Origin of the sequence: Staphylococcus sp. SM3655 (assembly GCF_016917315.1) — a bacterium.
GTDB lineage: Bacteria > Bacillota > Bacilli > Staphylococcales > Staphylococcaceae > Staphylococcus > Staphylococcus aureus.
The window spans coordinates 1,326,442-1,557,127 of record NZ_CP070305.1 but is presented as its reverse complement, the minus strand read 5'-3'; the positions used below and the strand labels follow the sequence as shown (position 1 = coordinate 1,557,127).

217 protein-coding genes, 2 rRNA genes, 3 pseudogenes and 1 other annotated feature (2 of these 223 running past the window's edge) are annotated in these 230,686 nt (G+C 32.3%); of the genes and pseudogenes, 47 read left to right on the top strand and 175 right to left on the bottom strand.

Annotated elements, in window-relative coordinates:
* A protein-coding gene (locus JQN76_RS07650; RefSeq protein WP_000193751.1) for a peptide MFS transporter crosses the window boundary here: on the top strand, nucleotides 1–311 show its 3' end. Its footprint begins 1,195 nt before the window's first position; 311 of the gene's 1,506 nt are visible here — the last part of the coding sequence; its start codon lies beyond the left edge, outside the window; its stop codon occupies nucleotides 309–311.
* A gap of 77 nt (nucleotides 312–388) precedes the next feature.
* Here the strand turns inward: JQN76_RS07650 and JQN76_RS07645 are convergent, their stop codons facing one another.
* Nucleotides 389–490: a hypothetical protein gene (locus JQN76_RS07645; protein WP_031797439.1), complete on the bottom strand. Its 102-nt coding sequence runs from the start codon at nucleotides 488–490 to the stop codon at nucleotides 389–391.
* An 89-nt stretch (nucleotides 491–579) separates the two neighbouring features.
* Between JQN76_RS07645 and JQN76_RS07640 the strand changes: the two genes are divergently transcribed.
* Complete coding sequence (locus tag JQN76_RS07640) at nucleotides 580–1,497, top strand: diacylglycerol/lipid kinase family protein (protein ID WP_000429006.1); 918 nt, start codon at nucleotides 580–582, stop codon at nucleotides 1,495–1,497.
* Nucleotides 1,498–2,176: 679 nt separating this feature from the next.
* Here the strand turns inward: JQN76_RS07640 and JQN76_RS07635 are convergent.
* The 13 genes from JQN76_RS07635 to JQN76_RS07575 all read right to left on the bottom strand — a co-directional run bounded on the left by JQN76_RS07635 (nucleotide 2,177) and on the right by JQN76_RS07575 (nucleotide 17,772).
* Nucleotides 2,177–2,719, bottom strand: coding sequence for a 5' nucleotidase, NT5C type (locus JQN76_RS07635; protein ID WP_000197275.1), 543 nt, complete (start codon nucleotides 2,717–2,719; stop codon nucleotides 2,177–2,179).
* A 294-nt stretch (nucleotides 2,720–3,013) separates the two neighbouring features.
* Entirely contained in the window at nucleotides 3,014–4,072 is a 1,059-nt protein-coding gene (gene hisC / locus JQN76_RS07630; protein WP_000663025.1) for a histidinol-phosphate transaminase, read from the bottom strand.
* Between the two features lie 239 nt (nucleotides 4,073–4,311).
* Nucleotides 4,312–5,826, bottom strand: a complete 1,515-nt coding sequence (locus JQN76_RS07625) for an ABC transporter permease/substrate-binding protein (protein WP_000180991.1) — start codon at nucleotides 5,824–5,826, stop codon at nucleotides 4,312–4,314.
* On the bottom strand, nucleotides 5,819–6,796 hold the full coding sequence (locus JQN76_RS07620) for an ABC transporter ATP-binding protein (RefSeq protein WP_000589260.1): 978 nt from the start codon (nucleotides 6,794–6,796) through the stop codon (nucleotides 5,819–5,821). The genes JQN76_RS07625 and JQN76_RS07620 overlap by 8 nt, the downstream gene beginning before the upstream one ends.
* A 221-nt stretch (nucleotides 6,797–7,017) precedes the next feature.
* Nucleotides 7,018–8,799 (bottom strand): DNA helicase RecQ, encoded by a 1,782-nt coding sequence (gene recQ, locus JQN76_RS07615; protein ID WP_001836972.1) that lies wholly within the window; start codon nucleotides 8,797–8,799, stop codon nucleotides 7,018–7,020.
* Nucleotides 8,800–8,810: 11 nt separating this feature from the next.
* Nucleotides 8,811–10,694, bottom strand: a complete 1,884-nt coding sequence (locus JQN76_RS07610; RefSeq protein ID WP_000525103.1) for an ABC-F family ATP-binding cassette domain-containing protein — start codon at nucleotides 10,692–10,694, stop codon at nucleotides 8,811–8,813.
* A gap of 269 nt (nucleotides 10,695–10,963) precedes the next feature.
* Entirely contained in the window at nucleotides 10,964–12,904 is a 1,941-nt protein-coding gene (gene ltaS, locus JQN76_RS07605) for a polyglycerol-phosphate lipoteichoic acid synthase LtaS (protein WP_000098285.1), read from the bottom strand.
* A gap of 473 nt (nucleotides 12,905–13,377) precedes the next feature.
* Nucleotides 13,378–14,382 (bottom strand): 5-oxoprolinase subunit C family protein, encoded by a 1,005-nt coding sequence (locus tag JQN76_RS07600; RefSeq protein ID WP_000022321.1) that lies wholly within the window; start codon nucleotides 14,380–14,382, stop codon nucleotides 13,378–13,380.
* A complete protein-coding gene (locus JQN76_RS07595; protein ID WP_000708692.1) occupies nucleotides 14,366–15,076 on the bottom strand; it encodes a 5-oxoprolinase subunit B family protein in 711 nt (236 codons plus the stop codon). Before JQN76_RS07595 ends, JQN76_RS07600 begins: the two co-directional genes overlap by 17 nt.
* Before the next feature lie 87 nt (nucleotides 15,077–15,163).
* Nucleotides 15,164–15,370: a hypothetical protein gene (locus JQN76_RS07590; RefSeq protein WP_001790169.1), complete on the bottom strand. Its 207-nt coding sequence runs from the start codon at nucleotides 15,368–15,370 to the stop codon at nucleotides 15,164–15,166.
* 65 nt (nucleotides 15,371–15,435) lie between these two features.
* A complete protein-coding gene (locus JQN76_RS07585; RefSeq protein WP_001175784.1) occupies nucleotides 15,436–16,044 on the bottom strand; it encodes an aminotransferase class IV in 609 nt (202 codons plus the stop codon).
* Complete coding sequence (locus tag JQN76_RS07580; protein ID WP_001217794.1) at nucleotides 16,044–17,195, bottom strand: chorismate-binding protein; 1,152 nt, start codon at nucleotides 17,193–17,195, stop codon at nucleotides 16,044–16,046. Before JQN76_RS07580 ends, JQN76_RS07585 begins: the two co-directional genes overlap by 1 nt.
* Entirely contained in the window at nucleotides 17,179–17,772 is a 594-nt protein-coding gene (locus tag JQN76_RS07575; protein ID WP_000604515.1) for an anthranilate synthase component II, read from the bottom strand. The genes JQN76_RS07580 and JQN76_RS07575 overlap by 17 nt, the downstream gene beginning before the upstream one ends.
* Before the next feature lie 350 nt (nucleotides 17,773–18,122).
* Here JQN76_RS07575 and queC point away from each other — a divergent pair, with 350 nt between their 5' ends.
* The 8 genes from queC to saeS all read left to right on the top strand — a co-directional run bounded on the left by queC (nucleotide 18,123) and on the right by saeS (nucleotide 23,864).
* On the top strand, nucleotides 18,123–18,791 hold the full coding sequence (queC, locus tag JQN76_RS07570; protein WP_000446724.1) for a 7-cyano-7-deazaguanine synthase QueC: 669 nt from the start codon (nucleotides 18,123–18,125) through the stop codon (nucleotides 18,789–18,791).
* Between the two features lies 1 nt (nucleotide 18,792).
* Nucleotides 18,793–19,212, top strand: coding sequence for a 6-carboxytetrahydropterin synthase QueD (gene queD, locus JQN76_RS07565; RefSeq protein ID WP_000941336.1), 420 nt, complete (start codon nucleotides 18,793–18,795; stop codon nucleotides 19,210–19,212).
* A 3-nt stretch (nucleotides 19,213–19,215) separates the two neighbouring features.
* Nucleotides 19,216–19,929 (top strand): 7-carboxy-7-deazaguanine synthase QueE, encoded by a 714-nt coding sequence (gene queE / locus JQN76_RS07560; protein ID WP_001062972.1) that lies wholly within the window; start codon nucleotides 19,216–19,218, stop codon nucleotides 19,927–19,929.
* A 98-nt stretch (nucleotides 19,930–20,027) separates the two neighbouring features.
* Nucleotides 20,028–20,612 (top strand): hypothetical protein, encoded by a 585-nt coding sequence (locus tag JQN76_RS07555; RefSeq protein ID WP_000637687.1) that lies wholly within the window; start codon nucleotides 20,028–20,030, stop codon nucleotides 20,610–20,612.
* A gap of 279 nt (nucleotides 20,613–20,891) precedes the next feature.
* Nucleotides 20,892–21,332 carry a DM13 domain-containing protein gene (locus JQN76_RS07550; RefSeq protein WP_001093556.1) on the top strand — a complete coding sequence of 147 codons (441 nt, stop codon included), beginning with the start codon at nucleotides 20,892–20,894 and terminating at the stop codon, nucleotides 21,330–21,332.
* Between the two features lie 342 nt (nucleotides 21,333–21,674).
* Nucleotides 21,675–22,148, top strand: a complete 474-nt coding sequence (locus JQN76_RS07545; RefSeq protein WP_001037807.1) for a DoxX family membrane protein — start codon at nucleotides 21,675–21,677, stop codon at nucleotides 22,146–22,148.
* Nucleotides 22,123–22,809 (top strand): response regulator transcription factor SaeR, encoded by a 687-nt coding sequence (saeR, locus tag JQN76_RS07540; protein ID WP_000149344.1) that lies wholly within the window; start codon nucleotides 22,123–22,125, stop codon nucleotides 22,807–22,809. The genes JQN76_RS07545 and saeR overlap by 26 nt, the downstream gene beginning before the upstream one ends.
* Nucleotides 22,809–23,864, top strand: a complete 1,056-nt coding sequence (gene saeS / locus JQN76_RS07535) for a two-component system sensor histidine kinase SaeS (protein WP_000244415.1) — start codon at nucleotides 22,809–22,811, stop codon at nucleotides 23,862–23,864. Before saeR ends, saeS begins: the two co-directional genes overlap by 1 nt.
* Before the next feature lie 71 nt (nucleotides 23,865–23,935).
* Here the strand turns inward: saeS and csbB are convergent, their stop codons facing one another.
* From csbB to norA, 10 genes are all read right to left on the bottom strand, one after another.
* The gene (gene csbB, locus JQN76_RS07530) at nucleotides 23,936–24,919 is read right to left on the bottom strand and encodes a lipoteichoic acid-specific glycosylation protein CsbB (protein WP_000702781.1); all 984 of its coding nucleotides are present in this window, start codon (nucleotides 24,917–24,919) and stop codon (nucleotides 23,936–23,938) included.
* 131 nt (nucleotides 24,920–25,050) lie between these two features.
* A complete protein-coding gene (locus JQN76_RS07525; protein WP_000931237.1) occupies nucleotides 25,051–25,890 on the bottom strand; it encodes an aldo/keto reductase in 840 nt (279 codons plus the stop codon).
* 221 nt (nucleotides 25,891–26,111) lie between these two features.
* On the bottom strand, nucleotides 26,112–27,461 hold the full coding sequence (locus JQN76_RS07520) for a hemolysin family protein (RefSeq protein WP_000450257.1): 1,350 nt from the start codon (nucleotides 27,459–27,461) through the stop codon (nucleotides 26,112–26,114).
* 220 nt (nucleotides 27,462–27,681) lie between these two features.
* Nucleotides 27,682–28,863 (bottom strand): N-acetylglucosamine-6-phosphate deacetylase, encoded by a 1,182-nt coding sequence (gene nagA, locus JQN76_RS07515; RefSeq protein WP_001292244.1) that lies wholly within the window; start codon nucleotides 28,861–28,863, stop codon nucleotides 27,682–27,684.
* 307 nt (nucleotides 28,864–29,170) lie between these two features.
* Nucleotides 29,171–31,129, bottom strand: a complete 1,959-nt coding sequence (locus JQN76_RS07510) for a PTS fructose transporter subunit IIABC (protein ID WP_001266543.1) — start codon at nucleotides 31,127–31,129, stop codon at nucleotides 29,171–29,173.
* Nucleotides 31,130–31,134: 5 nt separating this feature from the next.
* Nucleotides 31,135–32,055: a 1-phosphofructokinase gene (gene pfkB, locus JQN76_RS07505; protein ID WP_000640743.1), complete on the bottom strand. Its 921-nt coding sequence runs from the start codon at nucleotides 32,053–32,055 to the stop codon at nucleotides 31,135–31,137.
* Nucleotides 32,052–32,816, bottom strand: a complete 765-nt coding sequence (locus tag JQN76_RS07500; protein WP_000972699.1) for a DeoR/GlpR family DNA-binding transcription regulator — start codon at nucleotides 32,814–32,816, stop codon at nucleotides 32,052–32,054. The genes pfkB and JQN76_RS07500 overlap by 4 nt, the downstream gene beginning before the upstream one ends.
* A gap of 249 nt (nucleotides 32,817–33,065) precedes the next feature.
* Nucleotides 33,066–33,548, bottom strand: coding sequence for a Cys-tRNA(Pro) deacylase (gene ybaK / locus JQN76_RS07495; RefSeq protein WP_001107235.1), 483 nt, complete (start codon nucleotides 33,546–33,548; stop codon nucleotides 33,066–33,068).
* A 173-nt stretch (nucleotides 33,549–33,721) separates the two neighbouring features.
* Nucleotides 33,722–34,174, bottom strand: a complete 453-nt coding sequence (locus JQN76_RS07490; protein ID WP_000216727.1) for a hypothetical protein — start codon at nucleotides 34,172–34,174, stop codon at nucleotides 33,722–33,724.
* 292 nt (nucleotides 34,175–34,466) lie between these two features.
* Complete coding sequence (norA, locus tag JQN76_RS07485) at nucleotides 34,467–35,633, bottom strand: multidrug efflux MFS transporter NorA (RefSeq protein WP_205397762.1); 1,167 nt, start codon at nucleotides 35,631–35,633, stop codon at nucleotides 34,467–34,469.
* 208 nt (nucleotides 35,634–35,841) lie between these two features.
* On the opposite strand from norA, the gene JQN76_RS07480 reads away from it, so the two are divergent.
* The 3 genes from JQN76_RS07480 (at nucleotide 35,842) to JQN76_RS07470 (ending at nucleotide 37,348) form a co-directional block, all read left to right on the top strand.
* Nucleotides 35,842–36,264, top strand: a complete 423-nt coding sequence (locus JQN76_RS07480) for a PPC domain-containing DNA-binding protein (protein ID WP_000776018.1) — start codon at nucleotides 35,842–35,844, stop codon at nucleotides 36,262–36,264.
* 185 nt (nucleotides 36,265–36,449) lie between these two features.
* Nucleotides 36,450–37,067: a DUF1361 domain-containing protein gene (locus JQN76_RS07475; protein ID WP_001191875.1), complete on the top strand. Its 618-nt coding sequence runs from the start codon at nucleotides 36,450–36,452 to the stop codon at nucleotides 37,065–37,067.
* Entirely contained in the window at nucleotides 37,064–37,348 is a 285-nt protein-coding gene (locus tag JQN76_RS07470; RefSeq protein ID WP_000154462.1) for a hypothetical protein, read from the top strand. The genes JQN76_RS07475 and JQN76_RS07470 overlap by 4 nt, the downstream gene beginning before the upstream one ends.
* 154 nt (nucleotides 37,349–37,502) lie before the next feature.
* Here JQN76_RS07470 and JQN76_RS07465 read toward each other — a convergent pair whose 3' ends face one another.
* From JQN76_RS07465 to JQN76_RS07445, 5 genes are all read right to left on the bottom strand, one after another.
* A complete protein-coding gene (locus tag JQN76_RS07465) occupies nucleotides 37,503–38,876 on the bottom strand; it encodes a cryptochrome/photolyase family protein (protein WP_000952032.1) in 1,374 nt (457 codons plus the stop codon).
* Nucleotides 38,877–38,961: 85 nt separating this feature from the next.
* Entirely contained in the window at nucleotides 38,962–40,515 is a 1,554-nt protein-coding gene (locus tag JQN76_RS07460) for an SLC13 family permease (RefSeq protein WP_001836961.1), read from the bottom strand.
* A 282-nt stretch (nucleotides 40,516–40,797) separates the two neighbouring features.
* Nucleotides 40,798–41,085: a hypothetical protein gene (locus JQN76_RS07455; RefSeq protein ID WP_000180416.1), complete on the bottom strand. Its 288-nt coding sequence runs from the start codon at nucleotides 41,083–41,085 to the stop codon at nucleotides 40,798–40,800.
* A gap of 34 nt (nucleotides 41,086–41,119) precedes the next feature.
* On the bottom strand, nucleotides 41,120–42,028 hold the full coding sequence (locus tag JQN76_RS07450) for an aldo/keto reductase (RefSeq protein WP_000435107.1): 909 nt from the start codon (nucleotides 42,026–42,028) through the stop codon (nucleotides 41,120–41,122).
* 102 nt (nucleotides 42,029–42,130) lie between these two features.
* Nucleotides 42,131–43,057 carry a CobW family GTP-binding protein gene (locus JQN76_RS07445; protein ID WP_000794414.1) on the bottom strand — a complete coding sequence of 309 codons (927 nt, stop codon included), beginning with the start codon at nucleotides 43,055–43,057 and terminating at the stop codon, nucleotides 42,131–42,133.
* A 227-nt stretch (nucleotides 43,058–43,284) separates the two neighbouring features.
* Here JQN76_RS07445 and mgrA point away from each other — a divergent pair, with 227 nt between their 5' ends.
* The gene (gene mgrA, locus JQN76_RS07440) at nucleotides 43,285–43,728 is read left to right on the top strand and encodes a global transcriptional regulator MgrA (protein ID WP_001283444.1); all 444 of its coding nucleotides are present in this window, start codon (nucleotides 43,285–43,287) and stop codon (nucleotides 43,726–43,728) included.
* A 126-nt stretch (nucleotides 43,729–43,854) separates the two neighbouring features.
* On the opposite strand, the gene JQN76_RS07435 is transcribed toward mgrA, so the two are convergent.
* The gene (locus JQN76_RS07435; RefSeq protein WP_000857620.1) at nucleotides 43,855–45,528 is read right to left on the bottom strand and encodes an amino acid ABC transporter ATP-binding/permease protein; all 1,674 of its coding nucleotides are present in this window, start codon (nucleotides 45,526–45,528) and stop codon (nucleotides 43,855–43,857) included.
* The gene (locus tag JQN76_RS07430) at nucleotides 45,525–47,156 is read right to left on the bottom strand and encodes an ABC transporter ATP-binding protein/permease (protein WP_000737159.1); all 1,632 of its coding nucleotides are present in this window, start codon (nucleotides 47,154–47,156) and stop codon (nucleotides 45,525–45,527) included. The genes JQN76_RS07435 and JQN76_RS07430 overlap by 4 nt, the downstream gene beginning before the upstream one ends.
* Nucleotides 47,157–47,374: 218 nt before the next feature.
* Here JQN76_RS07430 and JQN76_RS07425 point away from each other — a divergent pair, with 218 nt between their 5' ends.
* The 4 genes from JQN76_RS07425 (at nucleotide 47,375) to JQN76_RS07410 (ending at nucleotide 50,134) form a co-directional block, all read left to right on the top strand.
* A complete protein-coding gene (locus tag JQN76_RS07425; RefSeq protein ID WP_000469890.1) occupies nucleotides 47,375–48,250 on the top strand; it encodes an undecaprenyl-diphosphate phosphatase in 876 nt (291 codons plus the stop codon).
* Between the two features lie 171 nt (nucleotides 48,251–48,421).
* Nucleotides 48,422–49,105, top strand: a complete 684-nt coding sequence (locus JQN76_RS07420; protein ID WP_000358498.1) for a hypothetical protein — start codon at nucleotides 48,422–48,424, stop codon at nucleotides 49,103–49,105.
* 2 nt (nucleotides 49,106–49,107) lie between these two features.
* Complete coding sequence (locus JQN76_RS07415) at nucleotides 49,108–49,566, top strand: YaiI/YqxD family protein (RefSeq protein ID WP_000148828.1); 459 nt, start codon at nucleotides 49,108–49,110, stop codon at nucleotides 49,564–49,566.
* A gap of 1 nt (nucleotide 49,567) precedes the next feature.
* The gene (locus tag JQN76_RS07410) at nucleotides 49,568–50,134 is read left to right on the top strand and encodes an LOG family protein (RefSeq protein ID WP_000820892.1); all 567 of its coding nucleotides are present in this window, start codon (nucleotides 49,568–49,570) and stop codon (nucleotides 50,132–50,134) included.
* A 95-nt stretch (nucleotides 50,135–50,229) separates the two neighbouring features.
* Here the strand turns inward: JQN76_RS07410 and JQN76_RS07405 are convergent, their stop codons facing one another.
* The 4 genes from JQN76_RS07405 to JQN76_RS07390 all read right to left on the bottom strand — a co-directional run bounded on the left by JQN76_RS07405 (nucleotide 50,230) and on the right by JQN76_RS07390 (nucleotide 52,188).
* Nucleotides 50,230–50,772 carry a GNAT family N-acetyltransferase gene (locus tag JQN76_RS07405; RefSeq protein WP_000638621.1) on the bottom strand — a complete coding sequence of 181 codons (543 nt, stop codon included), beginning with the start codon at nucleotides 50,770–50,772 and terminating at the stop codon, nucleotides 50,230–50,232.
* A 79-nt stretch (nucleotides 50,773–50,851) separates the two neighbouring features.
* Nucleotides 50,852–51,151: a hypothetical protein gene (locus JQN76_RS07400; RefSeq protein WP_000545116.1), complete on the bottom strand. Its 300-nt coding sequence runs from the start codon at nucleotides 51,149–51,151 to the stop codon at nucleotides 50,852–50,854.
* 137 nt (nucleotides 51,152–51,288) lie between these two features.
* Nucleotides 51,289–51,678, bottom strand: coding sequence for an SA0632 family lipoprotein (locus JQN76_RS07395; RefSeq protein ID WP_000733433.1), 390 nt, complete (start codon nucleotides 51,676–51,678; stop codon nucleotides 51,289–51,291).
* 66 nt (nucleotides 51,679–51,744) lie between these two features.
* Complete coding sequence (locus JQN76_RS07390) at nucleotides 51,745–52,188, bottom strand: GNAT family N-acetyltransferase (protein WP_001259679.1); 444 nt, start codon at nucleotides 52,186–52,188, stop codon at nucleotides 51,745–51,747.
* Between the two features lie 126 nt (nucleotides 52,189–52,314).
* On the opposite strand from JQN76_RS07390, the gene JQN76_RS07385 reads away from it, so the two are divergent.
* Nucleotides 52,315–53,004 (top strand): DUF1129 domain-containing protein, encoded by a 690-nt coding sequence (locus JQN76_RS07385; protein WP_000842860.1) that lies wholly within the window; start codon nucleotides 52,315–52,317, stop codon nucleotides 53,002–53,004.
* Between the two features lie 98 nt (nucleotides 53,005–53,102).
* Here the strand turns inward: JQN76_RS07385 and JQN76_RS07380 are convergent, their stop codons facing one another.
* From JQN76_RS07380 to JQN76_RS07335, 10 genes are all read right to left on the bottom strand, one after another.
* Complete coding sequence (locus JQN76_RS07380; protein WP_000152582.1) at nucleotides 53,103–53,591, bottom strand: DUF456 domain-containing protein; 489 nt, start codon at nucleotides 53,589–53,591, stop codon at nucleotides 53,103–53,105.
* Nucleotides 53,588–54,808 (bottom strand): sugar efflux transporter, encoded by a 1,221-nt coding sequence (locus JQN76_RS07375; protein WP_000367063.1) that lies wholly within the window; start codon nucleotides 54,806–54,808, stop codon nucleotides 53,588–53,590. The genes JQN76_RS07380 and JQN76_RS07375 overlap by 4 nt, the downstream gene beginning before the upstream one ends.
* 338 nt (nucleotides 54,809–55,146) lie before the next feature.
* Entirely contained in the window at nucleotides 55,147–56,013 is an 867-nt protein-coding gene (locus JQN76_RS07370; protein ID WP_000687412.1) for a LysR family transcriptional regulator, read from the bottom strand.
* Between the two features lie 115 nt (nucleotides 56,014–56,128).
* Nucleotides 56,129–56,773 carry a ribonuclease FAU-1 family protein gene (locus JQN76_RS07365; RefSeq protein ID WP_000865624.1) on the bottom strand — a complete coding sequence of 215 codons (645 nt, stop codon included), beginning with the start codon at nucleotides 56,771–56,773 and terminating at the stop codon, nucleotides 56,129–56,131.
* A 144-nt stretch (nucleotides 56,774–56,917) separates the two neighbouring features.
* The gene (locus JQN76_RS07360; protein WP_001789973.1) at nucleotides 56,918–57,034 is read right to left on the bottom strand and encodes a hypothetical protein; all 117 of its coding nucleotides are present in this window, start codon (nucleotides 57,032–57,034) and stop codon (nucleotides 56,918–56,920) included.
* Nucleotides 57,035–57,125: 91 nt separating this feature from the next.
* Complete coding sequence (locus JQN76_RS07355) at nucleotides 57,126–57,599, bottom strand: cupin domain-containing protein (RefSeq protein ID WP_000833486.1); 474 nt, start codon at nucleotides 57,597–57,599, stop codon at nucleotides 57,126–57,128.
* A complete protein-coding gene (locus JQN76_RS07350) occupies nucleotides 57,599–58,315 on the bottom strand; it encodes a YebC/PmpR family DNA-binding transcriptional regulator (protein ID WP_000532977.1) in 717 nt (238 codons plus the stop codon). The genes JQN76_RS07355 and JQN76_RS07350 overlap by 1 nt, the downstream gene beginning before the upstream one ends.
* 189 nt (nucleotides 58,316–58,504) lie before the next feature.
* Nucleotides 58,505–58,864, bottom strand: coding sequence for an HTH-type transcriptional regulator SarX (gene sarX, locus JQN76_RS07345; protein ID WP_001090985.1), 360 nt, complete (start codon nucleotides 58,862–58,864; stop codon nucleotides 58,505–58,507).
* Nucleotides 58,865–59,009: 145 nt separating this feature from the next.
* Nucleotides 59,010–61,160: a helix-turn-helix transcriptional regulator gene (locus tag JQN76_RS07340; RefSeq protein WP_001836962.1), complete on the bottom strand. Its 2,151-nt coding sequence runs from the start codon at nucleotides 61,158–61,160 to the stop codon at nucleotides 59,010–59,012.
* Between the two features lie 696 nt (nucleotides 61,161–61,856).
* Nucleotides 61,857–62,501 (bottom strand): Bax inhibitor-1/YccA family protein, encoded by a 645-nt coding sequence (locus tag JQN76_RS07335; protein ID WP_000081602.1) that lies wholly within the window; start codon nucleotides 62,499–62,501, stop codon nucleotides 61,857–61,859.
* Between the two features lie 360 nt (nucleotides 62,502–62,861).
* Here JQN76_RS07335 and JQN76_RS07330 point away from each other — a divergent pair, with 360 nt between their 5' ends.
* Nucleotides 62,862–63,659, top strand: coding sequence for a LysM peptidoglycan-binding domain-containing protein (locus JQN76_RS07330; protein WP_000731641.1), 798 nt, complete (start codon nucleotides 62,862–62,864; stop codon nucleotides 63,657–63,659).
* Nucleotides 63,660–64,247: 588 nt separating this feature from the next.
* On the opposite strand, the gene JQN76_RS07325 is transcribed toward JQN76_RS07330, so the two are convergent.
* The 7 genes and pseudogenes from JQN76_RS07325 to graX form a co-directional block, all read right to left on the bottom strand.
* Nucleotides 64,248–65,255: an inorganic phosphate transporter gene (locus tag JQN76_RS07325; RefSeq protein ID WP_000120367.1), complete on the bottom strand. Its 1,008-nt coding sequence runs from the start codon at nucleotides 65,253–65,255 to the stop codon at nucleotides 64,248–64,250.
* Between the two features lie 15 nt (nucleotides 65,256–65,270).
* Nucleotides 65,271–65,888, bottom strand: coding sequence for a DUF47 domain-containing protein (locus tag JQN76_RS07320; RefSeq protein WP_000491755.1), 618 nt, complete (start codon nucleotides 65,886–65,888; stop codon nucleotides 65,271–65,273).
* Nucleotides 65,889–66,612: 724 nt separating this feature from the next.
* Complete coding sequence (vraG, locus tag JQN76_RS07315) at nucleotides 66,613–68,502, bottom strand: ABC transporter permease VraG (RefSeq protein WP_000143612.1); 1,890 nt, start codon at nucleotides 68,500–68,502, stop codon at nucleotides 66,613–66,615.
* A pseudogene (vraF, locus tag JQN76_RS07310) lies at nucleotides 68,492–69,254 on the bottom strand (ABC transporter ATP-binding protein VraF). The gene vraG and the pseudogene vraF overlap by 11 nt, the downstream one beginning before the upstream one ends.
* 143 nt (nucleotides 69,255–69,397) lie before the next feature.
* Entirely contained in the window at nucleotides 69,398–70,438 is a 1,041-nt protein-coding gene (graS, locus tag JQN76_RS07305) for a histidine kinase GraS/ApsS (protein WP_001061262.1), read from the bottom strand.
* The gene (gene graR / locus JQN76_RS07300) at nucleotides 70,431–71,105 is read right to left on the bottom strand and encodes a response regulator transcription factor GraR/ApsR (protein WP_001166505.1); all 675 of its coding nucleotides are present in this window, start codon (nucleotides 71,103–71,105) and stop codon (nucleotides 70,431–70,433) included. Before graR ends, graS begins: the two co-directional genes overlap by 8 nt.
* Nucleotides 71,106–71,120: 15 nt before the next feature.
* On the bottom strand, nucleotides 71,121–72,044 hold the full coding sequence (gene graX, locus JQN76_RS07295) for an auxiliary protein GraX/ApsX (protein WP_000802955.1): 924 nt from the start codon (nucleotides 72,042–72,044) through the stop codon (nucleotides 71,121–71,123).
* Nucleotides 72,045–72,156: 112 nt separating this feature from the next.
* On the opposite strand from graX, the gene JQN76_RS07290 reads away from it, so the two are divergent.
* Nucleotides 72,157–72,663 (top strand): GNAT family N-acetyltransferase, encoded by a 507-nt coding sequence (locus tag JQN76_RS07290; RefSeq protein ID WP_000940129.1) that lies wholly within the window; start codon nucleotides 72,157–72,159, stop codon nucleotides 72,661–72,663.
* A 208-nt stretch (nucleotides 72,664–72,871) separates the two neighbouring features.
* Here JQN76_RS07290 and JQN76_RS07285 read toward each other — a convergent pair whose 3' ends face one another.
* From JQN76_RS07285 to JQN76_RS07225, 13 genes are all read right to left on the bottom strand, one after another.
* A complete protein-coding gene (locus JQN76_RS07285) occupies nucleotides 72,872–73,300 on the bottom strand; it encodes a hypothetical protein (RefSeq protein ID WP_000198504.1) in 429 nt (142 codons plus the stop codon).
* Nucleotides 73,301–73,628: 328 nt separating this feature from the next.
* Nucleotides 73,629–74,672 carry an alpha/beta hydrolase gene (locus JQN76_RS07280; protein ID WP_001030771.1) on the bottom strand — a complete coding sequence of 348 codons (1,044 nt, stop codon included), beginning with the start codon at nucleotides 74,670–74,672 and terminating at the stop codon, nucleotides 73,629–73,631.
* Nucleotides 74,673–74,822: 150 nt separating this feature from the next.
* A complete protein-coding gene (locus tag JQN76_RS07275; RefSeq protein ID WP_000980137.1) occupies nucleotides 74,823–75,890 on the bottom strand; it encodes a YkvI family membrane protein in 1,068 nt (355 codons plus the stop codon).
* 456 nt (nucleotides 75,891–76,346) lie between these two features.
* On the bottom strand, nucleotides 76,347–76,844 hold the full coding sequence (locus JQN76_RS07270) for a hypothetical protein (RefSeq protein WP_001164085.1): 498 nt from the start codon (nucleotides 76,842–76,844) through the stop codon (nucleotides 76,347–76,349).
* Between the two features lie 115 nt (nucleotides 76,845–76,959).
* Entirely contained in the window at nucleotides 76,960–77,322 is a 363-nt protein-coding gene (gene dhaM, locus JQN76_RS07265; protein ID WP_001124167.1) for a dihydroxyacetone kinase phosphoryl donor subunit DhaM, read from the bottom strand.
* Nucleotides 77,315–77,899: a dihydroxyacetone kinase subunit DhaL gene (gene dhaL, locus JQN76_RS07260; RefSeq protein WP_000867209.1), complete on the bottom strand. Its 585-nt coding sequence runs from the start codon at nucleotides 77,897–77,899 to the stop codon at nucleotides 77,315–77,317. Before dhaL ends, dhaM begins: the two co-directional genes overlap by 8 nt.
* 41 nt (nucleotides 77,900–77,940) lie before the next feature.
* Nucleotides 77,941–78,909: a dihydroxyacetone kinase subunit DhaK gene (gene dhaK / locus JQN76_RS07255; protein ID WP_000976265.1), complete on the bottom strand. Its 969-nt coding sequence runs from the start codon at nucleotides 78,907–78,909 to the stop codon at nucleotides 77,941–77,943.
* Nucleotides 78,910–79,142: 233 nt separating this feature from the next.
* Nucleotides 79,143–80,159 carry a FecCD family ABC transporter permease gene (locus JQN76_RS07250; RefSeq protein ID WP_000625893.1) on the bottom strand — a complete coding sequence of 339 codons (1,017 nt, stop codon included), beginning with the start codon at nucleotides 80,157–80,159 and terminating at the stop codon, nucleotides 79,143–79,145.
* Nucleotides 80,156–81,160 (bottom strand): FecCD family ABC transporter permease, encoded by a 1,005-nt coding sequence (locus JQN76_RS07245; protein ID WP_000184749.1) that lies wholly within the window; start codon nucleotides 81,158–81,160, stop codon nucleotides 80,156–80,158. Before JQN76_RS07245 ends, JQN76_RS07250 begins: the two co-directional genes overlap by 4 nt.
* A 35-nt stretch (nucleotides 81,161–81,195) precedes the next feature.
* Complete coding sequence (locus tag JQN76_RS07240) at nucleotides 81,196–81,993, bottom strand: ABC transporter ATP-binding protein (RefSeq protein WP_001080809.1); 798 nt, start codon at nucleotides 81,991–81,993, stop codon at nucleotides 81,196–81,198.
* Between the two features lie 281 nt (nucleotides 81,994–82,274).
* Nucleotides 82,275–83,108 (bottom strand): YitT family protein, encoded by an 834-nt coding sequence (locus tag JQN76_RS07235; RefSeq protein ID WP_001044662.1) that lies wholly within the window; start codon nucleotides 83,106–83,108, stop codon nucleotides 82,275–82,277.
* A gap of 524 nt (nucleotides 83,109–83,632) precedes the next feature.
* On the bottom strand, nucleotides 83,633–84,862 hold the full coding sequence (locus tag JQN76_RS07230; protein WP_000479279.1) for a NupC/NupG family nucleoside CNT transporter: 1,230 nt from the start codon (nucleotides 84,860–84,862) through the stop codon (nucleotides 83,633–83,635).
* Nucleotides 84,863–85,218: 356 nt separating this feature from the next.
* Nucleotides 85,219–86,946 carry an ABC transporter ATP-binding protein gene (locus tag JQN76_RS07225; protein ID WP_000817956.1) on the bottom strand — a complete coding sequence of 576 codons (1,728 nt, stop codon included), beginning with the start codon at nucleotides 86,944–86,946 and terminating at the stop codon, nucleotides 85,219–85,221.
* A gap of 420 nt (nucleotides 86,947–87,366) precedes the next feature.
* Between JQN76_RS07225 and pbp4 the strand changes: the two genes are divergently transcribed.
* A complete protein-coding gene (gene pbp4 / locus JQN76_RS07220; protein WP_000793075.1) occupies nucleotides 87,367–88,662 on the top strand; it encodes a penicillin-binding protein PBP4 in 1,296 nt (431 codons plus the stop codon).
* Nucleotides 88,663–88,778: 116 nt separating this feature from the next.
* Here the strand turns inward: pbp4 and tagD are convergent, their stop codons facing one another.
* From tagD to tagG, 4 genes are all read right to left on the bottom strand, one after another.
* Nucleotides 88,779–89,177: a glycerol-3-phosphate cytidylyltransferase gene (gene tagD / locus JQN76_RS07215; RefSeq protein ID WP_000832260.1), complete on the bottom strand. Its 399-nt coding sequence runs from the start codon at nucleotides 89,175–89,177 to the stop codon at nucleotides 88,779–88,781.
* A 62-nt stretch (nucleotides 89,178–89,239) separates the two neighbouring features.
* The gene (locus JQN76_RS07210; protein WP_001241179.1) at nucleotides 89,240–90,301 is read right to left on the bottom strand and encodes a glycosyltransferase family 2 protein; all 1,062 of its coding nucleotides are present in this window, start codon (nucleotides 90,299–90,301) and stop codon (nucleotides 89,240–89,242) included.
* A complete protein-coding gene (gene tarB, locus JQN76_RS07205; protein WP_001101594.1) occupies nucleotides 90,298–91,401 on the bottom strand; it encodes a teichoic acid glycerol-phosphate primase TarB in 1,104 nt (367 codons plus the stop codon). The genes JQN76_RS07210 and tarB overlap by 4 nt, the downstream gene beginning before the upstream one ends.
* A gap of 98 nt (nucleotides 91,402–91,499) precedes the next feature.
* On the bottom strand, nucleotides 91,500–92,312 hold the full coding sequence (gene tagG / locus JQN76_RS07200; protein ID WP_001273058.1) for a teichoic acids export ABC transporter permease subunit TagG: 813 nt from the start codon (nucleotides 92,310–92,312) through the stop codon (nucleotides 91,500–91,502).
* Between the two features lie 346 nt (nucleotides 92,313–92,658).
* On the opposite strand from tagG, the gene tagH reads away from it, so the two are divergent.
* Entirely contained in the window at nucleotides 92,659–93,453 is a 795-nt protein-coding gene (gene tagH / locus JQN76_RS07195) for a teichoic acids export ABC transporter ATP-binding subunit TagH (protein WP_001103229.1), read from the top strand.
* Between the two features lie 60 nt (nucleotides 93,454–93,513).
* Here the strand turns inward: tagH and tarA are convergent, their stop codons facing one another.
* Nucleotides 93,514–94,278 (bottom strand): N-acetylglucosaminyldiphosphoundecaprenol N-acetyl-beta-D-mannosaminyltransferase TarA, encoded by a 765-nt coding sequence (gene tarA / locus JQN76_RS07190; RefSeq protein WP_000215388.1) that lies wholly within the window; start codon nucleotides 94,276–94,278, stop codon nucleotides 93,514–93,516.
* Nucleotides 94,279–94,513: 235 nt separating this feature from the next.
* On the opposite strand from tarA, the gene JQN76_RS07185 reads away from it, so the two are divergent.
* The gene (locus JQN76_RS07185; RefSeq protein ID WP_001108545.1) at nucleotides 94,514–95,266 is read left to right on the top strand and encodes a M50 family metallopeptidase; all 753 of its coding nucleotides are present in this window, start codon (nucleotides 94,514–94,516) and stop codon (nucleotides 95,264–95,266) included.
* Nucleotides 95,267–95,345: 79 nt separating this feature from the next.
* Here JQN76_RS07185 and JQN76_RS07180 read toward each other — a convergent pair whose 3' ends face one another.
* Nucleotides 95,346–95,990, bottom strand: a complete 645-nt coding sequence (locus JQN76_RS07180; protein ID WP_000954654.1) for a metal-dependent transcriptional regulator — start codon at nucleotides 95,988–95,990, stop codon at nucleotides 95,346–95,348.
* 121 nt (nucleotides 95,991–96,111) lie between these two features.
* Between JQN76_RS07180 and JQN76_RS07175 the strand changes: the two genes are divergently transcribed.
* From JQN76_RS07175 to mntC, 3 genes are read left to right on the top strand one after another with little or no spacing between them, the layout of a single operon-like run.
* Nucleotides 96,112–96,855, top strand: coding sequence for a metal ABC transporter ATP-binding protein (locus tag JQN76_RS07175; RefSeq protein WP_000894464.1), 744 nt, complete (start codon nucleotides 96,112–96,114; stop codon nucleotides 96,853–96,855).
* Complete coding sequence (locus tag JQN76_RS07170) at nucleotides 96,849–97,685, top strand: metal ABC transporter permease (RefSeq protein ID WP_000889252.1); 837 nt, start codon at nucleotides 96,849–96,851, stop codon at nucleotides 97,683–97,685. The genes JQN76_RS07175 and JQN76_RS07170 overlap by 7 nt, the downstream gene beginning before the upstream one ends.
* The gene (mntC, locus tag JQN76_RS07165; protein WP_000737654.1) at nucleotides 97,682–98,611 is read left to right on the top strand and encodes a manganese ABC transporter substrate-binding lipoprotein MntC; all 930 of its coding nucleotides are present in this window, start codon (nucleotides 97,682–97,684) and stop codon (nucleotides 98,609–98,611) included. The genes JQN76_RS07170 and mntC overlap by 4 nt, the downstream gene beginning before the upstream one ends.
* 1,158 nt (nucleotides 98,612–99,769) lie before the next feature.
* Here mntC and JQN76_RS07160 read toward each other — a convergent pair.
* The 9 genes and pseudogenes from JQN76_RS07160 to JQN76_RS07120 form a co-directional block, all read right to left on the bottom strand.
* Nucleotides 99,770–101,805, bottom strand: a pseudogene (locus JQN76_RS07160) (cation:proton antiporter).
* A gap of 339 nt (nucleotides 101,806–102,144) precedes the next feature.
* Nucleotides 102,145–102,582 (bottom strand): Na+/H+ antiporter Mnh2 subunit G, encoded by a 438-nt coding sequence (gene mnhG2, locus JQN76_RS07155; protein WP_000406617.1) that lies wholly within the window; start codon nucleotides 102,580–102,582, stop codon nucleotides 102,145–102,147.
* Complete coding sequence (gene mnhF2, locus JQN76_RS07150) at nucleotides 102,557–102,859, bottom strand: Na+/H+ antiporter Mnh2 subunit F (RefSeq protein WP_000616642.1); 303 nt, start codon at nucleotides 102,857–102,859, stop codon at nucleotides 102,557–102,559. The genes mnhG2 and mnhF2 overlap by 26 nt, the downstream gene beginning before the upstream one ends.
* The gene (gene mnhE2 / locus JQN76_RS07145; protein ID WP_001071971.1) at nucleotides 102,856–103,338 is read right to left on the bottom strand and encodes a Na+/H+ antiporter Mnh2 subunit E; all 483 of its coding nucleotides are present in this window, start codon (nucleotides 103,336–103,338) and stop codon (nucleotides 102,856–102,858) included. The genes mnhF2 and mnhE2 overlap by 4 nt, the downstream gene beginning before the upstream one ends.
* Nucleotides 103,339–104,835, bottom strand: a complete 1,497-nt coding sequence (gene mnhD2 / locus JQN76_RS07140; RefSeq protein ID WP_000950551.1) for a Na+/H+ antiporter Mnh2 subunit D — start codon at nucleotides 104,833–104,835, stop codon at nucleotides 103,339–103,341.
* Nucleotides 104,825–105,169, bottom strand: coding sequence for a Na+/H+ antiporter Mnh2 subunit C (gene mnhC2 / locus JQN76_RS07135; protein ID WP_001048985.1), 345 nt, complete (start codon nucleotides 105,167–105,169; stop codon nucleotides 104,825–104,827). Before mnhC2 ends, mnhD2 begins: the two co-directional genes overlap by 11 nt.
* Nucleotides 105,166–105,591, bottom strand: coding sequence for a Na+/H+ antiporter Mnh2 subunit B (gene mnhB2 / locus JQN76_RS07130; protein ID WP_000661906.1), 426 nt, complete (start codon nucleotides 105,589–105,591; stop codon nucleotides 105,166–105,168). The genes mnhC2 and mnhB2 overlap by 4 nt, the downstream gene beginning before the upstream one ends.
* Entirely contained in the window at nucleotides 105,578–107,980 is a 2,403-nt protein-coding gene (mnhA2, locus tag JQN76_RS07125; RefSeq protein WP_000060778.1) for a Na+/H+ antiporter Mnh2 subunit A, read from the bottom strand. The genes mnhB2 and mnhA2 overlap by 14 nt, the downstream gene beginning before the upstream one ends.
* 18 nt (nucleotides 107,981–107,998) lie before the next feature.
* A complete protein-coding gene (locus tag JQN76_RS07120) occupies nucleotides 107,999–108,559 on the bottom strand; it encodes a tyrosine-type recombinase/integrase (RefSeq protein ID WP_001044915.1) in 561 nt (186 codons plus the stop codon).
* 158 nt (nucleotides 108,560–108,717) lie between these two features.
* Between JQN76_RS07120 and sroA the strand changes: the two genes are divergently transcribed.
* From sroA to sarA, 4 genes are all read left to right on the top strand, one after another.
* Nucleotides 108,718–108,921, top strand: coding sequence for a sigS mRNA-stabilizing protein SroA (sroA, locus tag JQN76_RS07115; protein WP_000036088.1), 204 nt, complete (start codon nucleotides 108,718–108,720; stop codon nucleotides 108,919–108,921).
* 16 nt (nucleotides 108,922–108,937) lie between these two features.
* Nucleotides 108,938–109,162 (top strand): DUF2922 domain-containing protein, encoded by a 225-nt coding sequence (locus JQN76_RS07110; protein WP_000169043.1) that lies wholly within the window; start codon nucleotides 108,938–108,940, stop codon nucleotides 109,160–109,162.
* Nucleotides 109,163–109,355: 193 nt separating this feature from the next.
* Nucleotides 109,356–110,285: a DMT family transporter gene (locus JQN76_RS07105; RefSeq protein WP_001808006.1), complete on the top strand. Its 930-nt coding sequence runs from the start codon at nucleotides 109,356–109,358 to the stop codon at nucleotides 110,283–110,285.
* A 947-nt stretch (nucleotides 110,286–111,232) separates the two neighbouring features.
* Nucleotides 111,233–111,607: a global transcriptional regulator SarA gene (sarA, locus tag JQN76_RS07100; RefSeq protein WP_001018677.1), complete on the top strand. Its 375-nt coding sequence runs from the start codon at nucleotides 111,233–111,235 to the stop codon at nucleotides 111,605–111,607.
* A gap of 250 nt (nucleotides 111,608–111,857) precedes the next feature.
* Here sarA and JQN76_RS07095 read toward each other — a convergent pair whose 3' ends face one another.
* The 31 genes and pseudogenes from JQN76_RS07095 to JQN76_RS06945 form a co-directional block, all read right to left on the bottom strand.
* Complete coding sequence (locus JQN76_RS07095; RefSeq protein WP_001045421.1) at nucleotides 111,858–112,646, bottom strand: alpha/beta fold hydrolase; 789 nt, start codon at nucleotides 112,644–112,646, stop codon at nucleotides 111,858–111,860.
* A gap of 168 nt (nucleotides 112,647–112,814) precedes the next feature.
* Nucleotides 112,815–113,531, bottom strand: coding sequence for a hypothetical protein (locus JQN76_RS07090; protein ID WP_001222133.1), 717 nt, complete (start codon nucleotides 113,529–113,531; stop codon nucleotides 112,815–112,817).
* A gap of 161 nt (nucleotides 113,532–113,692) precedes the next feature.
* A complete protein-coding gene (locus JQN76_RS07085; protein WP_000735558.1) occupies nucleotides 113,693–114,199 on the bottom strand; it encodes an SA0570 family protein in 507 nt (168 codons plus the stop codon).
* A gap of 135 nt (nucleotides 114,200–114,334) precedes the next feature.
* A complete protein-coding gene (locus JQN76_RS07080) occupies nucleotides 114,335–115,135 on the bottom strand; it encodes an alpha/beta fold hydrolase (protein ID WP_000362967.1) in 801 nt (266 codons plus the stop codon).
* Nucleotides 115,119–115,838, bottom strand: coding sequence for an HAD family hydrolase (locus JQN76_RS07075; RefSeq protein ID WP_000365354.1), 720 nt, complete (start codon nucleotides 115,836–115,838; stop codon nucleotides 115,119–115,121). Before JQN76_RS07075 ends, JQN76_RS07080 begins: the two co-directional genes overlap by 17 nt.
* Before the next feature lie 54 nt (nucleotides 115,839–115,892).
* Nucleotides 115,893–116,843, bottom strand: a complete 951-nt coding sequence (locus JQN76_RS07070; RefSeq protein WP_001790232.1) for a FecCD family ABC transporter permease — start codon at nucleotides 116,841–116,843, stop codon at nucleotides 115,893–115,895.
* A gap of 147 nt (nucleotides 116,844–116,990) precedes the next feature.
* Nucleotides 116,991–117,878, bottom strand: a complete 888-nt coding sequence (locus JQN76_RS07065; RefSeq protein WP_000749059.1) for an ABC transporter substrate-binding protein — start codon at nucleotides 117,876–117,878, stop codon at nucleotides 116,991–116,993.
* A 255-nt stretch (nucleotides 117,879–118,133) separates the two neighbouring features.
* Nucleotides 118,134–118,769, bottom strand: coding sequence for an endonuclease III domain-containing protein (locus tag JQN76_RS07060; RefSeq protein WP_000901764.1), 636 nt, complete (start codon nucleotides 118,767–118,769; stop codon nucleotides 118,134–118,136).
* Between the two features lie 333 nt (nucleotides 118,770–119,102).
* Entirely contained in the window at nucleotides 119,103–120,764 is a 1,662-nt protein-coding gene (gene argS, locus JQN76_RS07055) for an arginine--tRNA ligase (RefSeq protein ID WP_001021145.1), read from the bottom strand.
* Entirely contained in the window at nucleotides 120,761–121,177 is a 417-nt protein-coding gene (locus tag JQN76_RS07050) for a YwiB family protein (protein WP_000359086.1), read from the bottom strand. Before JQN76_RS07050 ends, argS begins: the two co-directional genes overlap by 4 nt.
* A gap of 92 nt (nucleotides 121,178–121,269) precedes the next feature.
* On the bottom strand, nucleotides 121,270–121,377 hold the full coding sequence (locus tag JQN76_RS07045; RefSeq protein WP_000655099.1) for a hypothetical protein: 108 nt from the start codon (nucleotides 121,375–121,377) through the stop codon (nucleotides 121,270–121,272).
* A 74-nt stretch (nucleotides 121,378–121,451) separates the two neighbouring features.
* The gene (adhP, locus tag JQN76_RS07040) at nucleotides 121,452–122,462 is read right to left on the bottom strand and encodes an alcohol dehydrogenase AdhP (RefSeq protein WP_205397761.1); all 1,011 of its coding nucleotides are present in this window, start codon (nucleotides 122,460–122,462) and stop codon (nucleotides 121,452–121,454) included.
* Between the two features lie 498 nt (nucleotides 122,463–122,960).
* Nucleotides 122,961–123,482 carry a YwhD family protein gene (locus tag JQN76_RS07035; protein ID WP_001788287.1) on the bottom strand — a complete coding sequence of 174 codons (522 nt, stop codon included), beginning with the start codon at nucleotides 123,480–123,482 and terminating at the stop codon, nucleotides 122,961–122,963.
* A 27-nt stretch (nucleotides 123,483–123,509) separates the two neighbouring features.
* Nucleotides 123,510–124,805 (bottom strand): HD domain-containing protein, encoded by a 1,296-nt coding sequence (locus JQN76_RS07030; RefSeq protein WP_000180230.1) that lies wholly within the window; start codon nucleotides 124,803–124,805, stop codon nucleotides 123,510–123,512.
* A 39-nt stretch (nucleotides 124,806–124,844) separates the two neighbouring features.
* Nucleotides 124,845–125,321: a GNAT family N-acetyltransferase gene (locus JQN76_RS07025; protein ID WP_000477504.1), complete on the bottom strand. Its 477-nt coding sequence runs from the start codon at nucleotides 125,319–125,321 to the stop codon at nucleotides 124,845–124,847.
* 168 nt (nucleotides 125,322–125,489) lie between these two features.
* A complete protein-coding gene (locus JQN76_RS07020; protein WP_031928474.1) occupies nucleotides 125,490–126,026 on the bottom strand; it encodes a flavodoxin family protein in 537 nt (178 codons plus the stop codon).
* A gap of 210 nt (nucleotides 126,027–126,236) precedes the next feature.
* Nucleotides 126,237–127,175: an aldo/keto reductase gene (locus JQN76_RS07015; RefSeq protein WP_000808902.1), complete on the bottom strand. Its 939-nt coding sequence runs from the start codon at nucleotides 127,173–127,175 to the stop codon at nucleotides 126,237–126,239.
* Between the two features lie 269 nt (nucleotides 127,176–127,444).
* Nucleotides 127,445–128,071 carry a DUF443 domain-containing protein gene (locus tag JQN76_RS07010; RefSeq protein ID WP_000923044.1) on the bottom strand — a complete coding sequence of 209 codons (627 nt, stop codon included), beginning with the start codon at nucleotides 128,069–128,071 and terminating at the stop codon, nucleotides 127,445–127,447.
* Nucleotides 128,072–128,289, bottom strand: a pseudogene (locus JQN76_RS07005) (T7SS effector LXG polymorphic toxin); the annotation flags it as partial.
* A 16-nt stretch (nucleotides 128,290–128,305) separates the two neighbouring features.
* Nucleotides 128,306–128,941 carry a DUF443 domain-containing protein gene (locus JQN76_RS07000; RefSeq protein ID WP_000882123.1) on the bottom strand — a complete coding sequence of 212 codons (636 nt, stop codon included), beginning with the start codon at nucleotides 128,939–128,941 and terminating at the stop codon, nucleotides 128,306–128,308.
* Nucleotides 128,942–128,977: 36 nt separating this feature from the next.
* A complete protein-coding gene (locus tag JQN76_RS06995) occupies nucleotides 128,978–129,619 on the bottom strand; it encodes a DUF443 family protein (RefSeq protein ID WP_000882182.1) in 642 nt (213 codons plus the stop codon).
* A gap of 123 nt (nucleotides 129,620–129,742) precedes the next feature.
* A complete protein-coding gene (locus JQN76_RS06990) occupies nucleotides 129,743–130,372 on the bottom strand; it encodes a DUF443 domain-containing protein (RefSeq protein WP_000923036.1) in 630 nt (209 codons plus the stop codon).
* Between the two features lie 452 nt (nucleotides 130,373–130,824).
* Entirely contained in the window at nucleotides 130,825–131,454 is a 630-nt protein-coding gene (locus JQN76_RS06985; protein WP_000882138.1) for a DUF443 family protein, read from the bottom strand.
* Between the two features lie 46 nt (nucleotides 131,455–131,500).
* Nucleotides 131,501–132,142, bottom strand: coding sequence for a DUF443 domain-containing protein (locus tag JQN76_RS06980; protein ID WP_001793603.1), 642 nt, complete (start codon nucleotides 132,140–132,142; stop codon nucleotides 131,501–131,503).
* 130 nt (nucleotides 132,143–132,272) lie between these two features.
* The gene (locus tag JQN76_RS06975) at nucleotides 132,273–132,893 is read right to left on the bottom strand and encodes a DUF443 family protein (protein ID WP_000882085.1); all 621 of its coding nucleotides are present in this window, start codon (nucleotides 132,891–132,893) and stop codon (nucleotides 132,273–132,275) included.
* 22 nt (nucleotides 132,894–132,915) lie between these two features.
* Nucleotides 132,916–133,032 carry a hypothetical protein gene (locus JQN76_RS06970; protein ID WP_001788281.1) on the bottom strand — a complete coding sequence of 39 codons (117 nt, stop codon included), beginning with the start codon at nucleotides 133,030–133,032 and terminating at the stop codon, nucleotides 132,916–132,918.
* A gap of 56 nt (nucleotides 133,033–133,088) precedes the next feature.
* Nucleotides 133,089–133,718, bottom strand: a complete 630-nt coding sequence (locus JQN76_RS06965) for a DUF443 domain-containing protein (RefSeq protein ID WP_000882146.1) — start codon at nucleotides 133,716–133,718, stop codon at nucleotides 133,089–133,091.
* Nucleotides 133,719–133,792: 74 nt separating this feature from the next.
* On the bottom strand, nucleotides 133,793–134,410 hold the full coding sequence (locus JQN76_RS06960; protein ID WP_000882168.1) for a DUF443 family protein: 618 nt from the start codon (nucleotides 134,408–134,410) through the stop codon (nucleotides 133,793–133,795).
* Between the two features lie 87 nt (nucleotides 134,411–134,497).
* Nucleotides 134,498–135,130: a DUF443 family protein gene (locus tag JQN76_RS06955; protein ID WP_000965161.1), complete on the bottom strand. Its 633-nt coding sequence runs from the start codon at nucleotides 135,128–135,130 to the stop codon at nucleotides 134,498–134,500.
* A 3-nt stretch (nucleotides 135,131–135,133) separates the two neighbouring features.
* On the bottom strand, nucleotides 135,134–136,531 hold the full coding sequence (locus JQN76_RS06950) for a T7SS effector LXG polymorphic toxin (RefSeq protein WP_000020804.1): 1,398 nt from the start codon (nucleotides 136,529–136,531) through the stop codon (nucleotides 135,134–135,136).
* A 465-nt stretch (nucleotides 136,532–136,996) separates the two neighbouring features.
* Nucleotides 136,997–137,098 (bottom strand): hypothetical protein, encoded by a 102-nt coding sequence (locus JQN76_RS06945; protein ID WP_001788276.1) that lies wholly within the window; start codon nucleotides 137,096–137,098, stop codon nucleotides 136,997–136,999.
* 57 nt (nucleotides 137,099–137,155) lie between these two features.
* Between JQN76_RS06945 and hypR the strand changes: the two genes are divergently transcribed.
* Nucleotides 137,156–137,596 carry a redox-sensitive transcriptional regulator HypR gene (hypR, locus tag JQN76_RS06940; RefSeq protein WP_001047239.1) on the top strand — a complete coding sequence of 147 codons (441 nt, stop codon included), beginning with the start codon at nucleotides 137,156–137,158 and terminating at the stop codon, nucleotides 137,594–137,596.
* Nucleotides 137,583–138,905, top strand: a complete 1,323-nt coding sequence (gene merA, locus JQN76_RS06935; RefSeq protein WP_000860587.1) for a hypothiocyanous acid reductase MerA — start codon at nucleotides 137,583–137,585, stop codon at nucleotides 138,903–138,905. Before hypR ends, merA begins: the two co-directional genes overlap by 14 nt.
* 51 nt (nucleotides 138,906–138,956) lie before the next feature.
* On the opposite strand, the gene JQN76_RS06930 is transcribed toward merA, so the two are convergent.
* The 6 genes from JQN76_RS06930 to pta all read right to left on the bottom strand — a co-directional run bounded on the left by JQN76_RS06930 (nucleotide 138,957) and on the right by pta (nucleotide 144,884).
* Nucleotides 138,957–139,298, bottom strand: a complete 342-nt coding sequence (locus JQN76_RS06930; protein WP_000798967.1) for a YuzB family protein — start codon at nucleotides 139,296–139,298, stop codon at nucleotides 138,957–138,959.
* Nucleotides 139,299–139,474: 176 nt separating this feature from the next.
* On the bottom strand, nucleotides 139,475–140,551 hold the full coding sequence (locus JQN76_RS06925; protein WP_000616885.1) for a phosphomevalonate kinase: 1,077 nt from the start codon (nucleotides 140,549–140,551) through the stop codon (nucleotides 139,475–139,477).
* Nucleotides 140,552–140,563: 12 nt separating this feature from the next.
* Entirely contained in the window at nucleotides 140,564–141,547 is a 984-nt protein-coding gene (gene mvaD, locus JQN76_RS06920; protein ID WP_000597335.1) for a diphosphomevalonate decarboxylase, read from the bottom strand.
* A gap of 4 nt (nucleotides 141,548–141,551) precedes the next feature.
* Nucleotides 141,552–142,472: a mevalonate kinase gene (gene mvk / locus JQN76_RS06915; RefSeq protein ID WP_000197034.1), complete on the bottom strand. Its 921-nt coding sequence runs from the start codon at nucleotides 142,470–142,472 to the stop codon at nucleotides 141,552–141,554.
* A gap of 586 nt (nucleotides 142,473–143,058) precedes the next feature.
* Nucleotides 143,059–143,895, bottom strand: a complete 837-nt coding sequence (locus JQN76_RS06910) for a lipoate--protein ligase family protein (protein ID WP_000362357.1) — start codon at nucleotides 143,893–143,895, stop codon at nucleotides 143,059–143,061.
* Between the two features lie 2 nt (nucleotides 143,896–143,897).
* Nucleotides 143,898–144,884, bottom strand: coding sequence for a phosphate acetyltransferase (pta, locus tag JQN76_RS06905; protein ID WP_000774282.1), 987 nt, complete (start codon nucleotides 144,882–144,884; stop codon nucleotides 143,898–143,900).
* Nucleotides 144,885–145,051: 167 nt separating this feature from the next.
* Here pta and hemQ point away from each other — a divergent pair, with 167 nt between their 5' ends.
* From hemQ to JQN76_RS06890, 3 genes are all read left to right on the top strand, one after another.
* Nucleotides 145,052–145,804, top strand: coding sequence for a hydrogen peroxide-dependent heme synthase (hemQ, locus tag JQN76_RS06900; protein ID WP_000075714.1), 753 nt, complete (start codon nucleotides 145,052–145,054; stop codon nucleotides 145,802–145,804).
* A 548-nt stretch (nucleotides 145,805–146,352) separates the two neighbouring features.
* Entirely contained in the window at nucleotides 146,353–147,117 is a 765-nt protein-coding gene (locus tag JQN76_RS06895) for a threonine/serine exporter family protein (RefSeq protein ID WP_000354088.1), read from the top strand.
* Nucleotides 147,118–147,129: 12 nt separating this feature from the next.
* Nucleotides 147,130–147,582: a threonine/serine exporter family protein gene (locus tag JQN76_RS06890; RefSeq protein WP_000498572.1), complete on the top strand. Its 453-nt coding sequence runs from the start codon at nucleotides 147,130–147,132 to the stop codon at nucleotides 147,580–147,582.
* Between the two features lie 140 nt (nucleotides 147,583–147,722).
* On the opposite strand, the gene JQN76_RS06885 is transcribed toward JQN76_RS06890, so the two are convergent.
* The 4 genes from JQN76_RS06885 to JQN76_RS06870 form a co-directional block, all read right to left on the bottom strand.
* Complete coding sequence (locus tag JQN76_RS06885; protein ID WP_000412514.1) at nucleotides 147,723–149,207, bottom strand: APC family permease; 1,485 nt, start codon at nucleotides 149,205–149,207, stop codon at nucleotides 147,723–147,725.
* Nucleotides 149,208–149,327: 120 nt separating this feature from the next.
* A complete protein-coding gene (locus JQN76_RS06880) occupies nucleotides 149,328–149,696 on the bottom strand; it encodes a DUF423 domain-containing protein (protein WP_000765183.1) in 369 nt (122 codons plus the stop codon).
* 132 nt (nucleotides 149,697–149,828) lie between these two features.
* Nucleotides 149,829–150,209 carry a DUF5327 family protein gene (locus JQN76_RS06875; protein WP_000248117.1) on the bottom strand — a complete coding sequence of 127 codons (381 nt, stop codon included), beginning with the start codon at nucleotides 150,207–150,209 and terminating at the stop codon, nucleotides 149,829–149,831.
* Nucleotides 150,210–150,866: a uracil-DNA glycosylase gene (locus JQN76_RS06870; RefSeq protein ID WP_000455256.1), complete on the bottom strand. Its 657-nt coding sequence runs from the start codon at nucleotides 150,864–150,866 to the stop codon at nucleotides 150,210–150,212.
* 183 nt (nucleotides 150,867–151,049) lie between these two features.
* Between JQN76_RS06870 and thiD the strand changes: the two genes are divergently transcribed.
* Together thiD and vraX are read left to right on the top strand one after the other, a co-directional pair.
* Nucleotides 151,050–151,880, top strand: coding sequence for a bifunctional hydroxymethylpyrimidine kinase/phosphomethylpyrimidine kinase (gene thiD, locus JQN76_RS06865; RefSeq protein ID WP_001185462.1), 831 nt, complete (start codon nucleotides 151,050–151,052; stop codon nucleotides 151,878–151,880).
* A 506-nt stretch (nucleotides 151,881–152,386) separates the two neighbouring features.
* Complete coding sequence (vraX, locus tag JQN76_RS06860; protein ID WP_000587958.1) at nucleotides 152,387–152,554, top strand: C1q-binding complement inhibitor VraX; 168 nt, start codon at nucleotides 152,387–152,389, stop codon at nucleotides 152,552–152,554.
* Between the two features lie 200 nt (nucleotides 152,555–152,754).
* Here the strand turns inward: vraX and JQN76_RS06855 are convergent, their stop codons facing one another.
* The 9 genes from JQN76_RS06855 to nagB all read right to left on the bottom strand — a co-directional run bounded on the left by JQN76_RS06855 (nucleotide 152,755) and on the right by nagB (nucleotide 161,107).
* Nucleotides 152,755–153,024: a hypothetical protein gene (locus JQN76_RS06855; protein WP_000671099.1), complete on the bottom strand. Its 270-nt coding sequence runs from the start codon at nucleotides 153,022–153,024 to the stop codon at nucleotides 152,755–152,757.
* 2 nt (nucleotides 153,025–153,026) lie between these two features.
* Entirely contained in the window at nucleotides 153,027–153,392 is a 366-nt protein-coding gene (locus JQN76_RS06850; RefSeq protein ID WP_001165058.1) for a protein VraC, read from the bottom strand.
* Nucleotides 153,367–154,506, bottom strand: a complete 1,140-nt coding sequence (locus tag JQN76_RS06845) for a thiolase family protein (RefSeq protein ID WP_001070676.1) — start codon at nucleotides 154,504–154,506, stop codon at nucleotides 153,367–153,369. Before JQN76_RS06845 ends, JQN76_RS06850 begins: the two co-directional genes overlap by 26 nt.
* Before the next feature lies 1 nt (nucleotide 154,507).
* On the bottom strand, nucleotides 154,508–155,884 hold the full coding sequence (locus tag JQN76_RS06840) for a long-chain fatty acid--CoA ligase (protein ID WP_001100835.1): 1,377 nt from the start codon (nucleotides 155,882–155,884) through the stop codon (nucleotides 154,508–154,510).
* 543 nt (nucleotides 155,885–156,427) lie between these two features.
* Entirely contained in the window at nucleotides 156,428–157,828 is a 1,401-nt protein-coding gene (locus JQN76_RS06835) for an MFS transporter (RefSeq protein WP_000347061.1), read from the bottom strand.
* A gap of 501 nt (nucleotides 157,829–158,329) precedes the next feature.
* Nucleotides 158,330–158,977 (bottom strand): HAD family hydrolase, encoded by a 648-nt coding sequence (locus JQN76_RS06830; RefSeq protein ID WP_000667097.1) that lies wholly within the window; start codon nucleotides 158,975–158,977, stop codon nucleotides 158,330–158,332.
* A 112-nt stretch (nucleotides 158,978–159,089) separates the two neighbouring features.
* The gene (gene hxlB, locus JQN76_RS06825) at nucleotides 159,090–159,638 is read right to left on the bottom strand and encodes a 6-phospho-3-hexuloisomerase (RefSeq protein ID WP_001051594.1); all 549 of its coding nucleotides are present in this window, start codon (nucleotides 159,636–159,638) and stop codon (nucleotides 159,090–159,092) included.
* A 1-nt stretch (nucleotide 159,639) separates the two neighbouring features.
* A complete protein-coding gene (gene hxlA / locus JQN76_RS06820; RefSeq protein ID WP_000422861.1) occupies nucleotides 159,640–160,272 on the bottom strand; it encodes a 3-hexulose-6-phosphate synthase in 633 nt (210 codons plus the stop codon).
* A 76-nt stretch (nucleotides 160,273–160,348) separates the two neighbouring features.
* Nucleotides 160,349–161,107, bottom strand: a complete 759-nt coding sequence (gene nagB / locus JQN76_RS06815; RefSeq protein ID WP_000866415.1) for a glucosamine-6-phosphate deaminase — start codon at nucleotides 161,105–161,107, stop codon at nucleotides 160,349–160,351.
* Between the two features lie 275 nt (nucleotides 161,108–161,382).
* Here nagB and JQN76_RS06810 point away from each other — a divergent pair, with 275 nt between their 5' ends.
* From JQN76_RS06810 to sdgB, 4 genes are all read left to right on the top strand, one after another.
* Nucleotides 161,383–161,745, top strand: coding sequence for a YojF family protein (locus tag JQN76_RS06810; RefSeq protein WP_001547756.1), 363 nt, complete (start codon nucleotides 161,383–161,385; stop codon nucleotides 161,743–161,745).
* A gap of 13 nt (nucleotides 161,746–161,758) precedes the next feature.
* Entirely contained in the window at nucleotides 161,759–162,424 is a 666-nt protein-coding gene (gene bshB2, locus JQN76_RS06805) for a bacillithiol biosynthesis deacetylase BshB2 (protein ID WP_000129068.1), read from the top strand.
* 12 nt (nucleotides 162,425–162,436) lie between these two features.
* The gene (gene folE2, locus JQN76_RS06800; protein ID WP_000134234.1) at nucleotides 162,437–163,315 is read left to right on the top strand and encodes a GTP cyclohydrolase FolE2; all 879 of its coding nucleotides are present in this window, start codon (nucleotides 162,437–162,439) and stop codon (nucleotides 163,313–163,315) included.
* Between the two features lie 281 nt (nucleotides 163,316–163,596).
* Nucleotides 163,597–165,087 carry a serine-aspartate repeat adhesin O-glycosyltransferase SdgB gene (sdgB, locus tag JQN76_RS06795; protein WP_001106110.1) on the top strand — a complete coding sequence of 497 codons (1,491 nt, stop codon included), beginning with the start codon at nucleotides 163,597–163,599 and terminating at the stop codon, nucleotides 165,085–165,087.
* A 124-nt stretch (nucleotides 165,088–165,211) separates the two neighbouring features.
* Here sdgB and sdgA read toward each other — a convergent pair whose 3' ends face one another.
* The 7 genes from sdgA to tadA all read right to left on the bottom strand — a co-directional run bounded on the left by sdgA (nucleotide 165,212) and on the right by tadA (nucleotide 180,539).
* Nucleotides 165,212–166,684 (bottom strand): serine-aspartate repeat adhesin O-glycosyltransferase SdgA, encoded by a 1,473-nt coding sequence (sdgA, locus tag JQN76_RS06790; protein WP_001106734.1) that lies wholly within the window; start codon nucleotides 166,682–166,684, stop codon nucleotides 165,212–165,214.
* A 118-nt stretch (nucleotides 166,685–166,802) separates the two neighbouring features.
* Nucleotides 166,803–170,300, bottom strand: coding sequence for an MSCRAMM family adhesin SdrE (gene sdrE, locus JQN76_RS06785; RefSeq protein ID WP_047210374.1), 3,498 nt, complete (start codon nucleotides 170,298–170,300; stop codon nucleotides 166,803–166,805).
* A 393-nt stretch (nucleotides 170,301–170,693) separates the two neighbouring features.
* Nucleotides 170,694–174,893, bottom strand: coding sequence for an MSCRAMM family adhesin SdrD (sdrD, locus tag JQN76_RS06780; protein ID WP_047210375.1), 4,200 nt, complete (start codon nucleotides 174,891–174,893; stop codon nucleotides 170,694–170,696).
* Between the two features lie 367 nt (nucleotides 174,894–175,260).
* Nucleotides 175,261–178,035: an SdrD B-like domain-containing protein gene (locus JQN76_RS06775; protein ID WP_205397785.1), complete on the bottom strand. Its 2,775-nt coding sequence runs from the start codon at nucleotides 178,033–178,035 to the stop codon at nucleotides 175,261–175,263.
* A gap of 430 nt (nucleotides 178,036–178,465) precedes the next feature.
* Complete coding sequence (locus JQN76_RS06770; protein WP_000677261.1) at nucleotides 178,466–179,032, bottom strand: NADPH-dependent FMN reductase; 567 nt, start codon at nucleotides 179,030–179,032, stop codon at nucleotides 178,466–178,468.
* A gap of 20 nt (nucleotides 179,033–179,052) precedes the next feature.
* A complete protein-coding gene (locus JQN76_RS06765; RefSeq protein WP_000593366.1) occupies nucleotides 179,053–179,922 on the bottom strand; it encodes a Cof-type HAD-IIB family hydrolase in 870 nt (289 codons plus the stop codon).
* 146 nt (nucleotides 179,923–180,068) lie between these two features.
* Nucleotides 180,069–180,539: a tRNA adenosine(34) deaminase TadA gene (gene tadA, locus JQN76_RS06760; protein WP_000180281.1), complete on the bottom strand. Its 471-nt coding sequence runs from the start codon at nucleotides 180,537–180,539 to the stop codon at nucleotides 180,069–180,071.
* A 66-nt stretch (nucleotides 180,540–180,605) separates the two neighbouring features.
* Between tadA and JQN76_RS06755 the strand changes: the two genes are divergently transcribed.
* Together JQN76_RS06755 and JQN76_RS06750 are read left to right on the top strand one after the other, a co-directional pair.
* Entirely contained in the window at nucleotides 180,606–181,223 is a 618-nt protein-coding gene (locus JQN76_RS06755) for a deoxynucleoside kinase (protein ID WP_001039519.1), read from the top strand.
* Nucleotides 181,216–181,878 (top strand): deoxynucleoside kinase, encoded by a 663-nt coding sequence (locus JQN76_RS06750; protein ID WP_001067262.1) that lies wholly within the window; start codon nucleotides 181,216–181,218, stop codon nucleotides 181,876–181,878. The genes JQN76_RS06755 and JQN76_RS06750 overlap by 8 nt, the downstream gene beginning before the upstream one ends.
* Nucleotides 181,879–181,993: 115 nt before the next feature.
* On the opposite strand, the gene JQN76_RS06745 is transcribed toward JQN76_RS06750, so the two are convergent.
* The 6 genes from JQN76_RS06745 to JQN76_RS06720 all read right to left on the bottom strand — a co-directional run bounded on the left by JQN76_RS06745 (nucleotide 181,994) and on the right by JQN76_RS06720 (nucleotide 189,646).
* Nucleotides 181,994–182,677, bottom strand: coding sequence for an HAD family hydrolase (locus JQN76_RS06745; RefSeq protein WP_000454784.1), 684 nt, complete (start codon nucleotides 182,675–182,677; stop codon nucleotides 181,994–181,996).
* Between the two features lie 250 nt (nucleotides 182,678–182,927).
* Nucleotides 182,928–184,004, bottom strand: coding sequence for a branched-chain amino acid aminotransferase (locus JQN76_RS06740; protein ID WP_000076041.1), 1,077 nt, complete (start codon nucleotides 184,002–184,004; stop codon nucleotides 182,928–182,930).
* A gap of 335 nt (nucleotides 184,005–184,339) precedes the next feature.
* Nucleotides 184,340–185,305 carry an NAD-dependent epimerase/dehydratase family protein gene (locus JQN76_RS06735; protein ID WP_000723301.1) on the bottom strand — a complete coding sequence of 322 codons (966 nt, stop codon included), beginning with the start codon at nucleotides 185,303–185,305 and terminating at the stop codon, nucleotides 184,340–184,342.
* Between the two features lie 213 nt (nucleotides 185,306–185,518).
* Nucleotides 185,519–187,156 carry a ribulokinase gene (locus JQN76_RS06730; protein WP_000122344.1) on the bottom strand — a complete coding sequence of 546 codons (1,638 nt, stop codon included), beginning with the start codon at nucleotides 187,154–187,156 and terminating at the stop codon, nucleotides 185,519–185,521.
* Nucleotides 187,157–187,315: 159 nt separating this feature from the next.
* Complete coding sequence (hchA, locus tag JQN76_RS06725; RefSeq protein ID WP_000076397.1) at nucleotides 187,316–188,194, bottom strand: glyoxalase III HchA; 879 nt, start codon at nucleotides 188,192–188,194, stop codon at nucleotides 187,316–187,318.
* A gap of 264 nt (nucleotides 188,195–188,458) precedes the next feature.
* Nucleotides 188,459–189,646 carry a glycine C-acetyltransferase gene (locus tag JQN76_RS06720; RefSeq protein ID WP_000250823.1) on the bottom strand — a complete coding sequence of 396 codons (1,188 nt, stop codon included), beginning with the start codon at nucleotides 189,644–189,646 and terminating at the stop codon, nucleotides 188,459–188,461.
* A gap of 170 nt (nucleotides 189,647–189,816) precedes the next feature.
* Between JQN76_RS06720 and JQN76_RS06715 the strand changes: the two genes are divergently transcribed.
* Nucleotides 189,817–190,992, top strand: a complete 1,176-nt coding sequence (locus JQN76_RS06715) for a M20 family metallopeptidase (RefSeq protein WP_000887920.1) — start codon at nucleotides 189,817–189,819, stop codon at nucleotides 190,990–190,992.
* 281 nt (nucleotides 190,993–191,273) lie between these two features.
* On the opposite strand, the gene tuf is transcribed toward JQN76_RS06715, so the two are convergent.
* From tuf to JQN76_RS06575, 28 genes are all read right to left on the bottom strand, one after another.
* Entirely contained in the window at nucleotides 191,274–192,458 is a 1,185-nt protein-coding gene (tuf, locus tag JQN76_RS06710) for an elongation factor Tu (RefSeq protein WP_001040568.1), read from the bottom strand.
* Between the two features lie 216 nt (nucleotides 192,459–192,674).
* Nucleotides 192,675–194,756 carry an elongation factor G gene (fusA, locus tag JQN76_RS06705; RefSeq protein WP_153165775.1) on the bottom strand — a complete coding sequence of 694 codons (2,082 nt, stop codon included), beginning with the start codon at nucleotides 194,754–194,756 and terminating at the stop codon, nucleotides 192,675–192,677.
* A gap of 122 nt (nucleotides 194,757–194,878) precedes the next feature.
* On the bottom strand, nucleotides 194,879–195,349 hold the full coding sequence (gene rpsG / locus JQN76_RS06700; RefSeq protein ID WP_001137495.1) for a 30S ribosomal protein S7: 471 nt from the start codon (nucleotides 195,347–195,349) through the stop codon (nucleotides 194,879–194,881).
* Between the two features lie 65 nt (nucleotides 195,350–195,414).
* Nucleotides 195,415–195,828 (bottom strand): 30S ribosomal protein S12, encoded by a 414-nt coding sequence (gene rpsL, locus JQN76_RS06695; RefSeq protein ID WP_001142337.1) that lies wholly within the window; start codon nucleotides 195,826–195,828, stop codon nucleotides 195,415–195,417.
* Nucleotides 195,829–195,925: 97 nt separating this feature from the next.
* Nucleotides 195,926–196,180, bottom strand: coding sequence for a ribosomal L7Ae/L30e/S12e/Gadd45 family protein (locus JQN76_RS06690; RefSeq protein WP_000031892.1), 255 nt, complete (start codon nucleotides 196,178–196,180; stop codon nucleotides 195,926–195,928).
* A gap of 136 nt (nucleotides 196,181–196,316) precedes the next feature.
* Nucleotides 196,317–199,913: a DNA-directed RNA polymerase subunit beta' gene (rpoC, locus tag JQN76_RS06685; RefSeq protein ID WP_001788197.1), complete on the bottom strand. Its 3,597-nt coding sequence runs from the start codon at nucleotides 199,911–199,913 to the stop codon at nucleotides 196,317–196,319.
* 163 nt (nucleotides 199,914–200,076) lie between these two features.
* Entirely contained in the window at nucleotides 200,077–203,628 is a 3,552-nt protein-coding gene (rpoB, locus tag JQN76_RS06680; RefSeq protein WP_000918667.1) for a DNA-directed RNA polymerase subunit beta, read from the bottom strand.
* Nucleotides 203,629–203,842: 214 nt separating this feature from the next.
* Nucleotides 203,843–204,451 carry a class I SAM-dependent methyltransferase gene (locus JQN76_RS06675; RefSeq protein WP_000020304.1) on the bottom strand — a complete coding sequence of 203 codons (609 nt, stop codon included), beginning with the start codon at nucleotides 204,449–204,451 and terminating at the stop codon, nucleotides 203,843–203,845.
* A 150-nt stretch (nucleotides 204,452–204,601) separates the two neighbouring features.
* On the bottom strand, nucleotides 204,602–204,970 hold the full coding sequence (rplL, locus tag JQN76_RS06670) for a 50S ribosomal protein L7/L12 (RefSeq protein ID WP_001273586.1): 369 nt from the start codon (nucleotides 204,968–204,970) through the stop codon (nucleotides 204,602–204,604).
* A 42-nt stretch (nucleotides 204,971–205,012) separates the two neighbouring features.
* Entirely contained in the window at nucleotides 205,013–205,513 is a 501-nt protein-coding gene (gene rplJ, locus JQN76_RS06665; RefSeq protein WP_001273085.1) for a 50S ribosomal protein L10, read from the bottom strand.
* Between the two features lie 37 nt (nucleotides 205,514–205,550).
* Nucleotides 205,551–205,697 (bottom strand) — a sequence feature (ribosomal protein L10 leader region).
* An 87-nt stretch (nucleotides 205,698–205,784) separates the two neighbouring features.
* The gene (rplA, locus tag JQN76_RS06660; protein ID WP_001074619.1) at nucleotides 205,785–206,477 is read right to left on the bottom strand and encodes a 50S ribosomal protein L1; all 693 of its coding nucleotides are present in this window, start codon (nucleotides 206,475–206,477) and stop codon (nucleotides 205,785–205,787) included.
* Between the two features lie 207 nt (nucleotides 206,478–206,684).
* Nucleotides 206,685–207,107 carry a 50S ribosomal protein L11 gene (rplK, locus tag JQN76_RS06655; RefSeq protein WP_001085792.1) on the bottom strand — a complete coding sequence of 141 codons (423 nt, stop codon included), beginning with the start codon at nucleotides 207,105–207,107 and terminating at the stop codon, nucleotides 206,685–206,687.
* Between the two features lie 180 nt (nucleotides 207,108–207,287).
* Entirely contained in the window at nucleotides 207,288–207,836 is a 549-nt protein-coding gene (gene nusG, locus JQN76_RS06650; protein ID WP_001288302.1) for a transcription termination/antitermination protein NusG, read from the bottom strand.
* Nucleotides 207,837–207,848: 12 nt separating this feature from the next.
* The gene (secE, locus tag JQN76_RS06645) at nucleotides 207,849–208,031 is read right to left on the bottom strand and encodes a preprotein translocase subunit SecE (RefSeq protein ID WP_001074473.1); all 183 of its coding nucleotides are present in this window, start codon (nucleotides 208,029–208,031) and stop codon (nucleotides 207,849–207,851) included.
* A gap of 55 nt (nucleotides 208,032–208,086) precedes the next feature.
* A complete protein-coding gene (rpmG, locus tag JQN76_RS06640) occupies nucleotides 208,087–208,230 on the bottom strand; it encodes a 50S ribosomal protein L33 (protein ID WP_001788193.1) in 144 nt (47 codons plus the stop codon).
* 114 nt (nucleotides 208,231–208,344) lie between these two features.
* Nucleotides 208,345–208,914 carry a sigma-70 family RNA polymerase sigma factor gene (locus tag JQN76_RS06635; RefSeq protein WP_000872874.1) on the bottom strand — a complete coding sequence of 190 codons (570 nt, stop codon included), beginning with the start codon at nucleotides 208,912–208,914 and terminating at the stop codon, nucleotides 208,345–208,347.
* 80 nt (nucleotides 208,915–208,994) lie between these two features.
* Entirely contained in the window at nucleotides 208,995–209,519 is a 525-nt protein-coding gene (locus JQN76_RS06630) for an NYN domain-containing protein (RefSeq protein WP_000664738.1), read from the bottom strand.
* Nucleotides 209,519–210,265, bottom strand: coding sequence for a 23S rRNA (guanosine(2251)-2'-O)-methyltransferase RlmB (gene rlmB, locus JQN76_RS06625; protein WP_000390332.1), 747 nt, complete (start codon nucleotides 210,263–210,265; stop codon nucleotides 209,519–209,521). The genes JQN76_RS06630 and rlmB overlap by 1 nt, the downstream gene beginning before the upstream one ends.
* 7 nt (nucleotides 210,266–210,272) lie before the next feature.
* Entirely contained in the window at nucleotides 210,273–210,677 is a 405-nt protein-coding gene (locus tag JQN76_RS06620; protein WP_000370182.1) for a Mini-ribonuclease 3, read from the bottom strand.
* Nucleotides 210,670–212,070, bottom strand: coding sequence for a cysteine--tRNA ligase (gene cysS / locus JQN76_RS06615; protein WP_000631974.1), 1,401 nt, complete (start codon nucleotides 212,068–212,070; stop codon nucleotides 210,670–210,672). Before cysS ends, JQN76_RS06620 begins: the two co-directional genes overlap by 8 nt.
* A complete protein-coding gene (cysE, locus tag JQN76_RS06610; protein ID WP_001805237.1) occupies nucleotides 212,054–212,701 on the bottom strand; it encodes a serine O-acetyltransferase in 648 nt (215 codons plus the stop codon). Before cysE ends, cysS begins: the two co-directional genes overlap by 17 nt.
* 422 nt (nucleotides 212,702–213,123) lie before the next feature.
* Nucleotides 213,124–214,578: a glutamate--tRNA ligase gene (gene gltX / locus JQN76_RS06605; protein WP_001283792.1), complete on the bottom strand. Its 1,455-nt coding sequence runs from the start codon at nucleotides 214,576–214,578 to the stop codon at nucleotides 213,124–213,126.
* 556 nt (nucleotides 214,579–215,134) lie between these two features.
* Nucleotides 215,135–216,208, bottom strand: coding sequence for a PIN/TRAM domain-containing protein (locus JQN76_RS06600; protein ID WP_001028376.1), 1,074 nt, complete (start codon nucleotides 216,206–216,208; stop codon nucleotides 215,135–215,137).
* A gap of 24 nt (nucleotides 216,209–216,232) precedes the next feature.
* Nucleotides 216,233–217,597: a DNA repair protein RadA gene (gene radA / locus JQN76_RS06595; protein ID WP_001085219.1), complete on the bottom strand. Its 1,365-nt coding sequence runs from the start codon at nucleotides 217,595–217,597 to the stop codon at nucleotides 216,233–216,235.
* Nucleotides 217,598–218,080: 483 nt separating this feature from the next.
* Nucleotides 218,081–220,537 carry an ATP-dependent Clp protease ATP-binding subunit gene (locus tag JQN76_RS06590; RefSeq protein WP_000897132.1) on the bottom strand — a complete coding sequence of 819 codons (2,457 nt, stop codon included), beginning with the start codon at nucleotides 220,535–220,537 and terminating at the stop codon, nucleotides 218,081–218,083.
* 13 nt (nucleotides 220,538–220,550) lie between these two features.
* Nucleotides 220,551–221,558 (bottom strand): protein arginine kinase, encoded by a 1,008-nt coding sequence (locus JQN76_RS06585; protein ID WP_000149503.1) that lies wholly within the window; start codon nucleotides 221,556–221,558, stop codon nucleotides 220,551–220,553.
* Nucleotides 221,548–222,114 carry a UvrB/UvrC motif-containing protein gene (locus JQN76_RS06580; protein WP_000882069.1) on the bottom strand — a complete coding sequence of 189 codons (567 nt, stop codon included), beginning with the start codon at nucleotides 222,112–222,114 and terminating at the stop codon, nucleotides 221,548–221,550. Before JQN76_RS06580 ends, JQN76_RS06585 begins: the two co-directional genes overlap by 11 nt.
* A gap of 18 nt (nucleotides 222,115–222,132) precedes the next feature.
* Nucleotides 222,133–222,594 carry a CtsR family transcriptional regulator gene (locus JQN76_RS06575; protein WP_000551762.1) on the bottom strand — a complete coding sequence of 154 codons (462 nt, stop codon included), beginning with the start codon at nucleotides 222,592–222,594 and terminating at the stop codon, nucleotides 222,133–222,135.
* A gap of 157 nt (nucleotides 222,595–222,751) precedes the next feature.
* Between JQN76_RS06575 and JQN76_RS06570 the strand changes: the two genes are divergently transcribed.
* Nucleotides 222,752–223,966, top strand: a complete 1,215-nt coding sequence (locus JQN76_RS06570) for a NupC/NupG family nucleoside CNT transporter (protein ID WP_000547792.1) — start codon at nucleotides 222,752–222,754, stop codon at nucleotides 223,964–223,966.
* Between the two features lie 207 nt (nucleotides 223,967–224,173).
* On the opposite strand, the gene pdxT is transcribed toward JQN76_RS06570, so the two are convergent.
* Together pdxT and pdxS are read right to left on the bottom strand one after the other, a co-directional pair.
* The gene (gene pdxT / locus JQN76_RS06565) at nucleotides 224,174–224,734 is read right to left on the bottom strand and encodes a pyridoxal 5'-phosphate synthase glutaminase subunit PdxT (RefSeq protein WP_000690439.1); all 561 of its coding nucleotides are present in this window, start codon (nucleotides 224,732–224,734) and stop codon (nucleotides 224,174–224,176) included.
* Between the two features lie 3 nt (nucleotides 224,735–224,737).
* Nucleotides 224,738–225,625: a pyridoxal 5'-phosphate synthase lyase subunit PdxS gene (gene pdxS / locus JQN76_RS06560; protein WP_000034728.1), complete on the bottom strand. Its 888-nt coding sequence runs from the start codon at nucleotides 225,623–225,625 to the stop codon at nucleotides 224,738–224,740.
* 103 nt (nucleotides 225,626–225,728) lie between these two features.
* Here pdxS and pdxR point away from each other — a divergent pair, with 103 nt between their 5' ends.
* Nucleotides 225,729–227,111 (top strand): MocR-like pyridoxine biosynthesis transcription factor PdxR, encoded by a 1,383-nt coding sequence (gene pdxR, locus JQN76_RS06555; protein WP_000799248.1) that lies wholly within the window; start codon nucleotides 225,729–225,731, stop codon nucleotides 227,109–227,111.
* A gap of 520 nt (nucleotides 227,112–227,631) precedes the next feature.
* On the opposite strand, the gene rrf is transcribed toward pdxR, so the two are convergent.
* Nucleotides 227,632–227,746, bottom strand: a 5S ribosomal RNA gene (gene rrf / locus JQN76_RS06550).
* Between the two features lie 72 nt (nucleotides 227,747–227,818).
* A 23S ribosomal RNA gene (locus JQN76_RS06545) occupies nucleotides 227,819–230,686 on the bottom strand; it runs 55 nt beyond the window's last position.

Here is a 230,686-nt window from a genome sequence, read left to right as displayed (position 1 = left end):
CATCAAACTTCTCAGTTAACTGGGTTATTTTATCGTACATTATTTGTGTTATCGGTGAGCTATGCTTATCACCAACGGGTAATAGTGCTGCTGTTAAGTTAGCACCTAAAGCATTTAATGCCCAAATGATGAGTATTTGGTACTTAACTAACGCTTCTGCACAAGCAATCAATGGTACTTTAGTTAAGTTAATAGAACCACTAGGTCAAACAAATTACTTTATTTTCCTAGGTGTTGTTGCAATTATTGTTACAACAATTGTATTAGCATTCTCACCTTTAATTATTAAAGCAATGAAAGGTATTCGTTAATATTGTTGGCCTAAATTAAAAAACAGTAAGTCATTTAAATGGCTTACTGTTTTTTTATAGGTTTCTATTAATTAAATTCAAGATATCAGTATAAATAAAAGCTTAATATGCTCGATATAGACAGCTATAACTATATTTTCTCGTCCCACTCTATAGACATCAATGTCAGTTATTACCATTTTCTCTATTTAAAACATATTTTTGGTATTAACAATTAAAAGTGGGTATATATATTTAATGAACCAATTTTTAGAAAGTAGGCTAAACTATGGAAAATAAATATACACATGGTGTCCTCTTTTACCATGAACACAGTGGATTAAAAAATATTAATCAAGGTATTGGGGAAGTTACAACAGCATTAAGTTCAATTTGTAAGCATCTTTCTATTCAATTGAGTGAAAACGAAGGTGACATTATTAAATATTGCCAAGAAATCAAAACTAAAAACTATGCAAAAGATGTAGATATATTATTTATTCTTGGCGGTGATGGCACGGTTAACGAACTTATAAATGGTGTTATGTCACATGACCTTCAACTCCCTATTGGCATTTTACCAGGCGGTACTTTTAATGATTTTACAAAAACGCTAAATATAGCACCTAATCATAAACAAGCTAGTGAACAAATGATTTCTGCACAAGTTGGTACATACGATGTAATTAAAATAAATAATCAATATGCACTCAACTTTGTTGGCTTAGGTCTCATTGTTCAAAACGCTGAAAACGTACAAGATGGTTCAAAAGATATATTTGGTAAATTGAGTTATATTGGATCAACTGTCAAAACACTGCTAAATCCAACACAATTTAATTATCAATTATCAATAGATGATAAGACATATTCTGGCGAAACGACCATGATACTAACAGCAAATGGTCCATTCATTGGTGGTAGTCGTATACCATTGACTGATTTGTCTCCTCAAGATGGTGAACTGAACACTTTCATTTTTAATGAACAAAGTTTCAGTATTTTAAATGATATTTTTAAAAAGCGTGATAGCATGAATTGGAATGAAATTACTCAAGGTATTGAGCATATACCTGGTAAAAAGATTTCACTTACAACAGATCCAGCAATGAAAGTTGATATTGATGGCGAAATTTCATTAGAAACACCTATTGATATTGAGGTTATACCAAATGCCATTCAGTTACTTACTGTCAATGATTTGTAAGCATCCGGAATGATCTTAACCCGATATTATATTAGGTTTGGAGTATAATCATAAGATTCAACGCACCTTATATTCGTTTTTATTAGCTTTAAGCTATTACCCTGTTTCAAAAACAGACATATAATTTTGGCGCATGCCACTAAAATGATTGATGTTGTATTTTAAATCATAGTGGTTTATGCGTCTTTTTCAAATTCTATAAAAAATCGGATGACGTGTAATCTGCCATAGATTAACACATTCATCCGATTTATAATAATGAGATAGACTAACATTTATTGAGAGCGGGACGGAAATGATAAAGAACGACTAATGATTGATTATGTAGCGATTCTTTATCATTAGTCACAGCTAATGTGTACTTAAAAATATGAATGCATGAGTTACACTCATGCATAAGAAATACTAATTTCTAAAGAAAAAGTATTTCTTTATGTTGGGGACCACCCCAACTTGCATTGTCTGTAGAAATTGGCGTTCCAATTTCTCTATGTTGGGGCCCCGCCAACTTGCATTGTCTGTAGAAATTGGGAATCCAATTTCTCTGTGTTGGGGCCCCGCAGTCAACTACTGCCAATATAGTGTTGTAGTGTCTAAGACATAAAAGTTCATCTCAGTCACAATTACTTTATAGCCTATCCATCATCTTTTCTACATGAAATTTTTCAAGTGATATATTTTATTTCTCAATATTATCTAAAAAATACTGTTCTACATCTTTCCAGCTATTTACGCGTTCAAATCGATCATCATTAATATTATGCACTGCTGTAAACATAATCGGTGTACCAGTAAAAATTTCAAGCTGTCTAGGATTGTCATCTATTAAATAATCAGCTTTAACGATGTTTTTTCTACCACAAAAAACAAAATGCTGAGGATCTAAAAATGGAAAGAACTCTAGTAACCATTCATATTTATCACTAAATGATGTTGGTACATCCATTGCTGCTGTAGCAATATATACATCATAATGTTCAGTTAATTTTTTCACAACTTCTTGTGCATGTGGCATCACTTTAAGATGTCTGAAGAAGCCTGGTTCTCTCAATACTTCTGTAATTAATCCATCATGTTCAGGAATAACATGTTTAAGTTTTTGACCATTCAAAGCTTCCATTTTAATACCTAAATCCGCTCTAAAATTGACAACATCAATGATTTCTCCTAATGTATCTGCCAATACTTCATCCATATCAATCGCGATTGATTTACGGGTCATTTTAATCTTCTCCTCAAAATATCAGTATTGATTCAGTATAGCAAAAAAGCAATTGATACAAAACAATATCATCTATTGTTGCTTTTTACACTGAATACTCTCACCTCATCATTCACACTGCATTGGGAGTGGGACAGAAATGATATTTTCGCAAAATTTATTTCGTCGTCCCACCCCGGCAAGGTTGACTAGAATTGAAAAAATCTTGTTACAAGCGCATTTTCGTTCAGTCAACTACTGCCAATATAACTTCGTAGAGCACAGAACATTGATTTCTGTCCCACTCCCCACTTACTATTCGTATTTAAAGTTTGATAAAACTTCTAACATTTTATCATTTTGTTCTTTAAAACCAATTGTAATTCTAACACCAGTTGGAAATGGTCGCGTAATACACCCTACATTTAAAAGTGCTTCATAAAGTTCATTTACCCGCTTTGTTTTTACAAATATAAAATTCGTTTGACTTGGCAAGAAATACTCACTTTGAGGTAATTGATAAAATCTTTCGCGTTCAACACTATTTTTATGTGTTACCTCTTTTAAATATTGTTGATCTTCAAGTGCTGCAACTGCTGCGTATTCAGATATACGTGTCACATTAAATGGTGGTCTAATGATGTTCCATTTTTCAATCGCATGTTCACTTGCTACCACATATCCTACACGTAAACCCGCTAATCCATACGCCTTTGAAAATGTACGTAATAAGAAAGCATTGTCATATTTTTGTTGCAAAGCAAGTGTATCCGGGTAGTCCTCTGCTGTCACAAATTCAAAATAAGCTTCATCTATAATTACTGGTACATGTAGAGGTACTTGAGATAAAAACGAATCTAAGCTCTCATGATTAAAATATGTACCTGTAGGATTATTTGGATTACATAACCATACCAATGACGTATCTTCATTAACTTCTTTTAAAATACCTTCTAAATCGAAGCCACCATCTTTTAAAGGTACTTGTATCACATTAGCTGATTCAACAATCGCATTGTGATAATATTGACCGAATGTCGCTTCACTTGTAACAATAGTATCCCCTGGCGTTAATACTGCTCTAGAAATCATTAATATAACTTCATCTAATCCCGCACCAAATAAAATGCGTGATTGATCTACATTTAAATGTTTACTAATCGCCGCTTTTAATGTCGGTGATCCTGTTTCAGGATAATAATATAACTCATCTAAGTGTGCTGATATCGCTTCTTTAACTTTAGGCGATGGTCCATACAAATTTTCATTTGATGCAAGTTTATATAAATCTCCTTCAATGCCATACTTTTCTTTCAATGCCCTTGGAGATAAACCAGGCTGATATGCTGATAGTTGATTAAGTTGTTCTTTCATAATAAAAACAACCTCCTTAGAATTAACTGAAATTTTAAAAAACTTATATTCATTATATCGCTCTATGTTTCTAAAATGCAATGCTACTATTTTCACATCATAATAGCTTACATTGTGTTTAACATGTCATATTTTTTAATCATTATTGCATGTTTAAATTGAACATAATTATAGATTTAAATATAACAACGCCACATAAGATATAATTTGGTGTTACGCATCTTATGTGGCGTTGGTCGTTATTTGATTAACCCTTTTGCTTTTAAATAATCTTTCGCAACTGTATATGGGTCTTCATTTTTAACTGTTACTTTATAGTTCATCATTTGCATATCTTCATCAGATATTTTGTTTTCTAGTTTGTTTAACGGTTTCTTAATTTCTGGATGTTTCTTTAAAAAGCTTTCTTTAAATAATGGTGCTCCTTGATATGGTGGAAATACGTGCTTATCATCTTTTAACACAACCATATCATATTGTTTTAATTCAGCGTCAGTTGAATATGCATCTATTAAATTAATATTACCTTTATTGATCGCTTGATATCTCAACTTAGGTTCCATTGTACGTATGTTATCTAAATTTAAATTATAAGCCTTTTGAACAGCTTTGTAACCATCTGGACGATCATTAAATTCCAATGTAAATCCTGGTTTAAGTTGATCTTTAACCTTATTTAAATCACCAATTGTACGTATATTATGTTGTTTAGCAAAATCACGTTTTACAGCTAAAGCATACGTATTGTTATACTTCATTGGTTTTAACATAGTCATTTGATATTTCTTTTCAAGACTTTGCTTAGCTTGTTCATAAACTTTTTTCTCTTCTTTTGACTTCAATGGTTCTTTTGTTAATTCACCTAAAACTGTTCCAGTAAACTCTAAATACCCATCTATATCATCAGATTTTAAAGCATTAAATAAAAATGCTGTTTTCCCCATACCATCTTTCACTTCTACAGTATTTTTGGTCTCTTCTTCTATTAAAATTTTATACATATTTGTAATAATCGAAGGCTCGGAGCCAAGCTTTCCAGCTAACGTAATTTTATCACCTTTTTGTGCAAACATAGGAATAGCGATAGCCAGTATAATAATCATCACTATAACACCTAACGTCATCAATAACTTTTTATAAGATAATTTAGCCATAAATCTTAAAATTAAATCAAATATAATTGCCAATAAGGCTGCTGGAATTGCACCTAATAATATCAACGATGCATTGTTACGGTCTATACCTAATAAAATTAAATCTCCTAGTCCGCCTGCACCAATTAATGCTGCTAGTGTTGCTGTACCTATAATTAATACCATAGCCGTTCTTACACCAGCCATTATAACAGGCATTGCTATCGGAAGTTCGACTTTAGTTAAACGTCTAAATGGTTTCATACCTATACCTTTAGCCGCTTCAATGAGTGATGGATCAACTTCTTTAATTCCAGTATACGTATTCCTTAAAATTGGTAACAACGCATACACTACAAGTGCAATAATTGCTGGCACACGACCGATACCAAATAAAGGAATCATTAAACCTAATAATGCCAACGATGGTATGGTTTGAAGAATTGCCGCAATATTCATTACGATTTCAGATATCGTTTTAGTCTTCGTTAATAAAATACCTAATGGTACCGCAATAGCAGTTGCAATCAATAATGCGATAAATGATATTTGAATATGTTCTATCATTGTCGAAAAGAGTTGCCCCTTACGTTCACTCAATATGTCGAAAAAGTTAGTCATGTTGAGCTACCTCCTTTTTCTGGGACAAATATTTGAAGATATCTTTCCTATCAATAACATATTGACCTACGCTATCTTCTTGCATGACAATGACACGCTCGCTCTCTGATAAAAGTTGATACAATACTTCAATTGGTTGATTGTCATAAACAATTGGATAAGCGCTCATAGATGTAACCTCATCGATTGGTTTCATAATATCCAAGTCACGGATAATTGCGTTCTCTTCAACACATGGCGCATCATCTTCTAAATGACTACCCATAAATTGTTTAACAAATTCACTTTGAGGATTATTTTTAAATCCTTCTGGTGTGTCAATTTGTTCAATATGCCCTTCATTCAAAAGACAAATCTTATCACCAAGTTTCATCGCCTCTTGAATATCATGTGTAACAAATATGATTGTCTTCTTAATTTTAGTTTGTAATTCAATTAAATCATCTTGAAGTTTTTCTCGGCTGATTGGGTCTAATGCACTAAACGGTTCATCCATTAAAATAACTGGTGGATCAGCTGCTAACGCACGTATAACTCCTACACGTTGTCGTTGCCCCCCTGACAATTCATCAGGTTTTCTGTTTTTATATTTTTCAGGTTCTAATCCAACCATTTCAAGTAATTCATCTACTCTTTTATCTATATCTTTTTCTTTCCACTTTTTCATTTGTGGCACTTGTGCAATATTTTCTTTGATTGTCATATGTGGGAATAATGCAATCTGCTGCAATACGTATCCAATATCCCAACGCATTTCGTATACTGGATAATCACTTATTGGTTTATCTTTAAAATAAATATAACCTTCACTTAAGTGAATGAGTCGATTAATCATTTTTAATGTCGTAGTTTTTCCACAACCTGAAGGTCCAATTAGCACAAAAAATTCACCCTCATTAATATTGAAACTAATGTTATCGACAGCAACATGTTTGCCATAACGCTTAGTTACATTTTTAAACTTAATCACTTTGCCACCTCTTTTTTTCTCATAGCATAAAACCGAGATTATATGTATGTATTCCCTATTTAACCACGTTTATTACAATTTTCAAATTTAAATGATTTATCCTTGAACTTTTTTAATAAAATAATGAATAATAGGTAATCTCCAGTTAAGAAATAGTGTTATTTTACCTTGAATTCAAAAAAACACCCAGTAAAACAAGGAATGCTTACTAGGTGTCTTCACTATACTTTGGCTTTATAATTTTGAATCGTTTCTAAAAATGCTGGACAATAATGTTTTAATTTGTAACTACCTACGCCATCAATATTAATCATATCTTGTTTCGAAGCAGGCTTACGTTTAGCAAATTCCTCCAACGTGTAATCAGAAAATATACTTACAGGTGCTATCGTTAATTTGTCACTTAACTTTTTACGAACTTCTACCAACTGACTGAATAATACTCGGTCAACCCCTTCAACCGTATTTATAAATACTTTTTCAGTCGCTTTTTGCTTAAATGGTGTTGTGAATACTTCTACTTCATTACTGAGTAATTTTTTAATTGAAGTATCACACATTAATATTTCATCATTTTCATTTAAGAACCCTTTGAATCTTAATTCATCTATTAAGTGACTTAATTCTGATGTTGTGTAACCTTTCATTAAACCATGGGTTGAAATTTGGTCATAACCTTTATACTTAATATAATCTGTTGACTCTCCTCTTAACACTTGAATGATAACACTATAACTCTCTTGTTGTTTCATACGAGCGATGCAACTAATAATCATCTTAGCTTCTTGTGTCATATTATATGATTTATCTTGTTGAACACAATTACTACATTGTTCACATTCTTCTAATTTTTCATTCGGTTCAAAATAATGGACAATTGTTGCTTCTAGACATTTTTTTGTTTTTGTATATTGAATCATTTTAGTTAACTTTTCGCCCATTTTATCTTTATAGTCATCATCAGCTTGAGAGACTGTTATAAAATACTCGTGTAAATTGATATCGCGTTCGCTAAATAACAAAATACATTCACTTTTTAACTCGTCACGACCTGCACGACCCGCTTCTTGATAATAAGATTCTAAATCTCCAGGCATATTATAATGAATAACAAAGCGTACATTGGATTTATCAATACCCATACCAAAAGCATTTGTAGCAACGACTACTTTAACACGATCAAATAAGAAATCATTCTGCGCTTCTTCTCTTTCTTTATTGCTCAAACCTGCATGATATATAACACTTTCAATTTTCTGACTTTCTAAGGCTTCTTGAAGCTCTTCAACTTGCTTACGTGTAGAACAATAAATAATACCTGCATCTTCATCGTGTGTTTTAATATAATCCAATATAAATTTTTGACGTTGATAAGTAGGATTTACTTTAAAAATTAAGTTTCTACGCTTAGTACTCGTTTTAATTTGATCAGTTTGAGCGATATTTAACTTTTCTCTAATATCTTGCTGTACTTCAACCGTGGCAGTTGCTGTCAACGCTATTATTGTAAAATCTTGAGGTAACGTAAATACTTTTGAAATAACATTTTGGTAACTCGGCCTGAAATCATGACCCCATTTAGAAATACAATGCGCTTCATCAAACGCGACTAAGTGAATCTTTATACGCTGAAGCATATTTAAAAAATATCGGTTTTCAAATCGTTCTGGTGCAACATACAAAAATTGAATTTCTCCATTTGATAATGCTTTTTCAATACGTTGTTGCTCTTTTTGAGTCAAACTACTATTTAAAAAAGCAGCTTGAATTCCCATCGCTTTTAATTGATCCACTTGATCTTTCATTAATGATATTAGTGGACTTATTACAATTGTTGTACCACCTAACAATAAACCTGGTACTTGATAGCATATAGACTTACCTCCACCAGTTGGTAAGACACCAAGCACATTACGATGGTCTAATACTTTGCTAATAATTTCTTCTTGTCCTGGTCGAAACGTTTCATACCCAAAGTAATGCGATAATGTTTGTTGCATCATAAATTGACCCCTTATTGTTGTTCTTTAATTTCTTCTAACTCACTCCATCTTGTGATGTCTAAATCATATTGAATTTCAAGTTGTTCTTTTTCTTCGTTTAATTCTTTAATTTTCCCATAATCTGCACTTGCCTCAATCATGAGCACATCAATTTCTTCCATTCTTACTTCCGCTTGTTCTATGCGTTTCATCAATTGTTCATATTCTAATTTTTCTTTATATGATAAACCATTTTTCTTACGTACAGTTGTAGAAGATTTAGATTGTTGCTTCAATGTGGATTTATTTTTATCTAATGATTTTTTATAACTTTCATAATCTTCAAAAGTTCCGATAATCTTTTCCATCTGACCATCATGAATAAACCAATATGACTGTGCAACTTTATTTAAGAAGTAGCGATCATGGCTTACGGTAATCACTGTACCACCGAAAGTATGAATATAATCTTCAAGTATTGTTAAAGTCTCAGTATCTAAATCATTTGTCGGTTCATCTAACAACAGAACATTTGGCTGGTGTACGAGTAGACGTAATAAATACAAGCGCTTTTGCTCTCCACCAGATAATTTATAAACTTTTTTACCATGAGTTGCACTTGGAAATAAAAATCGTTCAAGAAGTTGTGTAATAGATACCGAGGTTCCATCTTTTTCTTTTGCGATCTCACTTTCTTCTCTTAAATAATCAATCATACGAATATCTCTATCCAGGGTCTCATCAGTTTGCTTAAAATAAGCTACTTTAACCGTCTGCCCAGTCTTCAATTTACCTTCGAATTGTTGGTCTTCTCCACTCAAAATATTTAAGAGTGTTGTTTTACCAGCTCCATTTGGCCCAACAACACCAATACGCTCACCTTTTTGAATAATTTCCGTCAGATGTTCAAATAATACTTTATCATTAATAGCCTTTGATAAGTCTTCTAATTCGAACACTTGCTTACCTAATCTTGAATAAGCAAGATTCAATTCACCTTTATCGTCTTTATATTGCTGGTTAACTTCATTTTCTAGGTCATTAAATCGATTAATTCTAGCTTGTTGCTTTGTAGTACGAGCCTTAGCTCCAGCCCTCATCCAAGCAAGTTCTTCCTTATATAAAGCTCGTTGCTTTTGTTGTTGCTTTTGAAGTGTTACTTCTCTTTCAGCGCGCATTTCAATATAAGATTCATAGTTGCCAGGATATGACGCTAACTTACCTCTGTTTAGTTCAATAATTCTAGTGGAAACTTCATTTAAAAAATATCGATCATGGGTTACGAATAAAACTGTATGAGGATATTGCTTCACATAATTGATCAACCAGCTGATTGATTCGAAGTCTAAATGGTTCGTAGGTTCATCTAATAACAATAAATCTGGTTGTTCTATTAATGTTTTAGCAAGTACAACACGTTTTTGTTGTCCGCCGGATAATTCTTTAATGTATTTAGTAGTATCATGTATACCTAGTTTTGAGAGGATTGTTTTAATTTCAGCGTTATAGTCCCAAGCATCATGTTGATCCATAGCATCTTGCGCATCCATCATTCGCTTGAACAATTTATCACTTTGGTCATCCGCATAAGCTTGTACTGTCTGCTCATATTGCTTGATGATGCGTAAAGTTGTTGTATCAGAACTTAATACTGCATCAAAAACTGTCATATCTTCATTAAGGTCCTGTTTCTGAGACGAATATCGAATTCGATATTGATTTGGATGCATAACATTGGCTGTAAAATCATCATCAATACCACCAATTACTTTTAACAACGTACTTTTCCCTGTACCATTTATGCCTACTAAACCTATTTTTTCACCTTCTGAAATTGATAAATCTAGATTATCGAATATAATCTTATCGGCATAAGATTTATTTAAATGTTCAATTTTATATGCTTCCATACCCATCTTCCTTCTTCTGTTGAAATCTCTACGTACTTAAATCAGTTCTATACATTATACACCTTTTTGAAATCAAAAGAAATCGATACTGTTAAGTGTCATAATTTAATATATTGTTGCTTCAACTATAAATAAAACTTGATAAGGCTTTGATGACTATGCTAACGATCTTTATAATATACCTTTTTATCAACACATATAATGTAAAACATAATATAAAAGAACATAATAAAACCCGGATTGATATTTTATCAATCCGAGTTCGTGTTTAAATATTATTTTTTAGAGTTTGCTTTAGGTCCTGTTTCATATTTATACTTCGAAGGATTTACCTTTTTGAAGTCTGGATTTTTGTAGAATCTAAACAAATCACCATTAAGCACGTTGTCACTCATTTCGAGATCCTTTTCAACTTGCTTTTTATTCTTTTCGAAATCAGCTGGTTGAGTAGTTATGAGTTCATTATTTTTATTAGAATAAATCTTACCATTAACATATTTATAATCTTTTGTTATAAAGTCACCATTTCTGAATGGAACTACTTGATTATGACCTTTAGAGAATAAATCAGTACCGAACATTAAATAATTCTTCGTATCTATACCAGCCAAATGTAAAATTGTTGGCATTACATCGACTTGACCAGCATATTCATTATTGATACCACCAGATTTACCAGGGATTTTAATCCAGAAACCAGTTCTGTTTAAATCTGTAAATTTAGCTGGTGTGATTTTTTCACCTAATAGTTTTTCCATGGCATTGTTATGGTTTTCAGAGATACCATAGTGGTCACCATAAATCATAATCACTGAATTGTCATATAATCCTTTTTTCTTCAAGTCATTAATATATTCTTCTAATGCTTCGTCTAAATAACGCGCTGTTTGAATATAACCATCAACTGTTGCATCACCTGTGTTTGACTTCTCAATAGTCGCATCCTTTTCATCTAATGTGAATGGATAGTGGTTAGTCAATGTAATTAAATGAGAATAGAATGGTGATTTCATCTTAGCTTGATAATTAGCAGAATCTTTAAAGAAAATTTTGTCTTTCAAGCCTAAGTTTACAACGTTTTTATCTGACATGTCATAGTATGTTGCATCATAGAATTTATCGATACCAAAGTGTTTATATACTTGGTCTCTGTTCCAGAATGTTTTATAGTCACCGTGCATGACATCAGATTTGTAGCCTTGCTTTTGATCTAAAATTGCTGGTAATGACTGATACGTATTATCTCCTTTTAATGAAAAGGCAGAACCTTGCGGTAAACCGTATAAACTGTTATCCATTGTAAATTCAGAGTCAGATGTTTTACCTTGACCTGTTTGATGGAAAAAGTTAGGGAAGTATGTGAATTGCTCTTTCCCACTTGATAATTTGTTTAAAAACGGTGTTACTTCTTTACCATTAACCTTTTTATTAATTAAGAAGGTTTGGAAACTTTCTAAATGAATCTTAATAATATTTTTCTTCTTTGCCACCCCATAATATTCTGGGTTAGGCTCTGTTTGACGTTGTTTCGTATAATTTAATACTTTTGTTAAGTCATCTTCAGATGCTAACGCTTTTTGTTGATTATTTTCGATAGTTTTAACACCATCGTATACTGTAAAGTTATAAGGTCCTAAATATTTCACTAAATATTTATGGTCAAATGTACGTGTTAATAATTCTGGTCTGTCAGTTTCAGCAAAAGCTAAGTTTAAGAAGAATAATGCTACTGAAGCCGCCATTACGACAGGAACAAATTTCTTACTAAATGCTTTTGTGTCTAACCATTTTGTTTTAAATATTAAAATGAATAAGTAAACTAACGTATCAATGAAATAAACAAAGTCATACCATTTGAATGATGCACTAACCGCACCACCCATAGATTCTACGTTACCTACTTGGTTTAAAGTACTAAACGTTAAAAAATCAGAGAAGAATCTAAAGTACACAACATTGGCATATAATAGGAACGTCAATAAGAAGCCGCCTATGAACATGAACCAAAATGCTTTTTTGCCTTTAAAGAATAGGAACACACTTAAAACCAGTGCTACTAAACTATAAGGATTCATCAATAATATTAAGTTTTGTACTAAACCTTTAACACCTAAAGAAAAATCAACATAATAAGAAAAATACGTCTTCAAGGTAATCGTTATTACGGTTAATAAGAAGAACGCAAAAAGACTAATTTTCTTTTTTTGTGAACTCATGATTCTTTCCCCCGTTATTTAGATAATAAATCTTGCGAAAGTACTTGAATAAATTAGATATTAACATTATGTAGTTAATTAATAAGTGCGTTTAAAAGTTAACATTGTCATAATTATAGTAATTACTTTCAGATTCAAGTTTATAATTTTCATTATTTGTAGCTTTCAACTTTGATTTAACAAGTATTTTGGGCTACAACTCATATTTGCTTGTGTAAGTTTCTTTATTTAATATTATCATTCAATTAACAAATTTAAAATTTGTAATCAAATTGTAATAATAAGCATAGCTCAATTAATAAATATAGAGTAATTTTAGTCAAAATTCAAGTAAAAACACACTTTATCTTTTCATTTTACTGTGAAACGAATTAGAAAATGATACATTTCGCAGATAAAACACAGTATTATTTAATTATACATTAGGAGGAAATTATTTGCATCGGACTCGAGTATGAGCTACGTACCAAATATTATTTCATCATTTCTAATTGCATTCTATATTCTATTCCATGGAATAATTGGTTTAACCAGTTACTATACTTAACAAGGTTCTTTTCAGCCGTTAAAATATCTATAAATTGAAATTTCAAACGTGATCCTTGCGGTTTTTGTGCTAATTTCGTTAAATGATAACTTGCGATTGTACCGATTTGCGGGTAGCTACCTAGCGTATAATGATCATTTAATAGGATAATAGGTGTGCCATCACGCTTAATTTGTATCGTTCCTTTTTTGACAGTCTGATACGGTGGCATATCTTCATAAAAAGCTTTGATTTTTTCACCTTCAAGCATCATCCCTATGCGATTTGCTTTGCTCGTTACTTTATAATCATGTTTCACAAATCTTTGAATGGCATCTTCTTTAAAATCTTCCGTACCTTTATTTTTAACGACATGAAATACATCAGACATATAATTAAATGACAAGGCGTATCCATCAATACCCCAATCTGTTTGTTTCGTGTGAGCAAGGTTTTCAAATAACTTATGATGACGAGCTGTATAATCTCTCTTAAGCTTTATTTCATCGCCATCTTGTAATGTTCTACCTTTAAAACCACCAATTTTTACATTAAAGTCGGTTGAATTAGATCCTAACCATGCATCTAATTCAAATCCGCCTCCCACAGCTAAATACACTCGCGATGTATAACTTGTTTCTCTAAACTTTAAAACATCGCCTTTATCTAACAAATACAATTTATATGGAGATATAGTCATATGCTCAGTGTAAGCTTTGACATTACCCCCTGCTAATGCAATCAGCGTAGGTTCTGTAAAACGAATCGTTGCCATTTTATTAGTCATTTCCAAAGTTGCTTCATTCTTGTCATTAGCAACTAATCGATTAGCAATTTCATGTGCTAAAGTATCAAGTGCACCACATGGAATTACACCATCATGTTCATATCCCCTTCTACCAAAGTCCTGAAAGCTACTGAATAAGCCACTTTTTTCAATTATGATTGACATCTTTAAACGCTCCTACTTCTAATTCATTTTCATTGATAGGTCTAAATTTAATATTATCGCCTAACTTTAAGCGTGCGAAATCTGATTCTTTCGGATTAAAAAGTGATAATGGTGTATAACCAATAACTAACCAATCATTAATTGTATCCGTTGTTACAATACCGCATTTTTTCCCTTCAAGTACTACAGAACCAGCTGGAATGAATTTTTTCTGTTTACTCGTGTGATTAATATACAATTTCTTATTTAATCCAGTTAAATAAGGAAACCCAGGTGAATATCCCATCATCGAAACAAAATATTGCGCCTTAGAATGTAATTCAATAAAAGTTTCTAGCTTGATTTTGTAATGTTTTAAAAGTGATTCTAAATCCGGACCATATTTCGAACCATACACAATTGGTATTTCAATCAAATCTTGCTGGTTAAAATCATGTTTTATGTTTAAATGAATCGATTCTATTAGTGCTTTCATGTATAAAAAAGGTGATTGTATATTATGGTGTTTAATCATATCCCTTGCGTCATAGACAATCATCATGTCTGATTCTGATGGCACAATTTCTATAATAAATGGATAATTTTGTTCAATTAAATATGAGCGAAGTGTTAATAAATCTTCGGTTAAACTTTTAGATACTTCTTTTTCAATTGCGACTACAATGGCTTGGTCACCTTGACTATATATTTTCATTTGTACACCTCTTCAATATTTGGTTACTTTACTTTCATTTTTAATTATAGAATCGATTGAATAGTTCATTTTACCTACTCACTAAATTTACTGGTGATACATTAAATCCATTGCCCGCACAACAAAAGGCATGAGTTCGTGAATTAATGCGTATACAAGGATAAAGCTTATAACAGTAGTAATTGTTGCTATCAAACGAACAACATATATTCTATTTTCAGATAGCAATCGATTCACTAATCGATAATTTACGTATACAAGAATTAACAACAGCACAATATAAACAATAATCATATTTGGCCCCATTTAATTTTTAAATTTGTTTTCACATCATTTTCTACATTATTATCATACTAATTTTAAAGGCAAAGGTGGACATCGGCAACCTCTCGTAAACTATTTATCAAAAATAAACGTATCTCATTGTTATGATATTTATAAATCAATTCGTTTTTATTAAAGTCTTTTTCAACAAGTTTGTCACTATCTATTAAATAATCACGCATGCATCCTTTTAAGAAATCATCTTTATAACTTGGTGTGTACCATTTTCCATCCTCTTCAATGACAATGTTGCCAATATCAAATTCAAGGACCTTGCCGTCCTCTGAAGTTAGCAATATTAAATCTGTTTCATGATTGTGAGCTAAATGCTTTCGTTCTGTCGTTTTATTATTTATAAAAGTTGGATTAACTACTTTGGGCAACACTTGAAATTTTGCTGTAAAACTACTTTTCTCAGGTAAAGGTGACACTATCGTTTCAAATTCGCTTTCAACATTTAATACGATTTTAAGTCTATATTGGCCACTGTGATACTTTGTTGTTACATCGTTTAATTCATTTCGCCATGCATGTTCATCAAATTTAAAGTTTAATCGCTCAGAAGAACATTTTATGCGATTAGTATGATAAGTAAGTCTAGGGATATGTCCATTATCAATTTTCATTGTTTCAAATAATTGCATTATAACATCTCCAAAATCTTGGTTTTTGCGTAAAATTCATTTACTTCATCTTTTGGCTTAGAATCAATTGTAATACCTGCTCCGACTCCATAAATCGCTTGTCCATATTTATACTCAATAGTACGAATCGGAATATTAAAAATCATTTTATCATCTTCAGTTGGAAGTAATAGTCCAATTGCTCCGCAGTATATACCACGAGGTGAACTTTCTAATTGTTTAATATATTTCATTGTATTCAGTTTCGGTGCACCTGTAATCGAACCACAAGGAAATAACGATGTTAAAATTTGAGTTAAGTCTGTATTAATTTTTAAAGTTCCACTTACCATCGAAGTCATTTGAAATACAGTTTTATATGCCTCAATAAAAAATAGTTTATACACCTTAATTGAGCCACTCTGTGATATTCTCCCTATATCGTTTCTTAGTAAATCAACAATCATGACATTTTCTGCACGATCTTTCGAAGAAGTTTGCAATGTTTTATAATACTGTTGATCTTCAGCTTCCGTTTTACCTCTAGGCATTGTCCCTTTCATCGGTTTGCTTATGATAACGTTATCGACATTGTTAAATTGTCCTTTTTGAAAAAATAATTCTGGTGAGATAGACGCTACTTGGATTTCATCAGTTTGTAATAACGCAGTATAATTACCATTACTAAATTGAGTTAATCGTTCATATAAAGTACTAATAGGATAATAAATGTTATCCGTTAAGCGCGCCGTATAGTTCACTTGATACGTTTCGCCTTCAACAATTGCTTGTTGGACACGTTTAATATTAGTCATCATAACCTCAGAAGATTCAACAAATGAAAAATGATGCTTTGATACATAAGAAGTTTGATGTTCATATGTTGAATTTATGCTTTCCGCTTTTTCAAAACTATAAGCTACTGCATAAATATCATCTTTAGCTAATGAATGTGTACACATAACATGATTAAAATACTTTGCCGCTTCGTAACTTAAATATAACGAGACATATCTACCTTGTCGTTGCTGCGCTTGTGCAAAGTGTATCACTTCTCCCACATCAGCCAACTTAGTAGCAACATACTTCTTTATAAACCCCTTTAATTGAATATGGTATTGCTTATATTCATTTTCAGTTAAATAGTAGCGATAATTATATTCTATTCTCACAGTAATCACCTACCTTCGATAAAAATAATTCAACTTGTCGATAACCGTATTCACTCAAAATAGATTCAGGATGATATTGCACACCAAAAACTGGAAATGTAATATGCTCAAATGCCATAATAATCGCTTCATCGTTTTTGGCTGTAATCTTTAAGCAATTTGGAAAAGTCGCTCCGTCAGCAATTAATGAATGATAACGCATTACATTGAAATTTTGAGGCAGTCCTTGAAAAATACCTTCATTGGTATGGCGTAACTGTGTAGTATGTCCGTGTACAGGATGATAGCCGTGAATGATATTTCCACCAAAATAAGACACGATACATTGAAATCCTAAACATACACCTAGTATAGGTACACGCTGATAAAATTGTTCTAACACTTCATTCAAGATAGGATAATCATCCGGATTACCCGGCCCAGGCGAAATAACAATTGCTTTTGGCTTCATATTAATGACGTCTTCTATCAGCAGATTATCAATACCAACAACTTGAACTGTTAGTTTCGTTTGAGTCTTAATATAGTCTATTAAATTATATGTAAATGAATCATTATTATCTATGACTAGAATCATTGTATACTCCGTTCTAAATGTGTTTTATTTTTATAATATGTATTGGATGTAGCTAAAACTTTAAAAGCATTGTCATTATCCTGACCTTGATTTTAACTAATATATGGTATATTCTATTCATCGTACATAAATGAATATCAGAGGTTCCTAGCTGAAACCCTCTATAAAAAACTAGACATTGAAATTTCAAACATTCGTTGGTAAACCTTTAATATATATTATAGGAGCAACCCATTTCTTTCGTCTATCTTTTATGGAGATAGGCTTTTTTTATTTTATAAATTAAAAACGGGCTTATCAATGCCATTAACCTCTTTATTAATATTATTAATGATAGGAGCAATTACAAAATGGAAAGTGTATTAAATAATGAAAAAGCCATCGTTGTCTTTAGTGGTGGTCAAGACAGTACAACATGTCTCTTTTATGCAAAAAAACATTTCAAAGAAGTTGAACTCGTAACGTTTAATTATGGCCAAAGACATGATACTGAAATTGAAGTCGCAAAACAAATTGCACAAGATCAAGGAATGAAACATCACGTTTTAGATATGTCATTATTATCACAACTTACTCCAAACGCATTAACACAACATGATATGGAAATTACTAATAATGAAGATGGTATACCTAATACATTTGTTCCAGCTAGAAATTTACTTTTCTTATCGTTTGCAGGCGCTCTAGCTTATCAAATTGGGGCTAAGCATATTATTACAGGCGTATGTGAAACAGACTTTTCAGGCTACCCAGACTGTCGTGATAGTTTTATAAAATCAATGAACGTAACATTAAGCCTAGCTATGGACAAAGATTTTGTCATTCATACTCCTTTAATGTGGTTAAACAAAGCAGAAACGTGGAAATTAAGTGATGAACTCGAAGTTTTAGATTATATTCGTACAAAAACATTAACATGCTATAACGGTATCATTGGGGATGGCTGTGGTGAATGTCCAGCTTGTCATTTACGTCAACGTGGACTAAATCAATATCTTGAAAGTAAAGGAGCGCTTTAAAATGTTACAACAAATCTATCCTAGTACAACGCATCCATATCAATTCGAATTAAATAAAGATTTTAATTTTTCGGCTGCACATCACATTCCGTGTGAAGAAGCAGGTATTTGTCAAAATGTCCATGGTCATACTTACTTTGTTAATTTAACAATTGTCGGTGATAAACTAGATGACACTGGCTTCTTAGTGAACTTTAGCCATTTGAAAAAGATGATACACGGTAAATTTGACCATCAACTGTTAAATAACTTACCTGCTTTTAAAAACAAAATCCCTTCAACTGAAATCGTAGCGGAAACAATTTATCAAATTGTTAAAGAAAATTTGGCATCGCTCGAACACCAACCAAAATGTATTCAAGTATTTGTAAGAGAAACACCAACAAGTTATGTTGTATTTAGACCAAAGGAACAGGTGTAACTAATGGCTAAAATTCCTGTACTCGAAATATTCGGTCCAACCATTCAAGGTGAAGGTCGAGTAATCGGTAGAAAAACGATGTTTGTGAGAACAGCTGGATGTGATTATCGCTGTAGCTGGTGTGATTCTGCATTTACTTGGGATGGTAGTGCTAAAGGCGATATAAAACTCATGACCGCTGAAGAAATTTATGATGAATTAAAACGAATTGGTGGCGATTTATTTAACCACGTTACAATTTCTGGTGGTAACCCAGCATTAATTAAAGGTATCCAAGAGTTAGTTGACTTATTTCAAGATAAAGGTATTTTCAGCGCACTGGAGACACAAGGCAGTAAATTCCAACCTTGGATGACACAAATTGATGATTTAACGATTAGTCCAAAACCACCAAGTTCAACTATGACACCTGATTTAAAAAAGTTAGATGAAGTGATTACACAATGCGTACCTTCCTCATTAAACTTAAAAGTAGTTGTATTCGACGATAAAGATTATGATTTTGCCAAAATGATACACCACCGTTATCCAGATATTCCCTTCTATTTACAAGTTGGTAACCCATATTTATCAGACAGCGTAGATAATCATACCGAAAAGTTGTTAGAACGCTACGAGCAGTTGGTGGATTTAGTTATGCAAAGTAATGATATGAATCACGTTTATGTGTTACCACAACTTCATACATTACTTTGGAGTAATAAAAAAGGTGTATAAAGGATAACTTATTTTACTTTTTACAAGTCATATCTAATGAATAACAATATATTAATTGATATAATAGTTGATTGAAGTATAACGAACAGGAGTCCATCATGATTGTATATATATTAATTAATATTGCTATCGTCGTACTTATAACTGGATTCAATTTATATAGGCATCAAATGCAACATTTATCATTAAGTGCAATGTTGTTATCTATTACGATAAACGCCTTTATAAATACATTCATAATTGATAAATATAACTTTATTACTCTGTGTACTATAACGATGTTTATCATTTGGACGATACTACAGTTTTACATTGATAAAAAATTAAAACCTGTATACATTACAGACCAAAAATTTATTGCTATCATATTAACGATTGTTGTCAGTTTAACGCAACGTGTTACCGACTTTTCAAGTACACAATCAATATATATGTCTATTCCATTTTTAGCCCCTGCCATTTTCATCATTGGTGGTATTATGTTGTTTATTTCAACATTTAATAGCTTAGATGAAACTGCTGAAAATAATAACAAAATAAAGAAACTAATGATTAAAGGACTTATCATTATTAACATTTCATTTATCGTTATGATGGTTTTAACACCATATTGGTACTTGTATTTAATCGTCTATCTTATTTTCTTGTTGTTTTTATTGTGGCAAAAGGTTTATAAATTTTAATACCAAAACTATTAAACACTTCTGATATTCTTAGTTCAAAATATCAGAAGTGTTTTATAGTGTTATCTAGTTCAGATAAATATTTCCTTACTTAAAAAAACGCCCTCCTCTTATTTTGACCCCTATTTATTTAAATCAGACAATTATTTTCATTTTCAAATTATTCTTTCTTCAATATTAGTTAAGCGATATTTAAACGAAGTTAAGAATTAGTTAATGGCATATTATTTGCCTTCATTTTAAACTTAACTTATCAAATTGAAGAAATGAGGAGTTAGCATGAATACAAAATATTTTTTAGCAGTTGGTGCTGTTGCCGCTGTATTAACTTTAGGCGCTTGTGGTAATTCTAATTCACAAGATCAAGGTAACAAAACTGAACAAAAAACAAAGTCAGAAGATAGCAATGTTAAAACTGATAAAACAAAACACCTAACAGGTACATTCAGTTCTAAAAACGGTGAAACTGTTGAAGGTAAAGCTGAGATTAAAAATGGTAAATTAATGCTTACTAACTACAAATCATCAAAAGGTCCAGATTTATACGTCTACCTAACAAAAAATGGCGACATTAAAAACGGTAAAGAAATCGCAATGGTTGACTACGATAAAGAAAAACAAACATTTGATCTTAAAAATGTAGATTTAAGCAAATATGATGAAGTAACAATCTATTGTAAAAAAGCTCACGTCATCTTCGGCGGCGCTAAATTAAAATAATCAATTTCTGAGTTAAACTTTTATTTACAACATACTATTACTATACATTACAAATTTCAAAAATATACATTACACTCATTACTCAATGGAAAGCGTATGATTTCACAGCCCCCCCTAGCTTGTAGAAATCATACTTTCCTTTTTTCAATATATATACAACTATTAAATCCCATAAGATTGTAGAGCACATAAGTAAATTTTTTTAGAGCTTGAGGTTTGTTTAGCTTAAGCAGCCCATGAGCTCAAACACTTCCTGTTCACATAACACTACAAATCGCATTATGTTGCTTAATCTTATGTTTATATAAATTACACACAATAAATAGAAAGAATGTGAACATCATGAATAAATTATTGCTACTCGTTACATTTATCATTCGTGTGGGTTCAGGTATTGTTATGTTAATGCAAGGCTACGAAAAATTAACGGGCGGATTTACGCTGAAAGGTTTAGTACCAGTCATCGCTAACAATACTGATTCACCAGAGTGGTATAAGTGGTTTTTCGCAAATATAGTTGCACATACGACGTCATTATTTGATATTGTTGTCCCACTCGGAGAGATTGCAATTGGATTAGGTTTAATTTTTGGAGTTTTTGCATATGCTGCTAGTTTCTTTGGAGCCTTTGTTATGATAAATTATATCTTAGCAGATATGATATTTACGTATCCTCTTCAATTAACTTTCTTTATCCTTTTACTAATGAGTCACTCATTGTTAAAACAGATTTCACTTAAAGAAATCATTAATTACTTTAGAGGTCGTAAGAACAGAGGTGAAAAAATAGATGACCCACTTACTGATCGTGGATGATGAACAAGACATTGTAGACATTTGTCAAACCTATTTTGAATATGAAGGTTACAAAGTAACAACGACAACTAGCGGTAAAGAAGCAATTTCTTTACTATCAAATGATATTGATATCATGGTACTTGATATCATGATGCCAGAAGTTAATGGTTACGACATTGTCAAAGAAATGAAAAGGCAAAAATTAGATATCCCCTTTATCTATTTAACTGCCAAAACACAAGAACATGATACCATTTACGCCTTAACTTTAGGTGCAGATGACTATGTCAAAAAACCATTTAGTCCAAGGGAACTCGTTTTACGTATTAATAATTTACTTACAAGAATGAAGAAATACCATCATCAACCAGTTGAACAACTGTCGTTTGATGAATTAACACTTATTAACTTAAGTAAAGTTGTGACTGTAAATGGTCACGAAGTCCCTATGCGTATTAAGGAATTTGAGTTATTGTGGTATTTAGCTTCTAGAGAAAATGAAGTTATTTCTAAATCAGAATTACTTGAAAAAGTTTGGGGATATGACTATTACGAAGATGCTAATACCGTGAATGTCCATATACACCGTATTAGAGAAAAATTAGAAAAAGAGAGCTTTACAACATATACCATCACAACTGTATGGGGATTAGGATATAAATTTGAAAGGAGCCGATAATGGTGTTATCAATTAGAAGTCAAATCATTATTGGCGTCGTATCGAGTATACTATTAACTTCAACTATTTTAGCAATTGCATATATTTTAATGTGGTTTAACGGCCATATGACACTAACTTTGACCTTAACGACAATAATTACAAGCTGTTTAACCTTATTAATATGTAGTATTTTTATTAATCCACTTATACAAAAAATTAAGCAGTTTAATATAAAAACTAAGCAATTTGCTAACGGAAATTACGCAAGCAATGATAAAACGTTTAATTCACCAAAAGAAATTTATGAATTAAATCAATCTTTTAATAAAATGGCTTCTGAAATTACGCAACAAATGAATCAAATTAAATCCGAACAACAAGAAAAAACAGAACTGATTCAAAACTTAGCCCATGATTTAAAAACACCTTTAGCAAGCATTATTTCATATTCTGAAGGACTACGTGATGGTATAATCACTAAGGATCATGAGATTAAAGAGTCATACGACATATTAATTAAACAAGCAAACAGATTATCAACATTATTTGATGATATGACTCATATTATCACTTTAAATACAGGTAAAACATATCCCCCAGAATTAATACAACTAGACCAATTACTTGTATCAATATTGCAACCATATGAGCAACGTATCAAACATGAAAACCGCACATTAGAAGTGAATTTCTGTAGCGAAATTGATGCATTTTATCAATATCGAACGCCACTTGAGCGTATTTTAACAAACTTACTTGATAATGCGCTAAAATTTTCAAATGTTGGTAGTCGCATTGATATTAATATTAGTGAAAACAAAGATCAAGATACTATCGACATTGCTATTAGCGATGAAGGTATTGGCATTATACCAGAACTACAAGAACGTATATTCGAACGTACATTCAGAGTAGAAAACTCTCGTAATACAAAAACGGGTGGTTCTGGATTAGGCTTATATATAGCTAATGAACTCGCGCAACAAAATAACGCAAAAATCAGTGTAAGCAGTGATATAGATGTAGGAACTACGATGACTGTAACATTACACAAATTAGACATTACGTCATAATCCGATTTATTTATAAAATAAAATGCAAAGACTAAAAAGAAGCTCCCATTAATGAGGGCTTCTTTTTTTGTTTATTTAGAATAAACTTTATGGGTATCCTTCTCATCATTTTCAATACTTGAAAGATTTGTAGCTTGAATAATATATTTAGGACGTGCCTTAACTTCATAATATATCCTGCCAATATATTCACCTACAACACCAATTGAAATTAACTGTATGCCGCCTAATAATAAAATAGCTGCAATCGTTGAAAAATATCCTGGAATATTAACACCAGATATCATAATATTGATGAATAAATAGATAATATATAGCACGCTTATTGAAAAGATAAACAAGCCAAGATAAATCATCATTCTCAAAGGTTTACTATTAAAGGAAATCAATCCATCAATACCATAATTAAATAACTTTTTAAAGGACCACTTAGATTCCCCTTTTTGTCTCTCAACATTTTGATACGTAAACACTTTAGTATTATAGCCTATCCATTCAAATAACCCTTTTGAAAATCGATTATATTCTTCAAGTGATGCAATGGATTTAACAGCTCTTTGGCTTAAAAGTCTAAAATCACCAACACCATCATCAAATTGTACTTCTTCTACAAAGCAATTAACTAACTTATAGTACAAATGGCTTAATGTTTTGCGACTAAAATTTTCACCACTTCTATCACGCTTTGCAATCACTTGATCATAGCCTTCCATAAAACCTTCAACCATTTTTGGAATATATTCAGGTGGATGTTGCAAATCACAATCTATCATGATGACTGCATCAAATTCAGTACTATGCTGGTAACCTGCAATCATAGCTGCTTCTTTTCCAAAATTTCTGCTAAAAGAAATAAAGCTGACATGTCTATCTATTGTGGCAAGATGTTGCATTTCATCTATAGTGGTATCCGTACTACCATCATCTATGAAAAGCATATTATAATCATAGCCTTTCACACTACTATCTTGTGAAAGTATTTCAGTTAATTGTTGATGTGTTTGTGTAATGACTTCCCCTTCATTAAAACAAGGAATGACGACTCTAATTTTCATCTATGTCCATCCTTTTTATTTAAAAGATTTTGAATGTACCTGAGTATTGTTTTATCAAATAGTAAAAACCAACTCATTTATTTTAATGTACACATTAAAAGGCATTCATAAACGTAAAATTTAACATCCAGTTATTTTAAATCCCCAATTTTCACATCATCTGGATTTTTACCTTGTCTTGCATTTCTATTTAAAGCATCAATTTCAGCTACTTCTGTTAATTCTAAATTAAAATCTAAAATATCTATATTTTCTTGAATGCGTTTAGGTGTCTGAGATTTTGGAATAATAATTCTATTGTGTGCTAAATGCCAACGCAATACAACTTGTGCTGGTGTTTTATGATATTTTTCAGCAATTTTAACAATAACAGGGTCGTCTAGTAGTCCTCTATTTCTCATCAAAGGCATCCATGCAGTCACTTTAATATCGTGACGATCACAAAATTCTTGTAATTCTTGTTGGTTAAAATATGGATGTACCTCAATTTGATTCACCATTGGTTTGATACTTGATTGAGCCATTAATTTTTCTAGATGATGAACATTAAAATTACATACACCTATTGCTTTTACCTTACCTTGCTCGTAAAGTTCTTCCATAGCTTTATATGTTTCTAAAAATAGACCATCTGCTTCACAAGGCCAATGTATTAGAAATAAATCAAGATAATCAGTTTGTAAATTTTCAATCGATTTGTTGAAATATTCGAATGTTTTCTCATAACCTTGATAGTCATTCCATAACTTCGTTGTTATAAACAAATCTTCTCTATCGACGCCATTATCCTTTAATGCTCGTCCTAGTGAAGCCTCATTATCATAAAAGTATGCTGTATCAAACGCTCTATAGCCTGCGTCAATTGCAGCATTTACAACTTTAGTCATATCTTCGTCAGAGATTTTATAAACACCTAACCCAACTGAAGGCATCGGGTATCCATTATTTAATATTTGTATCTCATTCAACATCTTTATATCTCTCCAATCTATATATCTTTTATATCTTTACATTACCCTAAATTTTTCAACAAACTCAATTAATACGAATTATCGCTTTCAATAAAAAATATTCATTAAATCATTAAAGATATTAAGTTCCAATACTATTTTCACTTTTCATTAATTTTAGTCAAAAAAATAACCAACCAAAAATGAATTAAATCATTCTTAGTTGGTTTATATATTAATATCTATTCTGATTTTTCATCTTCATCAGACTGTCCGATAGTAGGTCTCGCTTCATTAAATTCATAGTTTAATATCACCCAAATAATTTGGTGGTTATCGATTTCTGAAACAACCCAGCGATCATAAGTTGTATCCACGTAATCATCTTTTTGTAAATTGGTATTACGAGATTGTAACCATCCACCTATCGTATCAATATCCTCAGAGTCATCAAATTCTATACCGAACTCTTCAGTTAAATCATCCAATAGTACTCTACCATTTACTTGGAATGTCTTATTATCAATTTTAACGATATCATTCACTTCATCATCATCAAATTCATCACGAATTTCCCCAACGATTTCTTCTAAAATATCTTCCATCGTTAAAATACCTGCCGTTCCACCATATTCATCTATAATAAGACTCATATGTACATGTTCACGTTGCATTCTAATTAATGCATCACTGATACGTGTTGTCTCTGAAATCATTGGCAACTCATGTATATAGTTTGCTATTTTAATCGTTTTTCCAGAAGCGTATTCAGTTAAAAATTCTTTGACGTTAATAAATCCTTTAATGTGGTCTTTATCACCATCATCAGTAATTGGATAACGCGTAAATTGATGTTCTTTTATTGTTTCTAGTAATTCGTCTACATTAAAAGGTTCATTTAGTGTAATCATTTGAGTTCTAGGTACCATTATATCTTTTGCATGTCTTTCATCGAATGAAAAGATATTTTGCATATATGCCAATTCAGTTTGGTTGATTTCTCCACCATTATAACTATTGTTAATAATAATTTTGATTTCTTCTTCTGACATTGCATCAGTTTGGGCATCAGGATTTACACCAAACATTCTAATAATAACACGTGCAGAACCATTCATCAGCCAAATCAATGGTTTCATAATGTTACCGAAATAGAACAATGGTCTTGCATATACTAAAGCAAGCTTTTCAGTATGTTGAATCGCTATAGATTTAGGCGCTAATTCACCAAGTACTACATGCAAATACGTAACGATTATAAATGACACTGCAAACGAAATCGTCGTCGTTAATGCAGTTGGTAAATTGATTGCTTCAAATATTGGGTGTAATAGCTTTTCAAACGTTGGTTCACCAAGCCAACCTAACCCTAAAGATGTTACTGTTATACCTAACTGACAAGCAGAAAGATAATAATCTAGATTAGCAATCATCTTTTTTACTATTTTAGCAGGTTTATTTCCTTCATCTGCTAGCTGTTCAATTCTTGTTGCTCTAATTTTTACTAATGCAAATTCTGAACCAACAAATACAGTGGTTAATGCAATTAATAGAATAAATATAATCAAACTAATTATGGTCGAAGTTTCCAATTAATTCCCTATTTCTAGGGATTCACCTCCATGTTATATGTGTCACTCATGGGTAACACGCATTCAAATTTATCACTATGACTTAAATTACAACTACATGTTATCGCCTTCCCATTTAGACACCCCCAGAAAAAAATGTTATTGCTTCTATTTTATCATAATATAAAGTGCTTATGTTAACAGATTAAATCTATTGCATACATTTAATTATGATTATTTATTAGCTAAATGTGTGAACCTTACCTTGTTTTATTGTAGATTTTACATTCATATCATCATCTAGAATAACAAGATCTGCATCCTTATTTACTTTAATACTACCTTTTCTATCATCGATACCTAATGCAATGGCTTGATTTAAACTTGTTACTCGCCATAAATGATCTAATGTATCACCTGTAAATGATATTAAGTTACGTAACCCATGATTCATTTTTAAAATACTACCAGCAAGCGCACCATTTGCAAGACGTGCTTGTTGCGATTGAACAGTTACTTTTTGTCCACCCAAATCATATTCTCCTTCAGGCATACCTTTTGCACGCATTGCATCGGTAATTAAATAAAAACGTTCATTACCTTTCATACGGTAAGCAATAGCAACCGATGCCGGATGAGAATGTGTGCCATCAACAATCATTTCGGTATGTAGAGCATCATTCAACCATGCTGCTCCAAAAACACCTGGTTCTCTATGCTGGAATGGCGTCGCTGCATTATATAAATGCGTGACATGTTTAGCTCCTCGCTCAACAGCTTCGACTGCTTCTTCGTATGTTGCCACTGTATGACCAATTGAAAAAATAATGTCATCTTTATACGTTTCAAGCGCTTCTTTTGCACCTTCAACTTCAGGTGCAAACGTCATAATCTTTATTAATCTGTTAGCAGTCTCTTGAAAATGTTTAATTTTATCGATAAATGGGCGTACAACGTATTGCGGATGTTGAGCACCAACTTTATTTTCAGATATAAATGGTCCTTCTAAATGTATACCTACAATTTCCGCTGCATTGTGAACATCTTGCTCCGCTTCATATTTAGCAATATTTGTAAGTGCTTTATCTATTTTATCAGTAGATTGCGTCATTGTAGTGGCCAAGTATGATGTCGTCCCTTCAGATAACAAATTTTCGGATAGATATTTTAAGCCATCGTATGACCCATCCATTGCATCTTGACCATAACCACCATGAATATGTATATCAATAAAACCTGGTAATACATGATGACCTTTAGCATCAATCACTTGAATTTTATTTGTCGTATCATTATCAATTACTGCTTTATCATCCCCTTCTCCAATTGCAACAATCTGTCCATCTTTCACATGAATGTAACCATTATCGATTTTGCCATCTTCAGTATAAACTTTGCCGTTATATATAATTAATTCTGACACGTATAAACCCTTCTTTATTTATAAATTTTCACTTTAAGACACTCATATTTTACTATATCTGCTTCGTTTGGCATAACTTTTTGCAAAATATTAAAAAAGTCTATACATTTGTGGTGTCTATTTCTTCATTCATTTATCTAAAAATAAAAACACCTTCATATCAATTCATAAAAACTGAATTAATAGAAAGTGTTTTTACAGCTTTGTATAAGCTACCGTTAACACGATGTATAAAACTAACATATATTCATTGAACTTACAACTTAATATGAAGCTCTTTGCTAACAATCATTTTACATCATTAAAACTACTCGTCCATTGATTTTGAAGCTTCGATTTCTGTTTCAGTTAACTTGGGTTTGATTAAACCGTAAATTAATGCTGAAACTAATGTACCAACTAGAAGTGCAATAAGAGTTTGAAGTAAGTGTGCACCATCCGTACCAACAATTACAATAATACCACCATGTGGCGCAGTAATTCGTGAACCTAAGCCTAAAGCAATTGCGCCACCTATACCTGAACCAATCATCATTGAAGGAATAACACGTAATGGATCGGCAGCTGCAAATGGAATCGCACCTTCTGTAATAAAGGACATACCCATCACATAGTTAGGGATAATTGAACCACGTTGTTCTTTTGTAAATTTACGTCTGAAAATTAACATCGCTGTCGCAATTGCTAACGGTGGAATCATACCACCAATCATTGCAGCTGTAATTGGTGCTGCATTACCTTCAATCAACGCACCTGTTGCAAAAACATATGCCGCTTTGTTGAATGGACCGCCCATATCAATCGCCATCATAGCGCCAATAACTAAACCTAATAATACAATATTAGAACCTGATAAATTGTTTAATCCATCTAATAACAAATGATTTAACCAAGATGCTGGTGGATTAAAGGCATAAATCATCAATAAGCCTGTAGCTGTTACTGTCAATAGTGGATAAATTAATGTTGGTTTTAATCCCTCTAATGCTTGTGGTAACTTACGTGTCATCGCTTTAACACTTTGTGTTAAGTAACCTGCTAAGAAACCTGCAATAATACCACCAATAAATCCTGAACCACCTGAAATTGCTAACATACCACCTACAAGACCTGAAGCGAAACCAGGTTTATCCGCAATACTACGTGCAATGAATCCAGATAAAATTGGAATGATTAACGCGAATGCACTTTTACTACCTATGTTCCAAAGCTGCTCTGCAAACGCATTGTACTCTGAGCTTTTTGGATTAAATGAATTTGCTCCAAATAAAAATACAATTGCCATTAAAATACCACCAGATATTACAAGTGGCAACATGTTAGAAACACCGTTCATTAAGTGTTTATAGAAAGCTTTACCTGGGCTTAATTTTTCTTGACTGTCATTTGAGTTACCTTTTCTTTGACCATCACGGGCAACAAAAGGTTTACGACTTGTATCTAATGCTTTATTAATTAATTCTTCTGGGCGTTTAATACCATCTGCTACTGGTACTTCTACGACATTTTTACCATCGAAGCGATCCGTCTCAACATGAACATCAGCAGCAACAATGATACCTGTTGCATTTTCAATATCTTGTTCAGTTAAATGGTTTTTAATGCCGCTTGAACCGTTCGTTTCAACTTTAATTTTAATACCCATTTTATCCGCTTGCTTTTTCAATGCATCACGTGCCATATATGTGTGTGCAATACCTGTTGGACAAGCAGTTACTGCTAACACATATGGCTCATTAGATTGTTTAGATGATTGTTCTGCAGTTGCAACTTGTTGTGCTTCAGCTTCTGCCTCTTCTTCTTTTGTCACTTCATCATCAGCCTCATCTATGATCGCTAGTACTTCTTCAGGTGATGAAGCATGTAATAATTTCTCACGTACATTTTCATCCATTAAAATACCAGACAACTTAGCTAAAGCATCTAGATGTGTTTGGGCGCCACCTTCTGGCGCTGCAATCATAAAGAATAAGTGTGCTGGTTGCATATCCAAACTTTGATAATCTACGCCTGCTTTAGATTTACCAAACGCAATAGCTGGTGACTTAACTGCGGCCACTTTGGCATGTGGAATGGCAATACCTTCGCCGATACCAGTTGTACTTTGTGATTCTCGATTGTGAATCGCTTCCTTAAATGACGCGACATCACTTAATTTACCTGCTTTGTCTAATTGATTTACTAACTCATCAATAACACCATTTTTGTCATTTGCCATTAAATCCATTGCTATCGTATCTTTTGTTAATAACTCTGTTACTCTCATTATTTTCACTCCCCATCAAGTACGCTAATCGTAACTTGTGATTTTATTTTTTCTATAGCGTCCCGTGTTGCTAAGTCCTCATCAAATGCCGTGGCAGTACCGCATGCGACTGCTTGTTGGAATGCTTTTTCAATCGTTAAACCTGAAGCAATTCCAGCCACCATGCCTGCAACTGTACTATCACCAGAGCCAACTGTATTAACCACTTTCCCTTGTGGATTAACTGCTTTAATACTGATTTCTTTATCAATATAAATAGCACCATCACCGCCAAGCGAGACAATAACAGATTGCGCACCTTTATCAACTAACAAACGACCATATTTAATAACATCTGTGTCTGAGTTCACTGTTGTATTAAACATCACTTCTAATTCATCTTTATTAGGTTTAATAAATAGTGGATGATATGGTAAAACGCTTTCAGCCAATTCTTTTTCAGCGTCGACTACTAATTTAGCACCTGTCTGTGCTGTAATTTGTGCAATTTGCGCATACGCATCGCTTGGAATACTACTTGGTACACTTCCAGCAACAATAACTATATCTTCGCTTGTTGTATTTTTAATTTGTTGTAACAGTTGTTCAAATTGTGTTGACGTTATATGAGGACCCGGTGCATTGATTTCTGTTTCTTGTCCTGTTTTTAATTTCACATTAATACGTGTATCTTCATCAACTTCAATAAAATTCGATTGAATTGCACTGTTATTTAATGTATCTATAATGAATTTCCCAGGAAATCCACCTGCAAATCCCAAGGCAGTTGACTCAACATCCAATGTCTTTAAGACGCGCGAGACATTAATACCTTTCCCCCCAGCGAATTTATATGTTGCTGTTGCTCTGTTCAAACCATCAATTTTAAAATCATTCGTAAAAATGACATAGTCAATTGAAGGATTGAAAGTCACTGTATAAATCATAAAGTCCCTCCTATAAAGTGATACTTTTGTTGGTATTCTTTTAACGATTCTTGATTTAATGCTTTTTCAGATGTGATGATTGTCGTACTTTCTAGCAAAGGTACACGAGCAAAATATACTTTATTAAACTTAGAATGATCTATAAGTACAAATGATTGATTGGCTAATGACATTGCTGTTTGTTTAACTAATGCCTCTTGCTCATCGGGAGTAGTTAATCCAAGTTCAATATCTAATCCATTCATCCCGATAAAAGCTTTATCGAAACAATATCGTCTTAATATCTCCATAGCACTAGAACCAATCGTAGCAAGTGTATTTTCTTTAACTTGACCACCTAGCATAATTGTTTTAATACCTTTTTTAAGTAAAGCTTCTACATGTGTTAAACCATTGGTTACCACAATGATATCTTTCGCTTGAATATATTTAATTAGCTCCAATGTAGATGAACCAGCATCGATAAATAAGCATTCATTATCGTTGATTTGATTAGCTGCTATTTTAGCAATCATTTTCTTTTCATCAAGATTCGTTGCTAATTTTTCAGTTAAATTCGCCTCAACCATACGATTTTCTTTTAACATTGCACCACCATGCACACGTTGCAATTTCCCTAATTGTTGTAGTTTAGATAAATCTCTTCGTATTGTTGAAGCACTGCAACCAGTTCGATCTATTAATTCTTGTAAAGTCAAAAAATCTTTGTGCGAAAGTTCTTCTAATATTAACTCGTGTCTTTTTTCAGTAATTATCATCATCACCCCATCTCACTTTGTATTATAATGAGTACGCTTTCACTTTTCAATCATAAATTACCAAAAACAATCACAAACAATCAAATTGTGACGATAAAATTACATTTTTATGTTCAAATACTCATTTGTAATGACTGTTTATGATCGTAAAATGCTAATTCAATCAAAAAGGAGTGTGGCAGAAATGAATTTTATAAAAATTTCATCTCTGTCACACTCCGAATCTTGCCCCATACTTTTTGTTGTTATTAATCATTCATGGATAACTGCTCCAATTTTGCCTTTAGTTATTGTAATCAAATCCTCAACAGCTATTGTGATTTGCATTGTTCGAAGCCCACCACTCACACTGATATGACTATAATTTTCACAGGATTTGTCAACGACTGTTGGAAACAATGTTTTCATACCAACAGGCGAACACCCACCACGAATGTATCCCGTTACATTTTTCAAATTATCTAAAGGCATAAGCTGCAATTTCTTCTCTCCAACCAAAGCAGCTGCCTTTTTCATATCTAAAGTTTCACTTACTGGGATAACAAATACAAAATGTTCATGTTTTGTATTTTCTAGAACAAGCGTTTTAAATACTGTTTTAACATTTGCTTGTATGAGTTCTGCGACTTCTGCACCCGATAAATGTTCTTCTGGTACCTCAAAGCTATGAACTTCGTATTTAATTTTTGCACGATCAAGCATACGCATCGCGTTCGTTTTCTTATTTTTAGCCATTTCAACACCTCATTTATACTTCTTCAGAACTATATTAACATTTTAAAATACATTACGGATTGGTTGATTTTGACATAACATTTACATCATTTTATAAGTTGAATTCACCTTTTTAAATTAAATTATTGCAAAATAAAAACAGTATATCCAATTAGAATACACTGTTCCATCTATTATTTCGTTATTATGCCTTGATTTGAAATACTTACATGTTGCTTACTAGTTGAATTATCATTGGAATACACATAATTATATCCATGATTTGTCTTAGAAATTCTTTCTAAACCATAATTATCATTGATATGCTTATCTGCATAACGATCAGCAATAACTTGGCACTCTTGTTCGTTAAAAGAATTTGATTTATTTGCATTCACACGATGTTTAAAATGATTTTGCTTTTTCACATTTTCATTCACTTCAGATGCTTTAGCAGTATGAATATTGAGAATATCCATTTTCTTTTTATAAGTATCTTCAGTTGATACATTTATCGCGTTAAGCGTATTAATTGTTTTATGTACCTTAGCAAGCGCATCTTCATTTGTTGCTAATATTAATAAACCAATTAAACAAACGGTTAATATTACAGCAACAAAGCCTAAAAATAAATTTTTTACTGTCATCCCCTTACCCACATTTCCTTACTCATTTTTTATCATCTTAACACATTAACGTTAATGAATTAGGTATGTGGATTGCAATTTAAAAAGAATGTAATATTTGTAACATGTTTATTACTCAAAATCATTTTTTGTTACATATAACATTTAAATATAAAGAGTAAAACATTTAGTCAATCGAATCTTTTTAAATGTAAAGCATCGAATTTTCTTAATAAAATTCATAAGAAAAACGATGCTAATCATTCATAATATTACGCTTTACTTTATATCAATATACACCAAAATACTTATGCTACATATTTTGTTCTTTCAATTTTGCTCTATGTTGCTTTTCAATTAAAACAATAACAACACCTGCTAATGAAACACCTATATCCATATAAATTGGTGCTTCAATGTGTACATCAAATAACGCACCTGCGATTAAAGGACCTATGAAATTACCCATACTAGTGAATGTCGAGTTCAATCCGCCTGCAAAGCCTTGCCTTTCTCCAGCAATATTAGAAAAATAATTTGTAATGGCTGGTCGTATCATATCAAAACCTATGAAGACAACAAAACTGATTAACATTATTGACCAATAGCCATTAGCAAAAACTAATAATATTAAGACAACAACTGAATATAATAATGACCAAGCTATAAATGTTAACTCTGAGAAATACTTCATAAATTTATCGAAGAAATAGATTTGGAAAAGTGCCCCAAATATACCGCCACCCGTAATAGCAATCGAAATATCTTTAGGTGAATAATTTACCTTGTCAGCTGTGTATAGTGAATACAATGTTTCAAATGCAGATAAACCAAACGATAATACAAGTGTTAAAATAACTGGTGTAATAAACACTTTCCAGTTAATTTTCGTTAGCAATTGTGGCTCTAACTTTTGGAAACCACTTGTCGTAGACTTTTTCGGATCGTGAATCAATACAATTGACATTATAAATGCTAGAATACCTAATGCTCCTGCAAAGTAAAATGGCATACGATGTGAAACTTCTGCCATAAATCCACCAATCCCTGGTCCTAAAATGAATCCAGAATTGATAATCGCTGACATGTAGCCAAAGTTTTTTGCTTTTTGATGGCTTGGTGAAATGTCAGCTATTAAACCTGTCACACCAGGCATTACCATACCAGCACTCATACCACCAATCACTCTCGATAACATCAATACCGAAAAATTGTGGCCAACTGCAAACATAAATTCTGACACTGAAAACAAAATTAATCCTATACATATAATTAATTTCTTCCCTAATTTGTCAGCTAGCGTACCACCAAACGGCGATATAATCATTTGAGATAACGCAAAAGCAGCAACTAGTAATCCTAAATCACTACCAGTTAATCCCAAATCTTTTAAATAAACAGGCAAGACTGGTATTACTAAACCGATACCTAAAAAAATCAAGAAAATATTAAAATATAAGACAAAAATCTGTTTATTCATATGCTCACCTCTTTTTTCTCCATGTCATGCTTAAAGCTGTTATTCTTCTTTTCCACGACAGATTGCAATTCATGCTAAATATTCGTAAAAAGTTTCTATATTGTATTACAACATTGCTACATTTGACAATATTTTTTCTTTGTAATTATCACTATTTTCCATTTAATTGTATAATTAATGACATATTAAAATAAAGGGGATTGATCATATGAAATTGCAAAAAAGTAATCATACTATACTACTAGTGTTGGAAAAAGGAGAAGATATCGTTGAATGTATAACAACCTTTGCAGATGACCAAGACTTAACATTTACATCTGTCAGCGGCATTGGTGCATGTGATGACGTTGTATTAAAATTTTTCAATTTAACAACGAAACAATACGAAGAAAAACATATTACTGAGCCACTGGAATTGACGAGCTTATTAGGTAATATTTCTCGTCTAGACAATGGTCATTTTGCACATTTGCATGCTACTTTCGGTACTCAATCATATGAAACTTTTAGCGGACATCTCGCTAAAGCAATTGTTTCTGCAACTGCTGAAATCATTCTTACTGTAACTGATTTGGACATTCAACGTTCATTCAAAGATGCAGTCGGTTTAAATTTACTTGATCCTCAATAGCACTTTACTTTTTAGTTGAATCAAATTTTATTACAAGTTATCATAAGTGCTTAATCATAAATGCATTCTCGTTTATTAATATACTTCAACGAGTTAAATTAAATTTTTAATTAGGAATTGAATGCGTTTATAACTATCACATTTGAATGAATAACTTTTTCATTAGAAAGTAGTGTTTATTATTGATGCAATCTCGATACATCGCTAGAATTTACTTTTTAATTTTATTTATCGTCTCACTTTTTGAGACTAAAATTTTTCAATTTATGACTTTAAATTTGTTTTTAGCATATATACCTTTTGAGCTTAGTCTATTATTACGATTATTCAAACCGAATAAAAAGTATGAATGGCCACTATTTATCATATATAGTTTTATATTTGTGTTACTTTTACCAAATACATTTTATATGGTAACTGATTTAATCCATTTGAACCAATTTCAATTCAACTTTTACGCAGGACTAAATTTAAGTGAGTGGAAATACTTTACCTATTTACTGCTTGGTGTCTTCTTAGCGGTTTATGTGATGATTTTAATCTATTTTGAAATACTAACATTGACTTCTCACCGTTGGCTTAATAGATTAATTGTTGTCGTGCTAATGTTTTTAAATGGATTCGGAATTTATATTGGTCGTTTCTTACGCTTACATTCCGTTTATTTCTTTAATGAGCCCTTACATGTTTTAAATCACATTCTAGAAAGTCTAACGCTTAAAACTGCTATGTTTGTATGTTTTATGGTTGTCATGCAAGTAGCAATTCTATTATTTGGAAAAGGAGTGCGTTTGAACAAGTGACAATAAATATAATCGTTTTAATAGTATCTATCATTGGCTTTCAATTGATTATTGGACACATATGGCATGATATTGGTTTAAGTTATTTAAGAAGTATCTTACTCATGATGCTGCCATTTGGACTAGGTGTATTTATACAACAAGTGTCGTATTACGAACGACAATATCCTAAATGGCAAGTGCCTCAAAACATAAAAGTTAGATTGAAATATATTTATCTCACTACGTTTTTAGAGTATGTCGTACTATACCTCACTTTATTTACGGACATACTAAGATAACATCAAATTAATAAGAAAACTAAATACAACTTATATATTTGAGGAAAGCCAATTTCTATCACATCAATAATAGAAATTGGCTTATTTATATTGCTTAAGAACTTTATATTCTGCTCCAGATTTTACTCATGCCTGATCTATCAATTGAGACGAATTAGTCTAATGCTTTAAATGTCGCTAAAACTTGAGATCTCTTTTCTTGATGATCCACTATTTGTTTTGGATAATGACGACCTAATTCAATCCCCTGTTCAAAAAGGTTGGACTCATTGCGTTGCGTATCATGCAAATATTTTGCATCAATTTGATTAAAAATCGGAAGATATGTTTTGATATACAAAGCTTTAGCATCAAAGCGTTCACTCTGTCTTATTGGATTAAACATTCTAAAATACGGCACTGCATCCGTACCTGTAGAAGCAGACCATTGCCATCCATGAATATTTGATGCTGCATCATAGTCAATAAGGTGCTTTCTAAAGAATTTTTCTCCCCATGTCCAATCTATAAATAAATCTTTGGTTAAAAATTGCGACACAACCATTCTCATTCGATTATGCATAAAACCAGTTTGTGTCAATTCCATTATTGCTGCATCAATGATTGGAAATCCTGTTTGCCCTTCGCACCATACATTAAAATCCGCTTCATTTTGCGACCATTTTATCTGTCGATATTTAGGTTTGAAAGCTTGGTATGAGGTTTCTGGATACTGTGTCATTAACACATAATAAAATTCTCTAAAAATGAGTTCACGTATAAATGCTTCATAGTTTGCCTCATCTTCATCATAACGCGCCAATAAATCATTAAAAATTTCAATAATATCTAATAATCCATATGCTAAAGCAACACTTAGCTGACTTGTTAACACTTCAGGTAAATAGTCTCTTCCGCTTTCGTAATTCTGTATATCTTGATCTAAAAAATGTTGCCATTTATTCTGTTCAATTACTTGTAAGGATCCAAACGCTATGTCATCAAACACTAAATCATCAGGTGATGCAATGACAAAGTCTTCGAATGATTTTAAATCATAGTGATATACGTCTCTATGCCTCAAGTAAGGTCGCCATTTTTTATAGAAACTAGTAAAAACTTTGTATGGCTCCCCTTGTTGATTCATTGTTTTACTCGCTTTAAAGTAATGATTCCCACGTATCAAAGTAACGGCAATGCGTGCTTCATTGAATAAAGAACGTTGATGTAAAATATCATATTCTTCAAGATGATAACTCATAATATCACCCGCAATCACTACTTCAGAGATATTGTTTTCTTTACAAAATGAAATGATATCGTCATAAGACATAACATAAGGTGTAAGCTTTTCTGCGTGCAACGATTGGTAAAAGCGCTGCAAAGTACCGCGATAAAACTGTGCTTTCAAATCAGAAGCTGAAGACATGTCCTCTTCCGGAATGATAAAATAACATGCATCAATGTCTTCTTTTTGTTGATAAATATATTCAAATAATGGATTGTGTTCCATTCGAAACATTCGATTTAATAACACAGCAATTGCCATAAACAAAACACCCTTCAATTATCTTTTTATTTTATTAAGCTTTTTGTCACTTTAAAATAACCTAGATTCTTATTTATATTTTTAATTAAAGCAAACCTAACCATTTCCAATAAGTCATACTAAAAACTATCACTAGAATATACCCTACAATTGTCAATGGTATACCTGCCTTCAAGAAATCTTTAACCGTAAAAGTACCAGTGCCATAAGCCAACATATTTTGAGGTGCACTAACAGGTAATAAGAAACCAAAACTAATAACAAATTGTTGAATTAAAACAAATCCTATAGACTGGTCTCCTAAGTGTAACGTAGAGGTTAGCGAAATAAAAACAGGTATTAACGCTGATGATAAACTTGTTGCACTCGCAAAGCCCAAATGAATCAATATATTAAAAATCGTGATAAGTGCAATTGTCGCGATAATAGGTAAATGTTTTAAACCTAAAACACCAAAAGTTTGATCACTTAACCATTGAGCTGCACCTGTTTTCAAAAGAACGTTACCTAGTGAAATACCTACACCAAACACGATAATTGTCCCCCATGGTATTTTATTTTCAACATGTTTCCATGTCATGACACCAATTTTCGGCATTAACATAACACCTAAAGCAATAATAGTAATGGATGCAGAGTCAATCGGATGTAATACTTTTTCAGTTGACCAAAACAGTAATAATAACATCGATATAACAATTAAACGCCATTCACGTGCGCTAACGGGGCCAAGTTTATGCAATTCTTCTTTTATTAAATCTTTACCACCTTCTATTGTATTAATTTCTGGAGGCATCACTTTAATCATGATGAAATATAAAGCTATGGACATAACTATGGACCAAGGCGCTGCATATAAGAACCACTCGCCCCATGAAACATCAAATCCTAATTGATGGTTTATAAAATTAATCGCTACGATATTTTGTGCTGCCGCCGTTTTGATACCAATATTCCAAATTGACACAGCTTGTACTGAAGTAATTATTAATAAAGACGCTAACTTGCTATCTTTGGAAACTTTAAATGCCGCAATCATACCCAGCAAGATTGGTACAACTGCCCCTGCTCTAGCTGTTGCAGAAGGAACGAAAAATGCAAGTACAATTGAAACGATAATTGCTCCAATAACTATATTTCTAGTTTTATTACCAACAATTGATAACACTAAAAGAGCTAGTCTTTTATGCAAATTCGTTTCTTGCATAGCAGCAGCCAAAAATAATGCAGCTGCAACGAGAGCTACAGCTGAAGTTGCAAATCCACTAAACGCTAATGATAATGCATGATTAGTTCCTAGAAGGTCACTTCCAGCTAAAACAGCACTGCCACTTTTCGGATTACCTAGCTTCTCCCCTAAATTTTGAACCGGGCTAAATCCTAAAAGTAATATCATTAAGCCAATAATTAAACTTGCTGACACCGGATATGATACAGCTTCCGTTACCCACATAATAACTGCAAAAGCTAAAATAGCTAGTACTGCCTTAGCCATTATTGGCAGACTTGAAGGTGCCGGGAGTAATAGTACAACTATAAGTATTATAAAACTCATGACAATCCAAAATGGCTTGTATTGCTTTTTTGTCTTTTCTTTCTTTTGTTGTTCATGTTCCACTACATGTTTTTCTTCTGACATAACAGTCACCCCTTTGTTTAATCTTAATTTAATTATAACAATTTTTTAAAACATACATTTTTAATTTATGCAAAATACACAATTTTATCGAAATATTTTGTAAATAATATTGCTAGGTGATGAGTTATCTCGGTTAATTACAAAACGATATCTAAGTTTAAATATTAGATCATAAAAAAACTATCTACTGAATATCCTCATAGCATCATTTTTCTAAGCAAAAGTTAAACTTAGTTAGATAAAATGCAAATGAGATTATTGTAGATAGTCTCTTTTTAATATTTAAAAATGATTAATGCCATAAACATAAATAATTCCAAAGAATGCCGCGCCACTAAGCACTGTTAATATAAGACTTAGTAACAATGTGCGTTTATAGTGTTTAATAAATGCTATGAACAAAATGACTACATTATACGCAAAGAAAAGTCCGAATAATGTCATTGTTATTTTCAAATCAGAATAGAAAATATTTAATAGTAATACAATGACTGCATAAATTAAATATGGAATAACTATAAATTTGCGTTCAAATCTTAATTGTTCGAAACGTTTATCTTCGTTTGTCATGATATGCTCCTTTATGATTTAAAAGTAAATAAGTTTACGGAATATCTTGTCCGATAATAGCGGTGTAAATGTCAAACCACGACTGATCATCTAAATTAAGTTGTAGCCCTTCGATTGCTTGATCAATACGCTTTAACTGACTTGTTCCAAGTATCGGCATGATACGATGCGGTATTTTTACTAACCACGCTATCATCACAGCTGTGTCACTCACACCATATTTGTCAGCTATTGATTGAACAACTTTCATAATACGTTGCGCTTTAATATCTTCCTTGTCGAAAATTTTACCGCCTGCAAAAGGACTCCAAGCCATGATTTGAACATGATTTTGATACATTGAATCCATTGTTCCATCTTGTAAACTATCAACGTGATATGGCGATAATTCTAATTGATTGATGCTAATATGTAGTCTTTCTTTCATAATATATTGATTTAACAATTGGTATTGTGAATGATTAAAATTCGACACCCCGAATGACTTCAACTTACCTTGTTTAACAAGTTTAGTTAATGCATCAGCAACTTGTTCTGGATCCATCAATGGTGAAGGACGATGAATGAGTAGACTATCTAAATAATCTACATTCAAATTGATTAATGACTGTTCAACAGATTTCACGATGTGCTTACTACTCAAATCATAACGATGTCCATTTGTAAAATCAAATTGCTTAGAAGGCAAAATGATACCACATTTCGTAACAATTTGAATTTTATTTCTTAATTCGGGTGATAAATCCAAAGCATTACCAAACAGTGATTCACATTGATAATCTCCATAAATATCAGCATGATCCATCGTTGTAATTCCACGTTCAACTAATTCATTTATAAAATAATTTAACTCTTTCGCAGTCATCTTCCATTCATTTGCACGCCAAAAACCTTGTACAAGCCTAGAAAAATGAACATAATGATTAATCATTATTTGTTCCATATCTCATCCACTCCATCCCTCAATGTCACAAAATATTCACAATAAAAGTATTAAGAAATTAATGTGCTATTTCCGTTAAATTGAAACAACATATTTTCTGATTTACGTAAATTGTAGCATATCCAATTGATTACGTATGTGATTTGTATCTAAAGTTTCACCAATAATAACAATCGTTAATGGTAATTGCATGCCAATTATTCCATAGTCTGGTAAACCATATGCATATTGAAATTCATAAATTGCATTTGGTTGATCTCTAAATGACACATAACCTTTCAAACGTAGAACAGATTCCGGTAATTTCATTATAAATTGATAAAACAATTGACGATCAATCGGACCTGTAAACGTGTAAGTCATACTTTTAATCCCATGATGATGGTGATGATGAGACGATATCTCTCTGTCTTTAACAGTTAAGTCCATTTCTTCCAACGAAACTTTTCCATAGGTTGTTTTATAAGTTGGAATACTTGCACAAATCATACTTAATTGCTTATCAATTTTCTCAAGACTGTCATCAGTTACAAGATCAATTTTATTAATAATAATCATGTCACTTAGTTTCAACTGATCTTCCATCAGCGAAACTGTATTTTCGGTATATTGATGACGTTCCAAAAATCGAGTCGCATCTAATACACCATAAATAATCGGCTTTTCAAAGAAATTAACGATTTGCGGATCTTGACATGCAACTAGTAATTCTAAAGGATGCGCAATGCCTGTCGCTTCTATGATGACATGATTAACGTCCCCTTTTAAAGCAATGGCTTTTAGTTCATAGACAAGTTCTTGTTTAAGATCGCAACAAACACAACCATTAATCAATGAATGGACTTCAATTTCATTTGAAATACTATTGCTATCAATATCAAAAGTACCGAATTCATTCATGATGATTTTAATTTTCTCATCATTTTTTAATAATTCACTAATATAATGTGTCAGTAACGTGGTTTTACCACTACCCAAAAATCCGTTAATTATGGATATTCTTATTTTTTCATCTTTATTATTTTTCATTTTATATTCTCTTTTCTATTACAGTTATTTTTAAAAATGATAACATATATATTAAATTATCTTTTTGCTTGATTTAATCAAAAATATCTTCTAAACTTTAAACATACTTTAATTTTAGCATGGCATTGAATCAAAGAAAGTTGTGAATTAATAAACAATCAACTTTTTAATGATTACCAATCCGAAAAGAGAAAAAAACGGATAGTATAGTCTGGAGGAGAACTTTAATGTCTGATCAACATAATTTAAAAGAACAGCTATGCTTTAGTTTGTACAATGCTCAAAGACAAGTTAATCGCTACTACTCTAACAAAGTTTTTAAGAAGTACAATCTAACATACCCACAATTTCTTGTCTTAACAATTTTATGGGATGAATCTCCTGTAAACGTCAAGAAAGTCGTAACTGAATTAGCACTCGATACTGGTACAGTATCACCATTATTAAAACGAATGGAACAAGTAGACTTAATTAAGCGTGAACGTTCCGAAGTCGATCAACGTGAAGTATTTATTCACTTGACTGACAAAAGTGAAACTATTAGACCAGAATTAAGTAATGCATCTGACAAAGTCGCTTCAGCTTCTTCTTTATCTCAAGATGAAGTTAAAGAACTTAATCGCTTATTAGGTAAAGTCATTCATGCATTTGATGAAACAAAGGAAAAATAATTAACTTTTGTCATGACAATTAAAGTAATGTTTAGAATTTATTAAGAATAGAAAAACAATTAGCACGCGTAAGCTTGTTAGTTAAAAAACTGCTTGAAAGGTTTCTTAGCCTATCAAGCAGTTTTTTTATGCATTATATTGAATCATATTCCATAAAGCACCTTGATTAGCGAGTAATTGTTGATAGTTTCCCTTTTCAACTATTTTACCATTTATCATCACAATGATGGTCTCAAAACGTGACAATAAAGTTAAATCGTGTGTAGCAACAATTAATGTTTCTGCATGTGCTTCAATTAAATCCATAACTTTTAAACTATTTTGTTTATCTAATGCAGTTGTTGGTTCATCTAAAATCCATGTTGATGCAGTATCTTTTAATAACATCCTTGCAATCGCTAAACGCTGAATTTCTCCGCCAGATAATGTATGACCATCTAAGTCAATTTGACGTTCTAGTGCCAAATGTTCTAAATCTAATTGCTTAAATATTGCTTGCACCGCTTCATCTTTTTCATCGGTAAATAAATTTTGACGTATTGTACCATCAAATAATTGTTGAGATTGTAGCAAGACATTTAACGATTCAAACTTATCTTTGTCATCTATTTCAAACATATCCATATTTTCGAAACGAATAGAGCCACTATCTAATTGATATAACCCAGCCATAATTTGTAGTAATGTACTTTTTCCTGAACCAGAAGGCCCCACAATCGCAATCTTTTCGCCTCTATTAACATTAAAATTAATATCCGACAACACATACGTTTGCTGGTTCCAATACTTAAAACTAGCGTCCTTAACTTCATAAATGTTCGTTGCATCATACTTATCATTAAGACGGTTTTTTCCATTAGTAGAAGGTACAGATATCACTTCATTAATATCATGCAATGCTTGGTCAGTATCCGCTTTATAATACGCGACATTTGTCATTGGTACAGCTTGTTCAAATAAAGTTAAGACCATTAAAACTATACTCGTCATATAAATAATATTTAGTTGGCCTGCATTAATTTGAATTAATCCTAGAACTAAACTACCAAAAATCGAAAGCATAGCAATAATATTTAATATAAAATCATAAATCGTTAAAAAGCGTTGCTCTTTAAGTTGTAATTTATCAAAATGATTTAATTTAGCCATCAAATTATCTCGATAATGATTAATTTGATTAAATCGACGTAGTTCATCCATACCAGCTTTATAATCATAAAAATGATTTAAAAATCGGGCCTGTTCATTAGCTGCATGTTTCTTTAAAGTACGTGCTTTTTTTGAGCTTAACCAAGGAACAACGAGTAAAGTAAACAACATGCTAACCATAATCAATAGCGCATGGCCGATTGAAATGAACGCCAAAACTATGACTGTAACTAGCGCTGTCAAACCGATGACGACTGGTGGATAATAAACACGTAAATATATATTTTGTAATGCCTCAACACGACTAATCATACGTGAAATTAAATCACTAGAACTCAGTTTACGGTAAACATTAGGAATGACATTTACTAATTTACCGAAAAACTGTACCCGAATATCACGTAGCATTGTAAATGTAGCTTTATGAGAAATAAGGCGCTCTACGTATCGAGTAATAGCTCTTAAAAACCCAAACAATTTTACTGTAACGACTAAAATCATCAGAGCGTATAGTGGCGCACCAAGTGCACTTTGTGTCACCATATAACCACTTAAGAAAAACATGGCGAGCGCAACTAAACTTCCACAAACACCAACAACTATAGCTAACAATAAATCCTTATCTACTTGAAATTTTAGTCGTGTTTTCATAAGTCATCACCATTTTCTGTTATATTTACTGAAATATTGCGATCATCAGCAATCAGTCTTCCATTTTCTATATACAAGCGTCGTTGTAAATGGCGAATTGTATTATCTCTATGTGCAATGACAATCATCGTTGTATCTTTAAAATGTTGAAACAGAACGTTCTGAATCATGTGTTCTGTTTGAATATCTAAACCAGTTGCAGGCTCATCAAATATAACGAGATCTGGCTTCATAACTAAAAGACGGCAAAGTTCTATGCGTCTCATCTGTCCACCAGATAACATTTCGCCTCCTTCACCTATTATTGTGTTAATGCCTTTTGTGAAAGATTGCACTTTGTCTAATAAACCTACTTCGTCTAGCACTTCTTCAACAGTTTTATTTTCTATATCTTTAAACATCGTAATATTCTCTTTTATAGAAGCACTGAAAATATATGGCTGTTGACTAAGTATTCCTATATTTAAATCACGCTGGTTTGTACTTATAGTACCTATTGTTGGCCGATAAACACCTGCAATAAGATGTGTCAAAGTGGATTTACCTGCCCCGCTTGGACCTACAAGTGCAATTTGATCACCATTATATATTTCCAAATTTAAATCATTTAATACCAATCTATCAGAATTATTATATCGAAATGATATATCTGTTAACTGAATAAATGGCTTTTGATTTTCCTCATACTTTAATAGAAATTCATTATTATTGTTCGGTTGTTCTAAAAACTCAAACACAACGTCACTGGCACCTTCACTTTGTTTTCCAGTATGGAACGCTTGCCCTAAGTCCTTAATTGCATTATAAAATTCAGGCGCTAAAATAATCGCAATTGCCGCAGTTTTAAAATCAATATTATGAAATACTACTAAGCTTAGCGTTGCTTCCAATGCAACCAATCCAATACCTAACATACTTATAAATTCGAGCATTAATCCCGATAAAAAAGCACTGCGTAAAATGCGCATTGTTAAAGTTCTAAACTGAGTACTATCGTCGTAAATATGCTTCTCTGTTTGCTCTGTACGATTAAATAGCTTTAACGTCACTAAACCTTTAGCAATATTTAAAAACCGTTGACTAAATTGATTCAAATAAGTCATTTGATCTTTTGACTCATCTCGCGTTTTCAAACCGAAAATAATATAAAACAAAGGAATAAATGGTGCAGTTATTAACATAATTAATGCGGTATTGAAATGGATGAAAAACATTGCAATGATTATGATGAGCGGAACCATCATTGATTTGAACACTTGAGGCAAATAACTCTTATAAAAAGGTGCTAGACCATCAATGTTTTCTGTGAGTATAGTCATTTGTTCACCGATTGGATGACCATTATTTTTATAAATAACCCGCTGTCTAAGCATATGCTTAACTTTAAATGCTAATGTATCACCTAACCATTGATTTAGAAATTGCACAGTTGCTCTTAAAAGTAAAACACCTAATAAAATAAATAATACAATCCATAAACCTTGAAATTGATGTCTTATAATTTTAGCTAAAAAATCTGCTATTAAAATATTTTGCGTTATAACGAGTATGCCGAGACCAGTACTGACCAAGAACATGAGTACCGGAAAAATTTTATATTGAAACAGTATTGTTGTTAATTTTTTCACAATTATATCACCTAAACCTATTATAAAAGGTTTTCCTTAAAATCAAATTAAATAGCTCAATAAAATATTGTAGTTTTACATGTAAAAGAAAATGAATATATACATCTTTAGTCTAGTATTATAACTATAACTAGCATGTCTTTAAATGAATATGCTATCATGATATGGTAATTTTGATATTTAAATAAATTAAATTGAGTAATGAAAGTGGGTACATTATGTTTATCATTGAATTAATAAAAGGTATTATCTTAGGGGTCGTCGAAGGATTAACAGAATTTGCACCTGTTTCCTCTACTGGACATATGATCCTAGTTGATGATATGTGGTTAAAATCATCTGAATTTTTAGGTTCTCAGTCAGCATTTACATTTAAAATCGTCATCCAATTAGGATCCGTCTTTGCAGCAGCATGGGTGTTCCGCGAACGCTTCTTAGAGATTTTACATATTGGTAAACACAAACATGTTGAAGGAGATAACGATCAACAAAGACGTTCAAAGCCAAGACGTTTAAATTTATTACATGTATTAGTGGGTATGGTGCCAGCAGGTATTTTAGGCTTACTATTTGATGATTTCATCGAAGAACATTTATTTAGTGTGCCAACTGTTATGATTGGCTTATTCGTAGGTGCTATCTATATGATTATTGCTGATAAATACTCAGCTAAAGTTAAAAACCCACAAACAGTAGATCAAATCAGTTATTTCCAAGCATTTGTAATTGGTATTTCTCAAGCAGTAGCTATGTGGCCTGGTTTCAGCCGTTCAGGCTCAACAATTTCAACTGGGGTATTAATGAAATTAAATCATAAAGCAGCATCGGACTTTACATTTATTATGGCTGTTCCAATTATGTTAGCAGCTAGTGGTTTATCTTTATTAAAACATTATCAAGATATTCAGATTGCTGATATACCTTTTTATATTTTAGGCTTTTTAGCTGCATTTACTGTTGGACTAATTGCAATCAAAACATTCTTGCATCTAATTAACAAAATCAAACTAATTCCATTTGCCATTTACAGAATTGTATTAGTAATCTTTATTGCTATACTTTACTTCGGATTTGGCATTGGTAAAGGTATTTAATTTCCTTTTAAAATATAGACTGTCAATTAAGGAATCACTTGATTGGCAGTTTTTATTGTCTTCTTTTAAAAAACATCTGAAATACTTAATAGTGATTCACTACTATCATCGTTTATATTGATGTATCATAGGGTATGTAAAATTAATAAAGTAATTATGGAGGCAAGATCTATGGATAAGAAAAAAGTCATCAAATTTATGATTAATGTATTACCAATTGTATTGGTACCGTTAATTGTTGAACGTAAACGTATCAAACAACATCCGGACGTACAAAAAGTTACAGATGCTACAAGTAAAGTTGCTTCAAAAACATCTGCAGCAATCAGTAACACAGCGAGTGATGTTAAAGAATATGTCGGCGATAAAAAACAAGATTTTGAAAATAAACGTGAACTTAAAAAGTTTGCTAGAGAACATGATCCTGCCTATATTGAGAAAAAAGGCGAAAAATTAGCTAAACAAAATCGTAAAGACGCTGATAAAATGAATAAAATACTTCAAAAAAATATCGAAAAGCGTCATAAAGAAGAGCAAAAAGCCCGCGAAAAGAATGAAATACAACGTATTAAAGATATGAAAAAATCACAAAAATACGAAGAAAAAGCAGGCTTAACACCTAATAAATTAGATGAGAAAACTGAGAAAAAAGGCGATAAACTAGCTGAAAAAAATCGCAAAGAAATCGCTAAAATGAATAAAAAGTTACAAAAAAATATTGAAAAACGACACAAAGAAGAACAAAAACGCCAACAAGAAGCTGATAAAGCACGCATCAAGTCATTTAAAAAATATAAAGATTATGTTGCCAAAAGCGCCTCTCAACAAAATAAAGAAAACAATACAGAGGCATAATTGTGACACATATTATTATTGATGGAGATGCTTGTCCTGTTGTTGATTCTATTATAGATTTAACAACTGAGACAGGCATTTTTGTGACAATTATTCGGAGCTTCAGCCATTTTTCGAACCAATTATATCCTCCACATGTATCAACATTATATGTTGATGATGGACCAGATGCAGTTGATTACAAAATTGTTCAATTATCAACGAAGGATGATATCGTAGTCACTCAAGATTATGGACTCGCAAGTTTATTAGTCGACAAAGTCTTAATTGTCATGCATCATAATGGGAAGATATACAATTCCAAAAATATTCAACAACTATTAGATAAACGATATATGAATGCACAAATTAGAAAACAAGGTGGTCGCCACAAAGGTCCCCCACCTTTTACAAAGCAAGATCAAAAAGTGTTTGAACAATCACTATTAAAAGTCATTCATCGAATTAAGGAGCTGGATTAACATGAAACGAATCGCAGTTTATTGTGGTGCAAGCAAAGGTCATGACCCTTCATATGTACAAAAAGCATACGATTTAGGTAAATATTTTGCTGAACAAGGTTATGAATTAGTATTTGGTGCAGGGTCAATTGGCATTATGGGTGCCATTCAAGATGGTGTATTAGATCATGGCGGCAAAGCTATTGGCGTCATGCCTAAAATGTTAGATGAACATGAAATCACAAGCCAACGTTTAACTGAATTAATTTTAGTTGATTCTATGCATGAACGTAAAAATAAAATGGCAGAACTTGCAGATGCATTTGTCATGGCTCCTGGTGGCGCAGGTTCACTAGAAGAATTTTTCGAAATGTATAGTTGGGCTCAAATAGGTATCCATGAAAAGCCTATTGCCATTTATAATATTAATGGCTTTTTCAATCCACTACAAACAATGATTGACCATATGATTGAGGAAGGTTTTATTGATCCTAAGTATCGTGCTCTTGCACCGTTATGCGACACTAAGGAATCATTAATAGAATCAATATTAAATTTCAAACCTCTGGGTACTCGTTCATACGATTAATCATTCTAAGGTTAAAGAATAAACAAACACCCCTAATATTGTTATCATCAGCTAAACAATGTTAGGGGTGTTTGTTACGCTTATGTATAAATTTTTCACTTTCGAAGATTAATGTAATAGCGCACTTGCCTTTTTAATAAATGATACTTACTTAGATTGGGTAATTCGAAATGATCATACACTGTCATGCCAATTTTTTCCATTACACGTTGTGAAGCTTTATTTGCTTCTGCTGTAAAACTATAGACATCGTATATTTGATGTTGTTCTGCTAACTTCAACGTTGCCTTTGCGCCTTCAGTTGCTAATCCTTTTCCCCAAAATTCTGGCAACAAGCGCCAACCTATTTCATAAAGCGGTAATTCTTTAAATGGATAATCGCTTGTTTCTGGAATATAATTCAAACCTATAAAGCCTATCCATTGATGTGTCTCTTTATCTTCTACAGCAAATAATCCAATGCCATAATCTTTAATAACCGCATCCATAGTTCTCATATCTAATTCTGAACGACGATAACTCAATAAACTTGGAAAATATTTACGTACGTCATAATTCGCATTCATTTTTTGAAAAGGTAACAGATCATCTTCATGCCAGTCTCTTAATATTAAACGCTCTGTTTCACAATAAATCATCGATTGACACTCCTATATAATTTCTCAATAAAAAACACAAAATCGATATTTTGATCAACTTTGCGTTTTAGATAGCAGTTTATTTTGATTTAGAAATATAACTTATAAGTTCAACATGAACTGGCACTTCTTTTAAACGTGCTCTATCTGATTTCAGCGCAGTAAAAGTTGCATCTATAAAATCTTGTTGATGGTTTAAACGATATGTAGCAACAAAAGTATCAGTATCGGACTCAAAGTTTGGTAAATGTGCAATTACACGCTTAATTTCGCCAGTAGAATCAGCAATCGTGCGCCCTGTAATATTTTCTAATTCTCTACCCAATTCTGGCAAAGTAATATCTTGACCCTCTAAAATTCTAAAATCTTGTTCATGCATGCCGTTTCTCTCCTTTATTAATTACGTTGTCTATTTTTACGTTCTGTTTCAATCATGACCACATTTTAATTAATACATACCCTTAAAATAAGGTTTAAAACGCTGTACCTTTCATCTATAACAAGTAAGCAATTCAATTATGATTGGTGTTTGTCATTAGCTTTTTGATCTTTATCTGTTGATGTAGGCTTTTTGTGATTATCTTTATCCGATGACTTAATTTGATCTTTTGATTGCTTATCTTGTGATGCCTCTTTATCTTTGTCTTTATTTTTGTCTTCGTCTTTTTTATCATCCTTGTTATCTTCTTTTGAAGGTTTTAAATCTTTCACTTCTTTTTCAAGGTCTTTTTGCTTATCTGCTAATTTTTCTTTTTCTTGTTGAAGCTTTTCTTTTTTGTCTTTTAATTCTTTATTTTCTTTTTGTAAATTATCGATATCCTTTTCCAGAGTGGCTTTCTCTTGACTTTTACCACAACCTGTTAAAAATAGCATGACCGCCATAATACTGATGATTAATTTCTTCATATAAAACTCCTTAACGTCATTAAATCTTTTTTAATTTTAACATGAATTAGCAACATAATCCTAATTCTAATCAATATCTTTATACATTTTCACATGACTCACTTGATAACCTAAATCTTTATTCAAAGATATCATTGGCAAATTATTTTTATGAATTGTACTGCTTATTCGCTTTGCATTCATAGTTTTTGCCCATTTTTCAAGCGCAATCTTCAGTTGCGTAGCTATTCCCAGTTTGCGAAATTGTGGTTCAACATATAGCAGTTCAATGTTAACCATACTTTTTTCATTACTAAAATGTCCCCAAATAAACGCTATTAATTGACCTTCATTTTCATATATATAAATTTTATCATTTGTATGTTCTAATCTTGAACATATCATCTCGTACCTAAGAGCAATACTCAGTTTAGTACATTTATAGTTGGATTCTACTTGCGACAATAATGTCTCATGTATATTAGCTATTTGCTTGATATAATTATGTTCATCTTTATTAAGTGTCCTCATTTTCCTCTCCAATATTAATCGTTATATTTATGCGTTTAATATGATATGATTGACCTTATTAATACTATAAAATCATTTCCATTTTAATTTGGAATTAAACATTTTTAAAGGAGCGCTTAAGTAACAATGAAAAGTACTGCGCAATTAACAAAAGAAAATAATGTTAAATCATTAAGATTAAGCAATACTGATAGAGAAATCTTCGAGAATTATATGACTTATATGCGCTCTGACTTTCGCGTCAATCCTCATGATACAGAGTTAATTATTAACCGTATACTTAAACAATTATTAAGCGCAGAACAACATGGTTTATTAGCCTTAGATTTTTTCAATCACGACCCAAAAGCACATGCAATAAAAGAACTAAAAGCGATGCCTAATGAAACATTTAAAAATATTTTTAAATATATCTATCAACACATCGTTCTATTAATTGGGATTGTTAGTTTTCTCAAAGGATTTTTAGGATTTTTCATGGAAAAAAATGGAAGTAATTTATATTTTGTTTCGTTCCCGTTTTCAGTAGTCGTCGGATTCTTTATTGTCTTTTTATTTATATGGTTTAGTTTTAAAACAATACAACTGCAGTGTTTTAACAATTCAAATTGGATATGGATATTCACCTATTTAGCAATCATTCTACTAATTGTAGGATTTTTCTATGTATTCTTTATTCCACAATCATTACTTGCCTTTGGACCATATATTCAGGTAAGCAATTGGGTATTTATTATATTTTCATTTATAGTTATGCCTATTGGATTACGCATTGAAAGAAATATTTCGAAAAAACATTCTCATACATTTTTATAAACAAAAAGCTTATTACATCATATGCGAATTTGGTACTGTTAATGATAAAATCACTAAATTACAGTTACCGAAAAACATATTTTGCAATAAGCTTTTTATTAATTAATCAATAAAGCATCTATAAAGAACCATACAATCATTATAAACATAATGATTGCTTGAGCTATACTACTTGTTAAAAATGCTACGATTGAACCTATACTTACTTTAACTGCTCTTTCAAATGAATAGCCTTGTATTAATTCAACTATGAATACCAAAATAAAAGGTATAATAATAATTCCAAATGGCGGTAAAACAAAACATCCAATAACCACACCAATTAAAGCTGCATACTCTCCAAACTTAGAACCACCGAAGCGATTCACAAAATATTTATTAGCTAAAAAGTCCGCACATAAAATTAGTATTGTTAGCAATGCCATAGATACATAAAACACCCATGATAAATGCTGATTATGAAAGCCAAATTGATAGATTAGAAAGCCAACCCATAATACTAAAACAGAAGGAATAATCGGCTTAATCAACCCAACAAATGCTAACATGAAGGCAGCGATGATAAGTAGCCATAAAATAATTGTCATGTTGATATCACATCCTCTTTTGTAATTTTTTGATTTTTAGTAAAGAATATAAGTATCATACCTAACATGATTGATGCTGCTGATACAAAAAATACATTTTCCAAACCTACCCAGTGACTCATAGCACCACCTAATAGGTTACCGCCTAACTGTCCAATAACCATTGCATTAGAAAATAGTGTTGAGGCGTATCCTGGAAAATCTGGTAAGATATCTTGGAAATAACTAATACCAATTCCTAAAAGAACCGCTAAGAAAATAGCTAAAAATACCTGTCCTGCTAACATCATATAGAAGTTTTTAAATACCCCAATGCTGAAGTAGAATAAACCACCAAAAATCGCTCCATAAATCAACAATGTTCGAGTATGTAATCTAGATGATAAAACGCCAAGAATGATCATAAATGGCACTTCTAAACCAGCACATAAACTAGCTAAATAACCGACATGTTGCTCATTTTCTTTTAAATAATCAGTAACAAATAAAGGCATATTCATCGTATACATCCATTGTCCAATGTGTAATAAAATAAATGCAATAAATGGTAATAAAAGCGTTTTGTCTTTAAACATATTAGGAGCAATTTTTTCAACATGTTGTTGCGTACTAATAGGGTGTTTAATGTTTAAATCCTTATAGAAAAACACTTGAAGTACTAAAGTAAATAAAATGATACTTATTGTTCCACCAAACAATCCAGCATAGCCTTTTAAACCGATTAATTGGGCACCAATAAATGGACCAAATAAAAAGCCCAATGAGAACATTGAACGTAATACTGTGTTGGCAAATTGAGCTCTATCTTTAGAGCTTGAAACATTGATAGATTCTCTAGCAGATGCGTAAAGTTGGGGCATTGCTGGTGCAAATAATCCTTGGAAAATCGCATATAGTAATATGAATAACCAGATTGTATCTACAAAAAAGTATATTGAAAAACCAAGCGCACCCATTAATAATGCGAGAATAATAATAATTTTTCTATTAAAGTGATGCGTATCCGAAAATCTAGCAATAATTGAATTTACTGTAAACTGGCTAATCGCTGCAGATGCTAGAAGTAATCCATACTGATTTGTTGTCATACCTAAATCTTTAGTTGCAAAAAGAACAAGATATGGGACCGTAACCGCAATACCCATACCTAGTAGAAACATATTAGCAACAAAGAGTTTATAATTCTTTATTTGTAATAACGCTGCAAACATATCCATAACCCCGCTTCTTAGAGCCCCTTTTAATTTATTAATTAGGGGCTCTTATGCAGTTGGTGCGTTAGCATCCAACTGTATTCCTTTGTCCCCTTTTAATTTATTAATTAGGGGCTCTTTTGCTGTTGGTGCATTAGCAATCAACTGTATTCCTTTGTCCCCTTTTAATTTATTAATTAGGGGCTCTTATGCAGTTGGTGCGTTAGCATCCAACTGTATTCCTTTGTCCCCTTTTAATTTATTAATTAGGGGCTCTTTTGCTGTTGGTGCATTAGCAACCAACTACGTTCAATTTAACCGAATAGTTTAAAATTAAATACAAACCTTAAATTAGTCTAAAACTACGCCTTTGGTTGTTCAACAAAGCTCGCCATGAGATTTACAAAAGAATCAACTTGTGGCAATTGCAACATGCTCGGATCATAACTCATAAATGTCGAACGAATCAGCGGTTCATTATCAATTTCTACTTTTTCAAACTCAAATTGTTCTTTGCTGATATTTTTCATCATAATTTCTGGCAAGATTGTAACACCTACACCACTAATCAACATTTCTTTGCAAGTTGCTACTTGATCCACTGTAATAGTTGCATGGTAATCTTGTTCTAAATTATCGTTATACCATTGTTTTATTTGATTTATATAAATCGGATCAGCTTGAAACTCTATAAATGGTAACTTTGTAACATCATCTCGTCTATTTTTTGGAAAAATAAAATAATGATCATCATTAAATAAATGTGTGTTAGCTAAATTCATTACCTTATTTCCACGAGTTATCATAACATGATAATCTCTATGATTTGCTTTAATTTGTTCAGTTGAACCAACTTGCACTTGTATTTCAACATTAGGAAATTGGGCATTATATAGGCTCAAAACTTCAGGAAGTAAGGTTTGTCCAATCAAAGAAGAACACCCGATTGATATTGTTCCATTCACTTCACCAATATGTGCCTGCATTTTGTCAAAAAATAATCGCTCTCTTTTCAACATGTCACGGGCATGCTCAATAATCATTGTTCCTTCAGTTGTTGTAATCAATTGTTTTTTTGTTCTGATAAAAATATCTACTCCAAAAGCATTTTCAATAGCTTTTAGTCTTTGTGTAACAGCAGGTTGAGATATATATAAAATTTCAGCCGCTTTACGTAACGTTTTCGTTTCGTCTAATGTTATTAGTAAACGATAGTCTTCAATCTTCATAATTTCCCCCCATAAATTATTCAATTATTGAACTTTCATGGCTACAAGCATTCATGAGTTCATTACTAACGAATAATTTCACCAATTTTATTGTTATGGCTGCAGCTTGAATTACTTAGTTTTTCTTTTGTTGTTGGTGATTTTTAGTTTGATTATATTGCTTAGGCTTTATTTGTTTGCTTTTTTCAATATTAGTTTTATTTTGTGGCTTTTGATGATTTTTTTGAGCCTTTGCATTAATTTTATTAAAGCAGTACATGATTTTCTTTTGGAATCCTTTAAAATCATTTTCTAACTCTGCCATAATTTGATGTGCAATCATATATGCTTCATGAAATTGCTTTTTTGTAATTTGCTCACTTTCTAATGCAAACATTAAATCATCTTCATCTACCAACTCATATTCACCACTTGGTAATGCTAAAACATCTAAACATAAATCTACTGTACGCGCATTACCTTTTTGCGTTATATTTTTGATATTTATATCAAAATAATATTCTAATGGATTGCCTTTATTATCAAACATTACAGTTATACTATAACGTTTCTTTTCAGGTAGTATTTGCAACCATTTATAATTGTCATCTGCGACAATGATATTTTGTCCAACTACCGTCACCTCTAAAGGATCACGAACCTTTTTCATCGTGACTAAGCCTATAATACCCTTAAACCTATTATTATTAACTTTTACCTCTGTGTATTCCCTATCAATTAGGCGACGCCAGTGACGTTTATCTATATACTTTACTTTCACAGTCACCAACTCCTTGTCATTATTATATAAAACTACATAAATGATGTCATGTCATGATACAGTTTTATAGTTTTTGTTAATCATATGAAAATATTTATTATTATTTTACTACAACTCGCTTCAATTTACTTAAAATAGACAATATTAATTAGATAGTACACACATTTCTTCATAAAAGTGATTTTTCAAAAATATAAATAACACACTCTTATCGTTTTCAAAATCATTTAATGCTATTTTCATTAAAAACAGCTGAAGCATCAAATCTATTCTGATTCAATCAAGAATACATATAAAAATGAAGTGACTCAAAGGTTTATTAACAACCTTCAAACCACTTCATTGATCATTTTTATTTTAAAGCATATTTTTCAATCACTGATTTAAGATGCGGATATTGTGTAATTAATTCAGATTGCTTAAACAATTCAAACTGCTTAAACTCAAATGCCGGTTGACACATACAACCTACTAAACTATAAGTATTTGAAATTTCGATTGAAGAAGCAAAAATTGTTCCTTTAGGCACTACATATTGCAATACATCTCCATTTTGGATATCAGTACCCAATGTTGCAGTCGTATATTCCCCATCCGGATTTATCATATGAATTGTTAGAGAATCACCAGCATGATAGTACCATACTTCATCAGCATCAATTCGATGAAAATGCGAAATATTGTCATCTGTAAGTAAAAAATAAATACTACTAAACGGCGCTCTGCGTCCATCTTTCAATACTTCTCGAATTGTCTCTCTATAGAAACCACCTTCAGGATGTGATTCAAGTTGCAATTCATCAATCCATTGTTCTGCTGATTTCATTATTTCAAATCCACATTATGGAATACGTTTTGTACATCTTCTAAATCTTCTAATGCATCGATTAATTTTTCAAATGTTACTTGGTCCGCTTCAGAAAGTTCAATATCTGTTTGAGGTAACATTTCAAATTCAGCAACTTTAAATTCTTCAACACCTGCTGCACGAAGCGCATCTTGAACGACTGCAAATTGATCTGGTTCAGCATAGACTATTGTCAATCCATTATCGTCAATCACATCATTTACATCTACATCTTGTTCCATTAATGTTTCAAGTATTTCGTCAACAGACTTTCCTTCAATACCAAATGTTGCCACATGATCAAACATATAAGCAACTGATCCAGATACACCCATATTACCGCCGTTTTTACCAAAAGCAGCTCGCACATCAGAGGCAGTACGATTTACATTATTTGTTAACGCATCAACAATTAGCATTGATCCGCTTGGGCCAAATCCTTCATATCTTAGGTGATCAAAGTTTTCGTCTCCAGCACCCTTAGCTTTATCTATTGCTTTTTCAATAATATGATTCGGCACTGAATATGTCTTAGCGCGTTCAAGCACCAACCTTAAAGCTTGGTTAGATTCTGGATTGGGTTCACCAGATTTTGCTGCAACATAAATCTCCTTACCAAATTTCGCATATATTCTACTTGTGTTTTTATCTTTTTGGGTCTTTTTTTCTTTAATGTTATTCCATTTACGTCCCATAATGTCATCTCGCTTTCGAACTGTTTAATTAACAACATATATTATACATGATTTTTTTATGTTTATATACATTTTCACAATTAACATTATTGAACTACGATTTCTTCAAACTGTTACTTAGTTTTAAAATATGTATAAATTAAAAATGTGCCGATAAGCAAATTCTATGCTTTCGACACTCAATTTCAATTAAATATTTAAAAATTGTTCTACATCTTCAAATAAAGCATTAAATTTAGATATATCATCATTATTTAAATAAATATAAATTTTACGCTCATCTTTAGATGATCTAACTTTACTAAGTCTTTCTTTTTCAATTAGTCTTCTTATAGAAACTAATAATTTTGTCCTACTTAAATCTAGCTCATCCATTGCAGTTTTTAAAAATGATTGCATAAGTACTTTTTCATCTTTGCAATGCTTCATCGTTAAATCTAAGACTGCTAAATCATTTAGCGACAACTTATATTTTTTATCAATATATTCAGATAATGCTTTATATTGTTTATAGAAGCCAAGCAATGTTTCTAATTTCTCAGTATTCAAAATGTTGCACCCCCAAATATATAAAGACAATGCTTCTGTCATTATTATCTTAAATTTTTCAGCCATTGTCTTTCTCATTTGTTTTTAATACGTTGTCAAAATTACCAACAAATGCAAATTAAATTTTGCAATACATATCAAGGTGTTATTTTTTTCCTATTTTAATTATGTATAACGCATTAAAAGTAACGTTAATATTCAAGGAATTATCACTAAAATTATGCTCTTTAATCTCTATTGCTGGTTTAAGGTAGTTGTCAATTTTAGATAGTAAACTAGGGTTCCATTCATATTTATCTCTTAATTCTTTAGAAATCAAATGATTAATGTTGCCACTATTTTCGTCCAATGTTTCTATTACAATTAGATATTTATCGTTTAAAACATTGTTTTTAAAATTTATATAAACTTGACTATCCTCAAAATTACTCATAATTGTCTCGCTCTCTATCACTCGCCAATCATAAATAACAAGACAATAATAATTCTCTATATCAAAAATAGAATAATAACTGTTTTCGTATTTTGGTTTCGAGACATATTCGATAAACTTTTCTAATATAAGACCTAGTGTTGTTTTAAATCCATTTTTGTCATATAGATGCATCGCATTAAATGCTTGATGATTGTCAAAAATGTTTAATCCAAAGCCATCAAAGTTGTGATACAGCGCACTTAATGTCTTATAAATTAATGGAGCACTATTACTTAGATCTCGTTCTTTATTATTAAGCAGTTTATGATTTTCAACATTTAGAAAAATCAGCTTTTCTTGTTCAATATCCAATTCATTAATTACTTGTTTTAAATTTTTAAAATGCAAAATATTTTTCAATAGTAACTCATCACTTTCCCCCATCAAATAAGGGCTACTTAAATTTGCATTATCTATTATTAACGAATCGAATTTAAGTCGCTTTATTTGTGATACTAGTGATTTAAAAACTGAAGGTTTTTCAAATAAACAGGTAATGTTCAATCCTAATTTCACATTCAACATGATGTTATGTAATTTTAATATCATTCGATAAATTGTTCTAATTTCCATCAATGATAAATCAAAAACAAAATGCACTTCGTAATTATTATGATTACTTAATTCGTTTGGAGATATTTGTCTGAAAACACTCATAAAAGCTTCTTCAACAAAATAAGTTGTTTCAATATCATTTATATTAAATGCTATCTTTAGATCACTTTCAATTATTGTTTTAATGATTATGAATTTTTCTTCTTCGGACATGGTATTTTTACTTTTTAGAATCGATGGCATGATGAAAAAGACAACTTGACTGTTCTTATTCAATAAGGTTTTAAAGATTCCTTCTAAGAAAACTAATTTCATTTCTGTATAAGTATTTATTTGAATAACCGTTTGAAACAATTTAGGTGTTTCAAATTTGTCTTCATCAATATGTATAACATCAGTTAGGTGGTTTTTATAATGTTCAATATAATTCAATATGATTTCTTTTACTTCTTGCACCATTTTGCCTACTAGTGGTTCTGGCTTTAGCATTAAACATTTATTATATTTTGATAAATTACGATATTCATTCGGTGTTATATCCATATAACTTTTAAACATTTTAGAGTAAGTGGAGCTACTACTAAAACCTAAATGTTCACTTATGTTGCTAATAGTACTATCAGTAGTAAGTAGAATTTCAATCGATTTACCAATTTTCAAAGTATCAATATATTTTTTAAAACCCATGCCCATAAGTAAGTGGAATTGTGATGACAAATTTGACTTTGAGACAAATAATTTATCAGCGACACTTTTTAATGTCAATCGTTGATTTACATTTTGATAAATATATTCGAGCTCATCACGCAAATCACCATAATAAGCATATCGATATTGATTTTGTGCAATCTTTTTATCCATACTTGCTTCTTTTGCAATGATTTTAATAATATCCTGTAATTTTCTAATATCAGCGTCATTAAGAGGCTGATTATCAAGGTATCGATATGTCAATTTTAATAGTAGACATTTCAAATTATAGGATGATTTAATCAACTTTGCTGTATAGTGGTAATTAAAGAAAGTAAAGCCTAATTCCGCAAACCAATCGCTACTCAAATACAACATGATCGTTTTTTTATTATTCTTAATACTAAATACATCCAGATGATTAATAATATATATATCATCTTCAATTATTTTACTTTTACGAAATTTTTGTAGTTCGATTTCCCCGTCAATTGGCCAAAATAAGACTATGCCATCTTGGCAACGCGTTGTCGCATATTCATTATTAGTAAGTATATGCAAGCATGATTTTGCCATAACTTTACCTCTTTCTATATTTAAGTACCACTTTTATCATTCCCTATAATATTTAACTTATTTAATTAAACGTAAATTTAACACAATACGAATACCAAATCAAAAATAAATAAAACTATATAATGGTTAATTTTTAAACTTATATATCAATCATTTAAATATTACAAAAATAGATGTAGTCAGTTTAATTAAACTATCCAATTGAAAACACACTACTTTTTAGTATTTTCAAAATAATTTTAAATGACCACATCTACAACGTATTACTATTATCTTTTGTTAGTTATATATTCATTTTCAATTTAAAAATAAACACTTATTTAAATCACATTCTACTTTTGAGATGAGCTCAAACTAACATTAAATTGTTTATATTATCTATACTTCTTCCTATTAATGTTTCGATTTTAAAATTAATACGTAGCTATACTTTACTTTTCTAATAAAAGTGTAATTAGAAAGGCAAGTACACCTGTTTAAAGTTTATCTTCTAAGATTTGTTTACTTTAGAACTATAGCAGTTAATCATTTCAATGATTAATAATATCTTTACAATTAAGGTAATATATTTTTATTGCTTTATCAGTAAAATCTCAGTCTAAGTTTCTAACTTATGACAATCGCTCCAGTTTAAGGTTGATATTCATTATTGATTATTCCAAAACTTTATACAAATTTCTTTATTAATTTAACTGTTTATCTTCTGAACATATTAGCAAGATAAAGTATATCCTTAATAATATTCAACAAATTAATAAATAGATTAAATCCCATTTCTCTTGGTGAATAGTCACCTCTTTTTAAACGATTAAAATCATACAAAGTATAAAGTAGAAATAACAACAGACTAACGACGGTAATAATAGTGTAAAAAATAGGATTTTGAAGAAAAATACCAATTAGACTCGCAATAATTAATGTTATTAATGTAACGAATAAATATTTGCCTATACTCGATGCATCTCCAACGAAGAAATAACCAATAATACCAAATGCTATAAATGCAAAAATTGCTAATGCGATATTTTTATAGAAAATATCTGGTCCTAAATTTTGTAAATACGTGGTAAACGTTGCGTATGACAATAAGCCGATCACTACAGCGTAAATATGTGAAATAATTAAACCGAACCGTCTCGCTCTTTCAAAAACAAGTGTTGCTAAAATAATAATCAGTAATCCAAATGACAAGGGTTGTCGCCAACTTAATGGTAAAAACTGACCTAGATAGCATCCTATGCCAAATATAATCCAATAATACATAAAATAAAGCCACACTTTACTTATTGATTGAGCATGCTGGTTTTGATGATAATATGAATGATTTGTATTTTGCGACAAAATAATTCCTCCTTCTACCGTCGTTTTATGCGTCAAATTTTACAGTAAATTTTGCTTCATCAAAAGAAATAACCTTTAATAAGTATAGTAATTTTACATTTTACAATGTTACAAAATATAATTTTTTATAATTAGTTAAAATCACTAAAACGCTTTTATACACTATCAAATCAGCATTTATAAAAATATGAACCGATATTCTAAAATGTTAATAATATTACAAGATAATAACAAACCACACAAAGCTACTTATTTTTGATAATATGGAAATCGTAATATAAAACGAAAACTTAATTTACTATATAAATTGTCTTAATAATTTTTAAAAGTAGTAAAACTTAATTTTAAGGAGGAGTCCCTTTGAAAAAATTAGCATTTGCAATAACAGCAACATCTGGTGCAGCTGCATTTTTAACGCATCATGATGCACAAGCTTCTACACAACATACAGTACAATCTGGTGAATCATTATGGAGTATTGCTCAAAAATACAACACTTCAGTAGAGAGTATTAAACAAAATAACCAATTAGATAACAACTTGGTATTCCCTGGTCAAGTTATCTCTGTAGGTGGAAGTGATGCACAAAATTCGTCAAACACTTCTCCACAAGCTGGTTCAGCATCATCTCATACTGTACAAGCTGGTGAATCATTAAATATCATTGCTAGCAGATATGGTGTTTCAGTTGATCAATTAATGGCAGCCAATAACTTACGTGGTTATTTAATTATGCCTAACCAAACACTACAAATTCCTAATGGTGGATCAGGAGGTACAACACCAACAGCTACAACAGGTAGCAATGGCAATGCATCATCTTTTAATCACCAAAATTTATACACTGCTGGTCAATGTACATGGTACGTATTTGACCGTCGTGCTCAAGCTGGTAGTCCAATTAGCACATATTGGTCAGACGCTAAGTATTGGGCTGGTAACGCAGCTAATGATGGTTACCAAGTAAACAACACACCATCAGTTGGTTCAATTATGCAAAGCACACCTGGCCCATATGGTCATGTTGCTTATGTTGAACGTGTCAATGGTGATGGTAGTATCTTGATTTCTGAAATGAATTACACATATGGTCCATACAATATGAACTACCGTACAATTCCAGCTTCAGAAGTTTCTAGCTATGCATTCATCCATTAATTAAATAAATTGTACTGATATATACTAGCAATTCACATCATGTGAGATTGCTAGTTTTTTATTTTTGAAAAAAATTTTCATTTTGGTACAAAAAATTATCTCACCCTTCCCTATCATACATATTTATATTTTGTATGAATGGTAGTTAGGTAAAAATTAACAACCTACCTATTTGATTAAATTAAATGCATAATATATTAAAAATCAAAATAATGCAACTAAGTTGACTATATAATGATTTAATTTGTTATACCAGTATTTTACGCTTTTTCTTCTACATATACAAATTTATATTAAATAAAGTCCAATACAATTTAGGTTAATTAAACAAGTTGATAACTATTTAATTATTCCTTCATTGAAGAATATAAACTATTAAATCATTATTTTACGCTTACTTATATTTTAATGACCTAACTGTTTATGTTCCATGGAATAAATTTATAACTTAGCCCCCCTAATTAAAATGCTTTGTCTTGGTCATTCTACGTAAACTCTATAAAATATGTTATCTACTTACATAAAAAAATGAACTTCAATACCACCATATGTTTGTGATACTGAAGTTCAGTTTAGTTTTATTTTCAATTAGAAAAATAAGTTAAGTATATAGAATAGTAAACATGCTAACAATGCTGAAATAGGTAATGTAATCACCCATGTAATGATCATTCGTTGCGCAGTGCTCCATTTTACACCTTTAGCTCGGTTAGAAGCACCAACACCTAAGATTGATGATGACACAACGTGAGTTGTTGATAATGGGAAATGTAGCGATGATGCAACAAAAATTGTTAATGCAGATGATAAATCGGCCGCAGCACCATTTGCTGGACGTATTTTCATAATATTACCACCTACAGTTTTGATAATTTTCCAGCCACCAATTGCAGTACCAAGCCCCATTGCTGTCGCACAGGCAAATTTTACCCATAACTGTGGTTCAACACTGCCATCATTCTGTACATTAGCGACAATCAATGCCAACGTAATAATACCCATTGATTTTTGCGCATCATTCGTACCGTGAGAGAATGATTGTAACGCTGCCGTGAAAATTTGGAAAAATCTAAAGTTACGATTCGCTCTTGTTAAATTTGCATTTTTAAAGATAACTTTAAAAATTGAATACATCAAGAAACCAACACAAAATGCGATAATCGGTGAAACGATTAATACAATAATAATTTTTGTGAAACCTTGGTAATGTAACACTCCAAATGAGCCTTCAGATGCGATTGCTGCACCCGCAATTGAACCTATAAGTGCATGTGAAGACGAACTTGGAATTCCGTAAAACCAAGTAGCTAAATTCCAAATAATAGCCGCAAGTATTGCAGCTAACACAACAACTAATCCATTTTCCAATTTAAATGGATCGACAATGTCTTTAGTAATGGTGCCTGCAACGCCCGTAAATGTTAAAGCACCTATAAAGTTCATCACTGCTGCCATTAAAATTGCCGTTTTAGGCGTTAACGCTCTAGTAGATACAGCAGTAGCTACTGCATTGGCTGTATCATGGAATCCATTGATAAAGTCAAATATCAGCGAGAAAATAACTACAGCTATAGTGACGATGATTATATATGACATAAATATATACTCCCCTTAGCTATTTTTCATAATAATAGTTTCAAAATTATTTGCTACGATTTGACATTTATCAGCGATTTCTTCCATGCTTTCATAAATATCTTTTATTTTAATTAAAGTGATTGGATCTGTTTCGCTATTGAAAATATGTTTAATTGACTGTCTTAAAATACCATCACAGTTTGTTTCAAATTCTTTAATATTAATTGAATGAATACGCATATGTGATAATTTTTTATCGACTAATAAGCCGACAGCAAGTTTCATTTCTGCAACTGCTTTTTGAATGTTATCAACAAACTCAGCCATATATTCATCTGTGTATTCGATTGAATACATTTCAAACATAGCTGCCGTTTCTTCAATTGCATCTAAAACATCATCAATTGCATCACATAATGATAAAATATCTTCACGTTCAATTGGTGTGATAAATGTTTGATTTAAATCAGTAATTACTTGATGTACTAATTCGTCACCATGTGACTCATAAGTTTTAATGTTGTCTGAGTATGCTTTTAAATCTAAATGTGTATTGAAATCCATTTTACCGAATTCAATAGCAGCACGATCCAGATTGAAAACCATCTCTTCTAATTGAACCATAAACTTATCTTTTTTCTTACTAAACATTTAAAATCCTCCATTTAAGCGATTGTCACCAATCACATTCAGTTATAATTTGTTTCAAATTAAGACAAGTGAATTTACAAACTAATGATACAAATTTGTTATTATCAATCGTCAGTATAATTTTAGTGTACTGATATTAATTTCAAAAATGCCTCACAGTAAACAATTTACTGTATTTGCCCTTATATGAAAATAGCACAAAATTTACAATCCCACAATTCAATTTACAAATTTTTAACAATTCCGAAACTTAACTTTTACATAAAATTTAAATAGTAGTAGGCATTTGTTTTGAAAAAGTTATTGTATAGGCGATTTTTTATCTATACAACTCTAAAAATTGTAAATGGATATAGTTGGGAAATTTGCAACGATACAATATTTATTACATAACTTTTACATATTAAAATACACTTATCTTGTTTAAAACGATCATTGACTCATATATCTCTCAATGAATATACTTTTATTTTCTCACATTTAATACAATTTACAAAGTTGAATCCTGTTAATCTTTTCAATTAAAAGCATCACCAATTAAATATATTTCATTCAAAACACTTTCATAATCACTCATACCTTTACTTCATTATTAATATGGTATTTTAACCCAGTATTCAACTATACATGCTAAAAATATAACTTCTCTTCATTTATAATAAAAAGCTTCCAGTATAGTTCGTGAATCCGAATCCACTACTCTACTGAAAGCCATCTGTATATTTTATATGGAATGTCTAATTGTTCGCTTGGAATGATTATAAGCCGTCACTGCAAAAACAGCATACATACAAATGTATAATCCCATTACTATGAAAACCGGTATTTGATTCGTTGTACCCATTAATTTCATATATGCTAATGATGTAAAATATGCATGTGATAGTGCAATAACTAAAGGTAACCCAAAATTAAACATAATTTTAAACTTTAGTCCCCTTGCCATATCTTTTTGTGTAAATCCAAGCTTTCTCAAAATACTATAATTCTCTAACTCATCTTCGGTTTCATCTATTTGCTTTATGTATATAATGCAACATACAGCAATCAAGAATGTAATACCTAAAAATGATGTTACAAATAATAATATTCCGGTTAAACTTGATATTGAGCTTATCGCTTCACTTCTTGTTTCAATAGATTTATCAACTTTATTTTTCGCTTTTTCTAATGCTAAAGCATCTTTTTTATGTTTCAAATCGAATCCAAATTGAGAGACGATATGCTTTGCCTTTGTATACTTTCTTATTTCTTGATAGTCTTTATCATTTAAGACAAACGTTGGTCCACCTAAATCAACATCTGTCATAAAATAGATTTTATTAATATCTTTACGTAACTTAATATTAACATGATGTTTTTTCGTTCCTATAATTGCTTTACCATGCTTCTTATGTTTCACTAAATCTTTGATAGAACCTTCCGCTACAAATAAATCAGCTTGCCCACGTTTCAAATCAGTATTAGGGATGTATTTATCACTAGTAATTGTTACATTGTATGGTTCTTTCGCTTTTACATCAAATAAATTATCTTTATACAATTTCGTATGAATTACTTCTTTATAATTATAAAAATGAGGAATTTTTTGATTGTTTAATTCACTTGCTAACTGATTAGCTTTTTGTTGGTCTTTAATTGTAACGTCGTGTGGTGCAGTATATTTTATTTCACTTGATAAGGACGCTCTACTTATAGCAGCAAAGCAAAGAACTGAAACAGTAATCGCTGAAATGATTGCCATGACCGTAAGTGAAAAAGCATTTTTCTTAATACGATACATAATAGATGATGAGAACATGACATCATTTACACTTATAACACCTTTTCTAAACTTCTTCACCATTTTAAAAACTAGAGAAACAGAGCTTTTAAAAAATAAGTATGCCCCAATCACAGTTGACAATAAAATAAACATAAGTATACCGATAGAATCATAATATTGAACAATGTTCAAAGATAGATAGTATCCTGTGGTAATCAATACTATACCTAAGATGCCTAAAACAACCTCTTCAAATGTAATTTTATTATGATTTGTTTCTTTAACCTGGTTATTCTTTGACATCTGTGAAATAGATTGTTTGAACACTAATATAAAATTTTGAGCAGAGGTTAAAAAATAAGCGACACCGATTAACATTAATGTTTCAAATACCGCCCTCAAACTAAAAATAATTGGAACCTTTTCTTTAATTCCTAATAATGTAAAGACAATCATTAATAACAGTTTTGAACCAAAAATACCAATAATAATACCTAATATTGCCGTAATTATAAATATTAGTAATTGTTCGAGCATTAGTATATAAATAATGTTGAATTTAGATAAACCTAATGTTTGATATAATGCAAGCTCATAACTTCGTCGTTTAATAAATAACACATTGGCATATAACAAAAATGCAATTATGATGAAAAATAGAAAGTAGCTTCCGACTTGTGAGCCTTCCTTAATAATTGGATATGACTCTGTCATGTTTAGTTTATGCGCGTATTTTAATGCTACAAAGCTAAAATACAATACTACACTCGTAATTAATGAAAAAAGATAGATGGCATAATGTGATAAATTTTGACGAAAATTTTTAAATATTATCTCGTTAAAGGTCATAATTAACGCCACCTAAAACACTTTGTACACGTATTATTTCTTTGAAAAAGGTATGTTTATCGTCATCCCCTTGGTATAATTCAGTGAAAATTTGACCATCTTTTAGCATCACTACTCGATTGGCATAACTTGCTGCAACAGGATCATGCGTTACCATAATAATTGTAGACTTAAATGCTTCATTCATTCTTGTTAATCGTTTTAATAAATCTTGAGTACTTTTAGAATCCAGTGCACCTGTTGGTTCGTCAGCAAATATAAATAGAAGGTAATGTAATAAACGCTCTTGCAGCAGATGTTCGTTGTCTTTGTCCACCAGACAATTCAGAAGGGTATTTATCACTAATATCCAATATATTTAATGCTTCTGCTACTTTTTCATAACGATTTAACATATGTTCTTTATCTAACTTCTGAACCGTTAGTGGTAACATTATGTTTTCTTTAACAGTCAATGTATGCAGTAAATTATACTCTTGAAAAATAAACCCAATATCATGCTTGCGTATATCAGATAATTCCTTGTTTGAAAGCTTTTCTAATTTTTTTCCTTTTAATGTAATAGAACCTTGTGAAATATAATCAATTGAACTTAAAACATTTAATAATGTCGTTTTCCCAGATCCAGAGGGACCCATAATAGCAATAAACTCGCCTTCTTCAATAGACATATTGATATCTCGCAACACTTCTTGTGCCATTTTTTTAGTTCCATATATTTTTGTTAATTGTTTTACTTCTAAAATTGCCACTTTAACACTCCTATAATTTATCTTAACTTCATTTCCTTTAGGCTTTGGCACTTGTATCTTCAATTTAACATATGACTAACATCTATCTTATTATAACGTTGAAGCTGCATTGATGTATCAATTCTAAGTAACAAAACGCATGTTTAAAATGACAAATTTGTCACTTCCGACATGCGTTCAACAATTTCATTTTGTAATGGGAAAATCAATCTGACAGTTGTCCCCTTACCAACAGTCGACGTGACTTGCAGGTGAATACCTAATTGATCCTTTACACTATTTACTAAATATAGACCCATACCTGAAGACGTCGTTTCATTTCTGTTAGCCGTTGACGTAAATCCTCGTTCAAATATTCGCGGCATATCTTTTTTACTAATACCTCTGCCATAGTCTTTAATATATAACGAAACATGTTGATCATTTAATTCTGTCCCAATTTCAATATTAAAATTCTCACTATATTTCAATGCGTTTGACAAAATCTGTCTAATAATCATACGGCACCATTTTATATCTGTATAAACATAATCATCCACTTTAAAGTCAACATCAAAACCAATACCTTTAACCTGACTAATATGTCTTGTTAATTGTATTTCGTCAATGACCATGCGTTTAAGTGACACGTAATCAAAATACATATCTTTGCGTTGAGATTCTAATCTAGTAATATACAGCTGTGTATCCAGCATCGAGTTTATACGAGACCATTCATATAGTAATGCCTGTTTTCTTTCTTGATTTTTTTCTTGATCAATTAATAATTTCATGGCTGTCACAGGTGTTTTTATGTCGTGCACAAATTCTGTAATGGTTTGTTCATGCATGTTCAATTGTAACTGTTGCTCAACAACCTTTTCTTTGTGCGCTGAGATTTGACGATATAAATAATCAACTGTATGACGTTGAAATGGCGTTTCCGCTAAATCTTTATGTTTAATTTCTTCTATTTCTTTATCTTTGTCAAAATGCTTATATAATTTTACTTCTTTAAAATATGTCAATATAAGAAAAATCATTGTTAAACTTAAATTCAAAGAAACAATATAAAATAAACTGTCTATTGGAAAATCATAATCGATTAGACTAATGCCTAACATAAGCAAGTTTAAAAACAATATCCAAAATATCCAGTTCATGCGAGATTTCAAAAAATAAGCTACCCATTTCAAATTATTCATGAGCCATATATCCTTTTCCTACTTTTGTTTCGATTGCACTATCCATACTAATTTCAGATAATTTTTTTCGTAAACGATTCACATTTACTGTTAACGTATTATCACTAACAAATGCTTCATCATCCCATAATGCAGTGATAATTGTATCTCTCGAAACGATTTGATTTTTTTTGGTAATAAGAATTTCTAATATAATCATTTCTGTTTTGGACAGGAAAATCGTCTGATCACCTTTTTGTATACTATCTTTTGATAGATCAACGACAGCATCTTGCCAAGTCAATGTACGTTTTTCTTCAGCTGTAAACTCATAGACACGACGATAAATCGCTTGTAATTTAGCAATTAATACATTGGTATAGAACGGTTTTTGCATATAATCATCTGCGCCAAGTTCCATACTCATCACTTGATCCATTGGATTATCACGAGATGATAAAAATAATATTGGTACGTTGGAAACTTCTCTCATTTTTCTGCACCAATAAAACCCATCATATTTAGGTAATTGAACATCCAATATAACAATTTCAGGATTAAAACTTTCAAATGTATCCATTACTTTGCCGAAATCTTCAATACCAGCAACATTAAAATCCCATTGTTCTAATTCTTTTTTCAATTCTTGAAACAAAGTATTGTCATCTTCTACTAGTAGTATTTGCATCCATATCACCCAATATCATTTAGTATATTTCATATTTTCTCCTGATTTTAATCGACTTTGAAAATCTTTAATCCGGCAGTCAACTTCAAAGCCATGAATCATCATTTTTTGCATTGGTGCTTGTATAAAGTAATAAATCGGCCAAAATAATCGAGGGATATAATCGTATAGATGTATATAAACGACTGCCGACTCTTTGATTAATCTAAATTCTAACTTCCCTTGATTAACTGTGTATTTTTTCACTAAACTTCCACTCAATAAAATTAAAGTTATTATTCCGTCAGCTGTTTCTTCTATTTTAAATACTGCGAGCGGTCGCACCTTATTCTTAATATATATCTTAAATTGATCATGTGATTTTTCTGTTTTCACAAAAGTTCCTTTAGTGTAACCCATCCATGCAATAAAATGGTTTACAACGTTCTTTAATGTCCATCCCTTTGGTAAAACTACCTTCATCGTTGATCTAACATCATCATACTTTGAAACTTGTAATTCTACATTAACTAAAGAACGTTTAAAAACTAAATTTGTTGTTTCTACAGGTGTGCCATATGCACCTAGGCGTTCAATTGTTTCATTATCATAACGACTCCCAGGTATGTAGATTACTTTTTTTACTTGATTGATAGCCGCTGCTCGACCAAAATTATCTGCTGCGATTAATGTTAAATCTCTTGCTGATGATTGTGTTATTTTGGCAGAATTCTTTGTTGGGTCGATAAAGAATACAGCAATATCTATTTGATTCATTGCTGCAACAACCTGTTCGTAATGAAATATATCACACTGAATCCAAGTCATTTCAACATCATCTGTTTTTTTATTGTCTGGATATTTTGATATAGTAAAAAGTTCAGCATCATTTTCAATCACTTCACTTAAATACTTACCAATATATCCTGTTCCACCTGCTAATAAAACTTTAGGTTTCATCTAAAATACTCCTTTAAACTGTAACCAAAAAACATATTACTCCACCTTTTAGTTACATATATATTATAATAGTAGCAAATGTTTTAAAATTTCAAAATACTGGAGGCTTTTTATGGCCCATATTATACGTAGAGTTAGTATCAAAGATGTAGAAAATTTCATTTCAATGTTAGCGAAAATATACGACGAATCTCCGTATATGTTCTACACACCAGGAGAATATGATCCTAGCGTCACATCGGCTAGTAAACAATTAGAAGAATATATCACTTCTCCACATAAAGTCATCTTTGTTGCTGAAAGTGATGAACAACTCGTTGGCTTTGCCTTTGTTAATACGACACCATTTCAACGCATTAAACATGTTGCTAAAATTGATTTAGGTGTAAAGAAATTATATCAACATCGTGGAATTGGCCAAGCACTTCTTGATGCCATTATGGCTTGGTGTTTAAACAATCAAATACACCGAATTGAAGCAAATGTACCACTCAATAACCAACCTGCCCTCGAGCTTTTTAAAAGTGCCGATTTTCAAATCGAAGGCGTTTTAAAAGATAAGTTATTTATCGATGGTAAATATTACGATGACTATATGATGGCTAAAATTCTTAATTAAAGCTATTTTATCATAATCTTGTATCAGAATCGCATAACAACGAATTTAATGGTTACCTAATACATTACTCATACTTATCAATGTCATCTAATCTTAAATGAATGCGTATACTCTTATTCATTTATCAAATTTAAATTCAAAATAAAGCACCACTAATGTGTAATTGATCAACTATCAACTACGATTAGTGGTGCTTTATATATGTTGTTTAGTTTTCCTTACTATAAAAATCTTCGAGTCTAAAATCTATATCCGGTAATTTTTCATATATCTTATCCTGATACTGATTGTTTTGATTGTAAGCTTCTTCAGTAATTAACCTACCTTTACGCTTAATTCCATAATCTTGTACGAATAAATTATTATTTCTATTTATTTTGTAATACGGTACAACATTCGCACTAAATTTTACTCGTTGATGAATAAGTTCCATTGCCAATGCATAGTATTTATTTGTCTCATATAACCATAAATGATCTATTGATACACCTGAAACAAATACATCTTTTAATAATATCCTTACATTCGGCTTAAATGTGCTATGTCTATCTAAATAATTTTTAAACAAAACACGTTGTATACGTCCAGTAACCATAACGCGTTTATTTTTAAATGGTTTTAATGCTGACCTTGTCATTCCCTTTCACAACCTTATTTCAAATCACTTCGTGCTCAATCTATATTTTAATTTTTCTTTTGAATTCTTTTCAATTTATAAATTTATTATATCATGTACACACTGTTTTTCGACAATTTAGTTGTAAAAAGTTATTTTCAGGTTCAAAACAAATTAGTTTGTAAAATAAATGTCACATCATAATAGGGTGAGATAGAAATGATAAAGAACCGCTAACAATTTATTATATCTCAGACTCTTACACATTAGCCCCACATGTTTTAAATTCTTCGTTTTCAATTTGAAGATCTTAAATGTTGCTTAAGTAATAAATTACTACTGTTTATCATTAGTTTAAAGGATTTAACGGTAATTCATTACTCGGATTTTCTATTTGTGGTTTCTCTTCAGTTTGAATACCACTAGAAGATGTATTACGACTTAAGAAAAGTAACACTTTTTTGATATTATCTATCGATTCTGGTTTATTAAGGTGAAATTGATACTGATGATGTAAATGATGCGTACCATCATAAAACAAAGTATCTACTGGTACATTCAATTCTTGTAATTTCTTACTGAATTCTATATTTTGACTTTCGAATGGATCGCTATCTCCAACAGATAAAAATGTTGGTGGATAATTTTTTGTCGATTGTTTTACTGTCGACATTTGTGAAATGTTTTTAAAACTCTTTTCCCAATCTTCTTCGCCAGTATAACTTTTCATAAATAACTGTATTCTTGGAAACTCAGTTTCTCTAACTGTTTGCATATTATAAAAACCACCAAATAGTATAGCACCTTTAATTTGCGATGGTTTGAATGACTGATCAAATTTCATGGCTTCTCTTAAGCGATCATTCGTCTGTATTGCCGTAAATTGGCTAGCTAATTGAGCACCTGCAGAATCACCGCCAATAATTACTTGATTAAAATCAATAGGTAAATTCATTTTATTTTCTTTAATGAATTGAGTTGCTTGATTCATTTGAATTAATGGTGTGGGATATTTATATTGTGGCGCCAATGCATAATTTACATTCACAACAATGTACCCTTGTTCAGCAATTTTCGCTAATAATGGGTTTTTATACTGCTTATCACCCGCAATATAACCACCACCGTGCATCCAAAAAATAACTGGCAGTTTGGCATTAGAAGACATATCAACAGGTGTAATAATATCTAATTTACTGTTAGGGAAAACTCTATTGTATGTAAGGTTTTGATAAATGCGCACATTTTTATTTTTAATATTAATTTTGTCTTTATTAGCATGGTTCTCATTTGTAATTTGGTCATAATGTTGTTTCAGATGAAATGCTAACAATACACTGATTACAGTTATAAAAAGCGCAGTTATCATCGTCCATTTATTATCTTTATTCATTACATCGTACCTCTCTATTTGTTAGACGCTCATATTAATAGACTGAATAAATATAAAAAGCAATTCGCCCGATAAGAGTAGAGACGAATTGCTTTTAAGGTTAAAACAAAGTGATTCAATTGTAAAGTTTCGGATATCCCTCATATGATATTAAGCAATATGTTTTTTATCCGCATTTTTACGTTTGAAATATTTAATAATTACAGCTACTACAATAAATAAGCCTACATATCCCATAATTGTATATAACTTATTAATTAATTCAGCAAATCCTACGAAACTTAATAAATAACCTGCTACCATCATTATAATAATAAAGATATGATAATTTTTACTGTATGGTTCTGTAAAACGTGCTGCAAATGAATACATTAGTCCTAGAATAGTATTATACATAACCGCCAGCATAATAACAGATAACACTGTTGCTATTAAAGGATGGATATTATTTGCTAACGTCAATGTAGGAATTGAGGCATTTTTAATAGTTGGATATTCACTTTGCAATGCAAAGTTGATCAATGCTAGTAATACAGTATAGATAATACCACCATACATCGCGCCTGCACCTGACACTGTACGCTTTTCAGTATCCCCACCGATTGCTACGATGGTACTAAAACCTACAGAAAAAGCTAATCCACCATATATTGTACCAAACCAGATTCCCTTCCAAATACTTGCTTCAGGCACTACTTGGTTAACTTCTGCTAATGAAACATGACCTTTAAATAAATAAACGCCAGCGATTAATACAACTAAAACAATTAAAAATGGTGTAACGATACCTAGTGCACGTACTATTTTATTAAAGTCTAATAGCAACGTAATATAAATCGCTAATGTCATAATTAAAGCACCTAGCCATGTAGGTATGTTATAACTTTCTTCAAATGTTGCGCCTGCACCAGCTATCATGGTTACAGCTATACCAAATAAGAAGAAGATTAAAATATAATCAAAGACTTTACTAAACTTTTCACCGAATACGTATTGTAATGTTGATTCATGATTTGTCGCTTCAAAGGCAGTACCAATTTTTGCTACTTGGCGCCCAATAAAAGCTAAAATAAAACCAGATATAATAACACCTAAATAAGCCCACAAGCCATATTTAGTGAAAAATTGCATAACTTCTTGTCCAGTTGAAAATCCTGCGCCCACTACAATGCCGACGTAGGCAAATCCAATTTTTGTTGCTTCTTTATTCATCATCATGTGAATAATAGACCTCCTTAATTTTGCACAGTGTGCATTATAACGTACTGAAAATTAATTGCAAGTCGCATAGGTTATTTTTCACTTTTTCAAAATTGCTCAATCCATTCACATTATCACGTTCAATGACATTTAAAAAAATTATAAATTTATGCTTTTATAATGCAGTCATACGAACTTTTGTATAGGAAAAATGATTAATTATTGTGCTTCTTGAATTTCGTATATTTAGTTAAATTTCGAAGAATACATATCAAAATTTCTCAGTTAACAAGGTTTAAACCATCTATCGTATGTTCTTTATTAAAATGTATAAATTTATAAAATGTTGTATAAAAACCATTTGTGCACACAAGTATACTTCGTTAGTTTTTAAGTATTAAAAAAGGCTGGAACATATGTCCCAACCCAACCAAATGTTAAAACTATTATTAAGCTAATATAATTGAAATGTAATTAACGTGCATTACGTTGGTGTAATTCATTTATATCAACAACAACGTTGTCCATACGTTTGGCAGTGTCTTTTAAGACGTTACGAGCAACATTATTATTAGGATCTAATTTTAAAATTTGCTTGGCGATATCAAAAGCCTTCTTATCTGAAATAACAGGTGTTGGTATCGCATGCAATAATAACATTTGTAACAAACTTTTAACTTCTTTGCCGTCAGTAAGTTTTATGGAAGCGTCTGCATGATAATAAGCAGAATCCAAAGCACCTTCATATTCACTTAGTGGATACACAAGCAATAAAAATGCTAAGTCATGCATTTCAGATGATTCTTCGTACTTAATCATATCTAAAATACATGTATAAAACATCATACTTTCTACTTCATGCGCACTTGAAATATATGCTTCTTCAAATTCCATAAAATCTGTTTCGGACATCAATTGTCGTACTAAATCAAACTCGCCATTCAATACATGTTTTTTTATAAGGTGTTGCATGGCAATGTCCTCCTATTTCTCCAGATTTTATTAAACATTTACATATATACTATCATATTTTTTATAAAGTTTCATTTGAAAAAGGTTTACATTTTTCATTATTAGTAAATTTTAACTAAAATGATTGTTTGATTTCTGCTAATGCATCATCAATTGAACCGCCGATTGATAGCTTTACTGCTGCGATAAAACTGCCTTCAACAATTGGTGCATCAACTTTTAACACACGATGATTACCATCATACATTTCAATTGCCATATCTACATTCATTTCTGAAGATCCAATATCGTAAAAACACAATGCATCATCCTCTAATTTAGTCAAAACTTCTTGGATGATATCAAATGAAGTTCCAATTGAACCATCTGGTAATCCCCCGATTGGTATAATATCAACGTCACCTGCCATTTGCTTTAACAAAGATTTTGTACCACTTGCAATTTCTTTACTGTGGCTAACAAGTATAATTTTAGGCATTATCTTCATCTCCAATCAAAGCGTTTAAAATATAAACCATACTTTGAGCACCTGGATCAATATAACCTTTTGATTCTTCTCCAAAATATGCAGCTCTACCTTTCGTTGCTACCATATCTTTTGTATTATCTGCTAATTGCTGTAAATCATTGAATGTTAAAGTTTCACCATTTTCAAGCTTCTCTGCTGCTCGCGCTACTACATCATACATTGTCTTTTCATTTAAAGTAACTTTACCACGTGATTCAACCGCTTCGGCAAATGCCTGAATTAGTGTAATGAAATCTTGATTATCCATATCATCTTTGGTGACTGCAGACATTTTAACAAAGCTAAAGCCATACAGTGGTCCTGATGCACCCCCAACATTTGACATCAATGCCATACCAGTCGATTTGAACAATGATTGCATTGAGCTATCATCAAGTTTGTCTTTAAGACTACTAAACCCACGAACCATGTTAACCCCGTGGTCACCATCACCAATTGCTCGATCTAATTCAGTTAATTCAGATTCATTTTTTTTAAACGTTTCTTCTAAATTTAATAAACGTGCTTTCATATCATTCACTTTCATTTGTGCCACCTCATAAATGTATATTTATTCATATTCACTTCTTATTTAAAGTATTGACTTGTTGTTGGTGCTAAAAATGCTTCCAAATATTCTGGTTTATTAGGCACGATAGTTATAGAAAAACCTTGCATGTCTAAAGATGTCATATAATTACCAACAAACCATTTAGCAACATTAACTGTTCTTGCAGCTAAATTTTGTTGAATATATTTAGTTATGATATTTAATTCAGATAACGGCGTACCACCCATACCATTTACCATTAATATGACATCATTGGCAGTAACTTCTTTATACAATTCGTCTAACAATGTTCCAACAATATGATCAATATCTTTTACTTCTTCCCTATGAATACCTTTTTCACCATGTATACCAATACCGATTTCCATTTTGTCGTCTTCAATATCAAAGCCATATTTTCCAGTAGTTGGAACAAGCGGTGGCTCAATTGCCATACCAATACTTTTAATTTCAGGTAACAACGCTTCTACACGCGATTTTATCTCTGTTAATGAATAACCTTTTTCAGCAAGATAACCAGCAAGCTTATGAACAAACACTGTTCCTGCAACACCACGACGTTGTGCTTCGTTTGTCACAGCAATGTCGTCACGAACAATAACAGTTTGAACATTTATACCTTCCATTTCTGCAAGCTCTTGTGCCATTTCGAAATTCATCACGTCACCTGCATAGTTTTTTACAACTAGTAATACACCATCACCAGTATCTACTGCTTTAATAGCTTCTAATATTTTATCAGGTGTAGGTGATGTAAATACTTCGCCACAAACCGCTGCATCTAGCATACCTTCTGCAACAAAACCGGCATGCGCAGGTTCATGTCCGCTTCCACCTCCAGAGACTATTGCTACACCATGTTCTTTCTTAGCTTTTTTTACAATAACTGTATTAGCAATCAGATCTAACTCTGGGTGCGCAATTAACAATCCTTCAAGCATATCAGTTAAAAATGTTTCTTTTTTATTGATTAACTTTTTCATCATGTTGTACCTCCTTGGTATTATCAGTCATAGTATAAAACAGAATAAATGAATGCGCTATCATAAAGAATTAACCTGATACCGTTATCAAATATATTTTTGATAAGATCCTCTTGATAACTTAATGGTTCATTATTGAAAAAATAAATAGTCTTGAGTGGCTCATTAAATAAAAAATGCTATGAAAAGCCTTATAATAAAGTGCCTTTCATAGCAATAAGTTGTGTCCTTTGACACTATACATTTTTCGTTTTGTACATTAAATATAAGAAATACGGTGCACCAATAATTGCTACGACAATACCTGCTGGAACCCCACCTGGTTGTAATACAATTTTGCCAATTGTATCAGCTATAACAAGTAAACATGCCCCTACTAAAATGGCAATTGGTAAAAACAACTGGTGACGTGGTCCAACGATACGTTTGGCAATATGCGGACCCATTAATCCGATAAACGAAATTGAACCTGCTACTGCTACAGCAGCAGATGATAACATCACTGCGATAAAGAATAATATTAGACGTTCTCTGCTTAACCTTACACCTAGACCTCGTGCAATATTATCACCCGTATGAATAATATTTAGTGTATTCGATTTAAATAGTAAGTAAGGAATAATAATCAACACCCACGGTAAAAATGCAATGACAAATGGCCATTCGTCACCCCAAATATTACCTGCAAACCAAGCAGCGATGAAATCAGATTGCTTATCATCAAATTTTGACATAATTGTAATTGAGCCACCATATAATGCTGTTTGTAAACCTACACCTATTAATACCATACTCGCAGGTGTAACACCTTCATTTTTATTAAAACTGAAAATAAAAATAATCAATGCAGTGGTGATACCACCTAGTATACTTATTAACGGCAGTACATAAACAAAGTTGTCAGCATTAATTTTACCAATTGCAATAAATAATGCGATTGCAAATCCGCCACCTGCGTTAATACCTAATATACCGGGTTCAGCTATTGGATTTTTCGTGACACTTTGCACTATTGCACCACTAATACTAAGCGCTGCGCCTGCCAAAATAGTAATCATCATCCGAGGTAATCTGAAATCTAATAAGATTAACTCATCAATGGCATCACCTTGTCCAATTAAAGTTTTGAAAAATCTTTCAACAGGTATGTTGTATTCACCTGAGGTAATACTCCAAGTACAACCTAGAAATAGTAGAATGCTAAAAACAGCCAGTGCAATCCATTGTCTGCGTTTATTATTTGAACTAATCATATTGAGCGTCCTCCTTTTTTAACTAAATATAAAAAGTAAGGAACACCGATAAATGAAATGATTGCACCAACAGGCGCTTCTCCTAAATATCGTGCTATCACATCGGCAACAAGCACGAGTATCCCACCTAACAAGGCTGTTAATGGTAGAATTTTAGCATAATCAGTTCCAATTAAAAATCTTGCTATATGAGGTACCATCAAACCTACAAATGCAACTTGTCCAGCGATAGCAACTGCAATACCTGCTAGAATCATAGCAATAATTAAACATATGCCTCTGATCATTGTTACATTTTGACCTAAACCTTTAGCTAATGATTCACCAAGATTTAAAATGGTAAGTTGTTTACTAATTGTTAATATAATGAATAACGCAATACCAATTAATGGAATTGCCCACTTAAGGTGTGACCATGTTGTGCCTGAAACGCCTCCAGCAGTCCAAAATGTTACTGTTTGATTTAGTCTAAAAGCTAATGCAATACCTTGACTTAGCGCTGTTAACATAGCACTTACTGCTGCACCCGCTAAAATAATACGCATCGGATTAAATCCATCACGTCTAGATCGGCCTATCATTAATACAATAGCACCTCCTAGAATAGCACCTAAAAATCCAGCAAACATCAATATTAAAAATGAAGTGTTTGGTAAAACTGCATATGTTAATGCTAAAGCAAATGAAGCACCTGAATTTAAACCTATGAGAGCCGGATCAGCAAGACTATTACGGGTAACACCTTGTATAATCGCACCAGAAACTGCAAGCGCCATACCCACAATTACTGCTGCTATATTTCTGGGAATCCTAATCTCATTGATGATGTTTTGCTGTTGATTGCTAGGATTATAATTAAAAATAGCCTCTATAATTGTAGAGGCTTGAATTTTGGCGTCACCTATTAATGTAGAAATAAATAGTGTGATTAGTAGTATCATACTTAAACCTATAATATAGGATAAAAACTTCAATGGCGTTGGGTTCTCTCTATTTGTCATGTTAATTGTCCTTTTTATCATATTAACTTACTTAATTAAGAATAAGCTCTGCGACATAAGTCATAAGTTACCAGTAAAGGTTTTCCAGTTTTAGGATCTTTACTTAAAACAACATCAATATTAAAAACTTTTTCTAATATTTCCTGTGTTAATACGTCTTCTGTTGAACCTGTAGCGATGATATCTCCTTCTTTCATCGCAATAAGATGATCTGAGAAACGAATCGCTTGGTTGATATCATGAAGAACCATGACAATTGTACAACCTTGTTCCTGATTTAGCTTCTGAACTAATTCTAGTATTTCTAATTGATGACAGATATCTAAATATGTTGTTGGTTCGTCTAAAAAGATAATATCAGTTCTTTGTGCTAATGCCATTGCAATCCAAACACGTTGTCTTTGACCACCACTTAAATCATTGATTGAACGGTGTCGGAATGTATCAGTTCCTGTAACTTCCATTGCCCAATCAATTTCTTTCTTATCCTCAGCAGTTAATCTACCAAATCCTTTTTGATGTGGAAAACGACCATATGAAACTAATTCCCCAACAGTTAAGCCATCTGCTACTTCAGGTGATTGAGGTAAAATGGCTATTTTTTTTGCAATCTCTTTCGTAGATTGTGTATGAATATTTTCACCATCTAAAAATACTTCGCCTTCTTTAACTGCCAATAAACGTGACAATGCCTTTAGCAAAGTAGATTTCCCGCAGCCGTTAGGACCAATGATTGACGTCACTTTGCCATCTGGTATTTCAACATCTAATTTATTTATAATCGTGTTATCCCCGTAACCAATTTTAACTTGTTGTCCATGCAAACGATTCATAATTTCCCTACTTTCAATAAAATTCTTTCTGTTTATAAAAAATAATTTCTATTTTTAAATTATCAATTTTCAAAGGCATCCCAATTGATAATGATTATCATGAACATCATTATAACATTTTTCAATCTTATTGACTAACATTACTTTTTAAATTGGATAGCTCGATTTGTCATGTCTTGTATATTACTTTTATAAAATAAAAAACGCCCACAGATAAGTCTTCATAGTTCAAAAACTTGTCCGTGGACTTCTATTTAAGTATGTGTGCTCATACCATTTATTTATTCATCTGCAAGAAAGCCATTACCATAGACATCTCTTACATCATGAATTACGAGGAATGCATCTTTATCGATTTGTTTAATTAATCGCTTTGCTTTTGAAACTTGTGTTTTAGAAATAACAACGTATAAGACATCTTTTTCTTCACGCGTATAATAGCCATGTCCGTTTAAAATAGTTAAACCTCTTCCAATTTGCTCGTCTATTGCTTTGGCAAGTTTGTCGGGATTAGTTGAAATAATCGTCATAGCTTTTTTAGTGTTTAAACCTTCTATGACATATTCCATCACTTTTGTTCCTATATAAAGTGATATTACTGTTACTAATACTTTATCAAGTGGAATAACTGTAAGTGAAATTGCAACAACGATCATATCGAAGAAAAGCAAAGCATATGGCGTGCTTACATCGAGGTATTTCGTTGCAATTCTCGCCAAAATTGTTGTACCTGCTGTTGTACCGCCTGCAAGGATAATTACTCCGATTCCTAGTCCAACGCTTACACCACCAAAAATGGCATTCACAATGCTGTTTCCAGTTTCTACTTGCCATGATTCTGTTAAACTCAAAAATATTGAAATAAGAATTGTTACAAGAATAGTTAAGTACATACTTCTCTTACTCAAAAATTTATAACCTATGGCAATCAATACTGCGTTGACCAAGAAGTTAGTGATGGCTGGTGAAATATGAAACGCATAATATAAAATAATTGCTAAACCTGTAACCCCGCCTTCACCTAAGTTACCAGAAATAATAAATGCATTTACACCTGCAGCAAAGATAAATGAACCTAAGACAACTAGTATTAAATCTTTAACCGTTTTATTCACGAAACCATCCCCTTTATATATTTATTAGACTATAAAAATAGTAGCACAACAAAAATGCTGTCACAACTCTATGGAAAGAGTTCTAACAAAGATTTACTATTTAACTAATTTATATGAAGAATAGCTTTCCCTAATAAATATCACTCACAATATAATAATTAAAAATATTCTGAATTTTTAATTTACTTTCATTTCATTGTCTGCTATAATGTTTTTAACTTATTCAATAGAGAAGTTATCTCCTTTGTGTTGTTTATAATAACAAAACAAATTTTGCTCGAAGTACTATGACTGTACCTAGTCCTTACTGTCATATGTACAATAATATTCATTTCCCATAAAAGCCAAGTGTATTACCATGTGCACTTGGTTTTTATAATGCTTCAATTTCGGTAACTTTAAAAATATTTAAATATCTTTATACCAATAATAAAAAAGTCCAAGCATCTCACCTATATCAATAGACGACTTGCCTGGACATATTTATTAGTTAAAATGTATTATCATAGTCACTCTTCAACATATTACCATGCAAATAAACCAACGAATGCTGCTGTTAATAATGAAACTAGGATACCTGATAATAGCATCATAGGTACATATTTAGATACAAAGTCTGATGTCTTTTTATCAACAATGCCTTTCAATGTACCGATAATCATACCAATCGTTGAGAAGTTTGCAAATGAAATTAAGAATGTTGTAATAACCGCACGATGGTGTGGTGTATAAGATGCAATATCTTTAGAAATTTCACCCATAACAACAAATTCATTTGTAACAATTTTCTTAGCCATTTGTTGTGCTACCAACCACGCTTCATCATAAGGTAAACCGAGTAATAGCGCAAATGGATACATAAACACACCTAAAATTTGGTTTAAACCGAAACTACCTTTTATGCCTATCCATCCTGCTATCAATCCTGTAATCAAATTGATAAAACGATCAAATAGATCAGCTAACGCTACAAAACTAATAACAAATGCGATGATGATTAATACTAATTTACCTGCTGCTAATACAGAATCTCCAAGGAATGAGAAGAATGGTTGACGTTCAACTTCATTGTTTTTAAGACTGTAAATAATATCTTCTTTCTCTTCAACACTTACTGGATTCAACAAGCATGACACAATAATCGCGTTAACGATATTTAGTGGAATTGCCGTTAGTACCAGTTCTCCTGGTACCATTTGTACATACGCACCTACAATAGCTCCGGATACAGAGCTCATTGACATCATTGCGATTGTTAATACACGCATTTCATTCATACGTTTTAGTTGCTCACTTGATACGGCTAATGCTTCAGTATTTCCTAAGAACATCATTTCTATCCCAAAGAATGACTCGAATTTAGGTTGTCTTGTTACTTTAGCTAGTAACCAACCAATACCTCCAATAATTTTCGGTAAAATATTAAAGTACATTAAGATATCAAATAATGGCACTATTAATAATATTGGGAATAAGGCTGCAACAGCCATATCCATCATTTTAACATTTGTCAAACTTGCAAATGCAAAACCTGTACCAGCATGCGCTGACTGAACTACCCAAGCGATACCATTGGCTGCTCCTCTTACTGCTTTTTGACCCCAATCAAAATAAATAAAGAACCATGCTAAAAACAGGTTTAAAACAACTAAGATCCCAATTGATTGCCATTGGATATTTTTGCGATCTCTTGAAAATAATACCGCAATACCAAGAAATACAATTAGACCAATAATGTTGATTAATAAAAACATTTGGCACCCACCTATGATTTAATTTTTTAAAAATTTAGAAACATTGAAATATCAAACTTCTGTACCGTGGACTCTAAAATCAGTTAAATTGCTATGTAAAATATGAAGAATTATGACTCGTGGCTACAGTATTTAATATATGTATGTTTGCTTATAACTTGTATTATACCATGAGCATTTTTTTCTTAAAATATCGATTTCATTAATTTAAGAATTATTATGTCGTAACTTCTCAAATGATTTAAAAAAGACAAAAGCTTGAAGCAATTTATTAACATCTATATCCATCAATGTGCCACACTTTAATTTCCTCGATGGTATATGTGTATTTGCTCCAAGCTTACTTATATATAAAATTAATCTGTTAATTTTTGAGACACTACAAAGTTTTTATACTTCGCATGTGATGCCATCAGTTCTGAATGCGTACCTTTACCTGTTACCTGTCCTTTGTCTAAGAATATAATTTGACCGGCTTTTTTAATCGTAGACAAACGATGCGCAATGACAATCGTTGTTCTACCTTCCATCAATGTTTCTAAAGCTTCTTGAATTTTCAATTCACTTTCACTATCGAGATTAGCTGTTGCTTCATCAAGTAACAAAATATCAGGATTTTTAACAAAACTTCTAGCAATATCAATACGTTGACGTTGTCCGCCAGACAGTTTCAATCCTCGTTCACCTACAAGCGTGTCATATCCTTCATCAAATTGCATGATAAAATCATGACAGTTCGCTAATTTAGCATAATTAATAAGTTCTTCATCTGAAACATGACGATTAATTCCGTATAAAATATTGTCTCTAATTGTACCACTCATCATCGAATTTGATTGCATAACATATCCAATTTTGCGTCGCCACTTAGATAACGGGATATTATAGACACTTTCAAGGCCATATTTAATATCACCTGACTCAATTTCATACATACGTTCTATCAGATTAAATATCGTACTTTTACCAGACCCAGAAGGACCTACAAAAGCACTCACTTGACCTTGTGGGATTTGGAACGACACATCATCTAATATTTTCTTCACATCATATTTAAAGTCTACATGTTCAAATGACAATACACCGTCATCAATTAATACATTTTCAGAATCTTCAAGAGCTTCTGTCGGTTCAATAGGTTCTTGCATGATTTCGTATATTCTACTACTTGCACCGACTGCCTTTTTATAATCTGTAACTAACGTGGAAAGATTGATTAAAGGCATAGATAACTGAATAACATAAAATATCATTGCAATTAATGTACCTGCAGTGATTGCACCAGTCGCAATTTCTAATGCACCAAAACCTAAAATAATTGCAATTGTTAGCAACATAACTATACCTGAAATTGGTTGTACAACTGCCGCAATTTTAGCCTGTTTTAAACCTAATTTATATATTTCATTCAAATTTTTATGTGCATTATCTAATTCAAGACGCTCTGTATTTGATATTTTAACAAGACGCATTTCAGTTAGGACACGCCCTAACAAACCACTGAAGTTTGCAATTTCAGATTGTGTACTTGTCGATATCTTTTGCATAATACGACCTAGAGGAATCATAATTAAAACGAATATCGGTATCGTTATAAATGTTAATAATGTCATTTTCCAATCTAAAATAAATAACATGATTAGTGACCCAACTAATGTAACGATTGATGGTAATAAGTTAGGTAGCTTTTGTGAAATAAATTCATTTATCACTTTCGTATCGTCAGTTAATCGACTCATTAATTGACCACTTTCATTTTTGTCAAAGAATGGCATTTTTAATTGTATGATATGCTCCCATAAAACTGAGCGTATCGCATAAATAATCTTTTCACCAATTTTACTTAATAAATATAAACCTAATCCGCTTAATAAAGCATTGATGACAAAGATACCACCAAATAATGCGATTAGATTCCAATTGATATGGCTCACGGAAAATTTATCTACAATTCGTCCAGTAAACAGTGGCACTAATAGTCCACTTAAGCTCCCTAGTGATGAAATAGTGATAGCTGCAACGATAAGACCCACTGGCCATGATAGTTTTTTAAATAAGAAAAACAATGGATTTTCTCGTTTCATAGTTTTACCTCTTCTGTTTGAAATTTATAGTTAATTCATTTAGATAGATACATGCATTTCTATCATATACTTTCTCCCAACAAAACTTTAAAAATCAAATAAAGTGTTGCCCCAAAATACCGCTCATAACATTTATATGATAGAATATTTCTATTGCATTTTTTGTAATAACTTCTCAAAGTCTTTATATTAAAACATGAAAATTAATCGCTTTTGAGTAAGTTTGCTCTTCGTACAAACATTATAACACCTTTAGCTACACACGTAATATATTTGCATTATTTTTCAAATTAACTGCAGAAAACTTTATTTTCAACAATTTAATTAAGGTGAAGTGAATTAGCAATGATTTCCGTAAGTAGGAATGACCATTGCTTTTAGGGAATATTTAAGAATTGGAAAAGGGAAGATTAACGCTTTATGAAAAATTTAATATCTATTATCATCATTTTATTTTTAACATTAAGTATTATGACACCATATGCACAAGCTGCTAACAGTGACGTAACCCCTGTACAAGCAGCAAATCAATATGGTTATGCAGGTTTGTCGGCTGCATACGAACCGACGAGTGCTGTTAATGTAAGTCAAACTGGACAATTACTGTATCAATACAATATCGATACTAAGTGGAATCCAGCGTCTATGACTAAATTAATGACAATGTACTTAACATTGGAAGCTGTAAATAAGGGGCAGCTTTCACTTGATGACACTGTCAGAATGACGAACAAAGAATATATTATGTCTACACTACCTGAGTTGAGTAATACGAAACTATATCCTGGACAAGTATGGACAATCGCAGACCTATTACAAATTACAGTATCTAATTCTAGTAATGCCGCGGCATTAATTTTAGCTAAGAAGGTATCAAAAAACACGAGCGATTTCGTTGATTTAATGAATAACAAAGCTAAAGCTATCGGAATGAAAAATACACATTTCGTCAATCCAACGGGTGCTGAAAATTCAAGATTACGTACATTTGCACCAACAAAGTATAAAGACCAAGAACGTACTGTAACGACTGCTAGAGACTATGCCATTTTAGATTTACGCGTGATTAAAGAGACACCTAAAATATTAGACTTTACAAAGCAGTTAGCACCAACAACGCATGCAGTTACGTATTACACATTCAACTTTTCATTGGAAGGTGCAAAAATGAGTTTGCCGGGTACAGATGGTTTAAAAACTGGATCAAGTGATACAGCAAATTACAACCATACGATTACTACCAAACGAGGTAAATTTAGAATTAATCAAGTTATCATGGGTGCAGGAGACTATAAAAACCTTGGTGGCGAGAAGCAACGTAATATGATGGGGAATGCATTAATGGAACGTTCATTTGATCAGTATAAATATGTAAAAATATTGTCTAAAGGTGAGCAAAGGATAAATGGTAAGAAATATTATGTTGAAAATGATCTTTACGATGTTTTACCAAGTGATTTTAGTAAAAAAGATTATAAACTTGTAGTCGAAGATGGTAAAGTACACGCGGACTATCCAAGAGAATTTATTAATAAAGATTATGGACCTCCAACTGTAGAAGTTCATCAGCCAATTATTCAAAAGGCAAATACTGTTGCTAAAAGTATGTGGGCAGAACATCCATTATTCACTATCATTGGTGGTGCATGCCTTGTCGCTGGATTAGCACTTATTGTTCATATGATAATCAATCGTTTATTTAGAAAAAGAAAATAAAACATACTAAAAACGGACAAGTTGCACATTATAAAGCTGCGAAACTTGTCCGTTTTATATTTATTTTATAATAACCTACATTAATTTATCGTTTAGTATCGATAGTTCTATATAATTTATTTAGCATCTTTACCATATAATTCTTGTTTGATTTTAGTCGTCGAAATGCCTTCTGTACGTTTTAAATAAATGACTTCACATTTATCCTTTAAGAAGTCGAATTCACCTTCCCAGTCATGTCCCATAACAAAAACATCTACATCAAATTTTTCGACATCGTCTTCTTTTTGTCCCCAGCCCTTTTCTGGAATGACTAAATCGACATAGCGTATTGATTCAAGCATCATTTTTCGTTGTTCATAATCATAATAAGATTTTTTATGTTTAATTTGATTAAATTCATCTGTTGATAATGCTACTATTAAATAATCGCCCATCTCTCTTGCACGACGAAGCAATTCGATATGACCATAGTGAAGTAAGTCATATGTGCCATATGTTATTACACGTTTCATTAAGTTATCCTCCTCATATTGTCACATCATAGGATTGCAGTTTATGGTCATCAATGTACACGTTATCGTTTTAACATTGATTTTGTTCGATGTGCAAACTTTCTCCCTTTAAGTTGTATCAAGAATTTTTTATAAGTCGGCCTATTAATGCCCACTTGAATTAATGTTTGTCGCCACAATTCGTATATTTCTCTATCCCAATTCTCACCAATAAATTCAACTGTATTTATAATGTCAAACATGTTTTGCGATACATAATCAGAATGCTGCATAGACATAATATAGTCTTTTACGAGTTGAATTGTCGTGTGCGTTACTGCTGGGTGTTCGTTCATATAATATTTTAATGAATTATTGAATAAAATACGATCAACCATATCACTATATAATAGCCTTTGTTCAGGTAATAGTAACATTTCCATGACTCGTTGTCTTATTTTCATAATTTCTGTGATATATCTATTAAAATCTTCATCGTTACTTGTAGCATGTGTATCTATATCGTTATCTCCGACAATCATCTGTGAAACTAAATGTATATCCGTAGCTTTTTGCATCGCCTTGACAAGTATTGCGTGATTGTATGTGTTAGCTAAAGTTTCGTCACACTGTAATTCAGCAAATTTAGCACTGAATAACTTTCCGTCAAAAGACATCATTGATAACAAATCTGGTTGTTCCGTTAATGTAACGATTCGATTATCTTTAATAAACTCATCAGCACTTTTCAATTTCCATTCACCATGGTAATTGTAAGCTCGCTGCCCTATTACCATATCAATATTATCATTATTTTTGAAAGCTACAGTTAACCTATCTAATTTACCTGGCAATACGATTGATGTTGGTTTTATGACCATAAATGCGTCACTATCATGTGGATCTGTCATTTTGATATCCATCAAACCTTTATTAATACACGTAGCTATCGAAGCATTTTGTAATTGTATTAATGAAATATGCTTGAGTTCTCTTTGTAACCGTTCAATCATAGGAATTGTTTGATCAGTAGAACCACCATCAATACAAAGGATTCTATAGTGTTCTTTACTCTCAATAGATATTAACAATTGTCGAATTGTTGCCTCATTATTACATGTAGGTATGATTATCGTAAGCCTCATTTTGTCACCATCTTATCTATATATTCTGTGAGCTGATGTAAACTTTTATCAGTATTATACTTATGCCAATCTTTAAATAACGGACTTAATAGATGTTCTTTTTCTTGTATCGTCATTATTAAATCTTCTTCAGTATACACTTTGTAGCTATCCGGTATTGCTTTGTAAAATTGATTCAGGCCTCTCACTTTATCATATGTTCCTTCATCATACACATAAAATATAGTTGGAATATCTAACAAGCTAGCTTCTATTGGCAGCGAACTATAGTCGCTAATAATTATATCTGACATTAGCATTAATGTAGACGTGTCGATTGAAGATACGTCATCAATGTCTGAATCTTCAATTGATGGATGTAATTTATTAATCAGTGTATATCCTGGTAAACATTTTTCAAAATAAGCTTTATCAATAGCCCTATTATCTGCTTTATCTTCTCTATATGTTGGTACATATAATACCAACTTATTTGTAATTCCATATTTATCCTTTAACTCTGCCTTAACCGTTGCTCTATCAGCTGTGTAATATTTATTAATTCTCGGAAGCCCAAAATACAGCATTTGCTCTTCTGTTGCACCTAAAGACTGTTTAAAACATTGTGACATTTGTTCACAACCCACTAAGTAAAAATCCGTCGCTTGATAAACTTTACGGTACTGCTGAACCATTGCCTTGTCAGACACATCGACTTGATGATCTGTTAATCCAAAGTTTTTTAATGCACCACTTGCATGCCACGTTTGAACAATGTGTTGATTAGAAGTCTTATTATATCCACCTAGTAATAGGTAATAATTATCGATAATAATCATCTGCGCGCTTTTCAAAGCCTTAATTTGTTTTACCAATGTTCGATTAGTCATTTCTATCACATCAACATCGTCGCTAAGTTCAGATAAATAAGGCGCTTGTTTTGGTGTTGTTAAAACAATTTTCTGATACGACGAATTATTTAATGCTTTGATGATAGGCTTAATATCTTCTGGAAAAGTCATCATAAATACGATATGCGGTTTATCAATCACTTGAGGCGTAATCATTTTAGAAAGTATTCGAACAACCAAATGATAAAATTTCTTTATTAAAACGTTCATAATACACCAACTTAATATGTTATTTACTTAAATTATAAACAAAAATGAACCCCACTTCCATTTATTAATGGTTAGCGGGGTTTCGTCATATAAATATATTACAAGAAGTCTGCAAATTGATCTCTATATTTCATGTGTAAGTACGCACCAATTGCAAAGAAAATGGCAACAATACCGAAATTGTATAACATTAATTTCCAATGATCCATGAAATACCATTCGTGATATAAAATTGCTGCACGGTATGATTCAGCAATAAAGTAAACTGGATTATATTTCATCATTTCATGAATTAAACCACTGATACCATGGTTCTTTGGTAGCCACAAAATTGGTGAAAAGTAAAATAATATTCTTAATATTGCTTGCATTAACATTTGTGTATCTCTAACTAACACACCGAGTGTTGATGTTAATAACGTCACCGAGGCAGTTAAGAAAAAACAAAACGGTACATATATCAATAATTGAATGATATGTATTGATGGATAAATACCAGTAAACATACATGCAATTATCACAAGTAAAAGTAAGCCTAAATGTCCATAAAATCTACTTGTCACAATATATGTCGGTATTATCGATAACGGGAAGTTCATTTTCGATACTTGATTAAACTTTTGTGTAATTGCTTTAGTACCTTCTAAAATACCTTGGTTGATGAAGAACCACATACTGATACCAACCAATAACCAATAAACAAAAGGTACACCATGAATTGGTGCATTACTTCTTATTCCTAATCCAAAAACCATCCAGTAAACCATAATTTGCATAACAGGGTTAATTAATTCCCATGCCACACCTAAATAGTTACTATGATTGATAATTTTAACTTGAAACTGAGCCAGTCTTTGAATTAAATAAAAGTTCTTTACATGTTCTTTAAAAACTGTTCCTATTGCTGACATTCCATTAAACCACACTTTCAAATGTTTAACTATTTCTCTACTTAACTAAATAGTATTATAATAATTGTTGTAAATACTATCACTATACATGGATGCTATCAAAATTATTGTCTAGTTCTTTAAAATATTAGTTTATTACAAATACATTATAGTATACAATCATGTAAGTTGAAATAAGTTTAGTTTTTAAATATCATTGTTATCATTGATGCTTAACATTTTGTATCAAAACACCAACTCTGATAATAACAAAATCTTCTATACACTTTACAACAGGTTTTAAAATTTAACAACTGTTGAGTAGTATATTATAATCTAGATAAATGTGAATAAGGAAGGTCTACAAATGAACGTTTCGGTAAACATTAAAAATGTAACAAAAGAATATCGTATTTATCGTACAAATAAAGAACGTATGAAAGATGCGCTCATTCCCAAACATAAAAACAAAACATTTTTCGCTTTAGATGACATTAGTTTAAAAGCATATGAAGGCGACGTCATAGGGCTTGTTGGCATCAATGGTTCCGGCAAATCAACGTTGAGCAATATCATTGGCGGTTCTTTGTCGCCTACTGTTGGCAAAGTGGATCGTAATGGTGAAGTCAGCGTTATCGCAATTAGTGCTGGCTTGAGTGGACAACTTACAGGGATTGAAAATATCGAATTTAAAATGTTATGTATGGGCTTTAAGCGAAAAGAAATTAAAGCGATGACACCTAAGATTATTGATTTTAGTGAACTTGGTGAGTTTATTTATCAACCAGTTAAAAAGTATTCAAGTGGTATGCGTGCAAAACTTGGTTTTTCAATTAATATCACAGTTAATCCAGATATCTTAGTCATTGACGAAGCTTTATCTGTAGGTGACCAAACTTTTGCACAAAAATGTTTAGATAAAATTTACGAGTTTAAAGAGCAAAACAAAACCATCTTTTTCGTTAGTCATAACTTAGGCCAAGTGAGACAATTTTGTACTAAGATTGCTTGGATTGAAGGCGGAAAGTTAAAAGATTACGGTGAACTTGATGATGTATTACCTAAATACGAAGCTTTCCTTAACGATTTTAAAAAGAAATCTAAAGCCGAACAAAAAGAATTTAGAAACAAACTCGATGAGGCCCGCTTCGTTATTAAATAAACCGAAAAAACCGAGAATCTCCATTTAAGGATTTCCTCGGTTTTATTTTTGTCATCATGATTATTTCGCCTTTTTTATTTTTCTTTTTGCTTTGGCTATTTTATACATAAATATTGGAATACTCTTTAATCTACCAATACGTTTCCAATCTATTAATGCTCTATATATCCATTCAATGTTTAATTTTCTAAAGATATAAGGCGCTCTCTTTTTAGCCCCAGCAAATACTTCAAGAGAACCACCTACGCCCATCATCACTGTAGATTCAAATTGGTTTTCATGTGTCATAATCCATTCTTCTTGTTTAGGGAATCCCATACCTACAAATATGTAATCAGGTTTAAACAGTTTAATTCGTTTCACTACTGTCTCATCTTCTAAATCAATATAACCGTGATGATGTGCAAACGATATGTTTGGATATCTTTGTTGCAATGCATATTGTGCCGCTTCTACAACTTCATTAGTTGCCCCTAGCAAAAATACTTTTTGATGATTTACATGAGCAATTTTCAAACATTCATCCATCAACTCAATACCAGGTATACGATGCGCTAGAGGTTGCTTTAAACGATGCGAAGCTTTGACTACTCCTGTCCCATCAGCAACAATATAGCTCGCTTGATTTATTAACTCTAAATACGCTTGATGTGTCGTCGCGTAATTCACTATTTCAGGGTTGGCTGTTACTATAAAAAGATTATTCGTTGATTGATTTGCAAAAAAGGTTTTAATATTTTCAACCATTTGCAACATTGTTGTATTATCAAAATCGACCCCTAAAATGTCAACTTTGGCTGTATTGGATCTTTCTTCAACAGTCATAACAGGAATCTCCTATCTTATTTCATTATTATGTTAGTGTAATCAATATTAACAGTATTTATATTCATCCTATTTATATCGAAATGATTTTGCTTTATTTTAACACATATTCACCTTTTCAAAAATTAAAATTAGTTTAACTAAGGTAAGTCTAAAGTCTAACGCTATTGATGCCAATATCATTTATAATAAGTGCTAAGCAAACTTTAAATTAATATCTTATATGAGGTTAACAATGAATTATTTATCAAACTTTTTTAATACGACAATTCAACTTAATATATACATTATCGTTATTGTTGCAGCTTGTTATATTGCTATTCATCAATATAGACATAAGCCTGTTTTGAACTATTTAGATGTCATTTTAAACTATATCCCTGTTTTAACACATGAATTTGGTCATGTACTGTTTAATAAACTCGCTGGTGGCCGTGCAAAAGATTTAGTCATTGTAACAAGTCCACGAGAGCGACAACAGACATTACAACAAGGATTCGCAATTACACAATCTAGACATCTAGCAGGCCAATGGCTTACAACGATTGGTGGTTATTTTATGCCACCTATTATGTTATTGATAGGTTTAGCGTCGAGCCATTATCAGATACCTAGTTTCTTTATATTTACCTATTTATTGATATTTATTTATTTTTTAATTTTAACATCTAGAAAAGGCTCACCCATTGTTGTTATAACTTTAATTTCTATCATGTTGTATTTTATATTAAAAGATGAAAATATAGTAGAAATTCAACTACTTGTCACAATGAGTTATCAATATATTTTAGGTGTATTATTAGGCGAAGTTCTACAATCTAGTTGGACGATTGCTAAATTGACTTTCCAGCGTCCGAGTCCACAGTGGGATGGTAGTGCACTTAAAGAACTCAGTCATGTACCTATCTTCATTTATAGTACAATATGGATTATCTTCAATCTTTATGCAGTGAATATTTTACTCAAATATACTCACTTGATAAATTAACTAATAAAAAAGAAGCCTAAAGCAATTATCCATATGTCTTTATCAGTTCAATCATGGATATCTTTATGGCTTCTTTATTTTATTTTTCAGCAAACATGTTCATTGCATTTTCGTAACTGACAATAATTACATTATCATTACGTTTAATGATAATTACTTTATTCATTTCATCTTTCGATACAATTTCCACTTCATTACCAATAGAAATATCTTTACTAGACAAATATATTAGCAAATCGGTCTTATCTCTCACACGTTTGATTGTAACGATATCACCAGGTTCATAATTCAAAATCGTTGTTATATATTTCTCTTTATATTCATTATTTCTAGGAATCACACCGCCGTGCGGGCAAGTTTCTGGGAAATTTAACAGGCTATCCAGCCTTTCAACAAATAAATCTGAAATTCGATGTTCTAAAATTTCTGCTTCTTGATGTACTTCTTCCCAATTATATTTCAATATTTCTATTAAAAATAATTCTAATAGTCGATGTCTCTTAATGATATCAAGCGTATGCGTTAAACCATCCTCTGTTAATCTAACACCTTTGTATGGTTTTGTTTCAACATAGCCTGCTTTTTCAAGACGTCCTACCATTTCACTTACAGATGGAGGCTTAATATTTAAAAATTGAGATAAGATTTTATTTGTCACAAAGTTTTTATCGCCATTATTCGTAAGGATTGCCTTTAAATAGTCCTCTTTTTCTTCAGTTAACATACTTTCACCTCACATACATTGTCTATATTATATCACGAATTTACTTGACATGATAAATATTCTCAGTTTATTATACAATTAATTAGGTTAGCCTAAACTTTTAATTAGGAGGTATAAACGTTTGTTAGAAACAAAAGATTTAAATCTGTTTTTAGGTAATAAGCATGTACTTAAAAACATTTCCTTATCGATACCAGTACGCGGCGAAATAATTGGTATCATGGGCCCGAATGGTGCTGGTAAATCTTCCCTTATCAAGTCTTTAATTGGTGAATTTAATGCTACCGGTACTAAATTGTTATATAACAAACCTATACAACAACAACTGCAACATATTACATATATTCCACAAAAAGCACATATTGATTTAGATTTTCCTATAAGTGTGGAACAAGTGATTTTATCAGGTTGCTACAAAGAAATTGGATGGTTTAGACGACCTAATAAATCAGCAAGGGATAAACTCAAACAGTTATTAAGCGATTTAGAATTAGAATCTTTACGTCATCGACAAATTTCAGAATTAAGTGGTGGACAATTACAACGTGTGCTAGTAGCAAGAGCATTGATGTCCGAAAGTGAAGTTTATTTTCTAGATGAGCCGTTTGTCGGAATTGATTTTAGTAGCGAAAAATTAATCATGACAAAAATCGAGAACTTAAAACAACAAGGAAAACTTATTCTTATCATCCACCATGATCTATCAAAAGCAAAGCAATACTTTGATCGCATTATTCTATTAAATCAAACATTACGATACTTTGGTGATAGTGAAGAGGCTATGAGTGTCACTCGCTTAAACGAAACATTTATGAGTAGCACTGACTGTAGTGACCCTAGTCAAAGGAGCAATATAACATGTTAGAGTTTGTCGAACATTTATTTACATATCAATTCTTGAATCGAGCATTGATAACTTCAATTATTGTAGGGATAGTTTGTGGTACAGTTGGTAGTTTAATTGTATTACGTGGTCTTTCATTAATGGGAGATGCAATGAGTCACGCAGTATTACCTGGTGTTGCCCTATCATTCTTATTTGGTATTCCAATGTTTGTAGGCGCACTTATAACTGGTATGATCGCAAGTATTTTTATCGGTTATATCACATCTAGTAGTAAAACGAAACCTGACGCCGCTATTGGAATTAGTTTTACCGCTTTCTTAGCTTCGGGGATTATTATTATTAGCTTAATAAACACTACGACAGATTTGTACCATATTCTGTTTGGTAATTTACTGGCAATCACAAATAGTGCATTTTTAACAACTATTGTGATTGGTTCAATCGTCCTTATTCTAATCATTATTTTCTATCGTCCATTAATGATTTCTACATTCGATCCAACGTTTAGTAGAATGAGTGGTCTAAATACGACGTTATTACATTACTTTGTGATGTTGTTACTCTCATTAGTAACAGTAGCAAGTATTCAAACGGTAGGTATTATTCTTGTAGTTGCATTATTAATTACACCTGCATCTACAGCATTTTTAATTAGTAAAAAACTATACTCAATGATGATTATAGCAAGTTTAATAAGTGTCATAAGTTCAATTGTCGGACTTTATTACAGCTATATTTACAACATTCCTAGTGGTGCGACAATCGTACTTTGTACGTTTGTAATTTATATCATCACATTATTTTTCACAAAATTTACGAATAGAAAGAAACGAGGAAGTTTAACATGAAAAAATTAGTACCTTTATTATTAGCCTTATTACTTCTAGTTGCTGCATGTGGTACTGGTGGTAAACAAAGCAGTGATAAGTCAAATGGCAAATTAAAAGTAGTAACGACGAATTCAATTTTATATGATATGGCTAAAAATGTTGGTGGGGACAACGTCGATATTCATAGTATTGTACCTGTTGGTCAAGATCCTCATGAATATGAAGTTAAACCTAAAGATATTAAAAAGTTAACTGACGCTGACGTTATTTTATACAACGGATTAAATTTAGAGACTGGTAACGGTTGGTTTGAAAAAGCCTTAGAACAGGCTGGTAAATCATTAAAAGATAAAAAAGTTATCGCAGTATCAAAAGATGTTAAACCTATCTATTTAAACGGTGAAGAAGGCAACAAAGATAAACAAGATCCACACGCATGGTTAAGTTTAGATAACGGTATTAAATACGTAAAAACAATTCAACAAACATTTATCGATAACGACAAAAAACATAAAGCAGATTATGAAAAGCAAGGTAACAAATACATTGCTCAATTGGAAAAATTAAATAATGACAGTAAAGACAAATTTAATGACATTCCAAAAGAACAACGTGCCATGATTACAAGTGAAGGTGCCTTCAAGTACTTCTCAAAACAATACGGTATTACACCAGGTTATATTTGGGAAATTAACACTGAAAAACAAGGTACACCTGAACAAATGAGACAAGCTATTGAGTTTGTTAAAAAGCACAAATTAAAACACTTATTAGTAGAAACAAGTGTTGATAAGAAAGCAATGGAAAGTTTATCTGAAGAAACGAAGAAAGATATCTTTGGTGAAGTGTACACAGATTCAATCGGTAAAGAAGGCACTAAAGGTGACTCTTACTACAAAATGATGAAATCAAATATTGAAACTGTACACGGAAGCATGAAATAACACGCTGTGTTTTAATGAAGTAAGATGAATTGATGTTGATGCAACCTAAAATATTGGTATCTCCAATATTTTAGGCCACACATCAACATAACAAAGTCGAAGGCTAATAGTCCCATATCGTGCGTTAAATATATATTACCCTCCTATTAATATATATACCGTTCCCGATCGCACGATATGGTGGTATTAGAACTTCTCTTTGAACGAAAGAGAAAAGCTAGAAGTTCTTATGCAGTTTTAATTAAACTGTAAACATTTGTCACTCTTTAAATCAAAGAGTAAAGTTAAAAGCTTTATGTGGTTTTGATTAAACTGCGAACAGCTGCTTCTCTTTGAACGAAAGAGAAAAGTTAGAAGTTCTTATGCAGTTTTAATTAAACTGTAAACATTTGTCACTCTTTAAATCAAAGAGTAAAGTTAAAAGCTTTATGTGGTTTTGATTAAACTGCGAACAGCTTTTCTCTTTGAACGAAAGAGAAAAGCTAGAAGTTCTTATGCAGTTTTAATTAAACTGTCGTTCCCTTCATCTCTTTTAACCACAGAGATGCGTTAGAAGTTCTTCTAATACAATTTATACAACGCCATTCCCTACACACTCTTATAAAAGAGATTCACGCGCGTCAATAAATTGTATTACATACTAACTAAAAAGCTTTTCTTAATCGTACTAACGAAGTTAGAGGTTCTTATGTGATTGGACAACTGTTCTCCCTACTAGACTTTTAGCATAGCTGGTTAAAAGTACTATTACAGATTGTTCAATTGTATGCCCCTTTCCTTTGAACGGAATATTAAAAGCTATGTGCAGTAACTTTTAATAGGCATACCACTTTTGCATCAAGCTATAAATAATCGCATACTTTGATATTTAATCTGGCCTATCAAAGTAAACATCTATGGTTTCCTCCCCCCATAGATCCTTAAGCCACACTCATCCGATGTCATATGAGTGTGGCTATTTTTTGTGAATACACTTAACTTCACCTTTAAATGACTTCGCTTAATCTATCTCCTCCAATTTTTAAAACTTATTTCAATTAAATCTCAAATATTAATAATTCGTATAGTTTAAAACTATCTATTCAATTCCCATAAAATAAAAGGGATTGATGAAAAGCCCTTCAGTTTTTCATCAATCCCTTTTAGCATAATTAGGAACTACGTCATACTATCTACAATAACCATTTCATCGTAATTGATTGCCTCTCTTAATTTCAAAGCAGTACCTTCAGATACTTCGTCTGTATCTATCAATTCACGTAAAATGCGACGTTGTTCTCTCAATGCATTTAATTTAATTTAATTTTAGTAATCGTATCTTCACTTGCTGAGTTGAAGAAATTTGATGGTGTTAAGTTTTCAATTCGCATTAAATAACCGTCACAAACCATTCCAACTTCAAGTGTATTATCTTTTGTTGTTTCCTTAGACAAACGACTAACCACATTATAATGGACTAATTTATTAATTTTATTTAATTCCATTAAGTTATCCGTAACACTAAGTGAAGATGCGGAGTTCACTCTTCGTTTTAATAAAGCACCTCGTAATAATACAATCATTCTTCTTATTAATGATGCTTGTCTATATACCTGTGTTCTTTCAGCATAACGCATATAGTTTTCAAGTACACTATTCGTTATTTGTCCTTCATCTACTAAAGACTCTAATGTTTTTGTTTCTACATTAAAAGCAATTTTTTGTAGACGTTCTAATTCTTTAGAGTTTTCATCATCTTTCTCTACAGTTTTTAAAAATGCTAATTTATCATGATATTCTTTAATCACGTTACCATATTTAAAACTTGTTTCGAAAGTAGATTTTTGATTTAGATAATCAATAACTTGTTCTAATATATAAATTCTAGCAACTTTAAACGACATATTGCCAATTACTGTTTTAGGTGCAGGTTTCGTTAATAATGGCAATAATACTTGCGCAACTACCAAACTAATAATAACCATACCAGATGCAATAAATAATAAGTCGTTTCTATACGTAAAAGCATGATGCCCTGCTAAAAAATACGGTAACGTTAATGCGATTGCTAAAGAAATTGTTCCATGCACACCACATAACGTCATAATTAAAGCGTATAAACTTCGCTTTGGTGGTTTCTCAGTCGTTGGATTATCATCATCATTTTTAGTCATCATTTTTTGGAATGGACTGATGGCTAAATAAAAATAAGGATATAAGACATAAACCCAAACAAATCTAAATAGATAGACAGCTAAAGCAACAACAATAGTGATGCCTATTAAAAAGATTAAATTGTGCGGTTCTGTTTTGATAATTTTAATAATAACTTCAGGTACTAAAAATCCTAATATTGAAAAAACAAAGCCATTTAAAACATAACCTAGTATATTCCATGTATGATTGTAACTCATTTGCAGTTGTGTACGTACTTGCATAATTCTGTCACGTTCGAAACCATGTACAAGTCCTGCAACTACTGCTGCAATGATTCCTGATGCGTGAAACAATTCAGCAATTAAATACGTAACAAATGGTGTTAACAATTGAATAATTGTAAACATATTAATGTTTTCATATCCTCGACGCATCAATGTTAGTCGGAACCTTACTAATGCCATACCTATAAGTAAACCAACCACTGCGCCACCAATTGATGCAATTAAAAACAACTGAACAGCATCAACAAGTGAAAAAGCACCTGTAACTAATACTCCAACAGCTATTTTAAATGAAATAATACCAGCAGCATCATTCAATAATGACTCACCTTCAAGAATTGTCATTGCTCCTTTTGGCAAGACCTTTCCTTTAGTGATTGCTTGCACTGCTACTGCATCAGTAGGACAAAGAATGGCAGCAATTGCAAATGCTGCTCCAATAGGTAAATCTGGCCAAATCCAATGAATAAATAAACCTACACCTATCACAGTAGTAATGACTAATCCTAATGCCATCATCATCACTGGCTTAATATATTTCCTTAAATGGACTCTAGAAACATTAACACCTTCTACAAATAACAAAGGCGCAATCATTGTTACCATAAACAATTCAGAATCAAAATTAAATTGAACAGGGATTGGGGTAATAAATAGTAACATGCCCAAGAAAATTTGTATAAATGCTAGGGGTACTTTAGGTATGAAAGTATGGACAAACGAACTTAGTATCACAACAGCTATAAATATAAGAATTGTTTCAAATATTTCCAAACTTTCACCTCTCTAAAAAGTATTGTTTAATTGAAAATTAAGTATCACATCTCGTTGTAATTATACTTTAGAGGATAAATTGAGTTAGCGACCACAAAAGCACTTTAATATAGATATATGTCTACGATTGCAGTACTTAAATTTGCAATTATTTAATTTTATTTTATCACTAATTGTTTGTATAAATAAACAACTTGCTTTCACATAACAACATTAACTTATAATACAAAAAATAAGCACCTTAAAATCGACTAACCAATTTCAAAGTACTCTTTTAATGATTAATTTTGAAAACAAATCTTCAAAAGCATTGTTATGCTTAACAATTTAGCCAATACTTCAATCGTTTTGATACCATTTCTTACGATGCTCTTCTCGTTTTTTAGCACGTAATTGTAATGCTTCTGTAGAGTTTTGTTCATTTGAACTTAATAATATTGATGCATGTGTGTGAACATCATTTTTTCGATACATATAAGCGCCGTTGCGATAAGCAGCGCGAGCGACTAAGTGCATGCCGACTGGTGAAGTTAAATTAATAAAAACAAGTGACAGTAATAAACGCACACTGAAAAATCCTGTATTCACAATAAAATAAATTAATACACCGATTAAAGTTAATAACACGGATAAAGTTGAACTTTTTGTCGCAGCGTGACTTCTTAAGAAAACATCTTGGAATTTCACGATACCTATTGCACTAATAAGAGCAATAAAACTACCTAACAACAACATCACAGCAGCAATAAGACTAAAGATTTCTTTTGTTATTTCCATTAAACACATGCCCCCCACCAATAAAGCGTGATATTGAAACAGAACTTACAAAAGATATAATGGCAATGAGCATGATTGAATCTAAGAAAGAAACGGTGCCCATAAGTACACTTAACACACCCACAATTGACATTACGACAGCACTTGTTGTATCAAATGTAACGACACGATCTGCTGTTGTAGGTCCCTTGATTAATCTAAATAAACAGATGATTAATGCAATTCCAAAAATAATGAGTGAACTAATAATCATAATATGTGTTATTGTTTGTATCATCGCGACACCTCCAATATTAAGTCTTCATAATGCTTAATACTTCTTAACAAACTATCTTTTTCTTTTTCTGACACGTCGATACTATGAATAAAAAACTTTTTAGAGTCTTGAGAAATTCGTATTACTGTAGACCCTGGAGTTATAATAATTAAAATTGTTAAAAATGTTATTGCCCAATCACTTGTTAGTCTTGTTTCATATGAAAGTAATCCAGGGTTCATATCTTTTGTTTTAAAAAGAATATAATTAATCGTGCTAATGCTAGATGTTATTAATTGATATAAATAAACACCTAAAAATTTAATAGCTACCCATATTTTTCTAACATAAAAATCATCGCTGAAAAACCTGTGTAATATATAAATGACAATTAAACCAATTAGATATCCAGAAAAGAAAGTCGAGAATTTAAAATGATCTTCATCTTGAAATAATACCCATAAGAATGCAATGATAATATTTAAAACTATTTGATTCATTTAGTCCTCTCCTTTCAAATGCGGATTTACAAGTTTTTGATATAATTGATCACTCGTGTTCAACTCAGTTGCATCACTTGTAACATTTAACACAACAGGTGCAGCAATTCCGATTGCGATAACCACAACTACTAAAATACTTAAAATTCTTTTTCGATATAGCGGGATTTTCTTAAAATTAACTTCCTCCCCATCTTTATCTCCAAAATACATATAAAAAAGTATCCTAAATAAACTGTACATTGCAATTAGACTAGTAATAATCATTAACGCTAGTCCAATATAATTGCCATTTTGCAATGCACCTTGGAAAATAAGTACTTTCCCCGGAAAGCCACTAAATGGAGGCACGCCGCCAATAGCAAAAATCATTATAACAAACGCAACTCCAAATAAAGGTTCTTTTTTAGCTAAGCCATTCAAATATTGATATTGTCGATAGCCTGTAATGTAAACTAAACTACCAATAATAAAGAATAGCAATGTTTTTACAACAATGTCATTTACCAAATAAAATATTGCACCATTAATACCTGCAAACGTGTTTGTTCCTAAACCTAAAATGATAAATCCTATTGAGATTATGACTTGGTAAGCTGCAATCTTTTTAATATCTTTATAAGCAATGACACCTATAGCGCCGATGACCATAGTTATAGAAGCCATAGTTGCTAGCAATGGATGTATGAGATCATTATGTTGATCAAATAGTAAAGTGAAGAATCGAATTAATGCATAGGCCCCTACTTTGGTCATTAACGCTGCAAATAATGCTGCAAGCTCAGTATTTAACACTGCGTATGCTTTGGGTAGCCACATAAAAAGAACCAGCGCTGCTTTCGCACTAAATGCGACTAAGAAGATTAATGAAATCATTGTAACAGTGCGATTATCTCCCATGTCATTCAAACGCATTGCAATATGTGAAAAGTTTAATGTACCTACTGTTTTATAAAGTAAACCTATACCTAATAAGAATAGCCATGAACCAATAATATTCAAGACAACATAAATAATTGCAGCACGTAATTGTTCTACAGATTGTCCAAGTGTAATGAGTACAAATGACGCTAGTAACATAATTTCAAACATGACGTATAAATTAAATAAATCTGATGTTAGAAAAGAGCCTATCACGCCAACACTTAAAAATAATATGAACGATGGCAAGTGATAACGATTTGCTTTATGTTCGCCACGCCCAAATCCGTATGCCATAATTAAAGTAATCACAAACGAAGCGGTTGTAACCATAATTAAACTTAAAGAATCTCCTAAAAACTGTATACCAAAGGGCGCTGACCATCCTCCAAAGTCTAGCGTAATTGGACGGTGACGCTGAACATAAATTAATAGCATTAATGAAATAATTGTGGTGATAGTCATTGTACCTAAGTATAAATATTTAGAAATACGATCATTATTTTTTAAAAATACAAGGATTAAGGCACAAAGGAATGGTAATAACATTGGTAAAATCAATAAGTTACTTAGCATCATCTTCCCCCCTTAGGCCTTCAATTTCATCTTCTTTTGTTACTTTATAAGTTCTATAAACAAGTACAAGTAAAAACGCAGTCATACCAAACCCTATAACTATTGCAGTTAGTACAATAGCTTGTAACAAGGGATCAACAAACAATTGGTTTCCACCAGTTATTAGTGGTTCTGATCTACTAGAACCATACGTTCCCATACTCATAATAATGAGATTACCAGCATGAGTATATATTGAAATTCCGATTACAATACGAATTAAATTGATTGATAAAATCATATATGTTCCTATAAACACTAAAAATCCTATAACTAGTAATAATATTAAATTCATGATCGACCTCCGCTAAGCGACAACATCACTGTGACAATAACACCAACAACTGAGAATAAAATACCTAATTCAAAAAGTGTTATTGTACTTACATGAATTTGTCCTAAAATTGGAAGTATCCAAGTTGTTTCATATTGAGACAAAAATGGTTTTCCAAAAAACATAGGTATTATCGCAGTAATAGATGATACCAATGCTCCAATAATCATTAAAATTCTAAAATCAATCGGTAAACTTTCTAAAACCTCTTCAACATTAAAAGCCAGAAACATTAAAATAAACGCTGAACTAAATATTAAACCACCAATAAACCCACCACCAGGATTATTATGACCTGCGAAGAAGACATAGAATCCGAAAGTCAATAAAATAAATACAACAAGTTTCGTGACCGTTCTTAACACGACATCATTCTCTTTCATCTTGTCCCCTCCGATCTTGATAATTTAATAATGTGTAAATACCTAGCCCAGTAATAATTAACACTAATCCTTCAAATAATGTATCTAATGCTCTAAAGTCACCAAGTATCGCATTTACAATATTTTTACCACCTGTTAGTTTGTCAGCTTTTAAATAAAAGTCTGATATTGATGATAAACCATCTGTTTGTTGTGTAATAAAAATTAATGATACAACAATAAGTGCCATCAAGAGTGATACAGAAATTTTAATTATTTCTCTTTTTTTGTTAGCGTTAGATCTTGGCACGTTTGGTAATCTTGAAAAACTGACAATAAATAGTATCGTCGTTATTGTTTCAACTACTAGCTGAGTCAATGCTAAATCAGGGGCTTTCATTGCTATAAAGAATAAGGTCACAACAAATCCGATGACTCCATTTAAAATGACCATTGTCAGTCGTTGACGTATAAAAATTAAAGAAATACCAATTGTGACAGTTACGATTGCTAATATAATTTCTAATGCCCCAAATTCAGAAACATGTAACTGATGTACTTTAGGAAGTCCAATTCGAATATAACCATATCCAATGATAATCATAAATATGCCTAAGGTCATAATAATGTATTGGTTTAAACGATCTTGCATAACACGTTTAAATCGCTTCGTAGCAAACTTTTCAAAATGTCGATATACCATCTCATAGCTTTTTGAAACTGAAATCTGTCTAATTTTACCCGTGAACACTTTTTTCCAATCTACTTTGATTGCTAGTACACTACCCAATAAAATAATGATGATGGTTAAAAGAAGCGGTATGTTAAATCCATGCCATTGCGAAACATGTGGTGCCAATTGATCAATTTGATGATTACCACCTGATACAGCTCTTAATGCTGGAACGATAATCCCCTTCCCAAATATATTTGGTACAAAAAAGATTACAGGTACTAGCACCATTAATATAAGAGATGGTAAACTAAACAACCATGGTTCGTGGATATTTTTTTTAGTAAAAACCTTAGAATCATATTTTGTCCAAAATACTTCTTTTACCATGTATAGTGCATATGTGAATGTAAAAACACTCGCAATAACACCAACAAACACGATAGCTATCATTGAAATCAAACTAAATTGGGATAATTGTCCAGTTTGTGTTAATGCATCTAAAAACATTTCTTTACTTAAAAATCCATTTAAAAATGGTACTCCAGCCATAGATAGAGCCGCTATCGTCATGACTAGATTCATTTTAGGAAATAGTTGACGCATTCCACTTAAAATTCGTATATCCCTTGAACCTGCTTCATGATCTAAAATACCTACTCCCATGAAAAGCGCACATTTAAAGATGGCATGATTCATTAGATGAAATAGCGCACCAAATAATACAAATACATAAACAGATGCTATTGCGTCTTGTTGGTGTTGAGCATATCCACCACCGATACCGACCATTGCCATAATCATTCCTAGTTGACTGATTGTTGAATATGCTAGGATTCCTTTTAAATCCCATTGTTTTAAAGCTGTGATTGAACCAAATAACATTGTTATTAAACCAACAAACGTGACGATATATATGTACATATTGCTAAGACCTAATAATGGTGTAAAACGAAGTAATAAAAAGATACCAGCTTTTACCATCGTGGCTGAATGTAAATAAGCACTTACAGGTGTAGGTGCAGCCATTGCTCTAGGTAGCCAAATATGAAATGGAAATTGTGCTGATTTTGTAAATGCACCTAATAAAAACATAAAAATCATAGGGATAAACAATCCATGATTCTTAATATGATCTGCTTGTCCTAATATGTCAGTGATATTATTCGTTCCTGTCATGATATACAGCATAATAAAACCAACTAATAACGCCAATCCACCTAATACTGTAATCATAAATGATTGAATCGCACCAAATTGACTGTCACCATTGTTATACCAATATGAAATCAATAAAAATGATGATACACTCGTTAATTCCCAAAAAATGTACATCAATATCGTATTGTCTGATAATACAATACCAATCATACTGAACATAAATAACGTTAAATAAAAATAAAACCTTGGTAAATTGTCTTTTCGAGAGGATAAATATTGAGTTGCATAGAAGAATACTGCAATTCCAATAAGTGAAATAATAAGTGAAAACATTAAACTTAAACCATCTAAACGTAAATCTAAATTAATATCTAATGTCTTAATCCATGGAATAGAGGTAGAAAGATATTGCAGTTTAGCTACTGATGGTATTTGAATCAAAAAATAGATAGATGAAATTACAGGTGCAACCAACGCTATGTACCCGGCATATTTAGCCAATGCTCTACGTTTAGACATTAGAAGTATCATCGCCATAATCACAAGTATAGCAATTAATAAATAAACCAAACTCATTATTAGCCTCCTTTGTTTCTATAATTGTAATGAAATATAAATACTATGTTCACACTCATTTTCTAAACCGATAAAATTTAGTGTTTCAATAGCAGATTGATGCCCTAAATACTTTTGAATGACTGGTATAGGTATACCTTTTTGATAAGCATGATATGCAAATGTCTTACGCAATGTCGTTAGTCCTACATTATCTATACCAGCTTCAATTGATGCTTGGTGAATTATTCGATATGCTTGCTGTCTAGATAATACTTGATTTGTTCGTAGTGATTGAAAAAGAACGTCTTCATTCGAAAGACTCCTGTCCTCTATATATTGAAGTAGTTCTTTCGATAATGTTTCTGGTAACCTAATTTTAATCAACGAATGAAAATGTGCTTTACACATTTCTGATAACGTACACTTTTCAATTAGTCTCTTAACTTGAGAGACTGTAATTGTTAATAATTCTGATACTTTCAATCCACTATGTATAGCTAACTTAAAGAATAAATAGTCACGTTCAGATTTTATCTTGAGCGCTTCATACATTTTAACAATATCATCATTAAATTTAATCGCTTCTACTTTATTCATTACTCAACCTCCCCTTGCTTTAAGTGTCTTAATCATAGCTATATTATATTTTAGTTACATATATCTATTGCCTTTTTTATAGATTTTAAACATAGAAAATAAAATTAGCCATTTTATTATTTTGTTTCGATATATAGTGTGAAAGGAGGTTTTAAAATATGAGTAAAATAAACCACATCACTATTGTATTATCATTTACTAAAGTAGACGCTAACGGCAAACAAACAGAATTTAAGCGTCGATTCGCTAACATTAACCCTGATGCATCAAACGACCAAATTAAAACATTCAGCAAACTTATTGAGCGACTTACTGGAGAAACATATAGCAATATCGAACTCATCAAATCTTTATCAATTTAATCAGGAGGACATATTCATGACTAAAACACTTGAATTAAGTTTTAAATCTTCACTAGACAAGCCTGTAAAACTGCAATTACCACAATTAAACAACGTAGTGACCGAGCAAGTTGTACGTGATAGTATGAATGCATTAGTAGATTTAAATATTATAAAGTCAAATAGTGGTACTATCACCAAAGTACATTCTGCTCAAATTATTGATAAAACAACAACTGTTTTATTTGAAGATAAGAAATAGATATAAAGAAAGCGCAATTAATTTAGTATAAATACTAACACCCTAGACTTTCATCATGATTGTCTAGGGTGATTTTGTTGTGATAATGTCCTGTTTTTTCAACATTATTGTAAATGAGTTGTATATTTTATCTATAATGATAATGTATACATATGATTTTATTATTAACTTTGGAAAGTGAGACTTTATTCATATGCTTCTTTTCTATATCATTGGTGTCCTAGTTGGAATGCTTATTCCTATCCAAACATCTGTCAATTCAAGACTATCACTGTATACTAAATCGCCTTTCTATACTTCATTCATTTCATTTTCAGTTGGAACAATTTGTTTAATTATTTTAAATATCATTATCAATCCAAAAGTCTTTACTATTCACTTTTACAATAATCAATCATTTAACTACACATGGGTAGTCGGTGGTTTGCTTGGGGTTAGCTTTTTAACTGGCAATTTATTGTTATTGCCAAAATTAGGTGCAACATTAACTGTAATTGCAACAGTTGCGGGTCAAATTATTATGGGTGTCATTATTGATACATTGGGCTTATTTGGCGCTACAATTCATGATTTTAATTTAATTAAAGCAATTGGAGTATTGTTACTCATTATCGGCATCGTCATAATGAATCAATTTAACAAGAATAATTTATTACTAACTGATCAAAAGTATTTACTGTTTTGGCTTCTATTAGGATTTATTTTTGGTTTCTTTCCACCTATTCAAACGACAATTAATAGTGCTTTAGCTAGTCATACTCATTCACCAGCCTTTGCATCATTAGTATCATTTACAATTGGGTCAATAGCGCTATTGATTTTAACCGCTATTTTTAATCGTTCTTTAAAACTAAAAACAAGTCATTTAAAATTCGGTAAATTAAAGCCTATCTATTTTACTGGCGGTATACTTGGCATGGCTTTTGTAACAGCTAACATTATCTTAATGCCTCATATGGGTGCAGCATTAACAACACTTATTGGGATGTTTGGCCAGATTCTAATGGGCATATTGATAGATCACTTTGGATTATTTGGTTCACCTAAAATAGCAATGACATCCAGAAAAACTATTGGTCTATTATGTATTTTGACAGGTATTATACTTTTAAGATTATTTTAATTTAACTTTTAGCTTATCATTTTAACTTGTAATTATTTTTAAAAGTGATAAGCTATTTTTTTGTGGTCTAAAAATCTTTAGAAAAGCGTTGATTTGGGTAGTATGCTTTGACACAACAAATTTTAATTTAGCAAATTCGATAGTCAACTCATTCTTAAGACCTAAATTAATGTTATTTTTTAATAATTTACACCAAATTAATAGCAAAAATTATGTTATTCGTGCTAATATTTCATAGTTGGTTATTCAATTAATTAAAAATAAGTCAAAATGCACAACTTTTTATAATTCATTGAGTCGAGTTTGAAAAATAAAGGTGCTTTAATGCATGATCAATTATCGTACTTTCTATTATTTGTTACCCGTTATCAATCGGAATAACGTATAGACACTTTAACGTGCTACAGATTGGTTTTAATCACTAAATTAATGTGTTTTTCGTATCATTAAAACTGCACTGAGAATTACTAAATTAAAAAAATTATAAAAATTTTTCATTTTTAGTGATAAAATTCTGAAAAATGGGTATAAATAGTAGAAGAAGTTAACTTGGAAGAGTTAAGCTATAACAAAGAATCTCTTTAGACACACATTGAATATCGAAACATTTAATTGCCCTAAATCGTTTCATTAAATAAATTACCTTGTATTGTCGATTAAATTAAGGTAAATTATAAAAAATGCTGATATTTTTGACTAAACCAAATGCTAACCCAGAAATACAATCACTGTGTCTAATGAATAATTTGTTTTATAAACACTTTTTTGTTTACTTCTCATTTTTAATTAGTTATAATTAACTAAATAATAGAGCATTAAATATATTTAATAAAACTTATTTAATGCAAAATTATGACTAACATATCTATAATAAATAAAGATTAGATATCAATATATTATCGGGCAAATGTATCGAGCAAGATGCATCAAATAGGGAGGTTTTAAACATGGCAATTACAAAAATCAATGATTGCTTTGAGTTGTTATCAATGGTCACTTATGCTGACAAATTAAAAAGTTTAATTAAAAAGGAATTTTCAATTAGCTTTGAAGAATTCGCTGTATTGACATACATCAGCGAAAACAAAGAGAAAGAATACTATCTTAAAGATATTATTAATCATTTAAACTACAAACAACCACAAGTTGTTAAAGCAGTTAAAATTTTATCTCAAGAAGATTACTTCGATAAAAAACGTAATGAGCATGATGAAAGAACTGTATTAATTCTTGTTAATGCACAACAACGTAAAAAAATCGAATCATTATTGAGTCGAGTAAATAAACGAATCACTGAAGCAAACAACGAAATTGAACTATAATTTTGTTTAGCGCAATTTGGTGAAGTTTGATAGATGATACATTCTATTAAACTTCCTTTTTTTATGCTCTTTTTACCTAATTGTTAAGAGGTTTTGCACTAATGGCACTTAATATAAGGAAGATAGCCGCATAACGAGCAGTATATATCAAATACATTTCAAAAAAAGCTGATTTCTATCAAATAATGAATAGTAATCAGCTTTTTCACATTGCCTAAGGACTTTATGCCCTAGGTTTATATATCACATATTATGATACGCTTTTTAAAAATTTTAAATAATAATTCATAAATGCTTCTGGTTCTTCAATATGCGGTGCATGTCCTGAATGTTCGAAGATTTTTTTCGTAACATTTAAAAAATGCGCTTCCAATTTAAAATGATTCTTATCTTTAATCAAAGGATCATGTTCCCCATTAATTAACAAAGTAGGTACACATGTACGTTTTTTTAAATACATAGGTTCATCTTTATGCAAAATTAATGAACGAATTGCCACCGCACTATCATCCTCAGACTTAATGCTATATATTCTTTGTTTTTGATACCATTTCATCGTCTTCTCTTGATTTCTAAACAATTTAGAAAATAAAAGAATATACGCTTCAGACTTATTAAAACCCGCTATATCATCTTGATATTGTATTAACAATTGAGTAAAGCTGTGTATTAAGTCATCTTTCTTCGATGCAATGGTAGTTAATGATTTTACACGATAAGCATATTTATCTGTAAATAACTTAGCAACTACCCCACCTAAATCATGTCCTAGAATATGTGCCTCATGAATATTTAACTTCTCCATTAGAATTTTTAAATCCTCAACGTGATCGTTTAAATCGTATGATTCACTTTTAGAAGACTTGCCATGACCTCTTAAATCGTAAGTAAGTACTTTATATGATGATGCTAGTTGATGTTGCAAATCTTCAAATCCAGCTAAATTACCATCCAATCCATGAAGTAATATTATAGGATCCCCTTTACCTTCAATTTGATAAGTTAATTGGATTTGAGGATTAATTGTGACTTTATTCATTGTGACACCTCCCTCAATAAACTATATACCCAACCTTCATTCTATATACGCTTCCATTTTATAAACAATTTTTTTAAATTATTTATAAATTACCAAAAGTTATTCCAACAATAAAAAAACTATTCATCTCAATTAATACAATTAATCAAGTGAATAGTTTTATCATATTTATAATCTTGTACGTGAAGATAATCTAATTGTGAAATATATAACTAGAACTACTAATAATATCCATATAATTAATGAAAAAATCTGGGCTGATTGTGGATTATGAATCATTGCATCGACGGTTTTTTGACAAAATAATAACCCGATTCCCGAAAACTCAAGTCGCTTATAAAATATGCCGGCAATTACTAAAATAATACCAATGAAAAAGAAAAATTGATGTCCAAAATTTGTAATTGGTATAACGCCCCAAGTAATATTAAATGCTTGTAATATAATTAATAACAAGGATATGATAGCGATAATTGTACCCATAATCATTTCTATTTTATTACTACGCAAGTAATTCTTTTGAGACACCCTTAGGTATACAACAATAGTCATTGGAAAAATCACTAAACAATAAAATAGACTCATTCCAGTAATAGCTTGAAACTGAACATACTGTTTATCATATAAATAGGATATGAGAATGAAGTTTATAATAAAGAAAATAACTGGATTCATTTGTAAAGCAAACAAATTCCTTTGAATCATTAATATGATTTGTGCTGGAGATTTTCTTTTATATTCAATATAATCTTGATCTTTCTTTTCAGAATTTTTTATATCAGTAATTACTTTCTCTTTAATATCATCAATCAAATGCGGTGATAAACCTTTATGATTAAAGTAATCTTCTATATTTTCTAGTAAAATTTTATCGTTAATACGCATTGGTAGTACTCCTTTAAAATGAAACATCTTTATTTATTGTATTGGTTTAATTTCCCCTTCGCAAATCATAAAAATTAATATTCACTGTATTATGCCATGTAATAAAATAACCGACAAGTATTGCGATTTAACTTGTCGGTTAAGCACGATTAATTTAATTATTATTTTTCCAAATCAATACGATATAATTTTATGTTTTTATCTTTTGGTGCTGAGGCAAATTGATAAGTCGTTTTGCCTTTTTCAATATATCCAAAATTACCAGCAACTTTGCTATATTCCGTATGTGTTACTGCTTTGCCAACATAATTTTTAACAGCTTGATATGTTGGACCATTAGCATCATTATACATCATTGAAATATGAGTTACTTTACCATTGTTTTTCTTACCATCAGTAGTTACTAATAACATACCTTTTTTAGTATGGAATTCGTAATAATGTTCAGTTCCATCTTCATTGTAAGAATACATCGGATTTTTGTACTTAGTTAAAACATCTTTAATAGATTCGCCAATTTTCACATTTTCTAATGACTGATCACCCTTAATTAATTGTTTAACAGTATCAATAGAGTTGCCACTTGCTGCTTCGGCACTAGTGTTCACTAAGCCTACTCCCATTACAACAGAACATGCAATTATACTTGCCGTTAGTAGCTTTTTCATAAGCACTCTCTCCTTTTATTTATATCGTCTTGTGCTCACAACCATTATACAACAATCATTTCTAAAACAACAGTCATATTACAATTATATTACAAATAATAATTACTACTTTTATATTTCACTTATCACTAAAAATTAAACATGCTTTTCATCGTGATGTTTGTTGATAAATGCAGCTGTATCTTCGACGAATCTTTCTTGCTCTTCAACAAATGGGAATGCACTTGATTCTTGATATACTTCAAAGTCCGCATTTTGGATTAAATCAGCTACTTCTTTAGCTTCTAATCTTGTTGTTCTTTCACCGAATTCTCCTGCAATAATTTTTGTCGGTACTACGACATTTCTATAAGTTTGAGAAATATCAGCGTTTTTGAATACCTCTTTAACTGCTTGAATTTCTTCTTTAGTTGATATTTCATTTGTATCTACGACATGTTTGAGGAATCGATTCATTTTTCTCGGACGATAATACTTACGCTTATTTAAAAATTTATCTTGTTTTTCAGGATCCCAGTTTCGAATAATATGGGCATATTTTCTAAATAAACGTTCTTCCGGTAATTCACCTTCAATAGATGTTGGATTTACCAACGTAAGTGATGATGTAAATTCAGGATAACGTACTGAAATATCCGCACCAATGATTCCACCCATTTCATGGCATACAAATGCAACTTCTTCAATATATAAATATTTAAGTAATTCAACAATGTCATCAGAAAAATCTTTTATTTCAATGTGACGAGGTTTATCAGAATAGCCATGTCCACGTAAATCAATTAACACAACTTGAAATGATTTTGCTAATTCTGCTGCTAATTTATTAAACACAGAATAATTATCAAGTACAGTATGAATCAATACGATAGGATAGCCTTCACCTAATGTACTGTAATGTATCGATGTTCCATCTTTTCTAGTAAATAGATCCATAATTTTCTCCTTTATTATCATTTTTTATTGGTAAAATGGTTAATAATTCTTCCACTGTTGTAATTGTAAAATCAACTTCTTCTTCGAGTGGTTCAATTTCAGCATCTTCTTGTTTATACCATACACTAACCATGCCCATAGCTCGTGCTGGAGCTACATCATTTAACGCATCATCGCCAACATACATAATTTGCTCAGGTAATACCCCTAGTTGATCAATCATATCTTCAAAAATTTTAGGATGTGGTTTACGAAAACCAACTGTTTCTGATGTTGATAAATAATTAATAACATGCATCAAACCAAGTGAATGTAATCGAAATTGTTTAATCTTAGATTTACCATTTGCGATAACACCAATTTGAAAGCCTTTTTGCGATAGCTTTTCTAGTGTATACAAAGTATCGTAATAAGGAAATACATAACGATAAAAATGCATTTCAAAATCATTAAATAAGTCTTTCCAAGTTAACCTATCTACATGGAAACGTTTAATGATTTCTTTATATAAATCAGGTTTATCATTATCTTCATCGTCATCTAGCTCAATAAATGCTTTTTTAAAATCTGCCAGTTGAACATGAATTAAGTAGTCATGAAATCGTTCATATTGCTCTTCGATAAATTTCTCTCGAGATTTAACTCTGTCCAACAACGTACCTTCTAAATCAAATACAACTGCTTTAATTTGATTCAAATCCATCGCTTATGCCCTCTTTATGTTTATAGTTATTTTTATTTTAGCAAATGTCGTGTGCTAGTGTAACCGTTTCGACTGAGATATTAGCATGTAAAATAACACTGGTATACCAATTAATGCAATGATAATACTTGCCGGTATTTGTACTGGTGACAATATATGGCTACCAATAAAATCTGCCATAACCATTATTTGTCCTCCAGTTACAATATTTAAAGCCAATTGTCTTCCTAATGATTGTTTCCACTGCCATTTTCTAATGAGTTGCGGTATCACCATACCAATGAATCCAATGATGCCAACATATGCGACATTTATCGCCGTTATCATAGAAGCTATACATAACGCGATATATGTAATCAATTGAACATTTAAGCCTAGTGACTGACTTTTTAGTTCTCCTAATTGCAATAACTTTAGTTGATTAAGAATGATAAATATACCAAACAATGCAATGATAAATGTGATTGCTATTATAGATACATTTGAGTATTCTGCATCACCAAAACCACCAAACAGATAATTGGCAATTGTATTTAATTTGCGAGGTTTTAATAAAATCAAAAAATATAGAAGTGAATTGAATAACGCACCAATCATTAAACCACTTAATATTAAGATTCTAACTGGATAGCCTTGGCTCAATACCGACGTAATGACTAATACAGTTATTAATGTTATCAAACTAAATGTTATTGAAAATACAGGAATCCATAACGTTGTTAAACCTAAAAATAATGCTAATCCTGAACCAAATGTAGCGCCGCTTGCCAATCCTAATGTAAAGCTATCTGCCAATGCATTATTTAAAACTGTTTGAAATATAAGGCCTGCAACAGTTAATATCATACCTGTCAACAATGCTTCTAATAATCTCGGTAATCTAACATTGATTAAAATAGACTGGTTAAATACATCATTGATATCGCCCAACTGCCAAAATAGATATATGCTAGTTGTTATAATCAATATGACTATCCAGCTCAATAATACTTTATTAAATGTCATAGCATTCTCTTTTCTTTCATCGATAATTACATTCATTATAGCAATCACATACTCGCGTTGCTATCATTCACTAAATATATTTTAAAAACCCCTTATCTCAAACATGTATTTTTTACATGTAGCAATAAGGGGCATAATTAGAATGGTTTATTTTCTATAAATTGCATCTCTTAATTCTTTTAATCCTTCATCAATACGTGGACCTGGTCTTGATACTTCATCACCATTTACAACTTCAATACGTGTATTCTTGACAGCATTAATTTTATTGAATCCACCTCTTTTTTTGATGATATCCATATAATCTGATCTTGTCTTAGCTTCCGTCGAAATTAATATATCTGGGTTCTTTTTAATAATACTTTCCTTCGTTACAGGGTTCCAACCATTAATGTCACTATACACATTTTGGGCTTCTAATTTTTCTAACATATCATTAAAAAATGTATGCTTCCCTGCTGTATATATTTCAGGCTTTGATGAAACCTCAATAAATACTTTTGATTTTTTATGATGAGCAGGAATTGAATCTATGACTTTATCGATATTATCTTTAGTTTCCTCAACAAGTTGTTCAGCCTGCTTATCATGATGCGTTAATTTCCCAATTTGCTTAAATGTGTTGTAAGTTTCATCAATTGATTGTGCATCTTTAACATACACTACTTTGATGCCTTGTTTCTCTAATGATGACAATACTTTATTAGCAGTTGCCTTTTGCGACTCATGCGCAAGAATTAGATCTGGCTTTGCCTTTAAAAGTTCCTCTTTATTTAGATTCAAAGCATCAAATTGTTTCTTACCCTTTTTCACATCTTTTGGATAATCATCAACCGTTGAAACACCAACTATGTATTTACCTAATCCTAATTCATATAAAATTTCAGTATTACTAGGCATTAACGAAACAATTCTATGGTACGGCGATTTAGACGAGCCATTATCATTGCTACCTTGTTTATCATTATCTTTCATACCACAGCCACTCAGGACAAGCATAAAAATCAAAATAAAAGCAATTAACGATTTCTTCACACTATCACATCTCCTTTTTAAAGCCTCTTGAGCTTTAGCGATTAGAGGCTTTTATGCAGTTGCTGCACAAACAACTGTATTCCTTTACTCCCCTTGAGCTTTAGCGATTAGGGGCTCTTATGCAGTTGCTGCACAAACAAACAACTGTTTTTTTCTTTATATGCTTCTATTTATTATATAAGTCCACATACTAAAAGAAAATAGTAAATTATTTTTTATATTTCATATAAACTCATCTATCTAACTTCACAGCGTTTACTTTTTAAAGTAAGGTTCTAAAAAATCATAATTCTTTATATCTTTGTCTCTAAAGTAATGTTTACCAAATACATCTAACAGAGCATGAAATTCATTAGCATCTTGATTTGTAAAATGATTTGGTAATGTGACTACTTTTTTTAATTGATCATAATTTTTAGTGTTTTCATATCCTAATTTATCATATATTTTTCTTGTATAGCTATCTGGAATAAATTCAATACGTCCGAATATATAAACAAGTAAGACATCTGCTGTTTCACTTCCAATACCTTTCAAAGATAATAATTCTTTTCTTAATCCACCTTTATATCGCTCATTAATCTCTTGATAATTGAAATGATGTCGTGCTAACCATGTTAATAATGTTTTAATCGTCAGTGATTTACTTTTATAAAAGCCACTTGAATGTATCAATGATTGTAACGTTTCAATAGGTAGTTCTAATATATGATTTGGATTAAAATGCGTATGTTCTTTAATCTGATTCAATGCAATTTCTGCATTTCGCCATCTAGTATTTTGAACTAAAATTGCACCTAACATCATTTCAATGTCATTATCAGCAGGCCACCAAAATTGTGGTCCGAGATGTTCATATAAAACTTTATATAATTCATCAGTTCCTAACATTTACACCCTCCATTTTAGAGGGAGTGGGACAGAAATGATATTATCGTAAAATTTATTTCGTCGTCCCACCCCGGCAAGGTTGACTAGAATTGAAAAAAGCTTGTTACAAGCGAATTTTCGTTCAGTCAACTACTGCCATTATAACTTTGTAGAGCATAGAACATTGATTTATGTCTCAGGCTCTCTTATGCAGTTGTGCAGTAGCATCCAACTGTGTTCCTCTTAACCTTATTCACATACTAAGCATTCCCCAATATGTCACATACCTAAAAAAAACACTCCAACACAAAGTATCTTTCGAGAAACTCTACGTTGGAGTGTATATAAATGTTCTTACATTGATTCAGGTGCGCTTACACCGACCATTGCCAATGCATTTTTCAATGTAATTCTGACCGCTTCAATCATAGCAACATGTGCTTTTGTTTTTTCAATATCATCTGTTAACACTTTTTCAGCATTATAGAATTTATGGAAATGAGAAGCTAAATCTTGAATATAATTAGTAATTCTATGTGCCGATCTATGCTCAGCAGCACTTTCAATTGTAGGTTCGAAATCAGCTACTTTTTTCAACAATTCAATCGCTTTTTCATTAGTAATCGTTGTAAAATCATTCGCAGCAGTCACTTCAATACCTTGCTCTTTCGCTTGTTTTAAAATTGAACAAATACGCGCATGTGCATATTGAGCATAGTAAACTGGATTGTCTTGAGATTGCTCTTTCGCTAATTCCATATCAAAATCAAAGTGACTATCAGGACTACGCATAGTTAAGAAATAACGTGCAGCGTCAACGCCAACTTCGTCCATAATTTCTCTTAATGTAATCGCATTACCAGTACGTTTACTCATCTTCACTTCTTTACCATTTTCCATTAAACGAACCATTTGCATGATTTGAATTTCTAAACGATTACTATCTACACCAAACGTTTCAAGAGATGCTTTCAAACGATTAATATAACCATGATGATCAGCACCAAATAAATCGATTAAAATGTCATTACCACGTTTTACTTTATCGAAGTGGTACGCAATATCTGGTAAGAAATACGTATATGTACCGTCATTTTTAATTAATACTCTGTCTTTGTCGTCTTTAAAATCAGTTGTACGTAACCATGTAGCGCCATCAGCTTCATACGTATAACCTAATTCTTTCATTTTTGCTAAAACTTCAAGAATTTCTCCTTTTTCATATAAAGATGTTTCACTAAACCAATTATCAAAATGCGTATTGAACTCTGCTAAATCATTTTTCAATTTAGCCATTTCGTATTCTACGCCTAATTTTCTAAATTCTTTCAAACGTGCTTCTTCAGAATAATCTTTAATTTCAGGGTGTTTCTCTGCTAAATCTTTACCTATTTCAATAATATCTTTTCCATTATAGCCATCTTCTGGCATTGAATAACTATTGTCACCTAAAGCTTCAAAGAAACGTGTTTCAATCGAACGCGCTAAGTTAGTAATTTGATTACCAGCATCATTAATATAATATTCACGTGTTACATTATAGCCAGCTGCAGTTAAAATATTAGCTAAAGCATCACCAACTGCTGCATTTCTAGCATGACCAATATGTAAATCTCCTGTAGGGTTAGCTGAAACATACTCAAGCAATACATTTTGACCTTTTGATTCATTTACATGTCCAAATTGATCACCTTTTTCAATTGCTTCAGGAATAATTGCTGTTAAATACTGATTATCTAAGTAAAAATTAATGAATCCTGGACCAGCAATGTCAATTTGTTTTACATGTGCTTTTTCAGTATCTAAGTTATCAACAATCGCTTGAGCAATTTCACGAGGATTACGCTTTGCAATCTTAGTCAGTACCATCGCAATATTAGTAGCATAATCTCCATTTTTTGTATCTTTAGGAACTTCAATTTTAATATCAGGAATCTCATCTGCTAATCCTGCTTTGTTAATACTTGCTGCAATTTCTTCTACTAATGTTTGTTTCACTTGATCAATAATATTCATTCGCCTATCTCCTTATAGTTAATTTCATATTGATAAGAACCCATTTTTTCATTATCTTGATATAATTCATAATGAATCTTTAGCTTGCCACCGTCTCCACTTACGAAATGTAAAATGCGTAATGTTTTAACTTCTAGTGGAATTCGTCCAGCCGATATATCGTAAAAAGTTGTTGTCGTTTGTCCTTCAACAAAATGCAAATTCATATTAATGTCGCCTTTACGAATCAACTTAACGCTATCATCATCCACTTTTATTGTAACATTAACTGTTGCATCCTCAATTTGTTCTACATACCGAATAAAGTTAGATTGCCTTTGTTGCCAAGTTCCTTCAGTAGTAAATTCAAATTTTTCTTTTTCGTTGTGCTGTTTCAACACTTGCTTTGTTTGAATACTTACTTTTTTATCCAATTTACTACTCACCTTAATCTTCGCATAATAGAAATATTATAGCATAAAATAAGGTCATCTTGTTATGCCTTCTTAAAGCTAAATAGGTTCAATTAATTAACAATTCCATACTTAATCAACGCTTCATATATGTAAGCCATTTTATAAAATACAAACAACACCTCAAAACCAAAAAACACGAGATTTTCACTATCTTTCATGAAAACCTCGTGTTTGATTATAATGATAGTGTTCAGAGCACTACCTTCTTTATCTATATAGTCAGTTGATATTTTTAAAATTTAATAACCATTCTACAAGTTATAGTACCATTTTCCATTTCTTCAAAAATATCATTGATTTCTTCTAATTTTCTTAATTGAACTTTAGGTGTTACTTTATTTTCAGCAGCAAATTCAAACGCTTCACGTAAGTCTTGTCTTGTACCAACAAGTGAACCTACTACTTCAATACCATCAAGCACTAATCTTGGGATATCTAAGTTCATTTTATCAACAGGTAAACCAACGGCAACAACTCTTGCACCAGCTTTTACAACATCAACCGCTTGGTTAAATGGCGTCTTAGCAACTGAAGTTACCACTGTTGCATCTAATCCTTTGTTATCAGTTAATTTCATAACTTCTGCAACTGGATCAACATCTTTAGAATTAATAATAGCATCAGCACCTAATTCTTTCGCGAATGCTAATTTATCATCATTGATGTCGAAGGCAACAATTTTAGCCCCCATAACGTTTTTAGCATATTGTAAAGCTAGGTTACCTAAACCACCTATACCAAAAACACCTAACCATTGTCCAGGTTTTACATTACTTACTTTTACAGCTTTATAAGTTGTCACACCTGCGCATGTAATAGAAGACGCTGCTGCTGGATCTAATTTTTCAGGTACTTTCACAGCATAGTCTGCAGTAACAATAACTTGTTCAGCCATTGCACCATCTACTGTATAACCAGCATTTTTCACACTACGGCAAAGTGTTTCACGACCTGTTGTACAATATTCACATCTTCCACAGCTTTCGAACATCCAAGCGATAGACACACGGTCTCCAATTTTTAATGATTCTACATCTTCCGCAACTTCGATGACTTTACCAATACCTTCATGACCTAAAGTAACGCCTGTAACATCACCAAAATCAGCATTCTTAACATGTAAATCGGTATGACAAACGCCACAATATTCCGTTTGTACCAACGCTTCACCAGGTTTTAAAGCTCTTAACTTTTTGTCCTCAATACTTACTTTGTGATCTTTCGTTACAACTGCTGCTCTCATAATAATGTCCTCCTTATAGTCACTCCAGTATGTATGATATTAATTGGCTATTACTTTCAAAAAAGAAAACGAATAATTATAGATGTAATTTTTATTTGTAATAGACGCCAGATTAAAACATACTACTGTGACCTTGTTTTTAGTTAGATATCAACCGTTAACTTTTAACGTTTCCCTAGTTAATATGTTAAAAGAAATGACATAATCGATATGCTAACGTGTAATTTTTACTTCACATATATTTATTTAAAGATAATTTATAATACTCTTATCTTCACTCTTATTATAATGTGAATTAATTCACAAAGTATATAGCTATGATCAAAAAAATGTGTCAGTTATTCAAATTTTTTATTAACTACAGATTAATTTAATTTCAAAAAAATTAAAAAAACTCCCAATCAATCTAAGACATTATTTTCACCTCACGATTTACGTCGTCATTGAGAAATGAATCATATCTTTATAGATTAATTGGGAAATTTTAGTTTCTAATATTTAATTAAATGCTTGATGTAAAGCATCAGAAGAATGCTTCCACATACCTTCATCATGGTTCATTAAAAAGTCTTTTAAAATAGCTTTATTCTCGTCACCAATTTGATCTATGATAATATGATGTTTCATTGATTTATCCATCATATTAACATGTTCAGGCATACTTTTATAACCACGACGAATTGCTTTATTCACTAATAAATAGCACGCTGTTAAACCAGCGTAATATGGTCCTTGTTCATTACGTTCTGTTGTTACCCAACACAACCAATATTCTTTAGCTTCATCGCCTTCAACAGCAGCTTTATCAGTAATCCATTTCACACCTTTTTCAACTTTGGCACGAGCATGCATGCCTCCAATATCAATAAATGCTTCTTTGTTAGCAACATCGATAAAAACTGGTGCAATATTGTCTAAGCTAATTGAACCAATATTTGTACCTTTATGACCATCTAGAGGGTCATTTTTTATGATATTAAAATTAAAGCCTTTTTTCTCAGACAATGATATAACCTCCATATTTAACGATAACAATTTTAGCCCTGTTTAATTAAGCTCATTAATCAAATTTTCAATAGCTTCTCTAATTGTCTTATCTTTAATCTTTGCAACCATTTCTCTAGGATAATATAATTTATAGTCTTGGCGATTAATGCCTGTAATACTATGAATGACTAATGATTGATTGCTTATTTCTCTAATCGTACCATCTTGTCTTAATAAATGAATCGGTTTGCGATTTGACCCCGGTCGATCATAGTCATATGGCAAATCCGAAAATGCTTCACTCACAAAATAATAATCTGGATTAATACCACCTGCTTCAAACAGTTCTTGCAGTTCTGATATTGTAATAATTGAGCCATCAAATGGAATATATTTAAATAAGTCTCGATTAATAAATCGACTTGCTAAATCACTTAAAATAGCATCATCTTCTTTTGTCCATTTTTCCAAATAATACGTAACTACCGCTTCATCGAGTTCAACATATTGTTCAATCGTAACTGTCTCTTCAAAAAATGGAATAAAATCATGTGGATGCAACTTAAATTCATAGCCTTCATTATAAAGCTGTTTTGCGCGTTTCAAACAATTATTAAGCAGCACTTCTCCACCACGACTAACTGGGTGGAAGTAAATTTGCCAATACATTTGATAACGACTCATAATAAAGTTTTCAACTGCATGCATACCACTTTCTTTGATTAGTACTTCATCTTTAGAAGGTCGCATTAATCTTAAAATACGCTCCATATCAAAAGCACCATATGATACACCTGTGAAATACGCATCACGTTGTAAATAATCCATTCTATCCGCATCGATTTGTGACGAAATCATCGAAATGACCAATTTATTATGATGCGTTTTATTAATTACTTCCGCAACTTCTCTTGGAAACTCAGGCGCCACTTTACGTAATACAGCATTCACCTCAGTATCTCCAGTAATAATCGCTTGTGTGTATGCTTCATGGTCTGTATTAAATATTTTTTCAAAACTATGTGAAAATGGACCATGTCCTAAATCATGTAATAATGCAGCACATAATGCCAACGGTCTATCTTTATTGTCCCATGCATCATGACCAATAAATGACTCATCAATTAATCGTCTAACTATTTCATACACACCTAAAGAATGTCCAAAGCGACTATGTTCTGCTGTGTGAAAAGATAGGTACAGTGTTCCTAGTTGTCTAATTCGACGTAACCTTTGGAATTCCTTAGTTTTAATTAAATCCCATATCAATTGATCTTCAACATGAATATATCGATGTATCGGGTCTTTAAAAACTTTTTCTTCTACTAATTTTAAATCTACATATGCGTTAGTCATTATTCCCCTCCTTTTCGTTTAATATAATATTTAATTTACTTAAAATGCTTTGTACATAAGTGCTAAGTCTAACTTTTCGCCATACATTTCTGGCTCATAAGAGCGTAAGATTGTAAAACCTTGCTCTTTATAGTAAGCTACTGCTTCTTCATTTTTATTATCTACTTCTAAGTAAACACCTTCAAATTTATCTTCAAAACGTGATAATCCTTCATTTAACAATGCTGTACCATAACCTGTATGTTGCGATTCTGGTTTAACATAATGAGCTGATAAATATAATTCTTCACCGTAAATAAAGTTAGCAAAGCCAACGATGTCATTACCTTCTTCAACGACTAAGAATAATTGTTCTTGAAGTCTTTTCTTTAAATGATGTTCATTATATGAAGCTTCTAACAAGTGATTAACTGTTGTCGCAGCGTATATATTTAAGTATGTATTAAACCAAGCTTTAGTTGCGACATCTCTAATTTGAACAACATCTTTTTCAGTTGCTTGTCTTACCTTGAACATGACTTTCTCCCCTTATTAACAAGTTTTAATAACGGCATTATACCACAACTTGCTCAATACTTAATAAACAATGATTGTCTATTCAATTTATATATTTATATTTTCCGTTAAAATTAAAAATAAAAAATAACGAAGCAAAAAATCACTTCGTTTAGTATGAGGTATGTCTTATTGCAATATACTATTCCACTCAGTTGCACGTGCTAAGGCATAGTTGTCTTTCATGATGTCACCAGGCTTTTCAGCAGTTCCAATAATATAACCATTTAAAGTGGCACCTAAAAAGTCTAAACTATATTTCATTTGCGTAATTGCTGGCTTCGCTTTTATTTTTGGACAATCTCCACCAACTAAAATAACTCTAAAATCCTTTTCGGCCATTTGTGCCTTAAAATTAGGATATCGTTTATCTTGTAATGTTTCTGACCAATGTTCGATAAATGCTTTCAATGGTGCTGAAATGCTATACCAATACACTGGTGATGCAAAAATAATTGTATCACTAGCCAATATTTTATCTAGAATCGGCAAATAGTCATCGTCATATGAAGTAATAGTCTCTGCTGTATGTCTCACGTCACGTATCGGTTTAAACTGATGTTGTGTCACGTCAATCCATTGATACTCTAAATCTTGCAAAGCGAATTTTGTTAATTGTGCAGTATTATCGTTTGGTCTACTCCCACCAAACAAAACAGTAATCATTTTAGCCTAACCTCACTTTTGATTAATAAATATCTGTGTTTTTCGTTACCTAATTATACTATCATAAGCTTTGCCTACCGAATAGTAAAACGCTTACAACTTTTATATAAATTTGACGAAATTTCGTCATGCCTTATATAACGTCGTTTGTGATACGGGGCTAATTCATGATGAAATTAGATACATATATCACCATTAAATACAATTCATTTAGTCTTCAATCGGAAACAGTTCATCGATATATTGAATCTCATCATCTGATAAAACGATATCTGCAGCTTTAATATTTTCAACGACTTGTTCTGCACGTTTTGCACCAGGAATAATCACATCGATAGCTGGTCTCGTTAAATAAAATGCTAATACAATGTTCGCAATTGAAGTTTGATGTGCTGCAGCTATGCTTTCCAAAGCTTTTACGCGACGCACATTTTCTTCAAATACACCTGGTTTAAAATCACGACGTGTAGTACGATGGTCACTAAATTTAGTGTTCTCATCATATTTTCCAGCTAAAATACCGGATGCTAATGGGAAATATGGAATAAATGTGATTTGGTGATCAACACAATATTGTAATACTGCCTCATTTTCGCGATGCAATAAATTATATTCTAACTGTACAACATCAACGTAACCATCTTTATTTGCTTCTTTAAGTTGATCTAATGTGAAATTTGATACACCAATTGCTTTAATCTTCCCTTGTTCCTTAAGCTCTTGTAATGCTGCAACTGCTTGATCTTTCGGAGTGTTGTTATCCGGAAAATGAATATAATATAAATCGATATAATCAGTTTGTAGACGTTTCAAACTATTCTCAACTTGTTGTTTTAAATATTCCGGTTGATTGTTCTGATGTACTTCTTGATTTTCATCAAATTCATGAGACCCTTTCGTAGCAATTTTAATTTGCTCTCGCGGATATTCTTTAACAACTTCTCCAACCAATTCTTCTGATCGTTCTGGCCCATAAATATATGCCGTATCTAATAAATTAATACCATGATTAATGGCTTGACGAACAACATCTTTTCCTTGTTCTTCATCTAAGTTCGGATATAAATTATGCCCACCTACTGCGTTCGTCCCAAGTGCGATTGGAAACACTTCAACATCAGATTTACCTAAGTTTACAAATTGCTTCATTAGACCCAGCTCCTTATCTTTATAACTTTTCCACTATCACACTATCATGATTTAATACAACTTCCAAATGTTAGAATTAGAGCTTGAATTTAAGCGGTGTAATAGGAAAACGTTATATAAAACTCAGTTAAAATAAGTATTGCTTAAATTGATATGCATATAGCGCGATTGCTCGTTGACCTTTAAATTACATGTACTTTTGAATCAGAAATTGAAAAACATTTAAGAACGACAATATTAAAGCCATTGCAAATTTAATTTGGTAATTTCTATTGGTTTTTAAGTATGACATGAATGTTTTTATCTATAATTAAAGCTATATTAACTAGAAAAAAACCCATTATAACTGCAATCCAAACAAAATATACTATTATGTTTTGATAACTCATTGATAATAGTGCATCTAGGAATAGCATAGTCAATCCGCCAAATAAAATATATCCAAATAATGTGAAACAAACATTTTTTAGTGTAGGTATTAAAAAAATTTTTGACCTTTTATTTTTAGTATTATAAATATTTAAAGATGATTTTTTAATTAGGCGTACATAAAATATTAAAATCCCTATAAATGTGATGCAACATATGGCAATAACTAATTTTTTATCAAGTTGAATGTCAAGTAAATGTGTATATTTTCTTAATGCAACTCCCAGCAAAGCAGAGCTACCTGCAACTGGCCAAAAAACATTCTTTTTAGCAGGTTTAACAATATTTAAGTTTTCAAACTCTTCTCTACTAATTTTGACGTATTCTTTTGGGATGAACCAATTAATAAAAGGAAAAAATAAACTAATCCAAGTGCTTATTATATCGACCATTAAGTATTCATCATTATATTTAATAATTCTATATTTTGGGTTTTTATTGATGATTTTAGATTCGCATAGCAACATTTACCAGCTCCATTTCTTAGGGCTTATATGATTAGAAATACTTTTTGAAGCTTCACCATGACATTTTCAACACCATCTACTGTTTTTTCTGCAGATTTTTCTACGGCATCTATACCAACGTCTAGTTTATGTCCTATCCAATCGTTTTTATCTTTTATTCCAAATTCATTTTTTTGATTGGTCCAATATACAAGTATTGCCGAAATAGAACCTGCAGTAAATCCAGCTAAACCATCATTTTTCCACCGTGTTAGTTTTAGATAATACATAAATTTTTTTGTCAATAATCGATGACATGTTTAACAGAAAGAAACCTGCAGTCATTACCAACCAACCAATAAAGCCTATTATATTTTGAGGATTTAAAGTTAATAACATACTTAGAGCCATTATTGAAAGACCGCCAAATAAAAAATAATAAAATATTGTGAAACAAAAGTTTTTTAATGAAGGAAATAAAATTATTTTCCCTTTACTAGAGTTATTATTATAAATTTCCAACCTTAGCTTACGATTCAGAAATAAAAAAAGTATTAAAACACCCAGAAATATTGCACAACATATTACAATCACCATGTTTTTCTCTAATTGAATATTAAGTGAAGGAATATATTTTCTAAACGTAACTCCGAACAAAATAGTACTACCTGCAACTGGCCAAAAAGCTTTATTTTTAACAGGTTTGACAATGTTTAAATCGTCAAATTCTTTTTTACTGATTTTGACATATTTTTTTGGAATTAACCAATTAATCATAGGAAGAAATAAAGTTAACCAGGTACTTACTAAATCAATCATTAAATATTCATCACCATATTTAATAACTCTATACTTAGGATTTTTGTTGATAACTTTAGATTCACATAGCAATATTTATCACTACCATTCCTTTGTTTATTATTCCTATTAAAACTTTTCAATTCCATTTGATTTAAATAATACATGAACTTTATTGTCATATAGTGAGCACATATTTAAAAATAAGAAAAACAAAAATATTACAAACAAAGTTATAAATAATATTATATTTTGAACTTCAATCGTCAATAACATATAAATAGTAAAGAATGAACCACCACCTAAATAAATATATAAAACTATTGATAAACAAAGACTCTTTAAAGTGGGAAATATGATTATCTTATTGCTTTTATTTTTGTTTTCATTATAGATTTGTAACTTTAACTTTTGATTTAAATATAAAAAAAACAGAAAAATACCTAGTATTATGATGCAACAAATTAAAATTACTATACTATATTCATATTTAACGATAAATAAATGGGAATACCTTCTTAACATAACACCAAATAAGACCGTACTTCCTGCCACTGGCCAAAAAGAATTGATTTTAGCTGTCTTCACAATGTTTAAAGTTTCAAAATCTTTTTCGCTGATTTTGACGTACTTTTTTGGAATCAGCCAATTAATCATTGGGAAAAAGAGTGCTAACCATGTACTTACTAAATCAATCATCAAATATTCATCTTTGTATTTGATAATTCTATATTTGGGATTCTTATTAATATTTTCAGTTTCACAAAGCAATGTCTCCACTTCTTTTCAATTGGTTTTATATTGATACACTTTCATATACATTAGAAGTCATTTAAATTCTACTAGCGTCTTAAAAGGATTGTGTCGACAACATTTAGAATATTTTAAATGTAATCAATTATTTTTCATTATAACGCGAACTTTTTCATTACCTATCGAAGTCATATTTAACAAAAAGAAAAGCATTGTCATCATAATCCAATAAATAAATATTATTATATTTTGAGGTTCGATTGTCATAAGGGCAATTAATGAAAATATTGAAAAACTTCCAGCGAAAATATATCCGAAAACTAAAAAACAGCCAAGTTTAAACGTTGGTATTAATATAACTCTCTTATTTTTTTCAATATTTGTATCAAACACTTTTAACTTAAGCTTTCTATTTAAGTTAAAATAAAAAACTATAACACAAATTAAAGCGAGAGCACACAATATCATTACAACTAGCTTATCTAATTGAACATCAAAAACATGTATGTATTTCCTTAAAGTAACTCCAAACAAAACCGAACTTCCTATAACTGACCAGAAAACATTATTTTTATTTGGTTTAACAACATTTAAATTTTCAAATTCTTCTTCGCTAATTATCGCGTACTTTTTTGGAATGAACCAATTAATGAAAGGAAAAAAGTACACGAACCAAGTGCTTACTAAATCGACTAATAAGTATTCACCGTTATGTTGAATGACTTTGTATTTCGGATTTTTATAAATGACTCTGACATCGCAAAGCAACATTTACCACTCCCGTTTCATTAGTTTTAAATGATCCCCAATACTTTTTGTACCTTCACCAACTATCGTTCCAACACTATCTACAGCTTTTTCTGTGGTATTTTTAAACAGCGTCTATTTAATGTCTTATCCAATTAGTTTTATCTCTTAATCCAAATTTATTAGTATGAAAAGTCCAATTTTTAAGAATTGTCTAAACAGATTCCGCAACAAAACCAGCTAAAACCGTCCATACTATTGGATTAAAAACGCCAATGTTATAAGAGCTATCATACAAAATAACACGCTCTATATTTCATTTTTAAATTAAAACAGTTTTTTCCTTTATCAATCACAATGGGCATTTTCACTTGGTATATTCAAACATTACTATCTATTTTCCTGATTTAAGATATGATTATATTTTTTTGAACCACCGTTTAAATATGCGATACTACCAATTTCGATCATTTTTACTACTCGTTTATTCTTAAAATAACATGAACATTTTTATTACCTATCGAAGCCATATTCACTAAAAAGAAAAACATCGTGATAATAACCCAAGTTAAAAATATTATTATATTTTGTGACTCTGTCGTCAAAAGAATGGTTAAAGTAAATATTGAAGCGCTTCCTAAAAAAAAGTACGCAAAAACTATTAACAATCCTTGTTTGAAAGTCGGTATTAATACAACTCTATTCTTATTAACCACGTTGGTATTAAAAATTTTTAATGTTAATTTTTTATTTAGATAAAAATAAAAAATTAACATCCCTATTAACATGATAAAAAATACAGTGATTGCTAGTTGTTTTTCAAACTGAACATTAAAGAAGTTACCGTACTTTCTCAATATAATTCCAAATAGAACTGAACTTCCTGCAACCGGCCAAAAAACATTATTTTTAACAGGCTCGACTATATTTAACCTTTCAAATTCATTTTCGCTAATTTTTGCGTATTTTTTGGGCAAAAACCAATTAATCATAGGGAAAAAATAAGTAATCCAAGTACTTACTAAATCGACCATGAAATATTCATTATTATATCTAATAACTCGATATTTAGGATTTTTATAAATTTGTCTAGATTCACAAAGCACTGTTTACCACCCCTAATTAACAATTGAAAACTAACTAAATTTGTAACTATTTATTAGACTTTAAGAATATATGTACTTTTTTATCTATAATTGAATGCATATTCATAAACATAAATAGCATAGTCATGAAAAGCCAAGAAACATATAAGATTAAATTTTGCACATTTTCAAATACCAACAAGTAAAATGCCCCATAAGACATGAAACCAGTAAATAGGTAATAAAAAATTGTGAAACAAATATTTTTAAAGGAGGGTAATAATCTTAATTTAAGTTCATTATTTTTACTTTCATTATAAATATTTAATGTTAATTTCTTATTTAGATAACAATAAAAAAATATAATCTCTAAAAACCCAATGAAACAGCTGCTCCAAACAATTAGTTCTTCTAATTGAAAATCAAATAAATAAGTATTTCTTCTTACAGTACCACCAAGTAACACAATACCCGCGAATATGGTCCATCCTATCGATTTATTTTTAACTGGTTTGACAATATTTAATTTTTCATAATCATTCTTAGTGATTTTGACATATGTTTTCGGTATGAGCCAGTTAATAAATGGAAAGAAGAAGACAATCCAATTACTTGCCAAATCAATCATTAAATATTCACTATCGTATTTGATTATTCGATATTTAGGGTTTTTATTAATAACTTTAGATTCGCAAAGCAATGTCTCCACATCCCTTTAATTTTATGTGTAATACATTTTTCGATACTTCAAAAGACATTCAAATACTATCAAGTTACTGTCATCAAAGGTTTTATTAACTGATATTTTCATATTTTTAATCTGAATTTAGTACTTTCACTTAATTTTTAAGTATGACATGAATGTTTTTATCTATAATTAAAGCTATATTCACTAGAAAAAAACCCATTATTGCTGTAATCCAAGCAAAATATACTATTATGTTTTGATAACTCATTGATAATAGAGCATATGAGAAAATCACTGTCCATAAAATAAAAAAAGCATATCTAAACAATGTTAAACAAAAATTTTTTAGTGTTGGTATTAAGATAATTTTTGACCTTTTATTTTTAGTATTATAAATATTTAAAGATGATTTTTTAATTAGGCGTACATAAAATGTTAAAATCCCTATAAATGTGATACAACATATAGCAATAACTAATTTTCTATCAAGTTGAGTGTCAAGTAAATGTGTATACTTTCTTAATGTAACTGCGAATAAAGTAGAGATACCTGCAACTGGCCAAAAAACATTCTTTTTAGCAGGTTTCACAATATTTAAATTTTCAAACTCTTCTCTACTAATTTTGACGTATCTTTTGGGGATGAACCAATTAATAAAAGGAAAAAATAAACTAATCCAAGTGCTTATTATATCGATCATTAAGTACTCATCATTATATTTAATAATTCTATATTTGGGGTTTTTATTGATGATTTTAGATTCGCATAGCATTGATTATCAATCCCACCTTATTCTAATTATTTTTTATTTGAAGCGTGGCTAACATAATATAATTAGTTATTAATTCACTTTTTATAACTTTGGCTGTTTTATTTCCCTGTTCTAAGATAGCTCCTCGATTTAAAATCATTGCTTTTTATGAACCAACATTTAAGTATCCGATACTACCTAAGTTAATCAATTTTACTACTTATTTGTTTTTAAAATAACATGAATTTTTTTATCTAGAACCGATGACATATTCAGTAGAAAGAAGCATGCAGTCATGCCAATTAAAGCAAGAAATTCTATTATATTTTGAGGGGATGAAGTTACTAACATACTCAGAGCCATTGTTGACAATCCACCAAATAATATATAAGCAAATAAGGATAAACAAATATTTTTAAATGTAGGTATTAATATGATCTTTTCGTTATTACTTTTATTTTTATCAAAAATATGTAACTTCAATTTTGTATTTATATATATAAACAATGCGAAAACACCTAGAAGTATCATACAGCATGTTAATATAACTATTTCTTTTTCTAAATGGATGTTAAGCAAATAGATATATTTTCTTGTTAAGGTTGTTAATAACACTGCAAATCCTGCAACAGGCCAGAAAGTATTATTTTTAGCGGGTTTGACAATATTTAAACTTTCAAATTCTTCTCTACTAATTTTCGCGTACTTTTTGGGAATAAACCAATTAATCATGGGCAAAAAATAAGCAATCCAAGTACTTACTAAATCAACCATGAAATATTCATTATTGTATTTAATAATTCTATATTTAGGGTTTTGATTAATGACTCTAGATTCGCAAAGCACTGTTTATCACTTCCACCTTATTCAAATTATTTTTTATTTGAAGAACGGCCAATACAATATAATTAGTTATTTATTCACCTTTTTATAACTTTGACTGTTTTATTGACAATGAGTGTTATATTCATCAAGAAAAACAACATTAACCCCATACCCCAAGCTATAAAAGTTATTAAATTCTGGTTTTCTAATGTCAGCAACATGCTTAAAGCTAATATTGACATGCCTCCAATCAACAAATAGCCATATAATATAAGAACAGCATTTTTTAATGTTGGTACTAAAATTATTTTTTGTTCTTCTTTTTTATTATCGAAAACTTTCAATTTTAATTTTCGATTCAGAAGCACAAAAAAGATTAAAATACATAGAAATACAACGAAGCATATAAATATAACCGATCTTTTTTCTAATTGAATATTAAGTAAGTGTATGTACTTTCTGGAAGTAGCACCTAGTAGGATTGTTCCTCCTACAACAGGCCAAAAATTTTTATTTTTAACTGGCTTAACAGTGTTCAGTTTTTCATACTCTTCTCTACTAATTTTGGCGCACCTTTTTGGAATGAACCAATTAATAAATGGAAAAAAGTATACAAGCCAAGTGCTTATTACATCGACCATTAAATACTCATCATCATACTTAATAACTCTGTATTTCGGATTTTTATTGATAATTTCGGTTTCACAAAGCAATAATTATCACTTCCTATTAATAACAAATTCACACAGCTATATTATCGTTTCTGTTTCTCAAAACACTTGTGCCCTTTTGTATCAAAATTAATATTTATATGACCTTAAATATATAACATGAATCTTTTTGTCTATTATTGAAGACATATTTATAAAGAAAAATAGCATTGTCATAATAACCCAAGCAATAAATACTATAATATTTTGGATAGATAAACTAATCAAAACATCTAAGAACATGATTGATAATCCACCACAGAAAAAATAAGAAAATAGCACAAAGCAAAGATTCTTGAATGATGGAAAAATCATAATTTTTCCATTGCTACTCCGATTATTATAGATAGATAACTTTACTTTCTGATTTAAATATATATAAAACACTAGAATACTTAATAATAAAACCGAACAAATGATAATAACGCAATTTTTTTCTAAATGAGAATCAGGTATATATATTTTATCTCTAAACATAGTGCCAAATAAAAGTATGCTACCTATAACTGGCCATAAAGCTTTATTTTTAACTGGTTTAACAATATTTAAATTATCAAACTCTTCTCTGCTGATTTGGACATATTTTTTTGGTATTAACCAATTAATAAACGGAAAGAACAAAACTAACCAGGTGCTTACTAAATCAATCATCAGATAGTCGTTTTTATATTTAATAATTCTATATCTGGGATTTTTGTTAATAATATTAGATTCGTAAAGCAAAATTTACCAGCTCCATTTCATAGGGTTTAAATGATTAGAGATACTTTTTGTAGCTTCACCAACACTATCTACGGCTTTTTCTGTAGATTTTTTAACAACATCAATACTATCGTCTATTTTATGTCCTACCCAGTCTGTTTTATCTTTTATACCATTCCAATTGCTTTGATATGCCCAATCCGCTGCTTTTGATACTAATGTTCCAGCCACAAAGCCACCTATAACAGCCCACCCAACTGGATTACTACCTAATAATATCGATGCACCAACTGTTACAACAGCTCCTGCTCCTGATCCAGCTGCAAGCGTCATACCATTATGCGATAATGCCTCTCCAAATGTTTTATCATCATTTGCAAGGTCATCATACATACCTATACCAAATCCTACACCAGCAACACCTTTACCTAGGTATTTTCCGCCTTTTGCAAATTTACTACCATTTTCTATAAACACATTACCTGATGTACGTTTGACTTCCACAAATGAATTTGGACCTGCTGGGCCTTTCACTCCACCTGCTGTATTGATAAATACACCGAATTTACTTGCATTTATACCGCCTTGCTCTAAAAGTGTTGAAGTGATATCTAATCCTATATCTCTTTTAATACTGTCTTTATTGTCATTTATATATTTCATTATACTTTTCGGGATATCGTCTTCTGGATGCTCTTTGGCATATGCCTTTATAACAGCAAAGTCTGCTTTATTTAAAGTTTCTTTCTCTGCTTTATGTTCAATTTTCCCCATAGCAACTTTCAAATATTTTTCATGACTTGCTTTAGCCCAATCAAGTTCTTTACCTGAAGGTATATTAAATTGATTTGTTGAAAAGTTCCAAAAATTCTGCGCTTGGGTAAGTCCTTGTTGGACAATTTTTTGAAATTCTTCAACTTCTTTAAATATTTCTGGTGATTTTTGATTAAACTCACGCAATTTGCGTAGCTTCTCTTCTAATTCATGTTTTTGTTGACCTAATGTTCGTATTATTTGTTGGTTCGATGAAATGGCTTGCTGATTATCGGAAGCATGCTTTTTCAAATTGTTATTCAAATTTTCATATCGCGTAATTTGTTGACTTAATGATCTGATATCTTCTTCAAGCTCTGATTCTTTTAAAGATATGCTATCAACCTCACTCGTATAACGTGACACAAAATTATCGCAAGCTTGCTTCGTTAAATCACTCAATGTTTTCATACTTGTTGATAATGGAATTAACACCGTACTAAAAAATTGCTTAGCTGACGTATACGCTTTCCCTTTAAGCGCATCATCATTAATAAATTGAGTAATTGCTTTTTCCAACGCATCATAATTTGAATTCATTGTTTGACTCAAATTCCCCACACTTGAAGCTTGGTTTCGAGATCTGTCTAAATACATGTCAATACTCATCGGCATGCTCCTTTTTCAAAAATATATGATTTTCAAACTATTTAAAATCAAATGCTTTTTACATCTACAAAGTTGTAAAATTTTAAAACTCGGCGATGATTATTTCTTATGTAAAGGAGTCTAGATGCAGGTAAATTGAGATAACATGTCGCCTTTTTTCTTATTTTAGCATATGGATATAATGGTGTCTTTGTATATTCGCAATTAATCAATAAAAATTATCTTTCAATATTTTAATTTTATTGCGACAACATCCTTAACATTAAATATATTAATATCTCAAAATATATTCACTATTAAAATATGTCATCAGTTGTTAAAAGTATTTCCTCATCATGCGAAATATCAAAACGTATCTAAAATACGAATAAGTTTATACAATCACACAACATCATCATTCAAAATTTTATTGCTCTCATTTTCAATATTCATTTCATATCTATCAGTTCATACATAATTAAAATTTCAATTGTGCAATCTCACCGTTAATGCATCAACTTTCAAACAATAAATCATCACAATAACCACACCTAATTCAACACTTTTCAAACATAAGTATTGACACATTGAGCAAAATGATTTTTAATTGCAACTAATACAGTTACAATTATGAGGTGAGAAACATTGAATTTAGAATTTAACATTGCCGTGCATGTATTAGCTTTTTTAACTAAGCATCATTCAGAAAAATTCAATAGTAGTTCATTAGCAGAATTAACTTGTTTAAATCCTGTTCAATTACGACGCGTGACGACTCAACTTGTCGATTTAAAAATGATTGACACAATACGAGGTAAAGATGGCGGTTATTTAGCAAATGATCAAAGTGCTGATGTCTCTCTAGCAACATTATATAAACATTTTGTCTTAGAGAAAGAACACCACACACGTCTATTTACTGGCGACGAAGGCAGTCACTGTCAAATTGCTCGTAATATTGCAACTACCATGTCACATTATCAGCAAGACGAACAGAATATCATTATTAATTTTTATAATGGAAAAACAATCAAAGATGTCATTGAAGACATTCAAAAGGAGGATTTATGTCATGAAAACATATGATTTAATTGTAATAGGATTTGGGAAAGCTGGTAAAACTTTAGCGAAATACGCTGCATCAACAGGTCAACACGTCGCAGTTATCGAACAATCTTCGAAAATGTATGGAGGCACTTGTATAAATATAGGATGTATACCTTCGAAGACACTTGTACATGATGGATTAGAAGGCAAATCTTTTGAAGCAAGTTATAACCGTAAAAACGATGTTGTCAATGCGCTAAACAATAAAAATTACCACTTATTAGCAGACGATAACAACATTGATGTACTGGATTTTAAAGCGCAGTTTAAATCTAATACTGAAGTGAATTTATTAGATCAACATGACGATATCGTCGATAGTATTACTGCACCTCATATCATTATTAATACCGGTGCTACCTCTGTCATTCCTAACATTAAAGGCCTTGATCAAGCTAAACACGTCTTCGATTCGACAGGTTTATTAAACATTAGCTATCAACCTAAGCACCTCGTTATTGTAGGTGGCGGTTATATCGCCTTAGAATTTGCTTCAATGTTTGCGAATTTAGGTAGTAAGGTTACAGTATTAGAACGTGGTGAATCATTTATGCCACGTGAAGATCAAGATGTCGTTGCACATGCTATTACTGACTTAGAAAATAAAGGCATTGCATTGTATACAAATGTTGAAACGACTGAATTGTCATCTGACAATCATCATACAACAGTCCATACTAACGTTGGTAACTTTGAGGCTGATGCAGTACTTTTGGCTATCGGTCGCAAACCGAATACGGATTTAGCTTTAGAAAATACTGATATCGAATTAGGCGACAGAGGCGAAATTAAAGTCAATGCTCATCTTCAAACAACTGTGCCGCATATTTATGCTGCAGGTGATGTTAAAGGCGGACTTCAATTTACGTATATATCTTTAGATGATTATCGAATTATCAAATCAGCGTTATATGGTAATCAGTCACGTACGACTGACAATAGAGGCAGCGTGCCTTATACAGTATTTATAGATCCACCATTATCACGTGTTGGATTAACTGGTAAAGAAGCTGCCGCTCAACATTATGATTACACTGAACATCAACTTTTAGTAAGTGCTATACCTCGTCACAAAATTAACAATGATCCAAGAGGTTTATTTAAAGTAGTCATTAATAATGAAAATAATATGATTTTAGGTGCTACATTATATGGTAAGCAATCTGAAGAATTAATTAATATAATTAAACTTGCGATTGATCAAAACATTCCATATACCGTATTACGAGATAATATTTATACGCATCCTACGATGGCCGAATCATTTAATGATTTATTTAATTTCTAGACAAAACATAAAAACCTGGTGGCACGCATTGAATGATGCTGCCATCAGGTTTTATTGTTGTGCTTTTCGCTTTTCTAATTTTTCTTTAAGCTTTCTATCTTGTTCTTCTTTACGACGTTTACGTTCTTCATGTCGTTTTCTTAAACGCTCTTCTTCTTCAGGATCACGTGGTTTCTTTAATTGTTGAGAAACTTTTTCGATTAATTCTTCTTCAGTAAGCGCAGCCAGTGGGCGGTTATTAACAAAAGTGAATGTTTTTCGGCGTCCAGGTCCACAATAAGATTGACAACCTATCACGATTTCAGCATCGGGATCTAATTTTTCCAACTTCTTTTGTAACGTTCTTATATTGACTGCCTGACATTCATCACAAATAAGGAATGTATTTTTCATATTGCTACCCACCTTTCTTTATCATATCTATATCGTCGATTTCATTAATTTTTTCGTTAACTCTATCTATTTTACTCTTTTTAATATTTTTTTCAAGATACGTAACACGGCTGACAATAAAAAATGGAGCATTTATCTTCTAATTAAATTAGATGATTGCTCCCCTATCAAATCATTTATTGCCCATGATAAATATTAAATTTTAATGGTTTAATACCATGTTTTGTCCATTCATCATAAATTTTTTCTTTATCTACATCTTTATTGATAATTGTAATACCACAGTCTCCACCACCAGCGCCTGATGTTTTAGATGCGCCGTGATACTTTTCAGCAATATCACACAAATATTTTAGCTTTTCAGTTTCTATATCAACTGTAGCTTCTTTATCCATACGTTGAATAATTGTACGATTCTGACGCACCATCTTTTGCACACCTTTAATGTTATTTGTTTTAAAAGCATGAATAAGTTTTTCAACACAACGATGTGAATCTTCTAAGAAGTCACCGTAAAATGAAGGATCTGATTTCAAACGTTTCACTTCGCTAACAAAGTGTGGTGATGACGCCGGTGAGCCAGTCCAACCGATAAGTACTTCCATATTTTCAGGTGCTTGTAATGGTTCGATGTGCAATCCAGGCCAGTTTTTGATTAAAACTTCTTCAACCGTAGTATCTTCAATTTGATGCTTAACCCATTCATGATCAAAAGTACTATACGCTAGCCATCCACTATATACACTCACAGCAATATCTCCGCATGAACTTAAACTTTGTAACTTCATATTTGCAATCACTGCTAGTTTATAAATGTATAAATTAGATAACTTCATATCATAAAATTCATTTAATACTTTTATAACTGACACAAGTACTGCTGCACTTGAACCTAATCCATATTTATGACCATTTGAATCATCTAAATTACTATCAATAGTCAGATGAAAATGCTTCATCGCTATATCGCAACTTTTCGCGTATTGTTCAAATATTTCAATAGCTGTGACCACATAATTTAATTGTTTTGCTGCATGTGGATCTGAAATGACAATACTATCTTCATCTCTACTAAATGTAACTGGGTTATGATGTAATGCTTTTGAATGAATGGTACCTTTATATTGGTCTGCTTCTTCAATAGTAGCAGTTACAAAACGATCTAACGCAATAAGTACAGATTTATATCCTGGTTCTGTTACAGCATATTCTCCAGCAATATAAAGTTTTCCGGGTGCTTTGACCTGAATCATTTTATCTCTTCCTTACTCAATTATTTCAATTCCTGTGGCAATAATGTCACTATCAATAATTTGGTTATTATCAAACTGTGTTAATAATTTATCTATAATCTGTTGCTTGTTTTTCTTTTCTACAAGTATTTTCACATTAGGTCCCGCATCCATTGTAAAATAACACGGATACCCCGCTTCTCGGCATTCGTGAACAAGCGCCATGACATCATAACTTTCTTGCACAAGATATGTGAACGGCGGTGTTGATCCTAGATTCGTGGCATGCATACGCAAACCATTTTCTTCAATTACTTCACCAAGGCGTTTAAAATCTTTGTCTTGAATCGCTGCTTTTGCTTCAGCTAAATCTTCATCAATATGATCTAACCAATATTGATAAAACCTTGATGTGTTTCGTGTCAATGACATACCATATCGACTAGGTACCTTTTTAGAATGTTGATTAATCACAACAAATATCATGGCAAGGTCATCTTCAAAATGATTCGATTCAAGTGGAACGGCATATGACGTCTCATCACTATACCCTTTTTCCCATTCTGCAAATCCACCATAAATACTACGCGACGCAGAACCCGAACCAATTCGCGCCAATCTCGATAAATCCTTATCTGACAGCTGCATGTCTAGCGCTTGATTACAAGCTGCTGCTAAAGCTGCATATGCGCTTGCCGATGAAGCCAACCCTGCTGCTGTTGGTACAAAATTGTCGCTTTCAATTTCTGCATACCAATCGATGCCAGCTCTATTTCTGACAATATCCATATATTTTGAAATTTTCTCTAATTCTTTGCCACTAACCTTTTCACCATTCAACCAAAATTGATCCTGTGTTAACTGGTCGTTAAAAGTGACTTTCGTTTCAGTGTAAAATTTTTCTAATGTAACAGATATGCTATTATTCATTGGAATGATTAGTGCTTCATCTTTTTTACCCCAATATTTTATAAGTGCAATATTCGTATGTGCACGTGCTTTGCCACTTTTAATCAACGCATTAACCTCCTAAATTCTCAATCCAAGTATGTGCTGCACCAGCTTTTTCTACAGCTTTTACAATATTTTTCGCTGTTGGTAAATCTTTGGCAAGCAATAACATACTTCCACCACGACCAGCGCCAGTAAGTTTTCCAGCAATCGCACCATTTTCTTTACCAATTTTCATTAATTGTTCTATTTTATCATGACTAACTGTCAACGCCTTTAAATCCGCATGACATTCATTAAAAATATCCGCTAAGGCTTCAAAGTTATGATGTTCAATCACATCACTCGCACGTAAAACTAACTTACCGATATGTTTTACATGTGACATGTACTGAGGGTCCTCACAAAGTTTATGAACATCTTCTACTGCTTGTCTTGTTGAACCTTTCACACCAGTATCTATAACAACCATATAGCCGTCTAAACTTAACGTTTTCAACGTTTCAGCATGACCTTTTTGGAACCAAACTGGTTTGCCTGATACAATCGTTTGCGTATCAATACCACTTGGTTTACCATGTGCAATTTGCTCTGCCCAATTAGCCTTTTCAATGAGTTCTTCTTTCGTTAATGATTTCCCTAAAAAATCATAACTTGCACGAACAAAAGCAACCGCGACAGCTGCACTCGATCCTAATCCACGTGATGGTGGTAAATTCGTTTGGATCGTTACTGCTAGCGGCTCTGTAATATTATTTAATTCTACAAAACGGTTCACCAAAGACTTAAGATGGTCAGGCGCATCATATAACATACCATCGTAAACATCGCTTTTAATAGACGAATAGTTCCCGCTCTCTAAGGCTTCTATTAAAACTTTGATTTTACCTGCGTTAAACGGTACTGCAATAGCAGGCTCTCCAAATGTAACAGCATGTTCTCCTATTAAAATAATCTTACCTGTCGATTCCCCATATCCTTTTCTTGTCATGTCAATATCACCTTTTATATTTATCCTATACTTGATTCATTATTTTTATTTATTAGTAAAAGACATCATATTCTAAGTTGCATACGCATTCGCGTTAAATTTCATTGCAGTCTTTATCTCACATTATTCATATTATGTATAATCTTTATTTTGAATTTATATTTGACTTAACTTGATTAGTATAAAACTAACTTTCGTTTACTTCAAAGTTTAAATCTTATCGAGTGATATTTCAGATTCTTTATCTTTTTATAAAATAGCCCTACAATTTATAATTTTCCACCCTAACTATAATACTACAAATAATAATTGGAATATATAGATTTACTACTAAAGTATTAGAACATTTCAATAGAAGGTCGTTTCTTTCATAGTCATACGCATTATATATACCCTATTCTCAATCTATTTAATACGTAAAACATGAAATTTTCTTATTAAATTTATTATTTCCATCATATCATTACTTTTAATTTAATGATGTTCAATTTAAATATTAGGTCAATAACATATTTATGCTTTTTATGGATACTTTCAAAAATAACAGCCCCAAACGATAACTTGAAAGGGGCTGTTAAATATTTAACTATTGCATTTGATCTATCATTTTCTTGTTTCTTTCAATCATTTTATCAAAATACGTATCGTATCTTTGCCATTCTTCTTGAGTAATTGGCGTCATATTTAATACACCGCCAAGATCTTTGATTGCATATAATAGTAAAAACATTACATCTTGAACAGTAATCGTTTTGTTAAGCAATGTCTCTAATGAGGCCATACAAGATGGTTCAATTTCAGGATATTTAAATTTAGTCACTTCACCTTTTAAAGCATGTTCATAAAATGTTTGCATCATCAATGCACGTTCTGAACCAGAGCCTTCAACACAAAGATAAATTTGTACAGCAATACCGCCTCTAACTCTTCGTTGCGATATGCCTGCAAATTTCTTACCATCGATACTTAAGTCAAATTTTCCTGGGCAATAAGAATGTTCAATTTCCATCGTATCAATATCAACATTCTCATTTTCGAACATTTTGCTAATTAAGAGGTACATCACAGTAAACGCTTCATCAATCGTTGTTTCTGTTTGTCCTTTGAACATCAGCGATATATTTAATACACCTTGATCTAGAACGACACCTAAGCCACCAGAATTTCTAACAATGGCATTATAACCAATCTCATTCGTTAAATAATCAATGCCATCTTTTAAAAACGGCAATCTTGAATCATGAATACCAAGAATAACAGTATGTTGATGAATCCAAGTACGCACAACATTATCTGATATATCTTTGCCCACACTTTCGCAAAATGTATCATCGAATGCGAAAGATTGCATAGGTTCTAATCCAGAAGAATGATCGATATATCGCCAGTTGACGCCATTAAAATATTTACTCGCTAAATCCATCGTTATTGTAAGGCTTGCGCTGCTGTGATAATTGAAAGATTGTATACATCTTCAATTGAGCAGCCACGTGATAAGTCATTTACTGGAGAATTTAAACCTTGTAATACTGGACCAACTGCATCATATCCACCTAAACGTTGTGCAATTTTGTAACCAATATTACCAGCTTCTAAACTTGGGAATACAAAGACATTTGCATCACCTTGTAATTTAGCACCTGGCGCTTTTTTCTCAGCAACACCTGGTACAATCGCAGCATCAAATTGGAATTCGCCATCAATGATTGCTTCTAATTTTTCTTCTTCAGCTTTTTGTTGTGCTAATTTGACAGCTTCTTGAACTTTTGTCACGTCGTCTGATTTAGCAGACCCTTTTGTTGAAAAGCTTAACATTGCAACTTTTGGATCCATGCCAAAGCTTAATGCTGATTTTGCACTTTCTACTGCAATTTCTGCAAGTCCTTGTGAATCAAGTTCTGGATTGATTGCACAATCACCAAAGATGTATTGTACATCACCTTTAATCATAAAGAAGATACCTGATGTTCTTGATACACCTGGTTTCGTTTTGATGATTTGTAAAGCTGGACGCACAGTGTCTCCTGTTGAATGTGCTGCACCACTAACTAAACCATCTGCTTTACCAGCATAAACAAGCATTGTACCGAAGTAGTTCACATTGTTTAATAATTCTTGTGCTTGTTCTTCAGTCGCTTTACCTTTACGTCGTTCAACAAATGATTGAACTAATTCAGCTTTCAATTCACTTGTCGCAGGATTAATTAATTCAATATTAGAAATATCAAGATCAAGTTTTTGCGCTAAAGATTGAACCTTAGTCTCATCACCTAACACGATTGGTGTAACATAATCTGTTGCTTGTAATTGTGTTGCAGCTGTTAGAACACGTTCGTCCTCTCCTTCAGGTAATACGATTTTAACGTTTTTACCAGAAAGTTTGTCTTTTAATACATTTAATAAATCAGCCATAATGTCCTCCTGTAATATAAATCTTATTAATCATTCACGGTATAATTATACGCCATTTTATTTCATAATGCCACGTCACCAATTTGTAATCATAATTTTATCGTTACCCCTTTGCTTTATGATAAAATTTATAAAGAACTGATGATTTTTGAAAAGGAGCGATAAACATGAGTCAAGCAGCCGAAACATTAGATGGTTGGTATAGTCTACATTTATTTTATGCAGTTGATTGGGCATCATTACGTCTAGTTCCAAAGGACGAACGCGATGCACTTGTCACTGAATTTCAATCATTTTTAGAAAATACAGCAACTGTAAGATCATCAAAATCTGGTGATCAAGCTATTTATAATATAACTGGTCAAAAAGCAGATTTGTTATTATGGTTCTTACGTCCTGAAATGAAGTCTTTAAATCATATTGAAAATGAATTTAACAAATTGCGCATTGCTGACTTCTTAATCCCTACATATTCATATGTATCAGTCATTGAATTGAGCAATTATTTAGCTGGTAAATCTGATGAAGATCCTTATGAGAACCCTCATATCAAAGCAAGATTATACCCAGAATTACCACATTCTGATTATATTTGTTTCTATCCAATGAACAAACGTCGTAATGAAACTTATAACTGGTACATGTTAACTATGGAAGAACGCCAAAAATTAATGTATGACCATGGTATGATTGGTAGAAAATATGCTGGCAAAATCAAACAATTTATTACTGGTTCTGTAGGGTTTGATGATTTCGAATGGGGCGTAACATTGTTCTCAGATGACGTATTACAATTCAAAAAAATTGTATACGAAATGCGCTTTGATGAAACAACAGCACGATACGGTGAATTCGGTAGTTTCTTTGTAGGACATCTTATTAACACAAACGAATTCGATCAATTCTTTGCGATTTCTTAATACATTGGTACGTTTATAAATTAATAAAAAAATTCCAAGCTTATCGGTTTAAGCTTGGAATTTTTCGTTTATCTTCAGTATATTCCCGTATACATAAGACGTGATTTGGTAAATAGTTGAAATCTGTATGTTTAAACTTATATATATGTGCTAATGTATTATCAATAACAAAGTACACTTTGCTCATAGCAAAGTGTACCCGAGTAGTCTTCCTTGGGAGAACTTTAACTACTATCACTACATATAAACGTTAACCTCAATAGAAATTATACAGTCGCTACTCTATACAATTTTTGTAATGGTTAACTAATATTATTTTAACCTATTTGAAATATTTGAAACATATTTTTGTCGAATTTTTTTCAATAATTTTTCCTTTTTATACTTCAAGAGAATTTTAACTACTAAAAATTCCGATGATTATTATTACAATAGTATCAAATATTAGTTTTTTAAAATCAATAACAACTTATCAAAAAGCTCATGTGGTTATTTTATAGTGTATAAACTATAATGAGTATTAAATTCTTATAAACAATGGTGATGAAATGGACATAAATTCAGAAGAATACAAACAAGAGGTACTTATCAAAGACGTTGTCATGCTTGCTGCTCGCATACTATTAGAATCTGGTGCAGAAGGTACGCGTGTAGAAGATACCATGACACGTATTGCAAAAAAACTTGGTTACAGTGAAAGTAACAGCTTTGTTACAAACACTGTCATCCAGTTTACGTTACATTCGGAATCGTTTCCTAGAATATTTAGAATTACCTCTCGAGATACAAACTTAATAAAAATTTCGCAAGCTAATAAAATTTCGCGTCAAATTACAAACAATGAAATTTCTTTAGCCGAAGCAAAAACGCAACTTGAAAAAATATATGTTGCTAAGCGTGACAGCAGTCTTCCCTTTAAAGGTTTTGCTGCAGCAATGATTGCAATGAGTTTCTTATATTTACAAGGTGGTAGATTGATTGATGTTTTAACTGCGATATTAGCAGGTAGTCTAGGATACCTAGTCACTGAGATTTTAGATCGCAAGTTACATGCACAGTTTATCCCAGAATTCATTGGTTCATTAGTTATTGGGATTATCGCCGTTATTGGACATACACTTATCCCAACAGGTGACTTGGCAACTATTATCATTGCGGCAGTCATGCCTATTGTTCCTGGTGTATTAATAACAAACGCAATACAAGATTTATTTGGTGGACACATGTTGATGTTCACAACGAAATCATTAGAAGCATTGGTTACTGCGTTTGGCATCGGTGCTGGCGTTGGTAGCGTATTAATTTTAGTATAGGAGTATCAGACTATGTTTTGGATCTTAAACTTTATCTTTAGCTTTTTAGCTTCAATGTTCTTCTGCGTCATTTTTGATGCACCTAGAAAATTATATCTATCATGTGGTTTCGTTGGTACATGTGGATGGATGGTTTACACCTTATTCTTCAACGGCTTTAATGTGCACACTATATACTCTAGTTTCTTTGGTAGTTTAGCATTAGGCTTGTTAAGTCATTATATGGCTCGTAAACAAAAAGAACCTGCCATCATTTTTATGGTAACGGGTATCATTCCATTAGTACCTGGTGGCTTAGCATACGATGCTACAAAAAATTTAGTCTTATTAAATTTCAGCACAGCAATAAATACAATGTTAGAAGTAACACTTATTGCAGGAGCCATCGCATTAGGTTTATTATTCGCCGACCAAATTTCTAAATTAATTGTTTCTGGGTTCGTGAAATCTTTTAAACGATTATAAATATTGTTAGAATTGGCTCAGCCCAAACTATTAGCAATTATATATAAGGTTCAGCTGCCTCGTCTTAAATGTCAATTTATAATACAAAAAATCGCACGATACGCCTCCGAATGAAGAAGGTATATTGTGCGATTCTTTTATTATTTAGTTTTTTCTTTTTCAGGTTCTTCAATCATATCATCAACTTCATTTTCACTTCTATTTAAAATCAAGCGACTTAATTCATCATTATCCATATTTTTCAATTTAGGATATCGAATCACAAAGAATATTAAACCGATGATTAACCATCCAAGTAATGCAATATAAGACGGTGCAGTCAGTGCTGCAGGAGAACCTGGCACTAATAACAACGCTAAGAAAATGAATGATACAAATGAGCCGATAATAGCAAACGTTTTGTAAACCGGTGCATACGTATTACTTTGTTTGTTATAACTGAATAATTTCGCTGCAGACAAACATGTAATAAAGTAGGCAATGGATACACCTGTAGATGACATATCTACAATCCAAGTCAATGCAGTTCTTCCTAGCCAAGGTGCAATTAACGACACACCTACTAGGAATATGATTGCGACATATGGTGTTTTGTATTTACTATGTAATTTACTAAACATTGTTGGCATAATACCTGAACGTCCCATAGAAAATAACAAGCGACTTGAACTCATCAAGAATCCATTTAAACCAGTAAATATACCCATCATAATTGCAATTGCTAATACACCTAATCCAATATAACCAAATGCTGTTTGTGTAACAGCACCTGTTAACCACAACTGCCCATTTAAACTTTGATGACTTGTTGATAACCAACCAGTGTATAAAATCATGACAACATAAGTTAATGATGCTGCTAATAAACTGTACACGATAAGCTTAAATGTCTTGTTTGGTGCAAAGTTAAACTCTTCTGCTGTTTGTGGAATATTATCAAATCCAACATATGCCCATGGTGCCACGGATACAATAACCACAATAGACACTAACCATCCTTTGCTAGGTTCAGCTAACGGTTGTAAATTTTCAAGTGCAAAATTATTACCAAAGAATGAACCAAAGAACATCAATAATACGACGATTACCATCGCCACACAGAAATAATATTGTAATGATCCAGATACACTTGCGCCACGAATCGTTACTAGCATGAATACAAGTAGTAATACGGTCGCAATAATGATTTCCGTAATATAAACGTCCCAGCCCGCAATGGTGTATAGTTTCCCATTATTTAAGACATCTGGCAATAAGAATTTAACTAGTAAACTGAATGCGGTCGCATTTAAAGCAACGACACAGACATAACCAAAAGTTAAAAACCATGATGAGAAGAAACTCACATATCTGCCGAAACTTAAGAAACTAAAGGCAAACGCGCCCCCTGATACTGGAAATCTCTCTACTAATGCGCCATAACTAACCGCAATTAATATCATTAATAATGCACCAATAACTATACCAATTGATGCTGCAATCGGACCTGACTGCTTAATCCAGTCTCCTGGTAAGATGAATGCGCCCCATCCGATACATGAACCATATGCAATCGCCCATACAAACTTTTCAGATAGGTTTTGTTTTAAATCGCCTCTATCTATTTGCTTATTCTTTTTTTCCATAAATAAAAACTCACCTCGAAGGTATTCTATACCCAAAAGATGAGTTTGTAACTCTTTTTCTTGATTATTTTTATTAAAAATTTAATGTTTAGTTACATAGGTAATCTAAAGTTTTAAAATTTAACCAGCAAATTTGAATGTCGCAATGATTAACATTATCCATCCAATGATGAACAATACGCCACCAATTGGCGTAATCGCACCTAAAACTTTAATTTGAGTTAATACTAAAATATATAATGATCCACTAAAGAAAATAATACCAGCAAATATTAACCAGCCAGCCCAGTTAACATTGATTGAAGTTGTACCACTAATTACACCTATAATTAATAATGCTAAGCCATGGTACATTTGATACGTCGTTGCTTTTTCCCATACTGATAAATAGTGATCACTTATTTTTCCTTGTAAACCATGCGCACCAAATGCACCTGTACCGACAGCCATCATCGCGTTTAATGCACCTAAAATAATAAATAATTTCATTGCTACCTCTCCTTATATAATTCAGTATTAATAAATGTTTAAATCCGAACACTCGAATAAAAGTATATGCGTCTTGATTATTAACCTACATACTTAACAAGCTATTAAGTAATTATGTTTCATTGTTGCTTTTTAAAAATCAAATATGGATTCACCATTGCCAATGTCATCATCTGTCGCTAATCTTTGTTGTTGGTTTGAAGGTTGTGAATATGACTTATTATGATGATGTGCTGAATGCGTATTTACTTTACCACCCATCGCTTCAATTTCAGCAGCTGTCACTTGATGAGTTGGCTGCGTTATTTGTGATTGTGGCATTTGATTATGGTTAGCAATACGACGATTCATTTGTTGTTCACCAATATGTGGTGTATTTGATGTTGAAGCATATAAAGATGTTAATATATGTATGGCATACATATGTTTTTCAAAGTCATGGTCATGCTGTGCCTGCTCTGCTTGTACTAATTCTTGCTCAATTCGTGCTATTAAAGTTTCTCTATTCACCATCTACGCCTCACTTTCACACCAATTAATTGGTGATTTTCCTACTGACTCTAAATAGGCATTCGCTTTGGAATACGGTTTTGATCCAAAGAATCCTCTATATGCAGACAGTGGACTAGGATGCACTGATTTTATAATACAATGTTTAGATGTATCGATAAGCTTTATTTTTTGCTGTGCAGGTTTCCCCCACAAAATAAAGACAACATGTTCTTTATAATCAGACACTGCTTTAATAATTTCATCAGTAAATGTTTCCCAACCAATATCACGATGAGAATTTGCTTCACCCTGTCTTACGGTTAAAACTGTATTCAATAACAAGACGCCTTCTCTTGCCCAATCTTGTAAATGCGGTGTTTGTCTAACACATCCAATATCATCTGCTAATTCTTTATACATATTACGTAAAGATGGAGGGAATTTTGCGTTAGGTTGCACTGAAAATGCTAATCCATGTGCTTGGTTTGGACCATGATACGGGTCTTGTCCTAATATAACAACTTTGATATTTTCAAACGGTGTTAAATCAAACGCTTGATATATATTTTCCCTATCAGGGTATACGATTGCAGTCGAATATTCTTTTTCTAAAAAATCATGCATAGCTTTAAAGTCATGTTTCGTTGTTATGTCATGAAAAATTTGCGACCATTCCATTCAATCTCACCTCAGGACATATTTTAACATATCACACTTATCTAAAGTGAATGACATTTTCAAAAGTTACAATAGTATGAATGATTCATTTCAACAATCATCAAATATTGAATGCTTAATATTTTTCAATTAGGTTAAAAATGATATGATGAATACAATATTATTATGTAGGAGTGAAGCTCAATGGCTTTAAAGAAAGTTTTAACAATTGCCGGTTCTGACACAAGTGCTGGCGCAGGTATGCAGGCAGATTTGAAAACGTTCCAAGAATTAGATACGTATGGCATGGTCGCTTTAACTGCCATCGTTACTATGGATAAAGATACATGGTCACACGATGTCACACCATTACCTATGGACGTATTTGAAAAACAACTTGAAACGGCTTTATCAATCGGACCTGATGCTATTAAAACAGGTATGTTAGGTACTGAGGAGATAATCAAACGTGCTGGAGAAGTATATGAGGCATCTAATGCACAATACTTTGTAGTAGATCCTGTCATGGTTTGTAAAGGCGAAGATGAAGTGCTTAATCCTGGAAATACTGAGGCGATGATTAAATATTTACTACCTAAAGCAACGGTAGTGACACCAAACTTATTTGAAGCGGGTCAATTATCAGGATTAGGTAAATTAAATTCAATTGAAGATATGAAAAAGGCTGCAACAATTATCTTTGATAAAGGCGCACAGCATGTCATCATTAAAGGTGGCAAAGCTTTAGATCAAGATAAATCGTATGACTTATACTATGATGGTCAAACATTTTATCAACTAACAACAGACATGTTCCAACAAAGTTATAACCATGGTGCTGGTTGTACATTTGCTGCGGCAACAACTGCATATTTAGCTAACGGTAAGTCACCGAAAGAAGCTGTGATTAGCGCGAAAGCTTTCGTCGCTTCTGCTATTAAAAACGGTTGGAAAATGAATGATTTTGTTGGTCCTGTGGATCACGGTGCATACAACCGTATTGAACATATCGATGTTGAAGTAACAGAGGTTTAACGATTAGGCGGTTCATCTATAAATCAACATTATTAGCCACACCACTTAAATTGGGTATGAACTCAATTTATGTGATGTGGTTATTTTTTTATAATCATCATGCTCTGTATATAATTTAAATTTGAAAGTTACATATAAGCGTTATTAGCTTTTATTGAAAATTTCATACATATCGAACAATACATACAAATATTTCCTATACATCTACATCTATGACTAAATAACCCTTTATTTTCAAGATGAACTTAAACTCATCTATATGCTCAATACCTCTATCATTATCATTCTTTTGCGATAGATGCCTCTCTAATCATATATGTTATATTTCCCAAATGACTGCCAGGCGACTCTATAAATATATATTTATTTAGAACTTTTATACATACATAGTCTTAGTAAATCATACGTTCTATGTCTGATAAAAAGTTGATACTTAAGGTTGATGTCACACATAAAAATGTTATTTATAATATAACCATAGAGTAGCAAAGGAGGTAATATAGGTTATGATTATTTATCGACAGTATCACCATGAAGGCGCACCAGTTTATGAAATTATAACCAAAACGTTTCAGCATGTTTCAATTAAATGTGACGATTCATTTAGTGATACTGAAATATTCAAATTGCTCTCTTTATTACAAGACGATATAGATCATATGAAAGTTAGTTAAATTGACTAATCGTTCCAATAATCCAGAATTTATTAAACATTGATATAGTTGTTATTATTATTTTAGATTAATGCATCCCCGTGCAAAGAAAGAAACGTAACCTATATTCATCTCTGTTCCCAATAATAATAACAATACATAACTGATATTAGCTGTCCTTTCATCTCCTAATTAATATGCGTTCATGCAGCTAATATCGGTTATTTTTTTGTGCTCAAAGAAATTTTTATTTTAATCTCTCCATCGTCATTAATTGCTATAATTTCGTGTTCGTGTTGTTCAATGAATTCGATATTTTCATTTATTAAAATAGGTTTAACGTAGTTAATTTGACACTGGTTTGTCTCTAATGACATAGCCATCAGCATCATTTGACTCACTAATTGTCCTGGCACAATCTCATTATGTATTGGATTATCATCATTTACGAGCGCCAAATATTCATTTATCCATATCTCATTAAACTTCATCTCTACTTCATCGCCTTAATAAAAGTTTGTGTAACCGTTATGACATGTTGATCATTTTTAGTTAATGTTAAAGCCATTGTATAACGTGTGATATTGCGAGTCTGTCGGCATTCAATATCTTCTAAATGCCCTACATATATTGTGTCTACTTCTATCTTTTGAGTTTGATTAATTGCTGATTTTGTTAAAATCAGTTCGCTATTTGCATATTTTTTAAATAAATCAAATTTTGGCCATAATGACGCACACATTAATGGTGGTACTTCTTTTCTATAAGGTTGGTTAAAACACTGATAATATGCAGCCACACTATCCTTAGAAAATGACACATTTAATCGCTGGTTAGAATCGAGTAAATAATGCTGCATTTCCTAGACCTCCCCCTATCCCCATAGATGCAATCATAGTCTCTTTGTCAAACATATAAAATAATCGAGTCACTAATTGGGCACCGCTTGCACCGTATGGATGACCTGATGCTAATGCACCACCCCATATATTTAATTGCGTATTTGAAATATTTAAAGCTTGTTGGCAGGCAACTACCTGTGCACTGAACGCTTCGTTAATTTCAATGACTTCAATATTTTCTATCGTTAATTGATTTCTTTTTAGTAAGTTGGAAATGGCTGGTACTGGACCAATGCCAGGAAAATTAGAATCAACACCTACCGTAACACCATCTTTAAATAATAAACCATGCTCGAAACCTAATTCGTATGCCATATCTTTTTCCATAATAAGCAATAAAACTGCACCATCATTTTTCATACAACTATTCGCAGCGGTAACGGTCCCACCTTTGATCACGGGCTTAAATCGGCCAAAGTTATCTTTCGGAATATGTGATTTTAGACTTTCATCAGTGTTGAATATTTCTCCTTTAACGGTTATAGGTAATATTTCCTGAGAAATATTTCCATTCTTTACATTTTCCGCTGTCAATTGATGACTTCGATAAGCAAATTCATCTTGTAATTCTCTTGAAACATCATACATCTTGGCCACATTTTCAGCACCTTGAATCATTGATGGGTCGCTCATTTCAGGTGCAAATGATGCACGCTCATAAAACTCAGGTAATGCTGTTTCGTACACAGAATGCGGTCGTTTGATTTTCCAAGGTGCTCGACTTGTACTTTCAACACCACCTGCAATATATACCTTGCCAGCTCCGGCTTGGATCATGCGACATGCATATTGAACACTTTCAAGTCCAGACCCACATTGCCGATCGATTGTGACGCCAGGTATTGAATCTTTAAGCCCCGCTTCAAGCAATGCTTTTCTTGCAATATTGCCACCATTCCCAACAACATTACCTAAAACTACATCATCTATTTTAGATATTACCTCTGGATACTTCTCTTTAAAATGTTGGAATAAAGGTTTAAGCAATTGTTCTGGCTCTAAATGTTTTAAAGTGCCACCATATTTCCCAAATGCAGTTCGTTTAGCTGCAACTATGACTGCTTGATTCATATTATAATTCACCTCTCAAATACATCGACATCATTTTTTCTCTAGCAATTTTACCACTTGCAGTGTAATACATCTTTTCTACATGATGAATCATCGATGGAATTTCATAGCGTTTCACTTTCTTTTTTAAAAATTGTTTTACATTTTTATGTGTAAGTGTCACATCACCAGAATAAAGCAATACGCCTATTTGACCAAAACGCTCATTTGGAATACCGATGATAATTGCTTCATCAATGCTCGAAGATTGCGTTAAAAGGCGTTCAACATGTGCTGGATATATATTTTGACCACCAATAATTAACATATCCTGTTGACGTCCCGTTAAATATAAATACTGCTCTTTTACATAGCCATTATCATTAGTAACAAACCATTCATCATTATTTATACATTGTTCACTTACATAGCCACTAAACATCATATTACTTTTTATACAAATAGTTCCTATACCATTGTGATCGTGATTCGTTGTTTTCAATTCCACATTTGGAAATAGCACACCTACTGATTCAACTGGTGCTTGCTGATTCAAGTTATAGCTGATAAAACTGGTTTCCGATGTACCAAAAAATTCAATCAAATTTATGTCATTTGCTTGATTTTTTATCTTTTTAAAAATAGAAGAATGCAGCTTATCTCCACTGCTAAAAAATGATTGGATTGTATGTTCATTGTTGTAAACTAACAATAATGATTTAATCATCGTTGGAACAAGAAACATAGCAACTTTGTATGATGATATTTTATGACATTGATTAAGTAACTTTTCAGGATGAAAAGTGGTCTGTCCTATAAAAGTACGACCGGAACTTAAAGCAAACAATAACGCATATAATGTTAACGAGTGCGATAGTGGTCCAGGGGCTGCTATTGCATTTTCATTTTTTAACATCAACATTTCATTAACTTCAAAAGAAGCCAACCATGAATCTTCATCACGATAATATGCTTTTGGCAGTCCAGTTGTCCCTGAAGTAAAACCAATATGTAATAAATTGGGGTAGTGCTGTAATTGCGTTGAATCAATAAACATCGGTGAGTCTATATTCTGCATGAGACCTGTATCTCCAATTACATCTTTAATACCATATTTTTCAATCAATTGACGATGTATAGTACTTTGCCATTTACCTTCCATCATCATAGGCACTTTATGTAAACGATGCAAAGCTAAATAACAAATAATACTTTGCACCGGTGATTTCATATTAATAGCAACGACAGGGTTAAGTGAATATTTCTGCAAAGATTCAACTGCGCTAGTGATGCGGGCATTTAGTTGACTATATGTAATTGTTTCATCATCGATATGTAATGCTATGTCATTAGGTTTATTTTGAGTATGTGTTTTCAACTGTTCTAAAATTACGTTCATCAATATCCCTCACTCAATGTAAACTTTAAAATACATATTGTTAACATTATATAATGAATAAGTATTTTTATCAGGTAAACCTGCCTATTATAAAAATCAAACTTAAGCCCTAGATAAATTTGATACTGTAGTACCATGTTTTTTATTAGATAAGACGTTACTATATGTATATAGAGAAAAGAAGTTATCGCAATCGCAATAACTGACACAAATAAGTCACCCAATCTATTTAAGTTTGTGTTCTCTATAATAATATTGAAGGTTAGAGTCTCAATATTAATTGCGTTGGACAAAATACTCTAAGACATATTTACATCCTAACATTTCAATAGCAAGAGAATTTTAAGTATTCAAAGCTAAACATATGCTTTAAGTCCCCTCTTTCCCCCATTGCGATAATCATTGCAGTGGGGGTTTATGTATATACAAAAACTTTATTACGGCTAATTACAGTTCTCAATTTAAAAAGCACTTTAAAGTTAGCAGAACCTACTAGCTTTAAAGTGCTTATATACGATTGATTTATACTTTTTATTAAAATCTCTAATTCTTACGTTCTTTAACCCACCATAATGCTTCTTTTGGATGTTCTGCATAATAAGCTCTATCTTGCTCGTTATCTACATTTGGATACGAACCTTTTAGAGATTTTCCTGCTGTACTTAAATGTAAGAATGTAATAACTAAAAAGCCAATAACACTGATTGCTGTTAAATAATACGCAGGTGCTAATGGATCTCCAGTTTTCGTAACTAACCATGTTGCAACTAATGGCGTCGTACCACCAAATATCGAAACAGAGATATTAAATGTTACTGATAAAGTTCGATATCTTATATGACTGTAAAACATCGTTGGTAACGACCCTGGCATTGTCGCTTCGTAAGTTGATAAGAAAAATCCTAATATAAATATACCGATTACTATTACAACAAATGATTGTGAATGTAATAACATAAATGCGATGATACTGAATAATGTTAGCCCACCAGTACCAATTAGAAATACTTTCTTTTCACCTATTTTATCCGCTAACTTACCAAACATTAATGCTAATGGAATCATTATTGCCATGACACAAGTAATTAATACACTTGTTGTCGTTGCATCTAATTTAATAACTTGTTCTAAATAGGTTGGTAAATATGCAGTTACCATATAGTTTGTAACATTGAAGAATACAACAGCTACAAAACATACAAATATATCTTTGTAATAAAATCTGATGATTTGTAAAAAGTTAATGTTATCTCTTTCTGGTTGTGTTGCAACATCATTTTCGAAAACTGGTGATTCTTCCAGCTTACGACGTAAATATAAGCCGAATAATCCTAGGAATAAACCGAGTAAGAATGGGATTCTCCAACCAAATGATGCCATTTGTTCATCTGTTAAAAAGAATGTTAATACAGCAATCATAATTGAAGCAGCTATGTAACCTGATAATGTCCCAATTTCTAGTCCACTACCTAATGAGTTACGACGCTTATCTGGAGATGATTCGGCAACATATGTCATTGCCCCCGCATACTCTCCACCTGTTGAAAACCCTTGTAGTACTCTTGCAAGCAATAATAGTATTGGTGCCCAAAGTCCAATTTGATCATAGCTTGGCAATAATCCAATGGTTAATGTTGAAAATGCCATTAAAATAATTGTAGATGTTAATACAACTTTACGTCCATATTTGTCACCAATAATACCAAATACGACACCACCAATTGGTCTTAATAAAAACGCAATGGCTAATGCTGCGAAAGTCAACATTTGTCGAATGTCTGCATTCTCTACTGGAGAGAAGAAGTTCGCTCCAATGTACGCAGTTGTATATGCATAGACACCAAAATCGAACCATTCCATTGCATTACCGATACCGGTTGCAACAACGGTTTTTTTAGCTTTCTTTGCATCCACCATGTTAATATTCTCTTTATTAAAATCCATGAATTCATACACTCCCTCTTGTATGTTTCATAATTATACGGAGTTAATTAGTTTTGTCAAATTTATAAGAATTTAAACTTTTATATAAATACAAAAGTATGTTTGTTCAAAAATTTCGCTTTATCGAATTAAATTCAATGATTTTATACCCTCATACATTTGAATTAAACAATAATAATTCTTAAATCATCGAACGATTAACTTTTTGGAATTATAACTAAAAATAGCGATAGCACACAACTTCATGTAAGTGATATGCTATCGCCATTTTCGACATCGTATTTAAATGTTTATACTCAATTTACTTCAATAACTTTGTCATTACTTTAATTTATTTTTACAAAAATAAATTATCAACGAGTCAGACATTACTCTTTAAAAATTCATAATGTTTAATAAATATTTATTTTAAATTCCTAATCTAAAGCGAAATATTTCTAAGTATAATCTAATATTTATGAATATGCATTTTAACCATGGTATTCTCTGTTTTAATAAGTTTTATAATACGGTATTAATTTCTGATGGATCATTAATAATAAAATCCGGATTTGAATGAAGTAATGACCTTGCATCATGTGCACCCCAAGTGACAGCTGCAGATTGCATACCAGCACGTTGTGCCATCTCAACATCAAACGTTGAATCACCAATATACACCGTTTGTTGGCTATTTAAATTGTAGCGTTGCACAATTGTGTGTATGCCTTCAGGATTTGGTTTATATGCACTTACTTGATCGGATCCAACAGCTTCGGTAATCAAGTGATTTAATCCAATAGCCGATAAATTTCTTTCTAATACATCACTCTTCTTACTAGACACCACGAAAAGTTTTTTCCCTTGGTTATACAAACTTGTAATGGCTTCAGTTATACCCGCAAATTCATAAATATAGTCCTTTTCAATAGATTGATATGTATGTCTAAATGTATCGATTAACTTTGCTAATGCTGCTTCATCTAATGGTCGGTCTGCTAATTTTAAAAATGATTCTTCAATAGGTATTCCCATATAATGCGTTATTTCTTTAGATGATGGTTCCGTTAAGCCACATGCTTTAAATGCACTTTGTGTTGCTACTTCACCACATTTTTTCGTGTCTGCCAACGTACCATCAAAATCAAAAATATAATTGTCAAACTTCAATATTAACACCCCTATTCGTTTATTATTGATATTATACTATAATTTATTATTTAAATAAAAAAATAATCGATAATATTTCTGCCTAGGCATCAAATTATCGACTATCTTTATTTTATTCTAAATTAGCATGATTTTGTTGCATCGTTTGTTCCGTAACATTCATTTCAGTCATCAATCCCATTACAACACTATCTAAAAATAATTGAGATGCTTGTTCAAACAAACTTCCTAATGGTTGTGCCGAGCCTTGTTCATCATATTTTGTACCTGCAGGCAAAACGATGTTCGTCCCAGCTAGATTGCCTATTGCAGAATCTTTATTTGTAGTAATTAATACGATGTCAGCACCTACTGATTTTGCTTTGTCTGCTAATAATCTTAAATGTTCCGTGGAACCTGAACCAGAGATAATTACAAATACATCATTCGACTTAATCGCAGGTGTCGTTGATTCTCCAACAACATGTGCCTGTTTGCCGAGCTGATTTAAGCGCATTGCAAAACTATTCGCCACGAATCCTGAACGTCCTTTGCCAGCTACAAATATATGTTCAGCATGTAGTATTTTGGATGCAAAAGTTGAAAACTCATCCGCTTCAACATGTGACAAAGTCATCTTTAATTCATCTAGAATTAATTGATAGTCACTAAATTTAGCCATATTACTTACCTTCGATTGCAGCGCGACATTGTTTTGCAGCTTCTACTGGATCATCTGCATTTGCGATTCCGCCACCAACAATAACAAGATCAGGACTTTCAGCGACAATATCTTTAATTGTATCTGGTTTAATTCCACCTGCTACTGCAACTTTAGAATTTTTAATAACAGATTTAACGGTTCTTAAACTTTCTAATGGTGATTGCCCTTCTGCTTGTAAATCATAACCAGTGTGTACTGCAATATAATCAGCACCCATTTCATCTAGTTCTTTTGCACGTTTTTCTAAATCTTGAACAGCAATCATATCAACTAGTAATTGTTTATTATTTTTATGAGCTTCTTCAATAGCTGCTTTAATTGATGCATCTTCTGCAACACCTAGTATTGTAATTACATCCGCGCCAAATTTAATTGCTTGGCTAACTTCATAATCAGCTGCATCCATAATTTTCATGTCTGCTAATACTTTTACATTACTAATGTTGTCTGCCATATGTTTAACTGCTGGTAAACCTTCGTTGTAAATGATTGGCGTACCGATTTCTACGATATCTACATAATCTTTTACTTTATTTGCTAACTCAGCCGCGTCTTCTTTGTTTAATAAATCAATTGCTAATTGTAATTCCACTAAAAATCATCCTTCCAATGCTTTTTATCTTTCTATTGGAACCTTTCCCGAGGCATTTCTTAATTAAACATTGCAATCAATCCATTTCATCGACATGAATTTTCGCAACATTTTTCGGGCAAGCTTCGTCGTCTAAATATATCTCAACATTCGGGTGTTTGTGAAGTAATGTGGCTGGAACATCAACAGAAATTTCCTGATTTAATAAATGTGTAATAGCAGCACGTTTCTTTTCACCAAATGCGAGTAAAATGATACGTTTGGCTTGAAGAATATTAGCAAGTCCCATCGAAATGGCTTGCTTTGGAACATCATCTTCGTTTTTAAAATATCGACTATTAGCCTTAATAGTACTTTCAGTCAAATCAACGATATGAGTAACGCTATCAAACGGCGTACCAGGTTCATTAAATCCAATATGACCATTTTCACCAATACCTAAAATTTGAATATCACGTTGACCTTGTTGTTCTAAAACGTCATTATATTTTGACGCTTCCGCATTCATATCATCGGCATCTCCATTTGGAATATGAATGTTCTTTCTATTAAAATAAGGATATTGTTTGAAAAGCATGTCATCCATATAATAGTGATAACTTTGCGGATGTGATGCGGTTAAACCTACATATTCGTCTAAATTAAACGTGGATACATTGTCTACGTTTAACTGATTTTTATTTAATAACTTAACAAGTTGTTCATACAAATCTGTCATTGTACCACCAGTTGCTAAACCTAGTTTACAGTGCTGATTAAATGCCATCTCTTTATATAACTCACATGCAACATAGAATGATGCTTGTTTTTTCGATCCTAAGTTTAATACTTTCATTGTTTACATGCCTCCACAAATTTAATACATTTTAAAAACTTATGAATTCATTCATACACCATTAATATAGCATCATTTTTAATGTTTAACACTTTTCAAATTCCAACAAATTTTTGATTTTTAAAAGTAAAAAACTAATGCTGTATGATTACGTAATCCTGAGTAATTACCCTTCATGAAAATTAATTTATAAATAATTGAGCAATCGTATACAATTATCGAATAGTTTTTAGTAAAATAGAAAGATAAACACATTGATAGTGTAAGGAGTGAACGTGTTGGAACCAATTAAAGAACAAGAAGTTATAGATTTACTTGCTTCTTTTGAACATAAACCTGTGTATCTGCATGTTGAAACGACAAATGGGGCCTATGCGAACCATTTCGATCAACGTGTTTTTAATGCTGGTACTTTTTTAAGAAACATACAAATAACATATACGCATGCACAACTAAAAGGTGGTAATAAAGAACCTTATCGCATTGGTCTTAAACTATCAAATGGTGGTTGGGTTTATGTACAAGGTCTAACGCATTTTGAGGTCAATGAGCATGATGAATTTTTAATTGCAGGTTTTAATTACGAAGGTCAACTCGCTGCAGCACTTCAAATTAGTGAGCGACCATTTAATTTATAGAGGAGGCATCAACATGACTGACGAAAGACATGTATTAGTAATATTTCCACATCCTGATGATGAAACCTTCTCATCTGCAGGCACATTAGCAAGTTATATCCAAAAAGGCATACCTGTAACATATGCATGTTTAACCCTAGGACAAATGGGCAGAAATTTAGGTAATCCCCCATTTGCAACACGCGAATCATTACCAAGTATTCGTGAGCGTGAACTAGAAGAAGCTTGTAAAGTTATCGGTATTACTGATTTAAGAAAAATGGGTTTACGTGACAAAACTGTCGAATTTGAACCCTATGAACATATAGATGGTATGATTAAATCTTTAATCGATGATACAAATCCATCATTGATTATTTCATTTTATCCTGGATATGCAGTACATCCTGATCACGAAGCAACAGCAGACGCTGTAATTCGAACGGTTGAACGCATGCCTAAAGAAGAACGCCCTCGTTTAACTTTAGTTGCGTTCAGTAATGATGCAACTGAAGCTCTTGGAGAACCTGATATTCAAAATGATATTACAGATTTTAAAGAACTTAAAATTAAGGCATTTGAAGCACATGCTTCTCAAACAGGTCCATTTTTAAAACAATTAGCAAGTCCTGAAATCGATGGTAAACAACACAGCTTTTTAACAGTCGAACCATATTGGACATATCACTTTAAATCTTAACGGAGGAAAAAAATGACTGAATTTGATTTATCGACACGAGAAGGTCGTTGGAAACACTTTGGTTCCGTAGATCCTATTGAAGGCACGAAACCTACTACTAAGAACGAAATGACAGATTTACAAAGTACACATAAAGATTTTTTATTTGAAATAGAAGAAGTTGGTATTAAAAACTTAGTGTACCCTGTACTTGTTGACCAGTATCAAACAGCTGGCACATTTAGTTTTTCAACAAGTTTAACAAAAGACGAAAAAGGTATTAATATGAGCCGTATAATTGAAAGTGTTGAAAAGCACTATGATAATGGTATTGAACTTGAATTTAATACACTTTATCAGGTGTTACGCACTTTACAAACGAATATGAAACAAAATGCGGCAGGCGTTGATGTTTCTGGGAAATGGTTCTTTGATCGCTATAGTCCAACCACAAATATTAAAGCAGTTGGTAATGCCGATGTCACTTATGGATTAGCAATTGACGGTGATAAAGTTACACGTAAAGAACTTACTATTGAAGCAACTGTCACAACGCTATGCCCTTGTTCAAAAGAAATAAGTGAGTATTCAGCGCACAACCAACGTGGTGTTGTCACTGTTAAAACATATATTAATAAAGATCAAGACATAGTTGATGACTATAAAAATAAAATTTTAGATGCAATGGAAGCTAATGCAAGTTCAATTCTATACCCTATTTTAAAACGTCCTGATGAAAAACGTGTGACAGAGCGTGCATATGAAAATCCACGTTTTGTCGAAGACTTAATTCGTTTAATTGCCGCGGACTTAGTTGGATTTGATTGGTTAGACGGTTTCGATATCGAATGTCGTAATGAAGAGTCTATCCATCAACATGATGCTTTCGCTAAATTAAAGTATCGCAAATAATATCATATGATTAATTCAAACGCGTAACATTAGTTGCGCGTTTTTATTATACCTTCTAGAGTTGTATATCTCTTTTATAAATCTTCTCATTTGATGTGCCTGAGGCATAAATCAATATCCTAAGCTCTACAATGATATATTGGTCGTAGTTGATTGAATAACTACTATCATTATAAATATCAAAATTTGTTGTTTTATAAATAAACACATCATCCAGTTAAAAGAAGTAATTAAATATTATGTGATATAATTATAAAAAATAGATATAAGTGGTGTTGTAAATGAATTATTTTGTAGGTAATAGTTTAGGTGTTAATTTAACTGGGATAGAAAAAGCAATTATTAATCGTTTAAATTTATTTAAAGAAATGGGAAGACCAGCGCAATGTGTATTTCTGTCATGGAATAGATATTTATATAGAAATGCCCAAAATTATATTACTAGTTCTGACTATATTAATATGTATGATTTCTTCCAAGAAGCAACATATTTAGAACGCAATGAACCATTTGACTGGTTGTCGTATTGGACTGATGAATGTCATTATACTTTAAAACATGTTGAAAATAGTCATGACTTTAGAATATATGATCAAGAGCGTTTCTTAATGTATGCCCATTTTCAAGATCCTAAATATCGTATATTAGATTATGTGAATCATTTTGATAGTCAAAGACGAAAAGTAAAACGTGATTTTTATGATGTGCGTGGCTTTTTAAGTTGTAGTAGGATTCTTGTTGATAAACAACAAACATTATGTGAATTTTTCTATAATCCAGAAGGTGACACAAAATTAGAAAAGTATTTTTCTTACAAAGATGGCAAACCAGAAGTACAAAAAATTATTGTTTACTATGCTAACAAACAATATTTCTTTAATAATGAAACGGAATTAGGCGCATTTTTCATTAAACAACTATATCAACATGGGGATTTATTTTTCAGTGACCGTAATGTGTACACAGCACCTATTTTCAACTTAACGCCTGAGTCAATCCCAGTAGTAGCTGTGCTTCACAGTACACACATTAAAAATATTGATGCATTAGATTCATCGCCATTTAAAAATGTATATAAAGCGATGTTTGAAAATTTATCTCGATATCGTGCAATTATCGTTTCTACTGAGCAGCAAAAATTAGATGTTGAAAAACGTATTAACCATACTATTCCAGTTGTTAATATTCCTGTCGGCTATAGTGAAACAATTGATACACCAGTCCAAACATTAGATCAGCGCAGTGTTAAATTAATTTCCGTTGCTCGTTATTCACCTGAAAAACAATTACATCAACAAATTGAATTAATTAAACGCTTAGTATCGTATGTCCCAAAAATAGAGCTTCATATGTATGGTTTTGGTTCTGAAAGTAAAAAATTAAATGAATTGATACAAAAATATGGATTGGAAAATCATGTTTACTTACGCGGCTTTTTAAGCAATCTAGACCAAGAATATAGCGATGCCTATTTGAGTTTAATAACAAGTAACATGGAAGGTTTCTCTTTAGCGCTACTTGAATCTTTAGCACATGGTGTTCCAGTTATTAGTTATGATATTAAATATGGACCTAACGAATTAATTACGCCTGATTTCAATGGTTATTTAATTACTAAAAATGATGAAGATGCCCTATTTGATAAAGTAAAATATGTGATTGATCATCCTGAAGTACAACAACGACTGTCAAAAGGTAGTTTGGCAAAAGCGCAACAATATAGTAAAGCGTCGTTAATTAAACAATGGGACCAATTTGTTCGTCTTATATAAATGTACTTCACCTTTATTTTTATAAAAAAAAGCGTTTTCCTATGTCATTTAACTAAACATGTAAGTTCGTATGAACGAGGTTTGTTAAATAGATGATTCTAGGAAAATGCTTTTTTCTTTTGACTTAGTTTAAAATATTTTGCCACTTTGTACTGATAGTAGTTGCATTGTACTGTTGTGCAGATTCTATGCTATTAATTGAAAACTGTTGCAATTTTTGAGTATTATTTAGTAATTGGTCGACCTTTTCAACCATTTGATTGATGTCACCTTGAGGTACTAAATAGCCATTAAATCCATCTTGAATCAGTTCTGATGGACCATAATCTACATCATAACTGATCACTGGTGTACCTACTGAAAGCGACTCTAAAATTGCTAAGCCAAAACCTTCCATTTTACTTGTCGATAACATCAGTTCTGCTTTAGCAATCTCTTCATTAATATGCGTCTTAAAACCATGAAATTTAACATGTTCCGATAAATGATAATCTTCTACAAGTTGTCGATATTCTGACAAACCATTTCCATGTCCATAAATATTCAATTGAATATTGGGATGTTTTGTTACTAATTGCTTGATCACTTCAATTTGATGTTTAATTTGTTTATTTTCAACGAGGCGAGCAATTGATATGATATGATTTTTCTCCTTTTGATTGATGTCAAATTGATACTTTAAATTTGCCACGTAGCCAACCGGAATATTGATAACTGGTATTTTATTTTCAATATATTGTGAAATATCTTGGCATTGCTGTTCTGTTGATACAACAATCGCTTTATAACGTGTTAAATTATTAAACACTGTTTTATAAAAACTTTTTATACCATTACCGGTGTCGGCTAAATGTGTACTGTGGAGCACAACAATAACTGGAATACTTTGATTTAATCCCGCTATAACATTTCCTAATTCATGAGGACGATCTAATATGATTTGATCATTATTTTTACATAATTGATGGAGAAAATATTGAACTAATTCATCTTCTGTATCAAAAAATTGTTGATGCTGGTCTTCATTTAAGATAACCTTTGTGAGCGTGTTTTTCCCTTTTATATCGTCGAAATATTTTTGGATGACGATTTCCCCATTAGGTGTATAGTAATTTTCGAGTACAATCCGTTGTCCTTCACCTAAAATTCGAGAACAACTTAAAAAGCCTCTTCCATCATACAATTCGCGTTTTACTTTTCTTCTTTTATGATCAAAATAATTCACATAGTTTAAATGATGATACTGTTTATCTAAAAAATGTGCATACATTACAAATTGCTCTTCATCATATATTCTGACATCATTTGAATTTTCCACAAATTTCAATGTGTACCTACATGATTTTTCCCAATACTGTATCCAGTTAACTTGCTTTGTCTTTTTATAATTGATTGCTTTTTGAAAATAGTCATACATTGTAAATACATCATTTTCAATCTGATGTTGCTTCGCATATGTGTATGAATAAGGATTCCATTTAACATATACACATTTTGAAGATATGCCGTGTTGTTTGAACAACTTCAATCTATTTATTTGCGCTTTTTCTACACCTGTAATTTTACTTTCTAAAATTGTTCCTAAAATGTAATTCATATTATCGCCTCATATAAGTTTTATTCCGTATCTTTATTGTTTATTTTATATGAAAAATACATCTATTGCATGTGTAATCATAAAAAAACCAGGCCACAAGGACCTGGGTCATATTGTATTATTTGTTTTGTTTTTTGCGACGACCGAATAACAATAATGAACCTAATGCTGCAAATAATCCGCCAAATAACGTTGCGTTATTTGAGCCATTATTTTCACTACCTGTTTCTGGTAATGCTTTCGCTTTATTGTGATGGTCTTTAGTAGTACTCATTGGTTTAACAGGTGTATGTTTTCCTGCATCCGAGTCCGAATCGCTGTCGGAGTCTGAATCACTGTCTGAGTCTGAGTCGCTGTCTGAGTCTGAATCACTGTCTGAATCTGAATCGCTATCTGAGTCTGAATCACTGTCTGAATCTGAGTCGCTATCTGAGTCTGAGTCACTATCTGAATCTGAATCGCTATCTGAATCTGAATCACTGTCTGAGTCTGAGTCGCTGTCTGAATCTGAATCGCTATCTGAGTCTGAGTCACTATCTGAATCTGAGTCGCTGTCTGAATCTGAATCGCTATCTGAGTCTGAGTCACTATCTGAATCTGAATCGCTGTCTGAATCTGAGTCGCTATCTGAGTCTGAGTCACTATCTGAATCTGAGTCGCTGTCTGAGTCTGAGTCGCTATCTGAATCTGAGTCGCTGTCTGAGTCTGAGTCACTATCTGAGTCTGAATCACTGTCTGAATCTGAGTCGCTATCTGAGTCTGAGTCACTATCTGAATCTGAATCGCTATCTGAGTCTGAATCACTGTCTGATGTATCTTCTTCGAAGTATCCGTTATCAAGTGTGAAATCATCATGATCCGTAATTGTTACGTCAACTTCGCCACCATCTGCATCTTTATCATCTTCAGTTGTATTTGTAACTGTTTGTGTTAAGCCAGCAGGCTTTTCAAAAATAACTTTGTATTTACCGCTATCTAAATTATCGAAACGATATTTACCATTTTCATCTGTTTTAGTTGTTCCAATTACTTCGCCTTTTTCGTTTTGCAATGTAACTGTCACATCTTTAATACCTTTTTCAGTTGAGTCTTGTTTGCCGTCTTTATTACTGTCGTACCAAACATAATCACCTAAACTGTATTTTGGTGTTTTATAGAAACCACTGTCTAATGTCATATTATCTGCATCTTTAATGACACCTGTTGTTGTTAAACCATTAGAATCTTTATCTTCAGCTGTAGTATTTTTAACCGTTGGCGTGTAACCTGCTGGTGTTTCAAATTCTACTGTATAGTTACCATTATCTAAATCTGTAAATTTATATTTACCCGAGGCATCAGTAGTAGTTGTACCAATAACTTTTCCAGTACTATCTTTTAATGTAACCTTAACATCTTTGATACCAGGTTCATTAGCATCTTGGATACCATCTTTATTTGTATCTTCCCATACATAGTCACCAAGATTATATTTAGGTTCTTTATAAAAACCAGTGTCTAAAGACATATCATCTTTACCATTAATTTTAACAGTTACAGAACTACCATTTGAGTCTTTTTCACCATCAGTTGTTCCATTTACTTTTGTTGGAAGATATCCAGCTGGCGTTTCGAATTTAACTGTATAAGTTTCTCCGTCTTTCAAACCACCGAATTCATAATGACCGTTAGCATCTGTTCTTACTGATTTTGTAGTACCGTCTGGGTAAGTTAATGTAACTAAAACGTTTGCCATTGGCTTTTCTTTCGAATCTGTACCTTGGACACCGTCTTTATCAACGTCTTCCCATACATAGTCACCAATTTTGTATAACTTTTCTTCAGGTTTAACAGTACCGTCACCACCGCCAGAGTCATTAGAAGTTACGATGAAGTTTGAATATCCTGCATAATTATAATAACCATATTTATCAGTTGTTCTCATACTAGTACCTTGAGCAATATCTAGTTCGCCATCTGATGTAGGTGTATATTTACTAACAACTTTGATAATATAGGCTGAATTAATATCACCAAAATCCAATGTTGCTACATTATTACTAAATGATTTTTTATTATCAAATTGACTTGTTACATCTTCGTATTGACTAAAATCATAGATTCTATTACTTTGAGGCAATTGTTGATTAGGGTTAACTTTATAAACTTTTATTTCTGTATTTTGGTCAATAATGGTACTACCATTTCCTAGTTTAATATTTCCATAATCATCTACTTGACTACCAGCTATATCAACTTTAGTGTTAGTTGCTGTTTTTTTCAAAGGATTAACATAAATTTGTTGTTCAATAGTTTGTTTGTTTTCATCTAACTTTGTAAAGATAGATTGAATGTTTGAATCACCATGAACCATTGGGTCTTGATAATCAACAGAAACGTTTTGGCTAGTTTCTTTACCTGCTGTTGCAAACGTTAAATTCAAACTAGTTTCATTAGGTACTGCTTGCTTATCAATATATGAGTATAAAGTTAAACGTGCTTTTATATCTTCATATTTATCTACATAATCTGTAAATGTATATGTGATTTGCTTAGTCGCTTTATCAAATGTTCCTTTGGCAATAACCTCTCCTGATGGATCAGTAATATCGATAGGATCATTTTTATCTGTTAAATCCGAAGGAATTACATTCTTATCATAATTAATCGTCATTGTATCGCCTTTTTTGACTTTATTGTCAATTGTAAACTCTGTATCATATTCAATATCTTTACCGTCATGCGCTGCTGCCACATTATCTTTACCATCGCCAACTTTGATCGTCTGTTTCGTCACTGTAATTAAATCATTTACATTATTTGACGCAACTGCTGCTGGTTGTGCAACTGCAAAACGCATTTTCGCATTTAATCGTTTTGGTGCAACACTTGTTGGTGCTGTAGCAACTGGTTTAGTTGAATGATTAGTGTTATTTTCACTTCTAACTAATTCTTTTAATTTTTCAGGATCATTTTTAAGATCTTCTTTTGATACATTTACCGTTTGTTTTGGATTAGTTGCATCTGTAACTTGATTGTCTACTTTTGAAGGCGTTGGTTGCGGTTGTGAATTTTCAATATTTGTAGATTCTTGAGGTGTAGTTGGTTTTGTTTGAATTTCACTTGTAGATGGTTTTGTAGTTACATCGTTATTTGTATTATTTGGTGCTTTCTTCTCTTCTAAAATAACAGATGTATCTTCTGTCGCAGTTTTATCAGTTGAAGGTTTAACATTTTCTTTTTCAATGTTTTGAGGCTTAGTTTCAGTTGTAGCTGTAACGTTATTTTGCTGTTTTTGAGTACTTGATGAAGTTGATTCTTTTTTAGCTTCTGGTTGTGAATCAGTATTTGTTTCTTTCTTAATTGGATTTGTTGAATTATTTTCTGTTGTCGAATTATTTTCAGTTTCCGACACTACTTCTTTATTATCACTAGTCGTTGCATCATCTTGTTTTGCATTTTCTGTACTAGTGTTTTCAGCAGCTTTAGCTTCTTGGTTCCCTAGACCAAAAATCAATGTCGTACCTACTAAAATCGATGCAGTTCCTACAGTATACTTTCTAATCGAAAATTTGTTTAAGCGATTTGAAATCATACCCTTTTTTGTTATTGCCTTTTTATTATCCCTGTTAATCATATAAATCTCCTTTAAAATATCAATATTTGCAAAAAATTAATATTTTTACATATAAAAATTTGTATTCCCATCGTAATACATTTTTAGATAAAGCACAATACTTTAAATAAATTTATTTATCTAAGACTGTTATTTTACACTTTGGTTTGAATAAATTAATTCTAGTAATTTTTAATTATTCGTTTGTCTTTTATATCAATTGTTTTAAATGGTTTGATACTGTGTTTAATTGCTTTTCTTATTCGTTTGTACTTTTAATGTAAAGATGAATTAAATTTATGTTGATTTATGTTATATTTTTTAAAAAATTGCACTATTTAATCTCAAACATAAGATACATTTCATAAATTTTGAAATAAAAAACCAGGCCTCACGGACCTGGTATAAGCTGTATTATTTATTTTGTTTTTTACGACGACCGAATAACAATAATGATCCTAATGCTGCGAATAATCCGCCAAATAACGTTGCGTTATTTGAGCCGCTATTTTCATTACCTGTTTCTGGTAATGCTTTTGCTTTATTGTGATGGTCTTTAGTAGTACTCATTGGTTTAACAGGTGTGTGCTTACCTGCATCTGAGTCTGAATCACTGTCTGAATCTGAGTCGCTATCTGAGTCTGAATCGCTGTCCGAATCTGAGTCACTATCTGAGTCTGAATCGCTGTCTGAATCTGAGTCGCTATCTGAGTCTGAGTCGCTATCTGAATCTGAATCACTGTCTGAGTCTGAGTCGCTGTCCGAATCTGAATCACTGTCTGAGTCCGAATCGCTATCTGAATCTGAGTCACTATCTGAGTCTGAGTCGCTGTCTGAGTCTGAGTCGCTATCTGAGTCTGAATCACTGTCTGAGTCTGAGTCACTATCTGAATCTGAGTCACTATCTGAGTCTGAGTCGCTGTCTGAATCTGAATCGCTATCTGAGTCTGAATCACTGTCTGAGTCGCTGTCTGAGTCTGAGTCGCTATCTGAGTCTGAGTCGCTGTCTGAATCTGAGTCGCTGTCTGAGTCTGAGTCGCTATCCGAATCTGAGTCGCTATCTGAGTCTGAGTCGCTATCCGAGTCTGAGTCGCTGTCTGAATCCGAATCGCTGTCTGAATCTGAATCACTGTCTGAATCTGAATCGCTATCCGAGTCTGAGTCGCTGTCTGAATCTGAGTCGCTGTCTGAGTCTGAGTCGCTATCTGAATCTGAATCGCTATCTGAATCTGAGTCGCTATCTGATGTATCTTCTTCGAAGTATCCGTTATCAAGTGTGAAATCATCATGATCCGTAATTGTTACGTCAACTTCGCCACCATCTGCATCTTTATCATCTTCAGTTGTATTTGTACCTGTTTGTGTTAAGCCAGCAGGCTTTTCAAAAATAACTTTGTATTTACCGCTATCTAAATTATCGAAACGATATTTACCATTTTCATCTGTTTTAGTTGTTCCAATTACTTCGCCTTTTTCATTTAATAAAGTAACTTTAACATCTTTGATACCTTTTTCAGTTGAATCTTGTTTGCCGTCTTTATTACTGTCGTACCAAACATAATCACCTAAACTATATTTTGGTGTTTTATAGAAACCACTGTCTAATGTCATGTTATCTGCATCTTTAATGACACCTGTTGTTGTTAAACCATTAGAATCTTTTTCAGTATCATTTCCAGAAGTTACTGAAGTTGGTGTATAACCTGATGGTGTCTCGAATTCAACTTTATAAGTTCCATTGTTTAAATCAGTGAATTGATATTTACCATTTTCATCTGTTGTAACTGTTTTTAAAACTTTGTCGTTTTCATCTTTTAACGTAACTGTTACACCTGAAATACCCTTTTCATCTTTATCTTGAACACCGTTTTTATTTGTATCTTCCCATACATAGTCACCTAAGTTGTAAGTCGGTTTGTAGAAACCAGAGTCAATAGTATCGTTATCTTTATCTTTAATGACACCTGTTGTTGATGTACCATTTGAATCTATACCTTCATCAGTTCCTGAACCTACTTGTGTTGGTGTGTAACCTGATGGTGTTTCGAATTCAACTTTATAAGTTCCATTTTCTAATCCAGTAAATTGATATTTACCATCTTTATCTGTTTTAGTTGTTTGTAAAACTTCACCGTTTTCATTTTTCAATGTAACTGTTACGCCTGAAATACCTTTTTCAGTTGAATCCTGCTTACCATCTTTATTTGTATCTTCCCATACATAATTACCTAAATTATATTTTGGTGTTTTGTAGAATCCACTATCTAATGTCATGTTATCAGCACCATTAATAACACCTGTTGTTGTTAAACCATTAGAGTCTTTTTCAATGTCGCTACCAGATGTTACTGTAGTCGGTGTATAGCCTTCTGGTGTAGTAAATACAACTTTATAATTACCATTATCTAAATCAGTAAATTTATATTTGCCATCTGCGTCTGTTGTAACTGTTTTTAACACGTTACCGTTTTCATCTTTTAATGTTACCGTTACGCCAGATATACCTTTTTCAGTTGAATCCTGCTTACCATCTTTATTTGTATCTTCCCAGACATAGTCACCTAAGTTGTATTTAGGTTTGTAAATACCTAAGTCTGCAGATAAGTTATCTTTGCCATTAACTGTAATAACTGAAGATAAGCCGTTTGAATCTAATTCTTCGTTATTACCTTGTTTTGAAGGGGTTACTTCATAACCTTTTGGTAAGTTTGAAAATTCTACACGGTAATCTCCATTAGGTAAGTTTGGAATCAAGTATGACCCATCTTCTTTAGTAACTGCTTCTCCTACTTTTGTATTTGTATTATTATCAAATACAGTTACAGTTACATTGCCAACGCCTTTTTCTCCTAATTCTTGAACACCGTTTTTATTAGTATCTTCCCATACGTAGTTACCAATTTTATATACTTCTTGACCAGCTCCGCCACTTTGGTTATTAGTAAATCCTAAAGCATTGCCAGTAGAAACGGATTTATTACCTGTTGAAGATAAAGTAGCCATTTGAACAAGTGTTGGGCTTTCGCTATTTGTATATTGGAATTTTGTATTAACCATTACAACATATGCTGATGTAATATCACCAAAATCAAGATTAACACTTTGATTTGATCCATACGTCATTTTATTTTTAAATTCATCAGTTACGTCTACCAAATCATTAGTATTAACGTCATATCCTTTATTCAATGTATATCCTTCAGGAACACGATATATTTTTATATTTGTAACATTTTGATTAATTTGACCAATATTAGTTGGATATTTCGGATGGTACGCTTCAACTTTTAACTTAGCACCTTTTAAATCCTTATCCATAGGATTAACATATACTACCTGGTTATAGTAACCAGGGTCTTCAACATTTCCTACATGAGAAACTGTCTCTGTAAAAGCTGATCCTATTGAATTATTGTCAGCTTCTTTATAAGCCGGATAAGTGATATCTGCTGTTGTAGTTGTAATTTGATTTCCAATAGTTACACTAAAAGGAACATCTTTCTTGTCAACAGGAATTGTATCTGCATCCATATAAATTGAGTAATTAATACCCATTTTTACTGAATTAAATCGATCAACATAATCTGTAAATGTATATGTAATTAAATTATTTGCAGTATCATGTTTTGCAGTCGCAATTGTTTCACCATTATTTGGATCTTTAATATCACCAATATTTTTAATATCTTCCGGATTCAATCCATATACTTGTACTGTATCTGAGTATTTAATTGTGAAATAATCACCTGATTTAACTTTGTCATCAACTGTAATTTGTGATTTTAATGATAAATAATCTTGGGCTGGTACAATCGTTTTGCTATTATCTGCATCAACGACAGTTAATGTTGTATTTGATGTGATTAAATCATTAACATTTTTAGAATCTGTTGAGTTTGGTTGTATTGCTGCCATACGCATTCTTGTATTCAAACGTTTAGGTGCTGTACTTTTTGGCAAAATGATATCTGCATTATTTTCATTATTTGAATTACTATTGTTATCAACAAGAGTTTCAGCATTACTCTTGATAGCATCACTTTTAACATTTAATGTAGTTGATTCAGTTTTGGCATCTACCTTTTTGTTTTCCTCATTAGTTGGTTGAGCATTTACCACTGATTTATTCTCTTGCAAATCAGGTTGTAACGCTTCTTGATTACTTATAGTTTGTTTAGTGTTTAAATCTTCATTCGTAGATTTTGGTGAAGCTTGCTCATCTGATTTGGCAGTTGAAACTTCAACTTTATTTCCAGTGGTAGATTGTACACTTTCTTTTTCTATTGATTTATTCCCATTTGAAGTCGTTTCATTACCTTGAGATGATACCATTTCTTTTTGATTATCATTTTTAGTATTGTCTTCTTGATTTAGTTGCTGCATATCAACTTTACCACTCGATTGATTATCACTTGCTGAAGTTGTCGCTTCGTTCAATTCTTTATTAGTACTTTCTGCAGCCTTTGCTTCTTGGTTCCCCAGACCAAAAATTAATGTTGTACCTACTAAAATTGATGCTGTTCCCACTGTGTACTTTCTAATCGAAAATTTATTTAATCGATTGGATACCATGCCTTTTCTTGTTATTGCCGTTTTATTTTCTCTGTTTAGCATTAGATTACTCCTAATTCATCAAATTTTTAAATAATACAATTGTTTTAAATACAAAAATGTATATCAATATAGTATTACATTTTTAGATAAAGCACAATACTTTAATTATTTTTCTTTATCGTAAAACGTTACTTAACATTTGTGTTTAAATAAAAGTTTTTATGAGTTTTGTAATCTTTATTTAATTATCATAAAAAATAGTATTATTTGCCCTTAAAATTAATATCTTAGCTTTTCTAATTCATAGACAATTACATTTCTGTAACAAATTAAATTGCATCTATTCCTTAAAGATTTTTTGTTTTATATCTGGGAATTTCTAAACAGAAAAAAACCAGGCCACATGGACCTGGTTAAGTTAATCATATTATTTATTTTGTTTTTTACGACGACCGAATAACAATAATGATCCTAATGCCGCGAATAATCCACCGAATAATGTGCCATTATTTGAATTATTATTTTCACTACCTGTTTCTGGTAATGCTTTAGCTGTTTTATGCTGATCTTTAACCGTACTCATTGGTTTAGCCGGAGTATGTTTACCTGCATCTGAATCTGAATCGCTATCTGAGTCGTTGTCTGAGTCCGAATCGCTATCTGAATCTGAGTCGCTATCCGAATCTGAATCGCTGTCTGAGTCTGAGTCTGAATCGCTATCTGAGTCTGAATCGCTGTCTGAGTCTGAGTCGCTATCTGAATCTGAGTCGCTGTCTGAATCTGAGTCGCTATCTGAATCTGAATCACTGTCTGAGTCTGAGTCGCTGTCTGAGTCTGAGTCGCTGTCTGAATCTGAGTCGCTATCTGAGTCTGAATCGCTGTCTGAGTCTGAGTCGCTATCTGAATCTGAGTCGCTGTCTGAATCTGAATCGCTGTCTGAATCTGAATCGCTATCTGAGTCTGAGTCGCTGTCTGAATCTGAGTCGCTATCTGAGTCTGAATCGCTGTCAGAATCTGAGTCGCTATCTGAGTCTGAATCGCTGTCTGAATCTGAGTCGCTATCTGATGTTTCTTCTTCGTAGTAGCCATTATCAAGTGTGAAATCATCATGATCCGTAATTGTTACATCGACTTCGCCACCATCGGCATCTTTATCATCTTCAGTTGTATTTGTACCTGTTTGAGTTAAACCAGCAGGCTTTTCAAAAATAACTTTGTATTTACCGCTATCTAAATTATCGAAACGATATTTACCATTTTCATCTGTTTCAGTTGTACCAATTACTTCGCCTTTTTCGTTTTGCAAAGTAACTTTAACACCTTTAATTCCTTTTTCAGTCGAATCTTGTTTACCATCTTTATTACTGTCGTACCAAACATAATCACCTAAACTATATTTTGGTGTTTTATAGAATCCACTATCTAATGTCATGTTGTCAGCGTCTTTAATGACACCTGTTGTTGTTAAACCATCTGAATCAACAGCATCATCAGTTCCTGCATTTGCAGTTGTCGGTGTATAACCGGCTGGTGTTGAAAACTCTACACTATAAGTTCCATTGCTTAAACCAGTGAACTGATATTTACCATTTTCATCTGTTGTCGTACGATCTAATTCTTTACCGTTACTATCTTTAAGAATGACATAAACACCTTTAATCCCTTTTTCATTGGCATCTTGTTTACCATCTTTATTTGTATCTTCCCATACATAGTCACCTAGATTATATTTCTTTTGGTCGCCATTTGCAGTTGATGAACCATTCACATTTGAATAACTGTTTGACCAACTACTTTTTCCATTTTGTGTTTCTAAAGTATAATCAATTTTCCTATTATCTGGATAAGCAACTTGTTGAATGATGTACTGTTTATCACTACTAGATTGACCATTCAATAAATCAACTGTCGCCGTCTTATTATCATTACTGTATGTAATTTTAAATTTATCAGTGACATCTGTAAGTTTTGAAGTATCTGGGGTGAAACTATCCACAAACTGATTTTGGTTAGTTACTTCATAAATTTTAAAGTTTTTAGCATCTGGATTAAATTTATAACCAGTTAAATTTGTTACTAATGTTTCTTTTGTATATGTATTTTTAGGTTGATTTACATAAACAGTCATATTTCGTGATAAATCTTCATTATTGATATAGTTTGTACTTGAAATAAGCGGTTGTGCTTTTTTATTACCATAATCGACGATGACTTCTTCGCTATATGTATCATTACCTAAAGTTACTTCCATTTTATAAGCTGTTTTATCAGTTGTTGCATTTTCACGTTTCGCAAATGCAACTTGTTCAAAGCTACCGCTAACATTTGTATATTGATCCACATAGTTCGTAAAAGTATATGTTGTTGTGTTTGTTGTACTATCATAAATACCTTTTGCTATAATATTACCTTGGGCATTATATAAATTTTGAGTTTGTGAAGGTAATCTTACAGAACCCGGACGGAAATACTGTCCATATTTAAATGTAAATGTATCGCCCTCTTTAACAGAATCATCGATTTTGTAATTCGCTTTTAATTTTAAAACATCACTAGAAGTCGCCCAAAATTCAGTTTTGCCAGTTGTTGAATTTACATGTCCTTTATCAATAGCAATATCAATATTTGAAAAATGAACTTTATCATTAACATTTGTACCTTGTTGTGGTGCTGCTACTGTGTTCACAGCCATACGGTTTAATGTTCTTGGTTTAATAGTCGTTGTTTTAGGTGTAGTTGAAACGTTTTTTGCTTGTGTTAAATTACTTTTATCAGTTTCATTACTATATGTAGTTGATGATTTATCATTTGTTGTTACATTGCTAGTTTGTGTAGTAGATTGACTAGCTGTAGCGTTTTGTGGTGATTGCATGTTACTACTAGTTTCTTTAACTGTTGCACTATCACTCATTGTCACTTTAGGCTGATCTGCAGTTGCAGTTTGCGTATTGTCTTTTAGTTGACGACTATCAACTTTTTCAGTTGTTTTATTCTCACTTGGGGCTGTCGTTTCATTTTTTGATTGATTTAATTCTCCATTCGTATGTTCTGCCGCTTTAGCTTCATGACCACTTAACCCAAAAATCAATGTTGTCCCTACTAAAATTGAAGCAGTACCTACAGAATACTTTCTTATCGAAAATTTGTTTAATCGATTTGGTATCATGCCTTTTCTATTTGTTGCTGTCTTTTTATTATTCATTTAATAATACTCCTTTAAAATATCAAAATTTGATAAATATAATATTTTGCATATATAAATTTCTGCATTACTATCGTAATATAAATTTCAATAAAGTGCAATACTTTAATTATTTTTCTTTATTTTACAATGTTATTTGCTACAAATATTAATATGAATCACAGTTTAAGAATTGCAATTTTTAATACTTTTTTTCTTTAATTGCTTTAAATTATTTATCTATATTTTTAAAACTCACTTTTAATCTAAGCTTGTTTTCAATTCGCTATTACATCTTATTTTAATTAATAACATTGCTCACAACAGTAATCTCAAAGGCTTACTATTGGTGCATTAGAACAAAAAATAGGCATGTGACTTAAAAGCATTCTCAATGAAATACCTTAAGCTACATACCTATTTTTAATGTATATTTACATATTTTTTAATATTATTTTAAATGTTCATATGGACTATTATTCACAAAAGATACAATTTGATCGACAAATAATCTTGCTCGTAATTGGAATTCACTATCATTTAAGTAATATGAACCATCTTCATTTTTAGCAAAATCAGAATCATGTGTTGCTATTTGAGTTGGTACAGCAATGCCTAGTAAACTTCTGACGATTACTCTTAAATGTGACAATGGCTCTGAACTAACAATACCACCACTATTTCCTATTAAGCCTACAGGTTTCATTTTAAAATAATCCATATTTAGATGATCTAATGCATTTTTCAATATTCCAGAATATGAACCATGATAGTTTGGCGTTCCTAATATTAAAAAGTCCGCCGCCATTGCTTTCTCTTTTAAATCTTTCATATTTTGTTTGATTTCATCAATAGACGGTGTTGTTCCTGAAAAATCTAATTGATTTAACGGCTTTTCTGCTAAATCGAATATTTCCGCTTCAATATCATGTGTTTTAAAATGCTCAGTTAAGTATCTTGCTAGTGCACTTGTATGTGAATTCACTTGTGCACTGCCAATAATAATTAATCCTTTCATATTTGACCCCTCTTTTTTTATTAAACTTGTTGTTCACGTAATAATTTCATAATAGCTTTTCCAACACCACTATTTTCATTCGTATCTGTGACATATTTCGCTATTTTTTTAACTTCTTCTGCACCATTTTCCATCGCAACTGGATAGCCAACTTTCTCTAACATTGATAAGTCATTTAAATTGTCACCTATTGCCATGACTTCTTTCATTTCAATCCCTAATCTTTCGGCAATTGTTTCTAGCGCAATACCTTTTTGTGCATCTGAATGCGTTATTTCTATATTTCCTCTCGAAGATGATGATATAGCTAAATTCGGAGATTCAGCTAAAATTTTACTAGCTTTGTCAATTTTTTCTAAATTTCCATCAAATGCTAATATTTTCATAATTAATTCACCAGGTATGTTTTCAATAGCATCATAATTATCAACAACTTTCAACGTACCATTATCTATGCGTCTTTGAATACCATTTTTAATACGCTCAACGTTTGCATGTTGACCTGCACGCTCAGCAATATCTATGTAAATGTCTAAATCTCTTTGTGGATCTTCAGTATAAATCGCACGACTCGTGTATACTTGATAATAAATACCTGCATCTTTTAAAACATTTGTAATTTTGTGTACTAACGATTTATTAAGGTGTGAAGTGCTCATTACATTGAAAGTTTCATCACGTACTTCAGCACCATTCAAACAAATATATGGTACTGTTAAATCTGTGTCAGCAACTGGTGCTTGTGCTTCATAAAATGCTCGACCTGTCGCGATAACAACCGTTATCCCTTGTTCTTGAGCGTATTTAATCGCATCAATATTAGGTTGAGAAATTTCATGTGCTGCATTAAGTAGCGTGCCATCCATATCAGTGGCTATTAGTTTTATCATTATGTTACCTCGTTTCGTAAATTTAAAATCTTGTTCTTAAATAAGAATATATACTCAGCGCACATACTTTTCTATTAACATTTATATTGTCATTAATTTATCATATAATGTAATTCTAACAAATTTTAATTAGTATGTACTATCGTCTAATTGGTGGATTTCTTATTGGCTCTTAAGTTTTTAAAAAATGTTGTTAATAATGTGCTACATGCTTCTTTAAGTACACCTTTATCAACAATTGCACGATGATTAAAATTAGATTGTTGCAATAAATTCATTAAACTGCCACTACAACCACCTTTAGGATCATCTGCGCCATAGACGACTCTTGGAATGCGACTCATTACAATTGTTCCAGCGCACATGACACATGGTTCTAAGGTTACATATAATGTGCAACCTTCTAAACGCCAACTACCTAACACTTTGGCTGCACGTTCAATTGCAATATGTTCAGCATGCGCCGTTGGTTGTTGTAGTGTTTCTCTTAAATTATGTGCTCTAGCGATAACTTCATCATCTTTAGTGATGATAGCACCTATAGGTACTTCGCCTAGTTGAGCTGCTTTTTTAGCTTCTTCAATCGCTAATGTCATAAAATATATATCATTTGTCATTTATGTCCAGATACCTCACTTATGGTACAATACTCAATGTCTATTTTAACATTTGGAGATGTGAATATGAACAAACCTTTTATAGCAATTGAAGGTCCTATTGGCGTAGGTAAATCTTCACTTGCACACAAATTAAGTCAAACTTTAGATTTTTATGAAGAAAAAGAAATCATCACAGAAAATCCATTTTTATCAGACTTTTATGAAGATATCTCTAAATGGAGTTTTCAAACTGAAATGTTCTTTTTATGCAATAGATATAAGCAATTTCAAGATGTAACACAACTAAATCAAGGTGTAGTTAGTGATTATCATATACATAAAAATAAGATATTTGCTAAAAATACTTTGAGTTCTGTTGAATTTCAGAAATTCAGTAAAATTTATGATATTTTAACTGAAGATATGATCATGCCGAATATGATTATCTTTTTAGATGCAGACCTTGATGTGTTAAAATCTAGAATTGCTAAACGTAACCGTAGTTTTGAGCATCAAATAGAAGATGAATATCTGTTAAAGTTAAAAAAAGATTATCGTGAGTATTATGAGTCCTTACAAAGTAATGGTTCAAATGTAGTTTTAATCGATACAACTTCTATTGATTTTCTTAAAAATGAACAAGATTACGAAGATATATTACATATTATATTACCTATGATAGGAGATATTACCAATGAATAATTACGGTATTCCACAAAATGCCATTATAACCATTGCAGGTACAGTTGGTGTTGGAAAATCAACACTAACGCAAGCACTTGCAGATAAATTAAACTTTAAAACGTCTTTTGAAAATGTCGAACATAATCCATATTTAGATAAATTTTACAGCGATTTTGAACGATGGAGTTTCCATTTGCAAATTTACTTCTTAGCTGAACGTTTTAAAGAACAAAAGCGTATGTTTGAATATGGTGGTGGCTTTGTCCAAGATCGATCAATTTATGAAGATGTTGATATTTTTGCAAAAATGCATGAAGAAGAAGGCACAATGAGTAAAGAAGATTTCAAAACATATTCAGACTTATTTAATGCCATGGTCATGACACCTTATTTTCCTAAACCTGATGTAATGATTTATTTAGAATGTAACTATGATGAGGTCATTGATCGTATTATTGAACGTGGTCGCGAAATGGAAATTAATACAGACCCTGAATACTGGAAAAAGCTATTTAAACGCTATGACGATTGGATTAATAGCTTTAATGCATGTCCTGTGGTACGTATCAACATTAATGAATATGATATCCATAAGGACCCCGAATCTTTAAATCCTATGATAAACAAAATTGCTCGAATTATTCAAACATATCGACAAGTAGATACACGATAAAAGACTAAAGACATAGCGTATATGTTTATATTCAATGTATATTCCATAGATATTATCGATTATTTTATCAATTCTATCGAATACATTAATTCACATATACACTATGTCTTTCTTTTTAATTTAAAGCTTCTAAAATATCTGCCGCACTATTTAAAATAATATCAGCTTCATGTAATTCTTCTTTTGTTGCAATACCTGTTAATACACCTATTGCCATACCTAAATTTGCATTACTTGCTGTCTTCATATCATTAGCAGTGTCTCCTACTATAGCTACTTTCTGAGGATCTACATTATATTGCTCAAATAAAGGCGATAATACTTTAGGATTTGGCTTCTCATAGGCATCCGCTTCGGTAGAAATGATCAAATCGAACAACGAGGTAGCATTGGTATGTGCTAAAAATTGTTCTACACCTTTTTTAGTATCACTCGTAACAATACCAAGTTGATAGCCTTTTGCTTTCAAATCGATAAGTGCTTCTTTAACACCTTCTACCCAATTAATTTCAGGAATACGTTCATCTACCAGCTTTTGACTTGTTGACTTGGACCAGTCGGTTGTATCTTGTCCCGTCACATCATTAAATGCCTGGATAATTTGTTGTAAAGATCCTGAACCCATCACTGATTTTGGATCAATAGATTCTTTAATGACACCGAGTTGTCTTAAAGCAGCTTCTTTATTATGTACTGGGAAAGTCTCAAGCAATGATTGTACAAATCGTACCCCTATTTTTTCCCAACTTCTATCAAATTCAATTAACGTACCATCTTTATCAAATAATATCCATTCCATTGATATCAATACTCCTATTTATTTATTTCGTATTATGCTGATTCTATGATATTCGTTATTTCCCTGAAAATGAACTCGTAGTATTGTTCTTTTTAAATATTGAATTAAATATAATAATAAGTGAAATCCCCTTCAATACTTAACAATAAACATTGTAAACTTAATTTATTACCATGCTTCGCTTCATTGAAAGGGATTTTAGTCATGATTAACTTTTACATATTGTTTTCATGATTATATTCAATTTTTATTAATATTTTGGTACAACGACTCTCCAACCATTTTTATCTTCTAAAGTACCATTTTGAATACCAGTATAGACGTCGTATAATTTTTGAGTAATTTCACCTGTCTCATTATTATTAATAACGATTTCACGATCTTCGTATCTCAATGTACCCACAGGTGAAATAACTGCTGCAGTACCACTACCAAATACTTCTGTTAACTCACCTTTATCATATGATTCGAATAATTCATCGATTGAAACGCGGCGCTCTTCGACTTCATATCCTAAGTTTTTAGCTAATTCGATAATAGATTTACGAGTAATACCAGGTAAAATACTGCCATTCAACTCTGGTGTAATTACTTTTCCATTTTCAACGAAGAAAATGTTCATGCTACCAACTTCTTCGATATATTTCTGTTCAACACCATCAAGCCATAATACTTGGTCATAACCTAATTTATTTGCATTAGTTTGTGCTAATAAACTTGCCGCATAGTTACCTGCAACTTTCGCAAAGCCTACACCGCCACGAACAGCACGCACATATTCATCTTCTACATAGATTTTAGTTGGTTTTAAAGTTTCACCACCATAATATGCACCTGAAGGAGATAAAATAATTAATAATTTATACTGATGTGATGCACCAACGCCAAGTGCCCCTTCTGTTGCAAAAACAAATGGACGAATATATAATGATTGACCTTCCCCTTCAGGAATCCAATCTCTTTCTAAATCAACTAATTGTTTTAGCCCCTCTAACAATTCTGCTTCGTCTACTTGAGGCATTTCTAATCGTGCTAACGAGTTATTAAGACGCTTAAAATTTTCTTCAGGACGGAAAAGTGCAACTTCCCCATCTCTTTTATATGCTTTTAATCCTTCGAATACCGATTGACCATAATGAACACCTTGTGCAGCAGGTGAAATTTCAATAGGACCATAAGGTACTATCTTCAAATCATGCCATCCTTTATCTGCATCATAATCATAACTCAACATATAATCAGTAAAATATTTACCAAAACCTAGTTGAGATGTATTTGGTTTTTGTTTTAATGTTTTTCGTCGTTCAACTTTAACTGCTTGTGACATGGTGATTGCCTCCTAATAATATTGTATAAGAATTTGTTTAACTTAAATTATAACAATCCATATTTTGCTGTTCAATAAATTTTCTAAAAATTCAAAATTAATTAACAGATTTTCTAGAAAGACTATATCTTTTAGTATAAACGTATTAATTTCACAGAGACAAGTAATCTGTGTTTTACTAATATACTTTACATACAAAAAACTCTTTACTTTAAAATGAACTAAGCTCGCGAATTCAATATGTATAATGAATAATATTAGAATTCATGCACTAGTTTATTAAAATAAAGAGTAATTTAAAATATCATTCCGTGTATTAAAGTGAATGGAAATGATTAGTTATTATTTTTAACAGTATCTTTTTGTTCAATAGCTTCTAACATTAATTTAGTCATGCTCGCTAAATCATATTTAGGATCAAATCCCCATTCGCCACGTGAACAGCTTGTATCAATAGAATCCGGCCAACTATTAGCGATACCTTGTCTAATAGGATCAACATCATAATCTAATGTAAAATTTGGATAGTATTCTTGAATTGCTTCTTTTACCATCTCTGGATCAAAACTCATTGCGCTCAAATTATAACCGTTTCTAGTTTCTAATTTAGCGTCGTCTGCTTCCATAAGTTTAATAATTGCTTCAATTGCATCATCCATATACATCATATCCATATACGTGCCTTTATCTATGAAGCTTGTATAATGACCCTCTCTTACTGCTTTGAAGTATATTTCAACAGCATAGTCTGTAGTACCGCCACCTGGCTCTTTAACATGCGAGATTAAACCTGGGAATCTAACACTTCTTGTATCTACACCAAAACGTTTGAAATAGTATTGACACAATAATTCTCCAGCTACTTTATTTACACCATACATTGTCGTAGGTTGCTGAATCGTTACTTGTGGCGTATTAACTTTAGGAGTTGAGTCTCCAAATGCACCAATTGAACTTGGTGTGAAAAAGTGCAAATTATAAGTTCTTGCAGCTTCTAATGCATTCATTAATCCACCCATATTTAAATCCCAAGCTAGAATTGGATTTTTCTCAGCAGTTGCTGATAATAATGCTGCCATATGCATTAGACTATCCGCTTCAAAGTCCCTAACTAACTCAAACATACGGTCACGATCTGTTACGTCTAAGATTTCAAATGGTCCATTTTGTACAGGTGAGTCTGCTTCAGGTTCCCTAATATCTGTAGCAAGAACATTATCTGTCCCATAAATTTCTCTGCACTTAACAACTAATTCTGTACCAATTTGTCCTAATGCACCAGTAATCATAATTTTTTTCATAGAAATATCTCCTTTGTCTCTTCTATATAGCTATAGTCCATCACAAGCGGACATAATATTCATTTTCATAATAATTATAATATAAAAGCGCTTTCTTGTATATATGACATGTACATGTTGCTGATATTTCTGTAAATGGAAATTCTAGTTGTATTAATTGATTTTAGTAATTTATAGCGTTTATTATTGCTAATTACTGTCAAATTAAATTTTTTATCCCTCAACTCTTAAACTTTGGATATCTTTCATTATATTAGCTTTTTTATAACCATGGATATCATGTAAAGCCTTATAAGCTTTAAATAATGTTTCATACCTTTGTACTTTTTCCGCTTCTGGATTAATTTCGTATAAAATTGGCTCTTTCATAGCATCAACTGCGTCATTAATTGAATTATGTGCGCCACCACTGACTGCACCTAATATTGCTGCGCCTATTGCTGGTGCATACTCACTATCCATAACAATTAGTTTTTTATTCAGTACATTCGCATAGATATCCATCATAACAGCATTCTTTTTAGGTATACCGCCACATGCAAATACCTTTTCTACTTCCATATGCCAATCTTGATACTGTTGCATAATCATCTTAGTACCAAATGCTGTAGCTTCTAAATATGCTCTATAAATATCCTCATGCTTAGTTTGTAAAGTTAATCCAAAGATACAACCTGTTAAATTGCTATCACTTAATACACTTCGATTTCCATTATGCCAATCAAGAGCAATGAGCCCACTTTCACCTGGCATTTGATGTTTTATCTTTTCATTCATTAATTCAAATACAGTCATATTTCTATTTGCTGCTTCATCTACATATGACTTTGGTGCTTGCTTAGCGACATACTCAAACAAATCACCTACTGCTGATTGTCCCGCTTCATAAGCAAATAATTCTGGAATAATTGCTCCTTTTACAGAACCTGATATACCTGGCACTTGATGTTGCTTTTCATTTAACATAAGATGGCATGTGCTTGTTCCCATCACCATAGTCATTTCTTTATCTTTTTCAGACCCAATACCTAATAAACTAGCATGGGCATCAATAATAAAAGGACTTACCATAGTCTCTTTTGATAATCCTAATTTCTGTGCCATTTTATCATCCAGTTTCCCTACTGCTTCACCAATATTAACAACAGGTGCAGATACTTTATCTTGAATTACTTGTGATAATTTGGGGTCTATTTTATCAAATAAATCATAATGAAACCCTGTTTCTTCTTCCCAAAATGCTTTGAAACCTAATCCACAATTCGACCGTACATTTTTATTAGTTAATTTATTTACAATCCAATCGCCCGCTTCCATAATATAAGCCGTTTTTTCCATAATTTCTGGTGCTCGATTCATGACTTCCATTATTTTGGGAATCATCCATTCACTACTAACATTATATCCATAATGGCCTAACCACTTATTATTATTTTCAATAGCAGTTTGATATAATTTCTCTGCCTCTTTATATGCACCATGATGTTTCCAAAGTTTCACATACGCATGTGGATTGTTTTTAAATTGTTTTAAGTTATGTACCGGGTTAAGGTTTTCGTCAGTAAAAATAATAGTAGATGAAGTAAAGTCTATACCAATACCTACTATATTGTCTGGATCTATTTTTGATTCACGTACTATATATGATATTCCTTCTTCCATAATTTCTAAATAATCATTACTATTTTGAAGTGCATATGTATGTGGTATTTTCAAACCATTTAATTCACTCTCAATGACACCATGTGTATATGGTTTCACAAATTTTGATACTACTTGACCGTTAGTTGTATTAATTAAAAACACACGGCCTGAAGCAGTTCCATAATCAATTCCAATGCTATAAGACATCATGTTTCCTCCATATCGCTAGTTGCGGTTATTAGTTTTGCAAGCGTTTTCTTAAATCATACTCATAATAGGTTCTATTTTACAAGTATCACTTAAATTTTGCCAAAAAAAAAGAGCCCTCATACATTTACATATGAGGCTTCTCTAATTAATATTTAATTATTTATTTTGTATTGCATTTAACATTTCATTAACTGCTAATTTTCCTAACTCATTTGAAGCTAAAGGACTGTCACCTGTTAATAATTTACGATCTTTTAACGTTCTTCCTGTCATATCGTCGTTAACTACTTTTAATCCTTGTTTAGTTAATAAATCAGCAACTAACCATTTCAAGCGTCCAGGTAAATAACCTATTTCAATATTTGCACCTTCATCTAATGAGTCAGGGAAGACACAAACAGAGTATCCTTCTAATGGAGATTTTTCTCTGTTAAGCCCTGCTGAAAGTAGTGCTGCTGGTCCATGACATAATGTAACTATAAAGCGGTCATTGTCTAATGCCCAATCTAATGTTTGTTGAACGTCCTCACTTTCAGAAATACCAACAACTGCAGCATGTCCGCCTGGGATAAAGACAGATAAATAGTCTGAATCCGGTCCTAATTCATTTTTAATCACATCTGCTAATTTTTTAGGCTGTTTTAATTTTTCTTTCAATTTATTATAAGTGCTTATAACTGCCTCGTCTTCAGTTGGCATAGCCCATAATTCTAATTTAGCTGGATAACCAGATAATGTCGCAACATCAACGTCAAAACCTGCTTCCATTAAATGATGTAAAGGTAATAACATTTCAACAGGATGATTACCCGTAGAGAACATTTTTCCATTTTCCAATAATACATATCTCTCTTCAGCAGCAATCATCAATACTTTCCATTTACCATCTTTATAGGCACCTTTGTGTTCAACACCATCAAAATCTGTTTTAGGTGCTGTATATTGACTAAGGGAATATGGTGATGGGAAAAATGCATTATCTTCTGCTTTATCTGGCGTTGGTTGCTTACTTAATTCATTTACATCTTGTGACATAGTTTATTCCTACTTTCTCTATATAGTTACTACTAGTATAGACATATACTACATACTATAAACATGTATTACCATTAAAATGCTCATTATCAAAAATAATCAAAATGAATTTATTTGTAAAAATACACCTAAATTCTACAAGGTGCTTTTAAAATTCAAACTTTAATTTTGGGGAGCACTAAACATTGTTATAAGAACTTACTGTTAATAAACTAAACATTAAAAAAAGCCCACGACAATATTTGCCGTGGGAATAAATAAATATTAAATCAACTTCATTTCTTTTCCTACTTTTTCATAAGCCGCAATTGCTTCATCTAACATGTCTTTTGTATGTGCAGCTGTAGGCATATTTCTTACACGTCCTGTACCTCTTGGTACTGTTGGGAAAACGATAGATTTCACATAGACACCTTCGTCTTTTAAACGCTTACTAAATTCTTGAGTTGTTTTTTCATCACCAATAATTACTGGTGTAATTGGAGTTTCTGACTCACCTGTATCATATCCTAATTTTGACAATCCATTTTTTAAATATTGTGCATTGTCCCATAATTTATCATGTAATTCAGTTGAATCCATTAACTTTTTAACTGCTTCAGTTATTGCTTTGGTATCCCCAGGTGCTAATGATGTAGAGAATAAGAATGGTCGTGATTGTGCTTTTAACCAATCTATTAACTCTTTTGTACCTGCTACATAACCGCCAACGACACCAATTGCTTTAGAAAGCGTACCTATTTGGAAATCGATTTTATCTTGTAAACCAAAATGTTTAACCGTACCAGCGCCTTTACCCATAACACCTGAACCATGAGCGTCGTCAACATAAGTTAATAAACCAAATTCTTCTGCAATTTCTACAATTTCAGGTAATTTAGCCACATCACCATCCATACTAAAAACGCCATCAGTGATATACATCACTTTATTGTATTGACCTGATTCAACTGCTTCTTTTGCTTTCGCACGTAAATCATCCATGTCTGAATGGTTAACTCGAATAATTTTAGCTTTAGATAAGCGACATCCATCAATAATTGATGCATGATTAAGCTCATCTGATAAAATAGCATCATTTTTATTCATCACAGCCGAAATAGCAGCCATATTACAATTAAATCCTGATTGATAAGCTATTGCAGCTTCTGTTCCTTTAAATTTTGCTAGTGTTTCTTCTAATTCGTCGTGTAAATCTAATGTACCATTGATTGTACGAACAGCGCCTGCACCTACACCATGTGTATCAATAGCTGCTTTTGCAGCTGATTTCAAATCTTCATTTGTTGCTAGTCCTAAATAATTATTTGAAGATAAGTTAATGTATGATTTCCCATTGATTTTGATTTCTGGTCCGTTTGCACCTTCAATTGTATCTATTTCATTATACAAACCATTTTCTTTTAGATAATTTATATTTTCCTCTAAAAACTCATGTAATGATTGAACCACAGTATATAATCCCCCTTAAGTATTGTTTGGTAATACCTTTATCATACAGTAATTCTACATAACTTGAAAGCCTTATCATTCATAGATAAAATATCTCAAAGCAATCATTTAGTACGATAATTTCATAAAATGTTATACTATAAACATTATTTTAGAAAGTAGTGATAAGGGTGTTAGATTGGTTCCAACTAGCAAATAATAAAGAAAATAAAACAATTCAACTCAGACGTTATTTACACCAATATCCTGAGTTATCTTTTGAAGAATTTCAAACACATGATTATATTGTTAACCAATTAAGCCAGTTATCTTGTGATATTGAAACTCCTATCGGCCGCAATGGTATCAAAGCCACATTTAAAGGCTTGGGCACAGGACCTACCATTGCATTAAGAGCTGACTTTGATGCGTTACCTGTCGAGGAATTAAACGATGTGCCTTATAAGTCTAAAAATCCAGGATGTATGCATGCGTGTGGGCATGATGGTCATACAGCAATTTTACTTACTGTAGCAGAGATTTTAGATGAACATAAACATTTATTAGAAGGTAATGTTGTATTAATATTCCAGTACGGTGAAGAAATCATGCCAGGTGGTTCTCAAGAAATGATAGATGCTGGATGTCTGGAAAATGTAGATAGAATTTACGGTACACATTTATGGAGTGGTTATCCTACTGGAACTATTCATTCACGTGCGGGGGCAATCATGGCCTCTCCAGATGAATTTAGTGTCACAATTAAAGGTCGTGGCGGTCATGGTGCCAAACCTCATGAAACCATTGACCCAATAGTAATCATGGCAGAGTTCATTTTAAGTGCACAAAAAATAATTTCACGTACGATCGATCCAGTTAAACAAGCTGTACTTTCATTTGGAATGATTCAAGCAGGCACCACAGATAGCGTTATTCCTGATCAAGCATTTTGTAAAGGTACAGTTAGAACTTTCGATTCAGATATACAGAATCATGTAATGGACAAAATGGATAAGCTTTTACAAGGTTTAGCAATAGCAAATGATATTAACTATGATTTGAATTATATTAAAGGGTATTTGCCTGTCCATAATAACGAGAAAGCATATCAAGTTATTAAAGAAGCAACAAATGACTTACATGTACGCTTTAATGAATCAGATTTAATGATGATTGGAGAAGATTTTTCACATTATTTGAAAGTACGACCAGGTGCATTCTTTCTGACTGGTTGTGGTAATGAAAGTAAAGGTATTACAGCGCCACACCATAATCCCAAATTTGATATTGATGAAAAATCATTAAAATACGCTGTAGCTGTATTTTTAAAAATCATTGAATTAGAGCAAGTATTTAAAACAAATTAAGCATTTAAATTAATTGAAAGATATGAATCTGAGACATAAACTAATGAAATGCTCCCTTCAAAGTAGACATTGAAAAAATGAAAACTTTGAAGGGAGCATTTTACAATGTCCAAGACTCAACAATTTTATTTAAACAGTATTATCAGTTATAAGTTTTATTAGTCAGTCTTTCATCAATTATTGTTCTTCTAAATCGAATAGCCATTACAAAATTTACACATTAAAAAAAGACCCCTCGATTGAGGGATCTTCTTTTTATATAAAATCTAAGAAATTAGAAATTATTTAATGATTTCAGTAACAACGCCTGATCCTACAGTACGTCCACCTTCACGGATTGAGAAACGAGTACCGTCTTCAATCGCGATTGGAGCGATTAATTCTACTGTCATTTCAACGTTATCACCAGGCATTACCATTTCAGTACCTTCTGGTAAGTGAACAACACCAGTTACGTCAGTAGTACGGAAATAGAATTGTGGACGATAGTTTGAGAAGAATGGAGTGTGACGTCCACCTTCGTCTTTTGATAATACGTATACTTCTGCTTTGAATTCAGTATGTGGTGTAATTGAACCAGGAGCAGCTAATACTTGACCACGTTGTACGTCTTCACGAGCAACACCACGTAATAATGCACCAATGTTGTCACCAGCTTCAGCGTAGTCTAATAATTTACGGAACATTTCAACACCTGTAACAGTTGTTTTAGATGTGTCATGTAAACCGATGATTTCAACTTCTTCACCAACTTTGATTTGACCACGTTCAACACGGCCTGTAGCAACAGTACCACGACCAGTGATTGAGAATACGTCCTCAACTGGCATCATGAATGGTTTGTCAGAATCACGTTCTGGAGTTGGAATGTAAGTATCTACAGCTTCCATTAATTCTAAGATTTTTTCTTCGTATTGAGCATCGCCTTCTAAAGCTTTTAATGCTGAACCAGCGATTACAGGTACATCGTCACCTGGGAAGTCATATTCGCTTAATAAGTCACGAACTTCCATTTCTACTAATTCTAATAATTCTTCATCGTCAACCATGTCAACTTTGTTTAAGAATACTACTAATGCTGGTACACCAACGTTACGTGATAAAAGAATGTGTTCACGAGTTTGTGGCATTGGACCGTCAGCAGCAGATACTACTAAGATACCGCCGTCCATTTGAGCAGCACCAGTGATCATGTTTTTAACGTAGTCAGCGTGTCCTGGGCAGTCAACGTGAGCGTAGTGACGTTTGTCAGTTTGGTACTCAATGTGAGAAGTATTGATTGTGATACCACGTTCTTTTTCTTCTGGAGCGTTGTCAATCATGTCATATGATTGTGCAACTGAGTCACCATTTTTTGCTAATACAGTAGCGATTGCTGCTGTTAATGTTGTTTTACCATGGTCAACGTGACCGATAGTACCGATATTGGCATGTTCTTTAGAACGATCGAATTTTTCTTTTGCCATTATAAAATCTCTCCTATTCTAATTAAAAATAATATTTAAATTTATCTCTCATGATAGTTTCTCACCATCATGAGAAATTATTTATAGCGATGCAAAAAGAATTTTACAATTCTTTTATAATGCATTCACCCCAAAAAATCAAACTATAAAGATGATAGCTTACATTTAAGCTCACCTTGTATTTTAACCTAGGCTAGCTAGTCAAAACAAGTTATATTATTCACCTTTATTTTTCTTGATAATATCTTCAGCGATTGATTTTGGAACTTCAGCATAGTGATCGAAGTACATAGTGTAAGTACCGCGACCTTGAGTGTTTGAACGTAATGATGTTGCATAACCGAACATTTCTGAAAGTGGTACATAAGCATTAACAACTTGTGCATTACCACGAGGTTCCATACCATCAACACGTCCACGACGAGATGTTACGTCACCCATGATATCACCCATGTACTCTTCAGGCATTTCAATAGTTACTTTCATCATTGGTTCTAAGATTACAGGATCACATTTTTTAGCAGCTTCTTTAAGTGCTAATGATGCAGCAATTTTGAAGGCCATTTCAGATGAATCGACATCATGGTATGAACCATCATATAATTTAGCTTTAACATCAATTAAAGGATAACCTGCTAAGACACCATTTTCCATAGCATCTTTAAGACCAGCTTCTACTGATGGAATGTATTCACGAGGAACTACACCACCAACGATAGCGTTTTCGAATTCGAAACCTGCGCCTGTTTCGTTTGGTGTGAATTCAATGTGAACATCACCGTATTGACCACGACCACCAGATTGACGAGAGAATTTACCTTGAACTTGTGCAGATGATTTGAATGTTTCACGATATGAAACCATTGGAGCACCTACGTTACATTCAACGTTGAATTCTTTCTTCATACGGTCTACTAAGATGTCTAAGTGAAGCTCACCCATACCACCGATGATAACTTGTCCAGTTTCTTCGTCAGTGTGTGCATGGAATGTTGGGTCTTCTTCTTGTAATTTAACTAAAGCTTGAGTCATTTTATCTTGGTCAGCTTTAGATTTTGGCTCTACTGATAAGTGAATAACTGGCTCTGGGAATTCCATTGATTCCAAGATAATGTCATTTTTCTCACCACATAAAGTATCACCAGTACCTGTATCTTTAAGACCTACCGCAGCAGCGATATCTCCAGAGTATACAGTATCGATTTCTTGACGTGAGTTAGCGTGCATTTGTAATAAACGACCTACACGTTCACGTTTACCTTTAGTAGAGTTCTTAACGTATGAACCAGATGTCATTGTACCTGAATACACACGGAAGAATGTCAATTTACCAACATAAGGGTCAGTCATAACTTTGAACGCTAATGCAGCGAATTCAGCTGAATCGTCTGCTTTCGCGATTACTTCTTCTTCAGGGTTGCTAGCACGGTGACCAATAATTGGTTTAACGTCTAGTGGTGAAGGTAAGTAATCAATTACAGCGTCAAGCATTAATTGAACACCTTTGTTTTTGAAAGCTGTACCACAAAGTACTGGGTAGAATTCTACGTTAGTAGTAGCTTGGCGGATAGCTTCTTTTAATTCAGAAACTGAAATTTCTTCGTCACCAAGATATTTTTCCATTAATTCGTCGCTAGTTTCTGCAACTGCTTCGATTAAGCTAGCACGAGCTTCTTCAGCTCTATCTAAGTGGTCTTCAGGAATTTCAATTTCTTCAATTTCAGTACCTAAATCATTTGTATATTTGAAACATTTCATTTCAACTAAGTCAATGATTGCTTCGAATTCGTCTTCCGCACCAATTGGTAATTGGATTGGAGCAGCGTTAGCTTGTAAACGATCATGTAATGTACTTACAGAGTATTCGAAGTTAGCACCTAATTTGTCCATTTTGTTTACAAATACGATACGTGGAACACCATAAGTTGTAGCCTGACGCCAAACTGTTTCAGTTTGAGGTTCAACACCTGATTGTGCATCAAGTACTGTAACTGCTCCGTCAAGTACACGTAATGAACGTTCAACTTCTACAGTGAAGTCTACGTGTCCAGGTGTATCGATAATGTTTACACGGTGACCTTCCCAAGCTGCTGTTGTTGCAGCAGATGTGATAGTAATACCACGGTCTTGTTCTTGCTCCATCCAGTCCATTTGTGAAGCACCTTCGTGTGTTTCACCAATTTTGTGGATACGGCCAGTGTAATAAAGAATACGTTCAGTCGTAGTCGTTTTACCAGCATCAATGTGAGCCATGATACCGATATTACGAGTTTTTTCTAATGCAAATTCTCTAGCCATGTATTTTTTCTCCTTCCAGTTTATATTACTGAATAAATACGATAGATATGGCGATGCCCTAAGCATGAACGCTTAATGAAAATTCATTAATATAGAACACACTCAGGGTAAAAGCTTTTATCTTACCAACGGTAGTGAGCAAATGCTTTGTTTGCTTCAGCCATTTTGTGAGTGTCCTCACGTTTCTTAACGGCACCACCTGTATTATTTGCTGCATCTAAAATTTCGTTAGCTAAACGATCTTCCATCGTTTTTTCACCACGAAGACGTGCATAGTTAACTAACCAACGTAAACCTAAAGTAGTACGACGCTCTGGACGAACTTCTACTGGTACTTGATAGTTAGAACCACCTACACGACGAGCTTTAACTTCTAATACTGGCATAATGTTGTTGATTGCTTCTTCGAATACTTCTAATGCATCACGACCACTGCGTTGTTCAACTAGGTCGAATGCTGAATAAAGAATTCTTTGTGCTGTTCCACGTTTACCATCTAACATAATTTTGTTAATTAATTTAGTTACTAACTTAGAGTTATGAATTGGATCTGGTAATACGTCTCTTTTAGGTACTGATCCTTTACGAGGCATAATGTAAATCCTCCCTTCCTTATATTAAATATTTTAAGTTTAAGATTTAATTAAAAACTAAATTCTTAGTTTTTAGGTTTCTTAGTTCCGTATAATGAACGACCTTGTCTACGTCCGTCAACACCTGAAGTATCAAGTGCTCCACGTACAATATGGTAACGCACACCTGGTAAGTCTTTTACACGTCCACCACGTACAAGTACAACACTGTGTTCTTGTAAGTTATGGCCGATACCAGGGATGTATGCGTTAATTTCGATGTTGTTTGATAAACGCACACGTGCATATTTACGTAACGCTGAGTTAGGTTTTTTAGGTGTCATTGTACCTACACGAGTACATACACCACGTTTTTGTGGTGAGTTTAAGTCAGTAAATTTTTTCTTTTTACTGTTGAAACCTTTATTTAAAGCTGGAGAATCTGATTTTTTGATTTTGCTTTGTCTTGGTTTACGTACTAATTGGTTAATAGTTGGCATGTGATATGTCCTCCTCTCTTCACTTTTTAATCCCACACATCCAGGTGGTTCATTTTTAGGTTAAATAAAATTTAGTAAGTAAAACACTTACTAATTCTCATTTAATCAATGCTACTATTGTCGCATTGACGTTAATACCTACATGTTTACCCAAAGCATGTTTGCTTTTGAAAAAAGATACAGGTATATTTTTCTGATTGATTTGGCTTAACACGCGAGTCATTAAATATACTTCAACGTCTTCAGCAATAATCAAAGATGTAACTTGATCTTTCTTTAACGCTTTAAGCGTTTCTTTAAGACCAACTACAAAATGTTGTTTGTTAAAGCGTGCAACTTTTTCCTTAGACAATAATTTATCCTCCAAAGTTCTGCTTGCATCAACCTTTAATATATTAACATTGAACAAGAGAATTCGTCAACATTAAATCAAATAATTTACATAAAAATAACAAGAGGCTAAAGCATTAGCCTCTGTTATATACTTGTTATTCCGTTACTTCAGTTTGAGATTCAACTTCTGCAACTGGTTTAGCTGTTTTTTCGTATTTTACGTCGCTATAACGTCTCATACCAGTACCAGCTGGAATTAACTTACCAATAATTACGTTTTCTTTAAGACCTAATAAGTCATCACGCTTACCTTTAATTGCTGCATCTGTAAGAACTCTTGTTGTTTCTTGGAATGATGCTGCAGATAAGAAACTTTCTGTTTCAAGTGATGCTTTAGTAATACCAAGTAATACTGGTTTAGCTGTTGCAGGACGCTTACGGTGTTTAAATGCTTCTCTATTTGCATCTGTAAAGTTATGAATATCAACTAATGAACCTGGTAATAACTTCGTATCACCTGCTTCGATAATTCTAACTTTACGTAACATTTGTCGAACCATAACCTCAACGTGTTTATCGTCGATTTCTACACCTTGCATACGGTAAACTTTTTGTACTTCTTTTAATAAGTAGCTTTCAGTCGCGTTTAATCCAGCAACAGATAAGTAATTCTTAGGTTCAATAGAACCTTCAGTTAATACTTCACCACGTTGAACTGGTTGACCGATTTCTACAATAATTCTTGAAGTACCTGAAGCAAGGTATGATCTTGTTTCATTAGCACCTTTAACAACAATTTCTTGTTGTCTATCTTTTGCTAATTTAATATCTTCTACGACACCTTCGATTTCCGTAATTACCGCTTGACCTTTAGGGTTACGTGCTTCGAAAATCTCTTGAATACGAGGAAGACCTTGTGTGATATCGCTACCTGCTACCCCACCTGTATGGAATGTACGCATTGTAAGCTGTGTACCTGGTTCACCGATAGATTGGGCTGCAATTGTACCAACTGCTTCACCAACTTCAACTTTTTCACCAGTAGCAAGGTTTTTACCGTAACATTTTTCACAAACACCATGTCGTGCGTTACAAGTAAATGCTGAGCGAATATACATTTGTTCAATACCAGCATCTGTAATTTTCTTAGCAATTTCAGGTGTAATTAATTCATCAGGACGAATGATTATTTCATCAGTTTCAGGATGACGAATTGTTTCTTTAGAATAACGACCTTCAATACGTTCGATAAATGGTTCAATCATTTCTGTACCTTCTTTAATATCAGAAACTAATAAACCTCTATCAGTACCACAGTCTTCTTCACGAACAATAACATCTTGTGCCACGTCAACAAGACGACGAGTAAGATATCCTGAGTCAGCTGTTTTAAGTGCTGTATCGGCAAGACCTTTACGTGCACCGTGAGTTGAGATGAAGTATTCAAGTACTGTTAAACCTTCACGGAATGAAGATGTGATTGGTAATTCGATAATCTTACCAGATGGTGCGGCCATCAATCCACGCATACCTGCTAACTGTGTAAAGTTAGATGCGTTACCACGGGCACCTGAATCACTCATCATGAAGATTGGGTTAGTTTTATCAAGTGATTGCATCAATTCACCTTGAATTTGATCTTTTGCATCTGTCCAAATTTCAACAACTGCATTATATCTTTCTTCTTCAGTGATTAAACCACGGTTGAATTGTTTTGTAATTCTGTCGACTAATTTTTCATGCTCATCAAGTATTTGTTGCTTATCAGGTAATACTACGATATCAGCAACACCTACTGTAATACCAGCTTTAGATGAGAATTTGAATCCTAAGTCTTTCATACGGTCTAACATCATTGATGTATCAGTGATGCTAAATCTGTTGAATACTTCTGCAATAATATTACCTAAGAATTTTTTGTTGAAAGGTTCAATTAATTCTTCATTTTCAAAGTATTCTTTTAATCCACCTTCACCTAAAGTTGTAGGATCGATGAAATATCTGTTTGGTGTCTTTCTTTCTAAGTTTTCTTGCGTAGGTTCATTAATATAAGCAAATGAATCTGGAATGATTTCATTGAATATAATTTTACCTACTGACGTAGCAAGAATCTTTTTGTTTTGTTCTTCAGTAAATGTTGGATTATTGAACGAACTTGCATGTACACCAATTCTAGTGTGTAAATGTACAAAGCCATTTGCATATGCTTTTAATACTTCATTTGTATTATTAAAGATTGCGCCTGTATTTACTGCATCTTTTCTTTCTAAAGTAAGGTAATAGTTACCAAGTACCATATCTTGTGATGGTGTAACTACAGGTTTACCATCTTTAGGGTTCAAGATGTTTTGTGCTGCTAACATCAACATTCTTGCTTCAGCTTGTGCCTCTTTTGATAAAGGAACGTGAACCGCCATTTGGTCACCGTCAAAGTCAGCGTTATAAGCTGTTGTTACAAGTGGATGTAGACGAATCGCACGACCTTCAACTAAAGTTGGTTCAAATGCTTGAATACCAAGTCTATGAAGTGTTGGTGCACGGTTAAGTAATACAGGATGTTCTCTAATTACTTCTTCCAATACGTCCCAAACTTCATCATCCATGCGTTCGATTTTACTCTTCGCATTTTTAATGTTAGTTGCAATTTCACGTTGAACTAATTCTTTCATTACGAATGGTTTAAATAGTTCAAGTGCCATTTCTTTTGGTAAACCACATTGGTACATTTTCAAGCTTGGACCTACTGCAATAACTGAACGTCCTGAATAGTCAACACGTTTACCAAGTAAGTTTTGACGGAAACGACCTTGTTTACCTTTTAACATATGAGATAAAGATTTTAATGGACGGTTACCTGGGCCAGTAACTGGACGACCACGACGACCATTATCAATTAAAGCGTCAACGGCTTCTTGTAACATACGTTTTTCGTTTTGAACGATGATACCAGGTGCACCTAAATCTAATAAACGTTTCAAACGATTATTTCGATTAATTACACGACGGTATAAATCGTTTAAGTCACTTGTTGCAAATCGTCCACCATCTAATTGAACCATTGGACGAATTTCTGGTGGGATGATTGGAAGTACATCTAAAATCATCCATGAAGGTTTGTTACCTGAATTACGGAATGATTCAACAACTTCTAAACGTTTAATTGCACGAGTAAGTCTTTGACCAGTAGCTGATTCCAACTCATCGCGTAACAATTTAAGTTCTTCGTCAAGATCAATCTCTTCAAGTAAATCTTTAATACCTTCTGCACCCATTTTTGCAACGAATTGACCTGGGTATTTATCATAATAATCTCTGAATTCAGCTTCAGATAATAAAGTTTTCTTTTCTAAACCAGTTGGACCTGGATCTACAACAACATAAGAAGCAAAGTAAATAACTTCTTCTAATGCTCTTGGTGACATGTCAAGTAATAATCCCATACGGCTTGGTATACCTTTGAAATACCAAATGTGAGAAACTGGAGCAGCAAGTTCAATGTGACCCATTCTTTCACGACGTACTTTAGATTTAGTTACTTCAACTCCACATCTGTCACAGACCATGCCTTTGTAGCGAACACGTTTGTATTTACCACAACTACATTCCCAGTCTTTTGTAGGTCCGAAAATCCTTTCACAGAATAGACCATCTTTTTCAGGTTTTAATGTACGGTAGTTGATTGTTTCAGGTTTTTTAACTTCACCAAAAGACCAAGAACGGATTTTTTCAGGTGAAGCCAATCCTATTTTCATATAATGGAAATTATTTACATCAATCAAGGAGCCTACCTCCTTCAATTTAGATTAGCTGTGCTATTTGATTGATTTGCATTTATTTAAAATGGCTTAAAGTACTAAACTGAATCATCAATAAAATTCAGCTTAGTATCTTTTTGCCTGTTTTGTAAATTGCGTATTAATCAGTAACTTCTTTTTGTGTTTCAGGAGCATCATTTTGTTGTAAATCTACTTTGCGTTCTACAACATCATCGTCATCAACGTCTGTCATTTCGATTTCATTATCTTGCTCATCCATAACTTTTACATCTAAACCTAAACTTTGTAATTCTTTCATCAATACTCGGAATGATTCTGGAACACTTGGTCTAGAGATGTTTTCACCTTTAACAATAGCCTCGTATGTTTTCACACGTCCTACTGTATCATCGGATTTGTAAGTTAAGATTTCTTGTAATGTGTATGCAGCACCATATGCTTCAAGTGCCCATACCTCCATCTCACCGAAACGTTGTCCACCGAATTGCGCTTTACCGCCAAGTGGTTGTTGTGTAACAAGTGAATATGGTCCTGTTGAACGCGCATGTAATTTATCATCAACCATGTGCGCAAGTTTCAACATGTACATTACACCTACTGAAATACGGTTATCGAATGGTTCACCTGTACGTCCATCATAAAGTACAGTTTTACCATCACGAGCCATACCAGCTTCTTCAATTGTTGACCATACATCGTCATCGTTTGCACCGTCAAATACAGGTGATGCAACGTGAATACCAAGATTTTTAGCAGCCATACCTAAGTGTAGCTCTAATACTTGTCCGATGTTCATACGAGATGGTACACCAAGAGGGTTTAACATGATATCGATCGGACGTCCGTCTGGTAAGTAAGGCATATCTTCTTCAGGAACAATCTTAGAAATGACACCTTTGTTACCATGTCGACCACACATCTTATCACCAACATGAATTTTACGTTTTTGAACGATGTATACACGTACTAATTGGTTTACACCAGGTGATAATGTATCGTCGCCTTCTTCACGATTGAATACTTTTACATCAAGAACGATACCGCCAGCGCCGTGAGGTACACGTAATGAAGTATCTCTAACTTCACGTGCTTTTTCACCAAAGATTGCATGTAACAATCTTTCTTCGGCAGTTAACTCAGTTACACCTTTAGGCGTTACTTTACCAACTAAAATATCTCCATCTTTTACTTCTGCACCAATATAAACGATACCACGATCGTCTAAGTTCTTAAGTGCACTTTCAGAAACATTAGGAATATCTCTTGTGATTTCTTCAGGTCCTAACTTAGTATCACGTGCTTCTGATTCATACTCTTCAATATGAATAGAAGTATACACGTCATCTTTCACAAGTCTTTCACTCATGATAACGGCATCCTCATAGTTGTAACCGTCCCAAGTCATGAAACCAACTACTACGTTTCTACCTAATGCCATTTCTCCTAATTCCATAGATGGTCCATCTGCTAAAATCTCGTTATACTCAACAACATCTCCAACTGCAACGATTGGACGTTGGTTGTAACATGTACCTGAGTTTGAACGTTTAAATTTAGCTAATGGATAGCGATCTAATTCACCTTCATGCTCAACGCCGTTCTCTTCAACTAGACGACGTACAAGAATTTCATTAGATTCAACATGTTCAACACGACCTCTGTGCTTAGCTGTAATAGCTGCACCAGAATCACGTGCTGCAACGTGTTCCATACCTGTTCCAACAAATGGTGCTTCTGGATTCATCAAAGGCACTGCTTGACGTTGCATGTTCGCACCCATCAATGCACGGTTTGAGTCATCATTTTCTAAGAATGGAATACATGCTGTCGCTGCTGAAACAACTTGCTTCGGCGATACATCCATATAATCCATTTTTTCTTTAGCCATAACTGTGTTGTTACCACGGAAACGACATACAACTTCATCATCCATGAAACGACCATTTTCATCTAATTTAGAGTTTGCTTGTGCTACAACATAGCTATCTTCTTCGTCAGCTGTTAAATAGTCAATTTGATCAGTGATAGCATGTGTATCTAAATCAACTTTACGATATGGTGTTTCAATAAAGCCGAATTCATTTACACGTGCATAACTTGATAATGAGTTAATCAATCCAATGTTTGGTCCCTCAGGTGTTTCAATTGGACACATACGGCCATAGTGAGAGTAGTGAACGTCACGTACTTCCATTTGAGCACGTTCACGTGTTAAACCACCAGGTCCTAATGCTGATAGACGACGTTTATGCGTTAACTCAGCTAATGGATTTGCTTGGTCCATGAATTGTGATAATTGAGAGCTACCAAAGAATTCTTTAATAGATGCAATAACAGGTCGAATATTAATTAATTGTTGAGGTGTGATAGACTCAGTATCTTGAATTGACATTCTTTCACGTACAACTCTTTCCATTCTTGATAAACCGATACGGAATTGGTTTTGTAGTAATTCACCTACAGAACGTAAACGACGGTTACCTAAATGGTCAATATCATCTGTATATCCAATACCGCTTAATAAGTTAAAGAAGTAACTCATTGAAGCAATGATATCTGCTGGTGTAATGCATTTAACTTCTGAGTCAGGGAAAGCATTACCAATTACAGTTGTCGTACGACCTTCATCATCGTTAGGAACATATACTTTAATTGATTGAATTTCTACTGGCTCGTCTATAACGCTACCATGCAATTCAAACACTTCGCTGTTTGCATTTGATTCAAGTACATCCATGATTTCGTCGATTTTACGACGATCAAGCACTGTACCTTCTTCAACTACAATTTCACCAGTTTCAGTATTTACAATTGGCTCAGCTAATTTTTGATTAAATAAACGATGTTTTAAATGTAATTTTTTGTTTGTTTTATAACGACCCACGCTTGCTAAGTCATAGCGTTTTGGATCAAAGAAACGTGAATACAATAGACTTTTAGCATTTTCAACAGTTGGTGGTTCACCTGGACGTAAACGTTCATAGATTTCTAATAACGCTTGTTCAGTGTTTTCAGTGCCGTCTTTCTCTAAAGTATTACGTAAATATTCATTGTCACCTAAAAGGTCAACAATTTCTTGGTCGCTTGAGAAACCTAATGCACGTAACAATACTGTTAATGGTAGTTTACGTGTTCTATCAATACGTACGTATACAACATCTTTAGCATCTGTTTCATATTCTAACCATGCACCACGGTTTGGAATAATTGTTGCATCATAGTTTTCACGACCATTTTTGTCGATTTTTTCATTGAAATAAACGGATGGTGAACGAACTAATTGAGATACGATTACACGTTCTGCACCATTGATAACGAACGTACCTGTATCAGTCATTAATGGGAAATCACCCATAAAGACTTCTTGTTCTTTAACTTCTCCTGTTTCTTTAATGATTAGACGCACTTTTACACGAAGAGGTGCAGCATAAGTAGCGTCACGGTTTTTAGATTCTTCTAAATCATATTTTGGTTCTCCTAAACGGTAATCCACAAACTCTAATGACAAATTACCAGTAAAATCTTCAATTGGAGAAATGTCTCTAAACATTTCGATTAAACCTTCTCTTAGGAACCACTCGTAAGATTTAGTTTGAATTTCTATTAAGTTTGGTAATTCTAATACTTCTGAAATTCTCGCGTAGTTTCTACGTTTACGATGTCTTCCATATTGGACAACTTGACCTGCCAAACAGATTCACCCCTCAAAAATTATGTGATCCGCTTTTAGCTAAATATCATAAGCATATTAATAAAAAGACAAAAAGAAAACGGCAACACTAATGATGACACCATTTTCGATTCTATATTTATTCTTAATTAACTTATCTATTTAACGTAAAAGTACACACTTATTGAACATAAATTTTTAAATTATATAACTATAACAGAATATCCATTTCATTTCAAGCTTTTATACTTCTCAGAATGTAATATCCTTTATCTTTATTTACCACTTCTACATTTCCAAAAAGTTCATTCATTCTTTTCTTTGCAGATGGCATACCTTGCTTCTTCTGAATTACAACGAATAGTTCACCGTTCGAGTCTAATCTATGTAATGCTTGCTCGAATATACGATGCACGGTTTCTTTCCCTGCTCTTATTGGTGGATTGGTTAAAATAAAATCAAAACTTTTGTCTTCCACAGCAGACAAAGCATCACTTTCCTTTACGATCACATTATCAATACCATTTAATTTTTTGTTTTTTTCAACTAAGGCTAGTGCTCTGTGATTAACATCTAGCATTGTAATTGAATGATGTGGTGATACTTTAGCAATCATCAAACCAATTGGTCCGTAACCACAACCAACATCGGCAATTCGCTTACTTGGACCAGGTGGATGCGCTTTTAAAAAAGTTTGAACAAGAACATCTGAACCATAATCTACTTTATCTTTCGAAAACACTCCATTATCAGTTATTAAATCAATTTTATGATGGTTTAATTGATATTGAATACGTTGTTCATTGCTAATTACACTTGGATCTTCATCGTAATAATGACTCATTATTCCACCTCATCTTCACTTTGTAACTCGTCATTATAATTATAACATTTCACTCAGTCTTTAAATGAATAAAACCCCGTTATCAAAGAATCATTATATTATAGCAATACTTGCTATAATATAATGATTATTAAGTTTAAGATACTTGAATTATTTTAATTCTACAGTAGCTCCAACTTCTTCTAATTGTTCTTTAAGTTTTTCAGCTTCTTCTTTAGGTAAAGCTTCTTTGATTACTTTAGGAGCTCCGTCTACTAATTCTTTAGCATCTTTTAATCCTAAACCAGTTGCTTCTTTAACAGCTTTAACAACTTTGATTTTAGATGAACCAGCTGAAGTTAACTCAACGTCAAATTCAGTTTTTTCTGCTGCAGCGTCAGCGCCACCAGCTGCACCTGCTACTGCTACTGGAGCAGCTGCAGTTACACCAAATTCTTCTTCAATTGCTTTTACTAAGTCGTTTAATTCTAATACTGACATTTCTTTAATCGCTTCAATGATTTGTTCATGATTAGCCATTTTATAATTCCTCCATTATTTTTAATTTTTTTACGCTAAAAATTATTCAGCGTTTTCTTCTTTTTGTTCTCCAATAGCTTTAACCGCATAAGCGAAGTTGCGTACAGGAGCTTGTAATACTGATAAAAGCATAGATACAAGACCATCGTGTGAAGGTAATGAACCAACAGTTTTAACTTCTTCTGCTGTAATAACATTGCCTTCCATAACGCCTGATTTAATTTCTAATGCTTCATGATCTTTAGCAAATCCAGAAATTACTTTCGCTGCAGCTACAGCATCTTCACTTGAAGTTGCAATAGCAGTAGGACCTGTTAAGAATTCATCTAAGCCTTCGATACCAGCTTTTTCAGCTGCACGACGTACCATAGTGTTTTTGTATACTTTATACTCAACACCAGCTTCACGTAATTGTGAACGTAAGTCAGTAACTTCAGCTACTGTTAATCCACGGTAGTCAACGATTACTGTTGAAACTGAATTTGATAGTACCTCAGCAATTTCATCAACTAGTTGTTTTTTAGCTTCAATGATAGCAGACATTCAGACACCTCCATTTAAATTTTTGGTGCTTTTTTTAAAATTAATAAAAAAAGCACTTTCTACCCACGGCAAAAAGTGCTTGAAAGATCATAGATCATCACGTTCAAGTCAATTTTAGCCTCGGCAGGATAAATTTTAAGTTATAAATAACTCCTACTGTCTTAGGTAAAATAATCACAATAAGTAATATAACTTGGAAATTACTTATTGTCAATATATTTTTACAGACTGAAAGATATTTCTTTCAGCCTGTAATTATTTATATCATTTATTATTTGAAACTTGCAGTATCAATTTTAACTCCAGGACCCATTGTTGTAGTTACAGCAACAGATTTGAAGTATGTACCTTTAGCAGATGATGGTTTAGCTTTAGCTAATACATCTTGTAAAGTATTGAAGTTTTCAATTAATTGTTCATCAGTAAATGAAACTTTACCAATTGATGCATGTACGATACCAGCTTTTTCAGCACGGTATTCTACTTTACCAGCTTTGATTTCTTCAACAGCTTTTTTAACATCCATTGTTACAGTTCCAGTTTTAGGGTTTGGCATTAAACCTTTTGGTCCTAATACACGACCTAATTTACCAACTTCACCCATCATGTCTGGTGTAGCAACTACTACATCGAAGTCGAACCAACCTTGTTGGATTTTTTGAACGTATTCTGCTTCACCTACATAGTCAGCACCTGCTGCTTCAGCTTCAGCAATTTTGTCACCTTTAGCGAATACTAATACACTTTGTGATTTACCAGTTCCGTTTGGTAATACAACTGCACCACGGATTTGTTGGTCATTTTTACGTGTATCAATTCCTAAACGGAATGCAACTTCAACAGAAGCGTCAAAGTTAGCAATGCTTGTTTCTTTAGCTAATTTAATTGCTTCTTCAACACTGTAGTGCTGAGTACGGTCAACTTTACTAGCTGCTTCTTGATACTTTTTACCTTTTTTAGCCATTTATAGTTCCTCCTTTAGTGGTTTTAGCGGAATTTCCTCCCACATTACTTGCTATATGCAAGTTAAGAGCAGACAACAGAAGAATTAATCTTATGAATAAATCAATCATTAATCTAGTCATTCAGATTATATTTATAATTCATCATTATTATCTCTGTTATCTGCTTCATCGTTTAAATCATGTAATCAAATTTAATATTCGTAAAATTATTCTACAACGATACCCATACTACGTGCAGTACCTTCGATAATACGCATAGCTGCTTCTTCGTCAGCAGCGTTTAAGTCTTGCATTTTGCTGTTAGCAATTTCGCGTACTTGATCTTTAGTTACTGTAGCAACTTTAGTTTTGTTTGGTTCGCCTGAACCTTTTTCAATACCAGCTGCTTTTTTAAGTAATACTGGAGCCGGTGGAGTTTTTGTAATAAATGTAAATGAACGATCTTCATAAACACTGATTTCTACCGGAATAATTAAACCTGCTTGATCTTGAGTACGTGCATTGAACTCTTTACAGAATCCCATGATGTTCACACCTGCTTGACCTAATGCTGGACCAACTGGTGGTGCTGGATTCGCTTTACCTGCAGGAATTTGTAATTTAACAACTTTATCTACTTTTTTAGCCACGATGTGCACCTCCTTGATATCGTGATGTGGTCACAGGGCTCAGTTTTGCCCTCCCACTCTTAACATTTCGTGACGAAATGGGCGCTCTAAAAGCGCGACCACATAATTTTAACACTTTTCTAATTAAAAAATCAATACTCTTTTTTATCTTTTGGTTAGTTTAATAACTTTAATTGTTAATTAAAGCTTTTCTATTTGATCGAATTCAACTTCTACTGGTGTTTCTCGGCCAAACATATCTACTAATACTGTTAGCTTAAACTTATCTGTTTCAATTTCTTGAACTTCACCAACTTGATTCGCAAATGGACCTGATTTAATACGAACTTGCTCGCCAACTTCGAGTTCAACATCGATAGTCTTTTCTTTAAGACCCATTTGTTTTAAGATGAAGCGAACTTCTTCTGGTAACAATGGATTTGGCTTAGACCCTGCACCTGCAGAACCTACAAAACCAGTAACACCTGGTGTATTTCTTACCACATACCATGATTCATCTGTCATGATTAATTCCACTAAAACATATCCAGGGAATGTTTTTTTAACAGTCGTTTTAGCTTTGCCATCTTTTACTTGAGTTTCTTCTTCTTCCGGTATGACTACTCTAAAGATTTGTTCAGTCATATTCATAGATTCTACTCTTTTTTCTAAATTCTTTTTAACTTTATTTTCATATCCAGAATATGTATGCACTGCATACCAACGCTTTGCGCCAACTTCTTCAGACATGTCTTCACTCCTCTAACCAAATAATAAATTTTTCAATGCTGTAATTCCTAAATCTAAGGCATAGAAAAAGACTAAGAAGAATATAACAGTAGAAACTACAATTACAGTATATTTAAATAGCTCTTCTTTCGTCGGCCAACTTGTTTTTTCCATTTCAGACTTAACGCCTTTAAAGAAACTTTCTTTTTTAGCCATCTGCTCAACCTCCAAATCCTTTGAACATATTATCAAAGTATTATTTCGAATGTATTTATTTCGATTCTTTATGAATTGTGTGCGCGTTACATTTTGGACAATATTTCTTTAAGGTTAATCTTGTTGCCGAGCCTTCTTGCTTAGGAACATTATAATTTCTATTGCCACAAGCTTCACAATTTAAAGGTATTTTTCTCACAATAATTCACCTTTATTCATTATAATACCAGTATACTATACATAAATTTTATAACAAATGTCAAACCATCAGTAAGTAACACGTTATAATTCAATTCACGTCCTAAGGCGCTTTTCAAATCATTTTGAAATAACGTTTTATTTTATTTTTACATCGTTGTATGGCATTATAAATCACTTTCTCTTTTACATGCATCAATTGAGCAATTTCTCTCGGCTTATATTGTTTACACATTAAATACATGACATCTTTTTCAAATGCACTCAAATACTTAAACTGACAAATCAACTCTTTAATTGCTAATTTATTCAAATAATTGTTTTCAACATCATAACGCTTTATTGCACATGGATACGTAACTCTATATTCATTAATCAAATTATCCATTCTTTTATTTGTAGCTAAATATTTTCTCAAATAATCATACTTTACAGACGTAATTAAACATTGAACATAATTTGTGAAAGGCTGCTCTCCACTAAAATCAAATGTTTGGACCGACCTATACATCCGTATAAGTATTTCTTGATATAAGTCTTCTAAATCATAATGATTAAATCCAAATGTTTTGATGCGTCGAATAATTAATGGTTGTAGATCCATTACTAACTTTTCGAAGTCTTTATCATTTATTGCATTGTTACGTTTGATTGTACTGTCTTGAGTTGTCAAATCGTATTTCAAGTATTAAACTAACCCCTTCTATCTAAAATTTAAGGTTAGTTTAATATTGTTACATTCAAAATTTCAAGATGACGGAAATGTCATTTCTTATGATGTCCTCTTCGTATTTTTTCAAATTCTGCAAGGATTTCAGAAGATAACGGAATTCGAGTTCTTGGCTTGTTTTCACTTATATCATCTAATGATTTACTCACATCAATTTCATTTTCTTTTAAATCTCTCCACATTTCGCGAGATGATATTCTATATGCACCTGATCCAAAGATAGCATGTTGCTCACTCATATCACTTGTTACAACTGTAATATGCTTAGTATGCTTGTCATAAAGTTCATAAACATAACGTTCTATGAAACTATCAGCTGTTTCTTTTTCCTTGGTAAAAATCGTTTTAACGCCATGATACATGTATTCTCTTTCAACACCCGATTGGTCATAAGCATCGAAAACACAAATAATTTCATCTGAAATAACTGCATTATAATTTGCAATTGCATCTATTAATTGCATTCTAGCTTCTTCTAAATTCTCTTTTGCAATGGCGCTTAGCGTTGGTGATTGTCCTATCATATTGTATCCATCAATGATTAAGTAACGTTCTTTCATTATATTTCTCCAACATCATGTCTTTTTCGAAATACTTCGTACATCATTAAACTTGCTGCAACCGAAGCATTCAAACTGTTTACATGTCCAACCATTGGAATCTTAATATAAAAATCGCATTTATCACTTACTAGGCGACTCATACCCTGTCCTTCGCTACCAATTACAATAGCCAATGACATGTCCGCTTCTAGATTTCTATAATCTGTTGCATTATTAGCTTCAGTGCCAGCTACCCAAAAGCCATTATCTTTTAGTTCATCGATAGTTTTAGCTAAATTTGTCACTCGAATAACTGGTACATGTTCAATTGCACCTGTTGAGGCTTTTGCAACTGTTTGCGTTAGTGTAACTGAACGACGTTTAGGAATAATAACACCATCAACTCCCGTTGCATCGGCTGTTCTTAAAATTGATCCCAAGTTATGCGGGTCTTCTAAGCCGTCTAATATAAGTACTGTCGATAAACCTTCTTTTTCTTTTTGCTGTTTTAAAAATTGATCGAAGTCAGCATATTCATATGGTGCAATAAGCGCTGCAACACCCTGATGTGGTGCATTTGCTAAAAAATCTAATTTAGATTTTGGTACAGTTTGAACAATAATTTTTTGATCTTTTGCATTTTTTAAAATTTCATTAATTTGTTGCTTTTTAATACCTTCTTGAATCAATATCTTATTTATCGGATGCCCAGTAATAATCGCTTCTCTAACAGCATGCCTACCAACAATAACCGTATCTTCCACATCGTCACTACCTTTCGTTTACTATTGTTATTATTTTATTTAATAATGCCTCTAATCGTTCTTCTCTTTTTTCTAAATAAAGAAAACCTATCACTGCTTCTATCGCTGAACTTTTACGATATGTTTGAACATCAGTGTTTTTAGCTTTAGTATGACTTTTCGCGTTACGCCCTCGCTTCAAAATATCCATTTCTTCGTCTGTAAACCATTCTTGCTCCATTAAATATTCTAACGTTTGCGCCTGACTTTTGGCAGATACATATTTTTTAGACATTTGATGTAGTTTATTAGGCTTACTTTTAAGCTTTAAAACGATATAGGTACGTACATATTGATCTAAGACTGCGTCTCCCATATATGCTAAGGTCAATGGATTCAATAATTTAATGTGATTATCTTGTTGATTATCCACGTTTAAATCTAACCCCTTGAGGTGTGTCTTCTAATATAATGTTTTGTGATTTCAGCATGTCTCGAATTTCATCTGCTCGTGCAAAATCTTTGTTTTTCCTTGCTTCATTACGCTCTTCGATTAATTTTTCAACATCTTCATCCAATAATTCATCTGCATTTTTAGATTTTAACGGTACACCTAAAACATCGCTGAAAATTTGATAAACTGCTTTAAATTTATCAATTACTTCTGTTGATGTTGTGTTCTCTAGTACATATTTATTCGCAAGTTTTGCTAAATCATACCAAGCTGTAATTGCATTAGCTGTATTAAAATCATCATTCATAACTGTTTCAAAACGATTTAAAATCGCATCAATTTGATCAATATATGTCTGTTGATTTTCAATATTAGTAGCAATTTGTGCGCGCTCTTCAATTAATTGATAACTATTGCGAATACGCTCTAGTCCACTACGTGCTGATTCTACCAATTCTAGATTATAGTTAATTGGGCTTCTATAATGTACGCTAATCATAAAGAATCTTAGTACATCTGGATCAACTTCTTTAATAATATCGTGAACTAAAATAAAGTTGCCTAGTGATTTACTCATTTTTTCATTATCAATATTAATGAAACCATTATGCATCCAATAATTAGCAAATGGCGCATGATTATGTGCTTCTGATTGTGCTATTTCATTTTCATGATGTGGAAATTGTAAATCTGAACCACCCGCATGTATATCAATTGTAGGTCCTAGCTCATGAAATGCCATTACAGAACATTCTATATGCCATCCTGGTCTACCTTCACCAAATGGGCTATCCCAACTAATCTCGCCAGGCTTCGCTTTTTTCCACAATGTAAAATCAAGTGCATCTTCTTTATGCTCTCCTGCATCTATACGAGCACCCACTTTTAAGTCATCTATGGATTGATGACTTAATTTACCATAACCTTCAAATTTACGTGTTCTAAAGTAAACATCGCCACCACTTTCATATGCATAACCTTGATCCACCAACTCTTTAATAAATTGAATAATGTCATCCATATGGTCCATTACCCTTGGATTTGAAGTCGCTTTTCTAACATTTAACGCACCAACATCTTCATGAAAAGCTGCGATATATTTTTCTGCAATTTCGGGAACAGACTGATTTAATTCTTGAGAACGTTTAATTAATTTATCATCTACGTCTGTAAAATTTGATACATATTCTACATTATATCCTTGGTATTCAAAGTAACGTCTCACTACGTCATAATTAATTGCTGGTCTTGCGTTACCAATATGAATGTAGTTATATACAGTAGGACCACATACATACATTTTTACTTTTCCTGGTTCTATAGGCTTGAACACTTCTTTTTGACGTGTAAGCGTATTATATAATGTAATCATCTTGAATCTCTCCATTCCTAGTCTTTTCAAGTTGTCGTTCTAAATGCTTAATTTGTTCATAAATTGGATCAGGTAGATGGCGATGATCAAATGTTTTTCCAACTCGAACACCATCTTGCTTAACAATATGTCCTGGTATACCAACAACCGTTGAATAGCTTGGAACTGATTGTAAAACAACTGAATTTGCACCAATATTTACATTTGAATTTATTTTAATATTTCCTAAAACTTTCGCACCCGCTGCTATTAAAACATTGTCTCCTATATCTGGGTGTCTTTTCCCTCTTTCTTTCCCTGTCCCACCAAGTGTCACGCCTTGATAGATTGTCACATTATCACCAATTGTACATGTTTCTCCTATTACAACGCCCATACCATGATCTATAAATAGACGCTTTCCAATTTTAGCACCTGGATGGATTTCTATACCTGTGAAAAATCTTGAAATTTGAGATATCGCGCGTGCTGCAACATATTTTTTTTGGTTGTATAACTTATGTGCAATCAAATGACTCCAAACTGCATGTAAACCTGCATACGTTGTAATGACTTCTAATGTTGAACGTGCCGCTGGATCCTGCTCAAATACCATTTTTATATCGTCTCTCATTCTTTTTAACAAGATCATTTCCTCCTCAATGATTGAACTACGTAAATACATAATTGAAGTACCTGCGAAATTAAATATCAAAAAAGCACCACTAACATACAAATTGTATTGTTAGAGGCGCTTCCGCACGGTTCCACTCTGAATTTAGCGAATAACATTAATAATATTGCGGGCGCTTCCAAATTATCAAGGAAACTAAGTCAACTTAATGCTCATCACTCTCATTATATATTTAATTCATTTTACGAAGGTGCATTCATTAATTTCTACGTTGTACTCACAGCAACCGTACACTCTCTGCATCGTATAAATTTAATTACTAATCCTTCGTTTTATATAAAATACTTTATTCATATTGTTGTAATTTGTTAATACAACTTTATCATATGTGGTTACGTTATAAAATTCAAGTATATACTACCTTGATCTTGTCTATTTCATTACTTATATTGTTTTAAACGGTTTAGCACTTTTTCTTTACCAAGTACTTCAATTGTATTTGGTAATTCAGGACCATGCATTTGGCCTGTTACAGCAACACGAATAGGCATAAATAATTGCTTGCCTTTTATTCCTGTTTCTTTTTGAACTTCTTTAATTGTCTTTTTAATTTCAGCCGCTTCAAATGGTTCAAGTGCTTCTAATTTACTGAATAAGTGCGTCATTAACTCTGGTACTTGCTCTCCATTAATCACTTGTTGTTCTTCTTCACCAAGAGCTGGCATTTCTTTAAAGAACATTTCTGATAAAGGTACAATTTCACCGGCATAACTCATTTCTTTTTGATAAAGCGCAATTAATTTGCGTCCCCAAGATAAATCCTCTTCTGACGGCACCTCAGGAATCAAATTTGCTTTAATTAAATGAGGTAATGCTAATTGGAATACTGTTTCAGTATCTTTTTGTTTCATATATTGGTTATTAACCCATGCTAATTTTTGCTTATCGAAAAATGCTGGTGATTTTGACAAACGCTTTTCATCAAAGATTTTGATAAATTCTTCTTTAGAAAAGATTTCTTCTTCACCTTCAGGAGACCAACCTAATAACGCAATAAAATTAAATAACGCTTCAGGTAAATAACCTAAGTCACGATATTGCTCAATAAATTGTAAAATTTGCCCATCACGTTTACTTAACTTTTTACGTTCTTCATTAACAATTAATGACATATGACCAAAACGAGGTGGCTCCCAGCCAAATGCTTCATAAATCATAATTTGTTTAGGCGTGTTTGAAATATGATCATCACCACGAATTACATCTGAAATTTGCATGTAATGATCATCTATAGCTACTGCAAAATTGTACGTTGGAATGCCATCTTTTTTTACGATAACCCAGTCACCAATACCATTTGAATCAAATGAAATATTTCCTTTTACCATATCATCAAATGAATACGTTTGGTTTTGAGGTACTCGGAAACGAATTGATGGTTGGCGTCCTTCTGCTTCAAATTGTTGACGTTGTTCTTCAGTCAAATGCGCATGCTGACCACCATAGCGAGGCATTTCACCACGAGCGATTTGCGCTTCACGTTCAGCTTCTAATTCTTCTTCTGTCATATAGCATTTATATGCTTTATCTTCTGCTAGTAACTGATCTATTAATGGTTGGTAGATATGTTGACGTTCAGATTGACGATATGGTCCGTAGCCATTGTCTTTATCTACAGACTCATCCCAATCTAATCCTAACCATTTAAGATTATCAAATTGTGATGTTTCTCCATCTTCTAAATTACGTTTTTTATCAGTATCTTCAATTCGAATCACAAAATCTCCGTTGTAATGTTTAGCATACAAGTAATTGAATAATGCTGTTCTTGCATTACCAATATGAAGATAACCAGTTGGACTTGGTGCATATCTTACTCTTATACGATCGCTCATTTTTTTCACTCCTAAATTAAATATCAGATTTTCAAGTTAGTTCATATAAATTGTTCATTTGCTATCTTCGACCGTCATAACAAATGTCTAACTCGTCTTATTGTTAAAACGAAACAATGCTTTTTAACATGACCTTAAAATAATTTCATTGTTTAATCATAACATAATTCCCTGGGTAATATGCTTAAATTTTAAATAGAAAGCTGTTGTTTTTTCAACACTTTAAAAAAGCTATCCCTAAGAATCAAGACTGCACTACATAAACATTTCAACGACTTAAAAATGAATATTATGTACTGTGAAATTAAACTTCAAATTAACTATTCAAATACGTTAAAATTGATTCTAATTTTGTATGTCTTGATTGCTATAAGAATAACTTTATTAATATCTAAAATTTAACACTTAATGAACTTGTTTCAATGATATATTAGCACTATTTGTATTTTTTGATAACTAATATGTTTTGCATTTATTTATAGTTATACTTCAAATTACAAACTTCGCCATTTCATATACCTTTTAATATCTATTTTGTTTTCGTCAACTACAGTTTTTATAATGATACTGTATCTTCGATTTTTTTAGCAAAAACAATTCTTCCTGAAGATGTTTGCAATAAGCTGACTACTTCTAAATTGACATGACTGCCAATAAGATTTTTAGCATTATCAACAACTACCATCGTACCATCATCTAGATATCCTACTGCCTGACCAGGCTCCTTACCCATTTTTGTCAGTAAAATATGCAGTTGATCACCTTGATGTACATTAGGTTTGATTGCTTCTGATAAATCATTAACATTTAATGCTTTGATACCATGTACATGACAAACTTTATTTAGGTTGAAATCTGTCGTTATAATACTTGCATGATATTGTTTTGCTAATTTTAATAACATCGTATCAATATCACTATGTGTTTTAGTTGGATGTATAACCTTTGTAGGATAGTCTAAATCATACAATTCATTTAAAATATCTAAGCCTCTTTTACCCTTTTCACGTTTAACACTGTCATTTGAATCTGCAACAATTTGTAATTCATTAATAACACCTTGTGGAATTAAAATATTGCCATCGATAAAACCGCAACGAATGACTTCTAAAATACGACCATCAATAATTGCGCTTGTGTCGATAATTTTTGGCGTAGCACTTTTAGTATGTTGTGACATGGAACGCGCTATATTCTCAGGTAAAAACATTAACATTTCATCTCGTTTTTTAAGGCCAAATTGGAAACCGAAATAACATAGTAATATCGTAATTATGACAGGAATGAAATGATTAAAAATAGAGTTACCAATTGATTCTAATATAAACGACACCATAACAGAAATAAGTAATCCGATTATTAAACCTATTGTTGCGAATAGTATTTCAACAGCACTTCTACGCATAATAAAATGTTCTAAACCTTTTATAGCGTTAGTAACTCGTCTAATAAATACACCAAAAATTAAGAACATAAAAATACTACCGATAATGCCATCTACATAGTGATTTTTTAAAAAGCTGGAGTTTTGTAATCCAAGATCATTTGCAATTTCAGGAATAATAATTATTCCTAATGCGCTCCCAATAATTAAGTAAATAATAATAACCATTAGTTTAACGATATTCACACAATGTCCTCCTTTCTTGATGTTTTATGAATGAAGAGCAAATGACAATGCTTCATGTACAGTAGTTACACCTATTACTTGTATACCTTCAGGATATGTCCATCCGCCTATATTATTTTTAGGAATAATTACACGTTTGAAACCTAGTTTTGCAGCCTCTTGCACGCGTTGTTCTATCCGAGATACACGACGTACCTCACCCGTTAAACCAACTTCTCCAATATAGCAATCTAATCCGTCGACAGCTTTATCTTTAAAGCTAGATGCAGTTGCTACAATTACACTTAAATCAACTGCTGGCTCCGTTAACTTTACACCGCCAGCTACTTTGATATAAGCATCTTGTTGTTGTAATAGATAATTTTCTTTCTTTTCCAAAACAGCCATCAACAAACTTAATCGATTATGATCAATCCCTGTTGCCATTCGTCTCGGATTGTTAAAAGTCGTTGGAGTTACCAGCGCTTGAACTTCTATTAAAAGTGGTCTGGTTCCCTCCATGGTTGCAACAATTGTTGAACCTGGAACATTTGTTGAACGTTCTTCTAAAAACATTTCAGATGGATTATTTACACCTTTTAATCCACTTTGCTTCATTTCGAAGATTCCCATTTCATTCGTTGAACCAAAACGGTTTTTAACAGCTCGCAAAATTCGATATGCGTGGTGTTCATCGCCTTCAAAATAAAGCACAGTATCAACCATGTGTTCTAGCAATCTTGGGCCAGCAATTTGACCTTCTTTCGTTACATGACCCACTATAAAAGTTGCAATGTTCATTTGTTTAGCAATATTCATTAAACTTTGTGTACTTTCACGAACTTGTGAAACAGAACCTGGCGCAGAGCTGATTTCAGGATGATATATTGTTTGAATCGAATCCACTACTAATAAATCAGGTTGTTCTTCTTTTACTGTTTGATAAATAACTTCAAGATCTGTTTCAGCTAATACTTGCAATTCACTTGAATCTTCATCTAATCGCTCTGCACGTAATTTAGTCTGACTAAGCGATTCTTCTCCAGTAATATATAGTACTTTTTTCTTTTGAGATAACGATGCACAAATTTGTAAAAGTAACGTTGACTTACCAATACCTGGATCCCCACCAATAAGTACTAACGATCCGCTCACAATACCTCCACCTAATACACGGTTGAATTCTGCTGAATCTGTTAACACTCTCGGCGTTGTTTCATGTTTAATACTATTTAATTTTTGTACTTTACCTGCTAATTCCTTGGTTTTAACTCCATGTTTAGGATTGGCTGCTTTTTCAACAATTTCCTCCATTTGATTCCAAGCGCCACAATTAGGACATTTCCCCATCCATTTAGGAGATTGATAACCACAAGCCATACATTCAAAAATCACTTTTTTCTTGGCCAAAATTGCACCTCCACTTTCCTTTGAACAAATCTATTTTAAACGCACATTCCCATTATGACAAATTAAATGTGAGTTACATTTGTTTGTATTTTAACATGACTACTAACGCAAACTGTTTTACCAGATTTATTTTTTATGAATATTATAAAATAAACTTACATCATGTTGATAGTCGGTATCTTTCAAAGATAAAATCTTAATAATTTCTTAGTAAACTCTTTTCTCTAGATTTATCACAATATTATATAGACCTATTTTATTTTGACGTAAGTTGCTAGTATCTTCAAACAAAAAACCTTTATAAAAATTCATACCTTTATGCTATCGCTGTAGGCTCATTAACTTCTTACATATAATTCTTAACTATCCTTTGATGATTGTTTTATAGATTGTTTCGTTGATGGATACTTTCACGAATTTCTATAGTTCAATGCTACTAAAAAAACAGCCCAAAACTTTAATTTGTTTTGGACTGTTTTATAATTATGCTTGCGATGGTGTTTTAGTTTCTGAAGTTTGTTCAGCAATGTCATATTTAAACTCTTTACCATCATGATCTACTGTAACTTTCTTACCTTCAATTTGATTACCATCTAATATTAATTCACTTAAATTATCTTCGATAGTTTTTTGTATCGCTCTAATTAATGGTCTTGCACCATATTCTGGATCATATCCTTCTTCTGCGATTTTGTCTTTCGCTTTATCAGTAACAATAATATTTATGTTTTGTTCAGATAATCGATTTGTTAATTTATTAACCATCATTGTTACAATTTCTTTTAATTCTTCTTTTGTTAGTTTATGGAATACAATGATATCATCTACACGGTTTAAAAATTCTGGACGGAATGAATTTTTTAATTCTTTTAACATCGTTTTTCGAATTGTTTCATAATCTTGTCCATCACTTGAACCACCGAATCCAGCAAATCGTTGATCTTGTAATTCTTGTGCCCCAACGTTTGATGTCATTATGATAATTGTATTTCTGAAATCAACTGTACGTCCTTTTGTATCTGTCAAATGTCCATCATCTAAAACTTGTAATAGAATATTAAATACATCTGGATGAGCTTTTTCAATTTCATCAAATAAAATTACAGAATATGGTTTACGTCTAACTTTTTCAGTTAATTGTCCACCATCATCATGACCAACATATCCTGGAGGAGCACCAACTAATCGGCTCACTGCGTGTTTTTCCATAAATTCACTCATGTCTACACGGATCATCGCATCATCATCGCCAAACATTGATTCAGCTAAAGCTCTAGCTAATTCAGTTTTACCAACACCAGTTGGTCCAAGGAAGATAAAGCTACCAATTGGTCGTTTAGGATCTTTTAACCCTGCACGGGCACGTCTAACCGCTTTACTGATTGAATTAACAGCATCTTTTTGCCCAATAACTCTCTCATGTAATGTATCTTCTAGACTAAGAAGTTTTTCAGATTCTGTTTCATTGATTTTAGTTAATGGGATACCTGTCCATCCTGCAATAACTTCAGCAATATCTTCTTCTGACAATGAAGTTGACATGCCATTTTGTGCATTCTTCCATTCATTTTTAGCTTCTTCATATTGCTTTTCAAGTTTTGTTTGTTTATCACGCAGGTTAGCAGCATTTTCAAACTCTTGAGCATGTACTGCAGCATCTTTTTCATTTTTAACTTTTTCAATTTCTTGTTCAATTTCTTTTAAATTATTAGGTGTCGTATGACTCTTAAGTCTTACTTTAGAACTTGCTTCATCAATTAAATCAATTGCTTTATCTGGTAAGAAACGATCTGAAACGTATCTGTTACTTAATTTAACAGCTGCTTCAATAGCTTCGTCTGAAATATTAATACGATGGTGTGCTTCGTAACGATCTCTTAATCCTTTTAAAATAGCAACTGTATCTACTACTGAAGGTTCATCAACTTGTACAGGTTGGAAACGACGTTCTAAAGCCGCGTCTTTTTCAATATTTTTGCGATATTCATCTAATGTAGTAGCACCAATACATTGTAATTCACCACGTGCTAATGCCGGTTTCAAAATATTCGAAGCATCGATAGCACCTTCAGCACCACCAGCACCAACTAAAGTATGCAACTCATCAATAAATAGGATGACATTACCTGCTTGTTGGATTTCTTCCATAACCTTTTTCAGACGCTCTTCAAATTCACCACGATATTTAGTACCTGCAACTACTGTTCCCATATCTAAAGACATAACACGCTTATCTTTTAATGTCTCTGGTACCTCATTATTCACTATGGCTTGCGCTAAACCTTCAGCAATAGCAGTTTTACCAACACCTGGCTCTCCAATAAGTACAGGATTGTTTTTCGTACGTCTACTTAATACTTCAATTACACGTGTAATTTCTTTATCACGTCCTATAACAGGATCTAATGTACCGTCTTTGGCAATGACTGTTAAGTCACGAGCTAAACTATCTAAAGTTGGAGTATTATTTGACTTACTAGCTTGTGCATTTTTATTACTCATTTCAGGGTTTCCTAAAGCTTTCACAACTTGTGCACGTGCTTTAGTAATATTTAAATCTAGATTTGCAAAAACTCTTGCTGCAACACCTTCATTTTCACGAATCAAGCCTAATAAAATATGTTCCGTTCCAACAAAATTGTGATGTAATTTTCTAGCTTCATCCATCGATAATTCAATGACTTTTTTAGCTCTAGGTGTATAATGCAATGTACCAACATGATCTTGACCATGTCCGATTAATTTTTCAACTTCTTCAATTACTTTATCTTCAGTGATATTAAAACTTTCTAATACTTTTGCAGCAATTCCTTCAGGTTCTTTCATTAATCCCAATAATAGGTGTTCTGTTCCTATATTTGAATGATTTAAACGAATTGCTTCTTCTTGTGCATGTGCTAATACGCGCTGTGCACGCTCAGTTAATCTACCAAATAACATAAATAATGACCTCCTACTTTATATGTTCTCTTAGTATATCTGCTCGTTTTTCTTTTACAGATTTGTCATCTTCTTCATCTAATAAAAATGGTGACTGTATAGCTACCATCAATTCATTAAATTTAAAGTTTTGTAATTCAATGTAATTTAAATCTATACCAAGTTTAACTTCGCTTAATCTATAAGAAGCCTCTTCCATAGTTATCATTCTACAGTTTTGTAAAATACCTAGCGAGCGAAAAACACGGTCTTGTGTTTCTAATTGATTATAAGTGTCTAACTTTTGTCGTATTTGTTTTTCTTCATGAATGATTTGATTAACAACTTCTGTTAATGTTTCTATGATTTCTAACTCAGATTTACCAAGTGTAAGTTGGTTGGATACTTGATAAGTATGTCCATAAACTTGCGAACCTTCACCGTAAATACCTCTGATTGTATATCCAAAACGATTAATGGTTTGAGCAATCCGTGTCATTCTTTTCATAATAGATAGACCTGGTAAATGTAGCATCACGCTTGCTCTCATACCAGTACCTATATTGGTAGGACATGTAGTTAAATAACCAAGTTGTTCATCATAACTTATATCAAGGCTTCGATCTAATTCATCATCAATTGATGAAGCTTGATTATATAAAGCCTGTAATGTCGTGTCAGTTCCCATAGCTTGAATACGAATATGGTCCTCTTCATTTATCATGACACTTAAAGATTCATCATCATTCACTAATACTGCGGCTGCTGGTTGTTTTATTAGTTCAGGACTAATCAAATGCTTTGCAACCATTTTCATTTTACTTTGTTGATCCATTTGATCAAGACGCATTAATTCAAAATTTGGCAAGGCATCTTGTACCTCATTTATAACTCTAAATCCATCATTTTCAGTAGCATACATTAGTGGATGCACATGATTTTCTAAATTACGCGCTAACCGAATTCTAGAAGACATAACAATTGGTGTTTCTTCATTACTTTTCATCCATTGGCTGATATTATCATGAATATTATGCGTCATCATGTTGCACCTCACTCTCAGCTTTTAGTGCTTTAATTTCATCTCTAACAATGGCTGCTTCCTCAAAATCTTGGATTTCAATAAGTTTTTTCAAATATTCATTCTTTTCTTCGATTTTTCGCTTTAAAGCTATCTTTTTATGTGAAGAATGTGGTGTCTTTCCAACGTGCTCAAATTGTCCACCTTGAACTCTGCGGACGATATCAATGATGTCATCTTTAAATGTTGCATAACAATTAGCACACCCAAATTTACCAACATGTGCAATATCTTTCAAAGTCATATGACATGATGGGCAACGTTTTTCTTCTTTAAACGCTACTTCTTGAAAATTAATGCCATGTTTCGTAGCTAAATGTTGTAAAATTTGCTTAACAACAAATGCTTCTTCGAAATTATCTTGATGTTCTTGATATTCAGGCTGTTCATTAGCTTGATTCCACGGATGGTGCCCCTCAGCACAAGTTTGACACACCATTTTTTCTTCTGTTTTATTTTTACTTGTAACTTTAACTTTTAATTCCGCTTCATTAAGTTGACAATTTTCACAAAGCACTTCAACACCTCATTTCATTTAGTAATAATTTATAACTGGTAACAAACGTTTTAAAATATTTGCTCTAATAATATCTCTAGAAACCATATCCATTGATAGCGTTTCTCTATCAATAACTGCTTGAATCATTTTAGCTTCACGTTCATTTATTAACATTTTATCTAAAAGCCCATCAATAATATAATAAGCTTGTTGTTGAGAAATAGAAGGTCCAATCAGCTGAAGCAAATGATTAATATAACCTGTTGCATCTTTATTTTCAATTTTAGTGATTCGGATGTAACCACCACCACCACGTTTACTTTCGATTTCATAACCATGTTCATTAGTGAATCGTGTTTTGATTACATAATTTAATTGTGATGGTACACAATCAAAACGCTGTGCGATATTCGCTCTCTGAATTTCAACGACATCTTCATTCGACTCTTCAAATAAACGTTTGATGTATTGTTCTATGATGTCAGACATATTGTGCATGTATATCACCCCTTTTTGACCTTCTTTGACTATATTATATGACCTATTTTGACCTTTTTCAATTAATTTGTTTTTATATTTTCAAAAATTTATGATGTTAGCCCTTCCATTTTATTGTATGATAGATTGTAGAAAAAACTAAAGGAATGAGAAATATATGCATATTCTAATTGGGATTATCGGAATTATCTTCTTTTTAGCACTTGCGTTTCTATTTAGCTCAGACAGGGAAAATATTCGCTGGAAATATGTAGGAATTTTACTTGCAATTCAGCTTATCTTTGCATTTATCTTGCTTAAAACTACAATGGGAATCAAGGTTATTGGTGGTATTTCAAACGGTTTTAACTACTTATTATTAAAAGCAGCAGATGGTGTTAACTTTGTATTCGGTGGTATTCAATATATCGATCCTAAGCAACCACCATTCTTCTTCAGTGTATTATTACCTATCGTATTTATTTCAGCGATTATCGGTATCCTTCAATACACAAAGATTTTACCTTTAATCATTAATGTTTTAGGATTCTTAATTTCTAAAATTAATGGTATGGGACGTTTAGAATCATACAATGCAGTTGCTGCAGCAATTTTGGGACAATCTGAAGTATTTATTTCAATTAAAAAACAATTACCATACATACCTAAGCAACGTTTATACACATTAACAGCTTCAGCAATGTCGACTGTTTCTGCTTCAATTATCGGTGCATACTTTACCTTAATTGAACCTAAATATGTTGTAACGGCTGTTGTCTTAAACTTATTTGGTGGTTTCATCATCGCTTCAATTATTAACCCTTATAAAGTTAATGAAGAAGATGACAAATTATTAGTTGAAGAAACTGAAGAAAGACAACAATCATTCTTCGAAATGCTAGGAGAATATATTTTAGATGGATTTAAAGTAGCTGTCATTGTAGGCGCAATGTTAATCGGATACATTGCTATTATCGCTCTATTAAATGGAATTGTAAGCAATATCTTTAGTACAGTTTCAGGTGGCGCTATTTCTTGGGATTTCCAAACATTAATTGGTTTTGTCTTTGCACCATTTGCATTCTTAGTCGGTGTGCCATGGCAAGATGCAGTTCAAGCCGGTTCAGTTATGGCGACAAAACTATTATCTAACGAATTTGTAGCAATGCAAGCACTTGGTAAACTTAGTGATTTATCTGAACACGCAAAAGGTGTTACATCTGTATTCTTAGTATCATTTGCTAACTTTAGCTCTATTGGTATTATTTCAGGTGCGATTAAATCTCTTAATGACAAAAAAGGAGATACAGTTGCCCGCTTTGGTTTGAAACTATTATTCGGTGCAACACTAGTATCTTTCATTTCAGCTGCAATCGCTGGATTCTTTATTTAACAAATACATCAACATCGAATTAACCCCTTCAAAATTTTGACTATTCTCAGTCTCTTTGAAGGGGTTTTTTCTTATGTATATCTTTATTTTTTATCATTTTTAATTTTGACATAAAAAACAACTCCTCCAAAGCTAAGTTTGAAGGAGATATTGTCTTCTCAACAAATCTATAAATATCAATAATTCGTTGATTTAGCATACATTAAGCTATGCTTTTTTTACAATATGATTAATAAAGTAATCAGTTACTCTATAGTCATCTGTTAATTCAGGATGGAATGATACGCCTAAATATTTACCTTGCTGGACAGCTACAATTTTCTCATTAACCTTACATAGGATATCTACGCCTTGACCTACTTTTTCAATATGTGGGGCTCTTATAAAGACACCTTCAATATCTGTAGCGATACCTTTAATATCTAATTCTGTTTCAAAGCTGTCAACTTGTCTACCGAATGAGTTTCGTTGTACAGTAATATTCAACTTGTTAAGGTATCCTTCTTCACCAACTATATCTTGCGCTAGAACTATTAATCCTGCGCATGTACCAAACATAGGTAAAGTTGAATTTTGTAAAGCCTCTTTAAATCCATATAAATTCATTAATCGACGTAACGTTGTAGACTCGCCACCAGGTAATATTAAGCCCTCGATTTCTTCTAATTGTTCAACTTTTTTAACTGCAATACCTTCATGACCACTTAATTCAATATGTCTAATATGTTCACGTACTGCACCTTGTAATGCTAATACACCTATTTTCATATCTTACCAACCACGCTCTTGCATACGTTCTTCTAATGATAATTGATTGATATCTAAACCTTTCATAGCAGTGCCAAGTTCACTTGCTAATCTTCCAATTAGTTCATAGTCTTGGTAATGTGTTGTTGCTTGAACAATTGCTTTAGCAAATTTTTCTGGATCTTCTGATTTAAAAATACCTGATCCAACGAACACACCGTCGGCACCTAATTCCATCATTAAAGCAGCATCTTGAGGAGTCGCAACGCCACCAGCTGCAAAGTTAACTACCGGTAAACGACCATTGTCTTTAATTTGTTTTAAAATTTCATAAGGCGCACCGATATCTTTCGCAAAAGTCATAATCTCATCATCATTCATTACAGTCAATCGACTAACTTCTGAATTAACTTGTCTCATATGTCTTACAGCTTCAACAATATTACCTGTACCTGGTTCACCTTTAGTACGTAACATAGCAGCACCTTCACCAATTCTACGCGCAGCTTCACCTAAATTACGACATCCACATACAAATGGTACTGTAAATTGATCTTTTCTTAAGTGATATTCCTCATCTGCTGGTGTTAACACTTCTGATTCATCAATATAGTCAACACCCATCGCCTCTAATACTCTTGCTTCAGTGATATGACCAATACGTGCTTTAGCCATGACTGGAATAGAAACAGCATTCATTACTTCTTCTACAATTTTAGGGTTTGCCATACGTGCAACGCCACCAGCAGCTCTAATATCAGAAGGTACTCGTTCTAATGCCATAACTGCTACCGCGCCAGCTTCTTCTGCAATTCTTGCTTGCTCAGCATTAACGACATCCATAATAACGCCGCCTTTTTGCATTTCAGCCATACCTCTTTTGACTCTGTCTGATCCAATAATTTTACTCATTATACATAAAACCCCTTTTCAAGTTGATTAAATACATTGTAATGTATAAACTGATATTTAAAAAGGTACAAAATAAGATAAATTTAGGAGGTCAGTTATAAAATTGAAAAACACTTTATACCATCAACTTTATGAAAAATTAAAAAAACAAATAATTGAAGGTCAATTTAAAGAAGGCGATAAATTTTATTCTAAAAGACAATTAAGCAAACATTTATCTATCAGCCAAACAACCGTAGAGCATGCATATCAACTTCTATTAGACGAAGGTTACATTTATTCAAGACCTCGCTCTGGATATTTTGTGTCCGAAATTGAATCTTTAACAATTTTAAACAATCAACCTATCCCCTCTCTTTTTGATGATGATTCATATAAACCAAAAGCGAGTGATGAAGCTTATGATTATGCTTTTAATTTGGATGAAATAGATACGAAACATTTCCCGATAGAACTTTTCAGAAAGTATTCCAAAGATCTTTATGATACAAATCATTTAAATCAATTACGTAGAGGACATTTTCAAGGAGAATTACATTTAAGATTTCAACTGGCATTTTATTTATTTACTAATCGTGGTGTAATTTGTGATCCTAATCAAATTATAATTGGCTCATCTACCGAACAATTAGTAAATCAATTAGTCGATTTACTTTATACTTCAACATTTATTATCGAAAAACCTAGTTATCCACCAATCAAAAATATTTTAGATAAAAAACAAGTTGAATATGAACAAATTGAAGTTGAAGATAATGGAATAAACGTAGATGAAGTTATTAAATCACAAAAAAATATAGTATATATAACGCCTTCCCATCAATTTCCAACTGGATATGTGATGGACTTAAAAAAGCGAACTCAATTAATACAATGGGCTCAAGAAAAAGAAGAACGATTTATTATAGAAGATGATTATGATTCCGAGTTTAGATATTTCGGCAAACCCATTCCAGCAATTCAAGGTCTATATTCAAGAGGAGAAAAAGTGATTTATATCAGTACATTTTCAAAGTCTATTTTTCCTAGCTGTCGAGTTGCATATATGGTGTTACCCTATTCTATAATGAAAAAATATCATTCTCAAAATCACATTGAAGGCAACACTGTACCTGTTCATATGCAAAACCTTATTGCAACGTTTATATCTTCCGGTGGTTTTGAAAGGCATTTAAATAAAATGAGACGAATTTATCGTAGAAAACTAACCTATATTTTAAAAAGATTGAAACCTTACAAAGAGCAGCTTGATATTCAAGGTGCTGAAACGGGTATGCATTTTACAATTACAGTAAAAAATGGATTAACATTACAAGAGTGTCTTGATAGAGCAAACAAAGTAAAGTTAAAATTACAAGTTTATAATTTTGATGATGATCAAGACTATAAGAAAACCCCTAAATTTATATTAGGCTTTGGCGGTATAGACGATGATGCTTTAAAACCGCATGTAGACGCTCTAATAAAATCATTAATTATAAAGTAACACTTCTTTGATAAAAGTTAGTGTTACTTATGCAATAGCTTGTCTATTGTATAATAATTAATTTCCTTTTTGTATTTCAATAAAGTATATAAAAGAGCAGTAAGATCATTTTCAATTAGATACCGTCTTACTGCTCTTCTCTATTTATACAATATTTTGTTTTCGATGATATCATTTTAAATTTATATAAACACAAAATTAAAGTTGTACATACTTAGACAATCGAAAGTGTACATTATTAAATTATCATTTCCAGTTCTACTCTAGCGGAACGTAAGTTGGTTACCATCCTCGCTAAGAACCTTTCTTGACTTGTGACAATCGCTTGCTTCTTTCCTCTTCTTCGGCTCTCGCTTACTCATTTAGCTCTACTAAACTCGTTGCGCTCTTTTCTCGTTTCGTCAGATTCAAACGTTTTCACTTCGTCAAGCCATTTTCTTTGTGTTAACTTTTATTTTGACGTTTTAGACATAAAAAAAGAGACCTCACGGTCTCAATGCGGCTCATCGCATCCATTTTTGCCTGGCAACGTTCTACTCTAGCGGAACGTAAGTTCGACTACCATCGACGCTAAGGAGCTTAACTTCTGTGTTCGGCATGGGAACAGGTGTGACCTCCTTGCTATAGTCACCAGACATATGAATGTAAATTATACATTCAAAACTAGATAGTAAGTAAAAGTGATTTTGCTTCGCAAAACATTTATTTTGATTAAGTCTTCGATCGATTAGTATTCGTCAGCTCCACATGTCACCATGCTTCCACCTCGAACCTATTAACCTCATCATCTTTGAGGGATCTTATAACCGAAGTTGGGAAATCTCATCTTGAGGGGGGCTTCATGCTTAGATGCTTTCAGCACTTATCCCGTCCACACATAGCTACCCAGCTATGCCGTTGGCACGACAACTGGTACACCAGAGGTATGTCCATCCCGGTCCTCTCGTACTAAGGACAGCTCCTCTCAAATTTCCTACGCCCACGACGGATAGGGACCGAACTGTCTCACGACGTTCTGAACCCAGCTCGCGTACCGCTTTAATGGGCGAACAGCCCAACCCTTGGGACCGACTACAGCCCCAGGATGCGATGAGCCGACATCGAGGTGCCAAACCTCCCCGTCGATGTGAACTCTTGGGGGAGATAAGCCTGTTATCCCCGGGGTAGCTTTTATCCGTTGAGCGATGGCCCTTCCATGCGGAACCACCGGATCACTAAGTCCGTCTTTCGACCCTGCTCGACTTGTAGGTCTCGCAGTCAAGCTCCCTTATGCCTTTACACTCTATGAATGATTTCCAACCATTCTGAGGGAACCTTTGAGCGCCTCCGTTACCTTTTAGGAGGCGACCGCCCCAGTCAAACTGCCCGCCTGACACTGTCTCCCACCACGATAAGTGGTGCGGGTTAGAAAGCCAACACAGCTAGGGTAGTATCCCACCAGCGCCTCCACGTAAGCTAGCGCTCACGTTTCAAAGGCTCCTACCTATCCTGTACAAGCTGTGCCGAATTTCAATATCAGGCTACAGTAAAGCTCCACGGGGTCTTTCCGTCCTGTCGCGGGTAACCTGCATCTTCACAGGTACTATGATTTCACCGAGTCTCTCGTTGAGACAGTGCCCAAATCGTTACGCCTTTCGTGCGGGTCGGAACTTACCCGACAAGGAATTTCGCTACCTTAGGACCGTTATAGTTACGGCCGCCGTTTACTGGGGCTTCGATTCGTAGCTTCGCAGAAGCTAACCACTCCTCTTAACCTTCCAGCACCGGGCAGGCGTCAGCCCCTATACATCACCTTACGGTTTAGCAGAGACCTGTGTTTTTGATAAACAGTCGCTTGGGCCTATTCACTGCGGCTCTTCTGGGCGTTAACCCTAAAGAGCACCCCTTCTCCCGAAGTTACGGGGTCATTTTGCCGAGTTCCTTAACGAGAGTTCGCTCGCTCACCTTAGAATTCTCATCTTGACTACCTGTGTCGGTTTGCGGTACGGGCACCTATTTTCTATCTAGAGGCTTTTCTCGGCAGTGTGAAATCAACGACTCGAAGACTCAATGTCTTCTCCCCATCACAGCTCAGCCTTAACGAGTACCGGATTTGCCTAATACTCAGCCTTACTGCTTAGACGTGCAATCCAATCGCACGCTTCGCCTATCCTACTGCGTCCCCCCATCGATTAAAACGATTATAGGTGGTACAGGAATATCAACCTGTTATCCATCGCCTACGCCTGTCGGCCTCAGCTTAGGACCCGACTAACCCAGAGCGGACGAGCCTTCCTCTGGAAACCTTAGTCAATCGGTGGACGGGATTCTCACCCGTCTTTCGCTACTCACACCGGCATTCTCACTTCTAAGCGCTCCACATGTCCTTACGATCATGCTTCAACGCCCTTAGAACGCTCTCCTACCATTGTCCAAAGGACAATCCACAGCTTCGGTAATATGTTTAGCCCCGGTACATTTTCGGCGCAGTGTCACTCGACTAGTGAGCTATTACGCACTCTTTAAATGATGGCTGCTTCTAAGCCAACATCCTAGTTGTCTGGGCAACGCCACATCCTTTTCCACTTAACATATATTTTGGGACCTTAGCTGGTGGTCTGGGCTGTTTCCCTTTCGAACACGGACCTTATCACCCATGTTCTGACTCCCAAGTTAAATTAATTGGCATTCGGAGTTTGTCTGAATTCGGTAACCCGAGAGGGGCCCCTCGTCCAAACAGTGCTCTACCTCCAATAATCATCACTTGAGGCTAGCCCTAAAGCTATTTCGGAGAGAACCAGCTATCTCCAGGTTCGATTGGAATTTCTCCGCTACCCTCAGTTCATCCGCTCACTTTTCAACGTAAGTCGGTTCGGTCCTCCATTCAGTGTTACCTGAACTTCAACCTGACCAAGGGTAGATCACCTGGTTTCGGGTCTACGACCAAATACTAAACGCCCTATTCAGACTCGCTTTCGCTACGGCTCCACATTTACTGCTTAACCTTGCATCAAATCGTAACTCGCCGGTTCATTCTACAAAAGGCACGCCATCACCCATTAACGGGCTCTGACTACTTGTAAGCACACGGTTTCAGGTTCTATTTCACTCCCCTTCCGGGGTGCTTTTCACCTTTCCCTCACGGTACTGGTTCACTATCGGTCACTAGAGAGTATTTAGCCTTAGGAGATGGTCCTCCCAGATTCCGACGGAATTTCACGTGCTCCGTCGTACTCAGGATCCACTCAAGAGAGACAACATTTTCGACTACAGGATTATTACCTTCTTTGATTCATCTTTCCAGATGATTCGTCTAATGTCGTCCTTTGTAACTCCGTATAGAGTGTCCTACAACCCCAACAAGCAAGCTTGTTGGTTTGGGCTCTTCCCGTTTCGCTCGCCGCTACTAAGGGAATCGAATTTTCTTTCTCTTCCTCCGGGTACTAAGATGTTTCAGTTCTCCGGGTGTGCCTTCTGATATGCTATGTATTCACATATCGATAACATGACATAACTCATGCTGGGTTTCCCCATTCGGAAATCTCTGGATCAAAGCTTACTTACAGCTCCCCAAAGCATATCGTCGTTAGTAACGT

Excerpts from the sequence above, each read along its gene's own strand:
- JQN76_RS06675 (WP_000020304.1), bottom strand. The coding sequence starts at position 204,451 with ATGAGTCATTATTACGATGAAGATCCAAGTGTAATTAGCAATGAACAA.
- dhaM (WP_001124167.1), bottom strand. The coding sequence starts at position 77,322 with ATGCCTAAAATTATACTTGTTAGCCACAGTAAAGAAATTGCAAGTGGT.
- rplL (WP_001273586.1), bottom strand. The coding sequence starts at position 204,970 with ATGGCTAATCATGAACAAATCATTGAAGCGATTAAAGAAATGTCAGTA.
- mnhF2 (WP_000616642.1), bottom strand. The coding sequence starts at position 102,859 with ATGATACAAACAATAACACATATTATGATTATTAGTTCACTCATTATT.
- JQN76_RS07060 (WP_000901764.1), bottom strand. The coding sequence starts at position 118,769 with ATGTTAGGAACTGATGAATTATATAAAGTTTTATATGAACATCTCGGA.
- recQ (WP_001836972.1), bottom strand. The coding sequence starts at position 8,799 with ATGATGCAACAAACATTATCGCATTACTTTGGGTATGAAACGTTTCGA.
- pbp4 (WP_000793075.1), top strand. The coding sequence starts at position 87,367 with ATGAAAAATTTAATATCTATTATCATCATTTTATTTTTAACATTAAGT.
- merA (WP_000860587.1), top strand. The coding sequence starts at position 137,583 with ATGAAAACATATGATTTAATTGTAATAGGATTTGGGAAAGCTGGTAAA.
- JQN76_RS06840 (WP_001100835.1), bottom strand. The coding sequence starts at position 155,884 with ATGAACGTAATTTTAGAACAGTTGAAAACACATACTCAAAATAAACCT.
- JQN76_RS07105 (WP_001808006.1), top strand. The coding sequence starts at position 109,356 with ATGCTTCTTTTCTATATCATTGGTGTCCTAGTTGGAATGCTTATTCCT.
- rplA (WP_001074619.1), bottom strand. The coding sequence starts at position 206,477 with ATGGCTAAAAAAGGTAAAAAGTATCAAGAAGCAGCTAGTAAAGTTGAC.
- sroA (WP_000036088.1), top strand. The coding sequence starts at position 108,718 with ATGAGTAAAATAAACCACATCACTATTGTATTATCATTTACTAAAGTA.
- JQN76_RS07490 (WP_000216727.1), bottom strand. The coding sequence starts at position 34,174 with ATGACAGTAAAAAATTTATTTTTAGGCTTTGTTGCTGTAATATTAACC.
- JQN76_RS07320 (WP_000491755.1), bottom strand. The coding sequence starts at position 65,888 with ATGTTTAGTAAGAAAAAAGATAAGTTTATGGTTCAATTAGAAGAGATG.
- tadA (WP_000180281.1), bottom strand. The coding sequence starts at position 180,539 with ATGACAAATGATATATATTTTATGACATTAGCGATTGAAGAAGCTAAA.
- JQN76_RS07350 (WP_000532977.1), bottom strand. The coding sequence starts at position 58,315 with ATGGGACGTAAATGGAATAACATTAAAGAAAAAAAGACCCAAAAAGAT.
- JQN76_RS07360 (WP_001789973.1), bottom strand. The coding sequence starts at position 57,034 with ATGCTTCAGCTGTTTTTAATGAAAATAGCATTAAATGATTTTGAAAAC.
- pta (WP_000774282.1), bottom strand. The coding sequence starts at position 144,884 with ATGGCTGATTTATTAAATGTATTAAAAGACAAACTTTCTGGTAAAAAC.
- JQN76_RS07015 (WP_000808902.1), bottom strand. The coding sequence starts at position 127,175 with ATGAAGCAATTTGTAAACTTAGGTAAATCTGATGTTGAAGTGTTTCCA.
- JQN76_RS07230 (WP_000479279.1), bottom strand. The coding sequence starts at position 84,862 with ATGTTTTTATTAATCAACATTATTGGTCTAATTGTATTTCTTGGTATT.
- JQN76_RS06755 (WP_001039519.1), top strand. The coding sequence starts at position 180,606 with ATGAACAAACCTTTTATAGCAATTGAAGGTCCTATTGGCGTAGGTAAA.
- JQN76_RS07575 (WP_000604515.1), bottom strand. The coding sequence starts at position 17,772 with ATGATTCTAGTCATAGATAATAATGATTCATTTACATATAATTTAATA.
- bshB2 (WP_000129068.1), top strand. The coding sequence starts at position 161,759 with ATGACTGACGAAAGACATGTATTAGTAATATTTCCACATCCTGATGAT.
- JQN76_RS07370 (WP_000687412.1), bottom strand. The coding sequence starts at position 56,013 with ATGAAGATTGAAGACTATCGTTTACTAATAACATTAGACGAAACGAAA.
- JQN76_RS07410 (WP_000820892.1), top strand. The coding sequence starts at position 49,568 with ATGAAACGAATCGCAGTTTATTGTGGTGCAAGCAAAGGTCATGACCCT.
- pfkB (WP_000640743.1), bottom strand. The coding sequence starts at position 32,055 with ATGATTTATACAGTGACTTTCAATCCTTCAATTGACTATGTCATTTTT.
- JQN76_RS07425 (WP_000469890.1), top strand. The coding sequence starts at position 47,375 with ATGTTTATCATTGAATTAATAAAAGGTATTATCTTAGGGGTCGTCGAA.
- JQN76_RS07400 (WP_000545116.1), bottom strand. The coding sequence starts at position 51,151 with ATGCATGAACAAGATTTTAGAATTTTAGAGGGTCAAGATATTACTTTG.
- rpoC (WP_001788197.1), bottom strand. The coding sequence starts at position 199,913 with ATGAAAATAGGATTGGCTTCACCTGAAAAAATCCGTTCTTGGTCTTTT.
- JQN76_RS06975 (WP_000882085.1), bottom strand. The coding sequence starts at position 132,893 with ATGCTATGCGAATCTAAAATCATCAATAAAAACCCCAAATATAGAATT.
- JQN76_RS07010 (WP_000923044.1), bottom strand. The coding sequence starts at position 128,071 with ATGTTGCTATGCGAATCTAAAATCATCAATAAAAACCCAAAATATAGA.
- csbB (WP_000702781.1), bottom strand. The coding sequence starts at position 24,919 with ATGAAAATTAGAGTCGTCATTCCTTGTTTTAATGAAGGGGAAGTCATT.
- pdxT (WP_000690439.1), bottom strand. The coding sequence starts at position 224,734 with ATGAAAATAGGTGTATTAGCATTACAAGGTGCAGTACGTGAACATATT.
- tagH (WP_001103229.1), top strand. The coding sequence starts at position 92,659 with ATGAACGTTTCGGTAAACATTAAAAATGTAACAAAAGAATATCGTATT.
- queC (WP_000446724.1), top strand. The coding sequence starts at position 18,123 with ATGGAAAGTGTATTAAATAATGAAAAAGCCATCGTTGTCTTTAGTGGT.
- dhaL (WP_000867209.1), bottom strand. The coding sequence starts at position 77,899 with ATGAAAGTGAATGATATGAAAGCACGTTTATTAAATTTAGAAGAAACG.
- JQN76_RS07525 (WP_000931237.1), bottom strand. The coding sequence starts at position 25,890 with ATGTTGAATGAGATACAAATATTAAATAATGGATACCCGATGCCTTCA.
- JQN76_RS07250 (WP_000625893.1), bottom strand. The coding sequence starts at position 80,159 with ATGATTAGTTCAAATAATAAACGCAGACAATGGATTGCACTGGCTGTT.
- tarB (WP_001101594.1), bottom strand. The coding sequence starts at position 91,401 with ATGAACGTTTTAATAAAGAAATTTTATCATTTGGTTGTTCGAATACTT.
- JQN76_RS07240 (WP_001080809.1), bottom strand. The coding sequence starts at position 81,993 with ATGAATCGTTTGCATGGACAACAAGTTAAAATTGGTTACGGGGATAAC.
- JQN76_RS06950 (WP_000020804.1), bottom strand. The coding sequence starts at position 136,531 with ATGAGTATTGACATGTATTTAGACAGATCTCGAAACCAAGCTTCAAGT.
- sdgA (WP_001106734.1), bottom strand. The coding sequence starts at position 166,684 with ATGAATTACATTTTAGGAACAATTTTAGAAAGTAAAATTACAGGTGTA.
- pdxS (WP_000034728.1), bottom strand. The coding sequence starts at position 225,625 with ATGAGTAAAATTATTGGATCAGACAGAGTCAAAAGAGGTATGGCTGAA.
- sdrD (WP_047210375.1), bottom strand. The coding sequence starts at position 174,893 with ATGCTAAACAGAGAAAATAAAACGGCAATAACAAGAAAAGGCATGGTA.
- JQN76_RS07080 (WP_000362967.1), bottom strand. The coding sequence starts at position 115,135 with ATGGATCTATTTACTAGAAAAGATGGAACATCGATACATTACAGTACA.
- JQN76_RS07585 (WP_001175784.1), bottom strand. The coding sequence starts at position 16,044 with ATGCAATTATTTGAAACAATGAAAATTGATAATGGACATATCCCTAGA.
- mnhC2 (WP_001048985.1), bottom strand. The coding sequence starts at position 105,169 with ATGAATTTAATATTATTACTAGTTATAGGATTTTTAGTGTTTATAGGA.
- JQN76_RS07405 (WP_000638621.1), bottom strand. The coding sequence starts at position 50,772 with ATGATTTATTGTGAAACAGAGCGTTTAATATTAAGAGACTGGCATGAA.
- tagD (WP_000832260.1), bottom strand. The coding sequence starts at position 89,177 with ATGAAACGTGTAATAACATATGGCACATATGACTTACTTCACTATGGT.
- mnhA2 (WP_000060778.1), bottom strand. The coding sequence starts at position 107,980 with ATGAGTTTGGTTTATTTATTAATTGCTATACTTGTGATTATGGCGATG.
- tuf (WP_001040568.1), bottom strand. The coding sequence starts at position 192,458 with ATGGCAAAAGAAAAATTCGATCGTTCTAAAGAACATGCCAATATCGGT.
- mnhD2 (WP_000950551.1), bottom strand. The coding sequence starts at position 104,835 with ATGCTAAGTAACTTATTGATTTTACCAATGTTATTACCATTCCTTTGT.
- rpsL (WP_001142337.1), bottom strand. The coding sequence starts at position 195,828 with ATGCCAACTATTAACCAATTAGTACGTAAACCAAGACAAAGCAAAATC.
- JQN76_RS07270 (WP_001164085.1), bottom strand. The coding sequence starts at position 76,844 with ATGCAACACCTTATAAAAAAACATGTATTGAATGGCGAGTTTGATTTA.
- hxlB (WP_001051594.1), bottom strand. The coding sequence starts at position 159,638 with ATGGCTAAATTTAGTGACTATCAATTAATTCTAGATGAATTAAAGATG.
- JQN76_RS07290 (WP_000940129.1), top strand. The coding sequence starts at position 72,157 with ATGGCCCATATTATACGTAGAGTTAGTATCAAAGATGTAGAAAATTTC.
- JQN76_RS06575 (WP_000551762.1), bottom strand. The coding sequence starts at position 222,594 with ATGCACAATATGTCTGACATCATAGAACAATACATCAAACGTTTATTT.
- norA (WP_205397762.1), bottom strand. The coding sequence starts at position 35,633 with ATGAATAAACAGATTTTTGTCTTATATTTTAATATTTTCTTGATTTTT.
- JQN76_RS07035 (WP_001788287.1), bottom strand. The coding sequence starts at position 123,482 with ATGGAGGTTATATCATTGTCTGAGAAAAAAGGCTTTAATTTTAATATC.
- mnhB2 (WP_000661906.1), bottom strand. The coding sequence starts at position 105,591 with ATGAAAGAGAATGATGTCGTGTTAAGAACGGTCACGAAACTTGTTGTA.
- JQN76_RS06880 (WP_000765183.1), bottom strand. The coding sequence starts at position 149,696 with ATGAAATTATTTATTATTTTAGGTGCATTAAACGCGATGATGGCTGTC.
- JQN76_RS07185 (WP_001108545.1), top strand. The coding sequence starts at position 94,514 with ATGAATTATTTATCAAACTTTTTTAATACGACAATTCAACTTAATATA.
- JQN76_RS07595 (WP_000708692.1), bottom strand. The coding sequence starts at position 15,076 with ATGAAAATATATAGTCAAGGTGACCAAGCCATTGTAGTCGCAATTGAA.
- JQN76_RS06890 (WP_000498572.1), top strand. The coding sequence starts at position 147,130 with ATGTTTTGGATCTTAAACTTTATCTTTAGCTTTTTAGCTTCAATGTTC.
- queD (WP_000941336.1), top strand. The coding sequence starts at position 18,793 with ATGTTACAACAAATCTATCCTAGTACAACGCATCCATATCAATTCGAA.
- tarA (WP_000215388.1), bottom strand. The coding sequence starts at position 94,278 with ATGACTGTTGAAGAAAGATCCAATACAGCCAAAGTTGACATTTTAGGG.
- gltX (WP_001283792.1), bottom strand. The coding sequence starts at position 214,578 with ATGAGCGATCGTATAAGAGTAAGATATGCACCAAGTCCAACTGGTTAT.
- JQN76_RS06765 (WP_000593366.1), bottom strand. The coding sequence starts at position 179,922 with ATGATAAAACTAATAGCCACTGATATGGATGGCACGCTACTTAATGCA.
- JQN76_RS07020 (WP_031928474.1), bottom strand. The coding sequence starts at position 126,026 with ATGATTACTGTTTTGTTTGGTGGGAGTAGACCAAACGATAATACTGCA.
- secE (WP_001074473.1), bottom strand. The coding sequence starts at position 208,031 with ATGGCTAAAAAAGAAAGTTTCTTTAAAGGCGTTAAGTCTGAAATGGAA.
- tagG (WP_001273058.1), bottom strand. The coding sequence starts at position 92,312 with ATGTCAGCAATAGGAACAGTTTTTAAAGAACATGTAAAGAACTTTTAT.
- JQN76_RS07435 (WP_000857620.1), bottom strand. The coding sequence starts at position 45,528 with ATGAAAACACGACTAAAATTTCAAGTAGATAAGGATTTATTGTTAGCT.
- adhP (WP_205397761.1), bottom strand. The coding sequence starts at position 122,462 with ATGAGAGCAGCAGTTGTAACGAAAGATCACAAAGTAAGTATTGAGGAC.
- JQN76_RS07390 (WP_001259679.1), bottom strand. The coding sequence starts at position 52,188 with ATGAGGACACTTAATAAAGATGAACATAATTATATCAAGCAAATAGCT.
- JQN76_RS07555 (WP_000637687.1), top strand. The coding sequence starts at position 20,028 with ATGATTGTATATATATTAATTAATATTGCTATCGTCGTACTTATAACT.
- hisC (WP_000663025.1), bottom strand. The coding sequence starts at position 4,072 with ATGAAAGAACAACTTAATCAACTATCAGCATATCAGCCTGGTTTATCT.
- JQN76_RS06990 (WP_000923036.1), bottom strand. The coding sequence starts at position 130,372 with ATGTTGCTTTGCGATGTCAGAGTCATTTATAAAAATCCGAAATACAAA.
- JQN76_RS07500 (WP_000972699.1), bottom strand. The coding sequence starts at position 32,816 with ATGATGATAATTACTGAAAAAAGACACGAGTTAATATTAGAAGAACTT.
- JQN76_RS07285 (WP_000198504.1), bottom strand. The coding sequence starts at position 73,300 with ATGACAAGGTCAGCATTAAAACCATTTAAAAATAAACGCGTTATGGTT.
- vraG (WP_000143612.1), bottom strand. The coding sequence starts at position 68,502 with ATGACCTTTAACGAGATAATATTTAAAAATTTTCGTCAAAATTTATCA.
- JQN76_RS07550 (WP_001093556.1), top strand. The coding sequence starts at position 20,892 with ATGAATACAAAATATTTTTTAGCAGTTGGTGCTGTTGCCGCTGTATTA.
- JQN76_RS07640 (WP_000429006.1), top strand. The coding sequence starts at position 580 with ATGGAAAATAAATATACACATGGTGTCCTCTTTTACCATGAACACAGT.
- JQN76_RS07070 (WP_001790232.1), bottom strand. The coding sequence starts at position 116,843 with ATGACATTTAATAAAGTATTATTGAGCTGGATAGTCATATTGATTATA.
- JQN76_RS07075 (WP_000365354.1), bottom strand. The coding sequence starts at position 115,838 with ATGGATTTGAATCAAATTAAAGCAGTTGTATTTGATTTAGAAGGTACG.
- JQN76_RS07385 (WP_000842860.1), top strand. The coding sequence starts at position 52,315 with ATGAAAAGTACTGCGCAATTAACAAAAGAAAATAATGTTAAATCATTA.
- JQN76_RS07210 (WP_001241179.1), bottom strand. The coding sequence starts at position 90,301 with ATGAGGCTTACGATAATCATACCTACATGTAATAATGAGGCAACAATT.
- JQN76_RS07475 (WP_001191875.1), top strand. The coding sequence starts at position 36,450 with ATGCAATCTCGATACATCGCTAGAATTTACTTTTTAATTTTATTTATC.
- thiD (WP_001185462.1), top strand. The coding sequence starts at position 151,050 with ATGGCTTTAAAGAAAGTTTTAACAATTGCCGGTTCTGACACAAGTGCT.
- ltaS (WP_000098285.1), bottom strand. The coding sequence starts at position 12,904 with ATGAGTTCACAAAAAAAGAAAATTAGTCTTTTTGCGTTCTTCTTATTA.
- mnhE2 (WP_001071971.1), bottom strand. The coding sequence starts at position 103,338 with ATGAATCAAATAGTTTTAAATATTATCATTGCATTCTTATGGGTATTA.
- JQN76_RS06945 (WP_001788276.1), bottom strand. The coding sequence starts at position 137,098 with ATGTGTCAATACTTATGTTTGAAAAGTGTTGAATTAGGTGTGGTTATT.
- JQN76_RS06845 (WP_001070676.1), bottom strand. The coding sequence starts at position 154,506 with ATGAATCAAGCAGTCATAGTTGCAGCTAAACGAACTGCATTTGGGAAA.
- nusG (WP_001288302.1), bottom strand. The coding sequence starts at position 207,836 with ATGTCTGAAGAAGTTGGCGCAAAGCGTTGGTATGCAGTGCATACATAT.
- JQN76_RS07645 (WP_031797439.1), bottom strand. The coding sequence starts at position 490 with ATGGTAATAACTGACATTGATGTCTATAGAGTGGGACGAGAAAATATA.
- JQN76_RS06930 (WP_000798967.1), bottom strand. The coding sequence starts at position 139,298 with ATGAAAAATACATTCCTTATTTGTGATGAATGTCAGGCAGTCAATATA.
- JQN76_RS07090 (WP_001222133.1), bottom strand. The coding sequence starts at position 113,531 with ATGCGTATTAACGATAAAATTTTACTAGAAAATATAGAAGATTACTTT.
- sdrE (WP_047210374.1), bottom strand. The coding sequence starts at position 170,300 with ATGATTAACAGGGATAATAAAAAGGCAATAACAAAAAAGGGTATGATT.
- JQN76_RS07455 (WP_000180416.1), bottom strand. The coding sequence starts at position 41,085 with ATGACAAACGAAGATAAACGTTTCGAACAATTAAGATTTGAACGCAAA.
- JQN76_RS07085 (WP_000735558.1), bottom strand. The coding sequence starts at position 114,199 with ATGAAAAAGCTACTAACGGCAAGTATAATTGCATGTTCTGTTGTAATG.
- JQN76_RS07420 (WP_000358498.1), top strand. The coding sequence starts at position 48,422 with ATGGATAAGAAAAAAGTCATCAAATTTATGATTAATGTATTACCAATT.
- JQN76_RS06570 (WP_000547792.1), top strand. The coding sequence starts at position 222,752 with ATGCATATTCTAATTGGGATTATCGGAATTATCTTCTTTTTAGCACTT.
- JQN76_RS07450 (WP_000435107.1), bottom strand. The coding sequence starts at position 42,028 with ATGGAACAAATAATGATTAATCATTATGTTCATTTTTCTAGGCTTGTA.
- JQN76_RS06835 (WP_000347061.1), bottom strand. The coding sequence starts at position 157,828 with ATGGATTTTAATAAAGAGAATATTAACATGGTGGATGCAAAGAAAGCT.
- JQN76_RS06735 (WP_000723301.1), bottom strand. The coding sequence starts at position 185,305 with ATGAAAAAAATTATGATTACTGGTGCATTAGGACAAATTGGTACAGAA.
- JQN76_RS06740 (WP_000076041.1), bottom strand. The coding sequence starts at position 184,004 with ATGTCACAAGCAGTTAAAGTTGAACGACGAAAAACATTAAAACAAAAA.
- JQN76_RS07110 (WP_000169043.1), top strand. The coding sequence starts at position 108,938 with ATGACTAAAACACTTGAATTAAGTTTTAAATCTTCACTAGACAAGCCT.
- fusA (WP_153165775.1), bottom strand. The coding sequence starts at position 194,756 with ATGGCTAGAGAATTTGCATTAGAAAAAACTCGTAATATCGGTATCATG.
- cysE (WP_001805237.1), bottom strand. The coding sequence starts at position 212,701 with ATGATCTTGTTAAAAAGAATGAGAGACGATATAAAAATGGTATTTGAG.
- JQN76_RS07325 (WP_000120367.1), bottom strand. The coding sequence starts at position 65,255 with ATGTCATATATAATCATCGTCACTATAGCTGTAGTTATTTTCTCGCTG.
- JQN76_RS07395 (WP_000733433.1), bottom strand. The coding sequence starts at position 51,678 with ATGAAGAAATTAATCATCAGTATTATGGCGGTCATGCTATTTTTAACA.
- JQN76_RS07460 (WP_001836961.1), bottom strand. The coding sequence starts at position 40,515 with ATGTCAGAAGAAAAACATGTAGTGGAACATGAACAACAAAAGAAAGAA.
- argS (WP_001021145.1), bottom strand. The coding sequence starts at position 120,764 with ATGAATATTATTGATCAAGTGAAACAAACATTAGTAGAAGAAATTGCA.
- JQN76_RS07275 (WP_000980137.1), bottom strand. The coding sequence starts at position 75,890 with ATGATGATGAATAAAGAAGCAACAAAAATTGGATTTGCCTACGTCGGC.
- JQN76_RS07600 (WP_000022321.1), bottom strand. The coding sequence starts at position 14,382 with ATGTCAATCATAATTGAAAAAAGTGGCTTATTCAGTAGCTTTCAGGAC.
- JQN76_RS07030 (WP_000180230.1), bottom strand. The coding sequence starts at position 124,805 with ATGACTAACGCATATGTAGATTTAAAATTAGTAGAAGAAAAAGTTTTT.
- sarA (WP_001018677.1), top strand. The coding sequence starts at position 111,233 with ATGGCAATTACAAAAATCAATGATTGCTTTGAGTTGTTATCAATGGTC.
- JQN76_RS07590 (WP_001790169.1), bottom strand. The coding sequence starts at position 15,370 with ATGATTATTGTTTATATTGTGCTGTTGTTAATTCTTGTATACGTAAAT.
- JQN76_RS07180 (WP_000954654.1), bottom strand. The coding sequence starts at position 95,990 with ATGTTAACTGAAGAAAAAGAGGACTATTTAAAGGCAATCCTTACGAAT.
- JQN76_RS07245 (WP_000184749.1), bottom strand. The coding sequence starts at position 81,160 with ATGACAAATAGAGAGAACCCAACGCCATTGAAGTTTTTATCCTATATT.
- graS (WP_001061262.1), bottom strand. The coding sequence starts at position 70,438 with ATGAATAATTTGAAATGGGTAGCTTATTTTTTGAAATCTCGCATGAAC.
- mntC (WP_000737654.1), top strand. The coding sequence starts at position 97,682 with ATGAAAAAATTAGTACCTTTATTATTAGCCTTATTACTTCTAGTTGCT.
- JQN76_RS07445 (WP_000794414.1), bottom strand. The coding sequence starts at position 43,057 with ATGAAAAATAATAAAGATGAAAAAATAAGAATATCCATAATTAACGGA.
- saeS (WP_000244415.1), top strand. The coding sequence starts at position 22,809 with ATGGTGTTATCAATTAGAAGTCAAATCATTATTGGCGTCGTATCGAGT.
- JQN76_RS06750 (WP_001067262.1), top strand. The coding sequence starts at position 181,216 with ATGAATAATTACGGTATTCCACAAAATGCCATTATAACCATTGCAGGT.
- JQN76_RS06590 (WP_000897132.1), bottom strand. The coding sequence starts at position 220,537 with ATGTTATTTGGTAGATTAACTGAGCGTGCACAGCGCGTATTAGCACAT.
- JQN76_RS06885 (WP_000412514.1), bottom strand. The coding sequence starts at position 149,207 with ATGGAAAAAAAGAATAAGCAAATAGATAGAGGCGATTTAAAACAAAAC.
- JQN76_RS07340 (WP_001836962.1), bottom strand. The coding sequence starts at position 61,160 with ATGGCAAAATCATGCTTGCATATACTTACTAATAATGAATATGCGACA.
- rpsG (WP_001137495.1), bottom strand. The coding sequence starts at position 195,349 with ATGCCTCGTAAAGGATCAGTACCTAAAAGAGACGTATTACCAGATCCA.
- JQN76_RS07045 (WP_000655099.1), bottom strand. The coding sequence starts at position 121,377 with ATGAAAGATAGTGAAAATCTCGTGTTTTTTGGTTTTGAGGTGTTGTTT.
- queE (WP_001062972.1), top strand. The coding sequence starts at position 19,216 with ATGGCTAAAATTCCTGTACTCGAAATATTCGGTCCAACCATTCAAGGT.
- JQN76_RS06875 (WP_000248117.1), bottom strand. The coding sequence starts at position 150,209 with ATGGTGAATAGAGAAACTTTAATAGCACGAATTGAGCAAGAATTAGTA.
- JQN76_RS06745 (WP_000454784.1), bottom strand. The coding sequence starts at position 182,677 with ATGGAATGGATATTATTTGATAAAGATGGTACGTTAATTGAATTTGAT.
- JQN76_RS06770 (WP_000677261.1), bottom strand. The coding sequence starts at position 179,032 with ATGAAAGGATTAATTATTATTGGCAGTGCACAAGTGAATTCACATACA.
- JQN76_RS06870 (WP_000455256.1), bottom strand. The coding sequence starts at position 150,866 with ATGGAATGGTCGCAAATTTTTCATGACATAACAACGAAACATGACTTT.
- JQN76_RS07375 (WP_000367063.1), bottom strand. The coding sequence starts at position 54,808 with ATGGATATGTTTGCAGCGTTATTACAAATAAAGAATTATAAACTCTTT.
- JQN76_RS06910 (WP_000362357.1), bottom strand. The coding sequence starts at position 143,895 with ATGGATTTAGCGAGTAAATATTTTAATGGCGTCAACTGGCGATATATC.
- JQN76_RS07625 (WP_000180991.1), bottom strand. The coding sequence starts at position 5,826 with ATGACTAACTTTTTCGACATATTGAGTGAACGTAAGGGGCAACTCTTT.
- vraX (WP_000587958.1), top strand. The coding sequence starts at position 152,387 with ATGATTATTTATCGACAGTATCACCATGAAGGCGCACCAGTTTATGAA.
- JQN76_RS06775 (WP_205397785.1), bottom strand. The coding sequence starts at position 178,035 with ATGAATAATAAAAAGACAGCAACAAATAGAAAAGGCATGATACCAAAT.
- JQN76_RS06630 (WP_000664738.1), bottom strand. The coding sequence starts at position 209,519 with ATGAAAGAACGTTACTTAATCATTGATGGATACAATATGATAGGACAA.
- JQN76_RS06730 (WP_000122344.1), bottom strand. The coding sequence starts at position 187,156 with ATGTCTTATAGCATTGGAATTGATTATGGAACTGCTTCAGGCCGTGTG.
- hchA (WP_000076397.1), bottom strand. The coding sequence starts at position 188,194 with ATGTCACAAGATGTAAATGAATTAAGTAAGCAACCAACGCCAGATAAA.
- nagB (WP_000866415.1), bottom strand. The coding sequence starts at position 161,107 with ATGAAAGTATTAAACTTAGGATCGAAAAAACAAGCATCATTCTATGTT.
- JQN76_RS07095 (WP_001045421.1), bottom strand. The coding sequence starts at position 112,646 with ATGAATAAAGTCACAATTAATCCTCAAATCCAATTAACTTATCAAATT.
- graX (WP_000802955.1), bottom strand. The coding sequence starts at position 72,044 with ATGAAACCTAAAGTTTTATTAGCAGGTGGAACAGGATATATTGGTAAG.
- cysS (WP_000631974.1), bottom strand. The coding sequence starts at position 212,070 with ATGATTACATTATATAATACGCTTACACGTCAAAAAGAAGTGTTCAAG.
- mgrA (WP_001283444.1), top strand. The coding sequence starts at position 43,285 with ATGTCTGATCAACATAATTTAAAAGAACAGCTATGCTTTAGTTTGTAC.
- sdgB (WP_001106110.1), top strand. The coding sequence starts at position 163,597 with ATGAATTATTTTGTAGGTAATAGTTTAGGTGTTAATTTAACTGGGATA.
- JQN76_RS07225 (WP_000817956.1), bottom strand. The coding sequence starts at position 86,946 with ATGAAACGAGAAAATCCATTGTTTTTCTTATTTAAAAAACTATCATGG.
- ybaK (WP_001107235.1), bottom strand. The coding sequence starts at position 33,548 with ATGGCTAAAAATAAGAAAACGAACGCGATGCGTATGCTTGATCGTGCA.
- JQN76_RS07480 (WP_000776018.1), top strand. The coding sequence starts at position 35,842 with ATGAAATTGCAAAAAAGTAATCATACTATACTACTAGTGTTGGAAAAA.
- JQN76_RS06585 (WP_000149503.1), bottom strand. The coding sequence starts at position 221,558 with ATGACGCATAATATTCATGATAATATCAGCCAATGGATGAAAAGTAAT.
- JQN76_RS07170 (WP_000889252.1), top strand. The coding sequence starts at position 96,849 with ATGTTAGAGTTTGTCGAACATTTATTTACATATCAATTCTTGAATCGA.
- dhaK (WP_000976265.1), bottom strand. The coding sequence starts at position 78,909 with ATGATGAAAAAGTTAATCAATAAAAAAGAAACATTTTTAACTGATATG.
- JQN76_RS07280 (WP_001030771.1), bottom strand. The coding sequence starts at position 74,672 with ATGAATAAAGATAATAAATGGACGATGATAACTGCGCTTTTTATAACT.
- JQN76_RS07355 (WP_000833486.1), bottom strand. The coding sequence starts at position 57,599 with ATGAAATCAGCAGAACAATGGATTGATGAATTGCAACTTGAATCACAT.
- JQN76_RS07465 (WP_000952032.1), bottom strand. The coding sequence starts at position 38,876 with ATGGCAATTGCTGTGTTATTAAATCGAATGTTTCGAATGGAACACAAT.
- JQN76_RS07635 (WP_000197275.1), bottom strand. The coding sequence starts at position 2,719 with ATGACCCGTAAATCAATCGCGATTGATATGGATGAAGTATTGGCAGAT.
- mvk (WP_000197034.1), bottom strand. The coding sequence starts at position 142,472 with ATGACAAGAAAAGGATATGGGGAATCGACAGGTAAGATTATTTTAATA.
- JQN76_RS06850 (WP_001165058.1), bottom strand. The coding sequence starts at position 153,392 with ATGCAGCATTATTTACTCGATTCTAACCAGCGATTAAATGTGTCATTT.
- hemQ (WP_000075714.1), top strand. The coding sequence starts at position 145,052 with ATGAGTCAAGCAGCCGAAACATTAGATGGTTGGTATAGTCTACATTTA.
- JQN76_RS07120 (WP_001044915.1), bottom strand. The coding sequence starts at position 108,559 with ATGAATAAAGTAGAAGCGATTAAATTTAATGATGATATTGTTAAAATG.
- mnhG2 (WP_000406617.1), bottom strand. The coding sequence starts at position 102,582 with ATGGAAATAACAAAAGAAATCTTTAGTCTTATTGCTGCTGTGATGTTG.
- JQN76_RS07610 (WP_000525103.1), bottom strand. The coding sequence starts at position 10,694 with ATGGGTATGGAAGCATATAAAATTGAACATTTAAATAAATCTTATGCC.
- JQN76_RS06925 (WP_000616885.1), bottom strand. The coding sequence starts at position 140,551 with ATGATTCAGGTCAAAGCACCCGGAAAACTTTATATTGCTGGAGAATAT.
- JQN76_RS07025 (WP_000477504.1), bottom strand. The coding sequence starts at position 125,321 with ATGTTCAAGGTAAGACAAGCAACTGAAAAAGATGTTGTTCAAATTAGA.
- JQN76_RS06970 (WP_001788281.1), bottom strand. The coding sequence starts at position 133,032 with ATGATTTTAAATCGAGGAGCTATCTTAGAACAGGGAAATAAAACAGCC.
- rplJ (WP_001273085.1), bottom strand. The coding sequence starts at position 205,513 with ATGTCTGCTATCATTGAAGCTAAAAAACAACTAGTTGATGAAATTGCT.
- JQN76_RS07545 (WP_001037807.1), top strand. The coding sequence starts at position 21,675 with ATGAATAAATTATTGCTACTCGTTACATTTATCATTCGTGTGGGTTCA.
- folE2 (WP_000134234.1), top strand. The coding sequence starts at position 162,437 with ATGACTGAATTTGATTTATCGACACGAGAAGGTCGTTGGAAACACTTT.
- graR (WP_001166505.1), bottom strand. The coding sequence starts at position 71,105 with ATGCAAATACTACTAGTAGAAGATGACAATACTTTGTTTCAAGAATTG.
- JQN76_RS07510 (WP_001266543.1), bottom strand. The coding sequence starts at position 31,129 with ATGAGAGTAACAGAGTTATTAACAAAAGATACGATAGCAATGGATTTA.
- JQN76_RS07380 (WP_000152582.1), bottom strand. The coding sequence starts at position 53,591 with ATGACAATTATTTTATGGCTACTTATCATCGCTGCCTTCATGTTAGCA.
- saeR (WP_000149344.1), top strand. The coding sequence starts at position 22,123 with ATGACCCACTTACTGATCGTGGATGATGAACAAGACATTGTAGACATT.
- JQN76_RS06895 (WP_000354088.1), top strand. The coding sequence starts at position 146,353 with ATGGACATAAATTCAGAAGAATACAAACAAGAGGTACTTATCAAAGAC.
- JQN76_RS06855 (WP_000671099.1), bottom strand. The coding sequence starts at position 153,024 with ATGAAGTTTAATGAGATATGGATAAATGAATATTTGGCGCTCGTAAAT.